205 protein-coding genes and 3 pseudogenes (1 of these 208 running past the window's edge) are annotated in these 230686 nt (G+C 46.7%); 86 read left to right on the top strand and 122 right to left on the bottom strand.

Annotated features, from left to right (window positions below):
- Positions 1–308: the 5' portion of a phage shock protein operon transcriptional activator gene (gene pspF / locus DESPODRAFT_RS17330; RefSeq protein WP_245531957.1), read on the bottom strand. The gene continues 802 nt to the left of window position 1, outside the view; the window shows 308 of its 1110 coding nt (coding positions 1–308); its start codon is at positions 306–308; its stop codon lies off the left edge, out of view.
- A gap of 224 nt (positions 309–532) precedes the next feature.
- On the opposite strand from pspF, the gene pspA reads away from it, so the two are divergent.
- From pspA to pspC, 3 genes are read left to right on the top strand one after another with little or no spacing between them, the layout of a single operon-like run.
- Complete coding sequence (pspA, locus tag DESPODRAFT_RS17325) at positions 533–1213, top strand: phage shock protein PspA (RefSeq protein ID WP_004075367.1); 681 nt, start codon at positions 533–535, stop codon at positions 1211–1213.
- A 30-nt stretch (positions 1214–1243) separates the two neighbouring features.
- Positions 1244–1489, top strand: coding sequence for a hypothetical protein (locus tag DESPODRAFT_RS17320; RefSeq protein ID WP_004075365.1), 246 nt, complete (start codon positions 1244–1246; stop codon positions 1487–1489).
- Between the two features lie 33 nt (positions 1490–1522).
- The gene (pspC, locus tag DESPODRAFT_RS17315; RefSeq protein ID WP_004075363.1) at positions 1523–1966 is read left to right on the top strand and encodes an envelope stress response membrane protein PspC; all 444 of its coding nucleotides are present in this window, start codon (positions 1523–1525) and stop codon (positions 1964–1966) included.
- Between the two features lie 228 nt (positions 1967–2194).
- On the opposite strand, the gene DESPODRAFT_RS17310 is transcribed toward pspC, so the two are convergent.
- The 3 genes from DESPODRAFT_RS17310 to DESPODRAFT_RS17300 form a co-directional block, all read right to left on the bottom strand.
- Positions 2195–4606: a penicillin acylase family protein gene (locus tag DESPODRAFT_RS17310; protein WP_004075361.1), complete on the bottom strand. Its 2412-nt coding sequence runs from the start codon at positions 4604–4606 to the stop codon at positions 2195–2197.
- 436 nt (positions 4607–5042) lie between these two features.
- Positions 5043–7412, bottom strand: coding sequence for a hypothetical protein (locus DESPODRAFT_RS17305; protein ID WP_004075359.1), 2370 nt, complete (start codon positions 7410–7412; stop codon positions 5043–5045).
- Between the two features lie 408 nt (positions 7413–7820).
- Positions 7821–8048 carry a hypothetical protein gene (locus DESPODRAFT_RS17300; RefSeq protein ID WP_216594024.1) on the bottom strand — a complete coding sequence of 76 codons (228 nt, stop codon included), beginning with the start codon at positions 8046–8048 and terminating at the stop codon, positions 7821–7823.
- Between the two features lie 265 nt (positions 8049–8313).
- Between DESPODRAFT_RS17300 and proB the strand changes: the two genes are divergently transcribed.
- From proB to tsaA, 4 genes are read left to right on the top strand one after another with little or no spacing between them, the layout of a single operon-like run.
- Positions 8314–9468: a glutamate 5-kinase gene (gene proB, locus DESPODRAFT_RS17295; RefSeq protein ID WP_004075357.1), complete on the top strand. Its 1155-nt coding sequence runs from the start codon at positions 8314–8316 to the stop codon at positions 9466–9468.
- 35 nt (positions 9469–9503) lie between these two features.
- Positions 9504–10760, top strand: a complete 1257-nt coding sequence (locus DESPODRAFT_RS17290; protein ID WP_004075355.1) for a glutamate-5-semialdehyde dehydrogenase — start codon at positions 9504–9506, stop codon at positions 10758–10760.
- 37 nt (positions 10761–10797) lie between these two features.
- Positions 10798–12609: an oligoendopeptidase F gene (gene pepF, locus DESPODRAFT_RS17285; protein WP_004075352.1), complete on the top strand. Its 1812-nt coding sequence runs from the start codon at positions 10798–10800 to the stop codon at positions 12607–12609.
- A complete protein-coding gene (tsaA, locus tag DESPODRAFT_RS17280) occupies positions 12594–13358 on the top strand; it encodes a tRNA (N6-threonylcarbamoyladenosine(37)-N6)-methyltransferase TrmO (RefSeq protein WP_004075351.1) in 765 nt (254 codons plus the stop codon). Before pepF ends, tsaA begins: the two co-directional genes overlap by 16 nt.
- 7 nt (positions 13359–13365) lie before the next feature.
- Here the strand turns inward: tsaA and DESPODRAFT_RS17275 are convergent, their stop codons facing one another.
- The gene (locus DESPODRAFT_RS17275) at positions 13366–14208 is read right to left on the bottom strand and encodes an FRG domain-containing protein (protein WP_004075349.1); all 843 of its coding nucleotides are present in this window, start codon (positions 14206–14208) and stop codon (positions 13366–13368) included.
- A gap of 34 nt (positions 14209–14242) precedes the next feature.
- A complete protein-coding gene (locus tag DESPODRAFT_RS17270; protein ID WP_004075347.1) occupies positions 14243–14728 on the bottom strand; it encodes a 2-thiouracil desulfurase family protein in 486 nt (161 codons plus the stop codon).
- Positions 14729–14833: 105 nt separating this feature from the next.
- Between DESPODRAFT_RS17270 and DESPODRAFT_RS17265 the strand changes: the two genes are divergently transcribed.
- Positions 14834–16648 (top strand): acyl-CoA dehydrogenase family protein, encoded by a 1815-nt coding sequence (locus tag DESPODRAFT_RS17265; protein WP_004075345.1) that lies wholly within the window; start codon positions 14834–14836, stop codon positions 16646–16648.
- A gap of 11 nt (positions 16649–16659) precedes the next feature.
- Here the strand turns inward: DESPODRAFT_RS17265 and DESPODRAFT_RS17260 are convergent, their stop codons facing one another.
- A complete protein-coding gene (locus DESPODRAFT_RS17260; RefSeq protein ID WP_004075343.1) occupies positions 16660–17988 on the bottom strand; it encodes an alpha/beta hydrolase in 1329 nt (442 codons plus the stop codon).
- Between the two features lie 188 nt (positions 17989–18176).
- Between DESPODRAFT_RS17260 and DESPODRAFT_RS17255 the strand changes: the two genes are divergently transcribed.
- From DESPODRAFT_RS17255 to DESPODRAFT_RS17235, 4 genes are all read left to right on the top strand, one after another.
- Complete coding sequence (locus tag DESPODRAFT_RS17255; protein WP_004075341.1) at positions 18177–22022, top strand: hybrid sensor histidine kinase/response regulator; 3846 nt, start codon at positions 18177–18179, stop codon at positions 22020–22022.
- Between the two features lie 350 nt (positions 22023–22372).
- Complete coding sequence (locus tag DESPODRAFT_RS17245) at positions 22373–22585, top strand: hypothetical protein (RefSeq protein ID WP_004075340.1); 213 nt, start codon at positions 22373–22375, stop codon at positions 22583–22585.
- Between the two features lie 405 nt (positions 22586–22990).
- Entirely contained in the window at positions 22991–23620 is a 630-nt protein-coding gene (locus DESPODRAFT_RS17240) for a class I SAM-dependent methyltransferase (protein ID WP_004075337.1), read from the top strand.
- Positions 23621–23638: 18 nt separating this feature from the next.
- The gene (locus DESPODRAFT_RS17235) at positions 23639–24130 is read left to right on the top strand and encodes a GFA family protein (protein ID WP_004075335.1); all 492 of its coding nucleotides are present in this window, start codon (positions 23639–23641) and stop codon (positions 24128–24130) included.
- 528 nt (positions 24131–24658) lie between these two features.
- Here the strand turns inward: DESPODRAFT_RS17235 and DESPODRAFT_RS17230 are convergent.
- Both DESPODRAFT_RS17230 and DESPODRAFT_RS17225 read right to left on the bottom strand, forming a co-directional pair.
- Positions 24659–25780: an NAD(P)/FAD-dependent oxidoreductase gene (locus tag DESPODRAFT_RS17230; RefSeq protein WP_004075333.1), complete on the bottom strand. Its 1122-nt coding sequence runs from the start codon at positions 25778–25780 to the stop codon at positions 24659–24661.
- A complete protein-coding gene (locus DESPODRAFT_RS17225; RefSeq protein WP_004075332.1) occupies positions 25780–26628 on the bottom strand; it encodes a rhodanese-like domain-containing protein in 849 nt (282 codons plus the stop codon). Before DESPODRAFT_RS17225 ends, DESPODRAFT_RS17230 begins: the two co-directional genes overlap by 1 nt.
- Positions 26629–26938: 310 nt before the next feature.
- Between DESPODRAFT_RS17225 and DESPODRAFT_RS17220 the strand changes: the two genes are divergently transcribed.
- The 7 genes from DESPODRAFT_RS17220 (at position 26939) to fusA (ending at position 35122) form a co-directional block, all read left to right on the top strand.
- Positions 26939–27706 (top strand): sugar phosphate isomerase/epimerase family protein, encoded by a 768-nt coding sequence (locus tag DESPODRAFT_RS17220; protein ID WP_004075329.1) that lies wholly within the window; start codon positions 26939–26941, stop codon positions 27704–27706.
- Between the two features lie 129 nt (positions 27707–27835).
- Positions 27836–29188 carry an exodeoxyribonuclease VII large subunit gene (xseA, locus tag DESPODRAFT_RS17215; protein WP_004075327.1) on the top strand — a complete coding sequence of 451 codons (1353 nt, stop codon included), beginning with the start codon at positions 27836–27838 and terminating at the stop codon, positions 29186–29188.
- Positions 29169–29396 carry an exodeoxyribonuclease VII small subunit gene (xseB, locus tag DESPODRAFT_RS17210; protein WP_040016443.1) on the top strand — a complete coding sequence of 76 codons (228 nt, stop codon included), beginning with the start codon at positions 29169–29171 and terminating at the stop codon, positions 29394–29396. The genes xseA and xseB overlap by 20 nt, the downstream gene beginning before the upstream one ends.
- The gene (locus DESPODRAFT_RS17205; protein WP_004075324.1) at positions 29393–30334 is read left to right on the top strand and encodes a polyprenyl synthetase family protein; all 942 of its coding nucleotides are present in this window, start codon (positions 29393–29395) and stop codon (positions 30332–30334) included. The genes xseB and DESPODRAFT_RS17205 overlap by 4 nt, the downstream gene beginning before the upstream one ends.
- Before the next feature lie 24 nt (positions 30335–30358).
- A complete protein-coding gene (gene dxs / locus DESPODRAFT_RS17200; RefSeq protein ID WP_004075322.1) occupies positions 30359–32236 on the top strand; it encodes a 1-deoxy-D-xylulose-5-phosphate synthase in 1878 nt (625 codons plus the stop codon).
- Complete coding sequence (locus DESPODRAFT_RS17195) at positions 32226–32978, top strand: TlyA family RNA methyltransferase (protein ID WP_004075320.1); 753 nt, start codon at positions 32226–32228, stop codon at positions 32976–32978. Before dxs ends, DESPODRAFT_RS17195 begins: the two co-directional genes overlap by 11 nt.
- A gap of 74 nt (positions 32979–33052) precedes the next feature.
- A complete protein-coding gene (gene fusA / locus DESPODRAFT_RS17190) occupies positions 33053–35122 on the top strand; it encodes an elongation factor G (protein WP_004075317.1) in 2070 nt (689 codons plus the stop codon).
- A gap of 106 nt (positions 35123–35228) precedes the next feature.
- Here the strand turns inward: fusA and DESPODRAFT_RS17185 are convergent, their stop codons facing one another.
- The 3 genes from DESPODRAFT_RS17185 to DESPODRAFT_RS17175 are packed head-to-tail and all read right to left on the bottom strand — an operon-like array spanning position 35229 to position 38200.
- Positions 35229–36338, bottom strand: coding sequence for an SPL family radical SAM protein (locus DESPODRAFT_RS17185; RefSeq protein WP_004075316.1), 1110 nt, complete (start codon positions 36336–36338; stop codon positions 35229–35231).
- A gap of 11 nt (positions 36339–36349) precedes the next feature.
- A complete protein-coding gene (locus tag DESPODRAFT_RS17180; protein ID WP_004075315.1) occupies positions 36350–37309 on the bottom strand; it encodes a ParB/RepB/Spo0J family partition protein in 960 nt (319 codons plus the stop codon).
- Between the two features lie 3 nt (positions 37310–37312).
- Entirely contained in the window at positions 37313–38200 is an 888-nt protein-coding gene (locus DESPODRAFT_RS17175) for a phosphoribosylaminoimidazolesuccinocarboxamide synthase (RefSeq protein ID WP_004075313.1), read from the bottom strand.
- Between the two features lie 305 nt (positions 38201–38505).
- Here DESPODRAFT_RS17175 and DESPODRAFT_RS17170 point away from each other — a divergent pair, with 305 nt between their 5' ends.
- From DESPODRAFT_RS17170 to DESPODRAFT_RS17140, 7 genes are all read left to right on the top strand, one after another.
- Positions 38506–39468 (top strand): sigma-70 family RNA polymerase sigma factor, encoded by a 963-nt coding sequence (locus DESPODRAFT_RS17170; protein WP_004075311.1) that lies wholly within the window; start codon positions 38506–38508, stop codon positions 39466–39468.
- Positions 39469–39505: 37 nt separating this feature from the next.
- A complete protein-coding gene (locus tag DESPODRAFT_RS17165; protein ID WP_004075309.1) occupies positions 39506–41248 on the top strand; it encodes a tetratricopeptide repeat protein in 1743 nt (580 codons plus the stop codon).
- Positions 41245–42048, top strand: a complete 804-nt coding sequence (locus tag DESPODRAFT_RS17160; RefSeq protein WP_004075306.1) for a hypothetical protein — start codon at positions 41245–41247, stop codon at positions 42046–42048. Before DESPODRAFT_RS17165 ends, DESPODRAFT_RS17160 begins: the two co-directional genes overlap by 4 nt.
- 61 nt (positions 42049–42109) lie before the next feature.
- Complete coding sequence (locus DESPODRAFT_RS17155) at positions 42110–42991, top strand: Mrp/NBP35 family ATP-binding protein (RefSeq protein ID WP_004075304.1); 882 nt, start codon at positions 42110–42112, stop codon at positions 42989–42991.
- Between the two features lie 4 nt (positions 42992–42995).
- A complete protein-coding gene (locus tag DESPODRAFT_RS17150; RefSeq protein WP_004075302.1) occupies positions 42996–44162 on the top strand; it encodes a deoxyguanosinetriphosphate triphosphohydrolase family protein in 1167 nt (388 codons plus the stop codon).
- Positions 44163–44178: 16 nt separating this feature from the next.
- Positions 44179–44910, top strand: coding sequence for a UPF0280 family protein (locus DESPODRAFT_RS17145; protein ID WP_245531956.1), 732 nt, complete (start codon positions 44179–44181; stop codon positions 44908–44910).
- Positions 44911–45094: 184 nt separating this feature from the next.
- A complete protein-coding gene (locus DESPODRAFT_RS17140; RefSeq protein WP_004075298.1) occupies positions 45095–46396 on the top strand; it encodes a CBS domain-containing protein in 1302 nt (433 codons plus the stop codon).
- Between the two features lie 183 nt (positions 46397–46579).
- On the opposite strand, the gene DESPODRAFT_RS17135 is transcribed toward DESPODRAFT_RS17140, so the two are convergent.
- From DESPODRAFT_RS17135 to DESPODRAFT_RS18875, 8 genes are all read right to left on the bottom strand, one after another.
- Positions 46580–49504: a DEAD/DEAH box helicase gene (locus tag DESPODRAFT_RS17135; RefSeq protein WP_004075296.1), complete on the bottom strand. Its 2925-nt coding sequence runs from the start codon at positions 49502–49504 to the stop codon at positions 46580–46582.
- Between the two features lie 24 nt (positions 49505–49528).
- Entirely contained in the window at positions 49529–50425 is an 897-nt protein-coding gene (gene rocF / locus DESPODRAFT_RS17130; protein ID WP_245531955.1) for an arginase, read from the bottom strand.
- Between the two features lie 251 nt (positions 50426–50676).
- Positions 50677–51657 carry a tRNA 5-methoxyuridine(34)/uridine 5-oxyacetic acid(34) synthase CmoB gene (gene cmoB / locus DESPODRAFT_RS17125; RefSeq protein ID WP_004075290.1) on the bottom strand — a complete coding sequence of 327 codons (981 nt, stop codon included), beginning with the start codon at positions 51655–51657 and terminating at the stop codon, positions 50677–50679.
- A gap of 1 nt (position 51658) precedes the next feature.
- Complete coding sequence (cmoA, locus tag DESPODRAFT_RS17120; RefSeq protein ID WP_245531954.1) at positions 51659–52384, bottom strand: carboxy-S-adenosyl-L-methionine synthase CmoA; 726 nt, start codon at positions 52382–52384, stop codon at positions 51659–51661.
- Between the two features lie 214 nt (positions 52385–52598).
- A complete protein-coding gene (locus DESPODRAFT_RS17115; protein WP_004075286.1) occupies positions 52599–53015 on the bottom strand; it encodes a hypothetical protein in 417 nt (138 codons plus the stop codon).
- Positions 53016–53122: 107 nt separating this feature from the next.
- Entirely contained in the window at positions 53123–54187 is a 1065-nt protein-coding gene (locus DESPODRAFT_RS17110) for a cytochrome-c peroxidase (protein ID WP_157488525.1), read from the bottom strand.
- A 34-nt stretch (positions 54188–54221) separates the two neighbouring features.
- A complete protein-coding gene (locus DESPODRAFT_RS17105) occupies positions 54222–54881 on the bottom strand; it encodes a response regulator (protein ID WP_004075283.1) in 660 nt (219 codons plus the stop codon).
- 10 nt (positions 54882–54891) lie between these two features.
- Positions 54892–55992: a sensor histidine kinase gene (locus DESPODRAFT_RS18875; RefSeq protein ID WP_371905027.1), complete on the bottom strand. Its 1101-nt coding sequence runs from the start codon at positions 55990–55992 to the stop codon at positions 54892–54894.
- A 306-nt stretch (positions 55993–56298) separates the two neighbouring features.
- On the opposite strand from DESPODRAFT_RS18875, the pseudogene DESPODRAFT_RS21920 reads away from it, so the two are divergent.
- From DESPODRAFT_RS21920 to larB, 4 genes and pseudogenes are all read left to right on the top strand, one after another.
- Positions 56299–56529: pseudogene (locus DESPODRAFT_RS21920) on the top strand (ISAs1 family transposase); the annotation flags it as partial.
- Positions 56501–56734: an ISAs1 family transposase gene (locus DESPODRAFT_RS21915; protein WP_040016071.1), complete on the top strand. Its 234-nt coding sequence runs from the start codon at positions 56501–56503 to the stop codon at positions 56732–56734. The pseudogene DESPODRAFT_RS21920 and the gene DESPODRAFT_RS21915, both read left to right, overlap by 29 nt.
- 44 nt (positions 56735–56778) lie before the next feature.
- Positions 56779–57042 (top strand): hypothetical protein, encoded by a 264-nt coding sequence (locus tag DESPODRAFT_RS17090; RefSeq protein WP_040016070.1) that lies wholly within the window; start codon positions 56779–56781, stop codon positions 57040–57042.
- Between the two features lie 100 nt (positions 57043–57142).
- Positions 57143–57904 carry a nickel pincer cofactor biosynthesis protein LarB gene (larB, locus tag DESPODRAFT_RS17085; RefSeq protein ID WP_004075280.1) on the top strand — a complete coding sequence of 254 codons (762 nt, stop codon included), beginning with the start codon at positions 57143–57145 and terminating at the stop codon, positions 57902–57904.
- On the opposite strand, the gene DESPODRAFT_RS17080 is transcribed toward larB, so the two are convergent.
- Positions 57879–58067, bottom strand: coding sequence for a hypothetical protein (locus DESPODRAFT_RS17080; protein WP_040016069.1), 189 nt, complete (start codon positions 58065–58067; stop codon positions 57879–57881). The genes larB and DESPODRAFT_RS17080 overlap by 26 nt on opposite strands.
- Positions 58068–58406: 339 nt before the next feature.
- On the opposite strand from DESPODRAFT_RS17080, the gene ilvD reads away from it, so the two are divergent.
- Genes ilvD through cimA form a run of 4 tightly spaced genes read left to right on the top strand, consistent with a single transcriptional unit; the run spans position 58407 to position 63923 of the window.
- Complete coding sequence (ilvD, locus tag DESPODRAFT_RS17075) at positions 58407–60077, top strand: dihydroxy-acid dehydratase (protein ID WP_004075275.1); 1671 nt, start codon at positions 58407–58409, stop codon at positions 60075–60077.
- A gap of 11 nt (positions 60078–60088) precedes the next feature.
- Positions 60089–61780 (top strand): biosynthetic-type acetolactate synthase large subunit, encoded by a 1692-nt coding sequence (gene ilvB / locus DESPODRAFT_RS17070; RefSeq protein ID WP_004075273.1) that lies wholly within the window; start codon positions 60089–60091, stop codon positions 61778–61780.
- A gap of 14 nt (positions 61781–61794) precedes the next feature.
- Positions 61795–62286, top strand: coding sequence for an acetolactate synthase small subunit (gene ilvN, locus DESPODRAFT_RS17065; RefSeq protein WP_004075271.1), 492 nt, complete (start codon positions 61795–61797; stop codon positions 62284–62286).
- Entirely contained in the window at positions 62283–63923 is a 1641-nt protein-coding gene (gene cimA, locus DESPODRAFT_RS17060; RefSeq protein WP_004075269.1) for a citramalate synthase, read from the top strand. The genes ilvN and cimA overlap by 4 nt, the downstream gene beginning before the upstream one ends.
- 69 nt (positions 63924–63992) lie before the next feature.
- On the opposite strand, the gene lepA is transcribed toward cimA, so the two are convergent.
- Positions 63993–65795 carry a translation elongation factor 4 gene (gene lepA, locus DESPODRAFT_RS17055; protein WP_040016068.1) on the bottom strand — a complete coding sequence of 601 codons (1803 nt, stop codon included), beginning with the start codon at positions 65793–65795 and terminating at the stop codon, positions 63993–63995.
- Positions 65796–65924: 129 nt separating this feature from the next.
- On the opposite strand from lepA, the gene DESPODRAFT_RS17050 reads away from it, so the two are divergent.
- The 5 genes and pseudogenes from DESPODRAFT_RS17050 to DESPODRAFT_RS17030 all read left to right on the top strand — a co-directional run bounded on the left by DESPODRAFT_RS17050 (position 65925) and on the right by DESPODRAFT_RS17030 (position 69539).
- Positions 65925–66824 carry a GGDEF domain-containing response regulator gene (locus DESPODRAFT_RS17050; RefSeq protein WP_040016067.1) on the top strand — a complete coding sequence of 300 codons (900 nt, stop codon included), beginning with the start codon at positions 65925–65927 and terminating at the stop codon, positions 66822–66824.
- Between the two features lie 141 nt (positions 66825–66965).
- Entirely contained in the window at positions 66966–67487 is a 522-nt protein-coding gene (locus DESPODRAFT_RS17045) for a DUF4214 domain-containing protein (RefSeq protein ID WP_004075262.1), read from the top strand.
- 53 nt (positions 67488–67540) lie between these two features.
- Positions 67541–67951: a helix-turn-helix domain-containing protein gene (locus DESPODRAFT_RS21330; RefSeq protein ID WP_040016066.1), complete on the top strand. Its 411-nt coding sequence runs from the start codon at positions 67541–67543 to the stop codon at positions 67949–67951.
- 21 nt (positions 67952–67972) lie between these two features.
- Positions 67973–68554, top strand: a pseudogene (locus DESPODRAFT_RS21325) (IS630 family transposase); the annotation flags it as partial.
- 46 nt (positions 68555–68600) lie between these two features.
- Complete coding sequence (locus DESPODRAFT_RS17030; protein WP_157488524.1) at positions 68601–69539, top strand: hypothetical protein; 939 nt, start codon at positions 68601–68603, stop codon at positions 69537–69539.
- Between the two features lie 71 nt (positions 69540–69610).
- Here DESPODRAFT_RS17030 and DESPODRAFT_RS17025 read toward each other — a convergent pair whose 3' ends face one another.
- From DESPODRAFT_RS17025 to DESPODRAFT_RS17005, 5 genes are all read right to left on the bottom strand, one after another.
- Positions 69611–70588, bottom strand: a complete 978-nt coding sequence (locus DESPODRAFT_RS17025; RefSeq protein ID WP_004075253.1) for a hypothetical protein — start codon at positions 70586–70588, stop codon at positions 69611–69613.
- Between the two features lie 16 nt (positions 70589–70604).
- Positions 70605–71432 (bottom strand): carboxylating nicotinate-nucleotide diphosphorylase, encoded by an 828-nt coding sequence (gene nadC, locus DESPODRAFT_RS17020; RefSeq protein WP_004075251.1) that lies wholly within the window; start codon positions 71430–71432, stop codon positions 70605–70607.
- A gap of 12 nt (positions 71433–71444) precedes the next feature.
- Positions 71445–74114 carry a valine--tRNA ligase gene (locus tag DESPODRAFT_RS17015; RefSeq protein ID WP_004075249.1) on the bottom strand — a complete coding sequence of 890 codons (2670 nt, stop codon included), beginning with the start codon at positions 74112–74114 and terminating at the stop codon, positions 71445–71447.
- Between the two features lie 191 nt (positions 74115–74305).
- Positions 74306–74647: a hypothetical protein gene (locus tag DESPODRAFT_RS17010; protein ID WP_004075247.1), complete on the bottom strand. Its 342-nt coding sequence runs from the start codon at positions 74645–74647 to the stop codon at positions 74306–74308.
- A gap of 254 nt (positions 74648–74901) precedes the next feature.
- The gene (locus DESPODRAFT_RS17005; protein ID WP_004075237.1) at positions 74902–75669 is read right to left on the bottom strand and encodes a TerB family tellurite resistance protein; all 768 of its coding nucleotides are present in this window, start codon (positions 75667–75669) and stop codon (positions 74902–74904) included.
- Positions 75670–75787: 118 nt separating this feature from the next.
- Here DESPODRAFT_RS17005 and DESPODRAFT_RS17000 point away from each other — a divergent pair, with 118 nt between their 5' ends.
- A complete protein-coding gene (locus DESPODRAFT_RS17000) occupies positions 75788–76051 on the top strand; it encodes a hypothetical protein (RefSeq protein ID WP_004075235.1) in 264 nt (87 codons plus the stop codon).
- A gap of 165 nt (positions 76052–76216) precedes the next feature.
- The gene (locus DESPODRAFT_RS16995) at positions 76217–76513 is read left to right on the top strand and encodes a BON domain-containing protein (RefSeq protein WP_216594023.1); all 297 of its coding nucleotides are present in this window, start codon (positions 76217–76219) and stop codon (positions 76511–76513) included.
- Here DESPODRAFT_RS16995 and dnaE read toward each other — a convergent pair.
- The gene (gene dnaE / locus DESPODRAFT_RS16990) at positions 76506–80036 is read right to left on the bottom strand and encodes a DNA polymerase III subunit alpha (protein WP_004075231.1); all 3531 of its coding nucleotides are present in this window, start codon (positions 80034–80036) and stop codon (positions 76506–76508) included. The two genes, DESPODRAFT_RS16995 and dnaE, sit on opposite strands and share 8 nt — an antisense overlap.
- A 6-nt stretch (positions 80037–80042) precedes the next feature.
- Positions 80043–81512, bottom strand: coding sequence for an IMP dehydrogenase (gene guaB, locus DESPODRAFT_RS16985; protein WP_004075229.1), 1470 nt, complete (start codon positions 81510–81512; stop codon positions 80043–80045).
- 304 nt (positions 81513–81816) lie between these two features.
- On the opposite strand from guaB, the gene DESPODRAFT_RS16980 reads away from it, so the two are divergent.
- Positions 81817–82905, top strand: coding sequence for a 6-phosphofructokinase (locus DESPODRAFT_RS16980; protein ID WP_004075227.1), 1089 nt, complete (start codon positions 81817–81819; stop codon positions 82903–82905).
- Positions 82906–82931: 26 nt separating this feature from the next.
- On the top strand, positions 82932–83540 hold the full coding sequence (locus tag DESPODRAFT_RS16975; RefSeq protein ID WP_004075226.1) for an L-threonylcarbamoyladenylate synthase: 609 nt from the start codon (positions 82932–82934) through the stop codon (positions 83538–83540).
- Positions 83541–83548: 8 nt separating this feature from the next.
- Here DESPODRAFT_RS16975 and sppA read toward each other — a convergent pair whose 3' ends face one another.
- From sppA to hisC, 4 genes are all read right to left on the bottom strand, one after another.
- Positions 83549–84451, bottom strand: a complete 903-nt coding sequence (sppA, locus tag DESPODRAFT_RS16970; protein ID WP_004075224.1) for a signal peptide peptidase SppA — start codon at positions 84449–84451, stop codon at positions 83549–83551.
- 119 nt (positions 84452–84570) lie between these two features.
- Positions 84571–86361 carry a 30S ribosomal protein S1 gene (locus DESPODRAFT_RS16965; RefSeq protein ID WP_004075222.1) on the bottom strand — a complete coding sequence of 597 codons (1791 nt, stop codon included), beginning with the start codon at positions 86359–86361 and terminating at the stop codon, positions 84571–84573.
- A 125-nt stretch (positions 86362–86486) separates the two neighbouring features.
- On the bottom strand, positions 86487–87146 hold the full coding sequence (cmk, locus tag DESPODRAFT_RS16960) for a (d)CMP kinase (RefSeq protein ID WP_004075220.1): 660 nt from the start codon (positions 87144–87146) through the stop codon (positions 86487–86489).
- A 4-nt stretch (positions 87147–87150) separates the two neighbouring features.
- Complete coding sequence (hisC, locus tag DESPODRAFT_RS16955) at positions 87151–88242, bottom strand: histidinol-phosphate transaminase (protein WP_004075218.1); 1092 nt, start codon at positions 88240–88242, stop codon at positions 87151–87153.
- 216 nt (positions 88243–88458) lie between these two features.
- Between hisC and DESPODRAFT_RS16950 the strand changes: the two genes are divergently transcribed.
- Positions 88459–89643 carry an exo-beta-N-acetylmuramidase NamZ family protein gene (locus tag DESPODRAFT_RS16950; protein ID WP_004075216.1) on the top strand — a complete coding sequence of 395 codons (1185 nt, stop codon included), beginning with the start codon at positions 88459–88461 and terminating at the stop codon, positions 89641–89643.
- Between the two features lie 134 nt (positions 89644–89777).
- On the opposite strand, the gene DESPODRAFT_RS16945 is transcribed toward DESPODRAFT_RS16950, so the two are convergent.
- The gene (locus DESPODRAFT_RS16945) at positions 89778–89981 is read right to left on the bottom strand and encodes a hypothetical protein (protein ID WP_004075214.1); all 204 of its coding nucleotides are present in this window, start codon (positions 89979–89981) and stop codon (positions 89778–89780) included.
- 283 nt (positions 89982–90264) lie between these two features.
- Between DESPODRAFT_RS16945 and DESPODRAFT_RS16940 the strand changes: the two genes are divergently transcribed.
- From DESPODRAFT_RS16940 to DESPODRAFT_RS21310, 5 genes are all read left to right on the top strand, one after another.
- The gene (locus DESPODRAFT_RS16940; RefSeq protein ID WP_004075212.1) at positions 90265–92910 is read left to right on the top strand and encodes a 1-acyl-sn-glycerol-3-phosphate acyltransferase; all 2646 of its coding nucleotides are present in this window, start codon (positions 90265–90267) and stop codon (positions 92908–92910) included.
- A gap of 5 nt (positions 92911–92915) precedes the next feature.
- A complete protein-coding gene (locus DESPODRAFT_RS16935) occupies positions 92916–94607 on the top strand; it encodes a sugar phosphate nucleotidyltransferase (RefSeq protein WP_004075209.1) in 1692 nt (563 codons plus the stop codon).
- Positions 94604–95440, top strand: coding sequence for a dihydrodipicolinate reductase (gene dapB, locus DESPODRAFT_RS16930; protein ID WP_004075207.1), 837 nt, complete (start codon positions 94604–94606; stop codon positions 95438–95440). The genes DESPODRAFT_RS16935 and dapB overlap by 4 nt, the downstream gene beginning before the upstream one ends.
- 2 nt (positions 95441–95442) lie before the next feature.
- The gene (locus DESPODRAFT_RS21555) at positions 95443–95967 is read left to right on the top strand and encodes a DnaJ domain-containing protein (RefSeq protein WP_157488523.1); all 525 of its coding nucleotides are present in this window, start codon (positions 95443–95445) and stop codon (positions 95965–95967) included.
- Between the two features lie 164 nt (positions 95968–96131).
- Entirely contained in the window at positions 96132–96296 is a 165-nt protein-coding gene (locus DESPODRAFT_RS21310; RefSeq protein ID WP_245531953.1) for a hypothetical protein, read from the top strand.
- A 48-nt stretch (positions 96297–96344) separates the two neighbouring features.
- Here DESPODRAFT_RS21310 and DESPODRAFT_RS18870 read toward each other — a convergent pair whose 3' ends face one another.
- Positions 96345–99431, bottom strand: coding sequence for a glycosyltransferase (locus DESPODRAFT_RS18870; RefSeq protein WP_004075202.1), 3087 nt, complete (start codon positions 99429–99431; stop codon positions 96345–96347).
- Positions 99432–99685: 254 nt separating this feature from the next.
- Here DESPODRAFT_RS18870 and DESPODRAFT_RS21790 point away from each other — a divergent pair, with 254 nt between their 5' ends.
- The gene (locus tag DESPODRAFT_RS21790; RefSeq protein ID WP_353740125.1) at positions 99686–99754 is read left to right on the top strand and encodes a hypothetical protein; all 69 of its coding nucleotides are present in this window, start codon (positions 99686–99688) and stop codon (positions 99752–99754) included.
- A 298-nt stretch (positions 99755–100052) separates the two neighbouring features.
- Here the strand turns inward: DESPODRAFT_RS21790 and DESPODRAFT_RS16910 are convergent, their stop codons facing one another.
- The 3 genes from DESPODRAFT_RS16910 to DESPODRAFT_RS16900 form a co-directional block, all read right to left on the bottom strand.
- A complete protein-coding gene (locus tag DESPODRAFT_RS16910) occupies positions 100053–100406 on the bottom strand; it encodes an Rpn family recombination-promoting nuclease/putative transposase (protein WP_040016065.1) in 354 nt (117 codons plus the stop codon).
- 130 nt (positions 100407–100536) lie between these two features.
- Complete coding sequence (locus DESPODRAFT_RS16905) at positions 100537–100788, bottom strand: dTDP-4-dehydrorhamnose 3,5-epimerase family protein (protein WP_004075193.1); 252 nt, start codon at positions 100786–100788, stop codon at positions 100537–100539.
- 111 nt (positions 100789–100899) lie between these two features.
- Positions 100900–104142 carry a glycosyltransferase gene (locus tag DESPODRAFT_RS16900; RefSeq protein WP_004075191.1) on the bottom strand — a complete coding sequence of 1081 codons (3243 nt, stop codon included), beginning with the start codon at positions 104140–104142 and terminating at the stop codon, positions 100900–100902.
- Positions 104143–104439: 297 nt separating this feature from the next.
- Between DESPODRAFT_RS16900 and DESPODRAFT_RS19685 the strand changes: the two are divergent.
- A pseudogene (locus DESPODRAFT_RS19685) lies at positions 104440–104610 on the top strand (Rpn family recombination-promoting nuclease/putative transposase); the annotation flags it as partial.
- Between the two features lie 20 nt (positions 104611–104630).
- Here the strand turns inward: DESPODRAFT_RS19685 and DESPODRAFT_RS16895 are convergent.
- The 9 genes from DESPODRAFT_RS16895 to DESPODRAFT_RS16855 all read right to left on the bottom strand — a co-directional run bounded on the left by DESPODRAFT_RS16895 (position 104631) and on the right by DESPODRAFT_RS16855 (position 113012).
- Positions 104631–105059, bottom strand: coding sequence for a type I restriction endonuclease (locus DESPODRAFT_RS16895; protein ID WP_040016064.1), 429 nt, complete (start codon positions 105057–105059; stop codon positions 104631–104633).
- Positions 105052–105222, bottom strand: coding sequence for a hypothetical protein (locus DESPODRAFT_RS20175; RefSeq protein ID WP_004075189.1), 171 nt, complete (start codon positions 105220–105222; stop codon positions 105052–105054). The genes DESPODRAFT_RS16895 and DESPODRAFT_RS20175 overlap by 8 nt, the downstream gene beginning before the upstream one ends.
- Positions 105219–106448: an RNA/DNA-binding domain-containing protein gene (locus DESPODRAFT_RS16890; protein ID WP_004075187.1), complete on the bottom strand. Its 1230-nt coding sequence runs from the start codon at positions 106446–106448 to the stop codon at positions 105219–105221. The genes DESPODRAFT_RS20175 and DESPODRAFT_RS16890 overlap by 4 nt, the downstream gene beginning before the upstream one ends.
- A 271-nt stretch (positions 106449–106719) precedes the next feature.
- On the bottom strand, positions 106720–107373 hold the full coding sequence (locus DESPODRAFT_RS16880) for an IS630 family transposase (RefSeq protein WP_004075181.1): 654 nt from the start codon (positions 107371–107373) through the stop codon (positions 106720–106722).
- Positions 107374–108015: 642 nt separating this feature from the next.
- Positions 108016–108678, bottom strand: a complete 663-nt coding sequence (locus tag DESPODRAFT_RS16875; RefSeq protein WP_004075177.1) for a TenA family protein — start codon at positions 108676–108678, stop codon at positions 108016–108018.
- 29 nt (positions 108679–108707) lie between these two features.
- A complete protein-coding gene (locus DESPODRAFT_RS16870; protein ID WP_004075175.1) occupies positions 108708–109415 on the bottom strand; it encodes a class I SAM-dependent DNA methyltransferase in 708 nt (235 codons plus the stop codon).
- A 137-nt stretch (positions 109416–109552) separates the two neighbouring features.
- Entirely contained in the window at positions 109553–110746 is a 1194-nt protein-coding gene (locus DESPODRAFT_RS16865; protein WP_004075173.1) for a class I SAM-dependent methyltransferase, read from the bottom strand.
- 12 nt (positions 110747–110758) lie between these two features.
- Positions 110759–112174, bottom strand: a complete 1416-nt coding sequence (phrB, locus tag DESPODRAFT_RS16860; protein ID WP_004075171.1) for a deoxyribodipyrimidine photo-lyase — start codon at positions 112172–112174, stop codon at positions 110759–110761.
- Between the two features lie 16 nt (positions 112175–112190).
- Positions 112191–113012: a MerR family transcriptional regulator gene (locus DESPODRAFT_RS16855; protein WP_245531951.1), complete on the bottom strand. Its 822-nt coding sequence runs from the start codon at positions 113010–113012 to the stop codon at positions 112191–112193.
- Positions 113013–113576: 564 nt separating this feature from the next.
- Here DESPODRAFT_RS16855 and DESPODRAFT_RS16850 point away from each other — a divergent pair.
- The 5 genes from DESPODRAFT_RS16850 to DESPODRAFT_RS16840 all read left to right on the top strand — a co-directional run bounded on the left by DESPODRAFT_RS16850 (position 113577) and on the right by DESPODRAFT_RS16840 (position 118151).
- Positions 113577–114482 carry an ADP-ribosylglycohydrolase family protein gene (locus DESPODRAFT_RS16850; protein WP_040016063.1) on the top strand — a complete coding sequence of 302 codons (906 nt, stop codon included), beginning with the start codon at positions 113577–113579 and terminating at the stop codon, positions 114480–114482.
- Between the two features lie 310 nt (positions 114483–114792).
- Complete coding sequence (locus DESPODRAFT_RS20170) at positions 114793–114942, top strand: hypothetical protein (protein ID WP_157488522.1); 150 nt, start codon at positions 114793–114795, stop codon at positions 114940–114942.
- Between the two features lie 25 nt (positions 114943–114967).
- On the top strand, positions 114968–115102 hold the full coding sequence (locus DESPODRAFT_RS20165; protein WP_216594022.1) for an FAD binding domain-containing protein: 135 nt from the start codon (positions 114968–114970) through the stop codon (positions 115100–115102).
- Between the two features lie 568 nt (positions 115103–115670).
- Positions 115671–116687 carry a zinc-dependent alcohol dehydrogenase family protein gene (locus tag DESPODRAFT_RS16845; RefSeq protein ID WP_004075165.1) on the top strand — a complete coding sequence of 339 codons (1017 nt, stop codon included), beginning with the start codon at positions 115671–115673 and terminating at the stop codon, positions 116685–116687.
- A 393-nt stretch (positions 116688–117080) separates the two neighbouring features.
- Positions 117081–118151, top strand: coding sequence for a type I restriction endonuclease (locus DESPODRAFT_RS16840; protein ID WP_004075163.1), 1071 nt, complete (start codon positions 117081–117083; stop codon positions 118149–118151).
- Positions 118152–118566: 415 nt separating this feature from the next.
- Here DESPODRAFT_RS16840 and DESPODRAFT_RS16835 read toward each other — a convergent pair whose 3' ends face one another.
- Together DESPODRAFT_RS16835 and DESPODRAFT_RS21305 are read right to left on the bottom strand one after the other, a co-directional pair.
- Entirely contained in the window at positions 118567–119277 is a 711-nt protein-coding gene (locus DESPODRAFT_RS16835) for an ISAzo13-like element transposase-related protein (RefSeq protein ID WP_245532084.1), read from the bottom strand.
- A complete protein-coding gene (locus DESPODRAFT_RS21305; protein WP_004075152.1) occupies positions 119253–119795 on the bottom strand; it encodes an ISAzo13-like element transposase-related protein in 543 nt (180 codons plus the stop codon). Before DESPODRAFT_RS21305 ends, DESPODRAFT_RS16835 begins: the two co-directional genes overlap by 25 nt.
- Positions 119796–119877: 82 nt before the next feature.
- Here DESPODRAFT_RS21305 and DESPODRAFT_RS16825 point away from each other — a divergent pair, with 82 nt between their 5' ends.
- Complete coding sequence (locus DESPODRAFT_RS16825; RefSeq protein WP_172635739.1) at positions 119878–120105, top strand: hypothetical protein; 228 nt, start codon at positions 119878–119880, stop codon at positions 120103–120105.
- A 69-nt stretch (positions 120106–120174) separates the two neighbouring features.
- Here DESPODRAFT_RS16825 and DESPODRAFT_RS16820 read toward each other — a convergent pair whose 3' ends face one another.
- From DESPODRAFT_RS16820 to DESPODRAFT_RS16795, 6 genes are all read right to left on the bottom strand, one after another.
- Positions 120175–121500 (bottom strand): type II toxin-antitoxin system HipA family toxin, encoded by a 1326-nt coding sequence (locus DESPODRAFT_RS16820; RefSeq protein ID WP_004075150.1) that lies wholly within the window; start codon positions 121498–121500, stop codon positions 120175–120177.
- Positions 121500–121772: a helix-turn-helix domain-containing protein gene (locus DESPODRAFT_RS16815; RefSeq protein WP_004075149.1), complete on the bottom strand. Its 273-nt coding sequence runs from the start codon at positions 121770–121772 to the stop codon at positions 121500–121502. Before DESPODRAFT_RS16815 ends, DESPODRAFT_RS16820 begins: the two co-directional genes overlap by 1 nt.
- A gap of 557 nt (positions 121773–122329) precedes the next feature.
- Positions 122330–122836, bottom strand: coding sequence for a hypothetical protein (locus tag DESPODRAFT_RS16810; RefSeq protein ID WP_040016061.1), 507 nt, complete (start codon positions 122834–122836; stop codon positions 122330–122332).
- A 356-nt stretch (positions 122837–123192) separates the two neighbouring features.
- A complete protein-coding gene (locus DESPODRAFT_RS16805; RefSeq protein ID WP_004075145.1) occupies positions 123193–123759 on the bottom strand; it encodes a hypothetical protein in 567 nt (188 codons plus the stop codon).
- A 243-nt stretch (positions 123760–124002) separates the two neighbouring features.
- Positions 124003–125562: an AmpG family muropeptide MFS transporter gene (locus DESPODRAFT_RS16800; RefSeq protein ID WP_245531950.1), complete on the bottom strand. Its 1560-nt coding sequence runs from the start codon at positions 125560–125562 to the stop codon at positions 124003–124005.
- On the bottom strand, positions 125546–126385 hold the full coding sequence (locus DESPODRAFT_RS16795; protein WP_004075141.1) for an MBL fold metallo-hydrolase: 840 nt from the start codon (positions 126383–126385) through the stop codon (positions 125546–125548). Before DESPODRAFT_RS16795 ends, DESPODRAFT_RS16800 begins: the two co-directional genes overlap by 17 nt.
- A 305-nt stretch (positions 126386–126690) precedes the next feature.
- Here DESPODRAFT_RS16795 and DESPODRAFT_RS16790 point away from each other — a divergent pair, with 305 nt between their 5' ends.
- The 11 genes from DESPODRAFT_RS16790 to DESPODRAFT_RS16740 all read left to right on the top strand — a co-directional run bounded on the left by DESPODRAFT_RS16790 (position 126691) and on the right by DESPODRAFT_RS16740 (position 137558).
- Positions 126691–128538, top strand: a complete 1848-nt coding sequence (locus tag DESPODRAFT_RS16790; protein ID WP_004075138.1) for an acyl-CoA dehydrogenase family protein — start codon at positions 126691–126693, stop codon at positions 128536–128538.
- A 25-nt stretch (positions 128539–128563) separates the two neighbouring features.
- Positions 128564–128866 carry a phasin family protein gene (locus DESPODRAFT_RS16785; protein WP_004075136.1) on the top strand — a complete coding sequence of 101 codons (303 nt, stop codon included), beginning with the start codon at positions 128564–128566 and terminating at the stop codon, positions 128864–128866.
- 23 nt (positions 128867–128889) lie between these two features.
- Complete coding sequence (locus DESPODRAFT_RS16780; RefSeq protein WP_004075134.1) at positions 128890–130569, top strand: ABC1 kinase family protein; 1680 nt, start codon at positions 128890–128892, stop codon at positions 130567–130569.
- Positions 130570–130800: 231 nt separating this feature from the next.
- Complete coding sequence (locus DESPODRAFT_RS16775) at positions 130801–131631, top strand: ABC transporter substrate-binding protein (RefSeq protein ID WP_157488520.1); 831 nt, start codon at positions 130801–130803, stop codon at positions 131629–131631.
- A 3-nt stretch (positions 131632–131634) separates the two neighbouring features.
- Entirely contained in the window at positions 131635–132411 is a 777-nt protein-coding gene (locus DESPODRAFT_RS16770; RefSeq protein ID WP_004075130.1) for an ABC transporter ATP-binding protein, read from the top strand.
- Positions 132401–133603, top strand: coding sequence for an ABC transporter substrate-binding protein (locus tag DESPODRAFT_RS16765; protein ID WP_004075128.1), 1203 nt, complete (start codon positions 132401–132403; stop codon positions 133601–133603). The genes DESPODRAFT_RS16770 and DESPODRAFT_RS16765 overlap by 11 nt, the downstream gene beginning before the upstream one ends.
- A complete protein-coding gene (locus DESPODRAFT_RS16760) occupies positions 133590–134426 on the top strand; it encodes an ABC transporter permease (RefSeq protein WP_004075126.1) in 837 nt (278 codons plus the stop codon). The genes DESPODRAFT_RS16765 and DESPODRAFT_RS16760 overlap by 14 nt, the downstream gene beginning before the upstream one ends.
- Before the next feature lie 58 nt (positions 134427–134484).
- Entirely contained in the window at positions 134485–135861 is a 1377-nt protein-coding gene (locus DESPODRAFT_RS16755) for an ABC transporter substrate-binding protein (protein WP_004075124.1), read from the top strand.
- A gap of 10 nt (positions 135862–135871) precedes the next feature.
- Positions 135872–136564, top strand: coding sequence for a hypothetical protein (locus DESPODRAFT_RS16750; protein WP_004075123.1), 693 nt, complete (start codon positions 135872–135874; stop codon positions 136562–136564).
- Between the two features lie 70 nt (positions 136565–136634).
- Positions 136635–137144: a GGDEF domain-containing protein gene (locus tag DESPODRAFT_RS16745; RefSeq protein WP_004075121.1), complete on the top strand. Its 510-nt coding sequence runs from the start codon at positions 136635–136637 to the stop codon at positions 137142–137144.
- Between the two features lie 66 nt (positions 137145–137210).
- Positions 137211–137558, top strand: coding sequence for a hypothetical protein (locus tag DESPODRAFT_RS16740; RefSeq protein ID WP_004075119.1), 348 nt, complete (start codon positions 137211–137213; stop codon positions 137556–137558).
- Positions 137559–137637: 79 nt separating this feature from the next.
- Here DESPODRAFT_RS16740 and DESPODRAFT_RS16735 read toward each other — a convergent pair whose 3' ends face one another.
- Positions 137638–138120, bottom strand: a complete 483-nt coding sequence (locus DESPODRAFT_RS16735; RefSeq protein WP_004075117.1) for a YchJ family protein — start codon at positions 138118–138120, stop codon at positions 137638–137640.
- 360 nt (positions 138121–138480) lie between these two features.
- On the opposite strand from DESPODRAFT_RS16735, the gene DESPODRAFT_RS16730 reads away from it, so the two are divergent.
- Entirely contained in the window at positions 138481–139980 is a 1500-nt protein-coding gene (locus DESPODRAFT_RS16730) for a protein adenylyltransferase SelO (protein ID WP_004075115.1), read from the top strand.
- Here the strand turns inward: DESPODRAFT_RS16730 and DESPODRAFT_RS16725 are convergent.
- The 6 genes from DESPODRAFT_RS16725 to DESPODRAFT_RS16700 all read right to left on the bottom strand — a co-directional run bounded on the left by DESPODRAFT_RS16725 (position 139923) and on the right by DESPODRAFT_RS16700 (position 145698).
- On the bottom strand, positions 139923–141215 hold the full coding sequence (locus DESPODRAFT_RS16725; protein ID WP_004075112.1) for an aminotransferase class I/II-fold pyridoxal phosphate-dependent enzyme: 1293 nt from the start codon (positions 141213–141215) through the stop codon (positions 139923–139925). The two genes, DESPODRAFT_RS16730 and DESPODRAFT_RS16725, sit on opposite strands and share 58 nt — an antisense overlap.
- Positions 141216–141233: 18 nt before the next feature.
- Entirely contained in the window at positions 141234–142283 is a 1050-nt protein-coding gene (tdh, locus tag DESPODRAFT_RS16720; protein WP_004075110.1) for an L-threonine 3-dehydrogenase, read from the bottom strand.
- Positions 142284–142393: 110 nt separating this feature from the next.
- Positions 142394–142723, bottom strand: a complete 330-nt coding sequence (locus DESPODRAFT_RS16715) for a hypothetical protein (RefSeq protein ID WP_004075109.1) — start codon at positions 142721–142723, stop codon at positions 142394–142396.
- 425 nt (positions 142724–143148) lie between these two features.
- Positions 143149–144195, bottom strand: a complete 1047-nt coding sequence (locus tag DESPODRAFT_RS16710) for a hypothetical protein (protein WP_004075107.1) — start codon at positions 144193–144195, stop codon at positions 143149–143151.
- Between the two features lie 152 nt (positions 144196–144347).
- Complete coding sequence (locus DESPODRAFT_RS16705) at positions 144348–145178, bottom strand: rhodanese-like domain-containing protein (RefSeq protein WP_004075105.1); 831 nt, start codon at positions 145176–145178, stop codon at positions 144348–144350.
- A 184-nt stretch (positions 145179–145362) separates the two neighbouring features.
- Complete coding sequence (locus tag DESPODRAFT_RS16700; protein ID WP_004075103.1) at positions 145363–145698, bottom strand: phage holin family protein; 336 nt, start codon at positions 145696–145698, stop codon at positions 145363–145365.
- A gap of 571 nt (positions 145699–146269) precedes the next feature.
- Here DESPODRAFT_RS16700 and DESPODRAFT_RS19670 point away from each other — a divergent pair.
- Entirely contained in the window at positions 146270–147595 is a 1326-nt protein-coding gene (locus tag DESPODRAFT_RS19670; protein ID WP_083843597.1) for a (Fe-S)-binding protein, read from the top strand.
- Positions 147596–147754: 159 nt separating this feature from the next.
- The gene (locus DESPODRAFT_RS16680; protein ID WP_052314749.1) at positions 147755–149323 is read left to right on the top strand and encodes an SDR family NAD(P)-dependent oxidoreductase; all 1569 of its coding nucleotides are present in this window, start codon (positions 147755–147757) and stop codon (positions 149321–149323) included.
- A gap of 2 nt (positions 149324–149325) precedes the next feature.
- Here DESPODRAFT_RS16680 and DESPODRAFT_RS16675 read toward each other — a convergent pair whose 3' ends face one another.
- From DESPODRAFT_RS16675 to DESPODRAFT_RS20160, 11 genes are all read right to left on the bottom strand, one after another.
- The gene (locus DESPODRAFT_RS16675) at positions 149326–152187 is read right to left on the bottom strand and encodes an Hsp70 family protein (RefSeq protein WP_004075096.1); all 2862 of its coding nucleotides are present in this window, start codon (positions 152185–152187) and stop codon (positions 149326–149328) included.
- Positions 152188–152206: 19 nt separating this feature from the next.
- A complete protein-coding gene (locus DESPODRAFT_RS16670) occupies positions 152207–154030 on the bottom strand; it encodes an Hsp70 family protein (RefSeq protein WP_004075094.1) in 1824 nt (607 codons plus the stop codon).
- A 30-nt stretch (positions 154031–154060) separates the two neighbouring features.
- Positions 154061–154864, bottom strand: a complete 804-nt coding sequence (locus tag DESPODRAFT_RS16665; protein WP_004075092.1) for a DUF2760 domain-containing protein — start codon at positions 154862–154864, stop codon at positions 154061–154063.
- 64 nt (positions 154865–154928) lie between these two features.
- Positions 154929–155315 carry a YccF domain-containing protein gene (locus DESPODRAFT_RS16660; protein WP_004075090.1) on the bottom strand — a complete coding sequence of 129 codons (387 nt, stop codon included), beginning with the start codon at positions 155313–155315 and terminating at the stop codon, positions 154929–154931.
- Positions 155316–155331: 16 nt separating this feature from the next.
- Positions 155332–158943 carry an exodeoxyribonuclease V subunit beta gene (recB, locus tag DESPODRAFT_RS16655; RefSeq protein ID WP_004075088.1) on the bottom strand — a complete coding sequence of 1204 codons (3612 nt, stop codon included), beginning with the start codon at positions 158941–158943 and terminating at the stop codon, positions 155332–155334.
- Entirely contained in the window at positions 158940–162308 is a 3369-nt protein-coding gene (gene recC / locus DESPODRAFT_RS16650) for an exodeoxyribonuclease V subunit gamma (protein ID WP_004075086.1), read from the bottom strand. The genes recB and recC overlap by 4 nt, the downstream gene beginning before the upstream one ends.
- Positions 162309–162313: 5 nt before the next feature.
- Entirely contained in the window at positions 162314–162787 is a 474-nt protein-coding gene (locus DESPODRAFT_RS16645) for a hypothetical protein (RefSeq protein WP_004075083.1), read from the bottom strand.
- Positions 162788–162818: 31 nt separating this feature from the next.
- Positions 162819–163340: an adenine phosphoribosyltransferase gene (locus tag DESPODRAFT_RS16640; protein WP_004075082.1), complete on the bottom strand. Its 522-nt coding sequence runs from the start codon at positions 163338–163340 to the stop codon at positions 162819–162821.
- 86 nt (positions 163341–163426) lie between these two features.
- Positions 163427–164182 carry an S-methyl-5'-thioadenosine phosphorylase gene (mtnP, locus tag DESPODRAFT_RS16635; RefSeq protein ID WP_004075080.1) on the bottom strand — a complete coding sequence of 252 codons (756 nt, stop codon included), beginning with the start codon at positions 164180–164182 and terminating at the stop codon, positions 163427–163429.
- Positions 164183–164277: 95 nt separating this feature from the next.
- A complete protein-coding gene (locus DESPODRAFT_RS16630; protein ID WP_004075079.1) occupies positions 164278–164832 on the bottom strand; it encodes a thioredoxin family protein in 555 nt (184 codons plus the stop codon).
- Positions 164833–165023: 191 nt separating this feature from the next.
- On the bottom strand, positions 165024–165245 hold the full coding sequence (locus tag DESPODRAFT_RS20160; protein ID WP_157488519.1) for a hypothetical protein: 222 nt from the start codon (positions 165243–165245) through the stop codon (positions 165024–165026).
- 150 nt (positions 165246–165395) lie between these two features.
- Here DESPODRAFT_RS20160 and DESPODRAFT_RS16625 point away from each other — a divergent pair, with 150 nt between their 5' ends.
- The 3 genes from DESPODRAFT_RS16625 to rd all read left to right on the top strand — a co-directional run bounded on the left by DESPODRAFT_RS16625 (position 165396) and on the right by rd (position 167991).
- Positions 165396–166706, top strand: coding sequence for a cytochrome ubiquinol oxidase subunit I (locus tag DESPODRAFT_RS16625; protein WP_004075077.1), 1311 nt, complete (start codon positions 165396–165398; stop codon positions 166704–166706).
- Between the two features lie 14 nt (positions 166707–166720).
- Complete coding sequence (gene cydB, locus DESPODRAFT_RS16620) at positions 166721–167749, top strand: cytochrome d ubiquinol oxidase subunit II (protein WP_004075075.1); 1029 nt, start codon at positions 166721–166723, stop codon at positions 167747–167749.
- 83 nt (positions 167750–167832) lie between these two features.
- On the top strand, positions 167833–167991 hold the full coding sequence (rd, locus tag DESPODRAFT_RS16615) for a rubredoxin (RefSeq protein WP_004075073.1): 159 nt from the start codon (positions 167833–167835) through the stop codon (positions 167989–167991).
- Positions 167992–168110: 119 nt separating this feature from the next.
- Here rd and DESPODRAFT_RS16610 read toward each other — a convergent pair whose 3' ends face one another.
- The 5 genes from DESPODRAFT_RS16610 to DESPODRAFT_RS16590 all read right to left on the bottom strand — a co-directional run bounded on the left by DESPODRAFT_RS16610 (position 168111) and on the right by DESPODRAFT_RS16590 (position 172434).
- Positions 168111–169106, bottom strand: coding sequence for a DHH family phosphoesterase (locus DESPODRAFT_RS16610; protein ID WP_004075069.1), 996 nt, complete (start codon positions 169104–169106; stop codon positions 168111–168113).
- On the bottom strand, positions 169096–170199 hold the full coding sequence (locus DESPODRAFT_RS16605) for a hypothetical protein (RefSeq protein WP_004075067.1): 1104 nt from the start codon (positions 170197–170199) through the stop codon (positions 169096–169098). The genes DESPODRAFT_RS16610 and DESPODRAFT_RS16605 overlap by 11 nt, the downstream gene beginning before the upstream one ends.
- Positions 170200–171618 (bottom strand): TIGR01777 family oxidoreductase, encoded by a 1419-nt coding sequence (locus DESPODRAFT_RS16600; protein ID WP_004075065.1) that lies wholly within the window; start codon positions 171616–171618, stop codon positions 170200–170202.
- Between the two features lie 132 nt (positions 171619–171750).
- Positions 171751–172131 carry a desulfoferrodoxin gene (locus DESPODRAFT_RS16595; RefSeq protein WP_004075063.1) on the bottom strand — a complete coding sequence of 127 codons (381 nt, stop codon included), beginning with the start codon at positions 172129–172131 and terminating at the stop codon, positions 171751–171753.
- Between the two features lie 75 nt (positions 172132–172206).
- Positions 172207–172434, bottom strand: a complete 228-nt coding sequence (locus DESPODRAFT_RS16590; RefSeq protein ID WP_004075061.1) for a hypothetical protein — start codon at positions 172432–172434, stop codon at positions 172207–172209.
- A gap of 543 nt (positions 172435–172977) precedes the next feature.
- On the opposite strand from DESPODRAFT_RS16590, the gene DESPODRAFT_RS16585 reads away from it, so the two are divergent.
- Positions 172978–173241, top strand: coding sequence for a glutaredoxin family protein (locus DESPODRAFT_RS16585; RefSeq protein WP_004075060.1), 264 nt, complete (start codon positions 172978–172980; stop codon positions 173239–173241).
- A complete protein-coding gene (locus DESPODRAFT_RS16580; protein WP_004075058.1) occupies positions 173238–173567 on the top strand; it encodes a ferredoxin-thioredoxin reductase catalytic domain-containing protein in 330 nt (109 codons plus the stop codon). The genes DESPODRAFT_RS16585 and DESPODRAFT_RS16580 overlap by 4 nt, the downstream gene beginning before the upstream one ends.
- A 95-nt stretch (positions 173568–173662) precedes the next feature.
- Here DESPODRAFT_RS16580 and DESPODRAFT_RS16575 read toward each other — a convergent pair whose 3' ends face one another.
- From DESPODRAFT_RS16575 to DESPODRAFT_RS16540, 8 genes are all read right to left on the bottom strand, one after another.
- Positions 173663–174454 (bottom strand): exodeoxyribonuclease III, encoded by a 792-nt coding sequence (locus tag DESPODRAFT_RS16575; protein WP_004075056.1) that lies wholly within the window; start codon positions 174452–174454, stop codon positions 173663–173665.
- A 33-nt stretch (positions 174455–174487) separates the two neighbouring features.
- Positions 174488–174949 carry a ferritin family protein gene (locus tag DESPODRAFT_RS16570; protein WP_004075054.1) on the bottom strand — a complete coding sequence of 154 codons (462 nt, stop codon included), beginning with the start codon at positions 174947–174949 and terminating at the stop codon, positions 174488–174490.
- Positions 174950–175224: 275 nt separating this feature from the next.
- A complete protein-coding gene (gene pstB, locus DESPODRAFT_RS16565) occupies positions 175225–176082 on the bottom strand; it encodes a phosphate ABC transporter ATP-binding protein PstB (protein WP_004075052.1) in 858 nt (285 codons plus the stop codon).
- 18 nt (positions 176083–176100) lie between these two features.
- Positions 176101–177165 carry a substrate-binding domain-containing protein gene (locus DESPODRAFT_RS16560; RefSeq protein ID WP_004075050.1) on the bottom strand — a complete coding sequence of 355 codons (1065 nt, stop codon included), beginning with the start codon at positions 177163–177165 and terminating at the stop codon, positions 176101–176103.
- A gap of 27 nt (positions 177166–177192) precedes the next feature.
- Complete coding sequence (pstA, locus tag DESPODRAFT_RS16555) at positions 177193–178479, bottom strand: phosphate ABC transporter permease PstA (RefSeq protein WP_004075049.1); 1287 nt, start codon at positions 178477–178479, stop codon at positions 177193–177195.
- The gene (pstC, locus tag DESPODRAFT_RS16550) at positions 178472–179860 is read right to left on the bottom strand and encodes a phosphate ABC transporter permease subunit PstC (protein ID WP_004075047.1); all 1389 of its coding nucleotides are present in this window, start codon (positions 179858–179860) and stop codon (positions 178472–178474) included. The genes pstA and pstC overlap by 8 nt, the downstream gene beginning before the upstream one ends.
- Before the next feature lie 378 nt (positions 179861–180238).
- On the bottom strand, positions 180239–180868 hold the full coding sequence (locus DESPODRAFT_RS16545; RefSeq protein WP_004075045.1) for a Tgt2/MlaC family protein: 630 nt from the start codon (positions 180866–180868) through the stop codon (positions 180239–180241).
- 13 nt (positions 180869–180881) lie between these two features.
- Positions 180882–181445 carry a hypothetical protein gene (locus tag DESPODRAFT_RS16540; RefSeq protein WP_004075044.1) on the bottom strand — a complete coding sequence of 188 codons (564 nt, stop codon included), beginning with the start codon at positions 181443–181445 and terminating at the stop codon, positions 180882–180884.
- A 227-nt stretch (positions 181446–181672) separates the two neighbouring features.
- On the opposite strand from DESPODRAFT_RS16540, the gene rnhA reads away from it, so the two are divergent.
- On the top strand, positions 181673–182389 hold the full coding sequence (gene rnhA / locus DESPODRAFT_RS18865) for a ribonuclease HI (RefSeq protein WP_004075043.1): 717 nt from the start codon (positions 181673–181675) through the stop codon (positions 182387–182389).
- 41 nt (positions 182390–182430) lie between these two features.
- On the opposite strand, the gene DESPODRAFT_RS16530 is transcribed toward rnhA, so the two are convergent.
- From DESPODRAFT_RS16530 to DESPODRAFT_RS16495, 8 genes are all read right to left on the bottom strand, one after another.
- Entirely contained in the window at positions 182431–183507 is a 1077-nt protein-coding gene (locus tag DESPODRAFT_RS16530; protein WP_004075041.1) for an HDOD domain-containing protein, read from the bottom strand.
- Between the two features lie 26 nt (positions 183508–183533).
- Positions 183534–184559 carry an NAD(P)H-dependent glycerol-3-phosphate dehydrogenase gene (locus DESPODRAFT_RS16525; protein WP_004075039.1) on the bottom strand — a complete coding sequence of 342 codons (1026 nt, stop codon included), beginning with the start codon at positions 184557–184559 and terminating at the stop codon, positions 183534–183536.
- 125 nt (positions 184560–184684) lie between these two features.
- Positions 184685–187276 (bottom strand): BatD family protein, encoded by a 2592-nt coding sequence (locus DESPODRAFT_RS16520; protein ID WP_004075036.1) that lies wholly within the window; start codon positions 187274–187276, stop codon positions 184685–184687.
- Positions 187260–189170 carry a vWA domain-containing protein gene (locus tag DESPODRAFT_RS16515; RefSeq protein WP_004075034.1) on the bottom strand — a complete coding sequence of 637 codons (1911 nt, stop codon included), beginning with the start codon at positions 189168–189170 and terminating at the stop codon, positions 187260–187262. The genes DESPODRAFT_RS16520 and DESPODRAFT_RS16515 overlap by 17 nt, the downstream gene beginning before the upstream one ends.
- Before the next feature lie 22 nt (positions 189171–189192).
- A complete protein-coding gene (locus DESPODRAFT_RS16510) occupies positions 189193–190224 on the bottom strand; it encodes a VWA domain-containing protein (RefSeq protein WP_004075032.1) in 1032 nt (343 codons plus the stop codon).
- Positions 190224–190787, bottom strand: a complete 564-nt coding sequence (locus DESPODRAFT_RS16505; RefSeq protein WP_004075030.1) for a hypothetical protein — start codon at positions 190785–190787, stop codon at positions 190224–190226. The genes DESPODRAFT_RS16510 and DESPODRAFT_RS16505 overlap by 1 nt, the downstream gene beginning before the upstream one ends.
- Positions 190787–191662: a DUF58 domain-containing protein gene (locus DESPODRAFT_RS16500; protein WP_004075029.1), complete on the bottom strand. Its 876-nt coding sequence runs from the start codon at positions 191660–191662 to the stop codon at positions 190787–190789. The genes DESPODRAFT_RS16505 and DESPODRAFT_RS16500 overlap by 1 nt, the downstream gene beginning before the upstream one ends.
- A 24-nt stretch (positions 191663–191686) precedes the next feature.
- A complete protein-coding gene (locus DESPODRAFT_RS16495; RefSeq protein WP_004075027.1) occupies positions 191687–192661 on the bottom strand; it encodes an AAA family ATPase in 975 nt (324 codons plus the stop codon).
- Between the two features lie 335 nt (positions 192662–192996).
- Between DESPODRAFT_RS16495 and DESPODRAFT_RS16490 the strand changes: the two genes are divergently transcribed.
- Together DESPODRAFT_RS16490 and DESPODRAFT_RS16485 are read left to right on the top strand one after the other, a co-directional pair.
- Entirely contained in the window at positions 192997–193185 is a 189-nt protein-coding gene (locus DESPODRAFT_RS16490; RefSeq protein WP_004075025.1) for a hypothetical protein, read from the top strand.
- Positions 193175–194206 carry a phosphagen kinase gene (locus tag DESPODRAFT_RS16485; protein WP_004075023.1) on the top strand — a complete coding sequence of 344 codons (1032 nt, stop codon included), beginning with the start codon at positions 193175–193177 and terminating at the stop codon, positions 194204–194206. The genes DESPODRAFT_RS16490 and DESPODRAFT_RS16485 overlap by 11 nt, the downstream gene beginning before the upstream one ends.
- 144 nt (positions 194207–194350) lie before the next feature.
- On the opposite strand, the gene hpf is transcribed toward DESPODRAFT_RS16485, so the two are convergent.
- Positions 194351–194716 carry a ribosome hibernation-promoting factor, HPF/YfiA family gene (gene hpf / locus DESPODRAFT_RS16480; protein ID WP_004075022.1) on the bottom strand — a complete coding sequence of 122 codons (366 nt, stop codon included), beginning with the start codon at positions 194714–194716 and terminating at the stop codon, positions 194351–194353.
- A 342-nt stretch (positions 194717–195058) separates the two neighbouring features.
- Between hpf and panP the strand changes: the two genes are divergently transcribed.
- The 6 genes from panP to DESPODRAFT_RS16450 are packed head-to-tail and all read left to right on the top strand — an operon-like array spanning position 195059 to position 200673.
- A complete protein-coding gene (gene panP / locus DESPODRAFT_RS16475) occupies positions 195059–196735 on the top strand; it encodes a pyridoxal-dependent aspartate 1-decarboxylase PanP (RefSeq protein ID WP_004075018.1) in 1677 nt (558 codons plus the stop codon).
- A gap of 45 nt (positions 196736–196780) precedes the next feature.
- Complete coding sequence (locus DESPODRAFT_RS16470; RefSeq protein ID WP_004075016.1) at positions 196781–198337, top strand: NAD(P)/FAD-dependent oxidoreductase; 1557 nt, start codon at positions 196781–196783, stop codon at positions 198335–198337.
- Positions 198338–198351: 14 nt separating this feature from the next.
- Complete coding sequence (locus DESPODRAFT_RS16465) at positions 198352–198774, top strand: hypothetical protein (RefSeq protein ID WP_004075014.1); 423 nt, start codon at positions 198352–198354, stop codon at positions 198772–198774.
- Positions 198775–198792: 18 nt separating this feature from the next.
- Positions 198793–199521: a peptidylprolyl isomerase gene (locus DESPODRAFT_RS16460; protein ID WP_004075012.1), complete on the top strand. Its 729-nt coding sequence runs from the start codon at positions 198793–198795 to the stop codon at positions 199519–199521.
- Complete coding sequence (locus tag DESPODRAFT_RS16455) at positions 199518–200135, top strand: methyl-accepting chemotaxis protein (RefSeq protein ID WP_004075009.1); 618 nt, start codon at positions 199518–199520, stop codon at positions 200133–200135. Before DESPODRAFT_RS16460 ends, DESPODRAFT_RS16455 begins: the two co-directional genes overlap by 4 nt.
- Positions 200136–200142: 7 nt before the next feature.
- Positions 200143–200673, top strand: a complete 531-nt coding sequence (locus DESPODRAFT_RS16450; RefSeq protein ID WP_004075007.1) for a hypothetical protein — start codon at positions 200143–200145, stop codon at positions 200671–200673.
- A gap of 30 nt (positions 200674–200703) precedes the next feature.
- Here the strand turns inward: DESPODRAFT_RS16450 and DESPODRAFT_RS16445 are convergent, their stop codons facing one another.
- From DESPODRAFT_RS16445 to DESPODRAFT_RS16320, 27 genes are all read right to left on the bottom strand, one after another.
- Positions 200704–203058, bottom strand: coding sequence for an O-antigen ligase family protein (locus tag DESPODRAFT_RS16445; RefSeq protein WP_004075005.1), 2355 nt, complete (start codon positions 203056–203058; stop codon positions 200704–200706).
- Positions 203059–203078: 20 nt separating this feature from the next.
- Entirely contained in the window at positions 203079–205286 is a 2208-nt protein-coding gene (locus tag DESPODRAFT_RS16440; protein WP_004075003.1) for a GumC family protein, read from the bottom strand.
- A 2-nt stretch (positions 205287–205288) separates the two neighbouring features.
- The gene (locus tag DESPODRAFT_RS16435; protein WP_157488518.1) at positions 205289–206080 is read right to left on the bottom strand and encodes a polysaccharide biosynthesis/export family protein; all 792 of its coding nucleotides are present in this window, start codon (positions 206078–206080) and stop codon (positions 205289–205291) included.
- Positions 206081–206092: 12 nt separating this feature from the next.
- Positions 206093–207448: an outer membrane beta-barrel protein gene (locus DESPODRAFT_RS16430; protein WP_040016058.1), complete on the bottom strand. Its 1356-nt coding sequence runs from the start codon at positions 207446–207448 to the stop codon at positions 206093–206095.
- A gap of 153 nt (positions 207449–207601) precedes the next feature.
- Positions 207602–208180: a hypothetical protein gene (locus DESPODRAFT_RS16425; RefSeq protein WP_004074998.1), complete on the bottom strand. Its 579-nt coding sequence runs from the start codon at positions 208178–208180 to the stop codon at positions 207602–207604.
- A 75-nt stretch (positions 208181–208255) separates the two neighbouring features.
- A complete protein-coding gene (locus DESPODRAFT_RS16420) occupies positions 208256–208660 on the bottom strand; it encodes a PilZ domain-containing protein (RefSeq protein ID WP_004074996.1) in 405 nt (134 codons plus the stop codon).
- On the bottom strand, positions 208657–209232 hold the full coding sequence (locus tag DESPODRAFT_RS18860; protein WP_052314719.1) for an ATP-binding cassette domain-containing protein: 576 nt from the start codon (positions 209230–209232) through the stop codon (positions 208657–208659). The genes DESPODRAFT_RS16420 and DESPODRAFT_RS18860 overlap by 4 nt, the downstream gene beginning before the upstream one ends.
- The gene (locus tag DESPODRAFT_RS21550) at positions 209213–209551 is read right to left on the bottom strand and encodes an ATP-binding cassette domain-containing protein (RefSeq protein ID WP_216594021.1); all 339 of its coding nucleotides are present in this window, start codon (positions 209549–209551) and stop codon (positions 209213–209215) included. The genes DESPODRAFT_RS18860 and DESPODRAFT_RS21550 overlap by 20 nt, the downstream gene beginning before the upstream one ends.
- Before the next feature lie 59 nt (positions 209552–209610).
- Positions 209611–210387, bottom strand: coding sequence for an ABC transporter ATP-binding protein (locus DESPODRAFT_RS18850; protein WP_157488517.1), 777 nt, complete (start codon positions 210385–210387; stop codon positions 209611–209613).
- Between the two features lie 59 nt (positions 210388–210446).
- Positions 210447–210596, bottom strand: a complete 150-nt coding sequence (locus DESPODRAFT_RS20155) for a hypothetical protein (protein WP_157488516.1) — start codon at positions 210594–210596, stop codon at positions 210447–210449.
- A gap of 64 nt (positions 210597–210660) precedes the next feature.
- On the bottom strand, positions 210661–210795 hold the full coding sequence (locus DESPODRAFT_RS21545; RefSeq protein ID WP_004074994.1) for a hypothetical protein: 135 nt from the start codon (positions 210793–210795) through the stop codon (positions 210661–210663).
- Positions 210782–210967, bottom strand: coding sequence for a VanZ family protein (locus tag DESPODRAFT_RS16410; protein WP_172635737.1), 186 nt, complete (start codon positions 210965–210967; stop codon positions 210782–210784). The genes DESPODRAFT_RS21545 and DESPODRAFT_RS16410 overlap by 14 nt, the downstream gene beginning before the upstream one ends.
- 76 nt (positions 210968–211043) lie before the next feature.
- Complete coding sequence (locus DESPODRAFT_RS16405; RefSeq protein WP_004074992.1) at positions 211044–212486, bottom strand: sugar transferase; 1443 nt, start codon at positions 212484–212486, stop codon at positions 211044–211046.
- 413 nt (positions 212487–212899) lie between these two features.
- On the bottom strand, positions 212900–214543 hold the full coding sequence (locus DESPODRAFT_RS16400; protein WP_004074991.1) for an IS1634 family transposase: 1644 nt from the start codon (positions 214541–214543) through the stop codon (positions 212900–212902).
- A 339-nt stretch (positions 214544–214882) separates the two neighbouring features.
- Positions 214883–215494, bottom strand: a complete 612-nt coding sequence (locus DESPODRAFT_RS21300; RefSeq protein WP_245531949.1) for a hypothetical protein — start codon at positions 215492–215494, stop codon at positions 214883–214885.
- A 1659-nt stretch (positions 215495–217153) separates the two neighbouring features.
- The gene (locus tag DESPODRAFT_RS16370) at positions 217154–217576 is read right to left on the bottom strand and encodes a type II toxin-antitoxin system VapC family toxin (protein ID WP_004074985.1); all 423 of its coding nucleotides are present in this window, start codon (positions 217574–217576) and stop codon (positions 217154–217156) included.
- Positions 217573–217830: a FitA-like ribbon-helix-helix domain-containing protein gene (locus DESPODRAFT_RS19665; RefSeq protein ID WP_004074983.1), complete on the bottom strand. Its 258-nt coding sequence runs from the start codon at positions 217828–217830 to the stop codon at positions 217573–217575. Before DESPODRAFT_RS19665 ends, DESPODRAFT_RS16370 begins: the two co-directional genes overlap by 4 nt.
- 235 nt (positions 217831–218065) lie before the next feature.
- Positions 218066–218227: a sugar transferase gene (locus tag DESPODRAFT_RS21540; protein ID WP_277005339.1), complete on the bottom strand. Its 162-nt coding sequence runs from the start codon at positions 218225–218227 to the stop codon at positions 218066–218068.
- Positions 218214–219026 (bottom strand): nucleoside-diphosphate sugar epimerase/dehydratase, encoded by an 813-nt coding sequence (locus DESPODRAFT_RS21290; RefSeq protein ID WP_245531948.1) that lies wholly within the window; start codon positions 219024–219026, stop codon positions 218214–218216. Before DESPODRAFT_RS21290 ends, DESPODRAFT_RS21540 begins: the two co-directional genes overlap by 14 nt.
- Before the next feature lie 191 nt (positions 219027–219217).
- Positions 219218–220414, bottom strand: coding sequence for a glycosyltransferase family 4 protein (locus DESPODRAFT_RS16360; RefSeq protein WP_004074982.1), 1197 nt, complete (start codon positions 220412–220414; stop codon positions 219218–219220).
- Entirely contained in the window at positions 220404–220988 is a 585-nt protein-coding gene (locus DESPODRAFT_RS16355; protein ID WP_040016051.1) for a class I SAM-dependent methyltransferase, read from the bottom strand. The genes DESPODRAFT_RS16360 and DESPODRAFT_RS16355 overlap by 11 nt, the downstream gene beginning before the upstream one ends.
- Positions 220989–221109: 121 nt before the next feature.
- Entirely contained in the window at positions 221110–222423 is a 1314-nt protein-coding gene (locus tag DESPODRAFT_RS16350; RefSeq protein WP_004074980.1) for a nucleotide sugar dehydrogenase, read from the bottom strand.
- A gap of 18 nt (positions 222424–222441) precedes the next feature.
- Positions 222442–224334, bottom strand: a complete 1893-nt coding sequence (locus DESPODRAFT_RS16345) for an alginate lyase family protein (RefSeq protein WP_245531947.1) — start codon at positions 224332–224334, stop codon at positions 222442–222444.
- A 92-nt stretch (positions 224335–224426) separates the two neighbouring features.
- Positions 224427–225506 (bottom strand): glycosyltransferase family 4 protein, encoded by a 1080-nt coding sequence (locus DESPODRAFT_RS16340; protein ID WP_157488513.1) that lies wholly within the window; start codon positions 225504–225506, stop codon positions 224427–224429.
- Between the two features lie 242 nt (positions 225507–225748).
- Positions 225749–226447 carry a class I SAM-dependent methyltransferase gene (locus DESPODRAFT_RS16335; protein WP_004074974.1) on the bottom strand — a complete coding sequence of 233 codons (699 nt, stop codon included), beginning with the start codon at positions 226445–226447 and terminating at the stop codon, positions 225749–225751.
- 146 nt (positions 226448–226593) lie between these two features.
- A complete protein-coding gene (locus tag DESPODRAFT_RS16330) occupies positions 226594–227925 on the bottom strand; it encodes a phenylacetate--CoA ligase family protein (protein WP_004074972.1) in 1332 nt (443 codons plus the stop codon).
- A gap of 549 nt (positions 227926–228474) precedes the next feature.
- Entirely contained in the window at positions 228475–229626 is a 1152-nt protein-coding gene (locus DESPODRAFT_RS16320) for a glycosyltransferase family 4 protein (RefSeq protein WP_004074969.1), read from the bottom strand.
- Between the two features lie 242 nt (positions 229627–229868).
- On the opposite strand from DESPODRAFT_RS16320, the gene DESPODRAFT_RS21285 reads away from it, so the two are divergent.
- On the top strand, positions 229869–230360 hold the full coding sequence (locus DESPODRAFT_RS21285; RefSeq protein ID WP_004074966.1) for a hypothetical protein: 492 nt from the start codon (positions 229869–229871) through the stop codon (positions 230358–230360).
- Positions 230361–230686: the final 326 nt, after the last annotated feature.

Here is a 230686-nt window from a genome sequence, read left to right as displayed (position 1 = left end):
GTACCGGCCCCGGTAAACGCACCTTTTTCATATCCGAAAAGCTCCGATTCGATCAGGGTCGCGGTCAAGGCGGCGCAGTTCAGCGTAACAAAAGGCTTTTGCCAGCGCCGGGACAAAAAATGCAGTCGCGCGGAAGCCAGTTCCTTGCCTGTACCGCGCTCTCCTAAAATCAATACAGGTCGGTCAATGGGCGCGACCCGGGAAATCTGATCCTGAAAATTTAAAAACGCCTCGGACTGCCCCAGGGCTTCGGACATGCTCACAGGAGCGGTATTATTATCCATGGAATCGGTATATGCCAATCTCACCCCCCGAAGATGGTTAAGTTAACTAAATTTTAGTATTTATACTATATTACAGTTAATAATACCATCGAAAAATGTGCCACAAAAAAATTCAACCCATTGAAATATAAGAAAAATAAACTTAATTGCAGCTTATGGCACATTTTCTGCTTTAATGTACAGCATAGCCTGACAAAGCATCACGAGGGCAAAAGAATTTAAAAAAAACTTGTATAAGGAGAATAAAAATGGGAATTTTTACACGCTTCAGAGACATTGTATCTTCAAACATCAACGCCATGCTGGACAAGGCCGAAGATCCTGAAAAGATGATCAAACTCATGATCCGGGAAATGGAAGACACCCTGATTGAGCTTAAATCGTCATGCGCCGGCACCATTGCCAATCATAAGAAGGTGGATCGTTTAGGGCAGGAGGCCCGGGAAAAAGAGGCGTTCTGGAACGAAAAAGCGGAACTGGCAGTCACCAAGGGACGTGATGACCTGGCCCGCCAGGCCCTGATGGAAAAACGCATATTCAGCCAGCGCCTGGAGGTGGTGGAAACGGAACTCGTTGACCTGTCAGCCATGGTGGATCAGTACAGAAACGATATCACGGAACTTGAAAACAAACTGAAATCCGCCCGGGAAAAACAGCGCATGCTGGTCCAGCGGCATATCCGGGCAAAGCATAAAAAACGGGCAAGGCAGGAAATCCGCAGGGCTGACTCTTCCGAAGTCATCAAAAAATTCGAAGAGATGGAAAATCATATTGAGCGCATGGAAGCTGAAGCTGATATAGTTGATTTTAGCAGACGATCCAGTCTTGAAACCGCCTTTGATGACCTGGCAGCAGACGAGGAGATCGAAAATGAACTCAATGCATTGAAATCCTCCCAATCCGCAGCAATTAATGATATAAAGTCCTGAGCTTAACCCTGGCAATTTCAAAGGAGAAATATGAGCCACATATTCATTGCAATCATCACTGTCGGCGGGTCAATCCTTGCCCTGATCATCCTGGGGATGATCATCATCGGCATTATCCGGGCAGCCAAAACCGGAGAGCTTTCAAAGAATCAGAAGGAGGCCCGGACTGAAGAGACAAGAATGATCCAGGACATATACAATGCTCTGCCAAAAATTGAGCAACGGGTTGAAGCCCTTGAAACCATACTCATCGAACGTGGACACCCAAAGCAATAACGGCTGTTTTCAAAACACCTGAAAGGATAAAAAATGAGATATCATAAAAACCGTTATCACTATGCCGGGACCGAGAAGAGAGGACCGGGAAGATATGGCCGATTCCGTCAGAGAATGGACCGACTGACCGCAGCCGAGGGCTTCTACCGTTCCAGACGAGGCATTATCTTCGGCGTTTGCAGGGGCTTGGCAGAACATTTTAACTTTTCGGTATTCTGGACCCGGGTCCTTGTATTGATCCTGTTCTTATTCACCGGGTTCTGGCCCGTAGGTCTCCTTTATCTTGTTGCCGGACTTCTACTCCAACCTGAGCCCGTCATTCCGTTGGAAAATAAAAGTGACGAAGAATTTTATCATTCATATACCCGATCAAGATCCTCGGCCATTGAGCGGATTAAAAGCAAATTTGACAATATTGACCGCCGGATTCAGCGCATGGAAGATACGGTCACGTCAAAAGAATTTGATTTTAAATAACAGCCATGGACTGACCTGACATATCAACTGCCAGGCATAGCCCACAACAAATATTGAAAGATCTGAGTAAGTTACGCAGACTTTCTTATAAAAATAAGGTCAGGAATCAGAATAATAAAATGCATTTTTCTTTTCCTTTTTTTCGCCTGCCCGGCAACGAGCGGGCGTTTTTTTATGCATCAACAAGCACTTTCTTGTTTTACAAGTCAGCGTCGAGTATGCCGGCAATCAATCTCTGTTTGCCGGTGCCAGGGTCAGGATCTTTTTTGCATGGGCTTTGATGGCGGCATCTGAGAACCACCAGTACCGGACAGAACCGTCCATAAAATCTTTAACCAGATTTTTCTGGTGGCGGTGAAAGGAGCGGCCCGTCGCCCCGCCCGGCAACACCGCCATGAGCTTTTCATTATCCCCCATATCCGCCACAAAACGCAGAGACGCGCAATGGGTCACGGCATAGGGTGCGTCAAAGTCATACCATCCCCGATACAGGGTTTCACCGGATCCGCCCATGGGCATAGGTCCCGTGCCAAGCAGGGTCTTTAGTCGCCCTTTGCGGACAAGGGGGTTGAGCAGTTCAAGGGTATGCAGATCTCCCCAGCGCCATTGGGCAGGGTTATGGCCAAGGCTCTGAGACAACTCTTTCCGGGCGGCATGGGCGGCCCGGACAAAAAGATCAGCCATGGTTTCCGTTTTACCGGTAGTGCGTATATCATCAAAAAAAAGAGTCTCACCGGCCAGCACAAACTGCAGGAGGCGCTCCTGCCAATAATACCAGGAATCCAACAGCGTCTGAACTTTTTGTGGCCCCAGATCATCTTCAAACACGGCCAGGGCAAAATGCCGGTATACGGCCTGGAAAATCAGCGGCCCCGATTTTTCAGGATCATCTTCAAAATTCCAGTCCGCCAGGATCCGCCCCAGGTCTTTTGTCTCTTCGTTTGCCAAAAGAATCCGCGCCATAACCGGGGCGATTCGACGGGCCATTACATTGCCCGTATCCCTTTGATATTGCCACATATCAAAAAGAGTCTGTTTGGTTTTTTTCGCCATGAGTTCCTTTAGCCTTACATAACGGAATGAGGGTGCAAAATAGGATGAATAATAATTGGGAAAGCCGGAGTCCACAGTTTTATTGTTGCAGGTTCCAACCCATTTTTTTCCCGGGTTGATCTGCCCGGGCATCTGATCCGGAGCAATCCACCCCAGCCAGTTGTCTGTGCTCTCTTTGACCACATGGGGAAATGTGCCGCCGTTTCTGCGCAAGGGAATCCGGCCGGATGCCTGGTGACCGATATTGCCGGAAGCGTCCGCAAACACCCAGTTAAAACAGGCCACCGCCAGGTCCTGCATGGCCCGGGAAAGTTCTTCGGCATTTTTTGCCGTAAGCAGATCCAGCAACCCGATATTAGGCGTCATGGACTCCATTGGCGCAAATCTGAGCGTAAACACCTTATTACCATCCAACCCCTTGAGGACTTTAGACACCACCGGTCCCCGGCGGGTGGTCCGGATATCCAGGTCTTCTGTTCGAAACCCGCCGGGCGCCTTCTTATCTCTTATTTTCAAACATTCTTTAATATGCCCAAAGGCCATGGAATTGCTCCCTTCCAGATAATGGTCAGGATTTTCCGGATCCACGGTTTCAATATAAAGGTCCACCATGTCGCCATAATTGTTGGTGGCGGATAAGGCAATGTGCTCGGTGCGTCCCACACCCATACCCGGGATGCCGGGAATCTGCACGCCAACGGCCCGGATGCCGGGGCAGATCAGTCCTGCCGGATACCAGACACCCGGAAGGATTCTTGCGTCCAGATGGGGATCGCCGGACAGCACCGCAGACCCGGTCACGGATTTGTCCGGAGCCATGGCCCAGTTATTACTGCCCACCCGAAGCTGCCGGTCCCCGGCAAAGGCCAAAAGACCGGGATCAAACGACAGGGACAAGGCAAGGTCCTCCTTGGGCGGCATGACAATAAAGCCTTTGTCATCGGGGTCATCCACATTGATATTCAAAGGCAGAAGCATGGCGGTTTTTTCATACCCCAGGGTATTGAGCAGCATCTGGGAAATGATCTCCGTAGTCAGGTTGGCTGCCGTGGAATATCCCATATAAAAGAGCATACCAAGGCAGTCTTCCACCTGCCATAAATCCGGCTTGATCCCGGCAACACGAAACTCCAAAGCAAGGTCATCCGGGCATTTTTGTATGAAGGTATTTATGCCGTCCACATAGTGCTGGAACTGTTTTCGCAAGGCAGGATTCAATATCCGGGCCTGTTTTTGTGCCATGAGCGGCATTCCGATGGTGCGCATGCGGATATCCAGATCCCTGGCCTGCGCCCCTGCCAGTTCACAGATCCGTCCTTCATAATACATCCGGGTCATCTGCATCTGGAACAGCCTGTCCTGGGCCGTGACAAACCCCTGGGCGAAAAAAAGGTCCCCGATATTTTCAGCATGGATATAGGCAATGCCGGAATCGTCCCGGGTTACGGTCACGGGCCGGCTTAAGCCGGCAAGGTGTAATCGCCCCTCTTTTTGGTAACCGTTAATCTGCGGCAGAAAGAAAAAAAGAATCACACAACAAACCACCAGCAAAGCGGTGACGACACTGACACGCCGAACCCATTTCATGGCGACTCCTTGGATATTTTTAAAAGCACCCCATCATATGCCCTTGGCCCCGGCAATGTCAACAAAGGCGAATACGCTTACAGGACAATCGCATCTTAAAAAATACAGTGAATCTGCAATTGAACAGATTCTTAACTTTTTCAAGCAGGCACAATATATGGTGGACGGATAATCTTAGAAAAAATGTGGACTAACAGGGATAGTTTGGGGGTCTCATAAGCCTAAAAAACAGACCTTTTCCTGAAGGTCGTCTTTACCTCAAACCCATCGGTTTAATCGGCCCAATTTTATATTTCAGATCACCAATAACAAAAGTAGTCAACGCCTTTACTGGTAAGGGTTGCACCCCACATAAATAGACAAAGTACTCAGTGACCACACAGAATCGGGAGCCTGCAAGGCAATTGTATCCGGGTTAGTTTTTCTGTTAGCGTGCCTACAAAACGATCTTGCCACTAGCTCTTTTTAGGTATTTTTGTTTTCTTTTACCAAATTTATCGATTTCCTTTTCTAACTCAGCTAATTTATCAGTGTTTTTTTCATTTTTCTCTCTTTCTTCCTCATATTTATCGATTAGACTTTTTACAGAAGGGACAAATTTATATCCACGGTTGCTGATTTCTCTTGCGAGATCAACAAATTCATCTGCACTGGATTCTTTCAGTTCTCTGCCTCCAGCATCATATGAGCTATCGTTTGCAATTTCGTCAGATAGCAGATCTTTTTCGAAAAGTTCTGAAAGCTCCCATTTTAGCCTAGTTATATTTGCATCTTTTAAATCAATGCCTATATTCAGCAATTTTTCTACATATTTCCAATTTTCTGATACGGAATACGCTAAAAAAGGATTTAAGAAAACATTAGAAATTTCTTCGTATGATAAATCAAATGGTTCTATTTTTTCAAGAAAAGAGACCATCTTTAATGGCTTTATATAAAATTCTGACAGGATGTTTAATTCCTTAGCACATTTCAAAGGTCTTGTCGTAGTTGTCAACACATAGTAACCATATTTAAAGCTATTCATAGAATTTGTATGATTTTTATTTTTATGCAAATAATTAAGGTATAATCTGGCATCAATACGTGCGATTTCACGATTCTCTTCATCATCTCTAAATTCGGCTTTAAATGTTTTGATCGTAAGAGTATAAATTTTTTCTTGAAGCTGCTCTAATTGAGCATATTCGTCCTTATCTAACTCCGTGTCGACTAAGTCAATTAGACCAACTTGGTCACTTATTGAATCATGAACAAGTACTTTTAAAAAATCTATTGGTCTATTCTTTGAATAATAATTTTTGAGGTATCCATCAAAGCTTGTAGATCCCGATATATCCCCATTTGATTTGGCTATGAAATATCCCTTTACGAACACATTCATCACTTGTTCTTCAATGATAATTGGGTCTAATCCTTTATATTTATTTTCAAAATATTTATAACTTCTTACTGAAAATTCGGCATGCTTGGCGACTTCATGTAAAACATCTGTAGGGATATACACCTTTGCGCCATAATCTATTAATTTATTAACGATTCGCTTGTACACTGAATTCTTAGTTACTTCGGACACTAACAAATTCAATGCGAAATCCGTATCTAATACAAAGGTTTTGCCTTGTAACTGGTCGGCTTGCACTTTAATTTGTTTTGGATCTAATTTTAATACTTGGTGGCCAATATAAATTTTACACCAAGACTCTAAGACTACCTTTTGCTCATCTGTTGGTTTTTTCAGTACTTCGCCAACCGCATAAATTAGAATCTCATATTCTTCTGGCGGTAAATCTCGTTTCAGTCTGTTTATAAGATTCTCATAGTATTCGAGATCATTATAAATATATTCAGTCTCTGAAATCGATATTTCCATTGCAAATAGTTTGAAATATTCTGTTATGCTTTCCTCAATATTTCTTTTAGCAAAGCGAATTGAAGCCGGAGAAAGTGTTCGCTTTAAAATATTTTGCGTTTTATATAATACATCTTCTACCAGAGCATCTTTATCAGATTCGAGAGCCTTGTATGTATCTTCAATCTTTATTATTTCGTCCCTGATTAATGTATATCGACCTTCTTTATTCAACACCTTGCCGGAACCTATCAATCTATTTAAGGATGCTAAAATCCTCTGTTTATCTATTTGAGCATTTAGATTTTTACAGATTTCAATTGTGAGATCATCGATCATGCACATGGATTTCAAATACACGAAAGATTGAACCATGCAATCGAACAGTCGTTTATTAGACTCAAAAAATTGCCTGCGTTGAGAAAATGCAATTGTCATTTTTAATAAAGACTTTTCATAGTAACTATTTAAATTATCGCTGCAACTTGTTGGTTTAAATAGATCGGATTCAAGCTGACTTTTTATATTTGGAAAGAACCTATGCAAAAGGGTAGAGTTAGCCCCTAATCTCGATTTAAAGGTTTGTCTGTCATAAATTTCGATTCTTGGTTTAGCTCCAAACTGTTTCCTAAAATTTTTTTTTACCTCTTCTTTGTTATTGATTTTTTCCAATGTCACAATTATCAATTCATCGCAACTTTTCCCGCTTCCTTTGATTTTTTCATATGTTTTAGTTATTTTTGACTTGGTCTCCTTTTGCATCGAATATTGGAAAATTATATTATACTCTTTCTGTTCATAATATTTTATTAATTTAGCATCAACTCCTTCATCATGCCACCCACCCGCAGGAACCAGGTTATTGTAACCTTCTTGAAGCATAATTTCATTTGCCAAATCTTCAAATTTTATAAAGTCAGTGTAATCACTAAGAATCAAATCGATTATGTCCATGATATCCTCGCTTTATGCCCCAAACGCTAACAGAATGGTAATGTAGTTTTTTTATTAGAGTCCGAGTCTGTAATATCATCCTAATAAAAAATGGAAATAAGGATGGTATTTCAATATCAGTCAACCAACTTGATGTAAATATGAAATTTGGAAACGTTGAGAAACTGAAAGCATCCAATGATGGTATTATCAGTCGCCCAGGCTTATTTCAAAACAGCATTCAATAGCAGAAGTATTGTGGATGCGATCATTTCCAATTCTCACTGTGGACTACATCGATATCGAAATGTCCTCAATGTGGAATTTCAAACCCACTATTATTAATAGTTTTGACAATATCTTGGGGTAACCCTTTACTGTTTAACATTAAAACTGCAAGCAAGTTAAATGCGATTGCCCTGGAAATGCTCACAACCCCAGAAGCCCTGCCCCCTCCCGGCCAAGCCCCCAGGCAAAACAACACAGAAAAAGACCCAGCACCCGCATGGTCCAGACGTAGGTGGCACCGGTTAAAAAACTGCGGGTCCTGGCCACCACAAAGGCCAGGGCCAGTTTGGAGCCCACAAGCAGCAGATAGAAACCGGTCACAAATCCAATGGCACCCCCGGGATGAATCTGCCAGGCCTTGGACGCCACGGGTACACCAACGGTGATCCAGAACAGGAAGGGGTGGGGGCTTAAAATATTTACCAGAACCCTTCATTTATCTTTGCCCCAAAATTTTCAGGCAATCAATGTACCAGCTATATTTTGCCTTTTCCATCACAAAGACTATGCAACCTAAAAAATCATACCTTGCAATCATTCGCGCTATGGTTTAATTTTTGGCCCATTATTGGGTGTCTATAAAGACGATTAGTGTGCGGCCCGTTGCCGCCTTTTTTAAAACCTGGAACATACAATGAACACCGACCAGCAATTTTCAGCCCGGATCACATGCAAACGCATTGTGGTCAAAGTGGGTTCAGGGGTGCTGACCCGGAAAAACAGCCTCAATATTCATATCATCAACAGCATTGCAAGCCAGATCTGTCTACTCCATGACCGGGGCATAGAAGTGATCCTTGTCTCCTCCGGGGCCATGGCTGCGGGCGTTAAAAAAATCGGTCTGAAAAAAAGGCCGTCGGAAACCCCCAAACGCCAGGCGGTTTGCGCCATCGGCCAGGCCGATCTGATCCGTGAATGGGAAAAGGCCATGGAGCACTGCGGCCGGAAAGTGGCCCAGATTCTTCTGACCAGAGGCGATTTGTGCGACCGGGTCCGGTATCTAAATGCCAGGAACACCCTGAGTACGCTCCTGGAATGGAAGGTGCTGCCCATTATCAATGAAAATGACACCGTGGCTGTGAAATCCCTGCAATTCGGGGACAACGACAACCTGGGCGCCATGATCACCATGCTGCTTAACGCTGATCTGATGATCAATCTGACCGATATCGGCGGCCTGTACAACAAAGATCCCCGGGTCCATGACGATGCCCAGCTTATCAGAGAGGTAACCACCATGGGCAGCGATATCGAGGCCATGGCCGGAAAGATTGCAGGGCCCTTGGGTACAGGGGGCATGGGCACCAAAATAAGCGCCGCCAAAAAGCTGACTGCGGCAGGCATCCCCATGATCATTGCCTGTGGCCTGGAACAGGATATCCTGGTCAAAATTGCGGACAATAATTATACCGGCACCTATTTTGTCCCCAATGGTCAAAAGCCTTCATCCAGGAAAAACTGGATCGGCCTGACCCTGCAGGCCAAGGGCCGAATCACCATAGACAAAGGCGCCCAGAAAGCCGTGGTGGAACAGGGAAAAAGCCTTTTACCTTCAGGTATTACCCGGGTGGAAGACTATTTTGAGGTGGGTGACCCAGTGGAATTCATTACAGAGGACAACGTGGTCCTGGGCATGGGTCTGGTCAATTACAGTGCCTCGGATATATTAAAAATCATGGGCTGCAAGACCAGCCAGATTAAGAAACGGTTAGGTTTTATATCCTATGACGAGGTGATTCACAGGGATAATCTGATGATCACCGCATACCCGGATGATGCCCGCTCATAACTGATTTCGGGATAAACATAAAGGAGAACCATTCTATGTCTTTGGAAAATCAGATCATTCAAATTGCCAAACAGGCCAGGGCAGCAGCCCGCATTATGGCAACCCTGTCTGCGGAACAGAAAAACAGGGCGCTTTTTGCCATTGCCCGGCAGTTGGAAAAGAATAAAGAGGTCATCCAGGCGGAAAACGCAAAGGATGTGGCAGCGGCCCGGAAAAACGGGTTGTCCGATGCCATGATCGACCGGCTGACCATTACCGATAAGGTATTGGACGGGATGGTCGAAGGGCTGGAATATGTGGCGGGCCTGGAAGATCCCGTGGGCACCTTATCGGATTCCTCCATCCGGCCCAACGGTCTTGAAATGGCCAGAATGCGCATTCCGTTGGGGGTTATCGGTATTATCTACGAATCAAGGCCCAATGTCACCGTGGATGCCGCAGGTCTGTGCCTGAAGGCCGGTAATGCCGTGATCCTGCGGGGCGGTTCCGAAGCGATTCACTCCAACCAGGCCCTGGCCCGGGCCATTGAGCAGGGTATTTCCACTCAAGGCCTGCCGGCCGGCGCAGTTCAAGTCATCCCCACATCGGACCGGGCTGCCGTGGATATCATGCTCAAGCAGGAAGAATATATCGACCTGATCATCCCCCGGGGTGGAGAAGGTCTGATCCGCCATGTGGTGGCAGCCTCGAGCATCCCAGTTCTCAAGCATTACAAAGGGGTCTGCCACGCCTATGTGGATGAGCTGGCGGACCTGGAGATGGGCGTGAGCATCGTACTCAATGCCAAGGCCCAGCGGCCCGGGGTATGCAATGCCCTGGAAACCCTGCTGGTTCATGAAGGTGTGGCGCAACAATTTTTGCCCATGGTCCACAAGGCACTGACCCAGGCCGGTGTCACTCTTAAAGGGTGCCCGAAAACCTGCGAAATACTGCCTGATGCCGTTCCCGCCACCGAAGCGGACTGGCCCATGGAATACCAGGATCTGATTCTGGCCGTCAAGGTGGTTAAGGACATGGATGATGCCATGGCCCATATCGCGGCCTACGGCTCCAATCACACCGAAGTAATCATCACAACGGATCTGAACCGGTCCCGGCGATTTATCCGGGAAGTGGACGCATCCCTTGTCATTGTCAATGCATCCACCCGGTTCAATGACGGGGGCCAGCTGGGCCTGGGCGCTGAGATCGGCATATCCACCTCCAAGTTGCACGCCTACGGCCCCATGGGCATAAAAGAGCTGACCACCACTAAATTTGTGGCCTGGGGGAACGGGCAGATCAGGACCTGATCAACACTATTTTATCGACCAGCCAAAGGAGTTTTTTATGGTTCATCAGCCCGACACCCCGAGAAAAGAGGTCCTTCAAAGTGACTGCTGGGATCTGTCCCCGATGTTTCAAAGCATCGGGGCGTGGGAATCGCTTTTCCAGGCGCTGGAAAAAAAAATACCCACCTATGAAAATTTCAAGGGAACCCTTTCCCAGGGACCTGATATCCTTTTAGCCTGCATTGAGTTCGACCACGGTGTCAGTCGGGATATGGACGCTTTGTATACATTTTCCCACCTGAAAAACGATGAAGATAAAACCCAGTCGGACAATGAAGGTCTTTTCCAGCGCGCCTCCAATCTTTACACCCGCATCGGGGAGGCCTCAAGCTTTATTTCACCTGAAATTCAGGCCATGCCCTTAGATCAACTGACGAGACTTCTCGATAAAGAAGCATTTAAACCATACCGGTTTTACCTGGAACAGATGATCCGGTACATTCCCCACACAAGGGATGCACCAACCGAACAGCTCCTGGCAATGGCCGGCGAAAGCTTAAGTGCCCCCCAAAGAATTTTTTCTCAGTTGGACAATGCAGATCTCAATTTCGGTAGGGTAAAAACACCTGCAGGAGACGTACTGCCTTTGACCCACGGAAACTTTATCACTTTTCTGGGAAATAAAGAGAGAAGCTTTCGCAAAACGGTCTTTGAACAGTATTACCAGACATACCATGACCACAGGCACACCATTGCCGCTACATTAGGCGCCTCAGTAAAAAAGGATCTATTCTGGGCAAGGGCGAGGCATTTTGATTCGGCACGAAAATCTGCCCTGTTTGCGGACAACGTCCCGGAAGATGTGTATGACAACCTGATTATCAATGTAAAAAAATCATTTTCACCCCTTTACCGATACCTTGATTTCAGAAAACAGGCCCTGGGTGTTGACGACCTGCACATGTACGACACCTATGTACAGCTTGTCCCTGATATTGACTTCCACATGGACTATGAACAGGCGGTTGCGACCTGCATTGAGGCTCTTGAACCCTTAGGCCGGGACTATTGCCGCACCCTGGAGCAGGGGTTGCTTCAGGGCTGGGTGGACAGATATGAAAACAAAGGCAAACAAAGCGGCGCCTACTCTTCGGGGTGTTACGATTCCAACCCCTATATCCTGCTCAACTATGATCCCAATTCCATTAACAGCCTGTTCACGCTGATTCACGAGGCAGGGCATTCCATGCACTCCTTTCTTGCCAACAAAGCCCAGCCTTACCCCACCCACGGTTACACGATTTTTGTGGCCGAGGTGGCATCCACCCTGAACGAGGCGCTTCTGGCCCGGCATCTTCTGGAAAAATACAAGGATGATCCCAAAATGAAGGCCTACATACTGAACCGGGAGATCGACAATATCCGCGGCACATTTTTCCGCCAGACCATGTTTGCCGAATTTGAACATATCATCCATGGCCTGGCAGGAGAAAACCAGCCCCTGACCATTAAAACCTTCACCTCCGTATATAAAGACCTTTTATCCGTATATTTCGGCGATAACATGATCATTGACGAGGCCCTTACCCTGGAATGCCTGCGCATCCCCCATTTTTATTCTTCCTTTTATGTTTATAAATATGCCACGGGTCTTGCGGCAGCCTTAGGAATAGCCCAGCGCATAACAGACAAGGGTAAGGCTGCCGTGGACGATTACCTTGACTTTCTCAAACTCGGGGGCGCCATGTTTCCCATTGACGAACTCAGGGTGGCGGGAGTGGACATGGCTACCATTACCCCGGTGCAGGCGGCGGCATCTCATTTTGAATCACGGATCAGAGAACTGGAAACCCTGTGGCCGTCCATTTAGAACCCGTCCATATAGAACCCATTGGTGTGATCCACACCTGTTTCAAGGAGAAATTCGGCATTCCCCGGCAGCCCAACCTTGCGGCCAAGGCACCGGGGATGCTTGAATTTTTTCCTGAATTTGCAAGGCCCGAGGCTGTCAGAGGACTTGAACAATTTTCCCATATCTGGCTGGTTTTTGTTTTTCACAAGGTTGTGAAAAAGAATGGAAAATGGTCTTCCATGGTACGCCCCCCGCGCCTTGGGGGAAATAAAAAGGTCGGCGTATTTGCCTCCCGTTCCCCGTTCCGGCCCAACCCCATCGGCATCTCCTGTGTCCGGCTTGAAGGCATTGAATCTACACCCAAAGGACCGGTGCTTCACCTGACCGGTGTGGATATCCTGGATCAAACCCCTGTTCTGGACATTAAACCCTATCTGCCCTATTCAGACCGGTTGGACACTGCCCGGGACGGTTTTGCACCGGCTCCGGACAACAAGCGTTGTCAGGTGAGTTTTTCAGACATGGCAGCCACACAGCTCCAGGAAAAGGAAAAGGCAATCCCCAATCTGATGCCCATCATTACCCAGGTGCTGGAAAATGATCCGCGGCCTGCTTATTTCGATGCTCATCTTCCCAATTTGGAAAGAGACATCAGGACGGATGTGCCGCAAGAAAATCGTGTATACGGTATCCGGCTGTTTGACTTTGATCTCAAATGGCAGGCATCAGGAAATAAAATCCGGGTCCTTTCCCTGGACCCGGTTTAGTGGCGGATCATTTTTTGGGGCTGTAATGACGCTTCAACCAGGACCCCAGCCCGTCAAGGCCGGGAAACAGCACACGCTCCGTGATATTGCACAGATCCAGTTTATCCCGGCATTCCCATTTAAGGTTCGCGGGAATAATGATGCGCTGGAAAAGGTCGGCATGACGGTTCAGCCAGTCATCAATTACCCGGCATGGATTGGGCATGACCGAAAAAAGCGCATATTGGTTCACGATGCGTTCGTCAATGGATGGCGGCTCAAAAAAGAGCAGGAACTCCTCGGACCCGCCCAGGGCATCAAACTGGGTTAAGGTTTCAACATACTGATGAAAGGTTTTTTCCCCTGCATGACAGTCCGGCCTTTCCTGGCCGATACTGGTGAGCAGCTCCACGGTAAACGCCTGGGCCCCTTCTGCGGCCAGTTGTCCTTTAAGTTCGGAAGGCAACCGCTCATGGACCTGTTCATAATTTATCCGCCAGATCACCCCGTCCAGGTCAAACCGCTCAAGGTTGGCCAGGGCAAAGTGGAGGGCAATATAGGGTGAATAGGTCCAGTCCATGAGGCGGGTGGGCAGCCCGTGGTGCTGGGCCACAGCCAGAAGGTGCCAGAAGGAATCAGGCTCTTCCCGCCCCTGGGCCCTGGAATATTTACGGAAATTACGCAGCAGGTGCTTTTCAAGGGACCAGAACGGTCCGCCCAGACGCATCAAGGAGGTTTCAAGGCGGTAGGATGCATCGGACAGCCCCCGGTACACAAAGGGTGGCCGGTACCTTTGAATGGCATCATTCCAGGCACCTTTAAACAATTCCTCCTGGAGCATGCCCCAGGAATCTACTATGATGTCCGGCATAAGACTTTCTCCCCCCCGGGCAGCCCCGGTTTCTTTATTTGTTGTGGGCAATGGCCTGTGGCAATTGATTTATCTGATCCTCACCAAACACCATAATACCGTTCTGTCTTAAAAATGCGGTTGTCACACCCATACCCGCCACAAGAGACCGGCTGAAACTGCCGTCATAGATCCGGCAACTTCCGCAGGACGGACTCTTTTGTTTTAAAAGGGCCGTTTTGATACCACAGGCAACAGCTTTGTCCAAAGCGGCCTGTGCGCCTTTGATAAAAAACGCCGTTACATCGACCTGCCGAGTCGTCACCCGGGCCGTTCCCGCCCACACCCCAGGACCACCGCCCGGGGAGATCTCTGCCGGCGGCCGGGGTACGGGAAGGCCACCGTCCATTTCCGGACAGACCGGAACCAGCAACCCTTTGGCCTGCCACAGGTCAATGAGTGAGCATTTAAAGGGACAGGACCTGCCGTCATAGCGCACCGGCTGTCCCAGAAGACAGGCTGAAATCAGTATCTTTTCCATGGTGGAACGTTATATCAGCATTGCCTTGGTTTGTAAAAATTTCTTGACTAAGGAACCTAATCAATGCAATGAATGATAATTCATTTTCCATAGTGAGGAGGAGACATGGCACAGCTAATTTCCGACCAGCGGGACATTGATTTTGTCGTTCACGAAATCCTTGAGGCGCATACCCTTTCAGAACTGAACGACAATTACGCCGACTTTAACAAAAAAACCATTGATATGGTGATTAAAGAGGCAAAAAATCTGGCGATTAAAGAGCTGCTGCCCATAAACAAGGAAGGGGATGAGACAGGCTGCACACTTGAAAACGGCAAGGTCACCACGCCAGCCTCTTTCAAGCGCGTATTTGATCTGTTCAATGAAGGTGAATGGCTGGCCCCCACCGAAGATCCCCAATGGGGCGGCCAGGGGATGCCTTTCACCGTTGCCGCGGCAACAGCCGAATATTTCAACGGGGCCAACTACCCGTTCATGATCTACTGCACCCTCACCCAGGGTGCAGGTCATCTTATTGAACATTTTGGTACCGAAGCACAGAAAAAGACCTATCTTAAAAACATGTACACCGGAAAATGGACCGGCACCATGCTGCTCACCGAACCCGAGGCCGGATCCGATGTCGGGGCACTGACCACCAAAGCCATCCCTAATGCCGACGGCACTTACAACATTGTGGGTGAAAAAATTTTTATTTCCGGCGGCGAACACGATCTGGCAGAAAATATCATCCATCCCGTATTAGCGCGCATTGAAGGGGCACCTGCCGGCACAAGAGGCATCTCATTATTCCTGGTTCCGAAATACAGAGTTAACAAAGACGGGTCTTTGGGGCAATTCAACGATGTCATCTGCACCGGCATTGAGCATAAAATGGGCATCCACGGAAACTCAACCTGCTCCTTGTCTTTAGGGACCAGAGGCAACTGCGTGGGCACCCTTTTAGGCGAAGAAAACAAGGGCATGAAAGCCATGTTTCTCATGATGAACGCTGCCCGCTTACTCGTAGGAGTCCAGGGCTTTGCCTGTGCCGGTGCAGCCTATATGTATGCCCTGGATTATGCAAAAAACCGTATCCAGGGCCGGAACCTGACGGAGATCATGAATCCTGGGGCCCCGGCAGTTCCCATTTTTCGCCATCCTGATGTGCGACGCCAGCTCATGGTGATGAAGTCCAATGTCGAAGCCATGCGTACCTTGATCTACTATGTCCATTACTGCATTGACATGTCCAAGTATGCGGCAACCGACGAAGAAAAAGCCAAATACCACGGCTTTGTTGAAGTCCTCACCCCCATTGCCAAGGGGTATGTCACAGACCGGGCCTTTGAGGTCTGTTCCCAGGGCATGCAGGTTTACGGCGGTTACGGATTCATCGAAGAGTACCCCATGGCCCAGTTGCTGCGAGATGTCAGGATAACCATGATCTACGAAGGAACCAACGGCATCCAGGCCATGGATCTTCTAGGCCGAAAACTTGGCATGAACAAGGGCAAGCCCGTCATGGATCTGTTCGGTGAAATGGAGACGACCATTGCCCGGGCCAAGGATATTCCGATACTTGAAAAAGCGGCGACCAAGGTTGAAGAGGTGGTAAAAAAATTAGCTGAAGTGGCCATCCACATGGGCACCACCGCCATGGGTCCCAAAGTGCTTGCCGCCTTTGCCAACGCCCATCCGTTCCAGGATGCCACCGGTGACACCGTTTTTGCATGGATGCTGCTGTGGCGCGCCGTGACCGCTGCCCAAAACCTTGAAAAGGCCAAAAAGAAAGATATTCCCTTTTACCAGGGAGTCATCAAAAGTCTTGAATTTTATGCCCAGACGGTACTGCCCATCACTCTGGGCCGGTTTGCGGCACTGCTGAACACAAGCGCCGTAGCTGTAGAGATTGAAGACGACATGTTTCCCAGCTGATTAGATTCTTTTTATTGATCCTCCAGTGAGTTCTGAAGATCGCAGGTCTCATCGGCAAAGCAGATCATGGCCCGTTCCAGTCTCGGGTAATCCGGGTTAAAGGTGCCTCTTCGCCAGTAATCGTAATCCAGTTCTTTTTGGGCAGCTTTCGAGGCAATATCCTTTTCTCCGAAAATGGTTTTGGCCGAGCCTTTCTGGCATTTATTGAAATCTTCCATATCCGGCGGAGTGTCATAGGCTTTGCAGTGGTGATACTTGCCATTAACGCCGTAATGGGGATCTGAAGGACTCATGGACAGGGCCGTATGGGCGTAGTTGGCGAACCGGTATGCGGTTCCCTGGAATTTCCGGTCCACCGGCCCCGGTTTGACTTCTTTGATGTCGTCACAGGGCGGATCAATATTCCGCTCGGCATGGCGGGATGCATACCAGATCAGACCGCGGCGCCGGGCCGTCACCTGTTCGCAGAAAAACTGCCGGGCTGCATTCGCGTCAATGGTTTGATCATCGGCACTAACAGCCATGAGTACCGGCACGTCAATGGGGGCTTTGGTTTTCATGATGTTTTTGGTGAGCAGAAAAAATTCAGCGCCGGCATTGACGGAAAATGATTCATATCGCGCCGCGTCTCGTTCTTCAAACGTGTCGAGCCACTCCTTAACCCAGCGCAGGTAGGGGCTGAGAAAGGCAGCACCGGATTTGGCCTTGACTGCTGTAGAGATCAGGATCAACCCTTTGATTTTGGGATTTTTGGGGTTGTCCTGCAGATGACGAATGGCAAGGGCCGTGCCGGTGGAAAATCCCACCAGGTAGAGATCGGAAATTGTCTCCATCTTTTCAAAGCTGCGAACCCCATAGTCGGTGATGGCCATCCAGTCCGCATACTTCATCTTCATGGAGTCTCCGGCAACCGTACCATGGCCGGGCAGGAGCACAGCCCGGATGGTTCCGTTGGGATACGCCTGATGCAGGGAGTCGGCAATGCTGCGCATCAGGTAGGGGGAGTCGGTAAGCCCGTGAATGAGAAGAAACCCCTTACCTTTACCGGGCCCTGTGCTGCCGTTTTCCGGAAGGCGTTCAAATGGGCCCCGCATTTGAGCTGCCTGGGCAGGCGAATAGTCACCAAGAAAGGGACTGTGCCCCTTTGCGAACCGCAGGGCACCCAGGATCTGTTCAATATTTTTTCTGCTTTCCTGAACATATTGACTGAAGGGTAACTTTGTATCCGGAGGTACGCCGGCCGGACTGCCGCTCTCTTTCAGGTAAGAAGGTTTCGGCGCACAGGAAGCAAGGAAAAACAAAAAAAGCACAAAAAACCCGTTGAGCTTAGATCTGAACATGTTGCTTCTCCTTTGACTGATAAAGGTTTCATCCAGGTTCTGGCAATGCCTATCATTTTATGGTAGATTTGATGTTCAGGCAACCCCGGATAATGTTCAAGGTCCTTATCAGAAGAAGAATTCAGCATCAGCTCAATTGACCGGGGGTATCCGGAAAACCAGGTTTTAGCAACGCTATATGCGAACAAATGACGGTATTTTTCAGGGAACAATGTCGTAAAAAGGGGGAGACCATCTTCCATGGGTGGTCCGGCAGCCTTCTATTTCTCACCCTAATCCCGGGCCTGATTTTATCCACCCCAGGCCTATCGCTGGCCTTCAAAGCCATGTTTTCCCACCCTTTTGACACAGGATCCTATAATTGCGGCATTACCCAGGACCGTGACGGATTTATCTGGGTGGGAACCCCCGAAGGAATAGTCCGGTGGGACGGATATAAGATGAAGCGTTTCTCATCGGGCCCGGATTCCCTCAACAACGATATTGCGCCCTGTGTGTTTGCGGACAGTTCCGGTTTCCGGATCTGGGTGGCCACCATGGGGGGCGGGTTAAATTGTTACAACAAGCGGTTAAATAAATTTATCTATTTCCGGCATGATCCTGGGAATCCGGCCAGCATCAGTTCGGACTTTTTCAACTGGGCCCCCAGGAGCATTGCCGAAGACCAGGACGGGAAGATATGGGTCGGGACCCAAAACGGCCTAAATCTTTACGATCCCCTTGAGAATACCTTTGTCCGTTACCTTCCCGAACCCGGGAATTCCAACTGCCTGAGCCACGGGAGTATCTTCACGGTTTTTGTTGACCAGGAAAACAAAATATGGGCCGGAACCAAGGCCGGGGGGCTGAATCGCCTTGATAAGAAAACAGGGGGTATTACCCGGATTTCCTTGGGGTCTTTTGGACAGCCATCCCCGGATGCCTCAATACATTCCGGCCCAGGATGCATCAACAGCATCATCCAGGGACCAAAGGGATTTCTCTGGATCGGTACGGCCAAAGCCGGGCTCTTTCGTCTGGATCCCCATACCCTTGAGACCCGGCAATTTACCCATGATCCCCACAACGCCCAGGGACTGGCCAGCAACTATGTTTACACGCTCATGCCCGATCACAGGGGGTATATCTGGATTTCCCACTCCTATACCGACCCTGTCGGGCTGGAAGTTTTTAACACCGATTCAGAAACATTCACATCCCTGCGCCATGATCCGGATAACCCCTTAAGCCCCAGAGAGGACAAGATCGTTGGCTTTTTCATGGATCGCCAGGGCATTGTCTGGACCGTGGGAAATACAGGTCCAGTAGATGCCTGGGACAGCTTTGCCCACCAGTTTACCCTCTACCGCCACAATCCCGCAGATCGCACAAGCCTGGGATCCAACTCAGTGTTTATGCTCTACCAGGATAGCCGGAACACCATCTGGGTTGCCGGCGGGAGTCAGGGCGGACTTTCCCGGTTCAATCCCGGAACAGATGATTTTTCCAGGGCAGGCCCGGTTGAACAAAATATTTCTGCTCTATATTCGGTATATTCGGTGTGCGAGGACAGTGCCGACCGGTTATGGGTGGGGGCAGGTGACGGGTCCCTGAATGTATACAACCGGGAGAACCGAACCCTGGAAGCGACCTACCAGAATCCCCTGGTGGCCGGAGCGCCTGTCAGGGGGTTGATTCAGGACCGTCTCAATCCGGAATTGCTTTGGTTAGGCACCCTGGAAAACGGCATATTCCAATTCAATAAGAAGACCGGCAAATTCCGGCAATTTGTCCACGACTGTACCAACCCCCGAAGTCTGAGCAACAACGTGGCGTTTAACCTTGTTAATGACCGGCAGGGAACCCTGTGGATTTGTACAAAAGTCGGGCTGAACCGTTATAACCCCGGCACAGACAACTTTCAGCGGTTTACTAAAGGAAAAAACGGTCTTCGGGGGAACAATATCAATGACTGCCATGAGGATCTAAAGGGCCGCTTCTGGGTAAGTACCGAAGATGGGGGATTGCATCTTTTTGACAGAGAAAGCGGGATCTTTACCCCTGTCACACAGGCACAGGGTTTGCCCTCCGGAGCTATACGGGCCATACAGGAAGATGACAGGGGACGGCTTTGGCTCAGTTCTGATATGGGGCTGTATCTCTTTGACGCCAAGAACCGGAAGGTTCTGGATCATTACTCGGAAAAAGACGGACTCCAGGCAGACAGGTTCAGTATTTTTGCCAATAGTGCCCTGAAAAGCCGGGAGGGCGACCTCTGGTTCTCGGGCCTTTCAGGGGTGAACCGGTTCCATCCGGACCGGATCATGAAAAATCCCTATGTCCCGCCGGTAATCCTGATTTCCCTTGAGCAGGGAGGACGTCCGCTTGATACTGGAAAGGCCCCGGAACTCATTCAAAGTATCCATCTGCCCTGGCAGCGAAATTTTTTTGAATTCGAATTTTCAGTCCTGAATTTTACCCGTCCCGGGAACAATGAATATGCCTATTTTCTTGAAGGCTTTGAAACCCAATGGAACCGCACCGAAACGCGGCGGTACGGCAAGTACACCAACCTGCCCGGGGGTACATATACCCTGCGGCTGTTCGGCAGCAACAACAATGGGGTATGGAACGAAAAGGGCAAGGCCATCAGAATCCAGGTGGATAACCCCCCTTGGAAGCGGACTTGGGCCTATGTGGCCTGCATTGCAGCCTGCATCGGGATCTGGATAGGGGGCTTGCGTCTTGCCCATAAGAGAGTAGAAAAAAAAATAAAGGCCCAGGCGGAAGAACTGGAAAAGGCAAGGCGCATCACCGAGCAACTCCGGGCCATTGACAGGATGAAATCCGAGTTGCTCAAAAAACAGGACCAGGTGGAGAACGAACTTGTTAAAAACAAGCAGAAACTTGAAGAGATGGTTAAGGAGCGGACCCTGGCGCTTAAAGCCGCAAAGGAGAAGGCAGAGGCTGCCAGCCAGGCCAAGGGCGAGTTTTTGGCCAATATGAGCCATGAAATCCGGACGCCCCTGAACCTGGTCATCGGATTTTCCGATATCATATATAAGGAGGTTCAGGATGAGGTGATTAAAGAGTATGTGGCCACCATCCGTTCTGCCGGTAATTCACTTCTGGCCATGCTCAACGATATCCTTGATCTGTCAAAGGCGGAATCCGGGAGCTTTCCACTGAAATATGCACCATTTGATCTTGAAGGACTGTTGAAGGAGCTCAACAAGATCTATGCGAATACAGCCCGGATCAAGGGGCTTGAATTTTCCCTGGAGATAGAAAAAGAACTCCCCTCCATCATTGTTCTGGACAGGGTCAGACTCAGACAGATCCTGATGAATATAACAGGAAACGCCATTAAATTCACCTCGTCCGGATTTGTCAAACTCACGGCCGGGTACCGGCAATTTGAAAACGAGAAGAGGTTTTCAGAACTTTTCTTTATCATCGAAGACAGTGGGATCGGCATTGCCCCTGACCAGAAAAGACTGATATTTGAAAGGTTCAGCCAGCAAAAGGGCCAGGACTTTGATACCTATGGCGGAACCGGGATTGGGCTTTCCATATCCGAAAAAATAGTGGCGGCCATGGGCGGCACCATTGAGGTGAACTCAACCCCGGGAAACGGCAGCCGATTTCTGGTGACCATTCCCAATGTCAAAAGTGAGGCAGGGAAGACAAAACTCCTGCCCTGCGACGCTGTTATGGCACAAGCCGAAGGGAAAGAGGAAATCCTCAACCTCTTTCCCCCGCCCAAATGCGATACACCCATGGCGATTGAAAAACTCAAGGAGTTGTTGACCCTGCTCAGGGAAGAGATGCTGGACAGGTGGGAATACCTCAATGAAGCCCTGATCATGGGAAATGTCCAAGCCTTTGCCGAAGAGATCGTCGAACTTGGCCAAACCTATGGATACGCCCCCCTGCGGATATGGGGGGAAGCGGTATCCAAACAGGCCAAAACTTTTGATATGGTTTCGCTTCCAGACACCTTGAAATGCTTTCCGAACCTGATTGACCAACTTTCCCGCCTTGTAGACACCTGATGAAGGTTCCCATTGGCCGAATACTTGTTAACGATCTTAACGGCAGATACAATCCAATGGATTTTGAAAAATTCTCTGTTTCGTGTCTACCTGTATGATATTGCCTTTTTTCATAATCGCGATGCGATCGGCAATATTTTTAACTTCCTCAATGTTGTGAGATACATAGATAATACCCATCTGAAATTGGTTTTTTAAAGGTAAAAAAACATGAATATAGGGTTCATTAAGGACAGGGTCAAAATTACCTCGAAAATGACCCTGTTTTTTTGTAAAGCGTTATACACTTATCTAAAACCACCTGATATCAGAGATATTCAGCGATATTCTTGCCGAAAGGCGGAATGCATATGGTAAAAAAACGTGGAGGATATAGGGGAAAACCAAAGCCCAAACTACCACCACACCTAAAACGGGTTCATGTCAATGCCAGAATACAAAAGTGGATGCTTGATGAACTCAAGCGAAGAGGTGAGGTTGGGATAATGTTGGAATATATTTTGATTGAAGCCGGTTTTAAATATCATGGCCCGCTAACAGAAAAAAGCAAAGGAGATTTATAAATTGAGTCGGTGTGGCTCATTTTTGATGACCATAAATGGCTCAATTTCTCGCGCCCATTGACAAACTGTTCCCTCAACCCAATACATCCCCGAATGAGAGCAACACCGGATTAAGTGAACTCATTGAAAAGGTACAGAGCTTTCATGGAGTCACCAGTGCTTCCAGGGTTAGTACTGGCCCCTTTCCCATCAAATTATGATCCAGATATATTAGGAGAAGGGGTGGATAGTGTGGTGTTGCTTTGCTGTTCTGATTCATCAAATACTATTTTTTCTTGCATAATTGGGCCGGGTAGGGATATTCTTCAGATTATTGAGAATTATAGCTAACCTGTCACCGGTGCGGACACAAAAAGCCGTGCCGCACAGCTCAATCGTTCCATGATGAGCCTATTGGAGTTGATCATGCCCAAAATTGAATCATTCGAAAAGTACAGTGAGGAGTATGACCAATGGTTTGATAAGCACCCAGATTTCTATGCCGCTGAAATAGAGACAATCCGCCGGCTTATCCCTTCCGCCGGAGCGGAGGGCATGGAAGTAGGCGTTGGCTCGGGGAAGTTTGCTGTTCCTCTGGGGATTAAGGTCGGCGTTGAGCCTTCAGAAAAAATGGCAAGCATAGCAAGATTACAAGGCATCGACGTTCATTCCGGTGTTGCAGAAAATTTGCCCTTTTCTGATGGCCGGTTTGATTTTGTTATGATGGTAACGACCATCTGCTTTGTTGATGATATCGTTAAATCTTTTAGAGAGGCTTTCCGGGTATTAAAAAACGATGGATTCATTATTGTTGGATTTGTAGACAAAGAGAGCGAGCTTGGCAAACAGTATTCTGAAAAGAAAGAAAACAGCAAGTTCTACAAAGATGCCACCTTTTTCTCAGTGCCGGAGGTGCTAAGCTATCTTAATGTATCGGGTTTTGTGATATCGAATGTTTTACAAACCCTTATCCCTGGAGAAATACCCAATACCATTGTGGAAGGCTTCGGGAGAGGCTCTTTTGTTGTAATCAAGGGCATAAGAAAAACGGAATAAAAAAAACAGGCATTGATAATGGAAACCTCATTCGGCCTCGATTATGCTTCCCTGGAAGATACAGGATTTGTTGCCAAGTACCAAGCCTCATGCTTTTGCGGAGCCGTCCGATATGAGGTGAGCGCTGATCCAGTGGATGCCAAGATTTGTCATTGTACGACTTGCCAGAGGCTACATGGTGCACCTATGCAGTGGGCGGCGATTTTCCACAAACACCATGTAAGGTTCATCGCTGGTTTGGAGGATCTGTTTTTTTATAACAGTGAACAAAATCGGCCAGAGCGCATTCTCCCCTGTAAAGTTCGCTGCGGTAAATGTGGCACCCCAATTGCTGATGAAGGGCGCAGGATGTGGCTCGCTTTCCCATCGTTGTTTGATTTCGGGTATCCAGTCGAGGTGCCAGAGTCATTCAAACCAACATGCCATCTTTTCTATGGTTCAAGGGTAATTGAAATACAGGATGATCTGCCCAAGTGGTCCGGACACAAAAATTATTCCGAGTTGCTGTAAACTGTTTCATCGATGAAGCGGCCAAAAAATCATCTTGGAGAAGGACTGGCTGAAGAAGTGGTCACCCCTTATTTAAAGGTTCAGTGACACAATGCTGAAGTAGTAAACGCTGTGATTGGCAAGGCTATGGAGCTCCAATTATAGACATATCTGTCGCCCAATAGCATTTAAAAATTTTACTAACTTTTAAGGTATCAACCAAGGCGTTGTTTGTATCTTTAGTAAAAAAATCTCGACATTAGTGTAATACGGAGTTAATCTGCGTTGCAAATGGACTATTCCACTCTATATCAAGATTTTTTCACAAAATTATGCCAATCGGGCTTATCTGCCTCTGATGCTTTTATTTCCTCGTGAGTCGTAACTTTGGGAGGCAATAATAATTTGCTCAAAATTGCCTACAGCATAAGGAACTTTTTTCATAACCCCGTCTTTTCCGTGTGCCGGGAACGGTCTCCCGGTACTTCAGTACTATGTTTTCAATAGCGCCTCTTGCAGAAATGCTTTATCCGCAAGAGGCGCTGCCCTTTAAAGTATTTTTTCTATGGCCTGAAATTTTTTCATGAATTTTGTGTCAATATAGTCTTTGATCCAAAATGCCGGTTTTCCGCTAAACACGATCCCTCTTTTTTTCAACACGCCGTGGTTTGCGCCAAGGTTAAAAATTAACAGGTACTCCGGTCCCGGATTAAACCTCTCCAGCGGACTGCCTTCAAGCCGGGCAAACAGGTTGTTCAGCAGCACCGGATTTTGCCGGACCGCGTACACGCCGACCTTGTCTAACGGTTGATCCTTAAAACTGATACAATCCCCCCCGCCAAAAATATCCGGATACTTCACGCTTTGCAGGTATCTGTTTACCAGCATACCCTTATCCGGACCAACCGGCAGGCCGGATGCTTCAAAAATTTTTGACGGTTTCACGCCCGAGGCAAGAAAAGTAAAATCAGTGGACAGCGATTCGCCCGAAGCCATCAGAACGGATTCGGCTGTTACTTTTTCTACATACCCGTTTTCAAAAATCCGGATACCCCTTGTTTTAAGAATACTGCTTACACGGCAGCGGACGCTTTCAGGAAACCTGGCCATAAACCGGTTGCCGGCAAGAATTTTTATTTCCGGCATATTTTGCTTTGTCTGTTTTGCCAGTTGCCATATGTTCCCTGCCACTTCTGCCGAGGAGGGGCCGCCGCCAACGATTGTCACCACTGCTTTTTTACGTTTAAAAAGAATCTTGAGCTTTTCTGCCGCTTCCATAAGCTTTTCAATGGGTTTGACCGGATAAATATTTTCCGCATTTTCAGGCACATCCTGCATGGAGACATAGGAGCCTGCATTCACGGAAAGCACATCATAGGCCAAACTTTGGCCGCTGGCGGTTTGAACCGTTTTTGCCGCCGGGTCAATCCGGGTCACATAATCCTTTACAAAAAGACCGCCTTGTTTGCATACAACATCCCGGGTGGCAAAACGAATGTCCGACGGGGTGTATGTCCCGCCCAGCATACCCGGTCCCATGCCGGAATAATAGTGGTAAAGGGACGGACCGATCACGGTAACCTTATACCCCTTTTCAACAAAGCGGGAAATATTTTCAAGCGCCGTCATGTGGGCATGTCCGCCGCCGATCAGAATCAAATTTTTTTTCATTAATTCGTTCCTTTTAGGGTATCCATAAGTTTTCCCAGGCTTTCTATGTGGGCTTTTTCTTCATTGGCGATGTTTTGAACAATCTGTCTTGAATCAGGGTTGTCTATTCTCACTGTGACACGCTGGTAAAGATCCAGAGCCTGTGCTTCAATGGACATGGCCAGCGAGATCACATCCGTTTCCTTGTCCAGGTCCGGGCTGAACAGCTCAAGATACTGTTCCGTGGAAAGACCACCCTCCAGGGATTTTACTTCCACCATAGCCTCAAAGTCTTTTTGAGACATCTTTACATTTTCCCCACCAATATCCAGATAGGCCTGAAAAATGGATTTTTGATGATTCAATTCGATTTCAGAAAGTTTTGCAAACAGGTCTTTCACCTTTTTGTTGGTCGTCTGTTCGCCCAGAGTAAGATAAAATTCTCTCAACCCCTGTTCCAGGGAGTAGGCGACCTTGAGCACTTCTGCCGGCTCTTCTTTCCCAGAGAACAAGTCTAAACCCAGATCCTGCGGCCCTACGGCGATTTCCGACGCCCATGCCTTTATACCGCCGGAAACATTAATTACCTTTTTAAATCCCTTGCCTGCCAGCATCTGCGCAGCAACCCGGCTGCGCCCGCCTATGGCACAGTACACCAGGGTCGATTTGTCCGGGTCAAGTTCCTCCAGCCGGTCTGAAAGCTCGGACAGGGGGATAAGGACTGCCCCCGGAATATGGCTCGTCTCATATTCAGAGGGCTGACGGACATCAAGGATAGTGGTTTTCTCACTCGGATGTGTGGAAATAAACGCCTTTGCCTGCGCGGTATCCATTGATTTGGCGGGCGTAAAAAACTGTAGCCATTTCATTTGTGAACCTCCCCAATTGTTATTTGTTGAACCGGATTTTCAGCCAATCAGCTTGAACATTTTTTGTTTACTCTGATACTCTGATATTGGATTGTAAATCATTAATTATTACATATCCAGCTTACCATGATAAGCCCCCTTTGTCTGAACAGGTTAATTTTTAATTTCAAGCTGTCGCAATTTACCCACAGAAAGTATAAACTTTACTGAGCTTGCTTTTTTACCATGAAGGAGACGAAGATATCAGTGCTTCGTGTCCTTCATGATCTTCGTGTTTTTTTACAGGATCAAAGAAATAAAGGATGCCACCATGAAGATAGGTGTAATGAACAACCCGTTAAAATCGGTTTACGAAGAAGCCGAGCAATGCGGTAAAGCCGGTTTTGACTTCCTGGATCTGACTATAGAAGGCCCCAACGCCGCAGATGTGGATACTCAACGACTTAAAGCCCTTCTGGATACCTGCGAACTTGGTATCATCGGCCACACCGATCCCTGCCTTCCCTGGGCATATCCGGTGTCTGTGATCAGGGATGCCTGTTTAAAGGAACTTGAGCGGTGCGCACGGATATTTTCCGGTTTAGGTGCAAGGGTTATGAACATCCACCCCTGCTATTTTTGCCCGCCTGCCATGAGAGATCAATTGGTCTCATTCCAGATAGAGGCGTTACCGCCCATTGTTGAAATGGCCGCAACCTATGGGCTTACTCTGGCGTTTGAAAACTATAAAGCGCCCTTTGACCGGGTGTCGGTTTTTAAAGAAATGATCGCCCGGGTATCCGGCCTGAAGCTGCATCTGGACTTTGGACACACCAACTTCGGCAAGGATGGGCATCAGATCTTCTGCAAAGAGCTCGGGGAGCACCTTGTGCATGTTCACTTTTCCGACAACCGGTCACGAAACGACGATCACCTCCCGTTGGGCGTAGGCACCATAGACTGGCAACAGGCCGTGGATTGCTTAAAATCAATCCCATACGACAACACCATCACCCTGGAAGTTTTCTGTAATGATCCACAGATGCAGGTTGCCTATCTGGACCTGAGCCGAAATATGGTACGCAGTTTGTGGGATTAATTTTCCAAATCTTTGACGGGTCGACGTCGCTGTCTTTCATGGTTTTGCGCTTATTGACTTTTATAAATGATTTATTTTATAAGTACGAACTTTGCGCACAAGCCGTATACGCCTCGGATAAGGAAAGGAATGGCAACACAGGATAATCATAAGGTTTTCACCGTAGGCACGCTGACAAGGCAGATAAAAAATCTGCTTGAGGAGCAGTATCCTTTTTTATGGATCATTGGTGAGATCTCAAATTTTTCAACGCCGGCTTCAGGCCATTCCTATTTTTCATTAAAAGACGAAGCTGCTGTAATTTCCTGCGTGATTTTTAAGGGACAGAAACGCCATTTAAAATTCACCCCTGAAAACGGGATGAAAGTCAAAGGCATGGCGCGCCTCTCCCTTTACGAGCCCCGTGGCTCCTACCAACTCATTTTTGAGCACATGGAAGCCGAAGGCACAGGTGCGCTTCAGCAAGACTTTGAACAGCTTAAAGCTAAACTGGCGGCCATGGGCTGGTTTGATACTGCCCAAAAAAAGCAAATCCCTTTTTTGCCGTCAGGCATCCATGTGATTACCTCGGGCACGGGTGCTGCGGTGCGTGACATTATCCAGGTGGCCAAACAACGCTGTCCCAGCGTTCCCCTTGAAATCATTCCCGTCAAGGTACAAGGCGACAACGCAGAATTTGAGATTGCCCATGCCATTGAACTTGCAAATAGTGTCAAAACCTGTGACCTCATTATCATTGCCAGGGGCGGCGGGTCCTTGGAAGATTTGTGGGCATTTAACACCCAGACCGTGGCCAAGGCTGTTTACGAATCTGAAATCCCCGTCATTTCGGGTGTTGGGCATGAAATTGATTTCACCATTGCAGACTTTGTAGCCGATCTTCGGGCCCCTACCCCATCGGCTGCTGCCCAGATGGCCTTGCCTGACCAGGCTGCTATTGTTCATCAAATCCTTGGATTACAAAATGATTTAAACAATAAGATTGAGCGTCGCATTCTTCAACTGCGTAAGTATATAAACGATTTACACACCCGACTTAAAAGTCCGGCCAGGATTGTGGATGATTTCAGGTTCCGCATCGAAGATTTGCAATCCAGGGCTTTATCTTTGGTCAAAAATCATATTAATTACCAGCGAGAAAGAACCAACTGGCTTAAAAGAGCGCTTTCAGGCACCCTGCCCTTGTCACGCACCCAGGGATTTAAAAAGGATGTCAAGGATCTTCAGCAAAGTCTGAATTATCTTTTTTATGCTTACCTGAAACAATGCAAAGCCCAGGTAAATCAACAAAGTGCCAAACTTGAGACCTTAAATCCGTCAGCGGTGTTGAACCGCGGTTACAGCATCACCCGCAGTATGTCAAATGGTCATGTTGTGATGGATGCGGATACGCTTAATACGAACGATGGGATTGAAATTATTTTATCTAAAGGACGCCTGGATGCCCGGGTGGAAAAAATATATGGCAAAGAAAACCTTTGAATCAGCATTAAAACAGCTTGAAATCATTGTCAAAGAAATGGAATCCGGTGATTTGACATTGGAAAAGGCAGTCAAAAAATATGAAGAAGGGATTGCCAATAGCCGTTTCTGCCTTGAAATTTTAGATAAAACCGAACAGAAAATTACCCAATTGACCATGGATGCTGACGGCAAGCCCGATGTATCGGATTTTAAGGAAGACCTATGAAGACCTTTGATCTTTCCGGATATTTGTCCCGGAACCGAAAACTGGTTGATGACGCCCTGGCAACCGTTTTTGATGAATTTGACAGACAACGCGAGCTTGTCCAGGCCATGACGCACTCTTTAATGGCCGGCGGCAAACGGGTACGCCCTGCCCTTGCGCTGGCAACTGCCGATGCATTAGGTGCAGATCCGCTTATTGCCCTGCCCGCTTCCTGTGCCATTGAAATGATCCATACCTATTCCCTGATCCATGATGATCTGCCGGGCATGGATGATGATGATCTTCGCAGAGGCGTTCCTACCTGCCATAAACAATTCTCCGAAGCCACCGCCATTCTGGCCGGAGACGGGCTTTTAACCCATGCATTTCATATCCTTGCCGCACCTATGACCTGTTTCAAGGTTTTCCCCGATGCCGAAACCCGGTTGATTCTGGTGGAAAAAATATCTGCGGCAGCCGGTATTAACGGGATGGTGGAAGGCCAGATGCTTGATATGCAGGCTGAAAAAAATCCGGAAAATTTGCCTTCAGACAGCCCCGGTGTCCTGACCCATTTAAAAAAAATTCACCGGCATAAAACCGGGGCCATGATAGAGGTCAGTGTCGCATCAGGGGCTATCAGTGCCGGGGCTGATCCAGATGCCTTAAACGCCCTTGGCACATATGCCCAAAATATCGGGTTGGCCTTCCAGGTGATGGACGACATCCTGAATGTGATAGGTGATCCGAAAATCATGGGTAAAGCTGCGGGTACCGATGCGCTGCACGATAAAATGACTTTTCCTGCCATCCTTGGCCTCGAAGAATCCAAAGCCTTTTCAAGGCAGCTTGTAGCCGATGCCCTGGAAGCTTTAGACAGTTACGGGGAAAAAGAATTCAAAAAGAACAGCGAACCGTTGCGCGCCATTGCCGCTTATATTATCAACCGGAAGCGATGAGAGTATTATAATAAGAGGTATATGTTGAAATATCTTGACCAAATAAACTGCCCTGATGATCTAAAACGAATTCCAAGGGATGAACTCGAGGCTGTTGCCCGGGAGATCCGGGGCAGAATTATTGATGTGGTATCAAAAAACGGCGGGCACCTGGCATCAAGTTTAGGGGTCGTAGAACTGACCATTGCCCTGCATTACGTATTTGATTTACCCAAGGATACCCTGATCTGGGATGTAGGCCACCAGTCCTATGCGCACAAGCTTTTAACCGGGCGCCACCGCAGTTTTGACACCCTTCGAAAATATAAGGGAATTTCAGGATTTGTTAAAATCAAAGAAAGTCCCTATGACGCATTCACTGTAGGACACGCCTCCACGTCAATTTCTGCAGGGCTTGGCATGTGTTATGCCAAGGCGCTCAAGAAGGACAAATCCAATGTGGTCTCAATCATTGGTGACGGTTCCATGACCGCAGGGCTTGCCTATGAAGGGTTGAACCATGCAGGCGATCTCCAGCAGAAATACATCGTTATACTAAATGATAACGACATGTCCATCTCCGCCAATGTCGGCGCTTTGTCTTCCTACCTGTCCCGGACCTTTTCGCATAAGGCTCTGCAGAATATGCGTAATCAGTTTGGCCAGTTTTTAAAATCCGTGCCCAAGATCGGGGATGACATGTATGGATGGGCCAAAAGATGGGAGGAGTCTTTTAAGACCTTTGTGACACCGGGCATGCTGTTCGAGGCCTTTAATTTTGATTACTTCGGTCCTATTGACGGCCATAATCTGGATCATCTCATTGATATTCTGTCAAATATTAAAGATCCTGATTCGCCGGTGCTGCTTCATGTCACCACGAAAAAAGGCAAAGGATATGCGCCTGCTGAAAAAAATCCGGTTTATTTTCATGGTGTTGGTGCTTTTGCTATAGATACCGGAAAATGTCCGGCGTCAAAAAATGCCGCACCCTCTTACACGTCGGTGTTCGGTAAATGTATGATTGAGCTTGCAAAACAAAATCCGTGCATTGTGGCGGTGACGGCTGCCATGCCCGAAGGCACGGGATTAAAGCAATTTGCCGAACACTTTGCCGACAGGTTTATTGATGTCGGCATTGCCGAACAGCATGCGGTTACCTTTGCCGCAGGCCTTGCCGCCAAGGGCGCAAAACCCGTTGTGGCCATATATTCGACCTTTTTGCAGCGCGCCTATGACCAGATTCTTCATGATGTCTGTATTGACAGCCATCCAGTAATTTTTGCCATAGACCGTGGCGGCATTGTGGGAGAAGACGGACCCACCCACCACGGGCTGTTTGATTTCTCCTATCTTCGGTCCATTCCCAATATGACCGTTATGGCGCCCATGGATGAAAATGAATTGGTGCGAATGATGCAAACGGCTGTGGCCCACCAGGGTCCCATTGCCCTGCGTTATCCCCGGGGGGCAGGCCAGGGTGTTGACGTTGATTACAATGCCAAAGCCGTTGATATTGGAAAAGCAAAGGTGCTTCGCACAGGCGACGATCTTTTAATTATCGGTATTGGCCGCTGCGTGAATGATGCCATGGATGCAGCAGAACTATTATCGGCCCAAGGCATTGAAAGTACCGTGGTCAATGCCCGGTTTGTAAAGCCTTTGGATGCGAAACTGATCCTTGATCTTGCAGGGAAAATCAAAAATGTAGTGACCATTGAAGAAAATGTGCTGGCAGGCGGTTTCGGGTCAGCCATTCTTGAACTGATCTGTGATAACGGAGTGTCAGGTTGCCGTGTGAACCGGGTGGGCGTTAATGATGTTTTTATTGAACACGGCAGCCAAAATGAGCTTCGAAAAGATTACGGCATTGATGCCCGGGCGGTTGTGGCAGCAGGGTTGAAGTTGTGCGGTGAAAAATAAAATCGTCAGAAAACGTCTGGACCAGGCCCTGGTTGACCAGGGCCTGGTGCGTTCAAGGGAACGGGCCAAAGCCATGATCATGGCCGGAAAGGTTCTGGTAAACGGAATCAGGGCAGACAAACCCGGCACCCAGGTGAAACACGATGCGCGCCTTGAGGTCAACACCCCGGATCATCCTTATGTCAGCCGGGGCGGCCTTAAGCTTGAAAAAGCGCTTCAAAGTTTTCCCGTATCTGTTCAGGATGCCGTTTGTCTTGATATCGGCGCCTCCACAGGCGGATTCACCGACTGCCTGCTCAAATTCGGAGCAAAAAAAGTGTATGCCGTTGATGTGGGCTATGGGCAGCTTGACTGGTCCCTTCGCCGGGATGACAGGGTCGTGGTGATAGAGCGGACCAATATCCGTCACCTCCCCTATGAAACCATCGGTCAACCCATGGATGCGGTGGTGGCGGACACCTCTTTTATCTCTTTGAAAACCGTTATCCCGGCAGCGGAAAAATTTATGCGAAACGGCACGGATATCCTGGCCCTTATCAAACCGCAGTTTGAGGCGGGAAAGGAACATGTAGGCAAAGGCGGCATCGTAAAGGATCCGGAAATCAGAAATCAGGTAAAGCAGAATATTACTCTTTTCTTTGAGGAGAGGGGGTACAAGGTAAATGGAACCATTACCTCGCCGGTTTTAGGTGCCAAGGGCAATGAGGAATACGTAATTTGGATAGTGTATCAAAAAAAATAAAATAAATCTGTTATTTTTATTTCATTTTGATTATTAGAGTATTGTTATCTTATTAAAATTCTAAAGGAGCCGTAATGAGCGAAGAAATCAAATCCATGAGGAATGTGGCTTTTGCGGGCCATGGAGGTGCGGGCAAGACAACTCTTGCTGAGGCTATGCTGTTTAAAGCTGGGGTGACAAACCGCCTTGGCAAAGTTGAAGATGGAAATACGGTAATGGATTTCCAGCCCGAAGAAATAAAAAAGCAGCAAAGTATTAACACATCATTTATTAAGTATACGCACCAAAAGCATGTCGTAACATTAATGGACACCCCCGGGGATCAAAATTTCTTTTCTGCTGCCAAAACATGTTTTCCTGTAGCCGACAGCATGGCTTTTGTTATTGACGGTGTTGGCGGACCTTCCGCCATGACCGAGGAAGCGGCAGCCTCTGCCCTGGAATATAACCTGCCTGGTTTTGTCATTATCAACAAACTTGACCGTGAACGGTCTGATTTTACCACTGCGGTTGCCGCATGTGATACTGCCCTGAAAAAAAAAATTATTCCCGTATGCTATCCGATCGGCAAAGAAGAGGGGTTTAAGGGTCTTGTAAATATTATTTCAGGCACAGCCTTTGAGTATGATGCCGACGGCAAGGCCACAAGAATTGATATTCCGGCAGATATGGCCGATGAAATTGCCGTTGCCAAGGAAGAATTCGTTGAAAATGTCGCAGAACTTGATGATGATCTGCTCGAAAAATATCTGGAAGGTGAAGAAGTAACCGAAGAGGAGATCAAAAGCGCTTTCAGAAAAGGCGTTCTTGATGCCCATTTCTATCCGGCCATCTGTATATCAGCTACAAAGATGATTGGTATTGATGTGGTTTTTGATTTTATCAATGATTATATGCCTTCCCCCCTTGACCGCGGCCCATGGATTGCCAAAGACGCAGATGGAAACGATGTGGAAGTGGCGCCGGATCCCGATGCCGAATTTACAGGGTTTGTCTTTGCCACCATCGTTGACCCCTATGCGGGTCGGCTTTCCCTTTTCCGGGTAATTTCAGGAAAACTTGGCAAGGAAGGCAATATCTTCAATGCCACCAAGGACAACAAAGAGCGCTTTTCACAGCTTCTTGAAATTGCCGGCAAAGAGCAAAAACAGATTGACGGTGCTCTGCCGGGTGCCATTGTGGCCGTGGCAAAACTGAAAAATACCCTGACAGGGGATACCCTGACCAGCGGAAAAAACATCAAAATTCCGGCACCGGCACCTTTGCCCCCGTGCATCTCCTTTGCCATTTCTCCCAAGTCCAAAAGCGATGAAGATAAAATCCACGAAGCCGTGCGTAAGATCCTTGAAGAGGATACCGGCCTTACCCTGCGCCGTGAAGAAGAGACCCGACAGACCATTCTCTCCGGCCGCGGTCTGGTTCATATTGAAGTCACCGCAGAAAAAATCCAGCGTAAATTCAACGTGGGTATGGACATTGCTACACCCAAGGTGGCCTATCGTGAAACTTTCAAGAAAAAAGTAAGGGTCCAGGGCAAACATAAAAAGCAGTCCGGCGGCCATGGCCAGTACGGTGACTGCTGGATCGAACTTGAACCCCTTCCCAAAGGATCTGGTTACGAGTTCGTGGATAAAATCGTGGGCGGCGTGATCCCTAAAAACTATATTCCTGCAGTTGAGGCAGGTATCCGGCAGGCCATGCAAAAAGGTATTCTGGCTGGATTTCCCTGTGTGGATTTCCGTACCACATTGGATTTTGGTTCCTACCATGCAGTTGACTCTTCGGAAATGGCATTTAAAACGGCCGGCTCTCTGGCATTCAAAAACGCCGCAGCCCAGGCCAATGCCGTTTTACTTGAACCCATTATGAAGGTATCCGTCAAGGCACCCGATGATGCCACAGGTGATATCATGGGTGATCTCAACTCCAGGCGCGGCCGGGTACTCGGCATGGATTCCGAAGATGACAAACAGATCATCAACGCACTGGTGCCCATGTCCGAGATGTTGCGGTACGCACCGGATTTAAGTTCCATGACCGGTGGCCGAGGCTCCTTTTCTATGGAATTTGAAGTCTATGATGAAGTACCGGCGGACCTGGCAAAAAAAATTGTTGATCAGGTCAATGCTGAAAAAGAAGCCTAATACGTATATTTAATCCATTGGGTTCTACCTGGTGGTATGCGCTTAGTACGCCGTTCGGATATATCATCCGAACGGCGTACTTTTTTTGGGGAATAAAATAATCGGGTTAAAGCAGGCGGTTGTCTAATCCGCAACGGTCTGCGGCAGCCCGGTCGAGCATATGGGCAAGCGCTTTGGGTTTTCCCGGAAAAAAACCAAAGGTTTTCATCCACACCTCTTCATCTTCCATGCAGAAATAGACGGCAACGTCTGGGGCAATCTGTCGGAACACGGCAGCAAGGCGCTGGTAGATGGCGATGCGTAATGGTTTGAAATATCGCATTTTATTGTCGAGCCCTGTGATGAACTCTCCGTAGGGGATGGTTGACTCGGGAGAACGTGCTTCAATAATGGATTTCAAATGGGGCATGAACCTGAAAGTACCAATGGAAATCCATACAACATCTTTTGGGCGAACATGGTCAAAAATGGCTTCAATCACATGTTCATAAGCATTTTCGCATCCAGGATACAAAAAAATGGGATCAAAATGAAATGCCACCCGAAACCCCTTTGATACGGCTTTAGCCGCAGCCTTAAGCCGTGCGGAAAGACCGGCTGTACCCCGCTCCTGTGATGCAATCATTTCAGGGGTATTTACGGACCAGGACAGAATCGTTTTCCGATTATGGTTCAGGTCAAGAAGCGTATCTATATTAACTGTTTTTGTCTTCAGTTCAAGAACCGCCCGGTCCTGGGCTGCAAATTTTTCAACCAGAAATCTGGGCATGAGACTGACAGGTTCCCAGATCAGGGAGTCGGTGTACTCACCGGTGCCGATGCGAAAAATATTGTTCCCTTGAAAAATCGGCTCCAGTGCGGCAGTGTACTGGTCAAAGCCTGCAAAATACTGGAGCACGGGGGGGTGAAAATAGGCTTGCAGGATGCAGTAGGCGCAGTCCATGGTGCAATAGGTGCCGCAATGCAAGATGGTGTAATCACAGCAGGTGTAGTAGCTGGTGCCCGGGCACTGGCGGATCAAAGCGCCCTTGTTGCTGGTGATGTAAAGCACTTTTTTGGCAAAGCCCACGGGATCATCAGCCTGATTGATCAGGTCATATACAGGGCTTGAGTCCCCAACCTTCTCCGGTATCGGTTTGACCCTTGAGATCAGGTACTCAATTTCCGGCGTCAGATTCAGATCTTTGTCTATGAATACCCGGGTTGGATTGATCATTTTATCTGTCTTTATCTATCCAGAAGGGATTTGAAGTCATGGTGGTCTGCAAGTTGCGCCAGGCGGTTGAGGCGTGTTTTAAACTCATCCATATTTTTAAATTCCATTTGCATGGCATAGACCAATCCCTCAAAATTTTCGGGAACCGCCAGTTGAAGTCCGGAATCCAGTTCAAGTGCTTTGATCTGTTCTTGGGCCTGGTTTTTAGCTGCTGTGACCGCAGGAAAACGTCTTTGGGCAAGAAACGCCTTGAACTGCTTTCCAAGGGCACTAATATCCCTGTGGCCATCGCTCTCGTTATCTCCCAGGGGACTTTCCTGAATGAGGGTTGACAGACTCATTTTTTCAAGGGCGCAGATCTCCTTTGCCCATGCAATGATCTCCATCTGAATGCCCGAAGATACTTTGATCAGAGAAAAAAGATGCAAAAATTCAGTCATGGTTTCTGCATCCATAGATACAAGGCTTTTACATGCCTTAATGGATATCTTGCCCTCATCCATAAGATTGAGAACAGAATCAGGCATGGCATGGATATGCGCCAGCGTATTAATATACGCGGTATTCAGCGGCCTGTTGAAGATGGATGTAGCGTTTTTTGCGATAGTTTCAGCATCCATGAAACGCAATAAAAGCGCTGTAGCCCGAACGAGTTCTGCAGACGTAAGTTCCCTTGAAAAGGCATTTTCAATTACAGCGGCCATGGCCGCACCCGGTTTTTCTCCTGCAGGCATGACACGGCAGGTTATCCGGGACAATCCCGCATACCTTACGGCTTCAATCCGCCGGAACCCGGACACCACACTGTATTTATCCGATCCGCACAACACCAGGGGCTCGACCATGATGCCATATTGGGAAATGGAAGCCGATAGATGTTCAATATCATGGTGTAGCCCTGTAATGCGAAACCCGGTGTCTGAAAGATCAATCTCAGAGACCGGGATATCAGTAACTGTTATTCCTGTCATGGATCAGATGGTTTTTCCGGTCAGCCGGGTAAAAATTTCCTTGTAGGTTTTACTGGTATTGTCAATGATTTCCTGGGGCAATTTGGGACCCGGCGGCGTTTTGCCCCAACCCGAATTGGTCAGCCAGTCCCTGACAGTCTGTTTGTCAAAACTTTTCTGTCCCCTCCCGGGTGTGTAATCATCCAGGGGCCAGAATCTGGATGAATCCGGAGTCAGGATTTCATCAATAAGTATAATTTCACCATCAAGCAGACCAAACTCAAATTTTGTGTCGGCAATGATAATACCTTTTTCCAGGGCAAGTGCTGCACCGCGATTATAAATTTCAAGGCTCAGGTCACGCAGTTTTTCTGCAGTTTCTTTCCCAAGAATATTTGCAGCCTGATCAAAGCCGATATTGATGTCATGATCACCGATTTCAGCCTTGGTCGACGGGGTAAACAAAGGCGTCTCAAGCCTGTCGGACTCCTTGAGCCCCTGGGGCAACTTGATATTGCACACATGGCCTTCAGATTGATAGGATTTCCACCCCGAGCCTGAAATATAGCCTCTGACAATGCACTCCACGGCCATGGGTTCAGCTTTTTTCACCAGCATGCTGCGGCCTTCAAGCTTGTCTTTGTATTTGTGAAACGCCACCGGATAATCATTTACATCCGTACTGATAATATGATTTTTAACGATGCTTTCCATCTGTTTGAACCAGAACACCGAGATCTGGTTCAATACCTTGCCCTTGTCCGGAATAGCGTCAGGCAAGACCACGTCAAAGGCGGAAAGCCGGTCGGTTGTGACCATGAGCAGGGCATCGCCCGTATCAAAAATGTCCCTGACCTTTCCTTGTCTGATCAGCGGCAAACCTTCATATTCTGTTCCGGGTATAATGCTCAAGCGTTCCTCCTATCCTGACAATTTAATTTAAAAATTTTGAAAATAGATTTATCATACAATGATTAATTTTACTATCAGACCCATAAAAATAACCTTAAAAATTATTTTTTCAAGGGCTTCACCTTTTTAAGGTAGTGCCTGAAAGGAAACCCGTGTTTGGATAAAACGTCGCCCAGACGCAAGGCGCAGATGGGTGACGTTTCGTCCAAACACAAGATAATCAATTAGTAATATGCAACTATATCGCTTTAAATCAAAGTATGATAGTAATAAAGTTTAAGTTAATTAAAGTTAAAGGTTCCTAAATGGAAAATATTGTTGACCAAGAGAATCCCACAGTTTCTAAAAAACTGACCAAGAAGGACTTTTTGGTACCCGCAGGCAAAACCAGGGCCAGCACGTCAAAAGCCCTGGTCAAATCAGATCCCATTCAAAGTTACCTTAATGAAATCAATAGATATAAACTTTTGACCCGGGAGCAGGAAATAGAGTTGGGCCGGCGGATTCAGGAGGATAACGACCAGGAAGCCGCCTATATAATGACCACTTCCAACCTGCGCCTGGTGGTAAAGATTGCTTTGGAATTTCAACGCATATGGATGCAGAATCTTCTTGATCTCATCCAGGAGGGCAATATTGGTCTTGTCCGGGCCGTAAAAAAATTTGACCCGTATAAAAATGTCAAATTTTCCTATTATGCATCATTTTGGATCAAGGCATATATCCTCAAATTCATCATGGACAATTGGCGAATGGTCAAAATTGGGACCACCCAGGGACAGCGCAAGCTTTTTTTCAGATTGAAAAAAGAGAAACAGTTGCTCATTGAACAGGGGTTTGATCCCAAGCCCAAGCTGTTATCCGAACGCCTGGGCGTGTCTGAACAGGAAGTGGTGGATATGGACCAGCGGCTTGCCAACTGGGATCTCTCTTTGGATGAACCGCTTAAAGATGATTCAAATACCGAACGCATTGAATTTATTAACGTTGATTCGGATTCCTCCGAAGACCGCCTGGCAAAAAAAGAGATCGAAGATATCCTGTACACAAAGGTGGATGAGTTTAAAAAGACACTGAACGAACGCGAACTGGATATTTTCGATCGCAGAATTTTTTCAGATTCCCCCGAAACCCTGCAGGAAATAGGTGAAGTCTACAACATCTCAAGGGAACGGGTCCGGCAGATTGAAAACAACATCATAAAAAAAATGAAAGCATATTTTAAAAAAGATATGCCGGATTTTGACATGTATGACCATGACCAGTAATATTCGTATTCCAAGAGTTTAAAAAGGCATTCCGTTAATGAAACACCTTACCATGTGTACCCTGGCCTTGGCTTCAGCCTTAAGCTTTTTTTCTGTTTCAGGCTGTATCAAGGAATCGGGGGCTCCTATCCTCGGGGAAACCGACAGCGAAAATGTTGCCGACCAGGAGAGTGATTTCCAGGCGTCATACTACTATCTTATGGCGCGGCTCTACGATATTAAAAATGAAACTGATCTGGCGCAAAAAGCTCTGGAAAAGGCCATTGCAAAAGATCCGGACTCCTCTTTTCTGCAGCGCGAATATATCATCTGCTTGCAGAAACAAGAAAAGTCAGGCCAGGCCATGGCACTTGCCCAGCTTCTGGCAGAAAAATATCCGGATGATGTGGAAAACCTTCTCCTGCTTGCCCGGCTGAAAAAAGGGGATGATAAGGACATGACCCTCCTGCTGGAACGGATACTTGAGCTTGCGCCAGAAGATAAAGAAACCTTTTTACGGTTGGGAAAAGTGTATATGGATGAGGGCATGACCCTGAAAGCCATGAATCTGTTTTCCCGTATGACAACCATATTTCCCGACTATTATGTTGCCTATTTCTACCTGGGAGAGACCCAGCGGATAGCCGGCAACCCTGAAGCGGCTAAGAAGTCTTACCTTAAAACCCTTGAACTTGAGCCTGACCTTATAGAACCCCGCTTCCGGCTTGTAGATGTGTATAAAGCCATGGGTGAAGAAATAAATAAGGCGGAAATCATAAAGCTTCTCAACCAGGTTCTTAGTTTAGAGCCCGGAGATGAAAAGGCACTGATAGAGCTTGGTCTGTTATATTTTAACACCAAGGATTATCAAAACGCAGATGACATATTTGCCCTACTTGGTCGGGAAATCCGAAAAAATACGGATTTGGTGTTAAACATTGCCCAGATCCTGATGCCCGAGGATAGATACCAGGATGCTGTTACGGTTTTGTCCCAGATCAGGAAAGCACTCCCCGGGAACGCCAACATTAATTTTTTCCTGGGGATGGCTTATGAAGGATTAGAAAAACCGGACAAGGCCATTGAATGTTATCTTAAAGTCACGCCCGATCATCCCCAGTATAAAAAAACAATTTTAAGTATTGCTTTTCTCTACAGGGACATGAACCGCACAGTAGAGGCAATTCAATTTCTGGAACAGCACCACAGACAAAGTCCACAAGACATTGATATCACCTCTTACCTGGCCTCATTTTACCAGGAAAACAACAGTCATGACATTGCCGTCACCATGCTGCAGCGTGCATTAAAAGAGGCTCCCCAAAATACGGATTTACTGTTCAAGCTTGGTGTTGTTCTGGATGCTGCAGGGCAGCGACGCAAAAGCATTGAAACCATGAAAACCATTATCAGACTGGATTCCGAGCATGCATCAGCCCTCAATTACCTGGGTTATACCTATGCAGAAATGGGCATTAATCTTAATCAAGCCCTGAAACTGGTACAACGAGCCCTTGAGATCCGACCGGAAGACGGCTATATCATGGATAGTCTGGGGTGGGTCTATTTTAAAAAACAGGCGTATGACAAGGCTATTTTTTACCTTGAAAAAGCTGTTGAGCTATCTGAATATGAAACCGTCATTGCCGCCCACCTGGCAGATGCCTACCTTAAAACAGGACAGCGGGAGAAGGCGATTGCCATGTATAAAAAAGCCCTTGATAACGCCAAACCGGATCATGAAAAAGAGATCATGGAAATCAAGGAAAAACTTAAAAATTTGGAAAATCCCGTACAATGATACCGGCATATCTGAGTTTCAGGCAAGTGAAAGATCTTGATCTTTGGCGTTCCGGCGTCGGCGTTGTTACGATATTCCTTTTTACTGTCATATTCACAGGACCCGGGTGCGTCCTGCTTGGACTTCAATCCGGTAAACAGACAAACACCCATGCCGAAGATATCATAAACCGTATCCAGGCGTTCAATGGACAGATTTCCACATCCAAGGGCACTGGTGAATTGACCCTGATCCAGGGGGGACGTAAGGAAAAATATAAAATTATCTGGGCGGCCCAGTCGCCCAACCGCGTGCGCATGACCCTGCTTATGTCAGGTCATCCTGTTGAAACCATTGCCTCGACCGGCCAGTGGGTGACCTTTGCCTCCCACACCGGGGCTCACGAGCTCCATTCAGCTGTATCTAAAGACCCGGATCTTGATCCCTACATCAATATCCCGTTGCGTCTGTCTGAACTGGTCAGCCTTCTTCTTGGAAAGGTGCCGAAACGACCCTTTGACAGGGCCTGGATTCTTCCTGAAAAGCCGAATACTGTTTTTGCCTCACAATCATTCTCTTCAGAAATTCAGGAATGTTTAACGAACGAAACCGGAATACCCACCAGGTATCGGGTGCTCGATAAAAAAATGAATCTCATTTTGGGAATATGGTATTCTCAATTTTTCAAACGCGATAATTTCATTCTGCCCGGTGTCATAACCATAAAAGACGGGAACCAAAGAATCATGAAGATTGCTTTGAACGATATTATGCCCAATATTCATATAAAAGAATCCGTATTCAGGTTGACAGGATCATGAAAATGAACATATTTATACGGTGTTATTATTACCAAACCTCATAAGGAGACAAATATAAATCATGATTCACAAAAACGTTGACCAGGCCAAAAAAGCAAGCAGCTGTTCATCCAAGACCCCCCAGAATGACGCTGACAAACAACGGATGGAAATGGACGCAATGATCAAGGACAATCTGGCCAGAATCAAACATAAATTTTTTGTTCTGTCCGGCAAAGGCGGCGTGGGTAAAAGCTCCGTATCAGCAAACCTTGCAGCAACCCTTGCAAAAAAAGGATATAAAACAGGGCTTATGGATGTGGATGTGCATGGTCCTTCCATTGCCCAGATGTTCAACATAACGGAACTTTTAGATATTGCACCCGATACCAAGCAGCTGTTGCCCAGACGAATCAACGAAAACCTCACGGTGGTCAGTGTTCAGGCGTTGATGCAGGACAAGGACCAGGCCGTTATATGGAGAGGCCCTGCAAAAACCGGGATTATCAAGCAGTTTGTAGGTTCCGTTGCCTGGGGAAACTTGGACTTTCTGGTCATTGACGCCCCTCCGGGTACAGGTGATGAACCGCTCACCGTTGTACAGACCATTCCGGATGCCAGGGGCATTATCGTGACCACCCCCCAGGAAGTGGCCCTTGCAGACGTCCGCAAATCCATCTCATTTTGTAAAACCGTAAAAATGCAAACTCTTGGTATAATTGAAAACATGGCCGGATATACCTGTCCCCACTGCAATAAGCATATTGATCTTTTTAAAAGCGGCGGCGGAGAAAAAACCGCCAAGGCACAGGGCTTAAATTTCTTAGGGTCCATCCCCTTTGACACCCGCGTCGTGGAATCCGGAGATGACGGTGTGCCCGTGATGATGTATGAGGCGCCCGGTCCTTTTAAAGACGCATTTGAAAAGGTGGTGGAAAATATCCTCAAACAGATTGAGGTATGATTAATTGACTTTGGACAAAACACCCCGGGCACTGAAAGCCGGCCTTGAACAAAGGGAAGCCCAAATCCTCGGCATCCGGGCCTGTTTTTCCAAAAATGCTCTCCGGCGGTATTCGGAGCCAAGATCTGAGACCGAATACCGCCTTGCTTTTTCTGCAGATGCGGACCGTATCCTCAACTCTTTGGCCTACACCCGTTACAGTGATAAAACCCAGGTTTTTTCCCTGATCAATAATGACCATCTTACCCACCGGGTTCTGCATGTACAGATGCTTTCCCGGGTGGCAAGAACCATTGGCCGGTATCTTGGACTGAACACCGATCTTATTGAAGCGGCAGCCATGGGACATGATATCGGTCATACACCCTTCGGTCATGACGGTGAACGTTTTCTCTCCCGCCTTACCCAGGCAGCTGGGGCGGGTCAATTCCACCATAACCTTCAAAGCATGCAGTTTTTAGATGTCATTGAGAGAAACGGCAAAGGCTGGAATTTGACCCTCCAGACCCTGGACGCCATTGTCTGCCACAACGGAGAGGTCCATGCAAGGACGCTTACCCCGGCACCGCCAAGGAATTTTGCAGATCTGGATACGATCGTCAGACAAATTCGGGCGGGCACCACGGATGATGTAATACCCATGACCATGGAAGGGTGTGTGGTCCGCATCGCCGACACGGTTTCCTATATCGGAAGGGACTTTGAGGACGCTGTCCGCCTAAATATTGTGACCCGGGACCAGCTTCCCGGCACCTGCCGGGAACGTTTAGGGGCGACCCAGGGCACCATTGTCTTTAACCTGGTCACTGACTTGATCAACACAAGCATTGACCAGGGATCTATAGGATTTTCTCCCAGGGTGGCTGATGCCCTAAAAGAATTAAAGCAGTTTAACTACCAATTTATTTACAAAAATCCCCTAATAAAACGACACCTCACAGGTATTGAAGATATTTTCAAATGTTTGTTTGACAGATACATGAACGATCTGATTAAAGCAGATGGGTCTTCCGTTATTTATTCCCGGTTTCTCAACGGCATGGATGACAGCTACCGTTTGAACCACAGCCATGCCGAAATTGCCCGGGATTTCATTGCCGGAATGACCGATTCCTATTTTATCCGCCAGGCCCCGTACCATTTACGCCCTGTTCCCATTGACTGGGTGTAGCGGCAGAACACCTTAAATGTCAATGTTTGAAAACCGCAAAATCTATCGCGTTTGCCACCAAAAACAGGGACTGGTCAACTTTAATGTAACCGTAAAGGAAACCAACCTCAATATTCAGGCTGATTCGGATCTCAGTGAACAGGCTGTACGGTCTATTCTGAAACATCGCCATTACATTGAAAATCACATCGCCCGCTCTCCAAGGTTTGCCCACAGCCTGACGCCGTTGCCCGATCCGGGGATCGCGCCTAAAATCATTTCTGAAATGACCATGGCGGCAAAAACGGCCGGTGTCGGCCCCATGGCGGCCGTGGCAGGGGCTGTGGCCCAGAGTGTGGGAAGGGATCTGCTTCAATGCTCTTCAAATGTCCTTGTGGAAAACGGCGGCGATATTTTTATAAAATCAGATACCCATACCATATTCACCATTTATGCCGGATCATCACCCTTGAGCATGAAAACCGGTATTAAAGTGGGCCGGCGCCCCGTTTCGTTTGCCATGTGCACCTCCTCGGGCACCGTGGGGCATTCCAAAAGTTTTGGCAAAGCCGATGCCGTTTCAGTACTGGCAGATTGCTGTGCCCTGGCCGATGCTGCGGCCACAGCAATTTGCAATCAGGTCCAGACGCCCAAAGACATTGAAAAGGCCATTGTCTCAGGCAGGCGCATGAGCGGGGTCCAGGGTCTTGTCATTATTTCAGGAAAACATATTGGGCTATGGGGGGGGCTGGAACTGGTCAAACTATGAAAACAGGTATTACACCACCCTAAACAACTTATTGGAACTTTCATATAAAATGATTATATATTACATAAATAGGATGTAAATGAATCAACAAAACGACGTAAAAAAAGCCTATTGAAATTATATCCGACAAAATATCCGATCAAACAGCCCCTGATGAAAAAATCCCGAACAACAAAGAGGCCCTATGAAAATCATCACCACGCATAAGAGCTCTGATTTTGATGCCCTGGCAAGCCTTGTGGCAGCCACCCTCATATATCCAGATGCTAAGCCCGTCCTTCCCGGGACAGTGAATGCCAACCTTAAAAATTTTTTAGCCATTCACAAAGATCTTTTTAATTTGTGGGAACCTAATGAAGTGAATCTGGATACGGTAGATACCCTTATTTGTGTAGACACCCACTCATGGTCCCGTTTGGACCAGCGTTTAAGCGTTTTATCCGAAAAGTCCGACCTTGAGGTCATTGTATGGGACCATCACGAAGAAGGAGATATTGAAGCTCGGGAATTACATCTTGCCCAGATAGGGTCTACAGCTACCATGCTTGTCCAACAGATCGAAAAAGAACGTAAACGGATAACCCCGATCCAGGCCACCTTGTTTTTAATCGGCATTTATGAAGATACAGGTCATCTGACCTACCCGTCGACCCGTCCGGAAGACGCCTATGCTGCAGGATTTTTGCTGGACCGCAAGGCGGATCTCAATATCCTGGGCACCTTTTTGCAACCGGCTTACGGAAAAAAACAAAAAGATATTCTCTTTAACATGATACAGGAGGGGGAACGAAGTGAGTTTAACGGCTTCTCATTGAGTGTATCCCGGGTTGAACTGGACGGCCGGGTGGAAAACCTGGCCATGGTGATGCAGATGTACCGGGAACTGATGAATGTAGACGTGGCCATCGGCATATTCAGGGACGTGCCAAAAGACAATTGCATGGTAATCGGCAGAAGCGGGGTGGATGATATCAATATCGGTGTACTCATGCGCTCCCTGGGAGGTGGAGGCCATCCCGGAGCAGGCTCGGCCCTGGTCAAGGGCGCGAATCCGGATGCATTATTGGAAACCGTTCTCGAATTGCTCAAGGGCAACCAGTATTCCTCAGTCATGCTCTCCGATATCATGTCTTACCCTGTGATAACGGTAAACGCAAACACCCCTGTGGGTGATGTGGCCATGATGCTGCGGGAGATCGGATGTACAGGCATGCCTGTTGTAGACGATAACGAAAATCTTGTGGGCGTTGTTTCAAGACGCGATTTCAGAAAAGTCAAAAAATCAGCCCAGATGCAGTCCCCGATTAAAGCCATTATGAGTCGGACAATTATCACCATTGATTATGATAAAAGCGCCTTTGAAGCGGCCCGCCTCATGATCCGACATGATATCGGAAGAATTCCCGTCATGAAAGAGGGAAAAATTATCGGCATCATCACCCGGTCCGATGCCATGATGTATTTTTATGATTTGCTACCCGATTAGAACCCATTTGTAAATGCTCATGGGTAAATGGGTTGGGTGTCTGGAATACCATGCCCACCTTTTTTCTTAATTCGGGCAAGCCCTAGTCTTTAACAATGATCATAGCAATGTAGGCGGTCAGTCTCCGGTCCGAATCAAGGACGGAGCGGATAAATCGTTTTTATGGTACTTTGGATAATTTAATTACGTCAGGTCTGACATCAGCTTCCAGTCCACAGGGATGCGGACATGGTGACCGGCCTTGTTTTTAAAAAGCAAAAAACCATTATCCCGGCCATATGTGTATAGTTCATGGGTGACACGCACATCCTGGGTGCAATAGTCCACAATCAGATCCAGACGACCTTCCTGCCACCATTTCAAGGCGAGAAGACCGTCTGCACTTTTTTCAAGGCCCAGGGTCTGTCCGGCCAGATGCTCGAGTGAGAGTCGATAACCTAAACGCTCATGGACTGTTGTCAGCATATCCAGGGTGGGAAGGTTGTGAAAATCAAACCGGCTTAACCCGGACAGCACTTTGTAATCAAACCGGATAATGTTAAACCCGATGACAAGATCCATCTGTCTAAGCCGTTCCACAAGTTTTTCCATATCCTCCTGGTAATAAACCAGAAAATCATTTTCAAGGGAATCGTAAAGCACAGCACAGGAGACCCCCATGCGTTCGGCTTTGTGCCATCCGCCCACCTGCTTGGCCGACCGCCGGGTTTCAATATCAAGCACGGCATATCTTTTGGGAGATATCACCCCAGTTTTTTTTTCATGGATCTCTTTTTTTAAGACGGCAATATCGGAAAAGAGAGGCGGTCCTGAGGCTTGCACAAACGCCGATTCCCTCTGCCCCGTCTTTTGTTCAAGGAGCATCTGAAGAATTTGCTTTGCCGCGTCCTTGTCGATGGGACGGTTTCCTGACCCGCATTTGGGTGAATGTACACAGGCCGGGCACCCGGTTTGACAAGTGCAATCCCGGATCGCTTCATAGGTTCTCTTCATAAGGATCTCTGCGTTCTCAAAGGCCTGTAAGGTCAGCCCTAAACCACCCGGCACGCCGTCGTAGACAAAAACAACCGCCGTTTCAAGCTGGGGATGAAAGGGCATGGATATCCCGCCCAGATCATTTCTGTCGGTCATCACCAGAAGCGGCATCATGCCTATGGCCGCATGCTCTAAAGCATGAATCCCGCCCATGAAGTGCAAAAATTTCATTTCAACCCGCTGCCGGATCCAGTCCGGAATCTCAATCCACAGCCCCTGGGTTTCGTAGATCAGTTCCGGCAGATCCAAGGGCACAATGCCAAGGGATTTTTGGCCCGACACAGATTTCATTTCATAACCTGTGACCTGTTCACGAATTTTCAATTTGCCGAAACCCACCCGGGTACCTTTGACCTGACAGGTTTTTTCCACACTTATAATTTCAGTATTTTTCGAAGATCTTGCCCGGGTGTAATAACTGACCTTTTCCTCTTTTGCCCGGACCACACCCTTGAGATGATCAAAAAGTGTCACCACAAAGGTTTGTCCCCGGTGCAGGTAAACCGCACCTTCATGGGTTTCAAAATAGGATCTGTGCCGGTCGATTTCACCCAGGCTTTGCCGGGTCTCCTCCTTGAATATGGGAATGGTGTGCCCGCTTCCTCTTAAACTGACCTCTCTATGGGGGCGTTTGCGGGGGGAGAACCAGGTATTGCCGTCCCGGCTTAAGAGCAGTCTGCCTTGACGCCCAAGTGCCTGTACCCGTTCCTGTACAACCGGCGGTCTTAACATGGGATCATCGGCATCAAGGCTGAGTTCAGCAGCCGCACAATCTAAATGGCGATCCAGGATCTGGGGATTTTCAGGGTTGATCCGGGCAGTTTCCGGGGGCATGGTAAAAAAGATGTCCGGATGATTGATGAAATACTGGTCCAGGGCGTCTTCATGGGCAATAAGGATCATGGCGGAATCATTGCCGCCGCGCCCTACCCTGCCTGCCCGCTGCCAGGTGGACATCATGGTTCCCGGATACCCCACAAGGATGCAGAGGTCCAGATTGCCGATGTCAATGCCAAGCTCAAGCGCAGACGTTGACACCACACAAAGCAGTTCGCCATTGGCCAATTTCTGTTCAATCTCCCGCCGTTCCTCGGGAAGAAATCCGGCCCTGTAGGCGCATATTTTATCCGCCATGGTTTTGGCCCGCTGTCCCGCCCATAGGGCAATAAGTTCGGTAATTTTCCTGGACTGGGTGTAGACAATGGTGGCAAGATTTCGGTATACGGCGGCATGGATGAGTGTGATGGCGGTTTGAGCCGCGCCCTCCAGTCCCTTCATCATTAAAATATCTTTTTTCCCGCAGGGGGCGCCTTGTTCATCCACCACCGTCACCGGCAACCCGGTCAATTCCGAAGCAAGCTGTCCGGGGTTGGCAATGGTGGCTGAACAAAAAATAAAACAGGGGTCAGATCCGTAAAACCTGCAAATTCGCAACAACCTTCGAAACACCCAGGCCATATTTGAGCCCATGACCCCGCGGTAGGTGTGTACCTCATCCACCACGATGTATTTAAGGTTTCCGAAAAAAGATGCCCATAAATGATGATGGGCCAGCATGGCCAGGTGCAGCATCTCCGGATTGGATAAAAGGATATTGGGCGGATGATTGCGGATTTTTGTCTTTTGATACCCTGTGATATCCCCGTCATAAACACCCGCAGTCAAGGGCTCTGAAAACACAGCACCTGTCTTGGCCAGCATCTTGTTAACGGTGTCCAACTGGTCCCGGGCAAGGGCTTTGAGGGGAAACAGGTAGAGGGCATGGGCACTGGGGTCGGATATCAGCGCATCCATCACCGGCAGATTATACACCAGACTTTTACCCGATGCCGTGGGCGTTGCAATAACCGTATGACATCGGTCAAGGATGAGTGAAATAGCCCGGGCCTGGTGGGTATAGAGATGTTTAATGCCAACGCCTGCAAGAAGGGGGGACAAGTCATTTTTAAAACAGGGAAAGATGTCCGGTGATGCCCATGCTGCAGGTTGGGCATCAAATGTTCTATGGCTGACAATATCCCCTGCAAACCCCTTAAAGGATTTTAATCCGGTAATATATTCATTAAGACCCACGATTAAACGGCAACCCCAGCAAACCTAAAGAATGCTTTTACCTAAGGCGGACAAAATCAGTTCCACCGCCAGTTTGCTTGTTTTATTGGCCACATCAAGGATGGGATTGATCTCCACTAAGTCCATGGAACCAAGTTTTCCTGAATCCGCAAGCAGCTCCATGAGCAGATGGGCCTCACGGTAGGAGATGCCGCCGGGTACAGGGGTGCCGACCCCCGGGGCCTCAACCGGATCCAGGGCATCCATATCCAAACTTAGGTGAAAGCGTTTCAAGTGGGCAAACTGAACCATGATTTTGGCGGCAATGCCACTGATACCCTGCTCGTCAATGTCACGCATGGTAAAAATGGTGATATCGGTGGATTTGATGCGCTTTTTTTCCCCGGGGTCCAGATCCCGCTGCCCGATCATGACCACGTTATCCAGGGAGATTTTTGTACCGGGGTGTCCTGCATCCACAAGGCATGGATAGCCGTCCCCCGTAAGAACGGCCAGTGGCATGCCATGGATGTTTCCAGACGGCGATGTTTGCGGGGTATTGAAATCGGCATGGGCATCCACCCAGATCAGTCCCACAGGTCCTTTAACTGCCACCGAGGCCACGGCACCAATGGCAATGGCATGGTCACCACCCAGAAAAATCGGCATACGGCCCTGGTCCATTACCCGGCATCCTGTTTCATAAAGATCTTGACTGATCTGGGTGATTTCTTTGACATACCGGTCTTTTGTCCCTTTGATGGCAGGATCATCATCACGCACGGGGATGGGGATATCCCCTTCGTCTTTCACATCATGCCCAAGTCGGCGAAGCTTTGGGATCAATCCGGTGTACCGTAACGCTGCCGGACCCATATCCACACCACGGAGCATCTGACCGAAATCCATGGGAACACCGATAATGCTGATGGGTTTTGTCATATTGACATCCTTTACATGTGGCTGTCTGAGGACAGCTTTGGTTGACAGGTCATATATCATAGAGTAAGAAACCTATTCAATAAATTTCAAAAAACATAACCCGGTTGCGAATCTTAACGAACAGGTTTTAACGTACTGATTTTAAATAACTATGGAGATGCCATGGAGAATAAATATAAACTTCGCTCCCAACATACCATTGGGTTGGTCAGAAACCTGCTTCAACAAGGTGTTGACCGGATATCTTTATATTAAGCGGTTGCCAGAAAGATAGCCCTCACCGGTGCCGGATATCCCTCAACGGTTTTTTCCGGATCTTCTGGATCCAGAAAATTTTCAAGGGATTCCGTTTGAATCCATTGGGTTTTGCGTTGCTCTTCAGAGGTGGTGTCTGTGATATCCACGCACCTGATATCTGAAAACCCCGCCCGGACAAGCCAGGCTTCCATGGCAGACAGATCCGGGATAAAAAAGACATTGCGCATTTTAGCGTACCGGTCAAAGGGAAACAGACAATAATTATTTTCCCCCCGGATGACCAGATTTTCCACCACCACCCGGCCGCCAGGCACAAGGCTGTCATGGATCTGTCTGAGCATCTTCACCGGGGATTTACGATGGTATAAAATGCCCATGCACAGCACCAGATCGAAAAAACCATCCATGGCAGGCAGCTCATCGTAGGCGACCGGCAGACAGAATACATTTTTCAGATCCAGATATTTTTGCGCCGCACAATACTGGTAATAAAAATAACTCTGGGGTTCAAGGCCTAAAGCAAACATGGGGTCTGACGCCGCCATTTTAAACATGTAATAGCCGTTGCTTGAACCGATATCTAAAATTTTTCTATTTTTAAGACTGGGCAGATGGGGCACCAGACGCTCCCATTTCATCCAGGATTGCCACTCGGAATCAACGTGAATACCAAAAAAATCAAAGGGGCCCTTGCGCCAGGGGCTTAGCTGGACAAGGCCGTTGTAAAGTCTCTCTTTTTCATCGGGTAAAAGCTGGCATGCCTGTCCGATGCTGACGGCCCTGGATAACAGATCAGATGACAAATCAACAACATTGGGATAAATGTCAGGCAGTTCTTCAACCACCTTTTTAAGCTTTTCAAAATTTCCTTTGGCAGACTCAAGAAAGGCTCTTTTTTTTTTTACCAGTTTTTCCAGGGCATCATACCATTGGTTCCATCCCAGGTGACCGTATTTTTCTAAAAAGTGTTCCATTTTATTTAACAGCAATCATGGATGTAAAATTAAACCACTTCAGCCAGACATTAAAGACGGAGAATCCGGCGTTTTGGATACGGTTTTCATGTTCTGCCACGGTCTCGGGAACCAATACCCGCTCCAGGGCATCCCGCTTCTGACTGATTTCAAGATCTGTATAGCCGTTTTCCCGTTTAAACTGGTAGTAATACTCCTGCTCCAGGGCTTTCATTTGTGGATCAGCGTGAACGGTCTTTTCCGTAAGCAGCAATATGCCGCCTTTGCAAAGGCCTTTAAAGGCCGATTGAATAAGCCTGTCGCGTTTTTCAGGATCAAGAAACTGCAACGTCAGGTTTATAACCACCACAGATGCGTTTAACATCACAATATCTTCAATACAGGCACAGGCAAGAGTTATGCACCCCTGGCTGTCATGAACGGACAGCCGTTTTTGAAATCGCTGGATCATGGGCCAGGAACTGTCAACGCCGGTCATTTTAAATGCAGTTGAGCCAAAACACTCAAGAAGCAGAACACCCAGGTTGCCATGGGAACATCCCAGATCAAAGATCCGTGTGCCGTTTTGATAAAACTGCCGGGCAATTCTTGCTTGTTGTTTAAGTGCTTCGCCGTACAGAGGTACTGATCTGACCAGCATATCGTCAAATACCCGGGCGACTTTTTCGTTGAACCTGAAAGGTGTGATGGTGGTCAGTTTTTCTGCAAATACCCTGTCTTTATTCATAGTACCGTCCATTTTAATCCGGGCATCTATACATCATTTACAGGGTTTGTGCAAGCGGTTGGAAAAACCTTACCAAGCTGTTTCATTCAGCTTTTTGGAAGCTGCGTTTTTGATATGGTCTTCAATGATAATTGGTTATGGGCGGTATAATAGGCACTTCAAATAATTCACATATTCGGACAGGTCATACTGGAAAAAGAATCTCAGGCCAGGTTTAATCCCGACGGCTGGCCGGAATGTTGTCTATCACCATGATTTCATGACTTCCTTCAAAGGTATCTCCGTCGATCGTGTCTCCGGTCAATGTCAGTGTATAATCGCCTATGATAAGGTCGTCCAATGTTTTGATTTTATCTGAATCAAATTTGGCGACAAAATTGCCCCTGTCATCGTATTTCCACCAGTCCATGTCAACGCCATTCAATGATACGGTTTCTACGTCCACCAGTTTGTAGGCGATGTCCGTATGAACTGTGACAATTGTACTTTTGCTCTGGATGTTGAGCACATTCGGAGACACATCAATCTGAATGTCAAAGGCGTAACATGGGACAGGCATTTGCAGCAGAATCAGTGAAAGGGCCACAAAACTGCAAAAAGACAAACAAAAGGATTTCATTTTTTTTGCCATGGCTTTTTCTCCTGTGTTGGCGGCCTGCCCCCGCCGTTATATGCATTATCTTCCGAAACTCCGAAGGCAGGCACTCATAGTTTTTTTAATACATTAGTTATCGTTTATTAATAATCATCTGTCAAGGTCATTAAAAAGGCTTCGATCTCTTTCAGCTGATTTGGTGTTAGCCCCAGATTTCCAACTTTTGTTGACAGGTTTTCTTCCACTTCCGGTGTAAACTTACTGCTGTCATTGATAAACTGAAGCATTGCCGTGAGGGTTGGGAATACGCCGTTGTGAGAATAAGGGGCTGTAAGCGCGATATTGCGGAGAGTTGGAATTTTAAACTTACCGTTTTGGGCTGAATCCTCGACTATGTCCCCCAGACCTAAATCCGGTTCATCTGATGGAATTCCCGGATTGGCCGGCACACCGATATTGGCGTATTGGTAATTGGTAAAAAGTGGGGCCGGCGCATCAAAGGCCGCCTCCATGGAATGACATGAGGAACAATTGGTTTGAAAAAGAGTCTTGCCCGCCTGTTCTGCGGCGGTAAAGTCTGTTTCTAGTACTGTGTCAAACTTTGAAGTGAATTTGGTGATATCAGTGGAGCGTTCATATGCCGCGATGGCTTCACCAAATTTATCATAGGCAGCATCCACGTCATCAAGTGATCCTTTGCCGAAAACCCGGATCCAGAGGTTAACGTAATCTGAAGTCCGAATCACATTTATCACCGACGCTTTACTGGGCATGTTCATTTCAACGGGATTTAACGGCGGTCCCTGGGCTTGCTCGGCAAGGGGGTCGCCCAGATCCCAGCCAGCTGCGCGGCCGTCCCAGAACATGCCGCCGACCCATTCGCCGGAAGCTTCATCCAGAGCCAGTATCGGGCTGAATCCGGCATACGCAGAGGAAGGAGCATTGCGCCCGCCTTTGCTGACGCCATCTGCGCCCGTTGAAACAAAATTGGTATAAGGATCCAGATGATTTGTGATATCTGCAAATCCACTGAAATGATGGTGGCAGTTCCGGCAGGATTGTGTGCCGTTAAATGACATGTTCTTGTCGTTATAAAGCCGCATCCCGAGCTTTTCAATATCGGAACTGACGGTAGGACTGCCTCCGGCAGCCCAGGCTGCCGAAATTAAAAATAAGGAACTTACCAGAATACCTGTCAACTTTTTCATAGAGTTCAGGAAAAAAGAGCCGGGTACCATGGGGTTACAGGGTGGTTATCCCTTCGCGTATGGCAAATTTGGTCAACTCCGCAATGGAATGGACGCCGACCTTTTCCATGATGTTTCTCCGGTGGGCATCGACGGTTTTTGAACTGACATGGAGTGTTTCAGCGACCTCTTTGGAATTTTGACCTTCGGAGATCAATTGAAGAATTTCGCGTTCCCGATCGGTTAAAGTTTTTCTTTGTAAGCGATGGGTTGTATCAGTTTGAGGCACAAGGCGCGACAGGTATCCGTCCACAATGGTCCCTGCAATTTCAGGGCTGATGTAGACCTGCCCTTTTGCCACCAGGCGGATGGCCGAAACCAGTTCTCTTGCGATGCAGTTTTTCAGGATATAGCCGGACACACCGGCCTGGAACATCCCTTCCACAAAGCGCCTGTCCGAGTACATGGAAAGGGCCAGGACTTTAGTGGCTGGGGCTTCTGACAGGATTTTCCGGGTGGCTTCCATACCGTTTAACTCAGGCATGGAGACATCCATGATCACAAGATCAGGGTTGAATTTTTTAACTGCAGACAGGGCGGCCCTTCCAGTGTCAGCTTCGGCAAGGACCAGGAGATCCGTCTCCCGTTCAAGAAGCAGCCTGAGACCTTCACGAATCACATGATGATCATCGGCAAGAATAATATTTATTTTCATGGTGTTTCCTTTAAACGGTATGTTTCAAATTATACGGGACCTTTAAAATTGCCCGGGTTCCCTCACCGGACTTAGACAAGATCGAAAACTCTCCGCCAATGGAGCTGAAGCGTTCACGAATGCTGAAAAGGCCGAAACCGATATTTTTATACTGTTTTTCAGGATCAAACCCAATCCCGTTATCCGTAACACAGATTTCAAAGAAATTCGCTCCTTGAGACAAGCGCACCGTTGTTTCCGAAGCGTTTGCGTGTTTGATGATATTGTGGAGTAATTCTCTTACTGTTCTGAAAATAAGAATACTCAAACTGTTATCCAGCCGATCTCCCTCCAGATCTCCTTCCAGAAAAGTGTCGATACCATGTTCCCTGCAGGTGGTTTCCAAAAGCCATTCCAAGGCCGGCTTCAGTCCCAGTTCATAAAGTATCGGCGGGCTGATTTCAAAAGTCAAAGTCCGGGTTTCCTGATTCAAACGAAGATTGATTTCCTGCAAATTTTTATGAACCTGGGTAAGTTTATTAAAAAGCGTTTGAAACGCAAAGCACAAAATACCGATTTCATCGTTCCTGTTTAAACAAAAGGGAAATAAAGTCGGTTTTGCCGACTCCAACGAAACAACCCACGCCGTCAGTTTCCCCAAGGGGTCAATCACCACCTGATTCAATAAAAAAAACATCACAAACAGCAGGGTAAATCCGGCCAACACAGTGGAAATCAGAACAAGAAACATGGTGTTCTTTGCATATTTCATGATCTGCCGGGGAATTTCGGCGCGGATGATGAGGTCGGATGAACTGGTCAACCCCTTGAAAACATTGTATACGAAGAGCATGCTTTTATCCTGCTCTTCAAATACGGGACCGGAATTTTTTTGAACTCTTTCAAATATCGACCGGGATTCCGCCGGAATGGAGGGGTCCTGTGAAAGCCAATATCGGTGATCCACCTTGGTCTGGTCCGTCAGGATTTTCATGTACGCCTCGTTCAGAAAGCGACCCATGATCAAATAGCCTTTTGCCGGCCCCTGGTGAAGACTTCGGATGACAGGCCGCGACGCCACAAGAAGCGGGCCTTTTTCTGTGGTATAAACCCCGGCAACACTGCTTTCTATATCTTTTGATGGTAGAGTGGAAAAATACTTTTTGTCAAAAAAAGTATCGATAATTAATGAAAAAGATTAGGTATTTTTTTTACATGCAATTGCCCAGGGCAAACGCATTAAAATTTTTGATTGATTGAAGAGAGGTTTGCGGTGTTTGAAGATTCCTGATATTTAAACACCTTTTTTATAACCTCATTTCAGGGAATTCAACAATGACCACCTCAAATATCACGCTAATATCGGAGTTTTCAAAGATAAATGACCCTTGATTGGATAGGCAGAAGTTGCATAAGTTAATAGCGACTGCCGGAAACTGTCATTGCAGTGGATGGAAAAACACTAAGACACTCACATGACAAAACGAATGGCAAATCTGCAATTCATATGGTGAGTGCCTGGGCATCAGATACGAATATGGTACTGGGGCAGTTAAAAACGGATGAAAACTCAAATGAAATCACAGCAATTCCGGAATTGCTCGATTTACTTGATATTTCAAGGAATACTGTCACGATAGATGCCATGGGATGCCAGAAAAAAATTGCATTGGGTGCTTGATGTCGCGTTCAGGGAGGATGAGTGTCGAAAGCGAGCCGGTAATGCAGCTGAGAATTTTGCAATGGTACGCCACATTGCCACGAACCTGCTGAAGCAGGAAAACAGTTTGAAAAAGAGCATAAATGTCAAACGTCTGCAAGCAGGATGGGATAATTCTTACCTCATGAAAGTGCTTGGAGTCAATACAATTTAAGTGCGTTTGCCCTGGGTGGATAGTGGTCAATCTTAAAAAAACGGGTGTATACACATGTAGCTTCGACCATTGCCTCTAATTTAAACCGGCTGTGGAAAAATGACTGGGATATTGACTCCATTATCGTATCCGGCGGTGGATCTATCCCTTTGGCCGAATTTCTGATATCATCAGTTGAAGGCAATGTGATCCCCATTCCCAAGAGCATTGATGCACGATTCAATAATGTTCGGGGGTATTGTAAATTCGGTCATTACCAGTGGGGCAAAGACAAGACTATACCTTCCCGGCAGGCACCGGCCGCTTAAGAAGCGCCTTCTGCCCGGGAGGAGACTTCGTCTTAGGAAGAAACAAATAAAGCAGGGAAAGGACTTGCCTGGTTGAAAAGGCAAAACGCTTAGACGCTATATGAACATTGATACATTAACACAAATTCTTTCCATGGTGGCCGAGGGCGCACTGCCCGTTGGACAGGCCGCAGATCAATTAAAACACCTTTCGTTTGAAGATATCGGTTGCGCCCATGTGGATCATCACAGAGCTCTTCGCAAAGGATTCCCCGAGGTTATTTTCGGGCAGGGCAAAACATCGGCACAGATTATTGCCATTCTTGAAAAACTGGAACAATCGGAAAATATCGTGCTTGTAACCCGCATTCATCAGAATAAGGCAGATGCGGTGCTTTCACGGTTTCCCAATGCACAATATTTTGATGACGCCCATCTGTTAAAAATAGAAAAACAGCCCCCCGCCATTACAGGCCGGGGTACAATTCTCATCGTCAGTGCAGGGACTTCAGATATTCCTGTGGTCATGGAAGCCTTCTTAACGGCAAAAGCCATGGGGAATGAGGTCAAAACACTTTTTGATGTCGGGGTCGCAGGCATCCACCGCCTTTTCGCATATCGGCAAGATCTTGAAAAAGCGTCTGTCATTATTGTTGCCGCAGGTATGGAAGGCGCCCTGCCCTCTGTGGTGGGCGGCCTTGTCAAAGCGCCTGTAATTGCTGTTCCCACAAGTATTGGCTACGGCACAAGCTTCAACGGCATGACCGCCCTTTTGGGTATGCTTAATTCCTGCAGTTCAAATATTGCAGTGGTTAATATAGACAATGGATTTGGGGCCGGTTATATGGCCTCCACTATTAACCATGTAGGGGTTGAACGTTAGCGGTGAGGGCTTGTTCTTGTTTCTCAATGTCATACATTTCAGGACCAGGCATGTCAAAATCCGGGGGGTCAAACGCCACTGAAGCCACGGTTCCATACTTATATGCCTCAATACGTTCAATTAATGCCTGGGGATTAACTGGTTTTGAAATAAAATCATCCATGCCGGCCGCTTACATGGCTGACGGTCCCTTTCAAAGGCATTTCCGCTCATAGCAATGATGGGCGTTGCTGTGAGTTTTTCTAAGTGAAGGTTTTATTTTTTCTTGACATTAATATTATTTATATATAATTAATATGTTTAATTTAGAGTAAAATATTATGATAAAAATGAATATTATTAACAGCCTAGTGGTCCTTATTATTATCGTGGAGGTGATTATTGTCACCTCCTGGCGAAGGGGCGATTAGTGGCTTAAATTAAGATTAATGAAAAAAAGCCGTTACCAGCCCCGAAGGGGGGCAGGTAACGGCTTTTTTGCTTTTAGGAGATTTTTAAAGAAATGAGACGAAGCCGCATTGCAACACAGGGCGTGGCAAGGGCACCCCACCGGGGCCTGCTGAAAGCCTTGGGATACACCGACATTGAGCTTAACCGCCCCCTGATCGGGATTGCCAATTCCGCCAATGAACTGATCCCGGGCCACATGCACTTGGACTCCATTGTCAAAGCCGTCAAGGCCGGTATCTCCATGGCCGGCGGTACCCCCATGGAATTTTCCACCATCGGCGTATGTGACGGCATTGCCATGAACCATGTCGGCATGCACTATTCATTGGCATCAAGGGAACTTATTGCCGACAGCATTGAAGTGACTGCCATGGCACACCCCTTTGACGGTATTGTCATGGTGCCCAATTGCGATAAAATTGTACCGGGCATGCTTATGGCCGCGGCAAGGCTTAACATTCCTTCCATTTTTGTCAGCGGCGGCCCCATGCTGTCAGGACGCCACCCCCGGGACCGGTCAAAAAAAATTGATCTGATCACCATATTCGAGGCCGTAGGTGCAGTTCAAAGCGGCAAAATGACCGAAGAAGAGCTCTTGGAGATGGAAAATGCCGGCTGTCCGACCTGCGGGTCCTGTGCAGGCATGTTCACGGCCAATTCCATGAACTGCCTTACCGAAGCCATCGGTATGGGGCTGCCCGGCAACGGTACCATTCCGGCGCCCATGTCCAGCCGGCTGCGTCTGGCCAAAGCTGCGGGTATGCAGATCATGAATCTGGTGGTACACGATATCACCCCGGACAAAATCATGACCAGACAGGCATTTATGAATGCCTTGGCTGTGGATATGGCATTAGGTTGTTCCACCAATACGGTTCTGCATCTCAAAGCCGTTGCTGCCGAGGCCGGTGTGGATATCCCCCTGGATTTGATTAATGAAGTGAGTAAAAAGACCCCCCATTTATGCTCCTTAAGCCCCGGCGGAAAGGACCATATTGAAGATCTTGACGCAGCCGGCGGGATCCAGGCCGTGATGAAGGAGCTTAGTGACAACAACATGATCGACACAAGTCTTCTCACAGCCACGGGTAAAACCATTAAAGAAAACCTTGAAAAGATCAGGGTGAAATACCCGGATGTCATTCGGCCGGTCAACGATCCTTATCATAAGGAGGGTGGGCTTGCCGTATTGTTCGGCAACCTTGCACCTGAAGGCTGTGTGGTTAAACAGTCGGCGGTTCTGCCGGAAATGATGACCCACCAGGGACCTGCAAGGGTATTTGATTGCGAAGAAGATGCAAGCGCCGCAATCATGGAGCGGCAGATCAATCCGGGCGATGTCATCGTCATCCGGTACGAGGGACCGGCCGGGGGGCCAGGCATGCGCGAGATGCTCACCCCCACATCAGCCATTGCAGGCATGGGGCTTGATGACCGGTGTGCTCTGATCACCGACGGTCGGTTTTCCGGTGGCACCAAAGGCGCCAGCATCGGTCATGTATCTCCTGAAGCTGCCCAGGGGGGGCTGATTGCCTTTGTGCATGAAGGTGATCAAATTCGCATTGATATTCCAAACAAAACCATTGAATTAATGGTACCTGAAGAAGAACTGACCCGGCGAAAAGCAGGCTGGAAAAAACCCGAACCCAAAATCAAAAAAGGTTATATGGCCCGTTATGCCAAGATGGTAACATCTGCCGGCAATGGGGCCATATTTAAATAAAGGAGCGGATAATGAAACTGACAGGGGCTCAAATCCTCATTAAGATGATAAAGGCGCAGGGTGTTGATACTATGTTCGGGTATCCCGGCGGTGCCACTATTGATATCCATGATGAAATTCTTAAACATAACGACCTGCGCCATATTGTGGTCAGACACGAACAGGGGGCCGTTCACATGGCCGATGCCTATGCAAGGGCGCATAAAACCACCGGCGTTGCATTGGTCACCTCAGGACCCGGTGCCACAAATGCCGTAACGGGATTGGCATCAGCCCACTGCGATTCGATTCCCATCGTTGTTTTTACAGGTCAGGTGCCGACAGCCCTTATCGGCAACGATGCGTTCCAGGAAGTGGACATTGTGGGCATCACACGCCCCTGCACCAAACACAACTACCTGGTTAAAGATCCAAACAAACTTGCGCAAATTATTCAGGAAGCATTTTTCATTGCCAGGTCCGGACGCCCGGGGCCGGTGCTCGTGGATCTGCCCAAGGATATTGTCCAGGCTATGATTGATTTTCAAATGCCCGAACCTATGAAAATGCGCAACTACAAGCCCAACTACAAACCCAATAAAAAGCAGATAGCAACGGCTGTAAAAATGATTAAAGAGGCCCGCCGACCGGTAATGTTCGGGGGTGGAGGTCTCATTTTATCCGGAGCAAGCAAGGAATTTACCCGGATCGCAAAATTTGCCAAGCTCCCGGTTACATCATCCCTGATGGGACTTGGTGCCTTTCCGGGAACTGATGAAAATTGGCTGGGTATGTTGGGCATGCACGGCACCTACCGGGCAAATATGAGTATCGGCCACAGCGACCTGATTTTTGCGGCCGGTGTAAGATTTGATGACCGGGTAACCGGCAACCTTGAAAAATTTGCACCTGACGCCAAAATCATCCAAATCGACATTGACCCCACATCCATCCATAAAAATGTTGACGTTGACTGCCCCATTGTCGGTGACTGCAAAATGGCCCTGGCAGATATTGCCGCGCTTATGGAAAAAGAACCACCTGAAAATTTTATGAACGACCGGGTTGCATGGCTTAAACGCATCAACGAGTGGAAAGAGTTAACACCCCTGAAGTACGACCAATCCTTTGACACCATCAAGCCGCAATATGTGGTTGAAAAATTGTATGAGGTCACCCAAGGCAAAGCCATTGTTACCACGGAAGTCGGGCAAAACCAGATGTGGACGGCCCAGTACTATCATTTTGAAGCACCCAACCATTTCATAACATCCGGCGGCCTTGGTGTTATGGGGTTTGGCCTTCCCGCAGCCATAGGTGCCAAGGCGGCGGCCCCTGATAAAACGGTTGTCTGTGTGGCAGGGGATGGCTCAATCCAGATGAATTCCCAGGAATTGATGACGGCTGTTGCTGAAAAACTGGATGTAAAAATCGTTATTTTAAACAACCGCTATCTTGGCATGGTGCGCCAGTGGCAGGAATTTTTCTACAACAAAGCATATGCCGACACCAATATGGAAGCCCAGCCCGATTTTGTGAAGCTTGCCGAGGCATACGGAGCAACCGGTTTCAGGTGTGATGATCCGGCCAAGGTGACCCAGACCCTTGAAACGGGGCTCAACACCCCCGGCACAGTAATTATGGACTTTATTGTCGAACGTGAAGAATCGGTCTATCCCATGGTTCCGGCAGGCGGGGCCATCACTGACATGCTTCTGGTTTAAAAAGGATAATTGATATGGAAACCAACAGATATATTTTATCCATTCTTGTGGACAATGAACCGGGGGTTCTGTCCCGGATTTCAGGCCTGTTCTCCGGCCGCGGGTTTAACATTGACTCCTTAAGCGTTGCAAAAACAGCAGAGCCGGACGTCTCAGTGGTCACCCTGGCCACCTTCTGTGACGAACACGTCATAGAACAGATCAAAAAGCAGCTGCATAAACTGATCAATGTCATAACGGTTAATGATTTAACGGAAAAAAAGTACGTGGAGCGTGAGCTTGTCCTCGTCAAAGTTCATGCAAAAACTGAAAAACGGGCCGAAATTATGCGTATCGTTGATATTTTCAGATCCAGGATCGTTGATGTGGGAGTCTCACATTTTATTGTGGAAGTGTCGGGTGATTCCGGAAAAATCCATGCGTTTATTGAGCTGATGAAACCCATGGGCATTATTGAAATTGCGTCCACCGGCACCATAGCCCTTGGCAGGGAGAACGGAAAATGAATACGGTAAAAGCGAAGAAAAAAGCCTTGCTTTACGACACCACCTTGCGTGACGGGATGCAGGGGGAGAACATATTCTTCTCCCCCGAGGATAAGCTTAAGATCGCCATGCGCCTTGATGATGCCGGAATCCACTACATTGAAGGGGGCTGGCCAGGATCCAATCCCGGGGCCCAGGCGTTTTTTGATCTGGTCAGGGATAAGCAGTTCAAACAGGCCAAGATCTGTGCATTCGGATCCACGAGAAGACAAAACTCAACCTGTGAACAAGACGGCAACATCAAGGCGCTTATCGATTCAGGTGCGCCTGTGGTAACGATTTTCGGCAAATCCTGGGACCTGCATGTAATTGACATTATGAATAATACCCGGGAAGAAAACCTTGCCATGATTACACAAACCGTATCCTATCTCAAGGCCCAGGGCCGTGAAGTGCTCTATGATGCCGAACATTTTTATGACGGATATAAAGCCAATGCCGATTTTGCTTTAGAAACCCTGGAAGCGGCTGTGAAAGGCGGGAGCAGATGCCTGGTGCTTTGCGATACCAACGGCGGCAGCCTCCCCTGTGATATCGACACCATCACCCGGGCAACCATTGCCCATTTTAAGGATTATGATGATGTCATTTTCGGCGTGCATACACACAATGACTGTGCCATGGCTGTTGCCAACACCATCAACGCGGTTCATGCCGGTGCGACCATGGTGCAGGGCACGATAAACGGATATGGGGAACGCTGCGGCAACGCCGATCTCACAGCGATTATCCCTATCCTGTCCCTTAAAATGAACAGAGAGTGTATCAGCCAAGAGAACCTGGCCAAACTACGGGCGCTGTCCAGGTTTGTATCGGAGACGGCCAATATGGCGCCCGTGTCCAGCAGACCATTTGTGGGCCGTTCTGCTTTCACGCATAAAGGCGGGGTTCATGTGTCGGCCATCATGAAAAATCCCAAAGCTTATGAGCACATGGTTCCGGAAATTGTGGGCAACCGCCGCAGGGTTCTGGTCTCCGAGCAGTCCGGCAAGAGCAACATCGCCTACAAGGCCAAGGAGCTTGGGGTTGATCTGGGCGATGATGAATCCAAAAAATCTCTGATTGTCAACAACATCAAGGAGATGGAAAACGAAGGCTATGAGTTTGATGCGGCCGAAGGAACCCTTAAACTGCTCATGGAAAAACTCACCGAGCAATATCAATCCCATTTTGAACTCGAATCCTTCAGGGTGGTGGTGGAAAAGGACAAGGAACGACCCTGTTATTCCCATGCCATGATAAAAATCCGGGTTGGAGACAAAACCGAAATCACTTCAGCCGAAGGCGAAGGTCCGGTATCTGCCCTTGATAATGCCCTGAGAAAGGCATTGGCGACCATGTATCCCAGCGTCAGGGATCTTCATCTGGTGGATTTTAAGGTTCGCGTCATTGACGGATCCGACGGCACAGATGCCAGGGTCAGGGTGTTGATTGAATCACGGGATACAGACCACATCTTTTCAACCATTGGTGTTTCCGAGGATATCATTGAAGCCTCCTGGCAGGCTCTGGCGGACAGCTTTCAGTATAAACTGTCGCTGGAACATAAAGGGCAGAAAAATGATGAAAAGAATAAAAAGAATCTAATATCAGCATAAATAGACTAGGTGATGACGGGCTTCATGACCCCCCTGACTTTTAAAAGTCAGGGGGGTTTTCGACACAACTCAATCAGATTTCAACACAGACAGGAACGCCGACTGTGGGATTTCCACTGACCCCACCATCTTCATTCTTTTTTTGCCTTTTTTTTGTTTTTCCAGAAGCTTACGCTTTCTTGAAATATCACCGCCATAACATTTGGCTGTAACATCTTTGCGATAGGCTGAAATGGTTTCTCTCGCAATAATTTTGCCGCCAATGGCGCCCTGGATGGGTATTTTAAACTGCTGTCTTGGGATTTCTTCACGCAGTTTTTTGCAGGCAGCCCTTGCCTTGGTCTCTGCCTTGTCCCGGTGAATCAGCATGGAAAGCGCATCCACGCGTTCTCCGTTTATCAGAAAATCCAATTTTACAAGATTTGTTTCCTGAAAGCCGGCCATTTGATAATCAAAGGAGCCATATCCCTGGGTCACACTTTTAAGACGGTCATAAAATTCATAAACCACCTCGGCCAAAGGCAGAATAAATTTCATTTCCATACGGTTTGAGGTCAGATACTGATAATTGGTACTGACGCCACGAAATTCATGACAAACCTGCATGACATTTCCCATATACTTATCCGGTACAATAATGGACGCTTTAATAATGGGCTCCCTGACGCATTTGATTTCTGTGGGATCAGGGTATTCCGTTGGATTATCAATTATCTTAACTTCCCCTGACACGTATGTGACTTCATACTGGACCGAAGGCGAGGTTAAAATCAGTGAAATGTCATATTCCCGCTCAAGGCGTTCCTGCACGACTTCAAGATGTAAAAGCCCCAGGAACCCACATCGGTACCCGAAACCCAGTGCTGCAGACGAATCTTTTTCATAAATCAGGGAGGCATCATTCAGCTTGAGTTTTTCCAGGGCTTCGGTCAATTCCACATAATCATCGGATGCCACCGGATACATTGACGAAAACACGACAGGCGTGGGTTCCCTGAAACCGCCGAGTGCTTTGTCGCACCTTTTGTCCGGCATGGTCACCGTATCGCCGATTTTGACATCGGATATAAGCTTTATCCCTGCAATAAAATACCCAACCTGCCCTGCTTCAAGGCTTTTCTGGGGATTGCGCTTGATCTGGAACAGTCCCACTTCTTCGACCTTATACGTCGCATTATTGGACATAAATTGTATCCGGTCCCCTTTTTTGATATTTCCCTCAAAAATCCGGACATGAATGATAACCCCTCTGAAAGCATCATAGTGAGAATCAAATATCAACGCCTTGAATGCGCCCGTATTTTCCACGGTGGGAGGGGGTATCCTGTCAACAATGGCCTGAAAAACCTTGTCCACACCTGTGCCCACTTTTGCAGACACAAGGAGCGCCTGTTCACTGTCAAGGCCTAAATCTTCATCAATCTGGTTTTTGACCCATTCGATCTCAGCAGAAGGCAGGTCAATTTTATTGATGATCGGAAGAACCTCAAGCCCATGTTCCATGGCAAGATAGAGGTTGGCAAGGGTCTGGGCCTCTACCCCCTGGGATGCGTCGGCCAATATCAAAGCGCCTTCGCAGGAGGCAAGGGCCCTTGACACTTCATAGGAAAAATCCACATGCCCCGGTGTATCAATGAGGTTCAGCAGAAACTTACTGCCGTCCGGTGCCGTATAAGGAAGGGAGACAGTCTGGGATTTTATGGTGATTCCCCTTTCCCTCTCAATATCCATGGAGTCCAGGATCTGCTCTTTCATATCCCGATCCTCTATAATACCGGATAGTTGTATCAATCTGTCCGACAGGGTTGATTTACCATGGTCGATATGCGCAATAATAGAAAAATTTCTAATATGAGGGTGATCGTATTTCAATTAGGCTCCAAACTAAGCGTTGACAAAAAAGCTAAATATATCATACTAAGGCTATACATTTATCAATTGTATTTTACAGTGTCAAGAAAAGCCGCTGTTCAGGGCATTCTATTTGTATCGGAGAAGCCAATGGCCCATGCCATCCTCATTGTTGATGATGATATAGCAATTAAAGAATCTGTAGAAGAATTTTTAAGCCTTATGGACTATGAGGTCAAAAGTGCTGACAGTGCATTCCAGGCCGTTGATATTCTGAAAACGTTTAAACCCGATATTGTTTTGACCGATATTATGATGCAGGGAATGGACGGACTTGAACTAACCCGGCTGATCAGGGATCAGTACGATATTGATGTCATGGTCATGACCGGCTATTCTGCTGATTATTCCTATGAGGAGGCCATTAATGCCGGAGCTAGTGATTTCATCTTCAAGCCGTTCCGCTTTGAAGAACTGAACTTAAGAATCAAACGAATGCTCAGGGAAGCTGCATTTAAAAGGGAAAGAGATAAGCTTCTAAAAGATATGAAGCAGCTGGCCATAACCGACGGGTTAACAGGCCTGTTCAATTCCCGACAGTTTTTTCATCAGATCAAGCAGGAGGTCGAACGTTCTCAGCGCTATTCCCGGAATTTATCACTGCTTATGCTGGATATCGATTTTTTTAAAAAATACAACGATACCTGGGGACATTTAGAAGGAGATAAAGTGCTGATGAGCATGGGCATGATCATCTCTTCCTGTCTGCGCAGCATGGACTCCGCCTACCGCTACGGGGGTGAGGAATTTGCCGTGATTTTACCGGAAACAGAGTTGAATGAAGCCTGTCTGGTGGGCAGCCGCATTAAAGACAATGTGCAAAAAGCGGTCTTCATACCGAAACACGGTGTGAAGACATCAGTAACCGTAAGCATCGGGGCAGCACAGATTGTCAAGGGTGAAGACCTTACCTCATTTATCAAACGCACAGATAACGCATTATACCTTTCCAAGAAAAACGGCCGCAACCAGTTAACCGTAGCCCGTTAATTTCGTCTTCTAAAAATTAATAATCCATGATAAAATTTTAATTTATTCAAAAAAGAAGAAAAGGGCGTAAATAAAGCAGGGCACATTCACAGGTGATCCTGTTATTTTTTCTAAATTTAATTTAAAAAGAATGAGGTACACATGAAAAAAATTCTATTGGTCGTAATGGGGTTGTTTTTACTGTACGGTAATTCTCATGCCGATAGCTCTCTATCTCATGAGGAAATCCAAGAACTTGTTACTGAAATTTATGTAGCAACGTTTGAGAGGGCGCCAGCCTTAAGCGGTTTAGAGTACTGGACCAATGCCGTTGAAACCGGGAAATTTACAATTGAGAATGTGGCACAATCTTTTTTTGACCAACCGGAAACCCAGGCAAAATTTCCAGAAGGATCCAGCAATAGCACATTCATTACGACCGTTTATAACAATACATTAAGCCGTGATCCAGCGCAAGCAGGGCTTGCCTATTGGGTAGATGGGCTGGACCGCGGTCTGTTTAGGCGCGACCAGGCTATCATGACGATCATTAATGGTGCAAAAGCTCAAACCGGCAGTGCAACAGATGCCGCTATGTTGGCCAAAAAGACCGAAATCGGCCTTTTGTTTGCGAAATCCAAAATCGGAGATTTAAGTAGGTGGACAAATATAATTCCTGTATAATCTTGCTTTGCAACAAATCATTGTTTTTTAAATTTGCATAGCAAGGATATCAGATGAGACGTACGGGTAAAAAATTTATTTCTCCAATTGAGCCGTTGGCATTAAAATGGCTGTCACTTATTGAATTTTCGGATGAAGAGTCAAACCGTACTAAACTCAGGGCTCAAGCAATCCGATTGAGCAACTCTGGGTATAGTATCAGTCAGATTTCACAAATATGTTTGACCACTCAGGAAACAGTTTCGAAGTGGATTGATGGATGGGAAAAATATCAATTTGACTCTTTAATTGATAAACCACGTTCTGGAAGAACGCCGCTGATCCATAGTGAGATGCATGATGAAGTTATTGATATTGTGAAGAAAAATCCAAGACAACTTAAAAGTGCCATTACTGAAATACAGGAAAAGTTTGGTAAAAAAGTCAGCGTAAAAACCCTGAAACGGATTATAAAAAAAAACTGACGTTGGTGTCGAGGACGGAAATCTCTCAAAAGCAAACGCAATGAGAACGAGTTCAGGGAAGCGCAAAAGGAAATTGAAATCTTGAAAGATGAAGATCAGGCAAATATCATTGACTTGTATTATTTTGATGAATCTGGCTTTACCGGCGTGCCTGAGATTCCATATGCCTGGCAAGATGAGGATGAGCAGCTTTTGCTTCCGAGTGGAAAAACCTCAAGAATCAATGTGTTGGGATTCTTGAATAAGCAAAATGATTTCTTTCCTTGCGTTTTTGACTGCTCAGTTACTTCAGATATTGTAACCGCCTGCTTTGATGCGTTTTCACGTTACATAACAAAAAGAACCATTGTTGTTCTGGATAATGCTCCAATACATCACAGCGCCATTTTTAAATCTCAAATTGGGACATGGGAAGAAAGAGGCCTTTTTCTATACTTTATCCCCAAATATTCACCGGAGTTGAATCTGATTGAAATTTTATGGAAACATATCAAGTACTTTTGGCTATCAACATCTGCTTATAAAGGATTTGAATTTTTGAAAACTGAGTTGAATAATATATTGGCAAGCGTCGGTAAGGAATTTACAATTTCGTTTTCTTAACCTGGATTTATATTTGTCCATGTACTTAACACCCAATGAAAATTTTATGGAGTGGGCAAAAAACATCATAATGTCTGCGACAGATAGTAATTTTAGCATAGAGGATGCCCAAGCATACATCGCAGCAGCGATTCCGTCTGAACTGGAAACGGACATTGAGAGCTACCTTGCGCTGATCTCTTCTGTAAGTGATATGTCTCCCATGATTGACGAAATTTCAACCCTGCTGGAAGAAATTTTAAATGGCGACTCTTCTGTGGTAACCATCACCCCCCCTATGCAGACTCTGGACATTTCAAATTTGCCCTCTGTCATAAATGTCAGCGCTGATTTCGGTGCCGGATATACCCCTGAAGGAAGCAGTTCAACATATACAGGTCTGGTGCTAATCAATATTACCGATATCGTTATGACTGAAACCGGCCTTTCCGCCAATGCAGCCATCACCGCAACAAATGTCCAGCGGGACAGCCGGCTGATTCTTAACGGAGCCATGACACTCGAAATAAGTCTGGCCGCATCCGGAGAAGACGCGATTATACAGGCAAACCTTAATTTTTCAAATCTTCAATCTGTAGACGTTTCAATGAACGGCAGAATGGAAATCAGCATGCCTTTTAGCGATTCATCCGAACAACCCATTATCCTCACACTTACCAATTTTGAAACCTCGGACATGCAAGCCTCCGGAACGATCATTGTAACGCCTGTCTCCACTGATATTTACGATATGGAATTAGACTTGACGACCCATGAAGGCGATGTCGAAGGAACAGCAAGAATAGATAGCACAACGTCACCTCAAACCATCATATCAACACCCGTCGCTCCCATCACCGTAGGCGAGTATAGAGTTCTTTTCAATGATATAGTAATGGATCAGGAGGTTTGTACGGATACCGCCGCAGGCGGTACTATTGTCATCACAGGGGATTCTGAAACAAAAACCATCACCTTTGACAACTGTGCATACACAGTAAAATAGATAGGTCAAGAATGGATGGTATCCAGGGATATCATCCATTCCATTCATCATCTTTTGCCCAAAGACAGAAATCAGAATACGGAAAAAGGCGATTTCAACGCTTGAATTTCTTCGAGCAGATCGCTTTGCATGATCAGATAGGGTAACACAATGCCGGTCTCTTCTGTGCCGTCACAACTGTCTACATGGGGGGCATCAGGTACGATTTGGAATCCCATAGCCAGCAATTGATAAACGAAAACCGGATTCGAAAATGGACTCACTTCCGTTGGGACATATGCCAGACGCCCTTCCGGGCTGTTACGAGCATACTCCACCATTTCCTGAGCACTCATTCTGACATTCTTAATACAAAGACCTGCATACACCTCAAACAAGGTGGTCCAATAGTCGGAACAGCCAGCCCCCCCTTCAAATCCATCATCAATCAAATAGATATAGCGATCCCACAGTTGGCCTGAGTGCTCAAGTACAAATTGATAAGGAAGATTTGTTGCCAAGTCGTTTTCCAATCTTGAAAAGAGTAAATCTTCATGGGTGCGCACCTGCTCATATGCAGTATTGATAAACCGCATTGCCCAACGATTCTCCATCATACGTTTATCGTGAATACGTTGAGTCTCTGGGTGGCGAAGGATTCCAAAATCAGATCCCAGGCAGATTAACGATAAGCGGCCACCGCCTTCCAGCGAATATAGATTGAGTTCAATTGCATACGCCAGCCCTTTTGAATCTTTTCCCATATACACCATAACATGGTTAAAAGGCCCTGGAATTACATAATTGATATTTTCACGGTCCACGGGGTCATCAATTTGATTAATATGGTCACCTGTAAAAATCAGATCCCATCTTCGCAAAGGTAAAAAGACTGTTTTATCATTTAAAGCGTAATTAGCCGGAAAATAATAGGTCTGATCCTTGAGTTCATACAGATTTATGTTCTCATTTGTCGATGTTGAATTTTGTAGCGTTACTGCATAGGAAGGTGTGATGAATATCGTTAACACAAGGAGCAAGAGCAAACAAATTCTGGAAATTGTCAGCATACCATATTTCTCAAAATTAATTTTGAATACGCAAACTTAGATCCACAGATACCGCCTGATGGGTGAGTGCGCCGCAGGAAATAATATCCACACCGGTTCCGGCAATGGCATTTAACGTCTTCAAACTGACATTACCCGAGGCTTCCACCATCGCCCGCTTTCCAATCAGCGTCACGGCTTTGGTCATGGCATCAATGTCCATATTGTCCAGCATAATAACATCAGCCCTTGCATCAAGGGCCTGCTGCACCTGGTCCATATCCGAAACCTCCACTTCCACCTTCATCAGATGGCAAGCCCTGGCCCGGACAAGAGAAACGGCCGCCGCAATGGAGCCTGCAGCCGCAATATGGTTGTCCTTGATCAGAATTCCGTCATAAAGGGCAAATCTGTGATTAGATCCCCCCCCTGCCCGGACAGCATCTTTTTCTATTTTTCGCCAGCCTGGTGTTGTTTTTCTTGTGTCCACCAGCCTGACTTTTGGATTATCCAGGGTCTTGACAAATTTTCGTGTCAGGGTCGCGATACCGGAAAGCCGCTGCAGAAAATTTAAAGCCACACGTTCAGCTGTCAGAATAGAGCGGATATCACCAGTGATGCTAAATATGACCTCATCTTTTTTAATGGTGTCCGAATCATTAAAATGATTTTTACACTTCATTGATGGATCTACAAAATGGAATACTTTTTTTGCCACATCGGTTCCTGCCAGGATAAAATCCTGTTTGGCTACAATAATGGCGGTTTTTTCCTGGGGATGAAGGAAAATACTTTCCGTGGTCACATCCCCAAGACCGGTATCTTCAAAAAGCGCCAGCCGGATGATCTGTTCTGTGATATCCATATGTATACGTTTTTAATCCTGTTTCAGACTCTTAACCCGATCCAGATTCACCGTAATTTTATCCTGCTTTTCTTTAAGTTCTTCATGTTGTGCCTTGACCTTTTCAATAACATCTTCCGGGGCTTTTTCAAGGAAGCTGTCATTGTTCAGTCGTTTCTGGATATTGTTCAACTCTTTGGTGTTTTTCTCCAGCTCCTTTTCAAGACGACTGATTTCCTTGTCAAAATCAATTACACCGTCCAGGCAGACATAGCAGGTGGTGGCCCCTGAAACTGTGGTGGCGGAAGATTCAGGCGGATTCTCTGCGTCACAGAAAGAGAGATTCTCAAGGGTGGCGAGATTGATAATGACAGATTTGTTTTCGGCAATCAGCAGTTTTTCTGAGCTTTCTGCCGTAGTGGCCAGGACCTTAACCCTGGTGGATGGCTGGATGTTCATCTCAGATCTGACATTTCGGATACCTGAAATCAAAGAGAACATAAATTCCATCTCTTTTTCACAGTCCGGATCTTTAAATTTTTTAAACTCATCCTCATTATAGGGAAACGTGGCCTTCATCACAGAACCTTTTGTGCCCGGAAGGATATTGTAAATTTCTTCGGTAACAAATGGCATGAAAGGATGCAGCATGATGACAATATCTTCAAGCACTTTTGCCAGAACACCACGGGCAGCGTCACGCCGGTCTGCCCCTAACTTTTCATACAGGGCGGGCTTGGCAGCCTCAAGGTACCAGTCGCAGAATTCATGCCATACAAACTGATAAACGGCAGAAGCGGCTTCATTGAACCGGTATTCGTCAATTCCCTGTTTAACGGCCAAAGAGGTTTCAGTACACCTGGACAAAATCCAGCGATCCGTCAGGCTCAGGGCAAGATTGTCAGTCAATGCGTTTTTTTCCGTAATATGCATCAGGGTAAATCTGGCCGCATTCCATAACTTGTTGACAAAATTTCTGTACCCTTCGACCCGTGATTCGGACATTTTAACGTCCCGCCCCTGGGCGGCAAAAGCAGCCAGGGTAAACCTGAACGCATCTGCGCCGTATTCATCAATCACCTTGAGCGGATCAATAACATTCCCCTTGGACTTGGACATTTTCTTGCCGTGTTCATCTCTGACCAGGGCGTGGATATAAACATCCTTGAACGGGACTTCATCGTCCATGAAATGAATGCCCATCATCATCATCCTGGCAACCCAGAAAAACAGAATGTCAAATCCTGTAACCAGAACATTGGTCGGATAAAAGGTTTGCAAAAGGTTGGTTTTTTCAGGCCAGCCCATCGTGGAAAATGGCCAGAGGGCTGAAGAAAACCAGGTGTCAAGGACATCAGTTTCCTGAACAATATTTTGGGAACCGCATTTGGGGCAGGAATCAGGATCTGTCTCTTCAACAATAACGGCCTTGCAATCCGGGCATTTCCATACGGGGATCCGGTGACCCCACCAGATCTGACGGGATATGCACCAGTCCCTGATATTATCCATCCACTCAAAATAGGTTTTGGACCAGTTGTCAGGAATAATCCTGGTTCTGCCGTCACGTACGGCCTGGGCTGCCTTTGCAGCCAGGGGCCCTACCTTGACAAACCATTGTTTGGAAATGGAAGGCTCCACATCGGTGTGGCAGCGGTAGCAATTGCCCACGCTGTGTTTCAATGGTTCTTTTTTCTCAAGAAGACCCAACTCCTCAAGCGCTTTAACAGCTTTTTTGCGGCATTCAAACCGGTCAAGACCCGCAAACCGTCCTGCCCCTTCGAGCATTGCACCGGCATCATCAATCACTTTTAATTTTTTCAGGCCGTGTTTTTCACCCAGATGAAAATCATTGGGATCATGAGCAGGGGTGACTTTCAGGGCGCCGGTACCAAACTGGGTATCCACATATTCATCCCGGATAATGGGAATTAGGCGATCTGTCAGGGGCAGCTGAACTTCTGTTTCTTCAAGGTTCTTGAAGCGTTCATCTTCAGGGTTGACTGCCACAGCCATATCCCCAAAAAGGGTTTCAGGCCGGGTCGTCGCAACGGTCAGCCCTTTTTTCTGGCTGCCTCTGAACGGATAGCGGATATAATAGAGGTAACCGTCCTTTTCTGCGTATTCAACCTCAAGGTCTGCGAGAGCGGTCTTGCATCTGGGACACCAGTTAATAATATACTGGTCTTCATAAATCAGGCCCTCCTTGTACAGACGGACAAACACTTTACGTACAGCCTCGGAAAGTCCTTCGTCCATGGTGAAGCGTTCCCGGTCCCAGTCACAGGATGCACCAAGACGCTTGAGCTGGTTGATGATGGCACCACCTGATTTTTCCCGCCATTTCCAGACTTCCTCAATAAAGGCTTCCCGACCGACTTGATCACGGTTTTTGCCTTCGGCCGCCAGTTTACGCTCCACCACATTCTGGGTGGCAATTCCGGCGTGATCAGTTCCCGGCATCCAAAGCACATTCTGCCCCAAAAGCCTTCTGTATCTGCACATGATATCCTGGATCACGTTATTTAGGGCATGCCCCATGTGAAGCACGCCAGTGACGTTGGGCGGTGGAATAACAATTGAAAAGGGGATTCTGTCACTTTTGTCTTCAGCTCTAAAAAAACCGTTTTCAAGCCAAAATGAATACCATTTCTCTTCAATCTCTTTCGGTGAATATCCTTTGTCCAGGGAATCCGAACACATAATTCAACTCCTCAAACCCTTTTAATGTGACAGCCTCATATAATAAGGGGCTGTGTAAAATTTTGTCGTGAACCGCCAAGCGTTTTACAAAACAAGGCAGCCCAAGGCTATTTAATCAAAAAAGGGGATTGAATCAATCCCCGTCACGTTAATAAAAACTTTTAAAAATTAAGTCAATCGTTTAATCAGACCTAACCAATATCATCCAGGTCTTTCTTAAGTCCGGCTTTAATCTCTTCTATTTCACGTTTGATAACCTTTTCCATCACTTCAAAAAGGATTTTTTCAATGGTTGCAGAAAATTTTTTCTCTATAAGTTTTTCAAGGAGAGCTTCTATATCGATCCGGTCCAGTAATGGCATGATATTTTCACCCTCTTTTAAGGGTAAAACAACATCATCAGAAAGCAACGCTTCCGGAGCCGAAGCTTCCTGGGTCAGTTCAATTATTTCCTGGTCTTCTGGGGATGATTCTTCGCTGACGACGTCGATCAGTTCAATGACATCATCATCATCATCATAATCTTGAACCATAAAATCCTCATATTGTCCTGATGTTAAAGCGTTAGATTTTATATTTATGAGACTAAAAATTTATCAGAGCAAATAAAAAGTGTCAACAATTTATTCTTTTTTCAAATAGTTGAGCAATCTTGCGTATGTCACTATCAAAAAAAATCGGGCTAATCATATAAAATGCTTTGATTCATATGAAAAAAAGAAGAATTCTGATTCATTTCAACACAGCGACCATCTATGGTTTACTTGTTCTTCCAGTAGTGGCCGGATCAAAATCCCCGGATTTTTCTGATGTGCTCGTAAGCGGCCTGGATTTCAGTGAATTTATCCGTGGCAAACTTGACAAATTCTTCGGGCAGTCCCTTGGCCTGAATTTTATCCGGGTGATACTCCTGGACCAGGGTCCGGTATTTCTTTTTGATCTCCTCATTGCTTGCATTTTCATCGCATTGAAGAACAGCATAATAGGGATCTGATTTTTTCACATACCTGGATTTAAGCCGGTTATAATCCAGCTGCGAAAAGTTGAAAATCCGTGAAGCTAACAACAGCATCTGCTCCTCGACATCAGAAATATTTCCGTCAGCCGAAGAGACCCTGAGCAGCACATCCATCATCAACTCAATGATATTAGACTGGTATTTAAACACCGAATAAAATTGCTCGGCAAATCCCTCAAAGGTCTGGGAAGATGTCACGGCATTTCTGAAAATATTTTTTGCCGTCTCACGGCTTGGTTGATCAAGTTGAAGATCATTGATCATAAATCGTTCAACTGCTTTTATCTCCTCTTCACTGATCCGGCCGTCTGCTTTGCTGATTTTACCCAGCATGGAAAAAGCCGCAGTAAAGAAGAGTAGCTGGGCTTCTTCATTGGAAGACAGGCCCGATCCATTACTACCCGGAATAGAACGTAAATACTCATCTTCTCTTTTGTCCACAAACGCGTGGCCAAAGGCAGCCCCTGCCACAGCACCCAAAGGACCGCCTAAAGCCAGTCCGATGGTGCCGCCAACTATTTTTCCAAGCCAACTCATACAAAAACCTTTGAATTCCCTTACCCCTAATATCAGGTTTAGTCTTGCCACAAAAATAAAGATTATATATAAACACTCAAATCCCCATCGTCAAACCATTAACAGGAAAAAGCAACGCGTGCTGATTAAAAACATCATGGGAGCAATCATCATCCTTTTGAATATGGCAGGCCTGGGATATCTGTTTTTTCTTGGAATTTCAGAATTTTTTGCAGATCGAGACGCGGATGAGCAAGAGGGTTTCAACAATGTTGAAAAAACCGGAAACAATACAGGCCAACCGATTGTGATTGACGAAGAGATCATTCCCGATGAAGATGATCTCCTAAAGGATATGGACCTTTCCGATCTTGACAGTATAGATCTGAACGATTTTGACTAACATTCATGCGCATTCAACCCACAACAACCAATGAAACTTGAAGATTCCAAAAACGCAGGACTAAAATGGGCACCGCAGGTGTTTCGCCCTCTTGTATCCTGCATCTTGTTTCTTGTTTCTTGCTTCTTGATGGCCGGCTGTGGATCCAAAAATACCGGGGCACCGGTGTACTACCAATCTGATACCGAAGAAAGCGCTCGCTCACCCGTAGGATTTGTCAGTGATACGGTGCTTATGGCCCGGGTAAAATCCAAATTTATGTCCGATGACATGGTGGATGATCATGGAATTCACATAAAGGTCCGCCATGGGGTGGTCTATCTTGATGGATGGGTATCCGATACATACCAGCGCCGCATGGCCGAGGACCTGGTCAGAAGTATTGACGGGGTGGGCCGGGTGGTAAGTCGTCTTCAGATCTCCAATCCCGGCACCGTTTTTATCAATCCGGACATCAGGTGACCTGTTTTGGGGACCAGCGCTTTTTCTTTTTCACCTTCTCTTTTACAGGCGCGCATCTGGTTTCAATCGTGCCGGGGCCAAGGATGGTTTCAATCTCCTGAAAAAAACCGGGACAGGCATCGGACTTATATTCATCCGACAATTTAACCATCACATCCGGGTGTCCTGCATTGATGTGAATGTTGAATAAGGAAACACAATTGCCGGGATACCGCTCAATCACGGGTTTGAGCTGATCAAACACATCAGGTTTATGCTGCTGCGCATCCACCTGAATCACAATACCGGCAGCCCAAAGGGTTTCAGCCTGGGTTGCCGGAACAATTGCTTCACCCAGCAGCTTGACCGTATTCTCTTTCTTTTGGACCTCTGCTTCAACAATGACAACCTGCTCCTGGGACAAAAACGTATGGGTCCTGGCATAAAGAGTTGGAAACACCACAAGCTCCACGGTTGAATACTGGTCCTCAAGGTTGCAAAAGGCCATCAGGTCCCCTTTCTTGGTCTTGTGAATCTTCTGGACCTTGAGATTCCCGCCGATGCGGATCATCTTTTCATCTTCAATATCTTGAAGCGTAACCGTGTTAACATTGGCAAATTTACGTATGATATCCGCATAATCATCCATAGGATGGCCGGTGATGTAAAACCCCAATGCTTCTTTTTCCAACTTCAGCAATACTTTGCCCTCCCACTCGTCCATGTCAGGCATTCTTGGGATATTGGAGGGGAGGCAAATGCCCACACCTGAATCGGCAAACAGATCCAGCTGGGCATCTGCCTTCTCCTTCTGGATTCTGGAACCATGGTCCAATGCATCCTCAAGCACCGCCATCATCTGGGCGCGTTTGTGGCCGGTGGCGTCCAGGGCGCCGCATTTAATCAGAGCCTCAAGCACTTTTTTATTGGCCTTGCTCAGGTTTACCCGTTCGCAGAAATTATAAAGGCTAGTATATTCGCCTTCCTTTTCACGATTTTCCACAATAGATTCAATGGCCGCTTCTCCCACGCCTTTAATAGCAGCCAGACCAAAGCGGATACAATCATTATCCACATTGAAAAAGGCGTCACTCTGGTTGACATCCGGGGGCAGGACCTTGATGTTATGGGCTTTGCATTCATCCATGTACTTGAGTACCGCATCTGAGTTGCTGCGTTCAGACGTCATCAGGGCGGCGATGAACTCAACGGGGAAATGGGCTTTAAGAAAAGCGGTCTGAAATGCAATCAGGGCATAGGCTGCTGAATGGGACTTGTTAAAGCCGTAGCCTCCGAATTTCTCCATCAGGTTAAAAAGATCTTCAGTCTTTTGGGGATCATGGCCGTTTTCCTGGGCACCCTTAACAAAAAGGGTCCGGTGCTCCTCCATCATGGCGGCAATCTTTTTTCCCATGGCTTTTCGAAGCCCGTCTGCCTGAGCCATGCTGTAATTGGCAAGGACGCCGGCAATTTTCATGACCTGCTCCTGGTACAGGATCACCCCGTAAGTTTCTTCAAGTATAGGCTCTAATTCGGGAAACAGGTATACCACAGGTTCCCGGCCATGCTTTCGTTCAACATAGTTGTCCGCCATCCCCGAATCCAAAGGACCCGGCCGGTAAAGGGCAACAAGGGCAACAATGTCTGAAAAACTGGCCGGTTTCAGGCGGGAGATCAGCTCCTTCATGCCGGAACTTTCAAGCTGGAATACCCCGGTGGTATCGGCATTTTGCAAAAGCTCAAAAGTTTTTTGATCTGAATAATCAAGGTGCAGCAGATCCGGCGGCGTTTTTCCCTGTTTTTCGATCAAAGCAATACAGTTTTTAATAACAGTCAGATTGCGAAGCCCAAGGAAATCAAACTTTACAAGACCCTGTTTTTCAGTGAAGTTCATGTCAAACTGGGTAATGGTTTCACCGTCTTTACCCTTGAATAACGGCAAATATTCGCACAGGGGTTTGTCAGAAACCACAACACCTGCGGCATGGGTGGATGCATGCCGCGGCAACCCTTCGAGCAGCATGGCAACCTCGAGCATCTGGGTTTTGGCCTCTGTTTCCCGGCATTTATCCCGAATGGCCGGGACCTCATCCAATGCCTTTTTTAGATTTTTGGCGGTGTCGGGTATCATCTTGGCGACTTCGTCCACTTCGGAAAGAGGGACACCCAGCGCCCTTCCCACATCCCGAATGACGGCCTTGGCTTTCAATTTTCCAAAGGTGATGATCTGGCACACATATTCCGGCCCGCCGTAACGCTGAACCGTATAATCATAGACCTGCTCTCTGCCCTCAATGCAGAAATCCACGTCAATATCAGGCATGGAGATACGCGCCGGGTTTAAAAACCGTTCAAAAATCAACCCGTGCTCAATGGGATCAAGTGCTGTAATCCCCATGGCATAAGCCACCATGGATCCAGCCGCAGAGCCCCTGCCCGGCCCCACCGGCACCCCGATTTTTCGTGCATGGCTGATAAAGTCGGCCACAATGAGAAAATAACCGGGGAACCCCATTTTAAGGATAATATCAATCTCGTATTTAATCCGATCCCTGTAAACCCGTTCATCGATGTCGGGACGTTTTTTCTTGATTTTGGCAAGGCGTTCTTCAAAGCCTTCCATGGCAAGCTTTTTAAACAGTTCATCTTCGGATAGTCCGTCGCCAAGGTCATACCGGGGAAAATGATAGGTTTTCTTGCCGAAATCCACCTCGCACATATCCGCGATCAGCTTTGTATTGGCAATGGCATCGGGAAAATGCCCAAGGGAATCGGCCATCTCCTGCCTGGATTTGAAGTAAAGCTGGTCCGAATCAAATTTAAACCGGTCGACATTGTCAAAGGTATCGCCGGTCTGAATGCACAAAAGGATTTCATGGGCTTTGGCATCGCCCCTGGAAAGGTAATGGCAGTCATTGGTGGCCACCATGGGAATGGAAAGACGTTTGCTCATATCAAGCAGACCGTTATTCAGACGGCGCTGGATATCCATCCCGTTTTCCTGAACTTCAAGAAAAAAGTTTCCCTCACCCAACGTATCAAGATAAAACCGTGCCAGTTCATCTGCTTTGGCCTGATTCCCTGCCAGAATAGCCTGGGGAATATCCCCTTTCAGGCAGGCGGAAAGCCCCACAAGCCCCTTGGCATGTTCGGCCAAAAGCGTCTTGTCGATCCTGGGCTTAAAATAAAAACCCTTGAGCTGGGCCACGGAAACCAGCTTGCAAAGATTGGTGTATCCCTCCCGATCCTTAGCCAAAAGAATCAAATGGCTTAACCCTTTTCTATCCAGCTGGGTCCGGTCATTTAAAGTTCTGGGCGCCACATAGACTTCGCAGCCTATTATGGGTTTGATACCTGCTTTTTGGGCTTTTTCATAAAACTCGGCCACACCGAACATGGTTCCATGGTCTGTAATGGACACGGCATCCATGCCATAGTCCGAACATCTTTTCATCAGGTCGTTTAGCCGAATGGCCCCGTCAAGCAAGGAGTACTCGGAGTGAAGGTGCAGATGATAAAACGGTATATCCTGATTGTTGGTCATAGGACTTTAATTGCTTTCTACTCTATAATTGGGTGCTTCCTTGGTGATGACAACATCATGCACATGGCTCTCCTTTAATCCGGCTGCAGTGATCCGGACAAACTTTGCCTTGCTGTGCAATTCTTCAATCGTGGCTGCGCCAAGATAGCCCATGCCGGCCTTAAGCCCGCCGATCATCTGGACAATATTCTCGCGGATGGTTCCCCGGTAGGGAATCCGGCCCACGATGCCTTCGGGAACCAACTCCTCATTTTCACCGGTATCTTTCTGATAATATCTGTCGGAACTACCCTTTTTCATGGCTTCCACAGACCCCATGCCGCGATAGGCTTTATACGAACGCCCCTGGTAAATGACGATTTCGCCGGGGCTTTCTTTGGTGCCGGCCAGAAGGCTGCCCAACATAACGGAATGCGCCCCGGCCCCCAAGGCTTTGGAAACATCTCCGGAAAACTTTATCCCGCCGTCGGCAATCAGGGGCACGCCGGTTTTCTTTGAGATCTCGGCGCAGTTCATCACAGCGGAGAGCTGGGGTACGCCAACACCTGCAACAATACGGGTGGTGCATATGGAACCGGGGCCAATACCGATTTTAACGGCATCAACACCTGCGTCAATCAATGCCTTTGCCCCGGCTTCCGTGGCCACATTACCGGCAATGAGCTGGCAGTCGGGAAATGCTGCCTTGATACGCTGAACCGCAGTGATCACATTTTGAGAATGCCCATGGGAGGTATCGATGACCAGGGCATCTGCCCCGGCATTCAGAAGTGCGTCCACACGGTCCATCATATCAGAGCCCACACCAATGGCGGCACCGGCTCTCAGACGTCCCAGGGAATCCTTGCAGGCATTGGGATATTTTCTTATCTTTTCAATATCCTTAATGGTGATCAATCCTTTGAGTTTACCCTGGGGATCCACCACCAGAAGTTTTTCAATCCTGTGTTTATGCAGCATGATTTTGGATTCTTCCAGGGTACATTTTTCAGGCACGGTCACCAGATTTTCACTGGTCATAACCTCCCTGGCCGGTTTATCCAACTGGGTTTCAAAACGAAGATCCCTGTTGGTCACGATGCCAACCAGCTTATCGCCTTCAATCACCGGGATACCTGAAATCCGATATTTGGCCATAATGCTTAGCACTTCGGAGATCGTGGCATCGGGATGGACTGTTACAGGGTCAACAATCATGCCGCTTTCGCTTTTTTTAACCCGATCCACTTCCACCACCTGCTCTGCAATACTCAGGTTTCTGTGAATAAACCCCAGGCCGCCGGCCCGGGCCATGCTGATGGCGGTATCTGATTCGGTCACCGTATCCATGGCTGCACTGACAATGGGAATATTAAGCTCAAGCGCCTTGGTCAGACGGGTGCGTGTGGACACTTCGTCAGGCAGGATGGCTGAATAATCGGGAAGCAGAAGCACATCATCAAAAGAGAGCCCCTGTTCTGGTAATACATTGGACATAAAAAAAACCTCCGGAAAGGAAAGATGTTTATTTATGCTTTAAAGGCTGGCCGTCACGTACAAAAGGTAAGTGAAAGGGCCAGCCAATAATTATTCAAAGCAAAGTATATAAACAGGTTCTTTTACCAAAACCATGAACTTTTTACAAGGTCCTTCCCCGGGAAATATCCATAAAGGGCCTTCTAATTTATTTGTTTCATCAGTGATTATCTGATATAGCACCGTGAGGTAAATTCGACCACTTTAATTCAACATGGGACAATGTCAGAGATGTCCTAATATTTCCATTAACGAGGATTAGGCGATGGGAAAAAAAATTGGCGTAGTAACAGGCGGAGGAGACTGCCCCGGACTTAATGCGGTAATCCGGGCCATTGTAAAAGCCGGCGACATGCAGGGGTTTACGACCATAGGTATTCGGGGCGGTTTTGACGGACTTTTGACACCGGTTCAGGCGGCCCCCCTCAGCGTTCGGGATATGGACGGACTTCTTATACGCGGCGGCACAATTCTGGGCACTGCAAATTCCGGCAAATTCTCATCAAAAACAGGCCAGGGTGAAACACGAAAGATACCAGAAAATCTTATGACCCAGGTACGACAGACTATAGAAGCGTTAGGCCTGAACGCACTTGTGGTTATCGGCGGTGACGGCACGCTGACAACAGCCCTGCAGATGCATGAATCAGGGCTGCCTGTCATCGGTGTCCCCAAGACCATAGATAATGACCTGGATGCGACCCAGCAGACCTTTGGATTTGACACAGCCGTGGCCTGTGCCGTGGATGCCCTTGACCGGCTGCATTCAACAGCCCAGAGCCATAACCGGGTCATGGTGCTTGAGGTCATGGGCCGGTATGCCGGCTGGATTGCCGCCTATGCCGGGCTTGCCGGAGGGGCGGATGTTATTCTGATTCCTGAAATAAAATTTAATATGCCGTCGATTGAGAAAAAAATCAGGGCCCGGGAAGCCACAGGCAAATTATTCACCATTGTTATTGTGGCCGAAGGTGCAAAACTTGACGACAGCATGGTGGTGTCCGACAATGATGAAACAGACAGAGAAGTCCGTCTTGGCGGCATTGGGTATGCAATTGCCGAAAAAATTCAGGAAAAAACCGGCAAAGAGAGCCGATGCGTGGTCCTTGGTCATCTCCAGCGCGGGGGCCAGCCAACCCACTGGGACAGGCAGTTATGCACCCGGTTCGGGGTTCAGGCGGTGCATATGGCAGCCAGCAGAAATTTTGGCAAAATGGTAGCACTTAAGCCCAGCGGAATGATGGGAAGCGTAAATTTAAAAGATGCCGTAAACAGAATACGCAGCGTTGATCCCGACGGAGAGTTGATCCTGACTGCCAGAACCCTTGGCATCTGCTTTGGTGATGAAATTTAGATATTCCGCATTCCAGGAGAGCCCCTATGTTATATAATGTTAATCCCCATACGCCCCAGGCACGAATTATATCCATGGCTGTAGAAAGTCTCAAGAAAGGCGGTATTATCGCCTATCCCACAGACACCTTTTACGGTATCGGCTGTGATATCATGAACAAAAAGGCAATTGAAAAAATATACCAGATCAAACAACGGGATAAAACTAAGCCTTTCAGCTTCATCTGCCCGGATCTGAAAAATATTGCCGAGTATGCCAAGGTCTCCAATATAGCCTATCGCCACATGAAACGTTTGCTGCCGGGTCCTTATACCTTTATTCTGACCGGATCAAAGATGGTGCCCAAAATTATGCTGACAAAAAGAAAAACCGCAGGCATCAGAGTGCCGGCCAATCAAATCGCCATCAACCTTGCCCTGGAACTGGGAAACCCCATTATTTCAACCTCGGCCACAGACCCTGACGGCCAAGTGTTTGAAAATGCATCTCTGCTCCATGATTATTTCGACGCAAGGATAGACATGGTTCTGGATGGCGGTCCTGTGCCGAACATCCCCTCTTCCGTAATCTCCTTGGTTGAGGACGAACCAGAGGTAATCAGGCACGGTGCAGGCGAGGTTGATATTTTTGAGTAGATTCGTTCTTAGTTGAAAACATACCTGCAGGATTTGGACAGCTTGCTGCCCCAATTAACATCCTGAAACAGGGTTTCGGCCAGTCTTCTGAACAGCGTTATTTTATCCTCTTTGGGATAAACAGGGGTCAGTTCCCCTTCAATGCCGGCCATCTGTCCGGCCCACTGCACAGCATCATCCATGTTGCCGATACGATCAACAAGCTTAAGTTTCATGGCGGTCTGTCCGGTATAAACCCTGCCGTCAGCCAGTTTGGCCATGGCATCGGTTTCCATATTCCTGGCTGCAGCCGCATCGGATACGAACTGAGCATGCAGTTCATCCACAAGATTTTGAAACAGCTGTTTTTCACTCTCTTTAAGCTCTCTCGTGGGGGATCCCATGTCCTTATATTCACCGCTTTTTATTACCACAGGAGAGATCCCGATTTTTTTAGCAATCTGTTCAAGATTGGCATACTCCATGATTACGCCGATGGAACCCGTGATGGTGCCGGAATTTGCAACAATACCCTGGGTTGCGCATGCAATATAATACCCTCCTGAGGCGGCAACAGAACCCATGGAGGCAATCACGGTTTTTGCATCACGGGTCTTCAAAAGTTCCCGGTAAATTTCCTGGGAAGGCCCGATTCCACCGCCGGGACTGTCAACCCTTAAAATAATCGCCTTAATGGTGTCATCATCCTTGAAACCTTGAATATCTTTAATAATTTTTTTTGAAGATATAATAGGCCCCGTCACCTCAACCACGCCGATATTACCCCGGGATGAGGCCATGGCACCGCTGATCTCACTGTTCACGGCAATAGCACCCAGAACGGCAACACCGGAGAGAGCAAGCAACCCTAAGGTAAAGCAGCCACAGATAACACAAAGAAAAAACAAAAAAGGATGGCGTCTGGCAAACATAAGGGATTCTTCCTTAATTTTGATTGGAACTGAAAAGGCCGGATGTCCCTGTTTAGAGGATCTGTCCGGCCTTCAAAACTTAAAAAATTGCAATCCTGCTACTGCCTGTTAGACAGGGATTACTCGTTTTCTTTTTTCTCCGCTTCCAGTTTTTCCTGAATGTTGCTTCTCAGCATCTCTCCAAATGCGGATGCGGCAGGTTTGGAACTTTTTGCAATTTCTTCAAGATATCTGTTGTCATCATCATCTTCGTTCAGGCGTTTGATGGACAGGCCGATCCGTCTTTCATCGGAATTGATATTCATTACCTTGGCCGTAATGGTTTCGCCAATCTGATAATGATCTTTGGGGCTCTTGATATTTTCCTTGCTGATTTCAGATACATGAACCAGCCCTTCAATGCCTTCTTCAAGCTCTACAAACACACCGAAATCGGTGAGGTTGGTGATGACGCCGGAAATTTCCTTGCCCACGTCATAACGTTCGGCAACGGTTTCCCATGGATCTACCTGGGTCTGCTTAATGCCCAAAGAGAATCTTTCATTGGCCTTGTCAATATCAAGTACAACTGCCTGGATGGTATCATTTTTCTTATAAATTTCGGAAGGATGCTTGATCCGTTTGGTCCAGGATATATCAGAGATGTGAACCAGGCCGTCAATGTCGTCATCAATACCGATAAAAAGACCAAATTCGGTAATGTTCTTTATTTTTCCTTCAATGATCGTGCCCACTGGATATTTCTGGGAAATGACTTCCCAGGGATTCTCGACGGTCTGTTTAATGCCCAGAGAGATTCTACGATTTTCAGGTTTAAGATCCAGAACAACGGCCTCAACCTGTTCGCCCACGGCAACCATCTGGGATGGGTGACGGATTTTGCGGGTCCAGGACATTTCAGAAACATGGATAAGACCTTCGACACCCTCTTCAAGCTCAATGAACGCCCCGTAATCGGTCAGGCTGACAACCCGGCCTTTGATCTTGGAACCAATGGGATATTTATCGGCAGCAGTTGTCCAGGGATCAGGTGTCAACTGTTTCATGCCCAGGGAGACCCGTTCCTTCTCAAAATCAAAGGAGAGAATTTTCACCTTGATATGATCGCCAACGGAGAAGAGTTCAGAGGGATGTTTAACCCGTCCCCACGAAATATCGGTAATATGGAGAAGTCCGTCAACGCCTCCGAGATCAACAAAGACACCGTATTCGGTAATATTTTTGACAATACCTTCCATGACTTTGTCATTTTCAATGGCAGACAGGGTGGCACTGCGCATTTTTTCTCTTTCGTTTTCAAGCAGTACCCGGCGAGACAGAACAATATTGTTCCTTTTCTTGTTGTACTTGAGAATTTTAAAGGTATACGTCTGGCCGACCATTTCATCCATGTTGCGGATGGGCCGAAGGTCTGCCTGGGAGCCCGGCAAAAAGGCCAGCAGTCCGATATCAACGGAGAAACCACCTTTAACCCGACTGGTGATGACACCCTCAATGGTACCGTCTTCGTCGTAGATATCCTTGATGGCGTCCCACACTTTAACCTTTTTGGCTTTGTCACGGGACAGAAGAACAGTCTCCTCTTCTTCATCCCATACTTCAATCATTACCTCAAACTCGTCGCCGACGTTGACGCTGACATTGCCGTCCTCACTAATGAATTCATGAATTGAAATCTGCCCCTCGGATTTGTATCCCACATCCACAAGGACTGTTTCCCTGCCGACGGAGATCACTGTTCCTGTGACAACCTGTCCCTCTTCAAATTTACTGAGGCTGGAATCATAGATATCCAGCAGTTCTTCCATGGTCTCTTCTCCGGTGAGTTCGATTTCGGACTCGTTTACCTCATTTTGGGTCTCTAATTCTTGATTCATGTTTTGGTTTTCTTCAGCAATGTTGTTGTTCATTAATGTTTATCCCCCTAATCGATGATGTTACCCGCCTTTGGATCATAAGGAAAAGATGGCGAAGGCGAATACAATTGGTTCTTATACCAACGAAAAAATGAAAAATCAAGGAATTCCGGAACTTTTTAAACCTTCTTGATGATGCTTTTCATTTTTTCAACGACCTGGGAAACATTTAATGCAGTTGCATCTATGAGGAGAGCATCCGGAGCCTGTTTTAATGGGGATACGGGACGTTGGGTATCATCTGCGTCCCGCTTGATCATATCTTCGAGAATTTTTCCAAATGAAATTCCGGAGGCGTTTGATTCCTCAAATCGTCTCCGGGCACGTACGTTAACATCAGCGGTCAGGAAAAACTTATAGGACGCGTTGGGAAAAACAGCCGTACCCATGTCCCGGCCTTCAAACACGGCATCCCTTTCCGCGGCAATGGATTTCTGAATCCCCAGCAATGCCCTTCGCACCTGGGGGATCGCCGACGTGGCCGAGGCCAGCATACTGATTTCATTGGTGCGGATATATGCGCTGATATCGCGGCCTGATGATGTCAGAACAGGATCCGGTCCGTCCATGACAAAATCAAGATCAAGGCAGGCAAGAAACCGTTCAAGCTGGGCACTGTCTTCCCAGTTGATCTGTTGGCGCTTGATTTCAAACGCAACAGCTCTATACAAAGCACCGGTGTCCACATAAACCCAGCCAAGCTCCCTTGCAAGCGCTTTTGAAACCGTTGTTTTACCGGCACCGGCCGGCCCGTCAATGGTAACAATACGCCTGCCCATTATTTTATTTGCCTGCAACACTGATCAGGGCATCCACGCATATCTTATTTTCCTGGTCCGTGCCGGCATTGATGCGAATAAAGGTGTCATATCCATAGGATGCCAGAGAACGCACCACCACCCCTTTTCGAAGCAGCTTCTCACAGATCTCCCGTGAATTGGTCTTTACATCCATCATAAGGAAATTGGCCTGGGTGGGCAGCACCTCAAAACCGGCTTCCGTGAATTTTTGCGTTAAAAAATCAATGCCCTGGTGGGTGCCGGAGATGGTTTTGGACAGAAAATCGGTATCTTCCAGCGCGGCTTGGGCCGCAACCTGAGCAAGGGCGTTTACATTAAAGGGTTGACGTATCCGGTTTAAAATTTCAGCGACAGCTTTATCCATAACCCCGTAACCAATGCGGAAACCGGCAAGGCCGTATGCTTTGGAAAAGGTTCTTAGGGTGACGATTCTTGGATCCGTCAACGGCACATCCAAAGCATTATAGACCGAATCGTCGCGTACAAATTCGATATACGCTTCATCCACGACTATCAGCACACTGTCCGGCAATTGATCGGCAAACCGTAAAAATTCATCTTTGGTAATCACAGCCCCGGTAGGATTAAAGGGGTTGGTCACAAACACCAGTTTCGTTTTTGGGGTGACCGCCTTGACAAGCCCGTCAAGATTGGTGGAAAAATCCTTGAGGGGGACCATAATCGGAACACCCTTTGCGGTTTTCACACTGATTTCATACATCAGAAAGGAAGGCAGCGGCATCACCGCTTCCTGCCCGGGGTCCAAAAATCCATGGGCAAGCAGCGCAATGATATCGTCGGAACCGTTTCCAATGACCAGATTTTCCATCTGAACATGGTATTTTTCAGCAAGTTTCTGGCATAGTATAAAAGGGACCGGCTCAGGATACCGGTTCATCGCGGACAATTTTGACAAGACAGCCTGGGCCACTTTGGGCGAATACCCGAAAGGGTTTTCATTGGAGGCAAGCTTTACCGCGTTGGAAATACCATACTCGCGTTCTACCTCACTTAATGGTTTGCCGGCCTCATAGGGTTTTATGGCCTTTACGGACTCACTGATTGAAAACGACATGAAAAATGTGCTCCATTGATTTGCAGGTTGGATAAAACAGTAGTAATTAGTTAGGATTTGAATTTTTGTCAATACCTGTGATAGTTGAATCAGCGATTCTAACTATGAAGCGTTTCAGTTTAAAAGATCGCACAAAGACACTAAGACACAAAGATTTTATTTTATGGCCCTTTGTGTCTTTGAGGCTTTGTGCGAGAATAAATTTGGAGATTAATATTGAACAAAAACACACCACGGGTCAAAACCGGATTAGACACCCTTTGCGGCAATCCGCCTGAATATTTGAAAGGCATGCGCTTAGGCCTTCTGGCAAATCCGGCCTCAATCACAAGCCGGTTTGTACATGCAAAGGATGTTCTAAGCAGACTTTTTCCAGGGCGGGTTTGCGCCTTGTTCTCACCCCAGCACGGTTTTTTTGCGGAAAAGCAGGACAATATGATTGAATCGGGTCATTTCAGGGATCCTGATCTGAATATACCGGTATTCAGCCTATATAGTGAAACAAGGGTTCCCACAGCTGATATGTTTGACCCCATCGATACCCTGGTCATTGATATCCAGGATGTGGGGACCCGTGTGTATACCTTTATATATACCATCTCATACTGCCTTGAAACGGCAGCAAAACTCGGCAGGTCCGTAGTGATCCTGGACCGCCCCAACCCTGTTGGCGGCCTGCAGGTAGAGGGCAATATCCTTGAAGAAGCGTGTGCGTCATTTGTTGGGCGATACCCCATTCCCATGCGCCACGGCATGACCATAGGCGAAATTACCGCCTATATCAATACAACCCAAAAGATCGGTTGTGACCTTACCGTGATTCCCATGCAGGGATGGACCCGGGATATGTACTGGCAGGAGACCGGATTAGTCTGGATTCCGCCCTCCCCGAACCTGCCCACCCCGCTTTCCGCCATGGTCTATCCCGGCCAGGTTATCTTTGAAGGCACCAATCTGTCGGAAGGACGGGGGACCACCCTGCCCTTTGAACAATTCGGCGCGCCTTATGTGGATACTAGGACATTGATACAGGCGGTGAAAGACCGTCTTAAAGGCATTGTGCTGCGGCCACTGTGTTTCCAACCCACATCCGGAAAATGGCAGAACCAAACATGCAAAGGGGTTCAAATCCATATCATGGACAGAGATGAATATAAACCTTATCTGTGTTCCCTGATTTTATTACAGGAAATCATGAGAACACACCCCAACGGGTTTCAGTTCAAGGCGCCGCCCTATGAATATGAATTTGAGCGCCTGCCCATGGACCTGATTTTAGGAAGTCGGAACTTGCGGAAAAATATTGAAAAAATGAATGATCCCGTTGAATTGGAAAAAGCCTGGCAGAGACCATTGCAGGAGTTTAGGCAGGAGTCACAAGACTTTTATATATACAAATAAAAAAAGGGTCGTGACTTTCTATCACGGCCCCTTTTTAGCTTTATACTATGGACTGATAAATCCGACAACGCGGAATTATATTGCGCTTTTCCTACTTCCGATTCTTTTTACGATTCGGCAAGTTAGGTCTTGGTTTAATCGGCAGAAGCGTCAACGCCTTCGTCATTTTTCCAAGAGTCTTTCAACTCGTCAAATCCAAGGTAGAGTGCAAAACCGCCACCCACGAGAAGAACAACAGGGATACATCCGGTAATAATTTGTATAAACTCTGTAAACCATACAGCCAGACCAACAACTCCGAGAAGAACTGCAATAGCTCCGCCAATTAACGTTTTCATAGGTTATCCTCCTTAAATTCCCGTCTAAACATTTGATACGTAAATATGTGATCCATACCCAAAAAAATTAATATACCTTCTTAATATACTTATTTCAATTTCAAATAGATGGAGAAAAGTATCACAGGCCCCTGATTTTATCAAGGCGTTTTTACCTATATCAAGACACCTGAATAAAATTATCATATTGCCATGTAAACCAAGCTCTGGTATTGAATTAACCGAAAAAAGCGTTCCTGCCACGATTGACCCTTCAAGCTTCGAAGGAAAAAAAGGACACCCTATGAGTTTGTTTGCACCGATAAATAATCTGGTCTCAGCCACCAGAACAAAAATACATAAAATAATAGCGTTTCTACTTAACGACTCCTATGATTATTATTCAAGTTTTTATCCTGGCACCCAAAGCTTTATCATTGGAAAAATACTGAACCATCTTGTTAATAAAATCAGTATTGGTAGCTCCGGCCTTAAACGGATAAAAGATACGGCACCGGATTCAATTGTTGTTTTTGCCTGTAAAAACAAGCATATTTTTGATTTTTTATATTTTCACACCCTTTTGAAACGCATAAACGGACCCTATCCTGAGCTGAGTTTTGATTTACGTTTTTTCTTTCTTCTGCCCACAAAACAGATTGGAAGAATTATTCTGTCGCAATTATACTTCTTTTTCCACAATTTCCATTTCAAAGATATCTATGCCGGCGGATATGCCCGAAAAATGCTTCTGGAAAACCGGGCAGGATTTATCAGCCTTATAGAAGAGGATGAATTTTATAACAGGTTTATCAGGTCTACACCCGATCCTCTATTTCATCTGATTGAATTGCAGAAACAAATTGAAAAGTCCGTTGTTATTGTGCCTGAAGATATTATCTATATCACCAAACCCATGCACAAAAATCCAAGCCTTGGGGATATAATCTTCGGCACCCATGAAAAACCCGGCCGCCTCAAAAGGGTGTTTACCATGCTGAGGCAACCGGATAAAATACGGGTGGAAGTTGCACGGCCCGTAAATCTGAAAGAATTCCTAGCCCGGCCTGAAATCCAGCGTCTTGATTCGGAATTCCAGACCCATCGGTTGAGAAGTCTGCTTGTGGATATCCTCAACCGCCAGCGCAAAAGCATCACAGGACCCGTGCTTAAATCCCGTCAGGAAATCACCGAGGACATTCTTAACAGAAAATCCCTAAGAGAATATCTGGCGGCCTATGCGGATAAAACCGGCACCCCTTTGCGAAAGGTAAACAAAAAGGCCGCGGGCTATATCGATGAAATTGCATCCAGTTACAGTTTAAGGGTGATAAACTTTTTAGATTGGATTTTTACCTGGGTATTTAAAAACATATTTGAGGGGATTTCCGTATCCCAGGATGAGATTAACATGATGCGGGAGACTTACACCAAAGCCCCGCTAATTCTGATTCCCTGCCATAAAAGCCACCTTGATTACCTGCTTTTACCCTATGTTATGTATAAAAACAATATGCCCTGCCCCCATATTGCGGCAGGCAAAAACCTTTCCTTCTGGCCCCTTGGCCCTTTATTCAGGGGTGCCGGGGCGTTTTTCCTGCGCAGGACGTTCAAGGGCGCGGAATTGTATGCCAGAATTTTTGCAGCATATATTGAAAAACTGCTCTATGAGGGGTTTAACATCAAAATTTATATTGAAGGGGGCAGAAGCCGGACGGGAAAAGTACTGCCGCCTAAAATCGGCGGGCTCTCCATGATTATCCGGGCATTTTTAAGCGGCGCCTGTGAAGATCTCTATTTTGTGCCCATTTATGTAGGATATGACAGGGTCCTGGAAGAGGATGCATATCTCAAAGAAATTGAAGGCGGCAACAAAACGCCTGAAAACCTGAAAGGGTTGTTGAACACACGCAAATTTTTAAAACGCAAATACGGCAAAGTGTATATAAGATTTGACACGCCGATTTCCATGAACAGGTATATGGAAGAAAAAGGCGTTGATCTCAAAAAGTTCAGTGATCCGGAGTTCAGTCACTTTGTCAAGAGATTCGGATACAAGCTGATAAATCACATCAATGACAATATCGTTGCCACGCCCCATGGTATTATTGCCTCCGGCATCCTTAACTGCTCTGAAAGCACGTTTACAAAAAAACAGATGTTTGCCCGGGTAAACACATATATGAATCATCTGGTCTATCACGGTGCATATCTGTCCGACACATTGATGATTGACCCGGACAATGCCTTTGATTCGGTTATTGAAAATTTTCTTTCCAGAAACTTCATTGAGCTTGCCGATGAAGACGAGGATGAGATCACAGATACCACCATGCTCATTGTCAAACACAACAAAAGACCGGTTCTGGACTACTATAAAAATTCGGTCATCTGTTTCTTTGTGCCGGCGGCCTATACGGCTGCAGCTATTATGGAAATAGACCGGTTTAAGTTTGACATTCAGGATCTTGTATCCAGGTATAATTTTTTACAAAAACTGTTCACGGACGAATTTTCATTTGATGAGCAAATTTCAGCACAAGAGCAGATCTCAAAGGCGTTAAAAGGATTTATCAACGAGGGAATTCTTGTGCCGGATCCTGAATATGCCGACACCTTTAACCTGACATCGGAAGGATTGAGAAAACTTAAATGGTTTGCAGCTTTCCTTATTCCCTTTTTTGAATCCTATATGACCTGCCTTGTATTTTTGGAAAAAGAAAAGACGGATAAATATGATGTCAAAGAGCGTGTAAAAAAGCTGCTCTCCTTTGGCAACAAACTATACAGACGCAACCAGGTGGTACGAAAGGAATCCTTGTCCCTGATCAACTACCGTAACGCCGTAAACTATTTTGCCAAAAACCATATCAACGGTTCCGGGGACCAGAAACGCATAGACGAGTACAAAGAGATCATTGATCTGCTTTCCAGACGAATCTCAAGCTGACCATCATGAAAGCCCTGATACTTGCAGCGGGGTTTGGCACAAGGCTGTTGCCCTATACACAGCATTTGCCCAAGCCCCTTTTTACCATCAACGGCCGGCCCGTTCTCGACTATGCCGTCAGGAATCTTTTAGATGCCGGTTGCACAAAAATTTTTATCAATGCCCACCATCTGGCAGATGCCATTGCAAAGTTTGTTGACAACCACCGGTCAAAAAACCTTTTGGAAGTGGTTTTTGAGCCCGTAATTTTAGATACCGGCGGGGCCATTGCCAACCTTGGCAGTCAGTTGGCAGATGATGATTTCTTTGTGGTGAATGCAGATGTGATCTGTGATTTTGACCTGTCATATCTCATGGCCTGTCACAAGGCATCTGACGCCCTGGCCACCTTGCTGGTCCATGACTGCTACAGGTTTAACACCCTTTGTGTGGAGCAGGCAACACCAGAACTCGGCATTGTCAGGCATTTTTCGCAGCCCCCGGAATCCGGGCTTGCGTTCACGGGAATCCAGGCAATATCCCCAGGGTTATTTGAATACATGCCCCCTGAAACAATATTTTCAAGTATTGATGTGTATAAAAAAGTGTGTGAACTGGAAAAAATTTGCGCGCTTACGGCAAAGCAATTTTATTGGCGGGACATGGGCACCCCCCAGGATTACCAGCACACATCCAGGGAATGCCTGGCCGGCAAAATTTTTGGCTTAACGCCGTCTCAGATTCCCGGCATTGATATTCAGGCCATTGCCGGGGACGGTTCGGACCGTCTCTGGTTCCGCGCCCGGCATCGAGAAAAAAGCCTGATTATATCGGATCACGGCATCTGTCTGGATACGGCCCGAAACAACAATGACACAGCCCAGTTGAACGCATTTATAAAAATCGGGCAGCATCTGGCCGGCAAAGGTATTGCCGTTCCCCCAATTATGGGCCATGACACTATTTCGGGCCAGGTAGCCGTGGCAGATCTTGGCAGTACCCACCTGGTCGACCATATCCGGGGAATGAAGGAAGAACGGATTATTAAATGGTATCAACGTGTCATTGACCGCCTGATTGATTTTTCATTCAAAGGGATTGAGGATTTTGATACGAGTTGGACCTGCCAGACCCCCTCCTACTCAAAACAGATGATTTTGGATCTGGAATGCCGGTATTTCATGCAAGCCTTTGTCAATGAATACCTTGGCCGAAAAGAACGGTTTGAAAATTTTGCCCGGCAATTTTCCCATATTGCCGACAATGCATTGATCCATGCAATGAACGGGCTCATGCACCGGGACTGCCAGTCGAAAAATATCATGATCCATGACGGCCACCCCTGGTTCATTGATTTTCAATCCGCCCGACCGGGGCCCATTCAATATGATCTGGCTTCCCTTTTGATTGATCCCTATGTTACACTCTCCCGGTCTGTCCGGGATGAACTTTTAAACTATACTTTGGAAAAAATAGGTCTTCAGGTATCATTTGACATGGCTGCTTTTATACACTCTTTCAGATACTGCTGTATTTCACGTAACCTTCAAATGCTGGGCGCGTTTGGTTTTTTGACCCGAATTAAAAAGAAGAACCAATTTGAAAAATATATCCCGGCAGCTCTGAAAGGACTTGAATGTCGACTCATAAACCTAAATGACCCCGGATTGGCCGGTCTGACCAATTTTGTCCAAAACCTTCAAGGAGATTTGAAATGAATTGTATACCCATCATGATCAACGGACTGCCCGGTAATGTGGCCCGTATAATGGCAACCTCGGCGTTACGCGATGAGCGCTTCAGCTTTGTACCTTTCTCCCTGACCGGGGAGGAGATTACCCAGGGTGAAGTCTCTGTGGATCAGACAACAGTGACCCTTTTAAAACCCAGTGAAAGGGAAGATAAAATCAATGACATTCTTGGATCCTATCCCGGCTTCATCTGTATTGATTATACCCACCCGACCGCTGTAAATGATAATGCAAAATTCTATGTTGCGCATAAGATCCCCTTTGTCATGGGCACAACGGGCGGAGACAGGCAGGATCTTGAACGTACGGTTAAAAACGGATCTGTTCCTGCGGTCATTGCCCCGAACATGGCCAAACAGATTGTCGGGCTCCAGGCCATGCTTGAATACGGAGCAAACACCTTCCCCGGATTGTTCAAAGGATTCAGCCTTCAAGTTACGGAAAGCCATCAGCAGGGAAAAGCGGACACATCAGGCACAGCCAAGGCCCTGGTGGCCTGTTTCAACCAACTTGGAACGGACTTTGAGATTTCCAATATTGAAAAAATACGAGACCCCGAAATCCAGAAAGAAAATTTAGGTGTGCCCGAAGAATATATAAGCGGACACGGATGGCACACATATACGTTGAAAGCCCCGGACGGGTCTGCACTGTTTGAACTCAAACATAACATAAACGGACGGCAGATTTATGTTTCAGGCACCTTTGATGCGGTTATTTTTCTAAAAAGCAAAATTGATACAAATGACTTTGAGCAGAAACTTTTCACCATGATTGATGTCCTGACCGCCGGGAAATGACAATGGCCACCCTGGTTAAATTTATACTGGTTCTTCTGGGCCTGGCCTATCTTATTTCGCCTGCGGATCTCATTCCCGAAATGTATCTGCCCCTGGTGGGATGGATAGACGACAGTCTGGTGATGGTGTGTCTGTATCATCTGATCCGATATGGCCGGCTGCCCTCCTTTTTATTTAAAAAGGGAGGTAAACAATCCTTTGGAAAGAACGACAAGGGCCCAGAACCTACCGGAACATTTAAACAAGGCGCACAAAACCAATCTTCATACCGGTCCAACACAACGGGAAAGTCAACAAAAGGGGAAAAATCAGCCAAACCCGGTACCCTTAAATCCCCATATGATATTCTTGGTGTGGACAGCTCTGCATCCTGGTCTGACATTCAAACTGCATATAAAAACAAGGCCAAGCAATACCACCCGGACAAACTGTCCCACCTGGGTGAAGACTTTTCAACCCTTGCCAATGAAAAATTCTTGGAAATTCAGCAGGCCTATGCAGAGCTCAAATCCATTTATAACAGGTAGAAAAAATTGAATACAACAAATTTTAGGAAATTCAATTGACCGGCATCAGCGAAATTCTTCTACTTATCCTCCTGATATTGTGTATCTTGATTGTACCCAGAATGATTACCCCAAAACCTTCGGGCAGGAGAAGAGAAAAATCAGCGTCTGCCGGGGTATTCACAATGAAAATGAGACTTGCCGTTGTATTGTCGGCAGCCGACATCATCATCAGTGCCTTATGGACAAAACCCTGGCAGGGGCAGATTTCAATGTTTATCGTGTCGGGAATTCTGCCCGTGGTCTTGGGATGGTCCCTTGTCTGGATATTTTCCGCACGAGAAAAATAATCATTTTGGACAGTACCTCAATTCGACTGTCCCCCTGAATTTTTACTTTTATAGCGTATCCCATGGCGCGGAACGGAACCCCAGCTGAGCAGCGGTTTCTTTATCCCATTGGTTGCGGGTGAACATCAAGTCGAATTCTTTGCTGCCCGGACCCATTTCCCGAAGAGAGTCGGTTGCCTTTTGAAGTTTGTGGATAACAAAGGCATCGGGTACATAGTAAATCTTTTTGCCGCCCACATTGCGGGCCATGTCGCAATAGACCCTGTCCGACCGGTAATGCCTGCCGTATTCGGCGTCCAACACTCCGATCCGGGCGATCAGATCTCTTTGGATGTAAACCGCAAAAAAGGGGGCAAAGGAGAGCTCCAGGTTTTTGCCGTTGTGAAAGACCGGCACACGGGCAATGTTGCGGTGATGGGCCGAGATATTCACATCACAGTCGTAGTCTTCACTGGCAAAAGGAACATGGGTCTGAAACGTCTTTGTGCCGGCCGGTAAAATCTGACGCGGAACAGTCATGCCGGCATGGGGAAGGCTGTAACAGGCCTTCTGCAATGCCTGAATCGCGCCTTTCCGTACAACAGCGTCATTGTTCAGCACAAGGATATCCGCCCCGGCATGGGCCCGGCGGATACCCTGGTTGACGGCATAGGTAAAGCCGTAGTTGCGTTTGTTCTGGATAAGATCAATATCTCCGGCAGCTTCACGGTCAACCAGGTAATTTACCACATCCCTGTCTGACGCGTTATCGATGACGATGATCTTTAATTGTCCTTTCCAGTCTTTTGCCGTCAGGGCATCAAGGCATTCATTGATCTCGTCAAGAGACTGCCAGTTGGGAATAATGACAGCTACAGGATGGTCCAGGCCGGCATGGCCTGAAGCCTCCAGCCGGGCTGCATTCCGGGCCTGGAGGTGTTTATGAATGGGGTTCAGATGGCTTTCGTAACGCGGATCTGCCGTGACAGTATTATCCGCCTTGTTATAATTATACCTGCAAAGCAGTATCGGCACAGAATACACTGTTCCCGACTCAGAGGCCCGCAGAATAAAATCATAGTCCACATAGCGCTTCATGTTCTGATCAAATCCACTCATCCGGTCCATCAGGCCCCGGCGATGCGAGAAGATATTCATATCAATGTAGTTACGGTTTTCAAGCAGGGCCCGGTGATAATGGCCGTAGCGCACGGCAAAGGGGGATGAATCCCTATTCCGGTACAGCAGGATTCCCGAATAGACGGCATCTGCATCGGGCAAGGTTTCAAAGGCACCGGCAATCGCTGCCAGATACCGGTCATCCCAGGTATTGTCGCTGTCAAGATAAGCAAGGATCTCACCTTGTGCCACCTGAAGTCCGGCGTTCCTTGCCGCACTCGGACCTTTGTTTTCAGGCAGGGTGATCAGCCGGATGCGATCATCGTGAAAAGCCTGAACTGCAGATTCGGTTGCATCCGTGCTGCAGTCATCTACCACGATCAGCTCAAAATAATGATACGACTGAGCCAGCACAGACGCTATGGCCTCCCCAACAATTGCTACCCGGTTGTAAACCGGCATTATCACCGAAATCAGAGGCTTGGATTCCAATTTCCCGGCAATCGCACAAAACCTGTTGGCAATACCTTCCATGACAGCAAGAGATCGCTTGTCAGCCTCGGAAAAAGGCGCTTCAATGAACGGCTGTGTCATGGAGGCTTTCAGGAACCCTTCAAAATCGACGTAATCCGGCTTTTTTGATATCCAACGGCACGTTTTTTGATCAATAACCCTTGATGTCTCTTTGTCGATCAGGACAACTTCCCTGGGCTTTCCGTCTTTTTCCGACACAGGAACAGGCAGAGTGAAGGCATGGTGCCCTTTATTGATGCCATGCTGTTCAAGGTCTTTCCGGAGGTCTGAAGCAATGGATTCTATTTTGGTGTTGCCCACTTTTACGATAATGTCTCGGGGTGACGGATCTCCGATGCGTGCCAGCCAGCCGGAAATGGTCGGAAATTTTTCTGACAGATCCAGGCTTCCGCGCAATTGCATTCCGGCGGAAGGCTCCGGGTAAACTTTTGACAACAACGCTTCCATCAAAACCTTCCTGCGTTCGCCTTCAGCAGGATACCCGCTGGTTTCAATTTCATGGTTTGCAGGGTCGGTTACATCATTGAGCAGGACCTTACCGCCATTCACGGCAACAAGCAGGCCGAACATCCGCTCGGCAGCATGGGCGGCTGTCCCGCCATCCACATAAGCCCCGGGCCTATTTTCAAGACCATCCATGTGTTCCTTGATTTTACACAGGATAGAGGTCCGTATCCAAAAGCATGTTCCGGCAAAAAACCCCCAGTCCGCTCTTTCAAAGTCAAAATCACCCAAAAACGGACCAAAAACATTACTGATGAGTGCTTTATTTTTCCATAAATTGCTCGGCCCATGCAGAAACAGCTGCTTTGCTCCGCCAATCATGAGCTCATCATCGCTTTGAAATAACCGGATGGTACGTTCCACCTGTGCCTTGCTGCCAAGCACACCATCCAGCAGTGCCCGCCGCCACTTTTCCGGGCATTTGTTCCCTTTTTTGCTGTGGATTTTGCATATAAATCCGTAATCACGAAAATCCACCTGGGCCATCAACCCCATCAAAGCACCGACATCCTGATTGACATTCGGCACCTGAATGATTTCTGCCCGGGGAAAAAAAGATCTGATATCATCACACTCTATCCTGGAAAAACTGTCAGGACAGGTGACAAAAATATCGCCTGATTCCGGGAAATGGGCTGCAGACGCCTTTAAATCCCCCAATATATCCAGGTAAAAAACATGGATAACAAGGGCATAACGATCGCCTGTCGAAAAAACAGAAGCAGAAAACTGCGGGGATTGGAATTGGTCATCCTGTGATGATAGATCTTGAGCATCAGCAGGTGAAAGTCTGGACCGGGCGTATTCGAGATTGGGGCGAACTACCAGAAATAGCTCAGGCTGATGCTCCAGAGCATGACGGTAATAATCAATTGCATCTGCAAAACGTCCACCACGCAATGCCCTGTTGCCGTTTGCAAGGGCATTTACTGCCCGGGAATCCCCGCTGGATAATGATGTGGATTTCCGGTCTCGGTTATTATTGCTTTCAGGAGGCATGGAAGTTTCTCAAAATATGGATTTTTCTAGGTTGTTTAATTTCCGCTCGTTAGTTACGTGAACAAAGTAGGGTCCCTTTCCTTGGCCGGGGTTATGTTGTCCCTCAGCCTCAATCGGTACTATGAACCCCTCCGACTCCCAATACAGCCCCATGGAATTTCGGATATCCTTATATCCATCAGTTAACGGCCCTTCACCGTAACCGCATTGGGTCTCCCGCACTGCACTGCAATTCTTCCGACATATTGTACCGGGTGAATCTGACAGGCGGCAGTCAGGGTTTCATTTATGTACTGTTTGAGCATAAAATCAATTATCGCTGAAATAATAATGAACCTTTTCTCCTGCCATTATGCCTGCCCACAGAGAAAGATAAGACTGGTGCGGGAGAATTTCGCAAACGAATTCCGGGAACACGAATTCATCCCCCACCGAATCACAGATTCGGAAGGGGACTTCTCGGCGGGAAGTTAAAAATCGACTCGTTTGGCCGGAGTTTTATCTCGACGCTGGTCAAAAATCGAAAACTCTTCATCGGTCAAATTAATTTTAGACCCGATTCGAGCTAATAACGAACCAAGTTTTACCCTTCCTTCCGGCTGGACAGCATTCTTCAATATTTCACGGATCTCCGCGCTCCAGACCTTGCTCCAGACCTTGTTTTCGTAATTTTTCTGCAAGTGTCACGATGTATTCTCCTTTATCTTCCAGTAACGCGTTATGCACTATGGCTTGCATTTTATCCACAGTGATATCATCCACGTTACTGAACACATATTTTACCAGAGACTCAAAATATTGCAAACCCGTTTTTTTCTTTGACAATTCTTTCAACAATGAAAAAATATCGGGCAGGCGGTCAGCCAAATCCGGTTCAAATACATGTTTTAAAAGAAGCATGGTTACTCGGGCCATGACCGTCCCCCTGATCTCATCGTCACTGTATTCGGACAGATCATACAGCTTTCCCGGCATCGAATACGAGCAGGTGAACGTGATTTGAAGTGACCATGTAGTTCAGTAAGGTGATTTTCGGCCATATTAATTTGAATAACAGCATATTAGCGTTGCCAGGCCACCGAATTTCCGAGGCGTTGAAATCAAATCACTCAAACACCTCTCCGGCCACAATGCGCACCAGCTTGCCCTGGGCATGCGGAGGAAGCTGATAGTGCAGGCCGCGCAACACCCCTTTTTGCGATCGGGAATGATTGTCTTGAACAAATTCAGGCTTAATACCGGTAACCTCATGAAATACATGTTGATTGTAGCTTTCAAAAAAGAACCCGCGCTCGTTTCCAAACACCCTGGGCGTAAATAGAACAACATCCGGTATATCCATTCGCTGTGCCTGCATCAGTAAACCCTCCCTTTCAAAAACGAATTTCTGGTGGTGCAAGGCCGGGGTCTGCCCCGGTTTTTTGTGGTTATTGTCAGACAATTGAAGCCATTGATCAAATTGACCGAATTAATTGGACCAGATCCATTGAAAAATGTCACTAAACTGGCGTTTCATGGTCTGCACATCATAGTTGCGGGCCTTCATACGGCCTTTGGCGCCCATCAAAGTAATCTGTACCAGGTTGCCGCACAAAAACCTGATCCGCTCCGCTGCTGCCTCAATATTTTTGTAGGGCACCAGAAACCCGGTCTCCCCGTGTTCGATCAGTTCAGGCAAAGCCCCCCGGTTGTAAGCGAGCACCGGGCGCCCGGCCGCCATGGCTTCAAGGACTGTCCTGCCGAAGGTCTCTTCAAAATTCGATAGATTCAGAACAATACCCGCTTGCGCCAACGCCTCTGAAGGAGAGGGCGCATATCCTGAAAATATGATATTTTCCGGCAGACCGCCGCAGTTTTTCAATTCCTGGATATGCTCGTTGTCAGGACCGATCAACACCATTCTGATCCTGGTGTCATCGGCCAGGACCCTTGCCAGATCGATAAAATCAGACAATCCTTTTTTCGGCTTATTGCTGCTGATCATTGCCACATTGATACATCTTGGATCAACAGGGTTGTTTAACTTAAACAAAGCCGGATCGACAATGTTATTCACCACAAAAGTGGCATTTTTTTTTCTGAAATTGTCGGCGGTAAACTCAGAATTGGCCACAATGACGTCTGCGGATTCCACCACCCGGCCGCGGATGGCATCTGCGGGCAGCCCCAAAGCCGCGCACATATCCGGGTCGTGCTCAAGGGATTCGCGCACATGCAGGATGGATGGTACGCCGGCATGCCTGGCTGCCGTCAGCGGTTCTCTCACAACCAATGTATTCACATATATCGCCGCGATATTCTGAAATTGAACAATGTTTTTAAAATGCGTTACCGCCCAGGCATCCGGTCTGGAAATAAAAGACCATCTGCCGGCAGGCACATAATAGATCCTGTGAGAAAAATGCTGCAACATTTCAATATAAGAAGAGTTGGCAAAGGACGGCACACTGACAAATATGTTTACCGGCAGAAGCGAGCAGGCATGCAGCACATCCAGAAAACTGCGCTCTCCTCCGAACAGTTCATAACCAGCCATATGGGCACAGAACATCACATTAGGAACTTGGTCCACCAGCGGTTTGCGGCCTTTGACATACGGTTTGGAAGGCAGATACCCCCGTCTTTCTCCCTTTTCCACATAGTGGCGCAACAGGGCCTGATTTCGACCCTCCTCCTCCGGGCATTGCCCGAGATAGAACCGCGTGTCAAACCATGGGGATGGCGCCCGTTCTTGTCTCCATCCGAAATTCAGATAATGGTCCAGCGGATCTTTTCCCGCTTCTGCGACATCGGGGTTCCGCTGCAGATACCAGGCAGCATCAAACAACGCGGACAACCGACCTGAAACATCAGAACCGTGCGTATCCGTGCCCTGGGGATAAATCCATTGAATGTCCCTGGCCGGATCTTCCACAGTGCAGACATCCGAGGCAAGAACATCCGGAACGGATTCCGGTGGATACTGCTGAAGATGCGACCCTGCAATAATGACTTTCTCGGCTTTCACGGGCTGATCCGGCAGCAGCAGGTCCAGTTTTTTATCCAATGCCGGCGCCATGAAAGGCCCATCAATGTCAACCGCCTGTTCATTTTCCAGGATATTCTTGTAACAGGGCCAGTGAAACAGGGCCACCTTAAGTCCTTTGTTCACCACATACTGCAACATCCATAGCAGCGATTCTGAATAATCTGCGGCTGGACTGCAGTCCGCCATAACAACCAGATCATATTCAGGCACGGCACTTTTACCATGCAATATGGCCGGCGGCACGGGAAACCGTCCTTCCCGGGTGTTTCCCTTGAAATGGAGCTGATCGAGATTTTTGATTCCTGCCCGCCAGATTTCGGAAAGCCTCCGGTAAAGCTTGCGGACCCCCCAGAACTGGGTCCGCAAATGGGTGGAGAGGGCCGCAGTCAAAGAATTCTTGTCCTGAAGCGCAAACGCCAACGGAACCCCCGTCAGCACGTCAACCACCGCATCTGTTCCCCAATAACGTCTGATTCTGCCCAGAAACTCGGAATCCGCTTCCACACGTACCTCATCCCAGCCCCCAAGACACTCCACCACACAGCGCCGAAATACCAGGGTTGACACACTGGGAAGAATCAGGCTGCGCTCCATGCGCCACCGCATAAAATGCAGGGAACCGGTTGTACGCACCCAGTGGGCCATACTTGCCATCCGGGTGTTGTCCTGCAGCAAAGGGGCAATCATCCGTTCAAGGCGCTGCGGATGTGACCAGTCATCTGCATCATGATTGGCAATGAACTCCCCTTGCGCATGCTTGAGGCCTTCATTTCGAGCGGCATAAGCCCCCCTGTTCTCTTTTTGACGCAGCAACACAACCCTGCTGTCTGACGCGGCAATATCATTCACCCGGGCACATGTATCATCTGTGCTGCAATCATCAATAACAAGAATTTCAATGTTGGACCAGGTCTGTGCCAGCAATCCGTACAGCGCATAACCAACCTGATCTCCGGCATTGAATACCGGCATAATCACACTTATTTTCGGAATCTTTCCCCGGGCTGTTCTGCCGGTCTCAACCCCGGCAAGATTATTCAACGCCAGGGGCGCATCAATGACCCGCTTTTGAACGGACATCATATCCGCATTTCGAAACAGGGTATTGATCCAGTGAAGGCGCAAGCACGCTGCATCGTCGGCGCAGGGATCACCCGGATCCGTCTTGAATTCAGGACATTGCAACCCCACATTGGCTGCGGCCAGGCACAGATCCGGCACAGTGCCGAAATGAGTTATGGCTGCGGCCATCCGGGCACGGGCTTCTTCGACATACCCACATTGCAGCAACACCTCGGTACAAAGCAGATGCACCCCGAGATGACCTGCAAATAAAGGCGTTTCTGTATTGAACGCACTGGCATATTCAAACGCCTTGTCCCACGCTTCAGTGCCGGCATACCAGCGCAGCAGAGCCCATCGGGAATAGATCCTTTCCAGGTCAGGCTGGTACTTATCAAATGCCATTGCCTGGAGGTCGTCAAGGGCTAAATTAGAAAAACCGCTCCAAAGAGCGGTTTCTAATTTGGCCGATTGGAGGGCATAAGGGAGGCGGCCCTCTCTGGCTCCATAATGCTCATAGTGGAACTGCGCATCCATACCTGCTGCTGCAACATCTGGGTATTGTTCCAGATACCAGTTCGTATTCACTTTTAGGTTAGATTTTTTATAAAAACTTTCCATTTCTATTAAAAACCTTCAGAATTCCTGGTGATTGATTCCAGGCAGTTTAGGCATTCGTGACTTCAACGAACCTGACTTCATTTTCGGCAGTCAGCAAATTCATCAAGCTTTAAACTCATTTTGAAATTCCGTCAAGGTGTATCAAAACTGTTTGATTCCTCTGAAAACCATGCATTCCGCATTCTGGCACAGGGCGGAAATAATTCACTCAAAAGATTCTTCATGAAAAACCGTTGTCTGTTCCCAATTTCTTCCATATCCCTTGACTGAAATCACTGGTGAAAATAAAATTCCACCATCACAGACGAGAAAAATAACAGCAAGGTCATCAATCCCCATGACAAGGCGTTCAGGGCAGTCTACGGCAACAAGGAAAATGCCCGCAGCCTTTTAGCCGACAAACTGCCGGAGAAAGTGCTGAAGCTGATGGATCTGAACACCCTGGAGATGAGCAAGGACAGTTTCATCGAAAAGAACCTGGCTGATTATTATTCCGACATATTGTACCGGATAAATCTGATTTCTGGATGCAGTAGACGTTCGGCACTTTTCAACACGGTTCTCAGGTTTTGGGGGATCTCATCACGGTCTTCGGTGCTGTGCCAGGGTGCCCAGTTTTTAAAACAGGCACCGATGGACCCGTAATAAAATGTTTTTCCTTCCGAGGCAAAACAGAGGAGGTTGGGAACAAAAAAGGCTTTTTGGTTTTCCCAGTAGTGCTTGTTGCCCCCCAGGAAATCCGCCGCACCATCCTGCCAGCTGATGGCATCGCGTACCGGGGTTTTGACCTCGCCGACCACCAGAGGCAGGCCGTTGACATACAGCACCAGATCAAAGTAACAATCCCTTGTCCCAATGAACGGCACCTGTTGGCTCAAGACATAATGGTTGTTTTGCGGCGCATAAAAATCAATCAAATATCAGGTTCTCACCATGGACATATTTCCATTTCAAGTCCTGGCTGCCTGCAATATATTCGGCGGTCTCTTCGGCCACCATTCCGGTTTGTTCGGATACCGGTCTGCCTACTAAGTGATCCCGCAGTGCATTTTCGATGGTGTTCATTTCATTGAAGGTCATTGACTATCACTCCTTTTCGGGAGAGTGACCTTCAGATAATCTTCAGTTGCTTCAAATATTGGATCACAACCATTATGGGATCGCATCAAAGGGACAACTTTTGTTCTAAGTCCCATACCACGGAAATCAACATAGCCATAGTCACGCATAACTTCCATGATGACCGTGTTTCGAGTATAACGCTGCCCGGCAAGCATCTTGGCAACCGTCATGGAGTTTTGAAGGCTTCCTGGACTGATTACTTCAAAACGATCAGAGTAAATACCGATTTCAATATCGACAAAACGAGTCCAGTCTCTGTGAACCAATGCATTGACCAGCACCTCTCGAACAGCTTCAATGGGATAAAACCATCGTTTTTCACGTTGTAAACCCAAGTTAAGTTCACTTGACTCTTCAGAAATAAAAGGCGTAATTGTCTGAACTGAACGTTCAACCAGCCCTTCATCAATCAGTTGTTTTGCACCTTGTGAAAAATCCCACCTGCCTGAAAGCGGCGCATCCAGAATCACATCTAACTTAGCTTTATATTCTTTATCCGTACCGTCAAAAGCAAATATGCGTAAACCGCTTTGTTTCAAAATCTGTCGTGGTTTTTTCCCAAAAAGCACCATTCCGGCAATCGTACACATCCCATGGGGTTCGGATAGAAAGCCAAGATTTGCCAATCTGTTTTCCCAATCATTCTGGGATGAGGGAATATCAGGATCATTTAAAATCTGTCGCAGATAATTTTCCAGACGAACAAAATCCAGGTTTTCGGATGACGTACGGGAAATCGGCAATAACTCAGTGTGAAGCATCCCCCCTATTTCATACAGTCTCATTTGCTGTTCACGGGTCGCAAGCCGTGAAGTTGACCCCACACGAATGAACACCTCTTCTGCTTTTTTGTGCCGTCTGACATAGGGCTTACTATTACCTTGGGGAAAAGTGAGAACCGCAACTTTTGTATTATCATCAACTTTTACCTCCTCATAAAAAGGCAGGATAGATGGATGGACTTTTTCTGAAATGACATTCATGACCCACTCTTCAATATTCGGCCTTTGAATGCCTGAAATAGTCCCATTGTCATCAACCCCTATGAAAACCCTGCCCCCCTGGAAATTGAGCAAGGCCACAACTTCTTTAGCCAACTGTTCGGGTCGGATATCGTCTCTTTTGAACTCCACACCGGAGTTTTTACCATTGGCAATGATTTCAAGCAATTCTGTTTTTAACATATATCACCTTAATAGCCGTGTCTGAGTTTGTGAATGTTATTCACATTACCATAATCCACATTTTTGGGAAGGTGGAAGGATGAACCATATGGTAGGGATTGTTCCCGGACTTCATGCCTCCTTCCGTCCTCATCCTTTTGTCTTCCACAGAGGTGGTTCCGCAACGCATTTTCGATGGTGTTCATCTCATTGAAGGTCATTAGTGTCTCCGATATTTAACAATTCACAATTCAAACATTGATATAAGTACATGGACAAATATAAATCCAGGTTAAGAAAACGAAATTGTAAATTCCTTACCGACGCTTGCCAATATATTATTCAACTCAGTTTTCAAAAATTCAAATCCTTTATAAGCAGATGTTGATAGCCAAAAGTACTTGATATGTTTCCATAAAATTTCAATCAGATTCAACTCCGGTGAATATTTGGGGATAAAGTATAGAAAAAGGCCTCTTTCTTCCCATGTCCCAATTTGAGATTTAAAAATGGCGCTGTGATGTATTGGAGCATTATCCAGAACAACAATGGTTCTTTTTGTTATGTAACGTGAAAACGCATCAAAGCAGGCGGTTACAATATCTGAAGTAACTGAGCAGTCAAAAACGCAAGGAAAGAAATCATTTTGCTTATTCAAGAATCCCAACACATTGATTCTTGAGGTTTTTCCACTCGGAAGCAAAAGCTGCTCATCCTCATCTTGCCAGGCATATGGAATCTCAGGCACGCCGGTAAAGCCAGATTCATCAAAATAATACAAGTCAATGATATTTGCCTGATCTTCATCTTTCAAGATTTCAATTTCCTTTTGCGCTTCCCTGAACTCGTTCTCATTGCGTTTGCTTTTGAGAGATTTCCGTCCTCGACACCAACGCAGTTTTTTTTTATAATCCGTAAGAGTCAAATTGATATTTTTCCCATCCATCAATCCACTTCGAAACTGTTTCCTGAGTGGTCAAACATATTTGTGAAATCTGACTGATACTATATACCCAGAGTTGCTCAATCGGAGTGCTTGAGCCCTGAGTTTAGTACGGTTTGACTCTTCATCCGAAAATTCAATAAGTGACAGCCATTTTAATGCCAACGGCTCAATTGGAGAAATAAATTTACCCGTACGTCTCATCTGATATCCTTGCTATGCAAATTTAAAAAAAAATGATTTATTGCAAAGCAATAATTATACAGGAATTATATTTGTCCACCTACTTAAGTGGCTCAACCTGTGCTCTCTCGCTTTCTGCGGCTCCTGTAGAAATAATGGAGAGGGGAAGTCCGTTGCCATCAACCAGAGCATGGAGTGTAACCCCCTTGCCTTTAAAGCCATACTGGACATCTTCGCCGCCACCTTTGCCGGCAGCAAACGATCCATCTACAGATGATCGACTCCAGTCTATCAGGCATAGTTCAAACGGTGATCCAGTTCAAGAAAAAAGTCAAAGTCCCCCCCCGTTGACGCCGGTTACAGTCCCCAATGATGTCATCTCATTTGCGCTTTCGGACCATGCCCATCATGCTGCCGTCTAAAAGCGTGGTTAAAAACGCAGCAATTCGATTGGAGGACCGTCTAAAGGGTGCTGCAATTGCAGTTCATCGCTTCTTTAAAAAAATCGAGTTCATATTGTGTTGATTGCATGAAAGCGTTCAACATTTTTTGATATAGTTCTTCATCGGCCTCTGATGCCACCCGCTCTACAATATCAATAAATCTTTGTGTATATTGTTCGTATGCTTCACTGTGATAGGTGTCGATCCACATCTGGTAGGCGTTGGGGACTTCCGCAATGGTCAAGATATGATTGCCGACGCTGTTATAGACCCAGAAACAAGGTAAAAGAGCCGCGGCAGCAATCCCAAACGCAGAATTTTTACTGTGGTCGAGCAGAAAGGCTGTGTATTTTTCAATGGCAGGAGACTTTTCTTCAGCCGCCTTGATATTAAAATAGCCCAGGAACTCATTGTGAAGGGCCCGTTCAATGTCCAGTCCATCTTTGGCCAACAATTTAAAGAATTGTTTTTCAGATGTGTTGGGCGCTTTTTCGGCCAACACATCCAACGCCAGATTGTCATCCTTGAGATAAAGGATATCCTGGGACAAAAAATGTGCAAAACTATTTTTATCCAAGGTACCTTGGGCAAGTCTGACAACAAAGGGATGAGAAACTGTATCCGCATAAATGCAAGCAACCGCATCCCACATCTTTTGGGTCTGTTTTCCTGCAGCTTTCATATTCTTCATCCCTCCTGATTCTGCTGTTGTTATTTTTTTAAGGCACAAATGGCGACATAGTCACCGCAGTCAAAGCCGGGGATGGGTTTTTCTTCCACGTTGTTTGAGTACAGCGGATGCTTTGTCAGGGTTTGTGCAAAATCAAAGTCTTGAAATCCTGCTGCTTCCAGCATCTCGACTTTCTCAGCAGTTGTACGCCAGTTGGCAACCTTTACAAATTCTATTGGGTACGGGTCCCTTGGGTGAACGCCTTCCAATAGTGGATGGTCCCATGTTTCCAGACTTTTTGCCAGGTTATACATGATTGTATATGATCCTTCCTTGGGCACATCAATCACCACGATTTTACCGTTTTTTCTCAACGCAGCATAGGCCTTGTGAAACACGGACTGCAGGTCGTTGATATAGCTTGGCGTGCCGTTGAATAGAATCGTATCGTATTGCTCTTGGCCCAGATCGGCATCTTCGGCTGTGGTGACGTCAACAGTCAGCCCGCGTTTTCGTGCAATATCGGCCATTCCGTCCGATGGTTCAAGACCGTACTGAATGGGAATATTAAAATCTTTTTTCAGTATTGATTCAAAAAGACCGCTTCCGCAACCCACAGAAAAGGTATCACCCACATCTTTCAAAAAATGAGCGACCAGATTCACTTCTGAATTCAACAGATTCATATTGTTAAAAAACCAGGCATCATATGCCTGTGCAAATTCGTCAGAACTTCTCTTTTTATCCATGCTGCCCTCCAAACAAAAACCGTTAGTATCAACCCGGTGCAGACAAGGTATCTCTATTTTCCTAAATCGGTATTACCCGCATCAGGTTCCAGGGTTATCCGCTGCAAGCCCCGGGTTGTCAATATCCCATATTTGTATCAGGCGTTACCCCACACAGCAAATACAGGATCCGAGGTGTAGCGCTCACGAATATGCGGATCATCCCAGGGTCGAGGATATCCCCGAATGGTTTTTGTATGCAGATTGCTTAGTTGAGCATTCATGCACATTTTCAAGACCAGGCCCAACCGCTCAAACGGATGCATCTGACCCCAGACAGCAATCTGTTTACCGGGAAACCAGCGGTCGGAAAAGGATATGATGAAAATTCCATTCGGGGATAAAACCCGCCTTACTTCCTGCAATACCGCCACCGGCCGTGTGAGGTACTCGATGGAGGCAGTGCAGATCACGGCATCAAAACTGTTGTCATCCATGGGCAGTTTGGGTGTTTGATTGAGATCCTGAACAAGCCGGGTGTCAAGTTTAGCGTTTGCATCCAGCTCCTCGACATTCATGCCAAGCCCTGTGACGTGGCAATCTGACAAGGTATCCGGTAAATGAGAATCCCAGCTGGACATCAGGTCCAGTATCCGGCTGCCGGGCTTTAAAAGCTTGCCGTATCGTTCACGAATATGTTCCCGGGCACAGCTGTCCAGATGCGGCACCATCCTTGGATAGCTGTAAAAATCGCTGTCAGGCTGGTTGTTTTTCCTCGGCAGGGGCGATTGACCAAGGCTGATGTTATATGCGTTTTGGCAAAGGCGCTGCATTCCCGGACCGTCTTTGGTGATGACCTCGGAAATATCCTGGCAGGTCCCACCCCGCTCGGCACCGGCAATTTTTCGTGACAACATCCGGGCATGAACGCTGATGGGGTATTGCGCCAGGGGATGATTGCTGTCGGCGGTAATCATTTCATTTTCCATGGCAATAATGCGAAAGGGGGTGACGTTCTGTGGAAAACAGTTCAGGGCTTTGTGCGCATAGCCGCTTGGATAAAAGCGCCCGACTTCTGCCGACACCGGAAACGGTGACTGGGAGCTGTCAAACCCATTTTGGTGGAACTCAATGAGTTTCCGGGAAGAAAACCCCGGCACCAGCTCACCGGCAGAAAAATCCACCCGGCAATTCTCCCCGGCTTTCATTTGTTTAATCGCTTGTTCAAGTTTTTGTGGAAAAAAATCCCGCCAGAAATCAATTGCCGGCAGATAGGTGGTATCTGTATGGTGTGCATCACCACTGTCCCAGTTCAGGGAAAACTCGATGGCTGCTGTATCTTTAACGTTCACTGTCACTTCCTTTTACTTTTTTTGTGAATAACGTTGAAGGGCAACAAGGCGTGCTTTGGCATGATCCACGATGGGGAGCGGGTATGCGCTGCTCTGTGTGCTGCCCTTCCATGTCCACGGACAATGGACATAACGGTCCGGAACCGACTCCAGCTCAGGAATCCAGGCCCGGACAAACCGCCCGCCGGGATCAAATTTTTTCCCCTGGCTGACGGGATTGAAGATTCGAAAATAGGGCTGGGCGTCACAGCCGGTGGATGCAGACCACTGCCAGCCACCGTTATTGGCGGGGAAATCGCCATCTACCAGATGGCGCATGAAATAGGCCTGGCCATGGCGCCAGTCAATGTGAAGATCCTTGGTCAAAAAACTTGCCACAATCATGCGCAGCCTGTTGTGCATCCAGCCGGTCTGGTTAAGCTGACGCATGGCCGCATCAACGATGGGGTATCCAGTTTTACCCGCCTGCCAGGCTGCAAGCAGTTCCGGATTGTCGTCCCATAAAAGCCTATCGCCCCAGGCATGGAAACAAGCCTGCCGACTAAGGTCCGGGATAAAAAACATCAGGTGATGATAAAAATCCCGCCATAACAGTTCATTTTTCCATGTGGTACCGCCCCGGCTCTGTTCTGCTGAAATAACGCCGGCAAGACACATGCGTGACGACACTGCCCCAATGGCAAGATAGGGAGAAAGACCGCTGGTTCCGGCAACAGCCGGAAAGTCCCGCTCCTGGTCATAGACGTTCATGGGGCCTGTACAAAAATCCGTTAATTTTTTTTGGATGGCTTTTGTGCTCACATGATATGCCCTGCTGGACACTCTGGGATAGCTGAAGGGCTGTTCCGGTGAAAGGATTTGACTTTGAATATCCGAAGGTAGTTCAGCTTTAGTCACGGGCTGCAGCGGCATCAAAGACGGCACAAGACCTTGCAGGTGCTCACTGCAGGCTCGGGCAAAGGGCGTAAACACCTTGTAATACGCTCCCTGGCGATTAAGAACCGTGCCTGGGGGACACAGGCAGGTATCATGGCAGGCCTGGGTCTTGCCGCCCTGTATGGACATCAATGTTTCGACCAGCTTATCACGGCGGTTTTCGTTGAGCGGGTATTCGCAATTAAACCACAGCGTGCCTACCTGTAGACGATCAGCTGTAGCGGCCACGCATCTTGCTGCCGCATCATAATCTTTTGCCTCTGTGTACAAAAGATCAATGTTCAGTGCCTGCAGATCTGTTTGAAGGGCAAAAAGCCGTTTGTAAATAAGATCGGCCTGGATTGGGGCCATATCGTGCCCTGCCCATTGATCCGGGGTGGCCGTAAATATCGCGACCACCGCCTCATTATGTGCTCGGGCAAAGCTGACCGCCCCATGCAGGGCCGTATTGTCCTGAATTCGCAAATCCCGCCTGAACCAAACCAACTGCATGACAAGCTCCTTTTTATTATCCTTTAAGTTCAGCACCACACAGGGTTTTAATGACCGTGGATGCGTGAAAATGGTCGGCATCAAACAGCCGGCTAAGTTTAATGATATCTTGCTGCTGCTTTTTTGTGGGCACCCGGTTGGCAAATACGGCCAGATGTTCATACGTTTGAAGACGTGCATGATCAATAAGGCCTGAAATATGTTCAACGCCGTCCAGCAGGGTAATATGCAACCCCTGGCCGGCCATGGAAACCAGCCAAAGCCAGGCGGCAAGGCTGCCGGGAGGATCCAGGCTGATGGCAAGACACGGTATGGAGGCGGACTTATTTTCAGATCGGATCATTGCACTCAGACGGCTGATTAATAGGAACTGCAGCAATGCCGCGGCCACAGAACCCTGTTGGCGTTTCCACTGCCCCAATGCGTCAATGACAGGCAAAAAGCATTGACGTATAGCGATATTTGGCGGGTACTCCCGGCATATCCGATTGACAATATTTTCAGCCCGCCTGCTGTTTAAGTCGGCCAGCGCCTGCAGCAGATCATCTGCGGCAGCAAGGGTATCATTCGACTGCGCAGGGGCCGTCACTTTTCCGGAACCCGAAAGCAACCCTTTGACTTTTCCGATGGAGACCCCGCGCTCCAGCCAGCGGCATATTTCCCGGATGGTCTCAATCTGAGCCGGACTGTACAGGCGATGCCCTTTGGCGTTTCGTTCCGGGGTAATCAAGTGATACCGGCGTTCCCAGGCACGCAGGGTCACAGGTTTAACACCGGTAAGCTCTGCGGCCTTACGAATGATAACACCGGTACCAGTCTGCCCATCCAAGCCATTCACGATATTCTTCGGTTTGTCCCGACAAGCCGTTTGTTTGTTTAAATTTTGCTTATCAGCGACCATAATTAATTACCAAGGCCCTGGGATACGCATTGCTGATAGCAGCGGGTATAAGATGTCTGCCCATAATGTCTCTCCTATAAAAGGTTGTACAAAAATATTCTATGTACAATAGATAATGCGGCAGAGAATGCTTTACAAGTATTTTTTTGTACAACATTATTTTTACAGCTTATCGTGAAGCCAATCAGAGACATGAATCTTATTAACCCTTTTAAAATACATATTTATCCCGTATTCATATAAGCAATGGTTCGGACAGTTTTTAGCTCAGAAAACCCAATAAAATAAGGCTGAGCAGCAATTATTTGCAACTCAGGGGTGACTGAAGCGGACCTAAGTTGCAAATAATTAAAATCAGTTCCGCTAACCATCTAAAATTATTGTACTGGGGCATATAAAAAGTGTCCGAAGTATTGATAAGGAATGTTATGTATAACAAAGCAACACGAATCCATCTTCAGGTACTGAATACCGTCAACAACATTAAAAAGGAAATTAACTATGAGAGCAAAAATACAAGCAGGCATCATGGCTGCTTTCACGGCAGACGCATTGGCTTTGGGCGCACACTGGGTTTACGACATCGCCCAGATAAAAGACAAATACGGACGTCTGGATTTTATGGCATCGCCGGAAATCGCACCGTTCCATAAAGGAAAAAAGAAAGGCGATTTCACCCATTATGGAGATCAGATGTTCCTGCTGCTTGAGTCCCTTTCATATTGCTCAGGCTTCGATTTTGACAATTTTTCAACCCAGTGGAAGGCGATGTTCGAGGATTACAGCGGTTGGGTGGACGGCGCCACCAAGGAAACACTGGCCAATTTAGAAGCGGGAAAGTCACCCCAAGAAGCCGGGTCAGGCTCAACTGATTTAGGCGGTGCCTCCCGGATGGTTCCACTGGCACTTTTTTATGGGGAGGACCGTGAGACGTTTATGGCAAATGCAGAGACACAAACCGCAATGACCCACAATCACCCCCAGGTTATACAGAGCGCCCGTTTTTTTGCAAGCGCTGCAATAGAGACGGCTGAAGGCAGAAAACCGCTGGATGCCCTGGAAATGGCCCAAAAAGAACTTTCTTCAAATTCTCCTATCTACCAGATGATCACAGATGGTCTTGAAAGTGTCGATAAAGAGACAACACAGGCCATCGCAGGTTTCGGCCAGATGTGTGAAACCCAGGCCGCCCTGCCCGGCACGATTCATCTGATTGCCAAATATCCCAATGATCTGAAAACCGCAATGGTTGAAAATGTCATGGCCGGCGGGGATTCTTCTGCCCGGGGCATTTTGTGCGGGTTTATCCTGGGAATATGTAACGGCATGAATGCCGTCCCGGAACAGTGGATAAAAGAGATGCGGCTGGCAGATAGAATCCGGTCCCTGGCCGGAATAACGAAGTAACGGCCAGGGACCGGATTTATCACCACCCTATCGCGTCCAACACCCAAAAATGAAAGTAACTTAACAACTTATCGGTACTTTCATATAACGACCACGGGCCGTCATTGGTCTATCGACACCGAGACTTCGGCCCACAACAAAGACAGAAAGAATCCAGTTGCTTGCTGGAAACTTTCTTATAAAAAACCTTCCCAATTGCATAGAATGCCATGCAATTGGGGTTAAAAATAAATCAACATAAACGCAGCATCTTAATTGCCATCAAAAAATCCGATATCGGGATTTGACTTCAAAAAGAAAACCGACATGTGTGATTGTAACGATGTGGGAAAACACGCCAGACCGGGGGGGGGATGAACCGGCGGGATTACTCGGCGGCCATGCCCAGGCACAAGCCGCGCCCACCGTCAAAGTGGCAGAGCGGCTCATTACCTTGAACGTCAACGGGCGGCAGGCCTGAAGATTTCATTGTCAGCGACGGACAGGTGACATCAAAAGAGGCAGGACAGGTGATGAGCTTTGCCGATGCGGCCGGAGAAGTCACCTCTCCCCAGATCCGCAACCAGGGAACACTGGGCGGAAATATCTCACAGGACACCCGCTGCTGGTACTATCTGTAGCCCGGAATATCAAACCCAGGACTCTGAATAATGGGCGTTTTCGGTTCTGTTTATACTTTAATAAGATTTGGATCTTGATACAATCAATAACAGAAGTAGTCAACATTCCTTTCAATAATGGCTTTGGGCCTGAATGATACCATAAGTCATCGGTCTTCTGGCCAAGAATAAAGGTAATTTGTACAGGGTATTTAATTGACTATTGCAATTTGGCGCAGGGGATGTTTAATTATTCCAAGAGTGGTGATTTGCAAAAGGAATTATGCAGATCTGGTTAACATTAAAAATATCATGTTATGCAGTTAGATAATCACTCTTGGATGATATACAGATCTGCTGAACATATTGTTAGGCCAGATCAGGAAGGGTGCTGAGTTGATAGAGCGACTTGTACTTACTTGTGTTAATGGTCATCTGACCCCAATTACTCGCTTCAGCCGTCAGCCGTCAGCCGCAAAACGCGATACACCGATTGGTTGCGTGCAACTTAATGGCGTACGATGCATGCCGCAAGGCGGCTCCGTTTGTAGCGGAAACGCGCGATGAGTGGCAACTTTGAGGAGCAATCATGAAGGCCTATCGGATCTCGCATGGCGGGCAGATCGACGGACTGCAGTTGGAAGACATCGTCGAGCGCCCGCTCGAGCCCTACGAAGTACGCGTCAGGGTACGTGCTGTGTCGCTAAACTATCGCGATCTGGTGGTCGCCAAGGGGATGGATCCGACAAAGGTAGATCACCCAGTCATTCCCTGTTCCGATGGCGCGGGAGATGTCATCGCAGTCGGTTCGATGGTCCGCCGGGTCAAGCCGGTCGACCGGGTGGCGGCGTCCTTCTTCCCCCATTGGCTCGAAGGTAGACCTGATCGAAGTAAGGTCCGGAACTCGCTCGGTGGCGACGTTGACGGTATGCTGGCCGAGGAAGTCACGCTGCATGAGGAAACCCTCGCCAAGATCCCGGACCAGCTGGGATACGTCGAGGCGTCAACCCTCCCGTGTGCAGGCGTCACCGCGTGGAATTCGATCTTCGAGTCATCCGACGTTCGCCCCGGCGATACTGTTCTCTTGCTTGGCACCGGTGGTGTTTCAATCCTGGGTCTGCAACTGGCAAAGGCTGCAGGCATGCGGGTGATCATCACATCGTCCAGCGATGAGAAGCTGGTGCGCGCCCGCGCCCTGGGTGCGGACGTGACGATCAACTACCGTGCGACCCCCGAATGGCAGGACGAGGTGCTAAACCAAACTGGCGGCGAGGGAGTCGATGTGGTGCTGGAGGTCGGCGGGCAGGGAACCGTTACCCGCTCTGTCGCATCCACCGCCGTGGGCGGGACCATCGCCGTCATCGGAGGCGTCAGCGGCTTCGGTGGCGAGGTCAATCCGTTGACCCTGACGCTCGGTGCCAAGCGCATGGTCGGCATCTACGTCGGCAGCCGAGCAATGCTGGAGCAAGTCGCAAGGCTGGTTGCTGAAACCGGCATGAAGCCGGTAGTCGATCGCGTATTCCCGTTTGCCGAGGCGCAGGAGGCGTTCCGCTACCTTGAGTCGGGAGCGCATTTCGGCAAGGTCGTGATCGACCTAACGCAATAGCCATGCTGCCAACTTCCCAGACGGAACCACTATGCCGAAGAACAAAGAAGACTCGCCTCCGTATGACGACCTGAGTAAATTGGGGTCAGATGAACATTTATTGCGTGAACCTTCATCTGACCCCAGTTTCTGAGTGATGACGCATATGAGAAGTCTCCTGGTCATATGCGTACGGCACTAATTCAGCACAAAGCGCAGAGGCAGCCAAATGCTTAACAAGTCGCTCAAGTTCGTTCCGCGCTTCGCGCTCTACCGGACGCGGCTAACACCGAGCCGCTTAGCTTAGACGTTCTCGGCGGCTCCGCGATTATCCGCTGGGCAAAAGAATGGCGTTGACCCTATTTTTACTGGTGGATGGCACTAACACGATAATTATTAGACTGAGGAGAGGTAATGGAATTTACTGACCAGTTGGCTGCACTTTCAACACGGGCGATCAAACAAAAAGATATTATAAAAACTGAGGAAGCGACAAAAAACGCTCTTGTCATGCCGTTCATTCAGGCCCTCGGTTATGATGTTTTTGATCCATCCGAGGTTATCCCAGAATATATTGCTGATGTTGGTAGCAAAAAAGGAGAAAAAGTTGACTATGCTATCGTCTCGGATGGCAAGGTCACTATGTTGTTCGAATGTAAAAATTGTGGATCCAATCTCATCGACTGCCATGCTTCACAGTTACGTCGGTACTTCCATGTTACGACAGCGAGAATATCTGTCTTAACCAACGGGATATCATATAGATTTTTTTCAGATCTTGAAGAACCGAACAAGATGGATGAAAAACCGTTCATGGAAATTAACCTGCTAGAAATCGATCCTCAAATCATTCCCGAATTGAAAAAGCTTACAAAAAACTCTTTCGAACTCGACAAGATGCTTCTTTCGGCAAATGACTTGAAATATACTAGGGAGATAAAAAACCTGCTCGAAAGTGAGTTCGCCTCACCATCGCAAGAGCTAGTAAAGTTTATATTAGGTAATGTCTACACAGGTCTAAAAACACAACCGGTTATTGAACAATTCACTCCGATAGTCAAACAGGCCATCAATCTGCTGATTAATGGTAGAATTAATGATCGTCTCAAATCAGCTCTTACAAGCGATGAAGAAAAGAAGGAAGTGCTTGAGGAAGAAACCATCCCCACTAAAGAAACAGGCGTGGTGACCACACAAGAAGAATTAGATGGATTCTATATTGTGAGAGCAATATTACATGAAGTAGTCGATGTATCCAGAGTCGTCCATAGAGACAACAAAAGTTATTTCGGTATTCTCCTGGATGATAATAACAGAAAACCGCTCTGCCGCCTCCACTTTAATACTTCTCAAAAGTATATAGGACTAATTGCCAGCGATAAAACCGAGACGAAACAACCAATACAAGGCCTGAACGAAATTTACAAATATGCCAATAAAATCAAAGAAACGGTTGGGTTTTATGAGCAAGCACAGAGCGCATAAAACATGGGTGCAATAAACAGGATCTTTGACACTTGGCACAATCATAAAATTCACCAGATAAACTGGTGGTTTTCACGTTTACGGCGGCTCCGCCGCCGTGAATCGCCCATCTTCAAAGATTTTGAGGAATTAGAGGCCCTACAATGTGTCTATGAAAAAACTCTATTGTTCCGAAAAATCCCATGAGCACTGGAGTTTCTATTGTTGGGGATTGGGATCACCCCAATCCCCTTCGATTTTTAACGGTAAATATTCTCAATCCAATACATGGCCTCGGTGTCGCTGATTTTTCCAAGATACCTCTGGGTGGTAGATAGGTTGGAGTGCCGGAGGATAATTTTTGAAACGATTTCAATGGGAACTCCTGACCGGCTGGCATACGTGGCGGCATGTCTTCTAAGGGACTTAGCCGATCTCAATTTACCGTTAATGGTCGAATAGTAATATCCCACTGAGGAAGCTGGGTAAAACGATCAAGGCGCTTTTCAAGTTCTGCTTTCTCCTTTGTGCATAGGGTGATTCCCTTCTGGTATACTGATGTAAGGAGGCTGACGGTTGTCTTTACGCCTCTCCATACGAAGTTTCCTGCTCTTTTGAGCACGGTTTCCACACTATCAAGGAGATAGCCGTTCCATGATTGTTCCAATCCACCCCAGTAGTGCTCAATGTAGTTGTATTTGCTGTGGTAGGGTGGGTAGTACGCAAGGCGAATCTCAAGACCGCTCGTGTTCGCAAACTCGACCATCCGTTGGAGAAAACGGGTTCTGCGGCCGCTACATTCCGGGCCATTGTCCATGTTGATGACAAGACGGGTAACATCTCCAAGGCTTTCCCTGCGGCTATTCCACCAAAGATCAATGCCGTCCATCAGGAAATCGCTGGTCTTGTTGCTGTCCGTCAAGAACAGGAATGCTTTGCCGGTCTCTGTTTCCACTATTCCCCCAGGCACCAGCTTTTCCTTGGGCATCATCTCGTGGTCAAGGGCCTTCACTGCTTCCAATCCACGCGATTTGCCCTTTCGAGAGTAGTCGCCGACATGGACGGTGGCTTTGGTGTCCACGCTGATGCGAACCGTTTTGGGGTCCGAATCAGCTTCGGCATTTACCTCATGGACATTTTTGAAAATCTGGTCTGTCCATTCGTTTTTTTTTGAACTTTGGTTTTTGCCACGCTTCGCAGCCTGTAACCCTGGCGCAACAAAATCTCCGAGAGCGTGCGCACTGCGGGCACCTGCTCTTCCGGCCAACCCTTTTTCAACAGGGCATCGCGTACAGCTGCCGCTGTCATGTTCGTATACGCCAAGGTGGTACGCAAATGGGGATCGGCATGGCTTTGGGGAACCATGATCTCATGAATATCCTTGATCATTTGTGGATATTTGTCCTCAGTCCTGGGCTTGTGCCGTTTGGAAATGTCGTTGAGGCACACAATACCTGTTCTCAGTTCGTTTATCCCCATCTCTACGGTTGCACGCCCCCATCCGAATACGTCTTCCGCAACCCGGGGCTTGCCATCCAACAGCCTATTTGTTACATCCGCCATTGCCTGCCGACGCTCAGGCCAAGGGATGCGCCCAACCAGAGAGCAAACCATCTCCACGACTTCCGGTGTTATCCCGTTCTTCTCCACTGTCGATATCTTCATGACCTTTTATCCTTTCGAGTTGAGCGGCGAGCATAACATAAAATCGGGAATTCAAAAACGGCCAACTCCCTTAAAAGAGAACTTGACCGCGGAAAAAATAATTTGTGTAGAAAAGATCAATGCAGAAAGAACGGCTGCAGCACAGGTCAAAGGAGAGTTGGAAGCAGTCAGGAGCCAGCTTAGGAATCAGGAAACACTTTTATCTGACATGGCAAAATTAAAACACGATCTTGATGTGGCTATCGCAGAAAATCAAAGGCTGTCCAAACAGGTAGAAGGCCCTTCAAAGAAAACGATACCAAAAGAGTAAGGTTGTAGCTCGGTAAAATTAGTCTGCCAAGCTTCCAATTCTGGATTCGTTTTCCATCTGCTTCCTCGTTTATCTGCCCCGGTATTGGGGCTGCTCTTTTATTAACTGTTCCCTTGCCTGGTGTATCCCTGAAAAAATTGCTGATGAAATCTGACCGGGAAATCCAGGGGGCAGGGCCGCACCTGCGTGATCTATACATTCTTGTGTTATATCGCAGCATTTTTCAATGATCTGCTTCATCTCATCTTCCGGGTACCTGCATTTTTTTGCCGTGTCCAGCCAATGTCTTCTGGCTATGCTGTTCCATCTGTAATGGCGGTTTTTCCCTGACACGGCCATGGCCATCTTCACCTTGTGCATGGAAATCTGGCCGGCTTTGACCAAAGGATAGATCGAAATGACATCGTAAAGGGGGGTCAGGTGAAAGCGGCTGCCGGGCCGAAGAAAGATGCTGAAATTTTTGGCATGGCCGTCAATGGCCCCCAGCATCCAGAAAAGCACCTGGGCAGTCATAAAGACGGTCCTGTCCACATGGGCTCTGTCAGAGCCCAGAAGCAGGCCCATGATCGCAGCCATACCCGGTCCCCCGTCCGTCTCATATTTCAGAGCAGAAGGCGTTCCCGTGGCCTGGCAGATATCTTCCTGGGGAAGCCGGATCAGCCAGGAGCCGTCAGCGGACCAGCGCCGGTCAAACCGCTTCACTACCAGTACCTTCTGGCTGCCGAAATTCGCCATCCGGGTGTCAGCCGCAGCCATGCCAAAAGCGTCCAAAAGTTTCTGGCAGAGCCATTCGTTTTCCACACTACCTGACAAATCCAGGCCGGTCTGGCCCAGCCAGCCCATGGGCAGCTTGAAAATGTGGCTGGTGGGCGTGGCCCCGGAAGGGCGGTACCAGTTGCCTTGCATTCTGAGGAAAGCGGTTTTTTCCTGGGCTCCGGCAACGGAAAGCCTGAAATCGGCATCAATGTCCACCCCCAAGGGCATGGCGGAATAAGATTTAAGAATAGCCTCTATCTGTGATTCATCCACTCGATCTGCCGTGACCATTTTGACATTTGGCCTTTCCCCTTCAGGCACAAGCTGCACAGCCCCCACACAATCCCTGCCGATATGGGAGAGCAGGTCAAAGGCCCGGGTGGACGAAGCCCCGACCCTGGCCTGCAGCCTGTTGCGCAATGTCATGTTGTCAGGCAGCAGGTTGTCAAAATAATTTTCAACCCGGTCACCAGAATAAACCTGGGTTGTAAGAGGCAGAGATAGGGACAAGGGTCTTCTATTGCGGTCTGAAAGCCAATCCTCGTCATAACCAAAAGAGATAATCCCTTTGGCACTTCGGGTCAGATGGCCCACAGGAACACCGTTCATAAGAACGGTAAGATTTTTTGCCTTTCCCATCACCATTCATCCTTATTATCTTCCTGACTCCCCTGGACTGGAGTCGTTCCTTCAATGGCCTTGGGCTCAAGGGTCATGCCCACGTCAAGGGCGGAAAGTAGCCTGAACAGGCTGGCTACCCGGATATTGGGATTGCCGTTTTCCATCAGGGAGATCCGTTTTTGGTCAAGCCCCACCCGTTTACCCAAAGCTCTTTGGGTCATCCCTTTTTGTTTCCTCAATTCTTTAAGCGTTACCCCAAGATCACTGGGGGAGACCATGATCTGCTGCATCGCGTCCTCCAAAAAAATATGTCGATAACGGTATAATATCAAATTATGTTTAAAAAGCTATATTTTTATTTTATGCCGCTTTCGCCATATAAGCCTTATGAAAAAAAATAATTGCCTTTTCACCAAATACTTTCAAGATAGGCTCTCACATCTCTACCATTCCAGAATCGTCCCTGTATAATGAAGAATTTTTTTATTCAGATTAAGAAGCTTCTCCCCTAACAAATTCCCAACTTTTACAAGAAAGTTGGGATTATAAGAATTCTCCCCAAGGCTCATCAATAAAAGCGTTGGGGGCTTTTATTGAAAATTTGGACTTGCTTTTTCGAAAAACATATCCTAACTTTTATCCAACTTTTTATTAAAAGTTGGGAATTCTTGAAAATATGAAAAATTTGAATCATCCTAAGAAAGGAAGCCATATTTCTGTTGAACCGATCCGGAGACAAAAAGACATTAAACTGACTCGTGAGTCGTAACTTTGGGAGGCAATATATCGACGTACTCCTTCCCTTAATGTTCCAAATTTGAGACCATGGGAGTACTTTCGACACGGTTCATTCAAGCTTTGGCAAAGCCATTTCTGGATCTGGCACCAGCTTCTCCGGCAAAACACCTGGTTTGAGCATTTTTTTCTTGAAACGGTACTTTTGAATTTTCCGTATTATCGCTCCTGGAGCGGAACTGAATAAATCAACGATCAATAAGTTGGCGATTACAAATTTGACCGTTCGTTCAGAGGGGAGGCTTCTGGATTTTGTTCTCAAGAAGCCTTGAAATTCACGCCATACAGAATTTTGATATTTTAATGAAATCAGTTGCAGCAAACCAAGGGCAATTGAACCGATCATGACAAATCGTTCATATGCATCAAAGCAGCGTCTGACTTTTCTTTTTTGATCAATGCCCATCGGAGGATTCAAATATTTATTCTTTCTGGGCTTTCTGGAATGGCGCGGCAAACCCTTTGTCCAAAATCGATATCGAAAAACACCCATGACATTTTTGAGCATATCAAACATAGTTTCGATACGGAACCTGGCGCAATAAAGTTCAAGGGCCATAACAGGATCTTGATGCAGGTCACTGCACATCAATACGATAGGACCACGACTGGTAATTGCCAGCACAAAACGGATCAGACCAGCTGTCGGCTTCCAGAGTAAATCCAGGGAAGTGATTGAAATCTCTTCAATTTTCCCATAAATTGTGCATTCGATTTTTGAGAATAGGTGTTGATGATCAAATAGCTCTAATAACCGTACTTTTTAACCATACTCTGGTGGTCTACCCGGGCTTTTTTTTTGAGGTATCTGTGCTTCGAAATAGGCCACACAGTTCTTTTTGGCTCTTATAATCAATTCCTCAGTCGGATATTACTATTCGACCATTAACGGTAAGTTGAGATCGGCCAAGTCCCCTATTTTCCAATCTTTTTTCTTAATGTAAAACTGCGGTATGGTGATTCCATCATCTTCAATTCTGCTATTTTTTCTGAAATGTGAATTATTTTCATAGACGTGGAGTCTCCCGAAGCAGGCGTAAACATTGATTGATATTCCGGTGATACGTTCACTACGTTCATAGTAATTGGATCATTAGGGGTTACAACCGAATTAATATTAGTTTCGACTATTATGTTGTCGTGTATCTCCCATGTCCCTGCATGTCGTACTAAAAAATTGAGCGGTAACTCTTGACCTTCCAGATTCAACCTTAATGTAACTTGCCCATCAGTATTGCATTTCCCTCCAACATGATAAGTGTGAGAACCAGAGCCTGTTAGTGCTATACTTAAATTTTGTGGAAGAGATTCACCAAGCATCTGTGCTATCTCAGCAGGCGAAATATATACAGATACTTCCCACGAACCAATTAACATTTTCTCAGTGCTTGGTTGCAAGCCTTCTGGAAACGCAACAGCTTGATTTGATGCTATAAATATAAATATAAAAAATATAGATATAAAAAAAATCATTTTTTTCATTTCATTTTCCTTACAAAATTGAACATATGGAAGTATCACAAAAAATCCAAACACAGAGTGTTTATAACCATCCAGAATAGGTTCCAAAAAATTTTATCTGTTACTCGATGTTCAAGTTTTTTTATCCAATAAGTTGATGTCAAACGATAACATAATGTAGGCCGCAATATATATCACCTGCGTGTCATGGGGTCAAACCTTGATTTTTACCCTTATATTTCAACAATTAGAATACACCGAATTTCATCTGCGGTTCTTCACTTGCAGTTTAACCCCGCAGATCAGGATTAAAATAAGAACCGGGATACCCATCACGGCGGTTATCGTGAAAAACACAGGGTATCCCAGTTGGTCCACCATGGCCCCGGAATATCCGGAAAACACCTTTGGTACAAGGGTCATTAATGACGAAAATACGGCATATTGAACGGCGGTGAACCTGACATTGGTCAGACTGGATAAAAAGGCCACAAATGCAGCGCCGGCGAGGCCGCCGGCCAGGTTATCCGCGGAGATCACAAGGTAGAGCATGGGCAGGGCCGGACCGGTCCAGGCCATGAGAACAAACAGCAGGTTTGTCAGCGCTGACAGCAATGCCCCGGCAAAAAGAATGCGCATCACCCCGAACTGAATTGACAGGGTGCCACCCAGAAAACCGCCGGCAATGGTCATGAACAGTCCGAAGGTTTTTACGATGCTTGCGATATGAATTTTTGAAAAACCCATGTCCTGGTAAAAGACATTGGAAATAACACCTAGAACAATATCCGAAATCCGGTACAGGCCGATAAGCGCAAGAAGCATCCAGGCCAGGCCTGCGCCGTACCGCAAAAAAAAATCCGAAACCGGTTCAACATAGGCGGACCGGATCATCTCCATGTCCGCCACTTTCAGGGCCACCATCACCCTTGCCGCCAGAAGTGCTGAACAAAGGCCTGCGGCAAGCCGTGCGGTTTCAACTATAAATCCGGCGGCAGAATGGTTTTTCACAACAAGGGCCACCTGTTCTTTTAATGTGGATGCAATCCCGGATGAAAAATAAAACCACCCCACAAAGGCAGCCGCAGAAATTAAAAAAAGAATAAAAAACCGGGCATGATCCCTGTTCCGGGCGCAAGTTGCTTCTTTTTCCGTTATTGCAGGTTCTTTAATTACAAATACCGTGATCATCCCAATGGCCATCAGCCCGGCCATGATCTGGTAGGCCGTGCGCCAGGCCGTGTAATCATAAGCGCCCGGGGTTGAGCCTTGGATCTGGGCTATAAACAAGGCACCTGCACCTGCGGCCAGCATCCCGATCCGGTATCCGGCAATATACATCGAAGCCATCAAAGCCTGGAGCGCTTCGCCTGCTGATTCAATGCGGTAGGCATCAATGGCAATGTCCTGAGTGGCCGAAGAAAAGCCTAAGGCCACGGCAGCCAGAGCCATCAAGAATAAACAGTTCTCTGCCTTTGCCGGATCAATCATGGACATGGCAAAAATGGCCGAAGCAATGCAGATCTGGGCCAGAAGTATCCAGGCCCTGCGCCGGCCAAGCCTTCGAGTCATTACGGGAATGGGCATTTGATCCACCAAGGGTGCCCAGATAAATTTAAAGGAATACCCTAAGGCTGCCCAGGAGAAAAAGGTGACAGCCGAACGCTGGATACCTGCCTCACGAAGCCAAAGCGACAGAGATGAAAAAATCAGCAGAATGGGCAGCCCTGCGCTGAACCCGAAAAAAAGCATGGTGACCACCCTGGGGTGGGAAAAATTCTTGGCAGCCTCCCAGGCTTTTGAAGGGTTATAGAAAAATTTCAAAATCCGCAGCAACAGCATAACAGGAGGTGGAGAGGTGATTATTATTGAAAAATCGACGGCACTGGTCAACCATGGCATCCACCTGGTCATCGGTTCTGTCCTGGTTGATATGAATAAGGCCAAGCTGCCCCACTGACGCCTTAACGCTTAAATCCAAAACATCGGACAGGCAGGAGTGACCCCACCCGCTTCTATTCAGGTATTCATCATCCGTGTACTCGGTGTCATGGAACAGTAAATCCGCATCTTTTGAAAAGGCGATGTATTCTTTAACACTTCTGCCCTGGGAGTGGGTATATCCCAGTTCATTGTCCGTAAGAAACACAAATGTTTTCCCATTTTCCGTAAACCTGTATCCAATGCTGTCCTGGGAATGGGAGGTGAGGATTGTTTCAATATCCAGGCTGCCGATGGAAAAACGGTTGTTCAGGGATGAATCAAACCGGATATCAGCGTTGTAGGCCTTTAACCCGACGGGGAAAAAAGGCATACACATGACCCGGTCAATAACCTGTTTCGTTGTCAGTCCGGCAAAGGTCCGGTCCTGGATGTGGACTGTGGTATCCGCATCAAGCAGGGGATGAAAAAAGGGCATACCAATGATGTGATCCCAGTGGGTATGGGTCAAAAGCAGATAACATCTCTTAATTTTTTTTTGAACCATGGATTTTCCAAGCCTGCGGATGCCGGTACCGGCGTCAATGATCACAACCTCACCCGAATTTGCCTGGATCTCAAAACAGGTGGTATCGCCGCCGTACTTGGTATATTGTTGCCCTGATACACAGATTGATCCTCTAGAACCCCAACATTTTATTCGCATGCGTCTTTTGTATCCATCAGTTAGACATTTATTTTACGGAACTAACATCTTAGACTCATATGAAACCGGGCCGATAATTAACTCTATTTAGCAAAAAAATAATCATATTTAAACCTTCTTATATTAATAAAGGCCGGAATGAAAAAAAGATTTTAGAAATTCAGCTAAACAATTTTCAAAAAAATTTGGAAATATTAAATTTTTTATACTACATATACCATGCTTTTCGTTAGTCGGCATCTTGTTGCGTGCAACAGATGCCTACCTATATCAACCATGAACAGTTTTAAGAAGGGAATGATAATATGGCACAGCCAATTGCAGACAGGCGCGATGTCGACTTTGTATTGCATGAACAAATCGGAACGGTTGACCATGAGTTATTTGAGCAATTCAATAAAAAGACCGTTAACCTGATTGTCTCGGAAGCAAGGAAGCTTGCCATTAAGGAGATTCTGCCCACATTTAAAGACGGAGATGAGATCGGCTGCACCCTTGAAAACGGTAAAGTGACCACGCCCCAATCTTTCAAACGGGCCTGGAAGCTCTTCTGCGAAGGTGAATGGCTGGCCATGTGTGATGATCCGGAGGTGGGCGGCCAGGGCATGCCCAAAACCGTGGGGTGCGCAGCTTTGGAATATATGGTAGGCGCCAACTCCGCCTTTATGCTCTATTACGGCATGACCCACGGCGCATCCAAGCTGGTGGAAGCCTTTGGTAATGAAACCCAGAAAAAACTGTACATGAAAAAAATGTTTGCAGGCCAGTGGGGCGGCACCATGCTCCTGACGGAACCCGAGGCCGGTTCCGACGTGGGCGCGTTGACCACCGCAGCCACCTTGAACGATGACGGCACCTACACCATCCAGGGTACAAAAATTTTCATCTCTGCGGGTGAACACGATCTTTGCGATAATATTATCCATCCGGTCCTTGCGCGTATTGAGGGCGCACCTGCGGGCACCCGGGGAATCTCCCTGTTTCTGGTGCCCAAATACCTGGTTAATGAAGACGGCTCCCTGGGTGAATTCAACAATGTGGTATGCACGGGCCTTGAAGAAAAGATGGGCATTCACGGTAATGCTACCTGCACCCTGGCTTTGGGAGACAAAGGACCTTGCATCGGCACCCTTCTCGGCGAAGAAAACAAGGGCATGTCCGCAATGTTTCAAATGATGAACGAATCCCGGGCATTTGTGGGTGTCCAGGGTTTTGCCGTGGCGTCCGCCGCTTATATGAACGCCCTTGATTATGCCAGAACCCGGGTACAGGGCCGACATCTTACAGCGGGCAAGGATGCCACAGCCAAAAACGTAACCATTATTAATCACCCGGATGTTAAACGCCAGCTGCTGAATATGAAAGTATACACCGAAGGCATGCGGTCCCTGCACTATTACTATGCCAAATGCGAGGACATTGTTCATACCACGGATGATGAGGCATTAAAGGCCAATACCGCCGCTTTAATTGAGGTACTCACCCCAATTGTCAAAGGCTATATCACGGATAAGGCCCTTGAGGTCTGCTCCCACGGCGTCCAGGTTTACGGCGGATATGGATACTGCAAGGAATTTCCGGCAGAGCAGCTCATGCGTGATTCCAGAATCTTCATGATTTACGAAGGCACCAACGGGATCCAGGCCATGGATCTTCTCGGTCGCAAGCTCTCCATGAACAATGGGCAAAGTTTTGTATACTTCCTGGATCAGATCAGAAAAACCATAATTGAAGCCCAAAAAATTGAAGGACTTGAAGTACTTTTCGAAAAGGTCGAACTTGCTCTGGACCGGTATGATGTTGTTGCCTATGAGATCGGTGCAAGGGCAAGGTCTGAAAAGGTGCTTAACGCTTATGCCTTTGCTCACCCCTTCCTGGAGATTACAGGGGATATCGTCTTTGCCTGGATGCATCTGTGGCGAGCCTGTGTTGCCGCACCTAAATTGGCTGAAAAAGTAGGCTCTCTTGACCCTGAAGCTGTGGCTGCCAAGGTTGGGAAAAACAAAGAGGCAGCATTTTATGCCGGCGTGATGGCCTCTGCCAGATTTTTTATCAATACCCTTTTGCCCGGATCTTATGGTAAGATGGATGCCATTCTTGAAGGGGATAGCTCTGTGGAGGATATATTGGACGTCTCCTTTGGCTCAAAATAGTAAAAATAAAAGGGAGGAAAAGAACATGCTTGAAACCTTAAAAAACAGTCTGCTCACCGGGGTGGGTATGGCGCTGCGCTCCAAAAAAGAAATTGAAACCTTTGCCAAGGAGTTCGCAGAACAGTCTGAAATGAACCAGAAAGAGGCAAAGGACTTTCTGGAAGAGTGTAAAAAACGGTACGACGAAGCAAAATCCAGCCTTGATAAAAAAGTTGAAGCAGTTGTGGAATCGGTACTTAAACGCCTGGATCTGCCCACCCGTGGGGATATTGATGAACTCAATGCCCGGATTGACGAGCTGTCTAAAAAAATTGAAAAAGAGGCCTGAAATCCAGGCATCTTGCCCTGACCATGCTCAGTTTTAAGACCATTTCCAGGGTCACGAAACGATACCGGCATCTGGTTCGTTACCAACAGATTATCGGCATTATTTTCAAGTACGGATTTGAAAATATTATTGATGCCATGGGGATTGATCATTATCTTGATAAAATTCCGTTCTCAAAACCCCATGAGAAACTGTCCAGGAATCAGCGGATCAGGATGGTTTTGGAGGAGCTTGGGCCCACCTTCATTAAAATGGGCCAGGTATTATCCTCACGGCCGGATCTGATCCCCCTGGACTTGACCCGGGAGCTTGCCAAACTCCAGGACAAGGTGCCGTCATTTTCGTTTGAACAGGTCGGACAAATTATTCTTTCAGAGTTTGGCAGACCCATCAGTGAGGTATTCTATTCCTTTGAGGAGGCTCCTTTTGCTTCGGCCTCCATCGGACAGGTTCACCGGGCGGAACTGTCGTCAAAGGAGCAGGTGGCGGTAAAAATTCAGCGCCCCGGCATCCGTAAAACAATCGAGGTTGATCTGGAAATCATCCACTATCTGGCCCAGGTCATGGAAAAAAACCTGGAAGATATGGCCATATTCCGACCCGTGAAAATTGTTGAAGAATTTGCCCAATCCCTGGAAAAAGAGCTCGATTACATGGTGGAGGCGGCCAATATGGAACAGATGGCTGACCAGTTCGCCAGAGAACCGGACATCCGCATTCCCGAAGTCTACTGGTCCCATTCCACACAACGGGTGCTGTGTATGGAATATATCCTGGGGATCAAGGCCGATGACGTTGAAGCCATTGACCGGGCAGCTCTTGACAGAAAAAAAATCACCCGCATTGGCGCCGATTTTGTCATGCGTCAGATATTTGAGTTTGGTTTCTTCCATGCCGATCCCCATCCGGGCAATATTTTTATTCTGGAAGACCAGCGCATCTGCATGATTGATTTTGGCATGACGGGATTTGTGGATTCAACTACCCGGGAGTTATTCATTGATCTGCTCCAGGCGCTTGCCTCAAAAAATACCAGGAATACAGCCCGTCTGCTTTGCCGTCTGACCGAGCCCGACCCATCGGTCAATATGGCGGCCCTGGAAAAGGATATCGCACAATTTTGCGCGGTATATTTGTCCAGAAAGCTTGAAGAAATCAATCCCAGCCGCATGATTCACCAGTTTCTTGAGCTTTGCACCCGGCACGGGTTGAGAATCCCTCCGGACCTGTTTTTAATGATGAAGGCATTTATCAGTATTGAGGGGGTGGCACGCACACTAGACCCTCAATTTGATCTCCTTAACCATGCCCGGCCCTATATCAAGTCCGCAACCCTAAGAAAATATTCATTACCCCGGCTCTCCCGGGAGTTTTTAGGCATCGCCAGGGATCTCTTTTCCCTGCTTCAGACCCTGCCCGGGGATACAAGCAGCATCATGACCCAGATCAAAAAGGGAAAAATAAAGATCACGGTAAGCCTTGATGGTCTGGAGCGGCTGATGATGACCCAGGATCAGACATCCAATCGGATCTCTTTTGCCATTATCATTGCCGCCCTGATCCTGGGCTCGGCCATTGTACTCAACTCCCGGATCCCGCCCATGATTCTCGGCGTCTCCATCATCGGCATTGCCGGATTCATTGCTGCTGCTCTCCTTGGTGTCTGGCTATTGGTGGCCATTATTCGCAGCGGGCGACTTTAAGTACCGCAGATGAAATAAATTGCGTCTACAAACTTGCCAACGCATTCCGGGCTGTGTTAAAGTTTTTCTCAATAAAATCCAAAATCAATAAGTCTAAAAGATTTGAGGCTGCCCCTGACTATCCGAATCGGACATTTTATTAGTATTGATCATCTGATATTAGGACTTGCTTTACCCCGTTACATCCAGCGTAAAGGGTCTGGTGCCGATTCGGATATTATACCTTTTACCATGCGTTCCTGGGAACAGGTGGAGAGGGGATTTGCATCCGGGGATATTCATGCCGCTTTTATGGATATTGCCCAGGCCATGTATCTGTTTAACAAGGGTTCGGCAATATCCATGCTCATGTTCACTCACAGGGCAGGCAGCAGAGTCATTATGGCCAACCAAATTCAAAGATTGGCGGATCTTAAAGGTAAAAGCGTTTTGATTCCGCACAGGCTCAGTATTCAACATCTGCTTTTGCACAGACTGCTGAGTGCAGGAAATTTAAAAATCGCCGGTTCGGGAAAATTAGGAGAAAGCGTCAGAATTGAATCAGTACCGTTTGCCTTGATGCCGGAAATGGCCAGTTCGGATCTTGACGGCGATATTGCAGCTTTTATCTGCCCTGCCCCCTTTGGTGACGCGGAGGTTGAAAAAAAAGGATTCAAACATCTGCTCCTTTCCCGGGATTTGTGGAAGGATCATCCGGGTAGTGTATTCGTGGTACACCAGGATCTGCTTGTGACCAAAGGGGAGGATTTGGCCCTGATGGTCAGCTGTCTCCTTTATAGCGCCCGGGAACTTGACCGGTATATGTCATCATCCCCGGACACCGCCGAAAACACCATTGAACGCATCTCCGCCTCTTTTTTAGGCCTTTCTGGCGAGCAGATACGAAGGACACTTAACACCTCCGGGATTACCTATTGCCCAAAACTTCTGGCTCCGGATATGCAAATTTTGAACATCGTGCTTGATTATATGCGTACAACCATGAAGGTCATGCCGATCGAAGCCGACCTCAATGGATTTGTCAGGCCCGAATTTATTGATACTGTTCTATCGGAATTATAGTACTTGAAAATAGATATTGAAAAAATCTGTAAATCCTACGACGGGCCGGGGAAAAAAAAACATCAGATTCTCAAGGATATTTCCTTTTCCATAAATCCTGGGGATTTTGTGATTATTCTGGGTGAATCGGGTTGTGGAAAGACCACCCTGCTGAACATGCTGGCTGGGCTTGAAAATCCGACCTGCGGTCAAATTCGGGTGAACGGCAACCCTATTGTCGGCATCCATCCCTCACGTTCCATGCTGTTCCAGCAACCGGCCCTGATCCCATGGCTCAGCGTTAAGGAGAATGTGGCCTATGGTTGTAAAATCAGGAAAGAGACCCAGTATCTGGAATACCGGGTAAGCCAGTTTCTCGAAATCATGGGGCTGACAGGTTCGGCTGATGCAAAACCCAGCCAGCTCTCTTTAGGTATGGCTCAGCGGGTCTGCCTGGCCAGGGCGCTGGTGGGACGTCCCCAGGTCCTGCTGCTTGACGAGCCCTTTGCCTCGTTAGATACCTTTACCCAGGCCCATATCCAGGAAGAACTGGTAAACCTGTGGATGTCCGAAAGCTTTACCGCGGTCTTTGTCACCCATGATATTGATGAAGCCATACGCCTTGGCAATAAAATTGTTGTTCTGGCTGGTTCCCCTGCCGGGATTTCCGATATTTTCGATATCAATGTACCCTACCCCAGAAAACAGCATGATCCTGTGATCAAAGCGTTGAGAACCGATATTCTTGAACGATTTAAAATCGCATATTTAGTTAAACGGAGCCTGACGAATGGAATTTAACCATGTAAAGCCGGTATGCCCCAACAGTATTTCACGGCGAAGTTTTTTAAAAACAGCAATAGGGACAGCAGGCATAGCCGCCTGTGCCCCCATGGTATTTCCTTGCTCGGCAGCGGCAAAAAAAAGACCGTTAAAAATAGGTTATCTGCCCATTACAGATGCCACCCCTTTACTCGTTGCATACACTCTGGGTTATTTTTCCCACGAAGGACTTCATGTGGAACCGCCGGTCATGGTGCGGTCATGGAAAGTACTTTCCGAATCCTTTTTAACGGGTAAGTTTGATTTGGCCCACATGCTTTTTCCCATCCCCGTATGGATGCGATTCAAGCAGAACGTACCCGTCAAGGTTCTGGCCTGGAATCACACCAATGGCAGTGCGGTCACTGTTAAAACAGACGCCGGCATCAACCGGTTTGCGGATCTGGCCGGCAAACAGGTGGCCGTGCCCTCATGGTACTCCATGCACAATCTGGTCATGCAGTTAGGACTTCAGGTCCAGGGGCTTGAAGCTGTGATCCGACCGCCGGGCTCAAAGCTTGCCCCCCACGAGGTGAATCTTTTTATTCTGCCCCCCCCGGATATGCCCCAGGCGCTTTTGGGAAATAAGATAGACGCATTTATCGTGGCGGACCCCTTCAACGCGCTGGCTCAGGAAAAATTTTCGGCAAAAATTATGCGATATTCCGGAGATATCTGGAAAAATCATCCCTGTTGTGTTGTCGTCGCCAATGACCACCTGATCCAAGAAAGCCCCATAGTAATTCAAAAGGCGGTAAATGCCATTGTAAGAGCCCAGGCGTGGTGCCTGCAAAACCCAGAGGAAACGGCTCATCTGCTCAGCAGGGACGGCGAAGGATTTTTGCCGGTAAAAGAATCAATTCTTCACAGGGTTTTTGGTGCCATCCCCGAAAAAGAACTGATACACCCCCAGTGGAATGTAGAAAGAATCGGTTTCCAGCCCTTTCCTTTTCCATCAGCCACCCGATTTATTCTGGAACAGATGAAAAAAACCAAGGTTGAAGGCAACACGGATTTTCTGACAACCCTTGATGTAAATAGAGCCGTTGCACAGCTTGTGGACGACCGTTTTGTCAGAAAAGCCCTTGACGACATGGGGGGAGTGAAAGCGTTCAGCCATCGCGACACAGAAGATCTCTTTTCCAGGGAAGAAACCGTTGAAATCAATTGAAAAAAATTTCCAGGATAGAGCCGTCCAGGTCGGCTTATCATCATTTTTCACCCGGGTATGGTCGGGCTGGAAATATGAACTTGCCGGACTTGTCCTGTTTGCCTGTGCCTGGGCCGTTATCACACAGGTTATCTTCACCAGGCCTGGACTGTCCCATTTTAAAGGTTTTCTACCCGGCCCGACTCTAACGGCCATGGCAGACGCTTTTCAGAATTCCAGATTTTGGATGTCGGTTTTTGCAAGCCTGCGTAGAATCGTTGTAGGGATAGCCATATCAGCAGTCATCGGACTCCCATTGGGCATACTGATCGGTTTTTTCACTCGTCTTCGCAAGCTGACCTATTCGCCGATTCAATTCGTAAGAATGATCAGCCCCCTGTCATGGATGCCCATTGCATTGCTTTTATTTACCAGCTTTGAATCCGCAGTTCATTTTTTGATTGTAATGGCGACAATTTGTCCTATAATACTCAATACAGCCATTGGTGTCATGGATATTAACCCCCAGTGGATAAAAATGGCTTTGAACCAGGGTGCCAATAACGTTCAACTCATTCAAACGATTGTTATTCCATATTCCATCCCACATATGATGACCAGCATCAGACTGGCGCTGGGGATTGCATGGATTGTTTTGGTCCCGGCAGAATTTTTAGGGGTATCATCGGGTCTCGGCTATCTGATTAACGATGCCAGGGATACCATGGAATATGACAAACTTATGGCCGTAATCATTGCCATCGGCATGCTGGGATTTATACTCGACAAAGTTTTCCAGAAATTGCAGCACAGGTTCAGCTGGTCATGGACCGACGATGTTTAAGAGATAAAATTTTTAATTTTTTATATACTATACCTTTTCAGGACATAAGGAGTATTTTATGGCGGTAGACCCGAATATCAAAATTGTTGTGGCAGATGATTCAGGCACTATGCGGATAATGTTCAAACAAATCCTGGCTAAAGCCGGATTTTCAAATCTTGTTATGGCGGTGAACGGTGTAGACGGCCTTGAAAAAGTAAAAGTTGAAAAACCTGATCTTGTCATCTCCGACTGGAACATGCCCACGCTCGATGGCCTTGGATTTCTCAAAGAATTAAGAGCCTCTGAAGCATTTAAGGATCTGCCTTTTATCATGGCCACGGCCCAGGCCGACATGGGCCAGCAGAAAGCCATCCTGGAAGCCGGTGGGAATGCCCATTGCCCAAAGCCGTTTAATGAACAGGAAATAACAAAGGCGATTGAAAGGGCTTTCTCCGGAGGGATGAAAAAACAGCGGATAACAAAAAAGCGAAGCATTATTGGAGGGCGCGTTGAACTCAATGTCGCCCACATTCAGATTACCGACCACCTTGCTCTGGGCGCCCTGAAACACCGCATTAACCAAGGGGATGTGACCCCCCAGCACTTTGATCTGTCCACCAGCCTGATGGGTGGATGGAACCCGATACAGGAAGGCCTTGAAAGCGGGGAAATTGACTGCGCCTTTGTTCTGGCACCCATTGCCATGGACCTGTTTGCCTATGACTCCCCTATTCAGCTGGTCCTGTTTGCCCACAAGAACGGTTCCACATTTGTGCGCTCCCGGCATTATGATTACAGGTTTGACTCTTTGCAAAGCTTTTACAAATACAAGGTTGTGGATATTCCTCACAAAATGTCGGTTCACCACATGCTTGCACATCAATTTTTGAAGGAACTGGGGCTCAAACCCGGTGTTCCGGGGAAAAAAGCGATTAATGTGCGCTTTGAGGTGGTTCCACCCATTAAGATGCCCGGCATTATGAAAGAAAACGAAGATGTGGGGGGATTTATGGTTGCCGAACCGGTTGCCACCAAAGCCATCAAGGGGGGAATCGGCAACCTGGAATTTTATTCAGCCACACGCTGGGAGAATCATCCCTGCTGCATTGTGGCCATGCAAAAGGACTTTATCCAGAAACATCCTGAAGCTGTTCAGGAGTTTGTCTCTCTGCTGGTCGATACCGGCGAGTTTATTGAAAACGATAAGGCCCGGGCGGCGAACATTGCCGTAAAATTCCTGGACCCCGAAGGTAAAATGGGGTTGAGTTCTCAGGTGCTTCAAAATGTATTTTCCCAGCCCATGGCCATCTGTTGGGACGGACTCTATCCGGAAGCATCAGATTTAGATAAAATTCAAAGATACATGCACGATGTCATGGAGATCGGCAAAATTATTGACCTTGAAAACTTTATTGACCCCAGTTTTGCCAACATCGCATTTAATATAAATTAAGGAGTTATGTATGAGAATTACAGATCCCCAAGTCATACTGAACGGAGAAAAAGACCTCATTGCATCTGTCCAAAAAGATCTGGATCTTGATGCAGTCAGGGATCTGCTCAAGGAGCGTCTGACCGCAAAGGCGCTGTCCCCCAAAGGCGGCCAGATTGTGGTACATAACAATCATGTGGCGTTCAGGCTTGATTATAAAATTAATATTAACGGCAGCCTGCTTTTTGACCGGAACGGAAACCTGATTGAAGATAGTGAAAGTACGGCGTCTAAACAAGACACTCAGGATGAAAATGATGAAAATGCTGCCCCGGTATCAGATCTGGATGACAATCTGTCTATTCACTTTCCCGATGATGATGATGCCCCGGATGATGAGCCCGGCCAAGTAAAGGCAGAGGATACCGAACCCGAAGAGCTGTCTGATGAGATGCAGGGGGCTGATCCCAAACTGGAAATTGAAGACCTTGAAGATGAACCTGGATTTGATCAGGAGAACCTCAACATCCTTGACTCAGATGATGCTGATGAACTGATTGATTTATCCGAAGAGGATGATGAGGATGATATAGAAGATTTAAACATTGATGCATTTACAGATATTAATCTGGAAGACAAGGAAAACGATGAGAATGTAGTTGATGACGATATAAGTGACATTCTGCAGGAAAACCGTAACTTCTGGGAAAAGAAAAAAGAGTGATAGCGGAAAAAACCATGGATACTTTTTCCGAAAAAAAAGTGCTCTCATCAGGCACCTTGCGAAAGAATGTATGAATCAACTTGATATGATGGCCACCCGGGACGTTTTAACCCGTGTGTTGACCCGAAAGAGATTTTTTGAACTTGGAGAGCCCCTGTTCAATGCGTCAGGCAGTGAATTATATGTCCTGATGATTGATATTGACTATCTTAAAAAGATCAATGATCAGTATGGCCATGATGTGGGCGACATCGTTTTAAAAACAGTGGCAAATGTCATCAAAGATGTCTTGCCACCGGATGCAATATTCGGGCGCATGGGCGGTAAAGATTTTTCCGTCATGTACACGGCACAGACCCACGAAGTGTCTATGGATATTGTTTCGGATATCCTGAAAACCGTTGCCGAAACCCGGATTCCCCTGAAGGACGGCAGTGCTGTGTCCTGTACAATTTCCATTGGAATTGGACGTAAATATCCTGAATTCAATTCCCTGGGCAGCCTGTTACAAGAGGCGGACATAACCCTTTGCCAGGCCAAGGAGAGCGGCCGGAATACCAGTATTTTCAGGGATCGATAGCGCTTTTTCGGGCCGTCATATATTGTCAATCCACTTTCCCAAAAATTCAAAATCAGGAGGTTTATCATGGAAAAAACCGTATTATTTGCATTCCGGGGAGACCCTTTATGCTTTGTTCACGTACTTCTCAATGCCCTTGACCTAAAACGGCGGGGCCAGGAAGGACTTATTGTTCTGGAGGGAGAATCTGTCAAACTTGTCGGGCCCATGTCGGAATCCGGGCATTTTTTAAACCCCCTTTACAAAAAAGCCAAAGAGGCCGGCCTTATCTACGGCGCTTGCAAGGCCTGTGCAACCAAACTTGACGCCCTTGCTCCCATTGAAAAGGAAGGCATTCCCCTGGTTGGGGATATGGCCAACCATCCTTCCATGGGCGCGTTCATCGAAAAAGGATACAAGATCATTACGTTCTAAAACGACATCAGCCCGGATTCCAGGAAATCGGGTCCGGGCCCATGTCAGATTACGGAACTTGTATCTTTAAAAATGTCTTTTATTTACCGCAGCATTTCTTGTACTTGCGCCCACTGCCGCAGGGACAGGGTGCATTCCGGCCCACCTTGGTGGAAACAGCAGGTTTTGGTTTCACCATCTCACCGGTGGTGAAAAACCATGCATTGTCCTGTTTTGAAAATCGGCCAAGCTCATGATGATTTTGAACAGTGCCGTTTGTCCGGTAAGTGGCTATGAATTCAACCGTGCCTTCCTGGTCTTCGGAACAGCCGGCTTCTGTTGCAACAATTTCAAGGCCCAGCCATTCCGAATTTTGCGCCCATGATTTTGTGCTGGCATGATCGTACCCCTCCCGGTGATCCGGATGGGTGGTGTTAAAAATAAAATCCGTATCAACCTTTGTATAGGCGCTATAACGGGCGCGCATCAGTTGTTGTGCAGTCCGGGCAGGCTCTGTTCCGGTAATGACGGGTTCGCAGCATTCGGCATAAGCAAGGTTGCTTCCGCAGGGACATTCTTCCATATTTACATTTCCTCCATGGAAATCAGTTAGTTTGAATCTCAGGGAAATATCACATGCGCTGCAGTCCGGCAATATTCATAATGCTTTTTTCTTAAATATAGACTTTCCACAGCGAGCTGACACGAGGTTATCACCTGTTCGGCATCCTTTTCATATCCATTGGAGATCACCAGCGCCGGACAGCCCAGGTCTGCTATAATCCCGGCAGGGTATAGGCATAGGTTTCCTCATACTGCAACCCAATGTTAATTGAGCAAAAGCTGCATAAAGAAACGGACACGAATGATGACTTCTCCATATTCATGCATTATTTTTATTAACAATGAAATATTTCATGAAAGCCAAACAAGGAGCGCATACATGGAAAAAGCACCTTCAGTGTCAACCCTTAACGCGGGATTTAAAAACAGTTTTGCAATGCTTCCGAAAAAATTTTATGAACCCATTACGCCCGAAACCGTACACGACCCTGTGTTGCAAAAATACAACTGGAAACTGGGCCGTGAACTGGGGTTTAATTTTACTCAAGAGACGCCGGAACTGACAGATTGTCTGGCAGGAAATCTTGTTTTTGCAGATTCCACACCTGTTGCCATGGCATATGCCGGGCATCAGTTTGGCAGATTTGTGCCCCAGCTTGGCGATGGCCGGGCCATTCTGCTCGGAGAAAAGATCACCCCGGACGGTAAACGCGTTGATGTTCAACTCAAAGGTTCCGGCAGAACACGGTTTTCCCGGGGCGGAGACGGCAAGTCGCCTCTGGGGCCTGTAATCCGTGAGTACATTGTCAGTGAGGCCATGCACGCGTTAGGGGTGCCCACCACCAGGGCCCTTGCAATCGTCTCCACAGGAGAACGAATCCTGCGCGAGGATGGGATACATCCGGGCGGCGTTATGACCAGGGTCGCATCGGGTTTTGTCCGGGTGGGCAGTTTCGAGTATTTTGCCGCCCGGGGAGATGAAGCGGCAATTGGCGAGCTTGCCGATTACGTGATTGCCCGCCATTACCCTGAAATTTTGGAAACAAAAGACCGATACAGGCAATTTTTTTCATCGGTTGCCACAAGGCAGGCCAGGCTTGTGGCCAAATGGATGCAGCTTGGATTTATTCACGGGGTCATGAATACGGACAACACCTCAATTTCAGGAGAGACCATTGATTATGGGCCTTGTGCCTTTATGGATTATTATGACCCGAACATGGTCTTCAGTTCCATTGATACCATGGGAAGATACCGTTATGCCAACCAGGGCGCCATTATGAAGTGGAATCTGCACGCTCTTGGCATTTCTTTACAAGCGCTTTTAGGTAACACAGAGGAAGAGGCAATGGATGTGATTGATGCCACCTTAACTGCGTTTGAACAAGAATTTCTTCACGCCCAAAAGGTTGGTTTGCTCAAAAAAATCGGAATAGAAAAACCAGGTGACCAGGATTTTTCCCTTCTTGGGGAACTGCTTGCTCTCATGCAGAGTCAAAAAACCGATTTTACCCTGACGTTTCGCTATCTGGCAGATCAAATCAGGGAAGGATCAACCATGACGCCGCAATTTCAAAAACTTTTCAAAGCACCGGATGCTATTTCTGCCTGGCTTGAATCATGGCGGAAGCGGCTGGCTGAAGAAAATCGTCCTGACGTCATTCAGGCAAAAATGAACCGGATCAATCCCCTTTTCATTCCCAGAAATCACCGGATTCACAAGGCGATTGAGGATGCTGAAGCCAGAGATGATTTCAGTCAGGTACACCTGCTGACAGCGCTTTATGAAAATCCTTTTACGGAACAGCCCAAGTTTACCGATTATGCCCAGGCACCCGCCGATGAAAAACGGGTAACCCGGACATTTTGCGGTACTTGAGGTACAACCTTGTTGACGAAAACCTTGATCAACCCCAGGACATAATCAATATCCGCATGGGTATGGCAGGCGTTGATCTGAAACCGTATGGTTTCATCTCCTTTGGGAACAACCGGAAAGGTCAAGCCCACCACGAGCACACCGTTTTCGTAAAGAAAATTTACCAGATCATGGGTTCTGGCGGTATCCCTGACCATGAGCGGCACCACGGGATGAGGACCGTCAATTGATTCAAGGGCCATATTCCTAAGACCGTTTCGAAAAACTGTGGTTATTGTGCCTAAATGATCCAGAAGGTCCAGACCCTGGTCACTGTCACAAATATCAATGGCGGCCAGGGCCGCGGCACAGTCTGCAACGCTTAAAGGGTTGGTATAGATATATGTATCTGCCTTTTGTCGAACCGCTTCAATAATGGTATCACTTGCTGCGATGAAGCCGCCGTTAACCCCGAAGGCTTTGCCGAAAGTGCCGACAATGACGTCTGGCCGGACGCCTGTATGCTCGCTGGTGCCCCGGCCTGTTGCGCCATAGGCACCGATGCCGTGGGAGTCGTCCACAACGGTTATAACGCCGTCCTTAAATTTGTCGTCATAGGGTTTGCAGACCTTGAGGATTGCGTCAATGGGGGCAAAATCGCCACGCATGGAAAAAATACCGTCAAAAATGACCACGACACGTTCGATGTGCGGGGGGACCTCATCAAGGCAGCGCTTCAGATCTTCCATGTCATTGTGTTTGAAAATACCCTTGTTGGCGGAAGGGATATTTGAAATACGCATGGCCCTGATAATGGAATTGTGATTGAGCTGGTCCCCTATCCAGTGTGTTTTTGGACTGGAGATGGACAAAGCCAGGCCACAATTGGCGGTATAGGCTGAGTTAAAAATTTTTGCACAAGGCATGCCGACAAATTCGGCAATTCGTTTTTCCAATGCAGCGTGGTAACTAAATGTTCCGTCTATAAATCTGACCGCACCAGGGCCCACACCAAATTCACGCGTTGCTTTGTCGGCCGCCTGAACAAGCGCCGGATGGGTGGATAAAGACAGATAGGAGTTTGAATTGAGCCGGATATATTCTCTGCTGGATCCTGCAAGCCGGTATCTTGGACCTGAATCGTTTGCTGGGGGGATATATTCCGTAATAATTCTCTCTGGGGCTTTTGCCCTGCCTTCAGCAGCGAGGGCGGCCAACTCGGTTTGAAGGCTTTTGTCCAATTTCTCTGTTGTCATATCAAGGCCCTTTGTAGTTTAGTCCCAATCCAGTATCACTTTCCCTGATTTTCCTGTCCGCATCACATCAAATCCCTTTTGAAATTCCGTGTAATCGAACCTGTGGGTAATCAACGGGGAAATATCAAGGCCGCTTTGAACCATGGCGGTCATTTTATACCAGGTTTCAAACATCTGGCGTCCATATATCCCTTTGATGGTGAGCATATTAAAAATAACCTTGTTCCAGTCCATGGGAATTTTTTCAGGCAGAATGCCTAGAAGAGCGATTTTTCCGCCGTGGAACATGTTATCGAGTATGGCGTCGAGTGCTGCAGGGCTCCCGGACATTTCCATGGCCACATCAAATCCTTCTCTCATACCAAGTTCCTTTTGAACCTTGGTCAGGTTTTCTTTTTCCGGATTCACGACCCGGGTGGCACCTGCCTTTTTGGCAAGACCTAAACGGAAAGGGTTCGGATCCGTTACCACAATATTTCTGGCGCCCGCATGTTTTGCAATTGCCGCTGCCATGCATCCTATGGGCCCTGCACCCGTGATCAGTACATCTTCGCCGAGAACGTCAAAGGTTAAAGCGGTATGAACAGCATTACCCAGAGGATCAAAACAGGCAAGAATGTCCAAGGGGATTTTTTCATCACAAAACCACACATTGGTTACCGGGATAGCCAGGTATTGGGCAAAGGCGCCTGGCCGGTTGACGCCCACGCCTTTTGTGTCTCGACACAGATGACGACGCCCGGCAAGACAGTTCCTGCAATGGCCGCAGATAATATGGCCTTCCCCGGAAACCAGATCCCCGGGCCTGCAATCTTTTACATGGGAACCGACGGCAACAATTTTTCCCACAAATTCGTGCCCTATGTGCATGGGCACGGGCACATTTTTTTGGGACCATTTATCCCAGTTGTAAATATGCACATCCGTGCCGCAGATGGCTGTCTTTAAAATTTTAATAAGCACGTCGTTGTGGCTGATGCCGGGAACCGGTATATCTTGCAGCCAGAGCCCTTCTTTGGGCTGGGCCTTTACCAGGGCTTTCATGGTATTGGGAATGGATGGCGTCATGACAAGAAAAATCCTTTATTCAAAAGGTTTTCCTACATACTGCCGTTCTTTGTATCAAATGTCAACGGCAGTATTTTTATATATTAGAAGGGTAAAAGTTCTTGATCAACTCAAATGGTTTGTCCCACGGCAAACGGGGTACACTGCAGTCCGACGCTGCCGTTTTTTACCCATAGCCGGACCATGGCAATCGAATCCCCTGCCGGACTTGTAATACAGCCCTGCTCCTCTATTGACAAAATATCTTTTAGTTTAAAATCATAGTAAAAGGTGTGCTCACCAAATGGATCCGCCACCAAAATAACGCGCTCTTTTCCATATGGATGTTTTTTGGGTGATCCATAAAATGAGCAGCAGTTCTTTTTATCAAAATCCATATTTCTGACATACTTTTTCAGTTCAAAGTTCTCTTTAAGTTCAAGAAATTTTTCAATCACCATATAAACGCTCCTTGATTACATATCAGTTGGCTGAACTCACACCTATCAGAAAACATATAAACCTGTACCTGCCGGTGTCAAGGCAAAAGAACGCGCAGGCGGCCTAATTTTTTTGACACCAACATTGTTTGATTACCCCCTGCAACAGGCTGTTAATAAAAAAGCGCCATCTTCTTTAGTTACCAAAGTTCTGGTGCAGCCAACGGCCGCTTTAACCTTGATATCTTGAAGATGACGCTCCCTCTCTGTCCTTAAAAAAATCTGGTTTCCCACTTCCTTCCCAAAACCGCCTTTGCTGAAAACGCCGGAATGGTTCACAACTTTTGGGAGATGATACTTTTTCTCAAGATTGCAGCATATATTTTTATGGGCAGCAAGCCTGGAAACCCTCAGGTTTTCTGGTATCCCTTTAAATCATTAGATCATTAGAAGTTGATCTGCCATTTCATGCCGTAGTAAATAGTCTCAGTGTCGCCGTCTTCACTACCGTCCAAGAAACCAATTTCAGGAACAACGAAAACACCAGGCGCCAGATGGATGGTGGTATTAAGATAGTATGTGGCCGATTCATCTTCATCTTCATCATTGTCATCAAGGTCGGTTTGATTATAACCGTAACCGGCTTCAACGGTAAAGGTGTCATTAATTTTATAACCGGCAACCAGCATGAAACCAATGCATTCGTTATCAATCAGTTTTCCACCGGAGACTTCTGCAAAACCGTCATTTATGGCGGTGTCGCCGTCAACAGAAATCCAGATTAAGTTACCGGCGTTTTGACCATAGTAGACATCGCCTTTCATGAAGAAACCCGCCGTGTTAAACTGAGCGCCTAAACCCAGAACATAGGAATCAACATCCTCCTCGTCCGAACCAACAGTGGTCTCAAAGGTACTGTAACCGGCACCAAAGTCCAGAACAAGCATGTCAAGGTCAAGGGTATAACCAACTTCAATGGCAGGAATAATGACTTGGTCATCTCCGGCATAACCTGCTCCGTTGTTGTTTACAGTAGTGTCCGGGTTAAGAAAAGCAATTTTAAAACCATCGAAATCCAGACGAATTTGAGCCGCGCGATGGGAATAAAGAGCACCCTGTGCCAGCAGATCACCATCATGGCCATAGACCTGGTTGGACCAGAGCCAGGACATCGGCGCGTAGTCCTGACCCACTGTTAATTTACCGGCACCAAAGTCCCATTGCCCATAAAGCAAACGAATATTGGCGTTTCCACCGGAAGCCCCATATTCAAAACGTCCGGTCAGTTCGTCGGAGACTTTAACGTTTGCACCGATACGGGCGTTCACCTGAAGGTATTCAGAATATTGTGTATTGCCGTCATCGCCTGAAATGATGTCAGTATCATCCCAAAAGGTAGCTATACGGGCACTTCCATAAAAATTCCACTCTGCTGCATAGGCAGAACCCATCATTAGAGCAAGTGCCGCGAAAACTACAATAGTTTTTTTCATCTTTCTCTCCTTTTTAAATATACTAAAAAATGCCAAAAAAAACCTGATTGGACCAGACTCCTACGATGGTTATAAGATTTTTGTCAACCCTTTTTGTTTCTGTGTATAGAATTATCACATAAAAATATAGAATTTATGCAATACCCTGTAAATCAAATTGTATCATCCCCGAGCATTTTAGCCACCAGCTTCATATGTGATTTCTCCATCTGGGCAATGGAGAGAAAGGCGTCCTGTGCCTCACCCTGCCCCCGACGGTCTGCCATGGTGCGGTAAAGATCATAGGCCTGTATTTCAATGCTCAACGCCATCTCTATGATATCTGTCCATGTGACTTTTTGATTGGCGTACAAATCGGTCATCACGTCTGAAAGGGGACGGCCATTTTCAAGGATTTCCCCTTTCAGAGATCCATAAAGCTCTTCAAAGGGTAACGGGTTTTCAACGCTTTTCTTCCAGTACGAATAAATAGTTCGGGCATGAGCAATTTCAGCCTTTGACAGTTGTTCAAGCGGGGCTATAAAATTTTGATCCGGGGTAAAGGAGAGAAGACTTTCATAAAACCGCTCTGCGGCTTTTTCCAGTTCCATTCCCTGGTAAAGCAGCTGGTCATCGCTTTCTTGGTAGTCAAACACCTGCAGCCGGGGAAATCCTTCCAGGGAATGGCCCTGGTAAGAGAGAAATCCGCCGGTGATATTGTAGGTTTTCTGTGGGTCTCTGCCGCTTTCTGCCGCCATGATGCCGGCCACTTCCGATCGGGCACCGCTATGGCAGTAAAAAAACAGGTCCTTGTCCAGAGCAAGTTCCGATAAATGGTTGCCCAGCGTATTTAAGGGGATCAGTTTGGCCCCCGGAAGATGTCCGGCCGCATATTCTCGTTCCTGCCGGACATCAACCAGGATAAAATCGGCTTCCTTGTTTGCAGCACGGTACTGTTCAAATGCTTCAAATGAAATTTCTTTAAATTCGTCGTCTATAATCATAATCTACCCACTCATAGGCTCTGTTGTCCGTTGGTCATCATTTTTTAACCCACTAAATCAGAGCAATTAGCTTCTTTTTATCTTAATCAAAGGCCAATTTTTTGTCACCCCTGAGCCCAGAAAACCAAAAAATTTGTAATGAGTTCATTGCTTTCTTTGCCTCTTTCTATTTTTGTCTCCTGTTTTACATGGATGCCATGGTCCATTTGATCACAGAGTCCACAATGGTGATGCATAGGGCAGCGATAAACGTTGTGAAAAAATCTTTAATTTCAAAATCATCGAGCATTTTATTGGTGAGCCAGAGCAACACGGCATTGATCACCAGTTTGAACAGCCCGAATGTGATGATTATAAAAGGAAGAGATAAAAGAATCAGCAGCCAGCCAAAGAAAAAATTGATCAGGCTGTAGACAATGGCCACCCAAATGGCTGTTCCAAAATGTTTAACCCGGATACCGGGTAAAAAATTAGCCACCAGAAATACCGCGACGCTTAGAATCAGAATGTTGATCAACATTGACATTTTCTCCTTTTTTATAACAGCCATGGGCTGACCTGACATATCAACTGCCAGGCATAGCCCACAACAACGCTTGAAAGATCTGAGTCACTTACCCAGACGTTATTATAAAAAAACCCTCAGGTATTCTAACCCATACTTTCAGGCCGTGGAAAGAATTTTTATCAAATTTCACGACTGCCGGATTAAGAGCAACAGCCATGAGCCTTATCCGGTATGTCTGCGCCCAGACTAAATCCCCAGAAAAGATGAAGTTAATTTAACAACTTGTTGAGATTTTCATATAAACAGGAAAACAGGCACCAATTTTTGATCATTCAATTGAATTCACTATTATTATTTGCTATAGTTTTTTACCCATAGAGGGTTGTTTTTTTTTGGCAAATATTATACCAAATATAATCAAGATGTTATAGAAACAGTACCCTAAGGGAATAAGGCGTAAACCATGAGAAAACTGTCTGACATTATCAAGGGAAAAACAGATATCCAGGTGATCATGGGAACCCACAACTACCATTAACATGCTGATTGTTCACCTTTAACTGTATTTAAGAAAGGAAACGACATGGCAGAAACTGTCATCAAACTGGGCCGGAAGAAAAAGGCCTCAACTTTTATCGACAAGGTTAAAGAGATTCTGCCCGAGGGCGGAAATCTAAATGCCTGCCTGACATGTGGCGTCTGCGCATCAGGCTGCCCGGCCACCGGGCTGGCAGATATGGACCCCAGAAAATTTTTGCGTATGGCTGCCCTGGGCATGGATGAGGAAATTGCTGCATCGAACTGGCCCTGGATGTGCACCATGTGCATGCGCTGCATTTATGTCTGCCCCATGAAAATTGATATTCCTCAGCTTGTTTACAACGCCAGGAACTTATGCCCCAGAGAAGAGCGCCCAGTAGGCCTCGTGAATTCCTGTGACGCGGCCTTGATGCATGATACCGGTTCAGCCATGGGTACCTCTGAGGAAGATTTTGAATTTGTGGTTAATGATGTTCTCGAAGAATATAAGGAAGCCCAACCGGAATTTGAAGATATGGAAGCCCCCATTGACAAGGAAGGGGCTGAATTCTTCCTTAACCAGAACTCCAGGGAGCCGGTCACCGAACCTGACGAGATGGTCCCCTTATGGAAAATTCTTCACACCGCCGGAATCGACTGGACCTACGGCTCCAAGGGATGGGGTGGTGAAAATTATTGTATGTTTTTGGCAGATGACAAAAACTGGAAACATCTGACATCAATGAGCATTAATCAGGCCAGGAAGTTGGGGTGTAAGACGTTCCTCAATACCGAGTGAGGGCACGTTACTTACTCGGTCCGGGCCGGAGCGAAAAAATTTAATCTTGAGAGTGACGATTTAGCAATCAAAAACATTTATGAATATTATGCAAAATGGATCCGTGAAGGTCGGCTTAAACCCAGTTCCGACTGGAACAAAGACCTGAAAATTAAATTCACGGTACAGGATCCCTGCCAGATTGTCAGAAAAAGCTATGGCGATCCCATTGCCGACGACCTGCGTTTTGTTGTGAAATCCATTGTAGGTGAAGAGAACTTTGTTGACATGCAGCCCAATCATTCCAACAACTACTGCTGCGGCGGTGGTGGCGGAACGCTTCAGTCTGGGTTCAAAAAGGAACGTTTGGCCTACGGGCGGATAAAAGACGATCAGATTAAGGCCACCGGTGCGGATTACTGCATTGCCGCCTGTCACAACTGTCATGCCCAGATTCATGAGCTCAGCGAACATTACGAAGGGCATTACGGCGTTGTTCATTTATGGACCTTGCTCGCTCTGTCTTTGGGCATTCTTGGACCCAACGAAAGAGAATACTTGGGAGATGACCTTAAAGAAGTAAATGTCTTCCACCCTGAAACTGCCATGTAGAACGATTCTCTTTGGGCAAATACTGAGCCGGCAGTCTAAAATTAGACTGCCGGCTTTTTTTTAAGGCCGATCATTGACAAATCCATACCCGGGTTGACAATTTTTCTAATCAGCTATAATAATTGCCATTTTTCTATGTTTAAAAAGGAAACCAATACCGTGGAAACCCTTTGCCGGGAACAAACCGCCCCAGAAGATGAAAACCAGATACTTGAAGACATTAACCGCTGCATCCGGGTACTGGAAACCTTGGCGAACCGGTCTGAGCTTTTGGCAAAAATTTCCGAATCCGATCGCATTGCTTTGATTAAGGCGGCCGGCAAAATATCCCGGCCGGACAAAGCTGAAATAAAAAAGCGCAACAAGGATAAAAAACGACAAATTCGCTTAGCCGTTGTGGCAAAAGAGCGGCAGATGCGAGCCCAAACAGGGATCAGAAAGGCCAGGGAAGCCTCCGTATTCTCGGCGCCCCCCCGGCTTGAAGGCCCTGCGGTTGAAAGCCCTAAAGCGGCAGAACGCCTCGATTCCCCCCGCAACTGCTATGTATGCAAAGCGGAATTTACATTGCTTCACCATTTTTATGACAGCATGTGTCCTGAATGTGCACAACTCAATTACCAAAAGCGGTTCCAGACCGCATCCCTTGAAGGACAAATTGCCGTCATCACAGGCTCCAGGCTTAAAATCGGATACCAGGCCACCTTGATGATGCTTAAAGCCGGGGCCAGGGTAATCGCCACCACACGCTTTCCCAAGGATTCCGCGTTAAGATTTTCCAAAGAACCTGATTTTGACCAATGGGGGCACAGGCTCCATATCTACGGGCTGGATCTGCGTCATATTCCCAGCGTGGAGCTATTTTGCGATCATGTCAAACAGACATATCAACGCCTTGATATTTTGATCAATAATGCGGCCCAGACCGTCCGACGTCCACCCGGATTTTATGCCCACCTGATGGAGACCGAACAAAAAGATATTTCATCTTTATCCCCTGAAGCGGCCATGCTCTTAGGCCATTACCGGGACTGCCTGGCCCAGGTTACAACACAGATCCCCCGTCCTGTGGGCGAAAAAGAGGTGCTGCCGGTCTCCTGGAACGGCACAGCCCCCGGCATCGGGTTGCGGCAGTCTGCTCAACTTTCCCAGATCCCCTACGCCTATGACCACAGTATAAATACGCCCGAGGTATTTCCCGAAAAGATGCTGGATGCCGATCTTCAGCAGGTGGATCTTCGGAAAACCAACTCTTGGCGGCTGAAACTGGGAGAAATTGAGACTGCGGAGATGCTGGAAATTCAGCTGGTCAACAATGTGGCCCCCTTTGTTCTGTGCAACCGTCTGGCCCGGATGATGAAAGCAGACATTACCGGTCAAAAACACATTGTCAATGTATCGGCCATGGAGGGCAAATTCCTGCGTTTTAAAAAGGGCAGCCGTCATCCGCATACCAATATGGCCAAAGCAGCGCTAAACATGCTCACGCACACGGCTGCCGAGGATCTTGCCAAATACGGCATTTATATGAATGCCGTGGATACCGGCTGGGTCACGGATGAGGATCCGGCACGCCTTGCCCAATTAAAACAGGAACGCCACGATTTTCAGCCCCCGTTGGATATTGTGGATGGCGCAGCCCGGATCTGCGATCCTTTTTTCCACGGCATTCTAACTGGAAAACACTGGTGTGGAAAATTTTTAAAGGATTATTTTCCCATAGACTGGTAACGTTACTGTTTCCTGGGGAGACTGCTGAGTATAAGGCCCTGGGGCAGACTTTCCCCAAAAATGGACGCTTCATCGGCTGATTCAATGGGCACAACGGTATGAATTATATCAAATGACTTTTTAGGCGCCTGCATCTGTTCAAGCCACGGAACCATTATTTGAATAATATCCCGGGAAACATCACGCGTTCGATCTCCGGTTTTCCTAAGAATCTGGGCCAAGGCAGCAGCGATCTGATCCTTGGGATTCCAACGGATCTTGATCAATTTTTTTGTCCACCGTTCCACCTCTTTTGCAGGGACAACTCTATCCACAGAACCGTAAAGAAGCTCTCTTGCGCCAAGTCTGGACAAGGCCCAAAACATTTGATGCGGTGTTTTGTCCGGTTTCAACTGTGGGATCAGCTTTTGTGACAAAGCGATTTTGTCCTTTATCAACAAGCGCTCCATATTTGCTGCAGCCATCCACACTTCAGTCATCTCCTGCTTAGGTACTTTTTTCCCCGCACCGTTATTTGCCAATAAATAGCCGGAAACATCCTGAAAAAACTGCCGCTGTTGACCGGCAGTCAGCCCCCCTGCAATTCGGCGGCAAAATATCCACCATTCAACGGCATTTTGCTTTGCTTTAGGGAAAACGTTTCTTTGTAAATACACCTTCCACAATTTTGGCATACGCGCTTCATCAAAAGCATCACCAAAGCCCGGTCTCATACAAAACCCGGTCAGGTTTAACCATCGAATTTCATGCTCCGGACTATTTTCCCGCCATCTGACATTTTCAATCAGATGATCTGCCACGGCTCTAAGGAAGGATAACGGCCATTTATTTTTCTTTGTCTCAACCAGCGTTTCTATATTTTTTACAACGGAAGATAACCGGGCGTTGTCGGCAGATCCGGAAAAGGCGTCCGTCAACAGATTGCGGACATTATTTACCGTATCATCATCATACACTTCACTCTCGTCGGTTTCACCGGCTTGGGGTTCCCGCAATTGAAACTGAAGTTTCCAACGATGGGAGGATACGCTTGAGCGGCACCACATCGCAAGGGTTCCCATCTCGGTATATTCAGCCTCAACCTTAACCGGAATCCGTTTTGAGTCCCCTTTTTTTCCAAATTTAATAATGGTCTTGAGAGGCGGCAGCGGTGTCAGGGAGTCATCAACCTGCAGTATCTGCCCACTTTTATCACCGGATCTGAAACTGGAGCTGTACATTGAAAAAAGAACCGGCTGGTTGGTTACGACCTCAAATTCCATCTCCGGCAACTGGATTAACGAGCCTTCATCCAGACCACGCTCCACAATGCACAGTACGTTTTCACAGGTTGTCCCGTTGGTTTCACCGTTTTTATGTTCATTGGGGGAACGATCTGTATTCCGGAGAATATCCGAAGCAATTCCGATATAATAACTTCTGGGGCTGCCGCTGCCGACACGCACGCCGACACCCTGCTTGACAAGACCATAATAAGAGGCCCCCAGGGCAACAGAAAGATCCGGATCACTGTTGTCCAGCATCACCGGCAACGCCTGATCCTCACAGGAAAACCATTTTCGAATAGCCGACCTGATTTTGTTCTGAAACACGGATGGTTTCAGTGATCCGCCATTAAACAAAATGTGATCAGGTATGGGCTCTTTACCCAGAGTCTCTTTAATACTGTTACGATGGCGCTCTAAAAACCATCCGATATGACGGGTTATTGCAGGCTCCTGCTCATACGGAAGACCAAATTCGGCCATTGCCTTTCCTGCTTTTTTGGGATTGGCAATGCTGGGCTCAACCTCTGGGAAAAAGCCGTTGCACAAGATCTCTTCCAGCTCATTTTTTTCCAGATCTGCCGACAATGTATTGGCTATAAGAGAGCGTCCCTCACCCCTTAAGACAATTCTAACCCGGTTTTTATCACCGTTTTTATCACTGTCCGAACAAAGAAGCTTTTCTTTTGCGGCCCGGCATTTGTAACTCAGTGTTTTCCATTGATCCGGTGTAAGGTTTGCTTTTTGGGTAAATTTTGATGCGACATAACGCGCCAGCATCAGGTCTATATTGTCTCCGCCTAAAATGAGGTGATCCCCGACAGCCACCCGCTCAAACCGGGGACTGCCCTGGGACTCTTTCAATGAGATCAAGGTGAAGTCGGTGGTTCCTCCCCCCACATCACACACAAGGATCAGATCATCGGTCTTGACATGGGACTGCCAGTCATGCTCATGGCGTGTCACCCATGCATAAAAGGCGGCAAGGGGCTCTTCGAGCAGTGTTATATTGTTGCCAAACCCGGCATCTCTTGCGGCCTTCAGGGTATATTCACGGGCCGCTTCATCAAATGATGCAGGAACGGTGATGACCGTAAATTGATTTTCAAGAAACAAATCCTCATCTTTAACAAAGTGATTCCACGCTTTTCGAATATGTCTCAAATATTCACTGGTCGCTTTGACCGGAGAAATTTTCTCCACATTCTGGGATCCCCACGGCAGAATAGGCGCTTCACGGTCGGCCCGGGAATGACACAGCCAGCTTTTTGCAGATGAAACCAGCCGGGAAGGAATTTGTGAACCATGCTCCCTTGCAAACAGACCGGCAAACATGTCGTTTTCCTTTTTCCATGGATGCGTTAGTGCATCTTTGGAAACATCATACTCACCCGGAATATATAAAAAAGAGGGCAGCACTGAGACAGGGGAAAACTCGCCCGGCCCGGTTAATTGTGGCACCTTGAACACTTTTATTTCATTGTCAATGCCGACACCGGTTCCCTTTGTGTCCATGCAGGTCAGATCAGCATATGATACCGCCGAATTGGTAGTTCCCAGATCAATCCCGACCACGTATCTTTTATCTTGAAAATCCACTATAAGCTCCTACCCGCCACTACGCCTTGGGCCTTACATTCAACTCCAAACGCCATTTGCGATCATCATCCCGTGAACAGGCCCAAAATTCGAGCGTGCCGATCTCGGTTACCTTGACTTCAAAGGTGACAGGTATAAATCCTTCATCCGTTCCCGTTCTGTCCAGCTCTGTTTCAATGGAGGTTAACGCCGTGATCCCCATATCATCCCAATTATCGATCACATCTCCGAGCTGATCATCATGGCGATTGGGCGAACTCATGATATCAAAAGTGACTTTCTCGCCCACAACCAGATTAAACAGACGATCCTTGCTTTCTGCATGGCTCCCGTCTTCCATGCCAAAGGGGGCAATGCAAAGGGCTCTGGTCGGCATGGCAAGCCCGGGGATGGCGGGCATGGCCGCTTCAATAGCCATATAGTAGGACATACCCAGCCCACCGCGTATTTTAATTCCATCTCCCCGGGCGGCCTGACCATAATAAGAGGCACCCCAAGCCACGGAAAGATCATAGTCAACCGCATTGATTTCCCGAATCTCTCCACCCCCGGATGCACTGTGCCATTGTTTCAGGACACTTAAAACCCGTTCCCTGATCATAGGGGACTTCATGACGCCACCGTTAAAAACAACCGCCGTCGGCAGCCTTGGATTGCCCTGATCGTCTGTGTGAGAAGATATAAATTGGGCCAAATGCCGTGTGATGGCAGGATCGGATTCATAGGAAAGACCAAACTCTTTGATGCCTGCAGCACTGCTTCGCGCAGGTTTGTCATCCAGGCTGCATACTGGGAAAAAACCATCCAGCACGACCTGCTGTATATCTGCCAGTTTCAAGCTCAGTTTGATCGTTCCTTTAATCAGGCCGGACCCTCTTCCCAGAACCGTTACGGGATATTCATCGGCGCCCTGGGATGAAAACAATTCTTCTTTTGCTTTTCTGCAGGAGTGAACAAGCCCTCTCATCTGCCAGGCGTCCAGTTTCTGATTTTTTTCCCGAAGCTTTGCCGCAAGAAAGTATGAGAGTGTTAAATCCAGATTATCCCCCCCGACAAGAAGGTGATTGCCCACAGCCACACGCTCAAGGTTTAAAAGGCCGTCTTCCCCCTCATTCACCTCAATCAGGCTGAAATCGCTGGTACCGCCGCCGATATCACAGACCAGGACAATATCGCCTTTTTCGACTTCATCTCTCCAGTCGTCACCTGCTTTGTCAATCCAGGCATAAAAGGCGGACTGCGGCTCTTCAATGAGGACAATATCTTTCAAACCGGCCATCTGCGCAGATTTCACCGTCAATTCCCTGGCCACCGCATCAAATGATGCCGGAACCGTCAGGTAGATGGATTGATTTTCAAGACAAAGAGATGGATCATCAGCAGCCATTTCATGATTCCAGGCATTTTTTATATGCCTGAGCAGCGCACATGAGGCCTGAACCGGAGACAACTTCTTAATATCTTTTGTGGTCTCCCAGGGCAGGATAGGCGTCTCCCTGTCAACCGCCGAATTGCACAACCATGACTTTGCCGAAGAGATCAGTTTATGGGGAACTTCGGCACCTCGCTCCCTGGCAAATTCGCCTGCGACAGTCACCGCATCATCTTCTTGCCATGGCAGCTGTAAGGCGTCCGAATCGTCTTCATGTCCTTGCTTGACATAAAGAAAAGAGGGAAGAGAGTCTCTTAATTCAACCACCCCGGGGCCTGTGAGTTGCGGCACCCTGAAAAGGTTTATTTTTGCCATTTCCCTGGGTACTCTTTCAACCTGCATATCTGCGTAGGCCACTACGCAATTTGTTGTCCCAAGATCTATTCCAACGATATATCGGCCCTCTTTCACGGCTCACTCCTACAAATCAATAAATTTTTTTTATTCAAGTTCTACTTCTGCCGGTGCGATAATGGAGGTGTCTTGTACATCTGACAGTTTGGGTACCTCATTTTTTGCAGCCTTCCATCCCCGATGCCTCAACACCCCTTTAAAAGGAGGTTCACCGGAAACATTCCCCGTTAATTTTATGGCATTGGGGTCAAACCCCAATTCAACTTCAACAATATCCCCTTCTTCTTTATCAATAACCGGCACCGGGGACAGATACTTGTTGACACTTTTCTTGCAGTCTTCCTGTATGCTTCTAACGGCAGCGCCAATCTGCTCATCATCGTAGACCGACAGTTCTTCGGCAAAAAAATCCAGCAACCGCCCTTCCCGTTGTAACACCGATATAAAATGCAGAAAAAGTCTTTTTTGCCGCTCTTGTTCCAATCGTTTATCCACAAAGTCCTTTTTCTTTGCGCCGTCATCTCCTTCACGGCCTTTTTGATCAACCGGCATGGAAGCAAGAGCGCCAAACAATGAAGCGACGCTTAATTTTAAAACACCCCAGAGAATAAGGCCTAAAACTAAAAAAACAAGGATTGTAAATAGGACAACCTGGGCAATATATTGGGTCGTGACCATATCTGAAAATTGAGCCACATCAGCCAGGCTTTGAATTGTAATTGTCGCATTAATTCCCGGTATAGTGATTATGCCATCAGATCCTGGTGCAAAGAGCAATGCCATCTTCTTGAATCCAAAATAGATTCCGGCACCTATCGCCCCGCCAATGGTCACCATAAACAGCACAATAACTATCAATGATCTTGTCGCATATGCCTTTGTTGTGTTCACTATATAGTTTCTCCTGATTTTTTGTATTTTTAGGTTTTGTTTTATAAATTTAACTCATTATGTGTTAAATCGAAACCGTACGTGTTCCTAAAGGTGCAAAACATACAGCAGCCAGCCGGAAATGGGCGAAGCCGAAGGGAATGCCGATAATGGTCACACAAAGACTGATGCCTGCCAGAATGTGCGAAAGGGCCAGCCATATCCCGGCAAAGATGATCCACAAAATGTTGGCGAGGGTTGTACCGGTGATCACCTCTTCGCCCACAGCCCTGGCATCCACAAGTGTCTTGCCGTAAGGAAAGGCGGCAAATCCTGCAATTCTGAACGCAGCCCAGCCAAAGGGAATGCCTATAACCGTAAGCATTAAAATGCAGCCTGTAAGAATCCATAAAAGGCCTGCAGCCCATCCCCCGCCAAGTACAAACCAGAGTAGATTCAATAAAAAGGTCATTGTTCCTCCTGAAATTTCAAGATAAAAGTGTTCTCAACTGTTTTATCAATTCATTGCCGGGCCTGTCAAAATAGATCCCGGTGTTTGTGTTCCCGGCCATCCCCCGGATAAACAGGTAAAAGACGCCGCCAAAATGTTCCCCATAATTATAATCTTTCACTCGTAACCTTAAATACCTGTCCAGGGCCGCAAGGTAAAGATGATATTGCAGAATGTAATCGTGACTGATCATGGCCGACGTCAGCGCTGCAGGACTATAATCACTGAAACAAGGCCCCAGGTAATTGGACTTGTAATCCAGGATATACCACTGGTTTTCATGGCAGACCACAAGATCGATAAATCCTTTTAAAAACCCTTGAAACCCGGATAACTGCATGGATAATATCCTGGCACCGTAACCGGCAGTTTTTTCATCTTTGTCAACCTTTTCGAACAGTTTACCAAGGGCTGTCGGGCTAAACCGGTCTATGGTGATGTTAAACTCCATCTCGACCAGCCGGTGGCTCAGCGGAATCTGATCCAGGGAAAAACAACGGCCCTGCCCCGTATCAAGGGGGGCGGATAAAATACCCTTGACGGCATCGCAGATATCCGGAACAGCCTTCGGCATGGCAAACCCAAACCGGTCAAGGTTGCTGACAACAGACGGTTCAATGGTAGCAGGATCGCAAAAATCAATTTCCTCAAACACCTTGTGGAAAAAATCACCTGCCCCCGGGCCTTTGGGAAAGGTGGAGAGGGGCACAATATCCGTGGCAGGTGCAGCATCTTTCACAAAGAGATCGGGGGCAGGTTCCTGCCTCTCCTTTTGCCCGTCCTGCACAGGATCATGGTTGTGTCCTGAAGCCAGGGCTGAATAGCTTGATACTCGCCAGGCAGGGGCAACCTTTCTGGTCATGATCTTTGGGGTAAAATCATTATCTTGAACCGTTTGAGCATCAAAGATGCCTTCGGGCAGGGCACCGGGTTTCAGTATGAAGGCTTCAATGCTTTGATCTGACTTTTCACACAATTTTTCAAGATCCGCAAGCAAGCTGTGATCTTTCCCTGAACTGCCAGGATGCAAGAGGCGTGCTAACGCAGAGCCTTCAATGCCTGCAAAATTTCCCCAATATATCCTTACACCGGACGACGCCCGGGTCAGGGCCACGTAGAGCAGACGCATCTCTTCGGCAGCTGCTTCGTTCCGGTTCAGCTGCACGGCCCGTTCCCTGTTCTCCGAACCCAGATCCAGCACCAGGACATTGTTCTCTTCCGGGTCATGGAATAAAACAGGCGCATGGGTATCCTTGACGGTGCCGACGTGCCACAAAAAAGGCAGAAATACAATGGGGTATTCAAGTCCCTTGCTTTTGTGGATGGTGACAATTGCCACGGCCCGGGCATCGCTTTCCAGGCGAAGCTCATCGGCTGTGGCCTGCCGGGTTTGTTCAAACAGCTGTTTTCGAAACCATTCAATGAGCAAACTGATCTTGGACGCGCTCTCTTTACCCAGGTTCATGGCGGCCTGGGCCAAAAGCTCCTTTAAATGAAATAGATTGGTCAGTCCCCGTTCATCCATATGGAGACACGGGCAAGGCAGGGCATCCTCCTGGTACAAAAGGGCCGTGATCATGGGAACAAAGCCTTTTTCTTCCCAGATCCGCCTGTAGCCTGCAAACCGGTCCTGCCAGAATCCCGTAAGGGTATCATCGGTATTCATGCGCCTTAAAAACGCCTCATCCGCCTGGTACACTGATGATACCAAAGCCGCCTTGATCAGGCCCATCTCCCCGGGACGGGCCACTGCGCAAAGGATGTCATAAAGCTCCCGGGCCTGAACGGAATCGAACACAGAACCCGTTTTGGACAAAAAGCAGGGGATGCCCCGTTTAACAAGTGCCTTTTGCACCGCCTCGGCCTGGAGATTGGTGCGCACCAGCACAGCCATCTCCCCCGGCGTCACCGGTGTTGCCGCACCTTGATCGCCGGATTTGTCCTTGCCCTGCAGACAGGTCTGGGGATCCTTTAAAATGGAAAGCATATCCTTTGCAAAGGTGTCTAATATGAGATCCTGGGCATCGGATTTATTTATTACACCGGTTTTGTTACCGGGCAGCCCTTCTGTGTCCACAAGCACAAAGGTTGCAGGCGGAACAGGGAGACCGTTGCAGACCAGTCGCTCAACAGCTGTCTCTGGGGTTCCCACAGGTTGAAAAGGAATGAGTTCAAATTCAAACGGATTGTCTTTTGATAAAAAAATGGTATTCACGGCCTGCACCATGGCCGGCGCGGAACGATAATTTTTTGCCAGGGTAAAGCGTTGGTCGCAGGCCCTGGACGCGGTCATATAGGTAAAAATATCACCGCCCCTGAAACCATAAATGGCCTGCTTGGGATCGCCGATCATGAAAAAGGGAGTACCCGGATCCGTGAACAGGATGGAAAAAATTTTGTACTGTCCCGGGTCCGTGTCCTGGAACTCATCAATGAGGCAGGCATGGAACCGTTTTCTCACAGCCGCTTTCAACACATGGCCGCCCGGCCCGTCCAGGGCAGCTGAAAGATCATTGATCAGATCATCAAAAAAACATGCACCCTGCCCCTGCTTCATGGCAGCCAGGGCCTTTGCATAATCATCAAGAAACAGATATCGTAATGCAATAAGATTTGCCGCCATGGACCGGGACAGGTCAAGCAGGCGTTCACAAAGGTCAAAAAAAAGATGGACCGGAGGGGTGTGGCCGGCCTTTGTTTTTTCTGTCAGCCGGGTCCGGGTAAATTTATACAGGGCATCTCCCTGTTCATTCATGTCAAACAGCAGATCGGTGCCGGGGCTTCTTTCAAATTTTGCTTGACAGGCATCCAGCCAGTTGGAAAGATTCTTTTTATTGTAACTTCGTTTATCTATCCCTGCATGGTTCTGGATCAGGTTCCGGATACCTTCCGGTTCTTGGCTCAAAATTTGCGCGGCTGAATTAACGGTCTTTCTGTAATCATCCCAAATGTCTTGAAACGCCGGCTGTTCCGGCACCACTCTGACGTCCGGCTGGGATGCGGCACGAAGAAGGCCTTTGGCAAAGGTCTCCGGGGTAATATTGTTCTGGTCCAGAAAAGATAAAAACAATGGATCCAGATGGTTGATGCGGCCTGAAAAAAAGTCCCGAAGCACCTGGTCAACAAAGCCCCGGTTATCCGCCATAAGTTCCATGTCAAAATGGGCATTGCTTTCAAAGGCATTTTCCCTGAGTACCGAAAAACAAAAAGAGTGAATAGTCATAATTGCGGCCTGGTCAAAACAGGTCACTGCGAGACGAAGCAGGCGACGGATTCTATCCGCATCATTTTGTCTTTGCAAAAAGACAGTGAGATCGTCCGGCGCGTATTCATCACTTTCCTGGCCGGACAAGACCATCAGACAGTGAACCAGACGTTTCCGGATTCTTAATTTCAACTCTGCGGCAGCGGCTTCCGTAAATGTCACCACGAGAATGGATTCCACCTTATATCCCATGGCCACCAGCCGGACAAACAGGGTGGTGATGGTATATGTCTTTCCGGTTCCTGCACTGGCTTCGATCAGGCTGATCTTTTGAAGATCAAGGGCAAAGGGGTCAAGGGGCAGAGGCAATGCAGGTCTGTTCATAATATTAAACACGCCAGCATGGGCCTGTATACGGCAAGGCCTGCATCCAGCACCCCGGAATGCTCAAGGGTCAACGGATCTGAAAAGGGGTTGTCCTGGCCGAAAACAAGGGCAGTGTATCGGTTAAAGCTCTCCCCGGTTGAATTAAACGTGTTGCGCCACAAGCCGGCACATTTGCCTGTCGCCGTTGAGAGGGATGATGCTGACAGGTCATAGTTCCGTGAGGATAAATCCCAAACCAGATGGAAACAAAGATCGGCAAAAAAGGGAAAAACTCGTGCCTTTCCGTCCAGGAAATATCCGGCCAGATCCAGGAGCAACGCCCGGGCTTGGGACTTTTCTTTAACGGCAGAAAATTGAAATCTTACCGCAAGCTTTTTGCCCTTGGGGTCCTGCCCCACCATCACGGTGGCGCCTGGGTGTTCTTCAACACACGAATAGGCCAGGTGCATAATCCACTGGGTCAGCAGCCGGGAGGGGTTCAGTCTGCCAAAACCTGCCACGGCCCGGCCCTGGTCATACACATCCGTCACCCGGCCTGTGATGCAGCAGGTCTCTGTTTGGAAACACAAATCCAGTATCTGTGGATTTGTGTCAGGGAGTTCATTTTGGGCCAGATACTTTACAGGTTCTGCCAGATCATTAATCCTGGCCCATTCCTGCTTTCCTTTGTTTCCAAAAGGCAGCCGGCCCTGGGCCTTTACCAAGGAATAGAGATCAATGTCTTCACGATTTTCAACCGCCAGGGAACCCAGATCGTAAAGGGAGAGCCCGGACAGCCTGAAAGGCTCCCGCTCATCAGGCTCCTCTCCCGGCTCCGGATATATCACGCCCAGGGTATCCGTGACATAATACCGGACAGGATGCCTGAAAAACGCAATGAGATCGGAAAGTGCAATCATCGGCATCTCTTCCGATGCCTGCTGTTTCACAGCGTTGTCACCATCCGGAGCCCGAAAACAAAAACCGGGTGCGCCGGCATTCTCTCCTTGTCCTTTGTTCCTGGTGCTCTGGCTCCTGCTGATACGGCACTGGGCTTTTGAATAGGAGAAATATCCAGGCCCACGGGTATCTGAAAAATAATCCGGACTGAACGGATGCAAAGGGTGGGCAAACTGCCATTGGAACCCCTGGGGAAAGACAAAGCTGTTTTTAACGGTATCAACCAGTTCCGCCACAGGGGAGGCCACGGGAACCGGAGCGTTGTCACTGATGCGCATGCCGGTATAGGTAATAATAAGCCGAAGACGTGCGCACAGCAAAGCCTCCAGAAAAAGCTCACAATCCTCCTGGCGATCCTGCTTGTCCCCAAGCCGGGGGTTTGGGCGGATCAGGTCAAATCCGGGGGAAGTGCCTGTCCTGGGAAAACTTTGGGCATCCATTCCCATAAGGCAGACAAGCTTGAACGGGATGCTGCGCATGGGCATGAGATTACAAAATGTAATGCCCCCGGAAAGAAAACTGCCCTGGGAAATATGCACATCAAGTTTGGCAGTCAGGGCCAGGCGAACAGCGCAAAAAGAGATCGGTCTTTCAAACCCGGCCTGACCGGCCTGCTTTTCCATATCATCCAGGGCATTGAGCAGTACAGCCATGTCCCCGTCATTGCCAAGATCCTTTGCCAGTATGTCCGAAATAATGGTCCGAAACCGGGTGGTCCACTCCCGGATCGTGCCGGGGGAATCCATCAGGTCCAGTGCCTTGAACAGAGAATAAATAAAATGGGCGGCTTTTCCTAAAATCTCCCCTTCAAGCCCTTTAAATCCGTCGCAGGGAAGCACATCATTGACAAACACGGTACTTGCCTCGGGCAGGGCAAACCCTGCCATGAGCCGGTTCAGGCCAAAGGTCCAGGTGTTTTGTTCATAGGGCCGGCCCAGAATTTTTTCGCGATGGGCACCGTCCCTGCCCCACAAGATCCCGGCAGCGTCAAATAAGGAAGAAACAAGGTCCTGGTCTCCCATGGTCAGCCCGAACTTATCGGCAATGACAGGGCAGGATAAAAGTCCCATGATTTTTGATTTTTCAAGACGCGCCTCTTTCATGTCAAGGATATTTAAAAAGGCGGAAAGGGTTAAAGATTCAGAACGTCGGCGGCGGTCCGACACAGTAAAGGGCAGCCCCGGTGACTGGGAGAACACAGCCTCCAGAAACGGGGCATAGGCTTCGATATCCGGCATCATCACCACCACGTCATGGGGGCAAAGACCGGGATCACGGTCCAAGGCATCCAGGATAAGATCTTTGAGCACCTGGGCTTCGCGCATGGGGGAATGACAGGCATGAACGGCCAGGGAATCATCGCCGGTTAAAACGGCAATGGCGGCATCTGCCCTGCCCTTGCCCCGCCAGACAAGGTTCAGGATATCGGACTGAATCACCCTGAGCATATCGGCAACGCCCTGGCCATCCGGCGTCGTGTCATCCGGCATGGCAGCCGGGTCCTCAAACAGATCGCCCATGGGCTCATCATAATCAAAATTTTCAAGAAGGCCCTGGGTTTCCCTGCTGCTTTGACCGAGGGCACCAAGCAGGGGATTTCCCTCTTCCGGCAACTCTGAAACAGCCTTATTTTTCAATGCTGCCTTTTCCTGCTGTCGCGGCGAAGGCAGATCAAAAAAGAACTGATGGGTTGGGGTGAGCAAAAACAGAAACACATCTATCTTCCCGCCCAACAGATTAAAAAGATTCAGAAAAAATGGGGGCATGGCAGAGATCCCGAACAGGGATATACGCCGGGGTAAAGCCGTTGTATTGACGGCACCGGTTTCAAGGGCGGCAACACAGGCCTGCATTTGGTCGGGCAGGGACACGCCTTTTTTGATCAACTCCTGCCACAAAACAGCCTGCCACAAGGCATGGGGATCTGCAAATGCTTGGTTCTCCCCCCTGCCCCAGGCCGCGAGCATGTCCGGACGGTATACCTGGTAATCATCCAGAACGTTTGCTATTCTGTGGCTTAACGCCATGGCTTTGGTACCGGTGTCATCATGTTTTAGGTATGTTCCAGGACCGATAAAATCAATATCTGCCCGGGCCGACTCCGACCCCTTGGCCATGAGTATATCCAGAACAGCCCAGGCCATCATGTCCCGGTTCAGCAAACCCGATTCTGAAACGCCTGTCTCCTGATTGTCGCAGCTCTGCTCCCGGATATATTCAAGCATCTGCCGGGGAAACATAAAACGAACATTGGCGCACACCCCGAAATGACGGGCAATCACCTGGGAGAGCCATTGTTTCATGCCCCGGGACTGAATCCCTATAAATTCGGAGGATATGGGATTGTCAGGGACCTTGCCGATTACGGTGCAAAGGGCCTGGGCCAGATTTTCCATACGATTGCTTTTGATCAGATTGAACATAGAAATCAAAAAAAATGGAATCCGGATTCAGGCCTGTAAGGGTTGAACACCTGAATCTTGTGATTTGAATCATCTACAATCATACCTGTGGAATAATAAAATGAGAACCAAACACCTATGGTGTTTCCAGCCGGACCAATAATGCTTCTGGCGTACATTCTGTTCCGGCCGGTTTCCAGATTACTTAAATGGTCGATCTTGCGATAAAGATCCGGTCCGGCTTCAATGGGAACCCAGAATTTTGTTTCAAACGTATAGGCAGGGTCAATGCCCACCACAGCATAGGGCAGATTTTCCCTGCCACAGTAAAAATAGGATAACTGTTCAGGGAGCAGCTTTTCCCGGTACTGTTCCATGAGTGCCGGACTGTGCGCCATATGTCCTGTCGTACGAAATCCGCATCCTGCCGGAATGAAAAAAAATAAAAGAAGCAGGAAGGCGGTCACCTGCAAGCCTAAATGGATAAGGTTAATTTTCATGAATCTGCTCCTCCTGAGCCCTCACATTAAATTATTCTCCTTCAAACTCAGTGATACTGAACACGGGACAGCCGAGGATCTGTTCCCGACCTTTAAGATCAGGCAGTTCTACAACAAAGGCGCATTCCAGCAGATCAGCCCCAAGCTGTTTAACCAATTTGACCGTGGCCCCCGCAGTGCCGCCGGTTGCAATGAGATCGTCCACAATGACCACTTTTTCGCCGGGGGTAACCGCATCCTCGTGCATCTCAAGGATGCCTTCCCCATATTCAAGGCTGTAGCTCTGCTCAATGGTTTTGTGGGGCAGCTTTCCTTTCTTGCGCACCGGGACAAAACCGATACCAAGGCGATAGGCCAGCACTGCACCGAACACAAAGCCTCTGGCATCAATGCCGACCATCTTGTCAAGATTCTTGTCCTTATAGCGGTCGTAGAAAATATCACAGGAATATCTAAATGCGTTAGGGTCCTGCATCAATGTGGTCAAATCTCTGAAAATCACCCCTTTGATGGGCCAGTTGGGAATACTTCTAATATTTTGCTTTAAATCCATTTTTTATTGTTTCTCCTCTACGCATATATAGTTGATACTTTACTTTCATTTTTTGTTCCAGGTTGCGCCTGGGTGGACAGACCGGATCAGGCCATGGTTGTTATTTCTGAAACAGTCTTGATGAACAATTGCTTGACATTATCTGCATTTTTGTTGAACACAGATAAAATCTCATCCCAGGTGACCGGGGCTTCATCCTGTTTCCAGCAGTCATAATCCGTGGCCATGGCCACGGCCGCATAAGGGATGCCCGCCTCATTGGCCAGCATGGCCTCGGGTGCCGTAGACATATTGATGACATCCGCGCCCCACAGCCTGAACATGTTGGATTCGGCCACGGTTGAAAATCGAGGGCCTTCGATGGTTACCACGCATCCTTTGCCGTGGACCTTCAGTCCCAGCTCCGTGGCGGATCTGTACAGCACATTGCGCAGGGACTCATCAAAGGGATGCGCCATGGCCGTGTGAACCACGCCTTGCTCAAAAGAGTCGGTAAAGGTATTTTTACGAAACCGGGTAAAATCAATAAACTGATCCAGAATCACAAAATGGCCCCGGTCGATTTCTTGCCTCAGGCTGCCGCAGGCGGTTGTGGCAAGGATATGGGTGGCACCGGCCTGTTTGAGGGCATATATATTTGCCCGGTTATTCACCTGGGTGGGGCTGTACTGATGCTTGCGGCCGTGTCTTGCCAGAATCAATACCTGGGTGTCGTTGATCAGACCGGTCATGATATCAGAGGAAGGCGGACCATAGGGGGTGTCTGCCTCAATTTTTTTACACTTTTCTAAAATATCAGTATCATCCAGTCCCGACCCGCCAATAATGCCGACCCGTATCATCTTCAATTCTCCTAAAATAAAAACCAATCAACAAGACCTTTGCGCTATCATAGATCGCATCAGATATTCAAGCAGGAATTTATCAGAAGAATGAATCAAGAGCTTTCTTGTTGGACATATTCCTGGAAATTCATGGTTCTGTAACTTTGGGTGTGGATATATTGTAATATCGAGAGCAGCTGATCCGCATTGACAAATCCGGGCAGATTATTAATTTTTGTCCCGTCCGCTTCCAGGAACCAAAGGCTTGGAAGCCCCCGGACCCCCCATTGGCGTGCCAGTTTTTCACGTTTATCCGTATCTACGCCAATGCTGATAAAATGATCGTTCAGATAGGCTTTAATGCGGTCATCCGTGAATGTTTCCTTTTCTAATTTAACACAGTATCCGCACCAGGCTGCATGGAAATAAAGAAAAATGCTTTTACCCTCTTCCCTGGCCAGGCTCATGCCCGGCGTGTAATCATTCCAGGATATATTTTGGGGCGGTGACATTGATGAATTTTGCGAGGTTGAATTTCCAGCAGCAGGCGGTTCAATGTTGACCCGGGGGGCCCCGGTATCTAAATCCGCCGCAGACCGGTTGTATAGATATATCCCACCCACCGCCAGTACCACCAGTATCCCTACCAATATATTTTCTTTTCTCATTTTCAGTCCTTCTTAACCAACCTTAAAGCTACCTGCTCCAATGTTGTTATAGTTGTTTACATGCCGGGCATTTTAATCGTAAAAAATATACCGACATTGGGGAATAGAGGCATTCACCCCCGATTAACCATTACAGAAAAGTCAAAATAGCACAAAATCATAGGATAAAAAAGACGACAGATTTTTACTCGTCAGTCATAAGTTTGATGATGGCATGCGGCGCGGAACACAGTAAATTCCTGACCAACAAATTGCTGACGCTGAAATACAGACATTCGACATAAACCAGATGTCAAAAAAATGATTTTCAAAAGTCCAGGCTCGACTTGAAAATCCGGTAACATTCCGGTATGCTGACAACAAAATTCAAAAAGATCTTCGGCGTCATTACAATCCAACTTGGAAACTGGCATGTTACTTGCCTAAAGCCTTGCTAAAGTTAATCCAGACAACTTTAAACCTAAAGGAGCAAGCCAATTAAGCGCAAAGCATGGAAAACACAATTTTAATTGTAACAATCGTTATAAAAACTTTTTTAATCAACTTTTAACCTGGAGGAATTTATGGATCCGGTTTTTCTGTCCAGACTGCAATTTGCAGCAGCAACCATGTTCCATTTTCTTTTTGTTCCATTAACCCTTGGCCTGTCCATTTTGATCGCGTACATGGAGACCAAGTATGCCTGGTCAGGGGACAAAAATTATTTGAGGATGACCAAATTCTGGGGAAAGCTGTTTTTAATTAATTTTGCCCTGGGCGTTGTCACCGGCATCACTCTGGAATTTCAATTCGGCACCAACTGGTCCCGGTACAGTGAGTATGTGGGGGATGTATTTGGTTCCCTTCTGGCCATTGAAGCATCCGCCGCCTTTTTCCTTGAATCCACCTTTATCGGGATCTGGATTTTCGGCTGGAAAAAGATTTCAGCCAAGGCCCATGCCATTGTGATGTGGCTGGTGGCAATAGCCGGCAATTTCAGTGCCGTCTGGATTTTGATTGCCAACGGGTTCATGCAAAATCCAGTGGGATATGATATCAGAAACGGGCGTGCGGAACTCACTGATTTTCTGGCGGTGATCACCAACAAGCACGGTCTTTTGGAAATCATCCATGTGGTCCCGGCATCCCTGCTTTTAGGATCCTTTTTTGTGATGGGCATCTCTGCGTACCATCTGCTGAAAAAACAGCATACCGAAATTTTTTTAAAATCTTTCAGGATCGCTCTGGTTGTCGGCCTTGTCAGTTCTCTGACTGTAGGGTTAACAGGAGATATGCATGGCGTTAACGTCTCCAAAACCCAGCCGGCCAAACTGGCAGCCATGGAATCCCACTGGGAAACCCGTGCTCAGGCTCCCATTGTCATGTTTGCCATACCCGATGAAACCCAGGAAAAAAACAAGATCGAAATCGGCTCTATTCCCGGATTATTAAGTTTTTTAGGGTTTCATGATTTCAATGCCGAGGTCATTGGGTTACAAGATATCCCCAAACAGGATCGTCCACCGGTGCTGCCGACATTTGTCGGCTTCAGGACCATGGTGGGACTTGGCACCCTCTTCATTCTTCTTATGATTTACGGCTGGATCCGGCGCAACAAGCTGCTGGAAAGCCCCAATTTTTTAAAAATCATGTTCTGGTCCATTCCTTTGCCATATATCGCCATGGAAATGGGATGGGTGGTTTCTGAAGTGGGACGCCAACCTTGGATTGTTTACAATCTGATGCGTACGTCCGATGCGGCGTCCCCGATTGCCGGCGCCCAGGTTATGGTATCACTTACGGCATTTATCTTGGTCTATGGCCTGCTTGGGGCTGTGGGGTTCTACCTGATGGCCAAATCCGTTAAAGAAGGCCCTGAGGCCGTTACCGCATAAGGAGGATAGAGTAAATGGAACTTCAATCAATTTGGTTTTTTCTATGGGGACTTCTTTGGGCGATTTTTTTCCTGACAGACGGATTTGATTTCGGCATCGGTATCCTATATCCGTTTGCCGGAAAAACAGATCGGGACAAACGGGTTATGCTCAATGCCAAGGGCCCTTTATGGGACGGAAACGAAGTATGGCTGATCACAGCCGGCGGCGTAACCTTCGCAGCGTTCCCAAAAGTATACGCCACCATGTTTTCATCCCTTTACACCCCGCTGCTGCTCATTTTATTTGCATTGATCTTCAGGGGTGTGGCTCTGCACTTCAGGGGAAAAATTGAAAGCCCAGGCTGGAAAAAAACATGGGATACCTTGATTTTTCTGGGATCTTTTTTTCCGGCCCTCTTGTTCGGGGTGGCTTTTGCCAACATTTTTGCAGGAATTCCCTTTGACAACCAGGGCCTGTACCACGGCAATACCTTGAAGCTGCTGAACCCTTACGGACTTCTCGGCGGTATATTGTTTGTCCTGCTGTTCATTCTTCATGGGGCCAACTGGATGACCATCAAGGCCACAGGAGAACTGCAGGAACGCTTTGCCCAAATTGCCGCCAAAACATGGATGGTGCTTGTGCCTGTAGCCGTGGCGTTTCTGATCGCCTCATTTTTTGCAACAAGTCTCTATGACAATTACATCAAATCCCCAGCCCTGTTCTTAGTGATTGTCCTGGCTGTGGCGGCTATGTTTCTTGCACGTTATTTCAACGCAAAAAAGGCATGGTTCAAAGCCTGGTTTGCATCGGCCCTGACTATTATGGGATGTACTTTTTTCGGAATCTTCGGCCTTTTTCCGGCTTTGTTTCCCTCAAGCATGAACCCGGCCTGGAACCTGACTGCATTTAACGCATCGTCAAGCCCTCTGACCCTTAAAATAATGCTGGTCGTGGTTTCAATTTTCATTCCCATTGTCATTGCATACCAGTCCTGGTCCTACCATTTGTTCAAAGACCCTATTACTGACGAAGATCTGGACATGGACGAAGCGTATTAGCTATATAATCAAATCTACCCGCAGGTTTAATATTGGATTGAGCCTGTAGTTATAAAGCAACAAAAAGAAATAAGGAGAAAAATATGGACAAATATGTATGCGGTCCCTGTGGTTACGTGTATGACCCGGCAGAAGGTGATGCAGATGGCGGTATTGATCCCGGCACCGCTTTTAAAGATCTTCCCGAAGACTGGGTCTGTCCTGTCTGCGGCGCATCCAAAGACGAATTTGAAAAAGAGTAACGCCCTCTCCCGGCCCTGTCACAAATTGTAGGCAGGTCCGGGAATCGCCTAAAACATTCAACGCCGGTTGCACTTGATTGTCAACCGGCGTTTTCACTTCCCCCTAAAACCGGTACCGGCTATTCAATCTTTTTCCCGGCGGTTTGGGTGATCCGTTCAACCACCCACCGGGTCAAGGCCTTTTGGTTTACCCGCTTGATCTCCTTACGGATCAAAGAAATATCCAGCTCAGCCCTGGCCATGGTTTTATGCCCCCCGGCAGACCCGAATTTACCGAATGCTTCCTGGGCAGTCTTTCCGGCGCCTTTGCGCAGGCCGTCGTTGCGCAGGATTACTATCAGTTTTTTATCCACCACTCCCGACACCACGCTCCAATTTACCCCGGCAATGGATAGAAAAAAATCGGCAACCACCACCAGTTCATCGGGTTTGTGAATGGTTCCGGCATGATAAAAGGCCCGGTTGTCCCGGATTATCCTTTGTCTTATGGCGTTACCCAGAAAATCCAAGTCAGATTCAGTCATATATGCCCGTTCCACCTTAGTGACAATATTCATGTTCGCATATTTGTACAGAAACTGAAAAGCCCGGATATCCCTGGAAGAGGCCTGGCGGGTAAAATTGGCCGTATCTGTTTTTATCCCAAGCATCAGAGCGGATGCCAATCTAGCCGACGGCTTTACCTTCAGGCTGCGCAGATATTCGGTGAACATGGTTGAACATGCTCCGTAATCCGGCCGGATATCCACAAAAGGACCACTACCGGAAAATGACAATGGATGGTGATCAATGATTGCGTCATATTCAATAGAGGAAAAATTTTCATTATGCTCGGGCTGGGAATCCACCACCACAAATTTGTCAAACAAGGACTTGTCCACATCAGCCAATGGGACCATTCCGGCTTCGGTATACTCAATCATGGCCAGGTTGTCCGGCCGGGTGATCCGATTAAAATAGGCAATCACGACTTCACTGACCCGTCGCCACAAAATGCGCTTCACAGCCATGGCAGATGCAATGGCATCAGGGTCTGCATTGATGATTACAAGCACCCTGGATGTCCCTGAAAAATGAGACAGAAGCTGCTTAATTTTTTCCCGGTTACTGGTCATAATTAATGTTTCCGTTTCCTGAAAAAAACAGGGTTAAGGTAATAAAAGCATAACCGAAAATGGCCACTATCGCAAACCATCCTTGAAAAATACCCATGGGTGCCAGCACCAGAGCCGTCAGCCAGTGTACCAGAATTACGGTTGCCGAGTGAAGCCTGATGGGAAAATCGTCAAACCGGCAGATAACAGCCAGGCCGCACAGGTTCCATCCGTAAAGGGATGCAAACACATGAATATGGAGCAGCCACTTGGTCTTTATGGGATCATATCCGTCCTGCATCTGAAAACAGATATAGGCAATACCGGTCACTGCCGTGACAATGAGAAATCCAATGCCCGAGGTTAAAAACTTTTTTTGCTGCATGCTGTCCGCAAATGTGTAATAAAGCATGAAGACCATGATAACGGCTGTGAACAATGCAGCGGTCACAAAAATCTGGGGTAAAAATTGTTCAAACAGAATGAATATAAAAAATACAATCACCCCCAGGGTGATGATCCAGAAGCATAATTCCATGATGGCTTTACTCTGGGGGCCTTCAATTTTTTTAAGCATATCGAAAACAAGGGACAGGGTAATCAAAGACAAGGGAAATGAATACCCCAAAAAAAAAGTATTCAGGGTCAGCTTCTCCATGTACACCCAATGGGCATATTCATTGTTGATAATCACCACAGACGCCATGGCAATGCCGATGGACAGGCACCATAAGGATGCTTGGTGAAATTTTTCAGACACCGGCACCCTTGACAAAAAAAACTGATAGGGCACAATGGAAAATTTGTTAATACGTATTTTTTCTACCAGGGCACAGAGCACCACGGACACGGCTAAAGTAAGCGAATACCACTTCAGGAATGCAGAAAACGCATAGACAAGGGAAAGCACAAAAAACAGCTTCACACGACCGGAGACTGCAGACTGCTGTTCAGTATAATAAAGCAAAATCGTGCCGCCGGTGCACAGATTGAATAAAAATATGTGCAGACGCTCAAAATTAAAACCTTCCACAGGGAAATAAATGTCAGCATATCCCAGCCCCAGGGCTGAAATCATTAAAAAGGAAAATAAAATCTTTAATCGGATTGTCATTTACATTGTTCCATCAGTATTTTTTGCAGCAGGCCTGCCCAGCACATGGCCCAGGGCCATTTCCAGTCGGGGATGCACAAAGCGATAGCCGCTTTGAATTAATTTTTCAGGCATAACCCTGGTCGAAGCCAATAAAGTCTCTTTTCCCATATCCCCCCAAAGGGCCAGCACCAGTGCCTCTGGCAGGACAAAGGGAGTACGGCGACCCAACACCCGTGCCAGGGTACGGGTAAATTCACCATTGGTCACAGGTTCAGGCGCCGTAAGATTTACCGGTCCGGTGATTCCTTTGTTTGCAAGAATGTGAAAAATGCCGCCCAGAACATCTTCTATACCAATCCAGCCCATGTACTGCCTACCATGGGCCAGTCGTGTGCCAAGCCCCATCAAAAAGGGCAGGTACATACGTTCAAGCGCCCCGCCGGCAGGGGTCAGCACCACCCCGATTCGCAGTTGCACCGTACGGATACCTGCCTGCGTGGCGCCAAAGGAAGCGTCTTCCCATTGACGACAGACCCGGGATATAAAACAGTCCCTGGGCCCGCTTTTCTCTGTCAATATACGGTCTCCACCATCACCATAAAACCCGATGGCAGAGGCGGAAATAAAGGTAGACGGGGGATGGGCCATACGTTTCATTTTCTCAACAAGCACCCGAGTGGGAATCACCCGTGAATCTAAAATTTTGGCACGCCGACGCCTGTTCCATCTTCCTTTTAAAATATCTACCCCGTTTAAATTGATTACCGCATCCACAGGCCCGACCGCATCCATATTTAAAATATTTTTGTAAGGGTCCCAGTAAAGCACATCTTTTGACCGGTCATTTTGAGCATGCATTCGGGGATCCCGAACCAGACGAATCACCTCATGACCACATGTTTTTAAAAAAGAAACCAGGGCCTTCCCAAGGGTGCCTGATCCGCCTGAGATCAGAATCCGTTGCTTTTTTATTTGTCCTACCCGGTTCTCCATATCATACTTGAGCACCTGATGCCGATAGAAAAAAATACGCTCAAGCTGTCTTTGGGCATATCCGTTAAAGGGAAGGCCGAAAATACCAAAGGGAAGCCGGAATCTGACCTGATCCTCCATCACGGTTACATCCGTTGATTTTTCATAAAACAAATGGCTGTGCTCCCATTCGGCAAAAGGGCCTTTGACCTGGCAGTCGCGAAACATTGTGTTTTCTTTGTAATCAATATGTCGGGCCTCCCATATCATTGGAATCCCAAAAATTTTTATTCTGAATGTAACCTCAACGCCGGGATCAATCCCCCTGCCTTTTCTTGCCACCAACGACAGGGGTGCCCATGGCGGCGTGAGTCGGTTGATGGCACCATCTGCCGCATGCCAGGAAAAGACAGTGGAAATCGGGGCATGGATTGTGGTTTTTCGAACAAATAGATTTTTAGTCATAAAATTTAAGCCCTTAAAAAAAAGGCCCGTTGTCTTCAGAATAAAGACAACGGGCTTTTTATACTTGGTAAAAACGACATATTCTACCCATTGCCGGTTTCTACCCAAAACAATTTCTGATTCTACATAATTTTAAGCTTTCCACAACCCGTGAAGATTGCAGTAAGCCATGGCCTCAACCTTATCCGCATCACATTTAAAAACCGCTTCTGGTGCCGAATCAGGGGTCATCATCATACGTTGAACATACGCACCGTCACAAGATACAAGCTCAATCCATTCGATCCAATGTTCTTTTGTCATGGGATGGGCAACGCTGCCCACAGCCACTTTGTATCCACCTTCAATTTTTTCTATTACGGGAACATGCTTTTCTTTAGCGGCATCAACCGTATTTGCCACCAGGCGATCCATGGGTTTTCCGCAACAGGTTACCGGAGGTTGTTCATCATGAAGAACCTGAATAATATTTCCGCATTTTATACATTTATAAATTCCCATTTTTTCAGCCATTGATAACACTCCTTTTGTTTTAAAAGTTTATGAAACACTGTCTGTGAGCGCCAGTTTTTGACCCTGGCAGTAATATCAATATGGGTTGTAAACAGACGTTTCCACAGAGCAATGTGTTTCTTTTGCCTTGAGCATCTGCTCAAGCATTTGCCCTGATAATTGCCTGCGGCCTTTGGTCGCTTCCCGGAACAAGGAGGCTATTTGAAAATAAAATTCATTTTCTGACTTAATCGCACCATAAAAAGGAGCCCGTTTTTTTTCTGAACGGCTTTTAACTTTCTGATATGCAATTACTTTAGTCATCCTTTTTTCCCTCCTTAAGTTAACCGGGGTTGATCAAAAATACCCAAACCCGATGATTCAATCTAATGCAGAATTTTTGCAAAAACAATACCAACATTTAATTATTTGCGATTAGTACAAGTATATTAAAGATAATTATATTTGTTCGGAAGAATTAAGTTACCAGACTCACCTTACCAGGAAAGCGTTAAGCACATATATGTCTCAACAAGACGTATCATTGACGATACATAATACAACTGGTTATAAATATTTTTTCGCAATTTTTATTATTTGATACTTACCGAAGATAATTTTTACGAATATAACAACACAAAAATAAAAAGCAAGAAAAAAATTACTTTTTTTTATATCCCGAAAATCCGCCAGATTTAGAACAAAAATATCCACATAGACGACTTGAATCTACCGCATCGCTCTATTTTTTCTCAACCAATCAGAAAACCATGCGAAACAGTTGACATTAAATTTTGTGCAGGCATAATATATGCTTAAATAAAGTTGATGATTGACACATCGATATATTAAAGGAGAAAATTTTAAATGTGCGAGTGTATCCCAAAAATATACGGATTAAGCACCTGCAGCCACTGCAGGGCCACTAGGAAACTGTTTGACAAACACAATATTAAATATGATTACATACAGGTCGACGACTTTCAAGGTGATGAGCGTAATGCGGTTCTAAATGAAATAAAAATATTGAACCCAAGGTGCTCTTTTCCCACCATTAAAATCAATAAAGAGACCGTAATTGTCGGCAACAAGGAAAATGATATTAAAAAAGCATTGGGAATAATCAAATGAACTTAGAACAACTCTATGATACACTGAAGACCTCTCAGGAGAAAAAAGGGGCTTATTTTAACAAGGATAAGGATCTGGTATTTGAGTTGCTGGAAAGCCTGCAGCTCAACAAACAAAGATACGGCTATATGGCCTGCCCCTGCCGCCTGGCCTCCGGAGACAGGGAACACGACAGAGACATTATCTGTCCCTGCGAATACCGCAAGCCGGATATGGAAGAATTTGGGACCTGTTATTGCGGACTTTATGTATCGGAAAAGGTGAACAATCTTGAGATGGTACCTGAGTATGTCCCTGAAAGAAGACCTGTAGAAAAAATAGTGTAGTGTTTGCGTAAAAAAAAGAGCCCTGTCCGAAACAAATACTTCGTCTGTGTCGGAGGACAGGGCCTTTTAACGTAAAGGGAAAAGGTTTAAAGCAATTACACTTCAACCACTAATCCGACCGGACAGTGATCAGAACCAAAGATATCATTGTCAATAAATGCGTCTTTTACAATATTGTTTTCAATGAGATCTCGGGTGACAAAAAAGTAGTCAATGCGCCACCCCGCATTATTTTTTCGTGCATTAAAACGGTAGGACCACCATGAATATTCTACCGCTTCAGGGTAGAAATGGCGAAAGGTGTCTACATATCCCATATTCACCATTTTATCCAGTATATCCCGCTCGATCCGCAAGAAACCGGATCGTTTGGCGTTAGGTGCCGGATTTTTTAAATCAATTTCATTGTGGGCCGTATTAAAGTCACCGGTAACAATGAGTGAGTTTCCCTCATCTCTTAATTTCTGGGCATAATCAAGGAACCAGTCATAAAACCCTAATTTATAGGAAAGTCTTTCATCGCTCATCTGGCCGTTGGGAAAATAGATATTAAACAGAATAAACGGTTCAAAATCCATTCTTATTATCCGGCCTTCACCGTCATACTCTGGCTTTCCAAACTGCGTGGTCACAGTTTCCGGAGCAATCCGCGTGTAGGATACCACACCTGAGTAACCCTTTTTAACGGTTGAATAATTCCAGAAACTTTCATAGTCGCCAAACCGAATCATCTGGTCACTGCGCTGATCCTCCTGAAGCTTCGTCTCCTGGAGCATGAGAATGTCCGGGTCCATGCCGGTCACGGAATCAAAAAAATCCTTTTTCAAAACCGCACGAAACCCGTTAACATTCCATGAAATCAGTTTCAATCGTTTTTTTTCACTCATAATCGTTTTTTGAGTATGGATCAGGATCTAAGATTATCCGTCCATGCCAGCCAGGTAATCATCATACATGGATTCCAGGCCAAGTTTATGCTTGGACTCTTCTTGTACAAGGATTTGAAACAGCTTTTTTGCATCGGCATTATCGGTCTTGTCTCCGAGAATCTGATACAGCTTGACTGATTTCTCCTCTCTTTTCATGGCCACTTTCAAGACGTCAGGCATGGGCATACCTTTTTCATATTTGGTATCCACCATGTAGTTGCTTATTTTAAGGTCAGGAATCTTCTTGAGCTCATAGCTGTCAATCATGGCTTTGTTCCCGGAAATATCGGAAAGCAGCGTTACATGTTTTTGTTCTTCTTTGGAAAAATCCATGAAGGTTTGTTTCAGTGCTTCGGAAGGGGCTTCCTGGCCCAAAGATGCATAAAATTTTACAGCTTCCTTTTCTCTGTCAATGGCAAATTGCAGGATCTCATCTACGGATTTAAAATTCATTTGGTATTACCTCCTTTGCGGGTGTTATGCTTTAATTCAATATCCAGTAAATCATTTTCATGCCAGATTCTTACCCAAATCAAAAAATTTTATACCATCTAATTTGGAAAGGTCAAATAGTATCCTGCACTGTATCACATTTGCCAATCATATCATAGCGTGGCGGATAAACTGTATAGTGATTAAAACAAATAGATATTAATACGATTTTGTCTCAGGCAAAGTTGTCTCACGAATTTGGGAATCTTGAATCGTTATGATACTTACGCCAATCACTATCCAAACCGCCCGGTGATATAATCTTCGGTGAGCTGGTGCAACGGATTTAGAAATATCTGGTCCGTGGGTCCGATTTCAATGAGATTTCCCTGGTGAAAATAGGCCGTACGCTGGGAAATTCGGGATGCCTGCTGCATGGAGTGGGTCACAATGGCGATGGTGTAATCCTGTTTGAGTTCATCAATGAGTTCCTCAATAATGGCCGTAGCAATAGGGTCCAGGGAAGAACAGGGTTCATCCATAAGAATCACCTCCGGGTTCACCGCAATGGCCCTTGCAATGCACAGGCGCTGTTGCTGCCCGCCGGACAAACTCGTACCCGGCATTTCCAGCCGGTCCTTGACTTCGCTCCAGAGACCGGCTCTTTTCAAAGAACTCACAACCAGTTCGTCGGTCTCATCCCGGTTCTGGACAAGGCCGTGTATTCTTGGGCCATAGGCAATGTTGTTATAAATGGATTTAGGGAATGGATTGGGCTTTTGGAAAACCATGCCCACCTGGGCCCTTAACGGCACCACATCCACGTCCCTATCATATATATTGATGCCGTCCATGAAAATCTGCCCGGTGACAACACATCTTTCAATGGTGTCGTTCATCCGGTTCAGGCAGCGCAGAAAGGTGGATTTACCGCACCCGGAAGGCCCGATCATGGCAATCACTTCGTTGCGACCAATATCCAGGGTCACATCGCTAATGGCTTTTTTGGAGTCGTAATAAACAGCCACATTCTGACAGCTCATCCTGGGGTTTTCAACCGTTGCCTGCCCCACGGTTGCCCGTTCCGTCCGCTCAATCAGCGGATGCCGCCCAACTTTTCTGGGCGGATGACCTGTTGCTTGTTCCTGATTCATTTTTGTTTTTATTTATCCTTAATTGAGATCATCCAAGGTTAAGGGGATAAGTTCTTGAACAACTTTTCTATAATGCTGGCGTTCCTCCAGGGGCATGGGGATCAACCCTTTAGTTGTCAGGTATCCCTCATCACCCCAGGCCATCTCACTGGTGAACTCAGCCAAATATTCCCTCATACCGGGGATGTTGTCAACATGGGCCTTTTTAATATAAAAATACAAGGGCCGGGACACGGGATAGCTTCCATCGGAAATGGCCTGAAATGTCGGCTGCACACCGTCAATAAAAGCGCCTTGGATCTTATCGGTATTCTGGTCCAAAAAAGAATACCCCAAAATTCCTAAAGCTTCAGGCGCTTTGCTCAACTTATCCACAATGAGGTTATCATTTTCCCCAGCCTCAATATATACCCCGTCTTCCCGCATGGTATGGCATATCACCTTGTATCGTTTTTGATCTGATTTTTTCAATTTTGCTATCCATTTAAACGCATTTGCACCGCCTTCCATGGCCAGTTCCACAAAGGTATCACGGGTGCCGGAGGTAGGGGGGGGGCCAAACACCTCAATTCGGATGTCGGGAAGTGATGGATTTATCTGTTTCCAGGTTTCATAGTGGTTTGGCTTAAAAACGCCTTGATCCCCTACCACAGGTACCTGTTTTGCCAAAGCGAGAAACAGATCTTTTTTAGTCAGCCTGAACACGCGGACCTGCCTGGAATTTGCCACAACAATGCCGTCATAGCCAATTTTCACCTCAACAACTTCTTTGACACCATTTTTGAAATCTTTTTTCAGCTGATTTTTTGTTATCCGGGCAGAGGAATTGGTAATATCCGGGTACTCGATACCAATGCCGGCACCAAAAAGCTTATGTCCGCCGCCGGATCCCGTGGATTCAACTTTCGGGGTTTTAAAGCGGTTTTTCTTTCCAAAACTTTCCGCAACAACCGTAGCAAAAGGATAAACTGTTGAGGATCCGACAATGGAGATATAGTCCCTTGCCGCACCGGTGCCGGCCTGGGCAATTCCAAAAATAAATAAATAAACCAGGCCAATTGAAGTGATAATAAATTTTTTCATGGGTAACTCCTGAAATATACTTTTTACTTACCGGTTTTTTTCAAATATTTTTCTTAAAACAATGGCTGCTCCATTCATGACCATTAAAAAAAACAGAAGCACCATGATGGCAGCGGAAGTTTTTTCCAGAAAAGCCCTTTCCGGACTATCTGCCCACAGGTAGATCTGTACGGGCAGCACCGTGGAAGGGTCTGTGAAACCGGCGGGGATATCCACAATAAAAGCCACCATACCGATCATCAGAAGCGGCGCGGTTTCCCCAAGGGCCTGGGCCATACCGATGATGGTGCCGGTAAGCATGCCCGGCATGGCCTGGGGCAGGACATGATGTGTCACCATCTGGACTTTGGATGCACCAATACCAAGACTTGCCTCACGAATGGAATGCGGCACCGCTTTAAGTGTGGATCGGCCGGAAATAATAATGGTGGGCAGCGTCATCAGGGTTAAAACCAGTCCACCCACAAGCGGAACAGATCTGGGAAGGCCGAAAAAATTTAAAAACACAGCCAGTCCCAGCAACCCGAATACAATGGAGGGTACGGCTGCCAAATTATTGATATTCACCTCAATGATATCCGTCCATCTGTTTTGAGGAGCAAACTCTTCCAGATATACGGCAGCAGACACGCCAATGGGAAAAGAGAGGATAAGAGTGACAAGAAGCGTGTAAAAGCTGCCGCAAACCGCTCCCCAGATCCCGGCAAGTTCAGGCTCTCTGGAATCCCCTGCAGTGAAAAAAGTTATATTAAATACCTTTTTGATCTGTCCCTGCCTGACCAGTTGATCTACCCAGGCAAGCTGCCGGTCATTAATTCGTCTTTGGGACTCAGGCTTGTCCCGATCAATGCGCCCTTTCATCAACATGTCCACATCATCATCGGCCGGTACCCATATCTGAATCGTTGTTCCGATCTCATGTCGGTTTTTGGCCACAAAATCCTGGAGCATGTAGGTAGCGCTTATGCTGACAAGTCCGTACAATTTATGTTTATCTTTGTGTTCTGTCACATCAGGAAAAACAGACAACAAAGCATTATGAATAAGTTTGGAATAATCGGCACCTGCCAGGTCATCCTTGTCTATAACCTTGGTATCCAGAAAGAGATCCAGCCGGACCATGGTCTGCTGAAACGCAGTATACCCGTTGAAAATAATCGAGATAAACAGCAATGACAAAAAACTTAGGCTGATAATAACGGCTGTACACCCGAATAAACAAAACCAACGTTCTTTGCGGTAGCGTTTATTAAGTCCCTTTTTGACAATATCTATGGTCCTAACCCTGCTCTGTGCATCATTTAAATTATTCATACTGCTCTCTGTACTTTCTGACAACCATTAAGGCCACCACGTTTAAAATCAGGGTAACGACAAACAGCAAAAGCCCCAAAGCAAAGGCGGCCAGGGTCTTGGCACTGTCAAATTCCTGGTCCCCCACCAGCAGGGTGACAATCTGCGCCGTAACCGTTGTAACTGCCTGGAAGGGATTGGCGGTCAGGTTTGCAGACAGGCCGGCCGCCATCACAACAATCATGGTCTCCCCAATGGCCCGGGACACGGCCAGCAGCACTCCGCCCACAATTCCGGGGAGGGCTGCGGGCAGCACAACATTGATAATGGTTTCACTCCGGGTGGAACCAAGGCTCAGAGCGCCATCCCGCAAGGAGCGTGGTACCGCATTGATTACATCATCGGATAAAGAGGAAACAAAGGGAATGATCATGATTCCCATAACGATTCCGACAGACAAAGCACTTGCCGAAGATACGGAAAACCCCAGGATATTACCCGCATCCTTGATAGCCGGGGCCACAACAAGGGCTGCAAAAAAACCGTAAACTACCGTGGGAATGCCGGCCAGGATCTCCAAAAGCGGCTTGGCAACACTTCTAAACTTTCCATTGGCATATTCAGACAAGTAAATGGCAGCCATAAGGCCTAACGGCACGGCCACACACATGGCAATGCCGGCAATGAGCATGGTGCCCAATATAACCGGAACCGCCCCGAATGCACCGGAAGATCCGATTTGATCCGCATGAATGGCCATCTGGGGGCTCCATTCAAGTCCGAATAAAAATCTATGAACCGGCACAATCTTGAAAAACCGAATTGCCTCATAAAATACAGAAAGTACAATGCCGATGGTGGTGAGAACAGCCAGAGTGGCGCAGGCAATGAGCAGGATCTCAACAACCTTTTCTACATGATTCCTGGCCCGAAGCTTTGGTGTAATTTTTAGACACACACCTGCAATGGCAACTATGGACATTGCCGTTATGATTATGCTTAACGCAGCCTGGGTGATCATCTCAAGACTTTTATAATGATCGACTGCAGCTTGAATAACAGGACTGATTTCATTGCCCACAATGTTACCGGATACAATATTTCGGATATCATTGACAACAAGATTAAGGCGGTCTTGGGGCAAGGACCGGATATCCTCTGGAAGATCTGCCATCACCAGATCCATGATGATGGTGGACTGGAAAAAAAGCCAGAACGAAAAGACGATTAAAGCCGGTACCGCACACCAAATGGAGGTCAGGGCTCCGTAGTATAACGGCCTGGAATGAAGTGCTTTTGGACCGCCTATGCCGGAGCAAACAGCAAAGGCCTTGCTGCGACCTATAAAAAATCCTGCAACGGTCAGCACCCAAAGTAGTATAAGCACGTGAATCAATGTCATCTATGTTCCTTAAAAATTTTGTTCAAATTCATTAGATTCAGTTTAATATTATATTAATCGAGCGCTTTTGCCATACCCAAATGGTTCACCGCACATCTAATCGGAAAGCACTATGATTCTCAATGATAATATATAAACATTAAAATTGTATTAGATGTTGGTGGGAATTCATACAGACTAAAGCAATTGCCGGTCGGCAGAAAGAAACGGAAGATGAATATAATATGCCGGTCTGTTGAATCACAGACCGGCATAAGTTTGAAAGATGCAATGACTTTTTTTTATTTTATATCAAAGTTTTAATAAGTTGTTAAATTACTTTCATGTCTTGTTGTGGGTTGACTCTGGGTGTTGATAGACCAGATCAGCCCATGGCTGTTATTCAGAGCTGTTTTTTGCATCAATATCGTTGAGCAGCTCTGAAAACGGTTTTTGGCCGAGGAATTCACCAAACTGAGAGCGGTAATTATTAACCATACTTACCCCTTCAATGTTGATATCAAATACCAGCCAGGGATCTGTGCCCTGCCTGTGCATCATATAGACAATGGGGACTTCAGTACCATCGGTGGCAATAATCTGGGTCTGAACTTTTGCGTATTCCCGGTCTTTTTTCCTTTTGAGCTGCTCATCAAGATAGACAACCTTTTCATTGGTATAGGTTTCCAGCTTTGATATATATGTATTTTCAATCAAACGCTGGAACCGGACCGTAAACACCTGCTTTTCCTGCGGGGTTCGTCCTCTCCAATGTTTCCCAAGAGAGGACTGGGCCATACGACCAAAATCGAAACCATTCAGGACAATGTCACGGATTTTCTGCCTGCGGCTCTCTTTTTTCTCATCTCCCTGAAATTCAGGAGCATTAAGTACATCAAGGATAGCATCAATCCTGACCTTAAGGGACTGAGTGGCTGATGAGGCATATTCAGCCAGTGCCTGTTGGGTCAAAACATGCATTGCAGAAAACATGATGGCAAATAAAAACAGTGCTCTGATTGTTTTCATCCGTTTTAATCCTTCAAATATTGCCTGTCTTGTTCAAAATGGCGTCAACCTCCTGAAAGGAAAAAGGTGCAGATAAATTTTTTGCACCCTGACCTGGGGAGACAGTCTTCGGTTTATGGCCTGATCCTGTAAACGAAGCTATTTGACCCTCTTTGAACTGAATCTGGTAGTTGGGACGGATACCTTTGCCCGTAGTGCCGAAAAAAACTTTTGATTCTGGATCACCAGCCATGTTTTTCAGTACTTTTTCAAGAAAAGTTCTTGCTAATTGTGCCACCCGGTCAATGTCCCATTCAATATTATTTTTTACCCGAGATCCAGAGCCGGATGATGCAGTTCCCTTGGTTTTTAACTTGGAAATCCTCTCTTTCATGCCCTTGAGCTTCATTGCCAGATTTTTAACCGAACGTTCCTGAATATCTCCTGAAACCTTTGGCTTCAACTCGTCCAGTTCACCGAATGCCTGCTCAAAGCAGGCTCTTGACTCATCCACCTCCTCTTGTTCTATAAGTTGATCCATTTGGTCACACAAACGGTTGATGGACACTCTTGATTCACGGAATTTACTGGGTTCCATTTTACCTCCTTTATGGTTGATGCAAACTGCTTAGCCGCCTATTTAGCCTGGCTCTCTCCCCTTTTTTTTAGGTTATGGGGCACCTGAAACCGGCGGCAACATGTTGCAATTGATCCGTTATTGTTTCAATACTCTACACCGACTGCATATTTATTTCAAGAAATAGCCTAATTTTGATACACAGATGTTTCTTTACATTCCTTTTTTTTGCCCTTATATTCCTGGGCATGAAATTCTACGCAGTGGCCAGGGGCCGAAAAACAGGTATATTCACATCATGGCCGGATGCCGAGTGCCAGGTCAAAGGATTTGCAGGCGCCCGATTCAAAAGCTTTAAAACAAAACAGCAGGCCTTGGCCTTTCTGGAGGATCCTTCCTACACAAATTCTGCATCTTTAACTAAAAAGTTTGATAGTGCCCCAAAGCAAAATAAGACCGGGCAGCAGCCGGCCAATTATGAATATCCGGAAAATGCGGTGATAGTGTATACGGACGGTGGGGCCATCGGAAACCCTGGCCCCGGCGGATATGGCGTAGTATTTGAAACAGGGGAAACTTTTTCCGGCGGATTTAACCTGACCACCAACAACCGCATGGAACTTTTGGCTGTGATCGTGGCCCTTGAAGCATTAAAAGGGGAAACCCGTCCCATCTGCCTGTATTCGGATTCCCGGTATGTTGTCAACGGTATTACCAAAAACTGGGCAAAGTCATGGAAACGTAAGGGCTGGAAAAAATCCGACGGCAGCCCGGCCATGAATCCTGATCTGTGGCAGCGTCTTCTGGATCTGCTGCCGGGTCTTGATATTCGGTTCATCTGGGTAAAAGGCCATGCCGGTAACCCCTTGAACGAAGCCTGCGATCACCTTGCCAATTCAACAGCACGCATGCCCGGCCTGCCGGATGACACAGGTTATCTTAAAAGCCGCAAAGAGAGCGCATAAAGGACTTGGCAAAAACTAAAAAGATCTTTTATTTTGTTTTGTCAATGAAACAATGACCGTATCCAGGTAAAAAATCGAGTTTTAGACGAGTCGGCTTTAGTTGAATCCAGCTTGGCCGGCATTGAATTTTTTATATTATCAATCTGCCGATGTTGAGAAAGCGCATTTTTAGGCTCAGATACCGTATCTTGTTTTGGGGGAGCGATACCGGTGATGCTTTCTGATTTTTTCTCCAGAGACCTTTGGATCTCCTTGACAACCGTTTCCTGAATTTCCTTTTTGGACAATGGTAATCCCGATTGTCCGTCGATCCAGGTGGATTCCAGCGAAGTGACACAGCCATCGCCGTTTTTCCCAATACCGGACATTGAGGCAACGGCATAGGCGAACTGAATTAATGCCGCAATATGTCTCTCCTTTTCCGGTGCCAAATCCGGATTCCGGTAAAATTCTATACTCGTACAAATCCGGGAAGGGATATGCCAGATCCGCAACAATTTTGATGCGATATGAGCGTCTGTAGTTCCAAATTCATCCAGCTCAACAGTATGAATTGGTAATTTTAATTTAGCGGCTGTTTGAATGCATTTTGAAAACTCAAAAGGATATTGAATTGCAAGAATTAATTTTCCAATACCATGAAGCAATCCTGCGATATAAAGTTCACCCGGATTGACATTCATGTCCAGGTTCGGATGCCCCAGACGTCTTGCCGCATTAGCGCAAGCCCAGGAAAAAGCCCAATACGCTTGGGGTTGAAACCCCTTTATTTCAGGAATCTTTGGGAACATACGCTTGAAAAAATACAAATTGGTTGTATTGATGGTCTCTTGAAGTCCAACACGGACAATGGCTGACCGCAAACTGTAAATCTCATTAACTCCCTTGAAATAGATGGAATTTGCCAATTGAAGAATCATGGATAAAAGCCCTGGATCCGAATCAATGATCTTTACAAAATCATCGACTTCTATATCATCAATCGGTTTTCTGATTAGGGAGATCAATTTTGCCCCATTGGCCGGCATGGGAGGTATTTTGAATTTAGCGTTTAAAATATCCAATGCTATGGCATTGGCAATGGTTTCCTCGCCCTGTCTTTTTTCTATGGTCGTCATATTCTTTCCTGTTAATCAAAAGAAAATCAGATCACGCCTGCCAACTCGTGTTTCAGGGACCGGCCCATGAGCCGCTCAACAGATCTTTCCACAGGGCTGTTTTCAAACAGGACAGAATAGACTTCAGCACAGATGGGCAGATCGACATTAAGCTTTTTTGACATGTTGTAAACGGACCGGGTGGTTTTAACACCTTCGGCCACCATGCGCATTTCAGAAATAATATCATCCAGGCACTTGCCTTGGCCGATCTGCTTGCCGACAGTGTAATTTCTGCTGAGAAACCCTGTGCAGGTCAACAACAGATCTCCGACACCGGCCAGTCCGGAAAGGGTTAAGGGGTCTGCACCCAGGCGGGTGCCCAAACGGTTCATTTCCGTCAGGCCCCGGGTGATCAGAGCAGCCCTGGGATTAAGTCCCATATTCATTCCGTCACAAGCACCAGCGGCAATCGCAATCACGTTTTTCATGGCACCGCCGATCTGGGTGCCTATAATATCATGGTTAACATAGACCCGGAAATTGGGCGAAGAAAACACCTTCTGAATAAATTTGGCCACTTCGTTTTTCAACGCTGCCGCTGCCACCACAGTTGGTATTCCGGCAGCCACTTCCTTGGCAAAACTTGGGCCCGACAGCACACCAAAATTGTGATCAGGCAAAAAATCAATAATTTCGGACAGGATATCGGTCATAATCATGTGCGTTTTATTTTCAATCCCCTTGGAAGCACTGACGATAACAGTGCCCGGGGAGACAAAAGGTTTCATCTGTGTGGCCACCGCGCGCATACAATGGGAAGGCACCACCATGAGCACAAGATCTTTTCCGGACACGGCCTTTTCAATGTCATTGGTAGGTACAAGCCCTGGGGGCAGACTGAATCCGGGCAGAAAACTTCTGTTTTCCCTGTGAAGGGTAATTTCTTCTTTTACTTCGGTTTCAAAAGCCCAATGATCCAGGGTAAACCCTTTATCCGCAAGTAGTTTGGCAAGTGCTGTTCCCCAGGCACCTGCCCCGACAACGCCGATTTTTGTATTCATGATATCCATAGAAGATTTTATTCCTGACCGTCCCGGTAAAATTTTGTCCGGGCGGATCAATGATTTGTTAAAATTAGGTTAGTCGTTATATATTAATTTTCAAAGAGATTCAACTTCAGTCTTCCCTTTCTCTTCTATATTATTTCTACATTTTTGCATGCCACCCACCCCACCTTGTCTTTGGCAAAACGGATTTTCATGTAGTTATCTTTCTTTTCCAGCACCCGAACCCGTGTACCGGCATGCAGGTCAAACAAGAGAGTGGCATTATCCATGGTTCCGGAACGAACACCGGCTTTTTCAGCAAGAATAACAGCTTTTACATTCGAGTTAATCCGGTTGTATTCAAGTCCCGCAGCCAGAGTTGTGCCGGCAAAAAATAAAAAAATAAAAATGCCCACACCTGAAAAAATCTGTCTGCCCCTGAATTTTTGAACCGTTGCCCAGATAAAAAAACAAAAAGAAAGCGTGATCGAGGCATACTGAAGCCATTTCAAAGAAATCAGACCCTGCCAGAAATAAATGATACCGGCAAAGGAGAAGCTGGTATCTTTTTTATCTTTTAAAAGGCTTTGGGCATAGGCCAAATTAAATCTTAAATCCGGATCCGAGGGTGCAAGTTTTCTGGCCCGCTCATACCACAGGATGGCTCGGCCCAGATCGTTGCTTTTCAAATATGCATTACCGATATTATAAAAAAGATCCGGATTATCGACGCGGGTTTCAGCGATGGACTCAAACTGTGCCGCCGCCGCCGCATAATCCCCTGCCTTATATGCACGCACCGCATCCACAAATACACCCGCCGTGTCTTTTACAGCGTGAACTTGTTTTGAGGCGATTATCCCGGCACTATCCTGGGCAGCCAGACCCGCGCTCCGGAACATAAAAAGGGAGAATCCCACACAGACCACAACCATAAGCGTACGAATCAGGGATGAAACCTGGCCCAGGCAGCTTCTTGCGGTGTTCTCATCCATGGGTTTTCCTCCGAAACGGGCGGCATCCATGGCATCCATCAGCTGGGTAACCTTGTTGACGGTTTCCTGGTTCCGGCCGTTGCAGGAGAGAATCTGCCGGACCTCATCCCGGGTCAGGCTTTCGCCCCCCTTGCCGCCCCGGGCCAGGACGGCATAGGTAAGAGCTGAAGATAAACCCGGCAGAAACCCGGGATCCTCCGGTGAGGTTTTACGCGCTTGTTTTAGATAATCACATGCTTTTTTACGGTATTGCGCTTTCAAAGATTTTTCCCTGGCGCCAAACTGCATGACCGTGCCTGCCGCCCCAAACCCCAAGGCCGGCAGGCAGACCAGAAAGACAAACCAGCCCATGGAAAGACAGGGGCGTGAGTGGATACTCGCAATGTTTTCTTTAATATCCAGAATATCCCTGTTCTGAAGCCTCACTTCGGATTTTTCGTTTTTGACTGCCGCCTGGGTTTGCGCATCCGTATTTACGGCAGAAGCCGCATCCACCAAGGTCACAGGGCCGCCCGGTTGGACATCAAGTGTTAAAGGCGTTGTGGTAGTGAGTTTATACGTTTTTGATTCCGTATCAAAGAAGACCAGGCAAAGCTCGGGAATAAGGGCTTTTCCAGGAACAGAAGCCACCAACGCTTGCTTGAACACTTTGTGTCCCTCAAATCCTTGTTCGGTAACCTGCACATCCTGAACCGGTGTATCTTCATATACTTTAAACTGATCCGTATTCAGGTTCAGGGCAGGCAACGCCGCATCCATAATGTTCCCAGTTCCTTTGATAACAACGGTCAATGTGGCGGATTCACCTGTTTTCACCCTGTTTTTGTCCAGCTCACTTGATATGGAAAATTGGCCCACAAGGCCTGAAAAGGGTTGATCCCCCTTATATTCCGGCAAAGGAGAGACCGTCAGATTCACGGAATTGGACACTACACGCACGGGCTTTGCCGGTGTGGTATCGAAGAATGAATCCCGAATAAACGAATCATTGAATACGGAATTAAACGGATCACGTTGTCTGGTTCGCTGTATGGGCACCTGGGCCACAAAAACAGCCGGGGGAATGGTAACCTGTCCGGGTGCGTCCGCCTGGACCAGATATTTTGTCTCATTGACCATAAAGACCCGGCCGTTGATGGTCCGGGTATATTTGGACCAGTCCGTCAACTGTTTGGCAGTCAGGCCCTCAAACCGGGGGGGATCAAAAGAGGCGCCTTTGATCTGTTGTGCCGTGCATAGTTTCAGGGTATACACAACCTGTTGTCCCGGCACGATCCCGTCACTGCTCACGAAAGCTTGGGCAAAAAAATCGCCCTTGTCATCATCAATCCGGGCCGATGGTTCCGACACCAGAATTTTAATCTCCCTGGTCAATACCGATTCGCCGTCCCGGACACAGGTAATGGGCGGAATGGTCAGTACGCCGGTTTTTAAGGGAATCAGCATGTACCGGTATATGACCTTATGGCCCCATGTGCCGTTGATATAGCTTCTGCTCGACTGGGTCCCGGCGGGATTGACCTGGAACCCGGTTATGGAAGAGGTGTCAACGTCGGCCTCACCGCCGTCCACAATGACCTGCAATGAAATAACATCCTGGGGCGTAACACGGGTCTGATCCACCTGGGCCGTGGCGGTAAAGGCAAGGGCTGTGCAGGGAATGAAAAAGAGCAGTGCTGCAATTGCCGGTCCTGCCATATACCGATGCGTTTTGGTCATCCTATTGAATTTACCAGTCTTTATCATTGTTTCGTACTCCGGTTTGCGGAATCAGGGCCATGCCGGGTTTGTCTTCGAGGCGGTTGAGACGATTTTCAAGCATTTTTGACTGTGCCTGCTGCATGTTATCCTCTCCCTTTTGCCCCTGCCCGGCCTTCCCTGTCTGGGCAGTCGGGTCTTGGGACTCTTGTGCTGACATATCCTGATGCCGGTCCGTTTGGGGTTGGTTTGGCTGCTGGGTATTTTTTTCAGGTTTATTTTGCCGGTTTTTATCTCCCTGGTCTTTCTGATCCTTTCCCTGCGCCTGATTCTGATTCTGTTTTTCGGACGGATTTTTCTTATCCTCGCTGCCCTGCGGGTTCTGATTCTGATCGTGGTTATTCGGGTCCTTTTGGTTTTGATCCCCCTGATTCTTATTCTGCTCGTCTTTATTTTTCTGATCTTGATTTTTTTGATCCTGCTGTTGCTGTTTCTGCTCTTCAAGCTTTTTCTTTACAAATTCAAGATTTTCTTTGGCCTGGGTATCATCGGGGAACGCGTTAATCAGGCTCTGGTAATCCTCTATTGCCTTTTCCAGATGGTTTTGACGATAACGGGTATTGGCAAGGTTATACAGGGCATTGTGTTTAAGTTCCCCGTCCTTTGCATTCACAGCCTGGGCAAAATTGGATTCAGCCAGGTCATATTCACCGGCTGCATAGGCCGCAGCACCGATATTATAATAAAGACGCGGGTCGTCCGGATTTTCAAGCTGGGCGTCAATAAAATGCTTTTTTGCCTGCTCGAACTGCTTGTCGTCCCAGGCCTGCATGCCCTGCTTTACCGGAGAAGTCCAAAAACCTGCCCTGGCAAGTCCCGGTGTCATAAGGCCCAGGGCAATGACCAGGCAAATCAGCGAACGCCCACTTTTAACACCGTGCTTGCGGCCCGATCCCTGTGGAAAACAAATTTCGGCAATCAGCAGCAGTACACAGGGAAGCAAGGCCCACTGAAACCGTTTTTCCCAGACTTTTTTGCGACCCTGGGTCAGTTCCGTTTGTTCCATGGTGCCCAGGATATCCCCGGAATAAATTTGTTCAAGGTCCATGTCCCCAGCCACGGATCGTACATAGCGGCCCTGGGTCATGGCAGTAATTTTTTTAAGCATGGTCTCGTTCACTTTTGACAAAATGATATTGCCTGCCCCATCCTTTTTAAATCCCCCGCCCTTGGCCGGGATCGGGGCTCCGGCCCGATCGCCTACCCCGATGGCGAAAATACGGATTTTTTCCTTGGCAAATTTTTCCACAACCTCAGTAAGGGCGGCTTCATCATCGGCGGTATCCTCGCCGTCGGTGATGAGAATAACGGCTTTTCCCGCAGTGGATGAAGGATCAAATCCATTGTAACAAGACTCAAGGGCTGCGGTCAAATCCGTACCTCCCACAGGCAGATAATCAGGGTCCAGAGCATCAAGGAAAATGCCGAACGCATTATAATCCAGGGTTAACGGACATTGCAGCACCGCAGCGCCTGAAAAGGCCACAAGTCCTGCCCGGTCCGAATGCATCAGGCGGGTCAGGTCGATGATTTCCCGTTTGGCCCGGGTCAGCCGTGTGGGGGAAACATCCTGGGCGAGCATGCTGCGGGAGCAATCTAAGGCAATCATGATATCCACCCCTTTCCGGGTGATTTTTTCCCAGCGGTATCCGGCAAGTGGCCCTGCCAGGGCCACCACGGCAAATCCTGTGGCCATCACGGATAAAATAGCTTTCACCCATTTGGGGCCATAGGAGAAGCCCGGCAGGATATGCTCAAACATTGGCGCTTTTGCATACCGGGCAAGGATCTTTTTGTGCCGGTAAATGCCGTACACCAGCAATCCTGAAAGGGGCAAAAGCCCCCACAGAAAAAACAGAATTTGTGGATGATCAAATTTCATATGTGCATCCTTATTTCACCGCTTAAGGCAACTCCAGAAGTCTTGTGCTGCCAAGGCCCAGGCATGTAAGGTAAAGCAGCAGTCCCGGGATCAGGAACAGGGTATAAAGCTCCCTGTAATCCACCCATTTGTCCACCTTAACCGTTGTCTTTTCCATTGAATCAATCATTTTATAAATGGATGCAAGGCTGTCGGTATCCTTGGCCTTAAAAAAGGTTCCCCCGGTTTGCTTGGCAATGGCGTCAAGGGCGTCCCAGTCCATATCCACCTGGCGGTACACATACTGCTGGCCAAAAAGTCCGTCCACAAGGAAAGGGGCTTTGCCCGTAGAGCCCACGCCGATCGTGTGGATTTTAATCTTTTTTTGGGCCGCGATCTTGGCGGCCTCCTGCCAGGACAATTCTCCGGCATTGCTCTTACCATCGGTGAGCAGAATAATGATGTTCGATTTGGCCGGAATGTCTTCCAGGCGCTTGAGCGAAATACCCATGGCATCGCCAATGGCGGTGTTGGGTCCGGCAGCCCCGATCTTTAAATGATCCAGCATAAATGCAATGGTGTTGTAGTCCCGGGTCAACGGCACCTGGGTAAAGGCATGGGTGCCGAACACCACAAGGCCGATGCGGTCCCCTTCCCTTTTCATGATGAAATCGGAAATCACCCCCTTGACCGCGTCAAGACGGGTGACGATCTTGTCGTCTCGTTTGAAATCAAGGGCTTTCATGGACCCGGACAGGTCAAGGGCCAGAACAATATTTATCCCTTCGGTATCTACATTGATTTTGCGCTCGCCGGCCTGGGGCCGGGCAAGGGCAAGAATCATAAGACTCAAGCCCAGCACCTTCACCAGGGGCATGAGACGGGCCCCCATTACAGCAAAACTGAACGGCACGTGGGAAGTACCGGTCAGGCTTGACACCCGGATCGTGTGGCCAGAAGGCTTGGGCAGCCACTTGAATGAAAACCGTTTGGTACTCTTAACCGTGTGAACCAGCAGCCAGAGCCAGGGCAGAATAAGCAGCAGCAGAAACCAGGGTGAGGCAAATCGAAACATCAGGCACTCTCCGCTTTTTCTCTGACCATCGCATCTGCGACAATCTGCTCAATGCTTGTCACAAGGCTGCCGGCAAAGGTCAGATCCTGCTGCATCCGCCCGGCATCCAAAGGCCCTTGAGCATCCACTGGCATATAGCGGATGGGATCGCACTGCTCCTGGAACCGGATCAATTCTGTTTTCACCTTAGAATCAAGATACTTAAATTTTTTTACGGCTCGGGCCATCTCCTGGGAGGTCATCTCGGAACAGTTGATTTGAAAGGTGGCTGAAACATAGGCTTTCATAATGCGGCCCAGTTCAAAATAAAAAATTTTGGCATCGTGGCCGAAATCGGCCATACACCGTTCCAGGTCCCTTACGGCTGTTTCGTATGGCGAAAGCAGAGGCAGAGCCTGAAGATCTATGATCCTGTTTTTTCTTTTTTTTAACCAGTACCGTACAAGCAGGACAATCAGCGCACAAAGAACAACGGTCCCGGCTCCCCAAAGAAGAGCCCGGATCAATCCCGGATCAATGCCTGTCATCACCGGCGGCCGTATATCATGAATATCCTCAAGCATCAGCGTCTGCTCTCCCGCAGCATGAAATACCGGGTCAATACGTCGGACACACTCTCAGCCGTGGTGACATCCACAAGATCCACCCGGGCTTTGGTAAACACCGATTCGGTCAAAGAATGGATTTTCTGCCGCTGATCCGTATACCATTGCCGCATCTTTTTGCTGCCCGCATCCATGAGCGTCTCTTCCCCGGTTTCAAAATCCTTTACCCGCACAATACCGGCAAAGGGCAGGTGAAAAGCCCCCTCATCAAACACACGCAGGCCCACCACCTCATGCCGCCGGTTTAAAAGGCGCAGGTTTTTTTCGTACTCCGGAGAGAGATAATCGGAAATCACAAAGGCAAAACTGCGCTTTTTACTGATTTTTGCCATGAAATCCAGGGCACAGGCGATATCCGTGCCCACGCCTCTGGGCGCAAAGGTAAAAATTTCCTTGATCACCCGCCAGATATGGGCAGAGCCCTTTTTAGGCGGGATATACTTTTCCACCTGGTCCGTGAAAAAAATCACACCCACCTTGTCATTATTTTTAATGGCATTAAATGCCAGAACCGATGCAAGTTCGGCCACCTTTTCAAGTTTGCTGCCCGAATGGGTGCCGAAATTTAAAGACGCGCTCATGTCAATGAGCAACATGACAATGGATTCGCGCTCTTCCCTGAACAGCTTGACAAACACCTTTCCCGTACGCGCAGAGACATTCCAGTCAATAGACTTGACATCGTCACCCGGGGCGTACTCGCGCACCTCTTCAAATTCAATGCCCGAGCCTTTGAAGACAGAGCGGTATTGCCCTGCCATCAGGGTGTTGACTGTTTTGCGGGACTTTATATGAATTTGCTTAATTTTTTTTATGATATGGGCAGGAATCATTTCATGATCACCTGTAACTATTGCTTATGGCACTTCTACGGAGTCGAACAGATCCGCCACCACCTGCCCGGTTGAAATCTCTTCAGCTTCGGCCTCGAAGGAGAGCAGAATCCTGTGGCGGAGCACATCAGGTCCGGCAAGTTTTATATCCTGGGGCGTAACATAGGCCCGGCCCGCAAGAAATGCGGTAACCCGTGCAGCCTTGGCAAGAAAGATGGTCGCCCTGGGCGAGGCCCCGAACTCAATATAATGACCGGTCTGCATTTTGCAGGATTCCGGATTTCGCGTGGCAAAGATCAGGTTAACGATGTATTCTTTAAGTTTTTCATCCACATACACCTGATCCACCAGGCGTTTTAATCCGGCAAGGTCCTCACAAGAGACAACGGGTGATATCTGCTCTACCGCGGCGAAGCTTGTCTTTTTAAGGATCTCAAGCTCCTGGGTTCGGCTGGGGTATTCCACCAGCACCTTGAGCATGAAGCGGTCCACCTGGGCTTCGGGCAGCGGGTAGGTGCCCTCCTGCTCAATGGGATTCTGGGTGGCCAGCACCAGAAAGGGTGAAGGCAAAGCATAGGTGCTGTCGCCGATGGTCACCTGCTTTTCCTCCATGGCCTCCAAAAGTGCGGACTGCACCTTGGAAGGGGCCCGGTTGATTTCATCGGCAAGAATAATATTGTTGAACAACGGGCCTTTACGGGTAACAAAATCCGTGGTTTTGGGCCGGTAGATCTCGGTACCGGTCAAATCCGCAGGCAAAAGATCCGGGGTGAACTGAATGCGTTTAAAATCTGCCTGGACAGCCGCAGCCAACGCCTTGACCGCCGATGTTTTTGCAAGGCCCGGCACCCCTTCAATAAGCACATGCCCGCCGGTGAGAAGACCTGTCAGCAGTCCGTCAACCAATTTCTCCTGTCCCACCAGGGTTTTGCCCACCTCACTGCGGATGCGGTTTACCAGGAGATGGGCTGTTTCAATCTGCTTTGTAATTTCTTCCATAATTTGTCAATCCTTATGTTCCGGCCTTTATTTTGGGCCGTTACTGTAGACGGCCATAAAAGAGGGCCGGCCCTGAAAGAACAATATTTCGATCTAATATAGCGCGGGCAAATGTGGTGTCAAATGACAAAAAGGTTATGTTCGGTTTATTGAACAGCTGCCAACCCAAGATCATTAGTTAGGGCACTAAGATCACCCGGAATCGCTTGACAGGGCAATACGGAGAATCTCAGTAAAGAATACAGGATTTACCCCGAACACAGGATATTGACCCGGACCTAAATTAAATGATATAAAAGCTGACATTTCAACCTGTAGTATAATATTTAAAGAATATGGACAATCAAACGATAAAAAGAGATTTATTTGATTTCGAAGTGGGGTATCTGACCCAAAGCCCATGCGTCAACTGTGAATTCAGGGAACACCTGCCCAAATGCCATGCGGACTGCATTATTTTAGACCAGATCCAGACCCGGCTGGCCCGGGGCATATCTTCCCAGTCCTCGGGCTATGAAAGCTGATCAGGAACTGCCGTTTCACGCCTCATCCCGCTCCAAAATAAAGCAGTACCTGACCATTGCACTTTATAACGATCTTAAAACAATCCGCACCCCGTCGGGATACACGCTTGATCAAGCCATCACCTCCGGAATTGAAAATCCCGACTCCAGCATTGGGATCTATGCCGGGGATATGGAAAGCTATGACTGCTTTGCACCGGTGCTGCTGCCCATCATTGAGGATTACCATCGTCTTAATCCGGGCTGGTCTCATAAGCCAGGCCTGCAGGAAGCCGTTCTGCCGGACCTGGACCCGGAACAGACATTTATACGTTCATCCCGGATACGGGTGGCAAGAAATCTATGCAGGTTTCCTTTTTCAGGCAACATGAACCCGGATCAGCGGCTGGCCCTGGAAAATACGGTAAAACATCTCTTCAAAAATTTACCTGAAAAATTATCCGGCACCTATACCTCTTTTACTGATTTGGATGAAAAACAGTTCAATGCCCTGTTAGAAAAAGGGCTGGCTTTCCGGAAAGGCGACCGATTCATGGCGTCGGCCGGCATAAACCGCGATTACCCTTTGGGACGCGGCATATTCATAAGCCGGGACAAGGTGCTCAGAATATGGGTCAATGAGGAAGATCATCTGCGCATCATAGCCCAGTCCCAGGGCGGTGACCTTGCTTATGTCTTTAACCGGTTGATACAGATAGTCAGGGCATTGGAGGATAAACTTGATTTTGCTTTTGACCGGAAAAAGGGCTTTCTTACAGCCTGCCCCACCAATATTGGAACAGCCATGCGGGCAGGGGTACATATCCATCTTAAACAACTGGAGAAAAAGAGATCTCTTCTCGAAGCCATAACCAGGGCGTACCACCTCCAGATCCGGGGTACAGACGGAGAAAAAACGGCTGTTGAAAAAGCAGTGTTTGATATCTCCAATGCCCGCAGGTTAGATATCAGCGCCAATACCATTGTAAAGGATCTTCACAAAGGATTGGAGGCCATTATCCAGGCGGAAAGGAATTTATAGTGTTTGAACGCAAAGTCACCCATCTGCGGCGTTGCAGAAAAATTTGCGTTCAAACACGGGTTTTTGTTCAAGTATCATATAAAAAAAAAGATCCCAGTTCTTTTCGGAACTGGGATCCGGTTAAATTAGGTTTCAGGCAAAAATTTATTCGCTATCTGTGTCATCCAGCACTTCATATTCCAGCGCCTCTTTTTTGATACTTTGTTTGTCACCAGCCAGGTGCCGTTTTTGCTTCTCTTTGAATTTATTGATTTGGATTTTAATTTTTTCGGCCAGACTATCAATGGCTGCGTACATGTTGTTTTCTTCAGCCTCACCACTGGCATGAATTTTCAGTTTGTTGCAAGTCAGATTGATTTCAGCAATGCTGCGCAATTTTTCATCTGCCAAGACAACCTGGGCCTCGGCCGGGCCATCCAGCATTTTATCTAATTTACTTAATTTCTTTTCAACATGGGATTTTACAGCATCAGATGAAGGGATGTTTTTGAAAGTGATTGAGATGTTCATAGGCTCTCCTTTTTATTGGTGAGATGATGATTCAAAAATAACACAATACCTGTTACGACTCAATGATAGAACGATAGATAATTAAAATAAATCTTGAACATCAATATAGGTCATTGCGCCGTTGCGGATCAAATTGTAGCGGGTAACCCGTGTTAAAATATCCTTAAAATTAAGTTCCATTTGATTTTCTCTTTATTTTAAGGTAGACCTGCCATACTTTAAGACGGTTTTCAAGTTAAATTAAAAACATGACAACCTCGTAAGGCAAAAGGCGACAGATTGATGCCGGATAGCACAGGCCGGATAACACAATTTTTAAATTGAAGGAAAGACCTTCACAATATGTCATCCTCTTTTTCATTTTTTTCATTGCCTGGAAACAGCACCTGGACCCAAGGAGATAAAAATATACGAAAAACTGATGGACAGTTGATCGCAGACCGCAAATCCCTGGACCGGGTTTTCATCCGTCCCTATGATGAAAACAGCAAAAAGACCCTGGTTAAATACATGGAGCAGATCCTGTTCGGTCTGCACGATTTTCTTAACCGGCACGTGGGCGTCACCGAAGAGATCAGTATCACTGAACTGGCTAAAAATTACATGGACGTTCAAATCAGTGATCATCCCCAGAAAAATCTGGGCCAGGTTATCGAAGATATCATTAAAGACATTGCCCCTAAAGCCGTCAATGTGGCATCGCCTTACTTCATCGGCCACATGACATCCGCCCTGCCCTTTTTCATGGTGCACCTTAAAGCCATTACCGCAGCCTTGAACCAAAATCTCATTAAAATGGAAACTTCCAAGGTGCTGGCTGTCATTGAAAGGCAGGTGCTGGCCAAAATCCACTGCCTGATTTTCAAACAAAGCCAGGCCTTCTACCGGGCGCATGTCCAGAATACCCGTACGGCTTTGGGCGCATTTACATCCGGCGGCACCACGGCCAACATAACCGCCATGTGGGTGGCCAGAAATAAACTTTTTCCGCCCAAAGATGATTTTTCAACTATTGAAGAAGACGGCCTGTTCAAGGCCATGAGCGTTCACCACACGGACCGGGTGGTTATCCTCGTGTCCCGTCGGGCGCACTACTCTTTGAGAAAAGCAAGCGGGATTCTGGGCCTGGGCAATAAAAACATTATTGCCGTAGATGTTAAACCGGATCACACCATTGATATAGACAAACTTAAACAAACGATCAAGGACCTGAAGCAGGAAGGGCGTACAAAAATTGCCGCAATCGTGGGCATTGCCGGGGCCACTGAAACAGGGACCATTGATCCATTGCAACAGATGGCCGATATCTGTGAACAGGAGCAGATCCATTTCCACGTGGATGCGGCATGGGGCGGGCCGATACTGTTATCACACACCTATGCCCATCTGCTTTCAGGCATTGAACGGGCAGATTCCGTCACCATTGACGGCCACAAACAATTTTACATGCCCATGGGAGCGGGCATGGTCTATTTTAAAAACGCCAATGCCCTTGACGCCATTGCCTACCATGCCCGATACGTAAACCGAAAGGGCTCTGTGGATTTAGGCATCAAAACCCTTGAAGGTTCCAGGGAGGCCGCCTGCCTTATCCTGGATGCATCCTTAAAAATAATGGGTGCCAAAGGGTATGCCCTGATGATTGATCATGGTATTGAAACGGCCAGGGCATTTGCCGAAAAAATAGAAGAGCGGCCGGAATTTGAACTGGTGACCCGGCCTGTGCTTAATATTCTGACCTACCGGTTGGTGCCCATGTCCTTTCGGCAGAAACTGGCAACCGCCCGGGGGGAGGAGCGCAAACGCTTAAACCAGGAACTTGATGAGATCAATATCCGCATCCAGCGCATCCAGCGGGAAGCAGGAAAAAGTTTTGTCTCCAGAACCCGGCTTAAACTTGTGCCGGAGGATGACTTCATGGTGGTAGTACTTCGGAGCGTTATCATGAACCCCTATACCACCCAAGCCATCCTGGACGATATCCTGGATGAACAGGAACAAATTTATCATAAGTTTTGATCTGGGACCGGTCACAATAAAGTTTCTCCATAACAGGGGAGATCAATGAAAAAACAGATTGAACTGACCGTTCACCCGGACGGCCTGTATAACAGAACTCTTCATAAAAAACTGGCCGCAAAAAAATTACGGGCGGATGTCAATGATATTACTGCCCTTATACCATTGAAACGCTCCATTGATGCCCGGAAATCTGCGGTATTCCGGATACGGTATGAAGCATATATTAATGAACCCTATCTTTCCACAAAAGATGAAATTTCATACAAACCGGTCAAACCGGGCAGAGATGTACTCATTGCAGGATTCGGCCCGGCAGGGATGTTTGCAGCCCTGAAACTGATTGAAGCCGGCATCAAACCCGTTGTTCTGGAGCGGGGAAAAAATGTCAGGGACCGGCGGTTTGACATCAGCGCCATACAAAGAAACCATTCCGTCAATCCGGACTCCAACTATTGTTTCGGGGAGGGTGGTGCCGGAGCCTATAGTGACGGCAAGCTTTTTACCCGCTCAACAAAACGCGGTGATGTCAAAAGGATATTAAACATCCTTGTACAGCACGGCGCAGACCCGGATATACTGATAGATGCCCACCCCCATATCGGTTCCAACAAACTGCCGAAGATCGTTTCAGCCATAAGGGAGACGGTCCTGTCCAATGGCGGTGAGATACATTTCAACAGCCGGATAACAGACCTTATAGTCCAAGACAACAGGCTTGAAGGGGTGGTGGTAAATGATTGCCTTGAAATGCCTGGGCAAGAACTCATACTTGCCACGGGCCATTCCGCCGTGGATGTTTATTATATGCTTAAAAAACATAATATCCGGCTTGAGGCAAAGCAATTTGCCATGGGGGTAAGAATTGAACACCCCCAAAAGCTGATCAATGAAATCCAGTACCATTCAAAAAACTATAGCAGCAACCTGCCGGCAGCCGGCTATTCCCTGACCTGCCAGACCAGTGAACGGGCCGCGTTTTCATTCTGTATGTGCCCGGGCGGCATTATTGTACCGACAGCCACCTCTCCCGGTGAACAGGTGGTCAACGGCATGTCCGTTTCCAAGCGCAACTCTCCCTTTGCCAACGCCGGTTTTGTGGTCAGTGTCGGGGAAAAAGAGTGGATAAATTACAGATGTGAAAATGAATTTGCCGGATTAAAACTTCGCATGGCCCTTGAGAAACTGGCATTTGAACTGGGCGGACATTCCCAGATCGCCCCGGCCCAGAAAGCCGCTGATTTTGTAAACGAGAAAACCAGTACAACCCTGAATCCAAGCTCGTATATCCCGGGCATCATATCTGCGCCCCTGCATGAGCGCCTGCCCAGGTTTATGGTCAAAGGCCTTGGAGAGGCATTAACCATTTTTAACAGAAAAATGCCCGGGTTTTGCTCCAATGATGCCCAACTCATCGGGGTGGAGACAAGGACCAGTTCACCGATAAGAATTCCCAGGGACAAAACGACCTTTATGCATCCGGATATTCACGGGCTCTTCCCCTGCGCAGAAGGGGCCGGTCATGCAGGCGGTATCGTATCGGCAGCCATTGACGGTGAGAATTGTGCTGCCGCCGCCGCAAAATTTGCGCAATTTATTTGATACTGCAATCTTCTATGTTAAAATCCATTAAACAATATCTTAAAAAAGCCGGTGAAGAAGCATCAAAGGAATATACCATTGCCCCGCGACGCAGTTCGGAAGAAAACAATAGCGCTATTGAACCATGGATAGGCGTTGATCTTGACGGCACCCTTGCTTTTTATGACAAACATTCCTCGGTTGAAACCGTTGGAGAACCTGTACCTGCAATGATGACCCTGTTAAAGGATATGATCGACAAGGGCAGACGGGTTAAAATTTTCACTGCCCGGGCAAGTGATCCGGAGCAGCTGCCCATTATACAAAAATGGTTGAAAAACCAAGGCTTGCCCGACCTTGAAATAACAAATGTGAAAGACTATAGTATGGTCAGACTTTATGATGACAGGTGCATACAAGTTGAAACAAACACCGGCCGTCTGATCGTTGACAAATAAATTTAAGGATTCAAAATTATGAGATACCTTTATTATATCGGCGGGATAATTGTCCTGTTTTCCATTCTTGCCGCATACGGTGTGTTCAAGACAAAGGTTGAAATATCCAAGCCTGCGGTTGTGATCAACGACAGAATCATTTCCGAATCCGAACTTGAAACACGGATCAAATTAAAACCTTACTACATGAACCGTAATGAATACATTGATTCCCTGATTGATGAACAACTGCTTATCCAGGAAGCGCTCAACAAGGAGATCCACAAAGAAGAATCATTCCGCCAGTCTGTCCAGCAATATTACGAGCAGTCCTTGATCAAAATTTTAGTGGACAGGAAACTTTCCTCCCTTAAGACAAGCGTGTCCGACAATGAAATTCAAAAATATAAAATATTGTCGGCAAGCCGCCTGATCATATCAAAATTCGGTTATAAATCATTGAATGAAGCGCAAAACAGTGTATCCCAGACACCGCAAAAAATAGATTCCGATTTTGTGGATCTTTCAGACGAGCTGAAGTTTACGCTTTTAAACCTGAAGAAAGGAGAGATGTCCCCACCCGTTGAATCGGGAATGGGCGTTCTGTCATACCGTATTGATCAGATCATTCCCCTTGAGGCCCCAAAGACAGGGGACACGGATGATGAACAGATCAGAAACTTTATTGCCGGCTATAAACAGGAACAACTCATGGCCGACTGGATACGGGAATTAAAAGCGAACGCAGAAATATGGAGGGAAAAATGAACCGTCCTACCCCCTATAAACGCAAAATATATTTCATTAACAAAGAACTTCAGGGGAAATTTATTTTCAACTACTTTATTCTTTTAACCCTGGGAAGCATTCTTTTTATCGCTATTTTCAGTTTTTTTTCGTCAAACACCCTCTCCATTGTCTATGACAATTATCACCTGCAACTGGGCACCACACCTGGGATTCTTTTTAAAAAAATTTTGAGTACCCAGTGGATGTTTATCGTTCTGGGCGGCATTTTTATCTGCTTTATCACCATGAGACTCACCCATCGTGTGGCCGGTCCCTTTTACAGGTTTGAAAAAACCGTTGATGAGATGATCAAAGGAGATCTTTCGGTTGAGGTTGGTTTAAGGGAAAAGGATGAGGGAAAAGAGCTGGCTGAAAAGATAAACCTGTTTAATTCAAAACTTTTACAGAACCTGAACCGGATACAGGACCTAAACGCCGGTATCGGTGTGTCTGTCGAAAAGATAACGGCGGTATTGAAAAAGGATTGTCGGGAAGAGATTTTGAAACTGGTGGAAAACATTGAAAGGAGCCGCAAAGACATTGACGCCGTAGTCAAAGAATATACAGACCGCAGCAGTCAGGTAAAAGGTTAATCTCACAATGCGGTTTATTGCAGCAGTACTTTTGAGCGTTGTGGTGATGCAGGCAGACGGCCTGCTGTCGCCCTGTACCGCATATGAGCTCAGGAGCAAATATGCAACAATCATTTATGATAACCCTGAGGATCTCAGGCGGTACAACAAAGAGCTGTACCTCGCTGGACGGCTGCGCTCCCAGGTCAGGCAATATAAAACCGACACCGTCGAACAGGAAGTCGTTGCAAAAATAGATGTCATCACAGAAAAAGCAATGAGGGTCCTGGATATGTATCCAAGACCCCTTAACTATTCAATTAAAATCCTGCCCGGCAGAGATGAAGTTGCCCATGCCTTTAAGCAGATTTACAACGTCAATGTAGATTATATTGCCTTTTATTCCCCCCGGCTGAATCGGGTATTTTACTCCTCAAACAACGGACGGCTGAGGGTTACCTGTCACGAAATCGGACATGTGGTGGTTGAAAGTTATTTTAAAATCTCCCCCCCCAGCGGATACATGAGGTCATGGCCCAATACGTGGAAAAGCACATAAACGATTAAGCTGCCTGCCCTGTTATGAATCTTACCCTTCTGTTGATTGAGAATCCATTTTCTCCAGGCGCTGACGCGCTTTTTTATTATTTGGATCAACATAGAGTGCCTGCTCATACTTTTCCCGGGCCTTGAACAAAATACCCTGACGCCGGTACAAATCGCCCAGCTCAATCTTAAATTCAGGATAACCGGGTATAGCGGTTTCAGCTTTTTCCAGGGCCGCTATCGCATCTTTAATATTTTTCTGCCGGATAAAAAATCGATAAACCCGCCAATAGTTCGATATTTTGGGATTATCCAGCTCTCCCAAAATAGCCAGCATCTCCCTGTAAATTTCCTGCCCCTGGCTCTGCCGTCCAACGGTATACAAGAAGTCTGCATAGGCAAACATGGGGCCTGGGGCTCTTGGAATGGCCGTCAATATCCTTTCATGGTCCACATTGGCCACAAGAAGGGTTCGAATGACCGTATCCGAGTATTCATCATCAAGCTCAAGGGTGGTCTTTAACAGCGCAAGCCCCTGATCAATCCGATCCGTTGACAGCAGCCAGGTACCGTACTGCAGGGTGTATGCCGGCAGGGTCGGCCGGTATTGAACGGCCAGGGAAAATGCTGTTTCAGCCTTTTCCGCCTGCCCATTACGGGCGGCAAAGCGTCCGAACCGCATCAAATACCATGAATTTAAAGGCGCCAGATGGATTGCGGTTCGAAACAAAAGTTCGGCCTGATCCATGTTATTTTTGCGGATCGCGGAAACCGCTTCAAAATACCTGGACCGTGACAGCAGCGGATCAAATGCCGAAGCCGTCCGTGCAATCGATTGGATGGCATCAAGCTCCGCCCGGCTGGTTTGTGATGTAATCACTTTATCTTTGATATGGGCCAGATAAAAAGCACCTCCCAGATGAGAGGCCAGGAAGAGTGCCACGGCAACCACGAACCCCATGGACACCCCGGTAAACACCCGACGCTTAAAGATTCCCTCAACAGAAACCAGTCTTGTGGGGCTGTGCTCTCCCCGGATATTGGTATTGGCGGCGGAAACCGCAAGTCCGGCCAGAAATGCAAACCACAGGCCGTTGGCCCCGATATGCAGATTAAAATCCGTAAAACTGTGAAAAAGGATGGAGACCATCCCGGTGATGCTGCCCATATACAGATAAACACAAAAGGCGTCCCGCCGTTTTGAAAACGCCTTGAAGGACTTGAAAAAGAAGACAGCCATGAAAACGGCAATAATTGAAAACCCGATAATCCCGCCTTCAACCAGCAATTGGATATAATCGTTATGGGCATAGTTCAGCACCCGGTTGTCAATCAGACTTTTATACGGTGGATAGATGTGAACAAACCCGCCAAAACCCGCCCCTGTCAGAAAAAAATCCTTGATAATCTGAAAACTGTCCTTCCAGAATTCAAGCCGGGTATTATACAGAACGCCTTCGGGATTTTTCATCTTGGCAAACCGCTCAAACACCTGATCCCACCCGAACCATCCCATGGCAAGGGCAACAGCCATAATCACACCAATGATTAACAGGCTGTTTCTCCGGTTCGTTTTACGCCTTACGAGCAAAAAGGAAAACACGGATAACGCAAGACAGGTAGAAATGATGGCCCCCCGGGAGAGGCTCACAAAAATAGAGACAATGACCAGTAAGGCCGAGGTCCCGATAAGAATATGAATATTGGCCTTTTCCTGGTTCAGGATTTCAATGATCCCCCGGATAAAAGAGGTCTCCCCGATCCTGGGCCGGTAAAAAAAGAACAGTCCAAGCACCAGTGGAAAAATCATTTCCATGAGCCCGGCATAATGGTTATGGTTGCTGTAGGGCCCCATGACCATGGAATTTTCCGGGGTGTACCAGAACCAAAGGGCCATATCCTCGGTCAGGTAAAGCTGAAGAATGGATGATAAAGCCAGAAGTCCGCCGTATGCTGCAATGGACAAAGCAATGGACTGAAGTGCCCCCTTTTCTTTTAATACCTGGATGGTAAGGAGGTAAAAAGCGGTATAGGAGGCATACCGGAAAAACTGGAACACCGTGGAGTGGGGATGAATGGAGAGGGTCATCCACCCCTGGGCATCAAAAAGTTCATACGCCCTGGAATGGATGGCATAGGCATGGGGAGACACAAATTTGACCAATCCAGGCGGCAGGGGCACCACCTGGAAAAGGATATAAACCAGGAAAATAAGCAGGGGCACAAGTGCGGGCACCTCAACCGGCTGCACCTGTTTTTTAATCACGGCCAGGGCAAAAAAAAACAGCCCTGCACCAATCATCCCCTCCATGATTCCGTATGACCATGGTGCCTTGGTACCAAAGGCCAGAGGCGTAAAGAAAATCAGAAAAAAAATAGAAAAGCGAGCTGTTTTCAAATCAAATCTCTATTATCAGATCAGGATTCCGACGCGTAGTAATAATCTCCGTAATTATAATAATATCCACTCTTTTTAGCATTGAAGCGGTTGAGTACCACACCCATGATCGGAACGGAGATATCCTTGAACTGCCGTATTCCTTTTCCCATCAATTCATAATTGGTTTTCCCGGCCCAGGTAACAATAATCACTCCGTCCACATGCCGGCTCGTGATCAGAGGATCGGTGACACTGGCCAGGGGCGGTGTGTCCACGATGATGAAATCATAGGACCCGGCTGCGTTATCGATCAGTGTTCCGGCCATGGTTGAACTTAACAGTTCGGAAGGGTTGGGCGGAATGGGACCTGAGGTAATGATGTCAATAAGCCCGGTGGCATCAACTTTCCTGTTGATCAGCGCATCTCCTGACACATCCATGCCGGCCAACAGAGAACTCAACCCGGCTGAATTATCCAACCCGAAAATTTTATGCTGGGTGGGCCGCCGCATATCACCGTCAATCACCAACACCTTTTTACCGGTCTGGGCAATGGCTGATGCCAGGCAGGCGCACACAGAAGACTTGCCATCACCCGAAGTCATGGAGGTAACCAGTATGATTTTAGGGGGATGGTCTGGTGAAGAGAGAAGAATGGATGTCCGCATGCTTTTAAAATTTTCCGACACCATGGAAGAGGGATCATCAAACACATGTTCGACAATCGTTTTGTCCTTGTTTTTGAAAAGATCCACGGTTGCAATCACTGGAATATTAAATTTTTCTTCAATATCCTCGGGCGTTTTAATGGTGGTATCAAGGTACTCCAGGAAAAAGGCAAGACCGATCCCGCCGAAAAGCCCCAAAACAATCCCCAGCAGAATATTTCTCTTCTTATTGGGCGTTGCCGGAAACTCAGGAACCCTTGCATCTTCAATGACCCAGACATTGACAGACTGGCTCTGCTCGGTGATTCCTTCTTCCTTCATCTTTTTAATCAGTGCATCGTAAAGAAAGCGGTTGGTTTCAACCTTTCTTTTCAGAATTTCAAGCTGGATGGACTTTTCCCCAAGCTGCGATGTCTGGAATTTGCTCTGATCCAAAAGTTCTTTGAAGCTCTTTTCATTGGATATGGCAAGCTGGTACTTGTTTTTAATGGTCTGCACCGCCTTGTCCAGTTCGGTGTATTTCTTTTTCTTCAGATCAGCCAGTTCGTTTTTCGCCGTCATCATCCTGGGATGTTTAGAACCGTATTTTTTCGACAGTTCGGATATTTTCTGCTCAGCAGCAAGTATGGCCCTGTTGATGGAATCCACAGAAGTATTTTCTACAATGGCAGGGATGGTTTCCAACTTATCTCTGGATATGTTTTTAACCTGGCTGTAAACAGATTCAAGTTCTTTTCTCTCTGTTTCAGCCTGGGTCATTTTTCTGGACAGATCCGAAAGTCTTTCGGGCAACACCGTCAATCTGTCTTCAATCGTTATAATATCGTGTTCTTTTTTATAGGCATGGAGAATCCGTTCGGACTCTTCCAGGCTTTTTCTCTGGAGATCGGCCTTTTTTTTCATCCAACCGATACTGTACCCGGACGCCTCCATCTGCATCTCCACCAGTTCTTCAATATAGGCCTGGGCAACGGAATTAACAATTTTGGCGGCTACGGCAGGATTGTCGGCCATAAAACTGATCTGCACCACCCTGGAGTTGGATACCGGTTCAGCTGAAATCCCATTCTTAATGACTTCTTCCAATTGCTCAGCCTTGGTCAGGGGAACTGTCTCAATGCCGGATTCGCCGGAAACATCTTCATCTTCTGAGCTGAGCAGACGGTCAATTCCTAGAACATCTTTAATATCGACAACCCGATCATTAACCCAGGCTTTGGCAATTGCAATCAAAGAGGGCTTCTCATCGGGTTTAAAGATAAGGTCGTAAAATTGTTCAGGCCCCAGGTTATTGACCACTTTTTCCATCACAGCCGCACTCTTGATAAGCTGGTACTGGGTTTCCAGAAATTCCGGATCATAGGGGGTATACCGGTATGCCGAGGTCAGGTCCGAGCTGGTGTTCTTTTCGATCATGACCTTGGTGCCTGCCCGGAACATGGGCGTGGCCGTATATGTTGCAATGACAACCGTTACAAATGTCAGTATAAAAAAGGTAATGATGGTGCCGCGGCGCTTTTTAAGGACCCTTAGATAGTCCTTGAGATGAATTTCTTTTTCCTGAATATTTTCTGTCATGTTTACCACAAGCCTTCGGGAACAACGATAACATCACCGGGAAGCACAGGTTCGTCCATGTTCACCCGTTCAAAAATTTGCTTTTCCCCGTTAACGGTACGAATAATGTTGACTTTATTTTTTGCGGCAATTTTGGAGAAACCGCCGGCCATAGTCACCGCCTTGATCACCGTCACATCGGTTTCGTATTTGTAGGAATCAGGTTTGTTCACTTCCCCTGACACATAATAGGTCTCTGCCTTGGAGATATAAATTGAATCATTACCCTGGATATTGATATTCAAAGAGGCGTCGCCTTTTTCAATGAGATTTTCAAGATTAATGACTATTTTATCTTTTTGATCCACACCTTCGCCCGTTCTTTTAATGATTGCCGTGCTCCCGGCATCATCAGTCAGTCCTCCGGCCGTAGATATGAATTCAAGCAACGTGACCTGCCCCCGTACCTCATATTGGCCGGGCTTATGGATCTGGCCTAGAATCACCGCCTGTTTGCTTCGATGCTCTTTAATAAATACATCCACCTGAGGGGAGATCAGATATCCGTCAGCCAGCATTTTTTCAATAAGGGTGGACACTTGGGATACGGTCATCTCCTCAACACGGATCTCACCGATCAAGGGGACCCGGATGGTCCCCTCGGATGACACACGTGACGTTGTATCCAGATCCTCATTTTCATATACTCTGATTTCAAGTATATCCCCCTCCCCGACGCTGTAATCCTGGGCAGATGCGGTAAAGGGAATCAGCGCAACCAAAAAGACAAAAACAAACCGGTGTAAGAAATTCATTATATTCATTTTTTAAAGGGTCATGGTGAACCTGAGTATAACCATGTTGCTGGTGTAATCGTAATAATTTTCATTTGAATCTTTATTGGTCCAGTAGTATGCAAGATCAAAAAAGCCCCATTCCCTGGGAGTCCAACGCATTGCAGGACCGAGTCTGATGTAATCATCCTCCCGGTCACTTTCGTTGTACTCGTGTTTTTCATAAGTCATATTCAATGTAGCTGATATTTTTTCAGTAAATTTTTGCGTCAGTCCCACATCAATGCCGGTATTATAATAGCCTGATGCAGATGCCATGTCAGATTCGTTGAACATCCTGTAGGCATTGGCCTGGATAGCCCGCTTGGCTGAAAAATTGTGCTGGGCCTGGAGTTCAAAGGAGAGTCCGTCTTCGGTGTCGATACCGGCACCGTCAAAACTCTTTTCCATGTAACCGACTTTAAACCGGCCGCGGGATTTGGTGGTCATGGCCCAGTTTATACCTGCAAAGTATTTATTTTCCGTATTGTCGTAATCGTCGTTATCGTCATAATCAATAAGGGTATAGGCATACTGGGCAAATACAGAGGTTTTAGGTGTGAACTTGTAAAAGAGATAAAAGTCAAACCCATTATCCATCCTGTTCCGATAATCGTTAACATCCTCGTTATAGTCAAGATAATAATTTGAATAATCAAATCTCAGGGTCAGTTTTTCAGAAGGATCATAGGTGGTGATGAAGTCAGCCAGGTTGCTACTATACCTGTAAAGGGTATCACTGGTACCGTCATCGGAAATATCTTCTCTATCCTTGAAAATATCTATGATATCAAAGGAAAGTCCGTTATTCAGGTTATACTGGAACAATCCCTGGGCATTATGATTAAAATGATCTTGGTCCGAATGGTCGGCATACAACTCCACTTCAGGAGAGTACAAAAAGTAGGTCTGGAAACGCCTAAGCCCTTCAGGCTTGATCCTGCTCAATTTCATGCCGCCGGATGCGCTTGTTGTGGTGTCCAGTGACAACAGTTTTTCACGGTTGGCAGGGAACGCCAGCCAGATCCCCGGTGCAATAGTCGTTACAAAATCGGATTTTTCATCGGACTGTGTGGTGAACAGGTTGTCCGTCCATTTTTCTTGGACAATAATGTAGGGATGGACAATCCCGCCCTCTTGTCCGAAAATATCGGAAGTAACCCCCTGCCCCTCTTCTGCCCCCGCTTCGGTCTGGCCGGCGGGAATGGAATCACTCTGGCCTGCGGGGAGAGTTTCGGCTGGAACAATTTCGGATTGTCCGGCAGGAATATCTTCGGCATAAAGAGCCGAGCCGGATATTCCCAATATCATAATCGAGACGGATAAAACTCTTAAAATTTTTTTCATCATGGTGACACCTTATTGTTTAAAAGAGAAAAAGAGATTTACCAAAGCATTGCTTAATGGAACTAAATGAATGTGTCAACAATAAAAACCCTGTTGTCAAGCAGGGTTTTTACTGTTGAACCATAAAATGAACTGGAAAAGCTTAAAATCGGGGTGTTAGGGCGAATAATCGGTGTTGCTTTCAGCTGGATCATTCCGTTCAATGGGAGTGATCTGCTCAGTAAACGCCAGGCCCTGATCGATCAGCTGCTGGACCTTGGAAACTTCGTTCTGGGTGAGCAGGCCGGCGGAGAGAGCATCATTGACCGCCTGTTGCATTACCGTTTTGTCAATGGGGATATCATTAAGATTCAGCTCGCTGAGCAATGAATCACTCCCTCCGGTCTCAGTTGCATATGTATACAACTGGCCCAAGTCAACGTTCTCACTGGATTTAAAAATGGCGGAAAGCACGGAATAGGGATTAAAATTCATCCCAACCGCCACTTTTAGAACCTGCCAGGCAGGTGCTTTGTTGTCTATGATCGCCTTTTTAATGGCCTGGTCCAGGGCCTCCTCTTCAGTCAGTGTATCCCCAAGCCCATCGGTTTTCTGGGGATCGGCGATTTTCGCAAGATCAGATGCAAAGACAAGATGCCAGGGCTGGTTTTCCTCGCTTGCGGTCTGGGCTGTACCGATGGTAACGCATACTGCTGTCAACAAAGCAGCAGCCAGGATTGACACAAGATACTTCATGCTACCTCCTTTATTTAATGTATAAATATAAATTGTTTTTATTTTCTGTTGCGCAGTAACTCAATGAAAACAAAGTCATTGCAATAAAGATACCTGCGGATGTTCCAACTGCCCGGCTGAATTTTCAAGGTTTGTAAGAAAATCCAGAATCGTTTTAGAATTTTTTTTCCTGCCGTTTCCAAAGGATTTGAATGATATTCCGGTCTGGTACTTATAACTTTGTTCAGGATTCCTTGATATCCACCGGACATCGGCCAGGATCTCACATGAATTTTCCCGGCCGGGAATATTCAGCCTGATTAAAATGTCCTTTCCAGGCGTCAGTCGCTTGTGGGATAAAAATTTTGCCCCGCCCTTACTCAAATTGATCACGGGAAAATGGTCTTGTGTAAATTTTCCTTTTAAGAAAAAAAATGACGATTCCCGATAGTGAAGCGTTGCCCCTGGAATATAAAATCTGTTACAGCTTCTTTTTTTCAATTGACGTCCTCTTTTATCGTGGTGTATCCCTTTGCCTGGGCATTGTAAAGACGGGCATACTCACCGTCAAGCCCCATCAAGTCGTTATGGCTGCCCTGCTCTATTATCCTGCCTTGATCCATGACCAGTATCCTGTCCGCCTGCCGGACAGTTGAATAGCGATGGCTGATGATCAGGGCCGAACGGTTTTGTATTAACCGCCTTAACGAAACAAACAATTTTTTTTCGGCCTCGGGATCAAGCGCGCTGGACGGTTCATCCAGAACAACAATTTCGGCATCCCTATAAAACGCCCTGGCAATTGCAAGCATCTGCCATTGACCGATACTCAACTCTTCTCCGTTTTTAAACCAGCGACCAAGAAGCGTATCATATCCACCGGGCAGAAGGCAATTTTTTTTATCAATGCCCGATTCTACTGCTGCGGCCCGGATACTTTCCGTATCAGCGTCTCGATCGATATCGCCCAGCAGAATATTTTCACCGGCCTTTAAGTAATATTTAATATGGTCCTGAAATACGACACTGATTTTTTTTCTAAACAAACCTATATCAAATTTGTTTATATTCATACCATCCAGATAGCCCCCCCCCTTTTTGGGGATCATAAAGGCGGGTTAAAATTTTTACTATGGTAGATTTTCCTGAACCGTTTTTACCGACCAAGGCAACAATCTCACCGGGTCCTATGGAAAAATTTACACAATTAAGCACATTTTTTTCCATCTTTCTGGTAAAAAAATCCACATCTCTAAATTCAATACCTGCTTCTATTTTTTGAGGAACCGGGAGAGGATGATGGGGAGATTTAATATCCGGTTTAACTTTTAAAAACTGATAGAAATGGGATAAGAATAAATTATCCTCATACATTTCCGCACCGGTTTCCAACAGCGTTTTCAAATAGCCGAGGCCCCGCTGAAAGGCCTGAAAATACATGATCAGGTCACCTATTGTGTAATTTCGCCATTGGCCGCTTTTAAAGAGATATAGGCAAAAGAAGCAAATACGCAGACGATGGTGCTTGCCTGGGCAATAAAGTCCCCCATGACCCTTCGCCGCTCAAACCAGAGTTTTTCCTCTTTAAGCGTTGACCGGATCTGCCGGAATCGTTCTATAAAATACGGCCCCAGGTTGAACAGCCTGAACTCTTTGGCATGGGCATCGCCGGTCAGCATCCAATGGAAATAATAGGCACGCCGCTCATCTTCAGTCTTCTTTTCCTGCCATTCATAAATTTTCTTTGAATAGCTCAACCTCAAAAGGATACCAGGTACAGCCGCAGCAACAATGATCAGCGGCAGCAGCGGATTAAACACCGCCAGCAACCAGGCGACAGCTAAAAAAGATGCCCCTGCCTGACCTGCGGCAAAGAGCCCGTTGACAATTTTAGTCGGCCGGTACGGTCCTTCCTGCTGGGCCCGGAACAGCGTATCCCGGCATTCAGGTGATTCAAAAAATGCAAGGTCCACCCGGCAGGACTGCTCATGGAGGATGGCATACATATAATCGGCAACGGTCTGGGCTTGTGACTTTTTGATGTAGTCCGCAGCAAAACCGAGCAACGCAGCCAGCAATCCAATGCCGCACGCAACTGTAATGAGTTGGGCAACAAAAAAAATGCCGGATCCATAAAACTCGATGATCCAGTTTTTAGAGCTTGACTTTAAGAAATGCCCAAATAACAGGCATTTCGGTAGATACCATGAAGCCGTCATATAAATCATTAAACCCTCAAAAGCATTGATAAATGGGCTTATTAAAAATGCAACACAAAAAAATTGGATCATCGAGTAATAGAATCTTTATTTTTTTCAAAAACTTCAAATCGCTCAAATTTTGAATGGAATGTATTCTTTCCAATCGGATAATCAGATTGAACCTGAACAGTGATATCGGCAGCTTTAAAATATTTTATCCCGCATTCTTTTTCCATTTTTGAAATCACCAGCTCAAATATATCTTCTGCGATTTGCAACTTAATATTATTATGTCAACGATTAGTCAGAGACGTTAATAGAAGGGATTGAAGAAATCTCCTCCTCAACCGGAACAGCATTTGCGATATAGATGCCGGTTACCGCCATAACTGCGAGAATAACGATAGTGATAAGTTCCTTTTTAAACCCAGTCATTTCCACCTCCTTTGATTCTTTTGTTATTCAGTCTCTGGCCCAGGAGAGCGATCATTATCCCCAGGCACCCCCCGGCAGCATCAATGAAAAAATCACTCAAATGCCCTGAACGCCTGTCAATATATATCTGGGCCAACTCCGTGCCGGCCGCAATCATATTTGATTTTTTCATTCCCGCCGGCATGGTCGTGCCGATAATAATGCCCGCAAAAGCAAGACCCAAAACGATGAAAATACAGGCTTTGAATCTACCTGCCAGACCGGGTCAGCACAGCCCGGGCTGTCAGCACCAGAATTTTAACGTCATTGAACAGGGACCAGTTGTCAATGTACTTTAAATCCAATTTCATCCACTCTTCAAAGCTCAAATCATTACGGTTGGGTGCAATCTGCCACAGGCAGGTCATGCCCGGCTTCATGGAGAGCCGCCGCCGGTGCCGGACCGCATACTCATCCACCTCTTTGGGAATTGGGGGTCTTGGCCCCACCAGGCACATCTCCCCCCTGAGAACATTAAACAACTGGGGCAGTTCATCCAAAGAGGTTTTGCGCAAAAACTGACCAATCCCGGGAATGATCCGGGGGTCATCCTTGATCTTGAACACCGGGCCGTCCATCTCGTTCATCTCTTCCAGCTCTTTGCGAATTTCATCGGCATTGTTCACCATGGTGCGGAACTTATAGAGCTTGAATTTCCTGCCGTTCAAGCCCAGCCGCTCCTGTGTATAAAACACAGGCCCTGGTGAAGTTCGCTTAATGGCAACGGCCACGGCAATAAATACCGGCATCAGCACCAGGGTCAGCACCAGGGCTGTCAGATAACCAGCAACATGTTTAATCAGGAGTTTGCCTTCATTGGCCGGCGTGGACTGGAGGGTCATATTGTAAACGCCCAGAAAAGATTCAAACCGGATGACCGCAATATTGGGATGGTACATAAAATAATGAATATCCCAGTCCGGTATAATCCTGATCTTGATACCCATACTTTCTGCCAGGGCCAGATAGCGATCCCCGCGTTGAATAATTTTCAAGGGCATGGCAAAGATCAGCTCATCCACGATATTGTGCCTCAGATACGCTTCCAGATCCTTGACCAGGCCAATTACCTTGTGTCCGTTCTCAACAGTCTGCCCCAACAGCTCCTCTTTGATATCAAAACAGCCAGCCACCCGGTACCCGGATGCCTTGTATTTTTCAATAGCCCGGATGACCTCCCTTGCCCGCTCTTTGCTGCCAATAATAAGCACACTGCGGGTGTTAAATCCATCTGTCCTGAGCTTCTCCAGAGTCGTGAAAATTATAAACTTAGACAGGGTAAGCAGCCCAATATTCAAGGCAATGAATATACCCATTAAAAGACGACTGATGGCATGGATATGCATAACATACATAATAATGGTAAGCAGGATCATCCCCAGCAGGTTTGACTTTACGATGCCGGTAAAAAACGGCCAGAACGGCCTCTCCCTGTATGACATATACATGTTCATCCATTTGAAGGCGATATACCAGGAAATAATGATGAGGGTAAGGATCAGATAGTAGTTAGAATCCGTAGACAGACAAGCCAAACGACCCGGTACCAGGTGCCTTTTGATAAAATATGCGGCAATGAATGAGAAGGCCGTGATTGTAATATCAAGGAACTTCTCGCAATCCAGTATTAATGAACGCTGTTCTCTAAGCATATAATTTACTCAATTGTATGTAAATTAATCGAAAAGGCCTTATAACCCAGATTGAGCAGGTAGCCTTACTCTTTTTCTGAATTGTTCGATCATTTTTTTTAAATAAACGACCATGCCCTGGTGGGCACAACAAACCATGAAAGAAACCAGTCAGTTTCGCTACTCTTTCATATAACGGCCACGGGCCGACCTGACATATCAGCTGCCAGGCTTCGACCCACAACAAAGAATGAAAGTATCTCAACAACTTAACGAGACTTTCATATAAAAATAAACTTTTTCAAATCTAATTTAGGTCTCCTTCAGATTAATTAAACAGGTATTCTTGGATTATAATCATAAAAAATTACTTGTTTTTATAGTTAGTTAAATGTATAAAATATGACCTTTGTAAATCAGGTATCCGTGAAACATCATAGCCTCTTTACGAAGCCATCGCCAATCGATGGCTTTAGTTGATATATTTTTGCGACAGAAGCTCCCAACAGCGATAGTATTCTTCGGCGTAGTCCATTGAGACCTTCTAACATCACTTTAGCCTGCTGTCCGTCTCTTACCACAACATGATTGATCCCCTCCAAAAGTTGAAAAATCCATCTCATAGTGGGACGTTTACTGGGTTGCTTAATCTGATTGGGAATAGTCTCATCTACATACTCCAGTGCCTTTCTCAAACGCCTCTGTGCCGTAGTGTAAACAAGTAGCGATAGCGTCATTACCATTATCAATCCTTCGATTCTGGATACTTTTTCCAGAAAGAACGAAGAGGCAAAGCATAGTGGGCTTTTCATGAATCCGAAACCTTTTTCAACATGATCCTGGCCTTGATAGGCTTGAAGTACCTCAAGATCGCCTAACTCAGGTTGTGGAACATTGCTCCCAATTATAAAACAAGCCTTTTCTTTCACGATTTGATCAATTTGTGCCAATTTTTTTTCCACTATACACTTAATCTTGTATTCAAGCTCAAATGGACTGTTTTTACCAGGCCTGCCTTTGTTCAAATACTTTTTATGTTCTTCAATTTCAACCTCTTGAAGTACGTAATATTTCCACGCGTTACACATTTTTTTCAGGGCATCCAAGGCTTCTGTCTCACTTTTAAAACTTTGTGCTTGTAAATGATAAAGATCCTTGTCAATCCCGGTTTTTTCTTTGATACTCGCTTTTTCCCCTGTGTTTTTAGAGCGATTTAAAGCGGCTTCAGAAAAAACAACAATCCAGCGTTGCCGGATACCATAATGCTCTACTTCAAAGCAGGTATATTTTCTTTGTTCATCCCAAGTTTCCCAGTTATCCTGCTTTAAAGCATCCCGAATGGTTGCCTTGGCCGGGGCATTTGTTTCCGGAATTCGAGTGATAAAATCCAACGATTTCAGATTGATCGCATTTTTTTGGCTATACCCCTTTGAATCCATAATAAGGTATCGTGGGCTCTCCGCATCCTTCCAGGCTTCTATGAGTTCTTTGGCTCGATGCTTGAAAATACTATTATCATCATCATTGCCATTCCAGCATTTCATTAAAAGTGGAATTCCCCCGTCTTGAGAGACCATAAGCTCCAGGACTACTTGTTTCAAATCAGGCCTGTGATCTTTGGAATACCCATGGGTAATAATGACTGCCTCGGTGTCTTCATCCGGCAAATGCTCACCCGTGGTAGAAAAACTGGTGGTGTCTTCACATCCAAAACTACAATCAACCTGTTCTTGCCTGCATACGGATGCGGATAGAGTGCCAAATAGTGACTCAAGGCCATAATTATGAGCGGCGTCCAGAGTACGCCCCAGTTTAAAACGGTTGAAATATTCGGCTCGAACCCCCGGACGGAATAGAAGCTCCAGCGGTTTATTTTCGAAAAACTGAGGCGTCAACGAAAGAGGTCTGTCAGTAAACCCAAGGCCATTGATAATCATACCGGCAATGGCTTCTCCATGGGTTATCTCCGACTGTTCATGTACTCCCAGCAGGCTATCAATTTGTTCTATCAGCTTTAGATCTTTGATAACACCTGCTACGATACCATAATGATCTAACCGACTTATTTCTAATTCCATCCTTCTCACTTTCTCTGTAGTGCTTTAAGATGAAGATAATGTAAATTATTTTTTTAAAAAAATCACCTGCTCAATGTGGGTTATAACATAATGAATAAACCCAAAGCTTCCCGGCACAGGACAACACAGCCAATCTTTATCAGTGGGTCTGAAAATAAGCCTGAAAACATATTGGAGTTTATTTATAAAACTCGATGATCCAGTTTTTTTGTGTTGCATTTTTAATAAGCCCATTTATCAATGCTTTTGAGGGTTTAATGATTTATATGACGGCTTCATGGTATCTACCGAAATGCCTGTTATTTGGGCATTTCTTAAAGTCAAGCTCTAAAAACTGGATCATCGAGTAAAAGCATCTATTATATCAGCATATCGCCAGGTCAGGTCCGAAGCGACAAGGTACCGATAGTCCTCTTCTCCAGTGTATTTTATTGCAATGACAAATCGTTTTTTTCTATGGGCACACACATGTATTCTGGCACTTTTAATAAGTACAACAACCCCTTTGCCTCCGCGTATATGTATGGTTTTTTGAATCGGTTGAATATTTTCAAAATATTTTTCCACTGATTTTTTACTGTTTTTGAATGAAATATTTTGATTGTACCTTATTTGACTAATGACTTGAGCGCTTCCTGCAATTTTTGAAGCTTCATCCATGAACTCAGCATTACCATACAAGGCATCTGCAACAATTGCTTCTATTTTTATTTCAGGGTGTTGCTGTACAAAGGTTTTTAAAAGAGCTATAGAAATACTTGAAATAGTTGGATATTCATCTGATCGCACCGGCTTTTTCGGGCGTTTTGATTTTGGTACTCCAGCCTTTTTTAACCTTTTATTCTCCTTGACCCATTCGCTGATTTTTGGATCAGGAACATGAAAGGCGTAGCCTATTGGAATGGTTATTTTCGGTGTTACCAATACCAAAAATACCAAACCTTGCCCCATGCAAAAACCGCCTGTTGATTTGTCTTTTATTTTGTTGACGCCAAAAATTTTTGTTGTGCATTTACTGCGCTTTTTATCGGAATCATCAATACTGACAACGCCTTTGGTGATACCATATACTTTGAAAATAATTTTGAGACTGAAGTGGAACAGATGCTCCCAAGCAATTTTAGAATGGCGAAACATCCAGGAAAGTGCTGTTTTTTTATACCGTCCTATGCTGATACGGGAAAAAGCAGTCCAATTGATGCTGTTGGTTAAAATGATTCCAGTGATGCAGAAACCCAGCCAGAATTTTTGTGATTTACTTAAGGTCATCCCAGGGGAAGACTCTGTTAACTCAGTATTCAGTGACTCGGTATAATTTTCAACAAACGGCAACAGCTTCTCTATTAACACATCCGCCTCATTTATTATTTGCAGAAATGAAGCATATATCGCAATGGAACCCTTGTATTCAAGTAAAACTTATTTTATTCTGCTCAGTGGAGGCTGGCCAACCGATGGGTGAGATATCAGCTGGAATAGTTGGCATTATACCATCGACTTGACCAGCCTTTACATTTCCCAATATTGTGACATTGTCTAATCCCAAAAAACTGGATCATCGAGTTTTAATATTGCGTTCATTGAATAATTTACTAATCCTGACCAAAAAGGCAGAATAGTAGAGATTTTTTGTTGCGTTTTTTGCATAGATTACCTGATATTTTTTTAAAATTCCGACGGGAGGAGCGTCGGGAACAATGGTTATAATATTTTTATATACAAGGGGAAAGACCTTTTGATACAAAGACTCTTCAAATATCACATTCCAGTCAAGCGGATGTGCAGCAATATTCTTGATTTTAATCATCTTTTCCGGGCAGGGCCGGAAAAAAGAACATAAAAGAATAAAATTAAATTCTGGTATCGCTTTTATCTGCCGTAATATTTCCAGCTTAATTTGCCCTTACAACCGATCTAAAACAGGCTTTGAATGAATTTTTCTCAAATTCTGCACAAATCCGGTATGAAATGTTTATACATACAACGGTGGGCAACGCGTTGCTTTTGCCCACCCTACCTGGCTGCCAGAAGCAGGTAAGACCCGGTTTCATGGAAAGCGCTGCCACATCTCATACTGATTCACCTCAGAGGGAGTACATTATGGATATCATCAAAACAATGGGAAGCAGTGGCCAGATCTCCCCCGGCAAAAAATTTGCAGGACAAACTGTCATGTTAAGCAAAGTCGATACAGGTGTCTGGCTCTCGTCAAGCTGGGAAGATTCATCCCTGATAATGAAAAATGGATTCATATGCCGGAAGTTCAGACAGAACTGAACGAAGCTATTGCCTGGGCAGAAAAAAATCCTCCGGGCAATAGTGATATTGAACAGTTGGCAGCCCGGATTAAATAATAACTGAAATAACAGAACAGCTCATACTACTGGATTTGAATAACCCGGTTTTTCAGAAGGGACTTTTCAACCTTGCCAAAAATGACCAAAGGAACATTTGGGCCTATCGATACCCATTTGATTTTAATCTATACAGTCAAGTGCCTATTTATGACTGGGCCTTCATCATCTGCTCAGCCAGATATTTTGCAACCCAAATGGCACCCAATACCCATCCCCAATAACGAGAATAAAGCAGGCCTGACCCCACATCGCTCTATAATTCCCACGGATTAACCAGTTTTAACTCTTCAATGCCCAGAAAATCCTTGACATTCCGAGTTGATAGCTCAAGGTCCGAACTCAGGGCGATTGCAGCAATTTGTGCATCTTCAACCGTAATGGGCCGCCCTTGCCGACTTCGTGACGAAACGATCTGTGCGTACACTTCAGCGGCTTGATAGTCGAAAGGCAGACATTTTTCAAAAAACTCCTCCTGGAACATCTCTTCTGCCAGTCCACTCAGTGTTTGCCTGCGACCTCCCTGGGGCAGCAGGGCAAGACCCAGGCGAATTTCCCCCACTGTGATCGCGCTAATCCAGACATCATCATCCGGCAGGGCATCAATCCACGCGACAACACCGTTGTTGGGATTTGGGCGCATCAATTCGGAAAGAACATTTGTATCGAGAAGGATCATTGATATGAATCACTTGATGAGATGGAAGATTGACGAGGCAAAGAACGAGACACAGGGGAGAGTTCAATGCCTCCAGCCTCTGAAAAGCGTTTTGCAATACGAGTCCCGATTCCCTCAGCGCATTTTTTTTGCAATAAAAAACGTTTGAGGATTTGTCGGGCCTCCTCCTCCATTGATCTTTGGTTTGCCGCAGCACTCATCCGTAAGGTTGCTTTAAGAGAATCATCAATATTTCGGATTGTTAAACTCGCCATGGGTTTCAACTCCTCATTGAAAATTAAATTTTGCAATCAATATACGCAATGCAAGCACTTTTGTCAAATTTTTAACGGAGTAGGAAGCTTTCACCTCAAGTTCTATTTCAGCGTGCGGGGAACTCCGCCTTGTTTTGCAAACTCACGCTGGCTGAGAGCTTTCTTACATTTCTTGAAATCTATAACTCGATTCCGAAGTTTTTAAAAAAATTTTGTTATTGGGGTCAGACCCCGCTTATCTCACTCGGCCCCCCTGACCCAGCCGTTTCTGACGATAAAAGACCGGCCCCGGTGATATCACAACAATGGCAAGCGCAATGAGAAGAAATAGCGGGGAGAACAGGGCAAGAAATACCAGAGCAAGGCCATAATCCATGAATGCCTTAATCAGCAGCATCCCCTCGTTCAGAGAGATACTCTGAAGAGTCAGCGTGGGTACCCCTACAAAATCTGTCACCCGGATGGTTGCCACATCCGGGGCATAGTCCAGATAATGCAGTTGCCAGTCCGGAATGATCCTGACTTTCACCCCCATGGTTTCGGCCATGGCTATATAACGGCCAGCATCCTGGATCCTGGATCTTACGCAGGGGCATGGCAAAAATCAGCTCGTCCACCACGTTATGTTCAAGAAAAGCACTGAGGTCAGCCATACTGCCCACCACCCGGTAGCCGTTGACCACATTTGCCCCCACCCGGTCAGGCTCAGTGTCAAAACACCCTAATATACGATATCCGCCACCACGGGTTTCGTCAATGGAGCGGATCACGCCCGCAGCCCTGGTCTGACTGCCCACAATGAGGATATTACGGGTATTGTATCCTAATGATCGCATCCGTTCAAGTATCAGGATCACAAACCATTTGAACAGTGTCAGGCCAGTCACGTTGAGAACAAAAAAGATACCGAGCAGCAATCGGCTCATGCCCCTGATATGGAAGAGGAACAGAAAAAGATTCAGTATCAATAGTCCGGCCAGACATGCCTTGACAATGTGAATAAAAAACCAGGAGAGAGGACGCTCCCGGAAGGACTGGTAGATCCCCACCCAACTGAAGCAGACATACCAGATAATGATGATGGAGAGGAACACAATATAATAATTGAGACCGGTTGTCAGCCCGCTGAGCCCTTCTGGCAACAGATCCCGCTTGATAAAATAGGCCGCAATAAAACTTGCTGCAGTGATGGCCATATCAATGGCTCGCTGCGCTCTTACAAGGATTTTATTTTTTTCTCTTAGCATAATAGAAGGGATGGGGGAAAGATCAGCCGAATTGTTTCAAAATATTTCATGTATGATACCGGTTGCATGTTCAACATACTTCACCCCATTAAAACGCCGATAAGCCAGGCATGACCCAACGTTTCACTGATTTCCAATTTTCATTCCAAAGCTCTATAAGCTGCAAGAAGTTTCGGGGCCTCATATCTCCATTCCAGTTCGTTGATTACCCGATTGCGGCCATATTCTCCCATCTGCTTTCGGGCTTTTGGATCATCCAGCAAAAAAACAATTTTTTCTGCCAGATCAACCGCGTCATTCTGCCGGGCATACAATGAAGCTTCCCGGGCTGAAAATTTTCCTTCGGTAAGATCAAACTGAACAATGGGTTTGCCCAGTGCCATATATTCCATGATTTTATTCATGGTGGATTTGTCATTCATTTCATTCGCCACATCCGGATTCACACATACATCAGCAGTGTTCAGCATTTCCAGCAAGTCCTGGTCTGAAACCCGGCCGGTGAATGTCACATACTCTGCCACCCCCAGTTCATCTGCCATATGCTTCAACCGCTCCAGATCGGTACCTCCTCCCACAAGGCCGAAGTGAATGTCATCCCTACCCATCCCCCTTACAATATGCCGGGCAGCCTTAAGCAAATAGTCAATCCCTTCCTGCGCCCCCATGACCCCTACATAGCCGACCATATATTGACGTCCCTTTTTCAAAGCTGGCATCGGCGGAATAATCCGCAAACGATCCAGTTTCGGCCCACTCCGGACTACAAAAATTTTTTCCGGAGACATGTTCCCCCGTTCAATGGCTATTTTTTTATAGGATTCGTTCGTAGCAATGGAAATGTCAGCAGTCTTGAATGTCCATCGTTCCCAGGCCAGCATAACCCGGTAAAAAAAATCCTTACGGCCGAATTTGGCTTCATACAACTCAGGGTTGATGTCGTGATGATCAAAGAGGAATTTTTTACCAAAAAATAATTTGAAAAAACCACCGATCAAAAAGATATTATCCGGCGGATTGCAGGCATGAATGATATCAAATCCGGGACCGAATAACAAAACCCGCCAGCAGATAACAAACTGCCAGAAAAGTGCGGCAGAATACTCTGCCAGATATCCCATGGCCCCGTGGCCTTCTGTGGGCAACCGGTAGCGGTAAATGGGAATTTGTTCAACCACTTCATATCGCAATTCATAGCCTTTGCTGGTAGGGCAGGCAATGGCAACTGTATATCCGGCGTCCCTCAGAGTCGTGGCCTCCTGCCATACCCGCCGATCAAATGGGGCAGGGAGGTTTTCAATGATAATCAGAACCCGGCACTTTTTTTTATACTCCATTTACTGATCCATAATAATAAATTGAGGGGAAGAGGAATCTACTGCATCCGGTAAATGAAACAACGGTCAATTTTCTTGTGTGATTAGGATATATTGTTTTGTAATATTCCAAGCTAATATCTACAGGCCTACCTAAGTTGTTCGACAACTCTTTTGATAATTGCTCAATTGCGAAGCCAGCATGCGCACCATTTTCATTGGTGAAACGACCCATAAATTTCATTTTCCAATCCGTATAGTTCCATATCATCTTTTGGGTAAGAGTAGCGCCTTTACTACCTATATACCCTAACAATCTGGATTGGTTTGGAACGCCGATCATCCAATGTCCTCCAGAGGATAACACACGCTTGATTTCCTGCAGAGCTTTTCTGAAGTTTGGGATATGTTCAAGAGCATGGTATGAATATACGAAGTCAAATGAGCTGTCGGAAAACGGCATTTTAGTAGCATCAGCAACCTGTAATTCAACTTCTTGTGCTGCCTCAGCCGAAAAATTAGACTCCATATCTATTCCTATTACCTTGGTCCCGAATACACGGCTAATAGTGGCTGCCTCCCCCCCCCCCCGCATCCGACGACCAAGGTCTTTGAAGGGCAAGAAATACGGCCCAAAACGATGTGGCAGATTGCCGCTGTCTTTTTATCAAATATCATATCATACATCTCCTTTTGTTTGCACACCAAGTAATCCGTTACCAACAGATGCCATCATAGACCCCTTCGTGGCTTTGTTTCTGAGCAACCCTGACTAAATCAATTACGATCTGGTTGCCTGAAATTCGCTCCATGGCAGCCTCAAATTCAGGATCATTATTGCCGATCACGATAGTATCGGCATGGGCCAGAATATCATCCACGGATTGAACCATCATTTTGGCAATGTGGGGAATAAGGTTAAGGATATAATCCCGGTTGGCTCCCACCAGGCGCGCCAGGTTGACATTTTTATCATAAATCCGGATGTCATAGCCTTTGCCGAGCAAACGCTCAATCACTTCAACCATGGGGCTTTCGCGAAGATCATCGGTTCCAGCCTTAAAGCTGAACCCCAGCACACCAACTTTGCGGCCGGGTCGCGTCAGGATCATGTTCAAGCCCCGTTCGATCTGAAGCAGGTTGCTGGGGATAATGCTGTTCAAAATCGGTAGCTCCAGATCAAGGCTTTTTCCCTTATATGTCAAAGCTCTCAGATCTTTAGGCAGACATGAGCCGCCAAAGGCAAACCCCGGTTTAAGATAATAGGGTGAAAGATTGAGTTTGGTATCCTTACAGAAAATGTCCATGACCCGGTGGCCGTCTGTCCCGACCGCCTTGCAGATGTTGCCCACCTCGTTGGCAAACCCAACCTTTAAAGCATGCCAGCAATTGTCCACATATTTCACCATTTCCGCTGTCTCCAGATCAGTGCGGATTATGGGGGCATCCATCTTTTGGTAAAGTTCTGCCAATATATCACCACTTGCGGCATCAATCTCCCCGATCACTGTCTTGGGAGGGTTATGAAAATCATAGACTGCTGTTCCTTCCCTAAGGAATTCAGGATTGTTGCAAACCCCAAACCCTTTACCAGCCTTTTTGCCGGAAGCTGTTTCCAAAGTGGGAATGACCACGCTACGCATGGTTCCGGGAAGAATTGTGCTGCGAATCACCACCACATGGTGGCCGTTCTTCTCCTGCAAGGCAGAGCCTATTTTTTCACAAACCCGGCGAATATATTTAAGATCCAGATTGCCGTTTAACTGGCTAGGTGTACCCACACACACAAAGGAAATATCAGTTGCAGCAACAGCTTCAGCCGCATCTGTAGTGGCCTGGAGCCTTCCTTCTTTTACCGCGGCCTGAATCAGCTCTCCAATATCTTTTTCAATAATGGGTGTAAGCCCCTTATTGATCAGGTCCACCTTGGCCTGCACCGAATCAACGCCAATAATCTCATGCCCCTCGCCAGCTAGGCAACCAGCGGACACCGCACCGACATAGCCCATCCCGAATATGCTGATTTTCATTTGAAATCCTTTAATACATTATTGTTCTTCTGAAGAATGAATATGAATAGTGGTCGTGCATTTAAAATTTTTGGAACATATACCCTGAAGCCGAATGGTGAAACAAGGGGAGATTTTATTAAATTCAGGGGAATACCAGCCAAAAAGGGGATCATCAGACCCGAAAAACAGATCAGCGTTGAACAGTGGATCATGCTCAAGACTGATTTTTATATTGCCCCTTGTGATAAAGACACTTCCATTCTCTTTTTCAACAAGGCAATCCGGATGAAAGTGGAAAAAAAGTTCAATGGGAGACAGGCTTTTAGCATTAACATTATCCGTAATTGTAAATTTTTGATCTTGTTTACGCCATACAACTTCACGCCCAATTTCTGTAAAGGGCGATTTTCTTAAATATGCGTCGTGGCTTGCATTCCAGGTTATGTGACTGTCTGTTTTTTTGAGGGTGTTTTTCGTAATTTCATAGGGTTTGCCGAACATGAAATCTCCGATTTGCTTTGATAAGTCGGTCTTATTGAGCCGGATGGTGTTGTGCGCTGCTGTGGACCGGAAATATTCCCTCCATTTGCCACTATTATGGTAGAGATAAGTCCCTGTATCCATAAATATCGATTTCCCTGCCACGGACAGGGTAAAAGATAAAGCATCCAGATGGCCGTGGGCATAGAGTGGGGCCATCCCCATTTTTGTTCCATTCCCTATGAATAGAACTTCTTTGCTATTAATATGGTCGCGGATGACAGAGAGACCGCTGGGCTTGTGCAGGGCTATCTGTTCGTTTTTTGGGGAGGTATCTCTGGAAAAAGAACTATCCTTACCGGTCAAAAGCCATGTCTTTAGATCTGTAGATGACCTTGCCATCCCTGGTTCGTTAAATAGAACAGAACCCGTGTTTAATATTGAAATAAAATTTTCAAGGTTTGAAAGGCCGAAATGAACCAATACTGCACTATCCTGATCCCCGATGTTGGGTATGTTATATTTTTCATCCATGATGGAATTTATAAAATCGCAAGATTTTTTAAGACGTTCATCAATCAAGGCCTCGTATTTTAGACCACAGCAAATACACATCTGCCGGTAGAGCAGAAAAAAATCAAAAACAAATGAAAGATAGGTGGTGGAATATTCAAAACTGCCACCATCCGGAAGAATTTGACGGCCCACTTCTGCATCCAGTATTCTTTTGCCATGCTCAAGCCATTTGGCTGCCCCGGGCAGGTGAGGAAAATAAACTCCGGCCAAAAACAAGCCGAAAGCCTCAGCCAAGAGATGATTGTTAGCCGAGGAATATTTTGATGGGTATCTGTGCAGATGACTGGCATGAAACCAGACAAATATGTTAACCGCTTTGAGGTCATTTTCTGGGAGATCGTAATTTTCTAGAAAAGACAATGACCATACCAGATTTGCCAGCCTCACACCCGCTTCAATCCCGCTAGTCCAATTCACACCAATCGGGTAGGGGTTATCTTTATTCCAGGATCGTATTGTTTTACCGATATGATTGGCGTATTTTTTTTCCTGGGTCAGTTTATAACAGAGTCCCATGGAAAATAGAAAATACAACCGGTTAAATTCCCATACGAACTTGACCCCTCCCTTGGACTTATCCCTGATATTTATATCTCCCCAGAATTTGCTGGGCCAACTCTTCTGGGATGCCAGGTCAAAATGCCAGTCAACCTTTTTTCCAAAGATCACATCCAAACCAAAGGTAACAAATCGATTCGTAAGGGCTGCATTAGCCCAGGCAAAATGCTTTTCTAACGTATCAGGGAATTGTTCTTTTAGTTGTTCTGCGTCTGCATATTTTGAAAGTAGATATATGGTTTTTGCAAACAAAGTAGACCTTTCAGGATACTTGAAAGACTTGCGTTTGTCTGTAATTTTTTTTGCTTTTTCCAAGATTCGCCAGGGGATTTCCGGTAAGAGCATTTTCGAAAGGCGATTTATAAACCAGGAAGGATTTTTTATCATGCCAAAGATTTTCAGATTTGTTATCTTCCAGTAATCTCTGAATATAATGCTTCTATTTTCGGCACGATAATATCAGCAGAAAAAACGGTTTGGATTTTTTTCCTACCCGCTGCTCCCATTCGATGTCGTAAATCCAAGTCTGATAATAATACATCAATACATTTTGCAAGTGCTTCTACATCTCCAGGCTCGATTAAAAAACCTTCAACTCCATCGGTGACTGCTTCCGGTATCCCACCAACTTTTGTGCTTACAATTGGCAATCCTGCTGCCATTGCCTCCAGGATACTCATGGGAAGGCCTTCATTATAAGACGGGAGTACGTAAAGAGTTGATTGAGAGAGCAATTTGTTTTTCATATCGCCAGCTATCCAGCCCAACGTTTCAACATGAAGACCAACTTCAATTTTATGTGCCCGTGATTTTGTCTCCTCTATCGCTCCATCCCCACCCAGCAGCAGCTTAAGGTTTGGGTGGAGGGGCACAAGACGTAAAATAGCATCAATTAAGTCAAAAACTCCTTTTTTTTGTCCAATACGGCCAAGGAAAAGTATAGTGTCCACGCGACGAATATCAACAATATATTTTTTGGCATATAGAACCGGATTGAAAACGACTCTTACATCCGCGGCTGGAAACCGGAGTCTCACCCAATTAGACCAAAAAGTCGAAAGCGTTATAACATTTTTTGACCGCTCAAATGTGTAACGAATAATTCTTCTTTTCCATTCTGAACACTCTTGATCGTAAAAAATATTGAACTCACCCCCATGCAGGTGAATTATGACGGGCACTTTCATCGAAAATGCGACCAGGATGAAAAAAAGTTTGCGCCAAAAACTAAAACGTGAAGCCATATGTATATGGACTAAATCTGCACGGGTAATCAGACCGCCTGTAGTGTAAAGTAAAAAAGAGCGAAAAGCAGTGCCAAATTTTTTAAGGAAAGATCCATCACAACTGGTTGGAATATATTTGACATTCCATTTTTCAAAAAGCGTCGTGGCTCTGTAAACATTAACAACGGATGATATACCGCCTTTTGTTTCAAGATGGGTGCCTATCATTAATACTGTTTTTTTATTTTTTATTCTTTTCAATACCGGATCTTAAGGTTTTTCAAATTTTGTTTTTTAATCCTCGACTATCAAGTTTTTTCCACAACCCTTGTAAACACTGGACTTAAAAATGACTGTTTTTGCAGTCTAAAACCAGTTAGAAAACCACAAGTAATTGATATTATTCAATTTTAAAATTCATGCCATTGCTTTTTATTTCGCCACCAACCACCATGAATCTTTAATAATTTCAGTGAATTAAAAAAAACTTGATAGTCGAGTATTTAATGATTATTGCCATGTAAAAGGTGGTACACACCCCCTTTTATTGCAATCAGCGAGATGGAAAACAAATGAGATTCTTTTTTTATTATTTCCGAAGAAGGGAAAAGTTTTTTAAGCTCTTTCAAAGATAGAGGGTTATAAAATTTCAACCTTCTTTGAGCCTCTTCAAATGAGTTACTTTTTGAACCACTCCCAAATCGATAAACAGTTAGCAGTCTTGCTTGCAGGTTTTTTGGATATAAGGCAAAAAATGGTACACAAGGGTGAGGGAAATGCGGATCAATTATAAAATATTTATTTGGCACTTGTATGAAATATGGACGTTTAGATTTTTCAATTGTCTGGGCGAGATTGCTTTGTTTCTGCCTGCTATCCAAGTGTTCGATCATTGAATTGGAAAAAATCAGATCGTATCCCTGAAAGTCTTCAACAGCTAATTCGTTAACATCCTTGATAATCTCAGTAATATAAGGGATTGAATTATCATAGCCAATATTTGTCTTATCCACATGGTGGTTATTAATCAAAGTGACATGAATATGATCTGTTTCTGACAAGCCCCAACTAGCCCAAAAGGTTGCAGTTCCACCTAAATCTATTATATTTATAGGGCGGTTCATTTTTTCTATTAATGAAAAGAAAAAATGTGCTCTATTTTTTTGTGTATATTTTCTTAGTGTTTTTGTCAAACTGATCATTCTTATTCTCCATTATCTATGATATTAGATAGTTACTCTACCAAAGGAAAGAGTAAATCTGATAACACTGTAGCTTTCAATATCCAGACAGTCATATGAAACTGATGATGATATACAGTCGATAATACAAATATGGTGTTTCATAATTATTTATCGATGTGATTTGAGACAAACATTTTAAATTTTCCTCTTTGAGATAAAATTAAATTCTCAACAATTCGAATATCGAATTCCATAACCCCCTTGGTTTTTTTGTCGATCTCTTTTTTCATTAGATCAATCTCGTGGGTTTTAAAATCATTATTTACTATTATCAGCAGATCAGCCTTTCCTTTTTGTCGTTGTACAAATTGGTAGCTGGTCACATTCTTAAAAATTTCGCTGTGAAAATTAAAGGCAGCATGGCTGAAAAATTCTCCATTAACGCCGTATAGCCCCTCTGTAGATTTCCGTCTACCATCTATAGTAAATAAGTCGCCAACCCTGCGGCAGATGTCATCAGTTTTGTAACGTATCAATGGCATTGTTTTGTTCAGAAATCCTGTGCCAACAATAGCCAGAGAACTGTCTTTATTCTGAATAAGTTCGGTATAGCCGTAATAGGGATCAAACTTGTACTCATTGGGTTGTATTTCTTCTGCGATGATACACCGCTCACTATGGCCATAGAATGTACTTGTTTTTATCTGAAAAAAATCCTCTAAAAAAGCTCGCTGGGTTTTATTAATATTTTCAGAGATAAGAAAAATGCCTTTAATTGGATTCATAATCTTGAGATTATTATTTGATAAAAGCTTTGCAAAGTAATGCAACGCAGACAAATAACCATTTAAGAAATCGGGTTTTATCCTTTCGATTTTGGACAGGTATATTTGAAGAGTCTTTTTCGAGATTTTGAATGGTGAGAAAATGTATTCGTTCTGCATCGGGTTAAATTTCCATAATCTTTCACCAAATTCGACACCTCGAAAAGTGACCAGACGGTTTCTCTTCTGGTACCCGAGTTTTTTCCTGAAATAATTAACAAAGGCATTTTCCGTAAAAACACAATCATAATCCAATAGTACCTTCAAGGGTTCCCCTGTTGATCCGCCCGTAGTGGCGATATAATATCCCCCAGGGATTTTTATTTCAGAAATCAGTTTGTCAAAATTTTGCCGTATAATATTTTTTGTAAGAAAAGGAAGCACATCAATATCATCGCAATATTTAATTTCATAAGGGTTGAAATTCGAATCATTGAAAAGTTTTTTATAAAATGGGACGTTCTGGCAAGCGTGTACTAGAATAGCTTTTAATTCTTTAAATTGATGGGCCTGAATTTCATCCAAGCTTAAATTCTCCCGCTCTTCCAACATTTCTTCATATCTGAGATATTGAATATTTTTTAGTAGCTTGTTTCGGAAAAGTGGCGCTGAAATTAATTTTAATGGCTCTGGAAGATTATCACGAATATTCTTTAAAATTTGTTTATTCATTGTCTATGGATTGCTGTTTTTTGAGTGTTATTATGCGGTCTTATATTGTTTAAGATAATTAGATGCGGTTTGTTTGATGTCATATAAATTTACGATTAAAAACACCGGGATACCCACTATTGAAATGACGCATATAGTTTTCCACGTTCCACCGGGGTTGTCAGTAACAGATGGAAATGATTTATCGCGCACACATTCCCAAAGAGAGATTCATTGTGTACCTCCAACGATTCCGACAACTGTTCAAGAAACAGTTCGTAATCCTCTTTCTCGCGATCCTATTGCATGGATCGGAGTTTTTTGTCAAGAAAAAAGATTTGCCCCTCTGCCTTTCACAATCATTTTTGAATCTTGTTTTATGGTTATGATTAAAATAGCCATATGAATACGACAGCCAACAATCAAGACGAGTACGACAGCCCCTGGAAAGAGGGCATGGAACTGTATTTCAAGGAAGGTTGTGGTTTTATCGCGACATAGGCTTTTCCAGAACTGGCAGTCTGACAACACAAACAGGAGTAGAATCCAACCAAATTGTGTGAGCATAGCTCAATCCATTTTAACATCACCTTCATGCACGGAATTTGCGTAAATTATTTTATCAAAGCATTTTTTATAATTCATACCTATATTTTCTTCGGAAAATATAGTTTTAAGCTCATCGCACTTTTTAAGTAACTGGCCATATTCTTTGCTATTCATCTCTAATGCTCTTAAAATACTATTTGTTAATCCATCTTCCTTTTTACTATTGTACAAAATGCTATTTGTTCCATGCTCAAGTATTTCAGAGAAACAACCAAAATCCGGAGCTATAATAGGCAGTGAGTAATTAATTGCTGCCATCATAGGGCCAGATTGCGTTGCATCTCTATAAGGTAATATAAAAAAGTGATGACTCATCAACAAATCAGGTATCTCTTCATTTAAGAGATACCTAAATTGTAGATTATACAGTGATATTGTTTTAATTTTTTCTTTACATAGTTCTGGATAATGTTCATCTATAGATAGGTTAGTTCTAAAATTTCCATATATGGAAACTTCAAAATTCTTATAACCTTGATGATACAACTCTTCAACTGAATCTATCAATAAATCGACGCCCTTATATCGCTGAATATTCCCCCAAAACAAAAGTCTTACTTTATTTTCAATTGGTGGCCTTTCTACAGTTGGAACACCAAAATTTTTCGAACTCATATAAACTAAATGGCAATCTTTCTTATATTTATTTTCAAATTCTTTTTTTTGGCTTTGAGAATATAAAACAAAGTGTTTAAGCCAAAAAAACAAATATCCTCGTCCCCATTTTAGTAATCTTGGCATCTTCCAATCTGAATGTAACAAAACATCATGAACGCCCATAACTAAACGATTCCTCTTAACTAACAAAGTAGCCCAGAAGCACCAGTATGGTTCATATGTAGCCGTAAAAATAATCTCCATATTGTTCTTAAGAATTAATAAAGCAATTTTTAAATAAATATAAATAAGCTTAAAATCCCTTAGCCTTTTATATTTATATAAGTGTAATTTAATATCTGTACCACATACATAATTTCTAAAAAATTCATTTGAATACCGCAATTCATTATTCACCACAAACCAATCTACCTGATAATATTTTTGAAGCTCTTTTATAACTGTAATATCTGTATCAAAAAAACCAGAATTCATATAAGCTATTTTTTTTTTCATGTATTGTTCCTTTTAGCCGCCTTAAATATAGGCAAAATATCCTCCCCTGGTGTTCCTTTGATATATGAGCCGAATAACAGCACCTTTTCAACCGGAATATTATTTGTCTTTAATCGACCAACGTATTGTTTGACCTGAGTTAGCGGCATAAAGATTGCTTTTTTAATTATAACATATTGAAATTTTAATATAAAATTAATACAATGGCATTAAAAAAACATTCACTTCGGAGGTGAAGACCGATGCCGACCACTATCAATGTAAAACATGGAAATGAAAACCTTGTCAGTCAAAGCGGATTGCTCCCTGTAGGTGCATTGCTTAAGTCGATTAATTTTGCCCAGCGGTTCAAAAATTTACCGGATGTACATTGTGTTGATCCTAATATTTCTCATGGAGAGATCCTTTCGTCCATGTTGGGACTTATTTGTGTTGGTAAGCCAGACTATATCGCTATTGAAATTTTCAGGCAGGATCCATTTTTCTTTACACAATCTCTGGGAATCAGCAATTGTCCTTCTCAATCAACATTGCGTGAACGCATTGACCTGATCGGGGAATCTGCCAATGAACTTATCAAGGAGGCTTCAGTTGAAATGATTCGAGGCAAAGCACCCGCCATTTCACCGGTTCAGACGAGTGTCGGCAATTATATTCCCTTAGATCTGGACGTTAGCCCTTTTGACAATTCAAAAACGAAAAGAGGGAGTTTCCAGGACATACAAAGGCTGTGATGGCTATGCACCAATGTTCGGATATTTAGGAACTGAAGGATACTTAATCAATGTAGAGCTTAGAGAAGGCAGCCAGCATTGTCAAAAAACACCCCGGAATTCATTCAAGAATATTAAAATTAACCAGGCAGATTACCCAGGAACCTCTTCTTATCCGTCTTGATTCAGGAAATGACAGTCAGGATAATTTTGAAGTAATAAAAACATAGCGAAGGTGTTGATGTCTTGGTTAAGCGCAATTTACGTAAAGAATCTTTGGATGGTTGGCTTATCCTGGCCCAGAATACTGAAAGCGTTAGATTGATTCGCTGTGGACACAAAAGTGT

It is taken from the genome of Desulfobacter postgatei 2ac9, assembly GCF_000233695.2.
Lineage (GTDB): Bacteria > Desulfobacterota > Desulfobacteria > Desulfobacterales > Desulfobacteraceae > Desulfobacter > Desulfobacter postgatei.
The sequence above is the reverse complement of the archived record's forward strand: the minus strand, read 5'-3'. Positions and strand labels throughout refer to the sequence as shown.

Coding starts and splice junctions, on each gene's coding strand:
- DESPODRAFT_RS16820 (WP_004075150.1), bottom strand. CDS start 121,500: ATGGGAAAGGCAAAAAATCTTACCGTTCTTATGAACGGTGTTCCTGTG.
- DESPODRAFT_RS16890 (WP_004075187.1), bottom strand. CDS start 106,448: ATGTTAAAAACAGAATTGCTTGAAATCATTGCCAATGGTAAAAACTCC.
- DESPODRAFT_RS17260 (WP_004075343.1), bottom strand. CDS start 17,988: ATGTTCAGATCTAAGCTCAACGGGTTTTTTGTGCTTTTTTTGTTTTTC.
- ilvN (WP_004075271.1), top strand. CDS start 61,795: ATGGAAACCAACAGATATATTTTATCCATTCTTGTGGACAATGAACCG.
- DESPODRAFT_RS16870 (WP_004075175.1), bottom strand. CDS start 109,415: ATGGATAAAAAGAGAAGTTCTGACGAATTTGCACAGGCATATGATGCC.
- DESPODRAFT_RS16795 (WP_004075141.1), bottom strand. CDS start 126,385: ATGCGAATAAAATGTTGGGGTTCTAGAGGATCAATCTGTGTATCAGGG.
- pepF (WP_004075352.1), top strand. CDS start 10,798: ATGGTTCATCAGCCCGACACCCCGAGAAAAGAGGTCCTTCAAAGTGAC.
- DESPODRAFT_RS16520 (WP_004075036.1), bottom strand. CDS start 187,276: ATGATAAAGACTGGTAAATTCAATAGGATGACCAAAACGCATCGGTAT.
- DESPODRAFT_RS16740 (WP_004075119.1), top strand. CDS start 137,211: ATGGAAAAAACCGTATTATTTGCATTCCGGGGAGACCCTTTATGCTTT.
- DESPODRAFT_RS16605 (WP_004075067.1), bottom strand. CDS start 170,199: ATGACAATCCGATTAAAGATTTTATTTTCCTTTTTAATGATTTCAGCC.
- DESPODRAFT_RS16500 (WP_004075029.1), bottom strand. CDS start 191,662: ATGATTCCTGCCCATATCATAAAAAAAATTAAGCAAATTCATATAAAG.
- DESPODRAFT_RS17230 (WP_004075333.1), bottom strand. CDS start 25,780: ATGAAAAAAAATTTGATTCTGATCGGCGGCGGACATGCCCACATGACG.
- DESPODRAFT_RS16645 (WP_004075083.1), bottom strand. CDS start 162,787: ATGAAAATTAACCTTATCCATTTAGGCTTGCAGGTGACCGCCTTCCTG.
- DESPODRAFT_RS17255 (WP_004075341.1), top strand. CDS start 18,177: ATGACGGTATTTTTCAGGGAACAATGTCGTAAAAAGGGGGAGACCATC.
- DESPODRAFT_RS16590 (WP_004075061.1), bottom strand. CDS start 172,434: ATGACTAAAGTAATTGCATATCAGAAAGTTAAAAGCCGTTCAGAAAAA.
- DESPODRAFT_RS16700 (WP_004075103.1), bottom strand. CDS start 145,698: ATGTTGATCAACATTCTGATTCTAAGCGTCGCGGTATTTCTGGTGGCT.
- DESPODRAFT_RS17045 (WP_004075262.1), top strand. CDS start 66,966: ATGAAAAAAATTCTATTGGTCGTAATGGGGTTGTTTTTACTGTACGGT.
- pspC (WP_004075363.1), top strand. CDS start 1,523: ATGAGATATCATAAAAACCGTTATCACTATGCCGGGACCGAGAAGAGA.
- DESPODRAFT_RS20160 (WP_157488519.1), bottom strand. CDS start 165,245: ATGCCAGTTTCCAAGTTGGATTGTAATGACGCCGAAGATCTTTTTGAA.
- cmoB (WP_004075290.1), bottom strand. CDS start 51,657: ATGGAACACTTTTTAGAAAAATACGGTCACCTGGGATGGAACCAATGG.
- panP (WP_004075018.1), top strand. CDS start 195,059: ATGTCATCCTCTTTTTCATTTTTTTCATTGCCTGGAAACAGCACCTGG.
- DESPODRAFT_RS16715 (WP_004075109.1), bottom strand. CDS start 142,723: ATGGTGATTGAAAAATTTCTTGAACTTAAAGAGAACTTTGAACTGAAA.
- nadC (WP_004075251.1), bottom strand. CDS start 71,432: ATGGATATCACAGAACAGATCATCCGGCTGGCGCTTTTTGAAGATACC.
- rd (WP_004075073.1), top strand. CDS start 167,833: ATGGACAAATATGTATGCGGTCCCTGTGGTTACGTGTATGACCCGGCA.
- DESPODRAFT_RS17240 (WP_004075337.1), top strand. CDS start 22,991: ATGCCCAAAATTGAATCATTCGAAAAGTACAGTGAGGAGTATGACCAA.
- DESPODRAFT_RS17010 (WP_004075247.1), bottom strand. CDS start 74,647: ATGGTTCAAGATTATGATGATGATGATGATGTCATTGAACTGATCGAC.
- DESPODRAFT_RS16975 (WP_004075226.1), top strand. CDS start 82,932: ATGTTATATAATGTTAATCCCCATACGCCCCAGGCACGAATTATATCC.
- xseB (WP_040016443.1), top strand. CDS start 29,169: ATGGCAAAGAAAACCTTTGAATCAGCATTAAAACAGCTTGAAATCATT.
- DESPODRAFT_RS16580 (WP_004075058.1), top strand. CDS start 173,238: ATGAACTTAGAACAACTCTATGATACACTGAAGACCTCTCAGGAGAAA.
- DESPODRAFT_RS18870 (WP_004075202.1), bottom strand. CDS start 99,431: ATGCCTCCTGAAAGCAATAATAACCGAGACCGGAAATCCACATCATTA.
- DESPODRAFT_RS16320 (WP_004074969.1), bottom strand. CDS start 229,626: ATGAAAAAAAAAATAGCTTATATGAATTCTGGTTTTTTTGATACAGAT.
- phrB (WP_004075171.1), bottom strand. CDS start 112,174: ATGCAGTTGGTTTGGTTCAGGCGGGATTTGCGAATTCAGGACAATACG.
- DESPODRAFT_RS16575 (WP_004075056.1), bottom strand. CDS start 174,454: ATGAGTGAAAAAAAACGATTGAAACTGATTTCATGGAATGTTAACGGG.
- DESPODRAFT_RS16435 (WP_157488518.1), bottom strand. CDS start 206,080: ATGAATTTCTTACACCGGTTTGTTTTTGTCTTTTTGGTTGCGCTGATT.
- DESPODRAFT_RS20155 (WP_157488516.1), bottom strand. CDS start 210,596: ATGGAAAAAGAATGCGGGATAAAATATTTTAAAGCTGCCGATATCACT.
- recC (WP_004075086.1), bottom strand. CDS start 162,308: ATGTTCAATCTGATCAAAAGCAATCGTATGGAAAATCTGGCCCAGGCC.
- DESPODRAFT_RS17105 (WP_004075283.1), bottom strand. CDS start 54,881: ATGAAAATAAATATTATTCTTGCCGATGATCATCATGTGATTCGTGAA.
- larB (WP_004075280.1), top strand. CDS start 57,143: ATGAACATTGATACATTAACACAAATTCTTTCCATGGTGGCCGAGGGC.
- DESPODRAFT_RS16850 (WP_040016063.1), top strand. CDS start 113,577: ATGAGAGCAAAAATACAAGCAGGCATCATGGCTGCTTTCACGGCAGAC.
- dnaE (WP_004075231.1), bottom strand. CDS start 80,036: ATGACCAACAATCAGGATATACCGTTTTATCATCTGCACCTTCACTCC.
- DESPODRAFT_RS16980 (WP_004075227.1), top strand. CDS start 81,817: ATGGGAAAAAAAATTGGCGTAGTAACAGGCGGAGGAGACTGCCCCGGA.
- DESPODRAFT_RS16355 (WP_040016051.1), bottom strand. CDS start 220,988: ATGCGGGGGGGGGGGGAGGCAGCCACTATTAGCCGTGTATTCGGGACC.
- DESPODRAFT_RS16505 (WP_004075030.1), bottom strand. CDS start 190,787: ATGCTTGAGGATATTCATGATATACGGCCGCCGGTGATGACAGGCATT.
- DESPODRAFT_RS17030 (WP_157488524.1), top strand. CDS start 68,601: ATGGAGTGGGCAAAAAACATCATAATGTCTGCGACAGATAGTAATTTT.
- DESPODRAFT_RS16710 (WP_004075107.1), bottom strand. CDS start 144,195: ATGAAAAAAACTATTGTAGTTTTCGCGGCACTTGCTCTAATGATGGGT.
- DESPODRAFT_RS21330 (WP_040016066.1), top strand. CDS start 67,541: ATGAGACGTACGGGTAAAAAATTTATTTCTCCAATTGAGCCGTTGGCA.
- DESPODRAFT_RS16405 (WP_004074992.1), bottom strand. CDS start 212,486: ATGCTTAGAGAACAGCGTTCATTAATACTGGATTGCGAGAAGTTCCTT.
- DESPODRAFT_RS16640 (WP_004075082.1), bottom strand. CDS start 163,340: ATGGATTTAAAGCAAAATATTAGAAGTATTCCCAACTGGCCCATCAAA.
- DESPODRAFT_RS16775 (WP_157488520.1), top strand. CDS start 130,801: ATGCGTTCCTGGGAACAGGTGGAGAGGGGATTTGCATCCGGGGATATT.
- DESPODRAFT_RS16755 (WP_004075124.1), top strand. CDS start 134,485: ATGGCGGTAGACCCGAATATCAAAATTGTTGTGGCAGATGATTCAGGC.
- DESPODRAFT_RS17290 (WP_004075355.1), top strand. CDS start 9,504: ATGTCTTTGGAAAATCAGATCATTCAAATTGCCAAACAGGCCAGGGCA.
- DESPODRAFT_RS16330 (WP_004074972.1), bottom strand. CDS start 227,925: ATGAATAAACAAATTTTAAAGAATATTCGTGATAATCTTCCAGAGCCA.
- DESPODRAFT_RS16750 (WP_004075123.1), top strand. CDS start 135,872: ATGAGAATTACAGATCCCCAAGTCATACTGAACGGAGAAAAAGACCTC.
- DESPODRAFT_RS21545 (WP_004074994.1), bottom strand. CDS start 210,795: ATGACTGGGTTTAAAAAGGAACTTATCACTATCGTTATTCTCGCAGTT.
- DESPODRAFT_RS16725 (WP_004075112.1), bottom strand. CDS start 141,215: ATGACAACAGAGAAATTGGACAAAAGCCTTCAAACCGAGTTGGCCGCC.
- guaB (WP_004075229.1), bottom strand. CDS start 81,512: ATGTCCAATGTATTACCAGAACAGGGGCTCTCTTTTGATGATGTGCTT.
- DESPODRAFT_RS16410 (WP_172635737.1), bottom strand. CDS start 210,967: ATGAAAAAATCAAATATGATTGCGGCCGGCACGGAGTTGGCCCAGATA.
- DESPODRAFT_RS21915 (WP_040016071.1), top strand. CDS start 56,501: ATGCCATGGGATGCCAGAAAAAAATTGCATTGGGTGCTTGATGTCGCG.
- ilvD (WP_004075275.1), top strand. CDS start 58,407: ATGAGACGAAGCCGCATTGCAACACAGGGCGTGGCAAGGGCACCCCAC.
- DESPODRAFT_RS16810 (WP_040016061.1), bottom strand. CDS start 122,836: ATGGCCCTTGAACTTTATTGCGCCAGGTTCCGTATCGAAACTATGTTT.
- DESPODRAFT_RS16450 (WP_004075007.1), top strand. CDS start 200,143: ATGCGGTTTATTGCAGCAGTACTTTTGAGCGTTGTGGTGATGCAGGCA.
- DESPODRAFT_RS17235 (WP_004075335.1), top strand. CDS start 23,639: ATGGAAACCTCATTCGGCCTCGATTATGCTTCCCTGGAAGATACAGGA.
- ilvB (WP_004075273.1), top strand. CDS start 60,089: ATGAAACTGACAGGGGCTCAAATCCTCATTAAGATGATAAAGGCGCAG.
- cydB (WP_004075075.1), top strand. CDS start 166,721: ATGGAACTTCAATCAATTTGGTTTTTTCTATGGGGACTTCTTTGGGCG.
- DESPODRAFT_RS16625 (WP_004075077.1), top strand. CDS start 165,396: ATGGATCCGGTTTTTCTGTCCAGACTGCAATTTGCAGCAGCAACCATG.
- DESPODRAFT_RS16705 (WP_004075105.1), bottom strand. CDS start 145,178: ATGATTATAGACGACGAATTTAAAGAAATTTCATTTGAAGCATTTGAA.
- DESPODRAFT_RS16965 (WP_004075222.1), bottom strand. CDS start 86,361: ATGAACAACAACATTGCTGAAGAAAACCAAAACATGAATCAAGAATTA.
- xseA (WP_004075327.1), top strand. CDS start 27,836: ATGGCAACACAGGATAATCATAAGGTTTTCACCGTAGGCACGCTGACA.
- DESPODRAFT_RS17270 (WP_004075347.1), bottom strand. CDS start 14,728: ATGGAAAAGATACTGATTTCAGCCTGTCTTCTGGGACAGCCGGTGCGC.
- DESPODRAFT_RS16660 (WP_004075090.1), bottom strand. CDS start 155,315: ATGACCTTTTTATTGAATCTACTCTGGTTTGTACTTGGCGGGGGATGG.
- pstB (WP_004075052.1), bottom strand. CDS start 176,082: ATGAATCAGGAACAAGCAACAGGTCATCCGCCCAGAAAAGTTGGGCGG.
- DESPODRAFT_RS16945 (WP_004075214.1), bottom strand. CDS start 89,981: ATGAAAACGTTAATTGGCGGAGCTATTGCAGTTCTTCTCGGAGTTGTT.
- DESPODRAFT_RS17305 (WP_004075359.1), bottom strand. CDS start 7,412: ATGGACATAATCGATTTGATTCTTAGTGATTACACTGACTTTATAAAA.
- DESPODRAFT_RS21285 (WP_004074966.1), top strand. CDS start 229,869: ATGCCGACCACTATCAATGTAAAACATGGAAATGAAAACCTTGTCAGT.
- cmk (WP_004075220.1), bottom strand. CDS start 87,146: ATGGGCAGGCGTATTGTTACCATTGACGGGCCGGCCGGTGCCGGTAAA.
- DESPODRAFT_RS17310 (WP_004075361.1), bottom strand. CDS start 4,606: ATGAAATGGGTTCGGCGTGTCAGTGTCGTCACCGCTTTGCTGGTGGTT.
- DESPODRAFT_RS16630 (WP_004075079.1), bottom strand. CDS start 164,832: ATGAGAAAAGAAAATATATTGGTAGGGATACTGGTGGTACTGGCGGTG.
- DESPODRAFT_RS17185 (WP_004075316.1), bottom strand. CDS start 36,338: ATGATCAATCCAACCCGGGTATTCATAGACAAAGATCTGAATCTGACG.
- DESPODRAFT_RS16350 (WP_004074980.1), bottom strand. CDS start 222,423: ATGAAAATCAGCATATTCGGGATGGGCTATGTCGGTGCGGTGTCCGCT.
- DESPODRAFT_RS17155 (WP_004075304.1), top strand. CDS start 42,110: ATGATTCACAAAAACGTTGACCAGGCCAAAAAAGCAAGCAGCTGTTCA.
- DESPODRAFT_RS16905 (WP_004075193.1), bottom strand. CDS start 100,788: ATGCAGGCACAGCGAATGGATATACCGGATGTTGTTCTATTTACGCCC.
- DESPODRAFT_RS16815 (WP_004075149.1), bottom strand. CDS start 121,772: ATGCAGCAGATCATGGTCTCCCCCAGTGATCTTGGGGTAACGCTTAAA.
- DESPODRAFT_RS16585 (WP_004075060.1), top strand. CDS start 172,978: ATGTGCGAGTGTATCCCAAAAATATACGGATTAAGCACCTGCAGCCAC.
- mtnP (WP_004075080.1), bottom strand. CDS start 164,182: ATGATACGGGTCGGCATTATTGGCGGGTCGGGACTGGATGATACTGAT.
- DESPODRAFT_RS17025 (WP_004075253.1), bottom strand. CDS start 70,588: ATGCTGACAATTTCCAGAATTTGTTTGCTCTTGCTCCTTGTGTTAACG.
- DESPODRAFT_RS16495 (WP_004075027.1), bottom strand. CDS start 192,661: ATGGAAGAAATTACAAAGCAGATTGAAACAGCCCATCTCCTGGTAAAC.
- pstA (WP_004075049.1), bottom strand. CDS start 178,479: ATGAATAATTTAAATGATGCACAGAGCAGGGTTAGGACCATAGATATT.
- rnhA (WP_004075043.1), top strand. CDS start 181,673: ATGAAATTCTACGCAGTGGCCAGGGGCCGAAAAACAGGTATATTCACA.
- recB (WP_004075088.1), bottom strand. CDS start 158,943: ATGAACAGACCTGCATTGCCTCTGCCCCTTGACCCCTTTGCCCTTGAT.
- DESPODRAFT_RS16560 (WP_004075050.1), bottom strand. CDS start 177,165: ATGAAAAAATTTATTATCACTTCAATTGGCCTGGTTTATTTATTTATT.
- DESPODRAFT_RS16745 (WP_004075121.1), top strand. CDS start 136,635: ATGAATCAACTTGATATGATGGCCACCCGGGACGTTTTAACCCGTGTG.
- DESPODRAFT_RS17015 (WP_004075249.1), bottom strand. CDS start 74,114: ATGTGTTCGGATTCCCTGGACAAAGGATATTCACCGAAAGAGATTGAA.
- DESPODRAFT_RS16455 (WP_004075009.1), top strand. CDS start 199,518: ATGAACCGTCCTACCCCCTATAAACGCAAAATATATTTCATTAACAAA.
- DESPODRAFT_RS16845 (WP_004075165.1), top strand. CDS start 115,671: ATGAAGGCCTATCGGATCTCGCATGGCGGGCAGATCGACGGACTGCAG.
- cmoA (WP_245531954.1), bottom strand. CDS start 52,384: ATGAATAAAGACAGGGTATTTGCAGAAAAACTGACCACCATCACACCT.
- DESPODRAFT_RS17245 (WP_004075340.1), top strand. CDS start 22,373: ATGGTAAAAAAACGTGGAGGATATAGGGGAAAACCAAAGCCCAAACTA.
- rocF (WP_245531955.1), bottom strand. CDS start 50,425: ATGACAAAACCCATCAGCATTATCGGTGTTCCCATGGATTTCGGTCAG.
- DESPODRAFT_RS16525 (WP_004075039.1), bottom strand. CDS start 184,559: ATGGATATCATGAATACAAAAATCGGCGTTGTCGGGGCAGGTGCCTGG.
- DESPODRAFT_RS17160 (WP_004075306.1), top strand. CDS start 41,245: ATGATACCGGCATATCTGAGTTTCAGGCAAGTGAAAGATCTTGATCTT.
- DESPODRAFT_RS17180 (WP_004075315.1), bottom strand. CDS start 37,309: ATGACAGGAATAACAGTTACTGATATCCCGGTCTCTGAGATTGATCTT.
- hisC (WP_004075218.1), bottom strand. CDS start 88,242: ATGTCGTTTTCAATCAGTGAGTCCGTAAAGGCCATAAAACCCTATGAG.
- DESPODRAFT_RS16460 (WP_004075012.1), top strand. CDS start 198,793: ATGAGATACCTTTATTATATCGGCGGGATAATTGTCCTGTTTTCCATT.
- DESPODRAFT_RS21290 (WP_245531948.1), bottom strand. CDS start 219,026: ATGGCCATCACTGCAGCAAGTTTTATTGCGGCCTATTTTATCAAGCGG.
- DESPODRAFT_RS18860 (WP_052314719.1), bottom strand. CDS start 209,232: ATGAATATAAACAAATTTGATATAGGTTTGTTTAGAAAAAAAATCAGT.
- DESPODRAFT_RS17115 (WP_004075286.1), bottom strand. CDS start 53,015: ATGGCAAAAAAAATGAAATCCTTTTGTTTGTCTTTTTGCAGTTTTGTG.
- DESPODRAFT_RS16545 (WP_004075045.1), bottom strand. CDS start 180,868: ATGAAAACAATCAGAGCACTGTTTTTATTTGCCATCATGTTTTCTGCA.
- DESPODRAFT_RS17320 (WP_004075365.1), top strand. CDS start 1,244: ATGAGCCACATATTCATTGCAATCATCACTGTCGGCGGGTCAATCCTT.
- DESPODRAFT_RS16425 (WP_004074998.1), bottom strand. CDS start 208,180: ATGAAGTATCTTGTGTCAATCCTGGCTGCTGCTTTGTTGACAGCAGTA.
- pstC (WP_004075047.1), bottom strand. CDS start 179,860: ATGACATTGATTCACGTGCTTATACTACTTTGGGTGCTGACCGTTGCA.
- DESPODRAFT_RS16570 (WP_004075054.1), bottom strand. CDS start 174,949: ATGAATTTTAAATCCGTAGATGAGATCCTGCAATTTGCCATTGACAGA.
- DESPODRAFT_RS17275 (WP_004075349.1), bottom strand. CDS start 14,208: ATGCCGGACATCATAGTAGATTCCTGGGGCATGCTCCAGGAGGAATTG.
- DESPODRAFT_RS17145 (WP_245531956.1), top strand. CDS start 44,179: ATGTCAATGTTTGAAAACCGCAAAATCTATCGCGTTTGCCACCAAAAA.
- DESPODRAFT_RS16540 (WP_004075044.1), bottom strand. CDS start 181,445: ATGGAACCCAGTAAATTCCGTGAATCAAGAGTGTCCATCAACCGTTTG.
- DESPODRAFT_RS16470 (WP_004075016.1), top strand. CDS start 196,781: ATGAAAAAACAGATTGAACTGACCGTTCACCCGGACGGCCTGTATAAC.
- DESPODRAFT_RS17220 (WP_004075329.1), top strand. CDS start 26,939: ATGAAGATAGGTGTAATGAACAACCCGTTAAAATCGGTTTACGAAGAA.
- DESPODRAFT_RS17225 (WP_004075332.1), bottom strand. CDS start 26,628: ATGAAATGGCTACAGTTTTTTACGCCCGCCAAATCAATGGATACCGCG.
- DESPODRAFT_RS21305 (WP_004075152.1), bottom strand. CDS start 119,795: ATGAAGATATCGACAGTGGAGAAGAACGGGATAACACCGGAAGTCGTG.
- DESPODRAFT_RS16910 (WP_040016065.1), bottom strand. CDS start 100,406: ATGCCGGGAAAGCTGTATGATCTGTCCGAATACAGTGACGATGAGATC.
- DESPODRAFT_RS17170 (WP_004075311.1), top strand. CDS start 38,506: ATGGAAAATATTGTTGACCAAGAGAATCCCACAGTTTCTAAAAAACTG.
- DESPODRAFT_RS17140 (WP_004075298.1), top strand. CDS start 45,095: ATGAAAATCATCACCACGCATAAGAGCTCTGATTTTGATGCCCTGGCA.
- DESPODRAFT_RS17110 (WP_157488525.1), bottom strand. CDS start 54,187: ATGAAAAAGTTGACAGGTATTCTGGTAAGTTCCTTATTTTTAATTTCG.
- DESPODRAFT_RS16600 (WP_004075065.1), bottom strand. CDS start 171,618: ATGACTAAAAATCTATTTGTTCGAAAAACCACAATCCATGCCCCGATT.
- proB (WP_004075357.1), top strand. CDS start 8,314: ATGAACACCGACCAGCAATTTTCAGCCCGGATCACATGCAAACGCATT.
- DESPODRAFT_RS16370 (WP_004074985.1), bottom strand. CDS start 217,576: ATGATCCTTCTCGATACAAATGTTCTTTCCGAATTGATGCGCCCAAAT.
- dapB (WP_004075207.1), top strand. CDS start 94,604: ATGAATTGTATACCCATCATGATCAACGGACTGCCCGGTAATGTGGCC.
- DESPODRAFT_RS16940 (WP_004075212.1), top strand. CDS start 90,265: ATGAGTTTGTTTGCACCGATAAATAATCTGGTCTCAGCCACCAGAACA.
- DESPODRAFT_RS18850 (WP_157488517.1), bottom strand. CDS start 210,387: ATGATTTATATGACGGCTTCATGGTATCTACCGAAATGCCTGTTATTT.
- DESPODRAFT_RS17165 (WP_004075309.1), top strand. CDS start 39,506: ATGAAACACCTTACCATGTGTACCCTGGCCTTGGCTTCAGCCTTAAGC.
- hpf (WP_004075022.1), bottom strand. CDS start 194,716: ATGAACATCTCAATCACTTTCAAAAACATCCCTTCATCTGATGCTGTA.
- DESPODRAFT_RS16530 (WP_004075041.1), bottom strand. CDS start 183,507: ATGACGACCATAGAAAAAAGACAGGGCGAGGAAACCATTGCCAATGCC.
- DESPODRAFT_RS21555 (WP_157488523.1), top strand. CDS start 95,443: ATGGCCACCCTGGTTAAATTTATACTGGTTCTTCTGGGCCTGGCCTAT.
- DESPODRAFT_RS16730 (WP_004075115.1), top strand. CDS start 138,481: ATGGAAAAAGCACCTTCAGTGTCAACCCTTAACGCGGGATTTAAAAAC.
- DESPODRAFT_RS16430 (WP_040016058.1), bottom strand. CDS start 207,448: ATGATGAAAAAAATTTTAAGAGTTTTATCCGTCTCGATTATGATATTG.
- DESPODRAFT_RS21310 (WP_245531953.1), top strand. CDS start 96,132: ATGAAAATGAGACTTGCCGTTGTATTGTCGGCAGCCGACATCATCATC.
- DESPODRAFT_RS16785 (WP_004075136.1), top strand. CDS start 128,564: ATGCTTGAAACCTTAAAAAACAGTCTGCTCACCGGGGTGGGTATGGCG.
- sppA (WP_004075224.1), bottom strand. CDS start 84,451: ATGTTTGCCAGACGCCATCCTTTTTTGTTTTTTCTTTGTGTTATCTGT.
- DESPODRAFT_RS17205 (WP_004075324.1), top strand. CDS start 29,393: ATGAAGACCTTTGATCTTTCCGGATATTTGTCCCGGAACCGAAAACTG.
- DESPODRAFT_RS16935 (WP_004075209.1), top strand. CDS start 92,916: ATGAAAGCCCTGATACTTGCAGCGGGGTTTGGCACAAGGCTGTTGCCC.
- DESPODRAFT_RS17080 (WP_040016069.1), bottom strand. CDS start 58,067: ATGGATGATTTTATTTCAAAACCAGTTAATCCCCAGGCATTAATTGAA.
- DESPODRAFT_RS16485 (WP_004075023.1), top strand. CDS start 193,175: ATGAAAGCTGATCAGGAACTGCCGTTTCACGCCTCATCCCGCTCCAAA.
- DESPODRAFT_RS16335 (WP_004074974.1), bottom strand. CDS start 226,447: ATGATCAGTTTGACAAAAACACTAAGAAAATATACACAAAAAAATAGA.
- DESPODRAFT_RS17265 (WP_004075345.1), top strand. CDS start 14,834: ATGGCACAGCTAATTTCCGACCAGCGGGACATTGATTTTGTCGTTCAC.
- DESPODRAFT_RS20175 (WP_004075189.1), bottom strand. CDS start 105,222: ATGACCTTCAATGAAATGAACACCATCGAAAATGCACTGCGGGATCAC.
- DESPODRAFT_RS17005 (WP_004075237.1), bottom strand. CDS start 75,669: ATGAGTTGGCTTGGAAAAATAGTTGGCGGCACCATCGGACTGGCTTTA.
- DESPODRAFT_RS16510 (WP_004075032.1), bottom strand. CDS start 190,224: ATGTTTCGATTTGCCTCACCCTGGTTTCTGCTGCTGCTTATTCTGCCC.
- DESPODRAFT_RS16610 (WP_004075069.1), bottom strand. CDS start 169,106: ATGACCAGTAACCGGGAAAAAATTAAGCAGCTTCTGTCTCATTTTTCA.
- DESPODRAFT_RS16805 (WP_004075145.1), bottom strand. CDS start 123,759: ATGAAAAAAATGATTTTTTTTATATCTATATTTTTTATATTTATATTT.
- DESPODRAFT_RS16490 (WP_004075025.1), top strand. CDS start 192,997: ATGGACAATCAAACGATAAAAAGAGATTTATTTGATTTCGAAGTGGGG.
- DESPODRAFT_RS17050 (WP_040016067.1), top strand. CDS start 65,925: ATGGCCCATGCCATCCTCATTGTTGATGATGATATAGCAATTAAAGAA.
- DESPODRAFT_RS21300 (WP_245531949.1), bottom strand. CDS start 215,494: ATGGGGCAAGGTTTGGTATTTTTGGTATTGGTAACACCGAAAATAACC.
- DESPODRAFT_RS16875 (WP_004075177.1), bottom strand. CDS start 108,678: ATGAAAGCTGCAGGAAAACAGACCCAAAAGATGTGGGATGCGGTTGCT.
- pspA (WP_004075367.1), top strand. CDS start 533: ATGGGAATTTTTACACGCTTCAGAGACATTGTATCTTCAAACATCAAC.
- DESPODRAFT_RS16840 (WP_004075163.1), top strand. CDS start 117,081: ATGGAATTTACTGACCAGTTGGCTGCACTTTCAACACGGGCGATCAAA.
- tdh (WP_004075110.1), bottom strand. CDS start 142,283: ATGACGCCATCCATTCCCAATACCATGAAAGCCCTGGTAAAGGCCCAG.
- fusA (WP_004075317.1), top strand. CDS start 33,053: ATGAGCGAAGAAATCAAATCCATGAGGAATGTGGCTTTTGCGGGCCAT.
- DESPODRAFT_RS16515 (WP_004075034.1), bottom strand. CDS start 189,170: ATGAAATTTGATCATCCACAAATTCTGTTTTTTCTGTGGGGGCTTTTG.
- DESPODRAFT_RS19665 (WP_004074983.1), bottom strand. CDS start 217,830: ATGGCGAGTTTAACAATCCGAAATATTGATGATTCTCTTAAAGCAACC.
- cimA (WP_004075269.1), top strand. CDS start 62,283: ATGAATACGGTAAAAGCGAAGAAAAAAGCCTTGCTTTACGACACCACC.
- DESPODRAFT_RS16465 (WP_004075014.1), top strand. CDS start 198,352: ATGTTAAAATCCATTAAACAATATCTTAAAAAAGCCGGTGAAGAAGCA.
- DESPODRAFT_RS21540 (WP_277005339.1), bottom strand. CDS start 218,227: ATGCTGCTGATTAAGGCATTCATGGATTATGGCCTTGCTCTGGTATTT.
- DESPODRAFT_RS16765 (WP_004075128.1), top strand. CDS start 132,401: ATGGAATTTAACCATGTAAAGCCGGTATGCCCCAACAGTATTTCACGG.
- DESPODRAFT_RS16880 (WP_004075181.1), bottom strand. CDS start 107,373: ATGGATGGGAAAAATATCAATTTGACTCTTACGGATTATAAAAAAAAA.
- DESPODRAFT_RS16780 (WP_004075134.1), top strand. CDS start 128,890: ATGCTCAGTTTTAAGACCATTTCCAGGGTCACGAAACGATACCGGCAT.
- DESPODRAFT_RS16900 (WP_004075191.1), bottom strand. CDS start 104,142: ATGGAAAGTTTTTATAAAAAATCTAACCTAAAAGTGAATACGAACTGG.
- DESPODRAFT_RS16400 (WP_004074991.1), bottom strand. CDS start 214,543: ATGGAATTAGAAATAAGTCGGTTAGATCATTATGGTATCGTAGCAGGT.
- DESPODRAFT_RS16440 (WP_004075003.1), bottom strand. CDS start 205,286: ATGACAGAAAATATTCAGGAAAAAGAAATTCATCTCAAGGACTATCTA.
- DESPODRAFT_RS16360 (WP_004074982.1), bottom strand. CDS start 220,414: ATGGAGTATAAAAAAAAGTGCCGGGTTCTGATTATCATTGAAAACCTC.
- DESPODRAFT_RS16735 (WP_004075117.1), bottom strand. CDS start 138,120: ATGGAAGAATGTCCCTGCGGAAGCAACCTTGCTTATGCCGAATGCTGC.
- DESPODRAFT_RS16595 (WP_004075063.1), bottom strand. CDS start 172,131: ATGGCTGAAAAAATGGGAATTTATAAATGTATAAAATGCGGAAATATT.
- DESPODRAFT_RS16790 (WP_004075138.1), top strand. CDS start 126,691: ATGGCACAGCCAATTGCAGACAGGCGCGATGTCGACTTTGTATTGCAT.